Annotated in this window: 202 protein-coding genes, 1 tRNA gene and 4 pseudogenes (2 of these 207 cut by a window edge); 106 read left to right on the top strand and 101 right to left on the bottom strand. The window is 63.1% G+C overall.

The features are described from left to right. From U1E20_RS10845 to U1E20_RS10815, 7 genes are all read left to right on the top strand, one after another. Positions 1–780 carry the 3' portion of a hydroxymethylglutaryl-CoA lyase gene (locus tag U1E20_RS10845; RefSeq protein WP_409980815.1) on the top strand. The gene continues 138 nt to the left of window position 1, outside the view, so only the last 780 of its 918 coding nucleotides appear in the window; its start codon lies beyond the left edge, outside the window; it ends in the stop codon at positions 778–780. A gap of 70 nt (positions 781–850) precedes the next feature. Continuing rightward, positions 851–2,002 (top strand): acyl-CoA dehydrogenase family protein, encoded by a 1,152-nt coding sequence (locus U1E20_RS10840; protein ID WP_409980614.1) that lies wholly within the window; start codon positions 851–853, stop codon positions 2,000–2,002. Between the two features lie 2 nt (positions 2,003–2,004). Continuing rightward, complete coding sequence (locus U1E20_RS10835) at positions 2,005–3,078, top strand: 3-hydroxyisobutyryl-CoA hydrolase (RefSeq protein WP_409980613.1); 1,074 nt, start codon at positions 2,005–2,007, stop codon at positions 3,076–3,078. 18 nt (positions 3,079–3,096) lie between these two features. Next, positions 3,097–4,287, top strand: coding sequence for an acetyl-CoA C-acyltransferase (locus U1E20_RS10830; RefSeq protein ID WP_409980612.1), 1,191 nt, complete (start codon positions 3,097–3,099; stop codon positions 4,285–4,287). Positions 4,288–4,448: 161 nt separating this feature from the next. Next, positions 4,449–5,546, top strand: coding sequence for a pyruvate dehydrogenase (acetyl-transferring) E1 component subunit alpha (pdhA, locus tag U1E20_RS10825; RefSeq protein WP_409980611.1), 1,098 nt, complete (start codon positions 4,449–4,451; stop codon positions 5,544–5,546). Continuing rightward, entirely contained in the window at positions 5,539–6,519 is a 981-nt protein-coding gene (locus U1E20_RS10820) for an alpha-ketoacid dehydrogenase subunit beta (protein ID WP_409980610.1), read from the top strand. Before pdhA ends, U1E20_RS10820 begins: the two co-directional genes overlap by 8 nt. Next, positions 6,516–7,616, top strand: a complete 1,101-nt coding sequence (locus tag U1E20_RS10815; protein WP_409980609.1) for a dihydrolipoamide acetyltransferase family protein — start codon at positions 6,516–6,518, stop codon at positions 7,614–7,616. The genes U1E20_RS10820 and U1E20_RS10815 overlap by 4 nt, the downstream gene beginning before the upstream one ends. 3 nt (positions 7,617–7,619) lie before the next feature. On the opposite strand, the gene maiA is transcribed toward U1E20_RS10815, so the two are convergent. Further along, entirely contained in the window at positions 7,620–8,249 is a 630-nt protein-coding gene (maiA, locus tag U1E20_RS10810) for a maleylacetoacetate isomerase (RefSeq protein ID WP_409980608.1), read from the bottom strand. A gap of 68 nt (positions 8,250–8,317) precedes the next feature. Between maiA and hppD the strand changes: the two genes are divergently transcribed. The 3 genes from hppD to U1E20_RS10795 are packed head-to-tail and all read left to right on the top strand — an operon-like array spanning position 8,318 to position 11,728. Further along, on the top strand, positions 8,318–9,415 hold the full coding sequence (gene hppD, locus U1E20_RS10805) for a 4-hydroxyphenylpyruvate dioxygenase (protein ID WP_409980607.1): 1,098 nt from the start codon (positions 8,318–8,320) through the stop codon (positions 9,413–9,415). 1 nt (position 9,416) lies between these two features. Next, on the top strand, positions 9,417–10,718 hold the full coding sequence (gene hmgA / locus U1E20_RS10800; protein ID WP_409980606.1) for a homogentisate 1,2-dioxygenase: 1,302 nt from the start codon (positions 9,417–9,419) through the stop codon (positions 10,716–10,718). Continuing rightward, the gene (locus U1E20_RS10795; RefSeq protein WP_409980605.1) at positions 10,715–11,728 is read left to right on the top strand and encodes a fumarylacetoacetate hydrolase family protein; all 1,014 of its coding nucleotides are present in this window, start codon (positions 10,715–10,717) and stop codon (positions 11,726–11,728) included. The genes hmgA and U1E20_RS10795 overlap by 4 nt, the downstream gene beginning before the upstream one ends. A gap of 152 nt (positions 11,729–11,880) precedes the next feature. Here U1E20_RS10795 and phhA read toward each other — a convergent pair whose 3' ends face one another. Beyond that, positions 11,881–12,759 carry a phenylalanine 4-monooxygenase gene (gene phhA, locus U1E20_RS10790; protein WP_409980604.1) on the bottom strand — a complete coding sequence of 293 codons (879 nt, stop codon included), beginning with the start codon at positions 12,757–12,759 and terminating at the stop codon, positions 11,881–11,883. Positions 12,760–12,894: 135 nt separating this feature from the next. On the opposite strand from phhA, the gene U1E20_RS10785 reads away from it, so the two are divergent. From U1E20_RS10785 to U1E20_RS10775, 3 genes are all read left to right on the top strand, one after another. Beyond that, the gene (locus tag U1E20_RS10785) at positions 12,895–14,391 is read left to right on the top strand and encodes a CoA-acylating methylmalonate-semialdehyde dehydrogenase (protein WP_409980603.1); all 1,497 of its coding nucleotides are present in this window, start codon (positions 12,895–12,897) and stop codon (positions 14,389–14,391) included. Positions 14,392–14,394: 3 nt separating this feature from the next. Beyond that, complete coding sequence (gene mmsB / locus U1E20_RS10780) at positions 14,395–15,270, top strand: 3-hydroxyisobutyrate dehydrogenase (protein WP_409980602.1); 876 nt, start codon at positions 14,395–14,397, stop codon at positions 15,268–15,270. 101 nt (positions 15,271–15,371) lie between these two features. Then, positions 15,372–16,379 carry a DUF4331 family protein gene (locus U1E20_RS10775; protein WP_409980601.1) on the top strand — a complete coding sequence of 336 codons (1,008 nt, stop codon included), beginning with the start codon at positions 15,372–15,374 and terminating at the stop codon, positions 16,377–16,379. 73 nt (positions 16,380–16,452) lie between these two features. Here the strand turns inward: U1E20_RS10775 and U1E20_RS10770 are convergent, their stop codons facing one another. From U1E20_RS10770 to ppsA, 4 genes are all read right to left on the bottom strand, one after another. Then, complete coding sequence (locus U1E20_RS10770) at positions 16,453–16,956, bottom strand: DUF992 domain-containing protein (RefSeq protein WP_409980600.1); 504 nt, start codon at positions 16,954–16,956, stop codon at positions 16,453–16,455. A gap of 378 nt (positions 16,957–17,334) precedes the next feature. Beyond that, complete coding sequence (locus U1E20_RS10765) at positions 17,335–17,829, bottom strand: cupin domain-containing protein (RefSeq protein ID WP_409980599.1); 495 nt, start codon at positions 17,827–17,829, stop codon at positions 17,335–17,337. Positions 17,830–17,924: 95 nt separating this feature from the next. Next, positions 17,925–18,977 carry a sodium:proton exchanger gene (locus U1E20_RS10760; protein WP_409980598.1) on the bottom strand — a complete coding sequence of 351 codons (1,053 nt, stop codon included), beginning with the start codon at positions 18,975–18,977 and terminating at the stop codon, positions 17,925–17,927. Positions 18,978–19,078: 101 nt separating this feature from the next. Beyond that, entirely contained in the window at positions 19,079–21,511 is a 2,433-nt protein-coding gene (gene ppsA / locus U1E20_RS10755; protein WP_409980814.1) for a phosphoenolpyruvate synthase, read from the bottom strand. A gap of 352 nt (positions 21,512–21,863) precedes the next feature. Here ppsA and U1E20_RS10750 point away from each other — a divergent pair, with 352 nt between their 5' ends. Continuing rightward, positions 21,864–22,376 carry an ABC transporter permease gene (locus tag U1E20_RS10750; protein ID WP_409980597.1) on the top strand — a complete coding sequence of 171 codons (513 nt, stop codon included), beginning with the start codon at positions 21,864–21,866 and terminating at the stop codon, positions 22,374–22,376. A gap of 141 nt (positions 22,377–22,517) precedes the next feature. On the opposite strand, the gene U1E20_RS10745 is transcribed toward U1E20_RS10750, so the two are convergent. Further along, positions 22,518–24,533, bottom strand: coding sequence for a hypothetical protein (locus U1E20_RS10745; protein WP_409980596.1), 2,016 nt, complete (start codon positions 24,531–24,533; stop codon positions 22,518–22,520). 245 nt (positions 24,534–24,778) lie between these two features. Here U1E20_RS10745 and rfbB point away from each other — a divergent pair, with 245 nt between their 5' ends. The 4 genes from rfbB to rfbA are packed head-to-tail and all read left to right on the top strand — an operon-like array spanning position 24,779 to position 28,302. Then, complete coding sequence (rfbB, locus tag U1E20_RS10740; RefSeq protein ID WP_409980595.1) at positions 24,779–25,852, top strand: dTDP-glucose 4,6-dehydratase; 1,074 nt, start codon at positions 24,779–24,781, stop codon at positions 25,850–25,852. A gap of 21 nt (positions 25,853–25,873) precedes the next feature. Then, the gene (rfbC, locus tag U1E20_RS10735; protein WP_409980594.1) at positions 25,874–26,425 is read left to right on the top strand and encodes a dTDP-4-dehydrorhamnose 3,5-epimerase; all 552 of its coding nucleotides are present in this window, start codon (positions 25,874–25,876) and stop codon (positions 26,423–26,425) included. A 9-nt stretch (positions 26,426–26,434) separates the two neighbouring features. Continuing rightward, positions 26,435–27,316 carry a dTDP-4-dehydrorhamnose reductase gene (rfbD, locus tag U1E20_RS10730; RefSeq protein WP_409980813.1) on the top strand — a complete coding sequence of 294 codons (882 nt, stop codon included), beginning with the start codon at positions 26,435–26,437 and terminating at the stop codon, positions 27,314–27,316. An 11-nt stretch (positions 27,317–27,327) separates the two neighbouring features. Further along, on the top strand, positions 27,328–28,302 hold the full coding sequence (rfbA, locus tag U1E20_RS10725) for a glucose-1-phosphate thymidylyltransferase RfbA (RefSeq protein WP_409980593.1): 975 nt from the start codon (positions 27,328–27,330) through the stop codon (positions 28,300–28,302). A 68-nt stretch (positions 28,303–28,370) separates the two neighbouring features. On the opposite strand, the pseudogene U1E20_RS10720 reads toward rfbA, so the two are convergent. Continuing rightward, a pseudogene (locus U1E20_RS10720) lies at positions 28,371–30,281 on the bottom strand (rhamnan synthesis F family protein); the annotation flags it as partial. Between the two features lie 572 nt (positions 30,282–30,853). Between U1E20_RS10720 and U1E20_RS10715 the strand changes: the two are divergent. The 3 genes from U1E20_RS10715 to U1E20_RS10705 are packed head-to-tail and all read left to right on the top strand — an operon-like array spanning position 30,854 to position 33,941. Further along, complete coding sequence (locus tag U1E20_RS10715) at positions 30,854–31,507, top strand: ABC transporter ATP-binding protein (RefSeq protein WP_409980592.1); 654 nt, start codon at positions 30,854–30,856, stop codon at positions 31,505–31,507. Beyond that, positions 31,500–32,801: a hypothetical protein gene (locus U1E20_RS10710; protein WP_409980591.1), complete on the top strand. Its 1,302-nt coding sequence runs from the start codon at positions 31,500–31,502 to the stop codon at positions 32,799–32,801. The genes U1E20_RS10715 and U1E20_RS10710 overlap by 8 nt, the downstream gene beginning before the upstream one ends. A 60-nt stretch (positions 32,802–32,861) precedes the next feature. Then, the gene (locus U1E20_RS10705) at positions 32,862–33,941 is read left to right on the top strand and encodes a hypothetical protein (protein ID WP_409980590.1); all 1,080 of its coding nucleotides are present in this window, start codon (positions 32,862–32,864) and stop codon (positions 33,939–33,941) included. Here U1E20_RS10705 and U1E20_RS10700 read toward each other — a convergent pair. Both U1E20_RS10700 and U1E20_RS10695 read right to left on the bottom strand, forming a co-directional pair. Continuing rightward, positions 33,929–35,236, bottom strand: coding sequence for a hypothetical protein (locus U1E20_RS10700; protein ID WP_409980589.1), 1,308 nt, complete (start codon positions 35,234–35,236; stop codon positions 33,929–33,931). The two genes, U1E20_RS10705 and U1E20_RS10700, sit on opposite strands and share 13 nt — an antisense overlap. A 170-nt stretch (positions 35,237–35,406) precedes the next feature. Beyond that, complete coding sequence (locus U1E20_RS10695) at positions 35,407–37,308, bottom strand: glycosyltransferase family 2 protein (protein WP_409980588.1); 1,902 nt, start codon at positions 37,306–37,308, stop codon at positions 35,407–35,409. A gap of 458 nt (positions 37,309–37,766) precedes the next feature. Between U1E20_RS10695 and rimP the strand changes: the two genes are divergently transcribed. The 8 genes from rimP to truB all read left to right on the top strand — a co-directional run bounded on the left by rimP (position 37,767) and on the right by truB (position 45,688). After that, positions 37,767–38,522, top strand: a complete 756-nt coding sequence (gene rimP, locus U1E20_RS10690; protein WP_409980587.1) for a ribosome maturation factor RimP — start codon at positions 37,767–37,769, stop codon at positions 38,520–38,522. Between the two features lie 2 nt (positions 38,523–38,524). Further along, entirely contained in the window at positions 38,525–40,126 is a 1,602-nt protein-coding gene (gene nusA / locus U1E20_RS10685; protein ID WP_409980586.1) for a transcription termination factor NusA, read from the top strand. A gap of 5 nt (positions 40,127–40,131) precedes the next feature. Next, positions 40,132–40,803 (top strand): RNA-binding protein, encoded by a 672-nt coding sequence (locus tag U1E20_RS10680; protein ID WP_409980585.1) that lies wholly within the window; start codon positions 40,132–40,134, stop codon positions 40,801–40,803. Positions 40,804–40,833: 30 nt separating this feature from the next. Beyond that, positions 40,834–43,452: a translation initiation factor IF-2 gene (gene infB / locus U1E20_RS10675; RefSeq protein WP_409980584.1), complete on the top strand. Its 2,619-nt coding sequence runs from the start codon at positions 40,834–40,836 to the stop codon at positions 43,450–43,452. Positions 43,453–43,483: 31 nt separating this feature from the next. Next, the gene (locus tag U1E20_RS10670) at positions 43,484–44,008 is read left to right on the top strand and encodes a hypothetical protein (protein ID WP_409980583.1); all 525 of its coding nucleotides are present in this window, start codon (positions 43,484–43,486) and stop codon (positions 44,006–44,008) included. A 122-nt stretch (positions 44,009–44,130) separates the two neighbouring features. Beyond that, positions 44,131–44,346 (top strand): hypothetical protein, encoded by a 216-nt coding sequence (locus U1E20_RS10665; RefSeq protein ID WP_409980582.1) that lies wholly within the window; start codon positions 44,131–44,133, stop codon positions 44,344–44,346. A gap of 14 nt (positions 44,347–44,360) precedes the next feature. Next, on the top strand, positions 44,361–44,789 hold the full coding sequence (gene rbfA, locus U1E20_RS10660) for a 30S ribosome-binding factor RbfA (RefSeq protein WP_409980581.1): 429 nt from the start codon (positions 44,361–44,363) through the stop codon (positions 44,787–44,789). After that, positions 44,786–45,688, top strand: a complete 903-nt coding sequence (gene truB, locus U1E20_RS10655) for a tRNA pseudouridine(55) synthase TruB (RefSeq protein WP_409980580.1) — start codon at positions 44,786–44,788, stop codon at positions 45,686–45,688. The genes rbfA and truB overlap by 4 nt, the downstream gene beginning before the upstream one ends. Before the next feature lie 3 nt (positions 45,689–45,691). Here truB and U1E20_RS10650 read toward each other — a convergent pair whose 3' ends face one another. Together U1E20_RS10650 and U1E20_RS10645 are read right to left on the bottom strand one after the other, a co-directional pair. Further along, the gene (locus U1E20_RS10650; protein WP_409980579.1) at positions 45,692–46,096 is read right to left on the bottom strand and encodes a type II toxin-antitoxin system VapC family toxin; all 405 of its coding nucleotides are present in this window, start codon (positions 46,094–46,096) and stop codon (positions 45,692–45,694) included. Continuing rightward, positions 46,093–46,338 carry a type II toxin-antitoxin system Phd/YefM family antitoxin gene (locus U1E20_RS10645; protein WP_409980578.1) on the bottom strand — a complete coding sequence of 82 codons (246 nt, stop codon included), beginning with the start codon at positions 46,336–46,338 and terminating at the stop codon, positions 46,093–46,095. Before U1E20_RS10645 ends, U1E20_RS10650 begins: the two co-directional genes overlap by 4 nt. 94 nt (positions 46,339–46,432) lie before the next feature. On the opposite strand from U1E20_RS10645, the gene murI reads away from it, so the two are divergent. Further along, positions 46,433–47,272 carry a glutamate racemase gene (gene murI / locus U1E20_RS10640; RefSeq protein WP_409980577.1) on the top strand — a complete coding sequence of 280 codons (840 nt, stop codon included), beginning with the start codon at positions 46,433–46,435 and terminating at the stop codon, positions 47,270–47,272. 27 nt (positions 47,273–47,299) lie between these two features. Here the strand turns inward: murI and U1E20_RS10635 are convergent, their stop codons facing one another. Further along, positions 47,300–48,355, bottom strand: a complete 1,056-nt coding sequence (locus U1E20_RS10635) for a tetratricopeptide repeat protein (RefSeq protein ID WP_409980576.1) — start codon at positions 48,353–48,355, stop codon at positions 47,300–47,302. Between the two features lie 321 nt (positions 48,356–48,676). Here U1E20_RS10635 and U1E20_RS10630 point away from each other — a divergent pair, with 321 nt between their 5' ends. The 6 genes from U1E20_RS10630 to U1E20_RS10605 all read left to right on the top strand — a co-directional run bounded on the left by U1E20_RS10630 (position 48,677) and on the right by U1E20_RS10605 (position 58,688). After that, a complete protein-coding gene (locus tag U1E20_RS10630; protein ID WP_409980575.1) occupies positions 48,677–49,807 on the top strand; it encodes a hypothetical protein in 1,131 nt (376 codons plus the stop codon). A gap of 134 nt (positions 49,808–49,941) precedes the next feature. Then, positions 49,942–52,554, top strand: coding sequence for a hypothetical protein (locus tag U1E20_RS10625; RefSeq protein ID WP_409980574.1), 2,613 nt, complete (start codon positions 49,942–49,944; stop codon positions 52,552–52,554). 61 nt (positions 52,555–52,615) lie between these two features. Beyond that, complete coding sequence (locus U1E20_RS10620) at positions 52,616–54,511, top strand: GMC family oxidoreductase (RefSeq protein WP_409980573.1); 1,896 nt, start codon at positions 52,616–52,618, stop codon at positions 54,509–54,511. Positions 54,512–54,548: 37 nt separating this feature from the next. Beyond that, entirely contained in the window at positions 54,549–55,082 is a 534-nt protein-coding gene (locus U1E20_RS10615; protein WP_409980572.1) for a hypothetical protein, read from the top strand. A gap of 61 nt (positions 55,083–55,143) precedes the next feature. Then, positions 55,144–56,262: a HupE/UreJ family protein gene (locus U1E20_RS10610; protein WP_409980571.1), complete on the top strand. Its 1,119-nt coding sequence runs from the start codon at positions 55,144–55,146 to the stop codon at positions 56,260–56,262. Positions 56,263–56,543: 281 nt separating this feature from the next. After that, complete coding sequence (locus U1E20_RS10605) at positions 56,544–58,688, top strand: hypothetical protein (protein ID WP_409980570.1); 2,145 nt, start codon at positions 56,544–56,546, stop codon at positions 58,686–58,688. A 38-nt stretch (positions 58,689–58,726) separates the two neighbouring features. On the opposite strand, the gene U1E20_RS10600 is transcribed toward U1E20_RS10605, so the two are convergent. The 5 genes from U1E20_RS10600 to dnaG form a co-directional block, all read right to left on the bottom strand. Then, the gene (locus U1E20_RS10600; RefSeq protein WP_409980569.1) at positions 58,727–59,338 is read right to left on the bottom strand and encodes a Uma2 family endonuclease; all 612 of its coding nucleotides are present in this window, start codon (positions 59,336–59,338) and stop codon (positions 58,727–58,729) included. Positions 59,339–59,503: 165 nt separating this feature from the next. Then, positions 59,504–59,701, bottom strand: coding sequence for a type II toxin-antitoxin system HicA family toxin (locus tag U1E20_RS10595; RefSeq protein ID WP_409980568.1), 198 nt, complete (start codon positions 59,699–59,701; stop codon positions 59,504–59,506). Beyond that, positions 59,701–59,970, bottom strand: coding sequence for a DUF1902 domain-containing protein (locus U1E20_RS10590; RefSeq protein WP_409980567.1), 270 nt, complete (start codon positions 59,968–59,970; stop codon positions 59,701–59,703). The genes U1E20_RS10595 and U1E20_RS10590 overlap by 1 nt, the downstream gene beginning before the upstream one ends. Further along, positions 59,967–61,982: an RNA polymerase sigma factor RpoD gene (gene rpoD, locus U1E20_RS10585; protein ID WP_409980566.1), complete on the bottom strand. Its 2,016-nt coding sequence runs from the start codon at positions 61,980–61,982 to the stop codon at positions 59,967–59,969. Before rpoD ends, U1E20_RS10590 begins: the two co-directional genes overlap by 4 nt. A gap of 209 nt (positions 61,983–62,191) precedes the next feature. Then, positions 62,192–64,093 carry a DNA primase gene (gene dnaG / locus U1E20_RS10580; protein WP_409980565.1) on the bottom strand — a complete coding sequence of 634 codons (1,902 nt, stop codon included), beginning with the start codon at positions 64,091–64,093 and terminating at the stop codon, positions 62,192–62,194. Between the two features lie 121 nt (positions 64,094–64,214). Between dnaG and U1E20_RS10575 the strand changes: the two genes are divergently transcribed. Further along, on the top strand, positions 64,215–64,442 hold the full coding sequence (locus U1E20_RS10575; protein WP_409980564.1) for a BrnA antitoxin family protein: 228 nt from the start codon (positions 64,215–64,217) through the stop codon (positions 64,440–64,442). 6 nt (positions 64,443–64,448) lie between these two features. Here the strand turns inward: U1E20_RS10575 and U1E20_RS10570 are convergent, their stop codons facing one another. The 3 genes from U1E20_RS10570 to U1E20_RS10560 all read right to left on the bottom strand — a co-directional run bounded on the left by U1E20_RS10570 (position 64,449) and on the right by U1E20_RS10560 (position 68,233). Then, positions 64,449–66,869, bottom strand: a complete 2,421-nt coding sequence (locus tag U1E20_RS10570) for a TonB-dependent receptor (protein WP_409980563.1) — start codon at positions 66,867–66,869, stop codon at positions 64,449–64,451. Between the two features lie 118 nt (positions 66,870–66,987). Continuing rightward, the gene (gene nikR, locus U1E20_RS10565) at positions 66,988–67,455 is read right to left on the bottom strand and encodes a nickel-responsive transcriptional regulator NikR (protein WP_409980562.1); all 468 of its coding nucleotides are present in this window, start codon (positions 67,453–67,455) and stop codon (positions 66,988–66,990) included. Between the two features lie 505 nt (positions 67,456–67,960). Continuing rightward, complete coding sequence (locus tag U1E20_RS10560) at positions 67,961–68,233, bottom strand: hypothetical protein (protein WP_409980561.1); 273 nt, start codon at positions 68,231–68,233, stop codon at positions 67,961–67,963. Between the two features lie 407 nt (positions 68,234–68,640). Here U1E20_RS10560 and U1E20_RS10555 point away from each other — a divergent pair, with 407 nt between their 5' ends. The 3 genes and pseudogenes from U1E20_RS10555 to U1E20_RS10545 all read left to right on the top strand — a co-directional run bounded on the left by U1E20_RS10555 (position 68,641) and on the right by U1E20_RS10545 (position 70,730). Then, a complete protein-coding gene (locus U1E20_RS10555) occupies positions 68,641–69,618 on the top strand; it encodes a tyrosine-type recombinase/integrase (protein ID WP_409980560.1) in 978 nt (325 codons plus the stop codon). 27 nt (positions 69,619–69,645) lie between these two features. Then, positions 69,646–69,921 (top strand): annotated as a pseudogene (locus U1E20_RS10550) (tyrosine-type recombinase/integrase); the annotation flags it as partial. 95 nt (positions 69,922–70,016) lie between these two features. Further along, positions 70,017–70,730 carry a hypothetical protein gene (locus U1E20_RS10545; RefSeq protein WP_409980559.1) on the top strand — a complete coding sequence of 238 codons (714 nt, stop codon included), beginning with the start codon at positions 70,017–70,019 and terminating at the stop codon, positions 70,728–70,730. 59 nt (positions 70,731–70,789) lie between these two features. Here the strand turns inward: U1E20_RS10545 and U1E20_RS10540 are convergent, their stop codons facing one another. Continuing rightward, on the bottom strand, positions 70,790–71,773 hold the full coding sequence (locus tag U1E20_RS10540; RefSeq protein ID WP_409980558.1) for a radical SAM protein: 984 nt from the start codon (positions 71,771–71,773) through the stop codon (positions 70,790–70,792). 348 nt (positions 71,774–72,121) lie between these two features. Between U1E20_RS10540 and U1E20_RS10535 the strand changes: the two genes are divergently transcribed. Then, entirely contained in the window at positions 72,122–72,721 is a 600-nt protein-coding gene (locus U1E20_RS10535) for a peptidoglycan-binding domain-containing protein (protein ID WP_409980557.1), read from the top strand. Positions 72,722–72,936: 215 nt separating this feature from the next. Here U1E20_RS10535 and U1E20_RS10530 read toward each other — a convergent pair whose 3' ends face one another. Continuing rightward, a complete protein-coding gene (locus U1E20_RS10530) occupies positions 72,937–73,578 on the bottom strand; it encodes a hypothetical protein (RefSeq protein WP_409980556.1) in 642 nt (213 codons plus the stop codon). Between the two features lie 527 nt (positions 73,579–74,105). Next, positions 74,106–74,351 (bottom strand): helix-turn-helix domain-containing protein, encoded by a 246-nt coding sequence (locus U1E20_RS10525; protein WP_409980555.1) that lies wholly within the window; start codon positions 74,349–74,351, stop codon positions 74,106–74,108. Between the two features lie 126 nt (positions 74,352–74,477). On the opposite strand from U1E20_RS10525, the gene U1E20_RS10520 reads away from it, so the two are divergent. From U1E20_RS10520 to U1E20_RS10495, 6 genes are all read left to right on the top strand, one after another. Beyond that, on the top strand, positions 74,478–74,744 hold the full coding sequence (locus U1E20_RS10520) for a hypothetical protein (protein ID WP_409980554.1): 267 nt from the start codon (positions 74,478–74,480) through the stop codon (positions 74,742–74,744). Positions 74,745–74,867: 123 nt separating this feature from the next. Further along, complete coding sequence (locus U1E20_RS10515; protein ID WP_409980553.1) at positions 74,868–75,020, top strand: hypothetical protein; 153 nt, start codon at positions 74,868–74,870, stop codon at positions 75,018–75,020. 107 nt (positions 75,021–75,127) lie between these two features. Next, positions 75,128–75,292 carry a hypothetical protein gene (locus tag U1E20_RS10510; RefSeq protein WP_409980552.1) on the top strand — a complete coding sequence of 55 codons (165 nt, stop codon included), beginning with the start codon at positions 75,128–75,130 and terminating at the stop codon, positions 75,290–75,292. Between the two features lie 111 nt (positions 75,293–75,403). After that, positions 75,404–75,658 carry a hypothetical protein gene (locus U1E20_RS10505; protein WP_409980551.1) on the top strand — a complete coding sequence of 85 codons (255 nt, stop codon included), beginning with the start codon at positions 75,404–75,406 and terminating at the stop codon, positions 75,656–75,658. A gap of 171 nt (positions 75,659–75,829) precedes the next feature. Further along, the gene (locus U1E20_RS10500; RefSeq protein WP_409980550.1) at positions 75,830–76,207 is read left to right on the top strand and encodes a hypothetical protein; all 378 of its coding nucleotides are present in this window, start codon (positions 75,830–75,832) and stop codon (positions 76,205–76,207) included. A gap of 269 nt (positions 76,208–76,476) precedes the next feature. After that, complete coding sequence (locus tag U1E20_RS10495) at positions 76,477–77,130, top strand: sugar transferase (protein WP_409980549.1); 654 nt, start codon at positions 76,477–76,479, stop codon at positions 77,128–77,130. Positions 77,131–77,373: 243 nt separating this feature from the next. Here U1E20_RS10495 and U1E20_RS10490 read toward each other — a convergent pair. Further along, a pseudogene (locus U1E20_RS10490) lies at positions 77,374–77,520 on the bottom strand (IS5/IS1182 family transposase); the annotation flags it as partial. Between the two features lie 147 nt (positions 77,521–77,667). Between U1E20_RS10490 and U1E20_RS10485 the strand changes: the two are divergent. Next, positions 77,668–80,244, top strand: a complete 2,577-nt coding sequence (locus U1E20_RS10485) for a DUF4082 domain-containing protein (RefSeq protein WP_409980548.1) — start codon at positions 77,668–77,670, stop codon at positions 80,242–80,244. A 227-nt stretch (positions 80,245–80,471) separates the two neighbouring features. Here the strand turns inward: U1E20_RS10485 and U1E20_RS10480 are convergent. From U1E20_RS10480 to asd, 3 genes are all read right to left on the bottom strand, one after another. Beyond that, positions 80,472–80,548: transfer RNA gene (locus tag U1E20_RS10480), tRNA-Arg, on the bottom strand. A 300-nt stretch (positions 80,549–80,848) separates the two neighbouring features. After that, positions 80,849–81,493 (bottom strand): hypothetical protein, encoded by a 645-nt coding sequence (locus tag U1E20_RS10475; protein WP_409980547.1) that lies wholly within the window; start codon positions 81,491–81,493, stop codon positions 80,849–80,851. Between the two features lie 134 nt (positions 81,494–81,627). Then, on the bottom strand, positions 81,628–82,497 hold the full coding sequence (asd, locus tag U1E20_RS10470; RefSeq protein WP_409980546.1) for an archaetidylserine decarboxylase: 870 nt from the start codon (positions 82,495–82,497) through the stop codon (positions 81,628–81,630). A 41-nt stretch (positions 82,498–82,538) separates the two neighbouring features. On the opposite strand from asd, the gene U1E20_RS10465 reads away from it, so the two are divergent. Then, positions 82,539–84,194 carry an aminotransferase class III-fold pyridoxal phosphate-dependent enzyme gene (locus U1E20_RS10465; RefSeq protein WP_409980812.1) on the top strand — a complete coding sequence of 552 codons (1,656 nt, stop codon included), beginning with the start codon at positions 82,539–82,541 and terminating at the stop codon, positions 84,192–84,194. A gap of 11 nt (positions 84,195–84,205) precedes the next feature. Here U1E20_RS10465 and galE read toward each other — a convergent pair whose 3' ends face one another. After that, on the bottom strand, positions 84,206–85,198 hold the full coding sequence (galE, locus tag U1E20_RS10460) for a UDP-glucose 4-epimerase GalE (RefSeq protein WP_409980545.1): 993 nt from the start codon (positions 85,196–85,198) through the stop codon (positions 84,206–84,208). A 159-nt stretch (positions 85,199–85,357) separates the two neighbouring features. Here galE and galU point away from each other — a divergent pair, with 159 nt between their 5' ends. From galU to murA, 4 genes are all read left to right on the top strand, one after another. Then, positions 85,358–86,242, top strand: a complete 885-nt coding sequence (gene galU / locus U1E20_RS10455) for a UTP--glucose-1-phosphate uridylyltransferase GalU (protein ID WP_409980544.1) — start codon at positions 85,358–85,360, stop codon at positions 86,240–86,242. A 162-nt stretch (positions 86,243–86,404) separates the two neighbouring features. After that, positions 86,405–87,622 carry a beta-ketoacyl-[acyl-carrier-protein] synthase family protein gene (locus tag U1E20_RS10450; RefSeq protein ID WP_409980811.1) on the top strand — a complete coding sequence of 406 codons (1,218 nt, stop codon included), beginning with the start codon at positions 86,405–86,407 and terminating at the stop codon, positions 87,620–87,622. 50 nt (positions 87,623–87,672) lie between these two features. Continuing rightward, complete coding sequence (locus tag U1E20_RS10445; RefSeq protein ID WP_409980543.1) at positions 87,673–87,873, top strand: hypothetical protein; 201 nt, start codon at positions 87,673–87,675, stop codon at positions 87,871–87,873. Continuing rightward, positions 87,873–89,168 (top strand): UDP-N-acetylglucosamine 1-carboxyvinyltransferase, encoded by a 1,296-nt coding sequence (gene murA / locus U1E20_RS10440; protein ID WP_409980542.1) that lies wholly within the window; start codon positions 87,873–87,875, stop codon positions 89,166–89,168. Before U1E20_RS10445 ends, murA begins: the two co-directional genes overlap by 1 nt. Before the next feature lie 20 nt (positions 89,169–89,188). On the opposite strand, the gene U1E20_RS10435 is transcribed toward murA, so the two are convergent. The 4 genes from U1E20_RS10435 to U1E20_RS10420 form a co-directional block, all read right to left on the bottom strand. Continuing rightward, positions 89,189–90,226 (bottom strand): AI-2E family transporter, encoded by a 1,038-nt coding sequence (locus U1E20_RS10435; protein ID WP_409980541.1) that lies wholly within the window; start codon positions 90,224–90,226, stop codon positions 89,189–89,191. Between the two features lie 118 nt (positions 90,227–90,344). Next, the gene (locus U1E20_RS10430) at positions 90,345–92,648 is read right to left on the bottom strand and encodes a transglycosylase domain-containing protein (RefSeq protein ID WP_409980540.1); all 2,304 of its coding nucleotides are present in this window, start codon (positions 92,646–92,648) and stop codon (positions 90,345–90,347) included. A gap of 113 nt (positions 92,649–92,761) precedes the next feature. After that, entirely contained in the window at positions 92,762–98,611 is a 5,850-nt protein-coding gene (locus tag U1E20_RS10425; protein WP_409980539.1) for an alpha-2-macroglobulin family protein, read from the bottom strand. Continuing rightward, on the bottom strand, positions 98,608–103,719 hold the full coding sequence (locus tag U1E20_RS10420) for a hypothetical protein (protein WP_409980538.1): 5,112 nt from the start codon (positions 103,717–103,719) through the stop codon (positions 98,608–98,610). Before U1E20_RS10420 ends, U1E20_RS10425 begins: the two co-directional genes overlap by 4 nt. Positions 103,720–104,047: 328 nt before the next feature. Here U1E20_RS10420 and U1E20_RS10415 point away from each other — a divergent pair, with 328 nt between their 5' ends. Further along, the gene (locus U1E20_RS10415; RefSeq protein WP_409980537.1) at positions 104,048–104,368 is read left to right on the top strand and encodes an SH3 domain-containing protein; all 321 of its coding nucleotides are present in this window, start codon (positions 104,048–104,050) and stop codon (positions 104,366–104,368) included. A gap of 10 nt (positions 104,369–104,378) precedes the next feature. On the opposite strand, the gene U1E20_RS10410 is transcribed toward U1E20_RS10415, so the two are convergent. Then, positions 104,379–105,623 carry a cytochrome-c peroxidase gene (locus U1E20_RS10410; protein ID WP_409980536.1) on the bottom strand — a complete coding sequence of 415 codons (1,245 nt, stop codon included), beginning with the start codon at positions 105,621–105,623 and terminating at the stop codon, positions 104,379–104,381. A gap of 313 nt (positions 105,624–105,936) precedes the next feature. On the opposite strand from U1E20_RS10410, the gene U1E20_RS10405 reads away from it, so the two are divergent. Both U1E20_RS10405 and folE read left to right on the top strand, forming a co-directional pair. Continuing rightward, a complete protein-coding gene (locus U1E20_RS10405; RefSeq protein ID WP_409980535.1) occupies positions 105,937–107,058 on the top strand; it encodes a hypothetical protein in 1,122 nt (373 codons plus the stop codon). A gap of 142 nt (positions 107,059–107,200) precedes the next feature. Next, positions 107,201–107,773 (top strand): GTP cyclohydrolase I FolE, encoded by a 573-nt coding sequence (folE, locus tag U1E20_RS10400; protein WP_409980534.1) that lies wholly within the window; start codon positions 107,201–107,203, stop codon positions 107,771–107,773. Between the two features lie 132 nt (positions 107,774–107,905). On the opposite strand, the gene U1E20_RS10395 is transcribed toward folE, so the two are convergent. The 3 genes from U1E20_RS10395 to leuB all read right to left on the bottom strand — a co-directional run bounded on the left by U1E20_RS10395 (position 107,906) and on the right by leuB (position 112,384). Then, complete coding sequence (locus U1E20_RS10395; protein WP_409980533.1) at positions 107,906–109,618, bottom strand: alkaline phosphatase family protein; 1,713 nt, start codon at positions 109,616–109,618, stop codon at positions 107,906–107,908. A gap of 447 nt (positions 109,619–110,065) precedes the next feature. Next, complete coding sequence (locus U1E20_RS10390) at positions 110,066–110,725, bottom strand: hypothetical protein (RefSeq protein WP_409980532.1); 660 nt, start codon at positions 110,723–110,725, stop codon at positions 110,066–110,068. 549 nt (positions 110,726–111,274) lie between these two features. Further along, positions 111,275–112,384, bottom strand: a complete 1,110-nt coding sequence (leuB, locus tag U1E20_RS10385) for a 3-isopropylmalate dehydrogenase (protein ID WP_409980531.1) — start codon at positions 112,382–112,384, stop codon at positions 111,275–111,277. Positions 112,385–112,627: 243 nt separating this feature from the next. Between leuB and U1E20_RS10380 the strand changes: the two genes are divergently transcribed. The 3 genes from U1E20_RS10380 to U1E20_RS10370 all read left to right on the top strand — a co-directional run bounded on the left by U1E20_RS10380 (position 112,628) and on the right by U1E20_RS10370 (position 115,953). Beyond that, on the top strand, positions 112,628–113,107 hold the full coding sequence (locus tag U1E20_RS10380; RefSeq protein WP_409980530.1) for a hypothetical protein: 480 nt from the start codon (positions 112,628–112,630) through the stop codon (positions 113,105–113,107). A gap of 168 nt (positions 113,108–113,275) precedes the next feature. After that, entirely contained in the window at positions 113,276–114,220 is a 945-nt protein-coding gene (secG, locus tag U1E20_RS10375; protein WP_409980529.1) for a preprotein translocase subunit SecG, read from the top strand. A gap of 104 nt (positions 114,221–114,324) precedes the next feature. Then, positions 114,325–115,953: a CTP synthase gene (locus U1E20_RS10370; RefSeq protein WP_409980528.1), complete on the top strand. Its 1,629-nt coding sequence runs from the start codon at positions 114,325–114,327 to the stop codon at positions 115,951–115,953. A gap of 530 nt (positions 115,954–116,483) precedes the next feature. Here the strand turns inward: U1E20_RS10370 and U1E20_RS10365 are convergent. From U1E20_RS10365 to U1E20_RS10355, 3 genes are all read right to left on the bottom strand, one after another. After that, positions 116,484–116,711: a hypothetical protein gene (locus tag U1E20_RS10365; RefSeq protein ID WP_409980527.1), complete on the bottom strand. Its 228-nt coding sequence runs from the start codon at positions 116,709–116,711 to the stop codon at positions 116,484–116,486. 114 nt (positions 116,712–116,825) lie between these two features. Beyond that, a complete protein-coding gene (locus tag U1E20_RS10360; RefSeq protein WP_409980526.1) occupies positions 116,826–117,002 on the bottom strand; it encodes an AAA family ATPase in 177 nt (58 codons plus the stop codon). 388 nt (positions 117,003–117,390) lie between these two features. Further along, on the bottom strand, positions 117,391–117,756 hold the full coding sequence (locus tag U1E20_RS10355; protein ID WP_409980525.1) for an AAA family ATPase: 366 nt from the start codon (positions 117,754–117,756) through the stop codon (positions 117,391–117,393). Positions 117,757–117,981: 225 nt separating this feature from the next. Between U1E20_RS10355 and U1E20_RS10350 the strand changes: the two genes are divergently transcribed. Continuing rightward, a complete protein-coding gene (locus U1E20_RS10350; protein WP_409980810.1) occupies positions 117,982–118,239 on the top strand; it encodes an AbrB/MazE/SpoVT family DNA-binding domain-containing protein in 258 nt (85 codons plus the stop codon). 15 nt (positions 118,240–118,254) lie between these two features. Then, positions 118,255–118,572 carry a type II toxin-antitoxin system PemK/MazF family toxin gene (locus U1E20_RS10345; protein ID WP_409980809.1) on the top strand — a complete coding sequence of 106 codons (318 nt, stop codon included), beginning with the start codon at positions 118,255–118,257 and terminating at the stop codon, positions 118,570–118,572. 382 nt (positions 118,573–118,954) lie between these two features. On the opposite strand, the gene U1E20_RS10340 is transcribed toward U1E20_RS10345, so the two are convergent. After that, positions 118,955–119,245 (bottom strand): GIY-YIG nuclease family protein, encoded by a 291-nt coding sequence (locus tag U1E20_RS10340; RefSeq protein WP_409980808.1) that lies wholly within the window; start codon positions 119,243–119,245, stop codon positions 118,955–118,957. A 167-nt stretch (positions 119,246–119,412) separates the two neighbouring features. Next, a pseudogene (locus U1E20_RS10335) lies at positions 119,413–119,586 on the bottom strand (carboxymuconolactone decarboxylase family protein); the annotation flags it as partial. Between the two features lie 58 nt (positions 119,587–119,644). Here U1E20_RS10335 and U1E20_RS10330 point away from each other — a divergent pair. Together U1E20_RS10330 and U1E20_RS10325 are read left to right on the top strand one after the other, a co-directional pair. Next, complete coding sequence (locus U1E20_RS10330) at positions 119,645–119,875, top strand: DUF433 domain-containing protein (RefSeq protein WP_409980524.1); 231 nt, start codon at positions 119,645–119,647, stop codon at positions 119,873–119,875. Position 119,876: 1 nt separating this feature from the next. Next, positions 119,877–120,233, top strand: coding sequence for a DUF5615 family PIN-like protein (locus U1E20_RS10325; RefSeq protein ID WP_409980523.1), 357 nt, complete (start codon positions 119,877–119,879; stop codon positions 120,231–120,233). A 53-nt stretch (positions 120,234–120,286) separates the two neighbouring features. Here U1E20_RS10325 and U1E20_RS10320 read toward each other — a convergent pair whose 3' ends face one another. The 4 genes from U1E20_RS10320 to U1E20_RS10305 form a co-directional block, all read right to left on the bottom strand. After that, complete coding sequence (locus tag U1E20_RS10320; RefSeq protein ID WP_409980522.1) at positions 120,287–120,685, bottom strand: carboxymuconolactone decarboxylase family protein; 399 nt, start codon at positions 120,683–120,685, stop codon at positions 120,287–120,289. A 568-nt stretch (positions 120,686–121,253) separates the two neighbouring features. Continuing rightward, entirely contained in the window at positions 121,254–121,394 is a 141-nt protein-coding gene (locus tag U1E20_RS10315; RefSeq protein WP_409980521.1) for a hypothetical protein, read from the bottom strand. Between the two features lie 87 nt (positions 121,395–121,481). After that, positions 121,482–123,410 carry a cobaltochelatase subunit CobT gene (cobT, locus tag U1E20_RS10310; protein WP_409980520.1) on the bottom strand — a complete coding sequence of 643 codons (1,929 nt, stop codon included), beginning with the start codon at positions 123,408–123,410 and terminating at the stop codon, positions 121,482–121,484. Between the two features lie 93 nt (positions 123,411–123,503). Next, on the bottom strand, positions 123,504–123,731 hold the full coding sequence (locus U1E20_RS10305; protein WP_409980519.1) for an FmdB family zinc ribbon protein: 228 nt from the start codon (positions 123,729–123,731) through the stop codon (positions 123,504–123,506). 114 nt (positions 123,732–123,845) lie between these two features. Between U1E20_RS10305 and U1E20_RS10300 the strand changes: the two genes are divergently transcribed. Then, on the top strand, positions 123,846–126,035 hold the full coding sequence (locus U1E20_RS10300) for a tetratricopeptide repeat protein (protein ID WP_409980518.1): 2,190 nt from the start codon (positions 123,846–123,848) through the stop codon (positions 126,033–126,035). 387 nt (positions 126,036–126,422) lie between these two features. Here the strand turns inward: U1E20_RS10300 and U1E20_RS10295 are convergent, their stop codons facing one another. The 4 genes from U1E20_RS10295 to U1E20_RS10280 form a co-directional block, all read right to left on the bottom strand. Then, entirely contained in the window at positions 126,423–126,677 is a 255-nt protein-coding gene (locus U1E20_RS10295) for a BrnA antitoxin family protein (RefSeq protein WP_409980517.1), read from the bottom strand. After that, a complete protein-coding gene (locus U1E20_RS10290) occupies positions 126,661–126,927 on the bottom strand; it encodes a BrnT family toxin (RefSeq protein ID WP_409980516.1) in 267 nt (88 codons plus the stop codon). The genes U1E20_RS10295 and U1E20_RS10290 overlap by 17 nt, the downstream gene beginning before the upstream one ends. A gap of 17 nt (positions 126,928–126,944) precedes the next feature. Continuing rightward, positions 126,945–127,943: a cobaltochelatase subunit CobS gene (cobS, locus tag U1E20_RS10285; protein WP_409980515.1), complete on the bottom strand. Its 999-nt coding sequence runs from the start codon at positions 127,941–127,943 to the stop codon at positions 126,945–126,947. 66 nt (positions 127,944–128,009) lie between these two features. Continuing rightward, entirely contained in the window at positions 128,010–128,609 is a 600-nt protein-coding gene (locus U1E20_RS10280) for a J domain-containing protein (protein ID WP_409980514.1), read from the bottom strand. Between the two features lie 85 nt (positions 128,610–128,694). Between U1E20_RS10280 and U1E20_RS10275 the strand changes: the two genes are divergently transcribed. Beyond that, positions 128,695–128,991, top strand: a complete 297-nt coding sequence (locus U1E20_RS10275) for a BolA family protein (RefSeq protein WP_409980513.1) — start codon at positions 128,695–128,697, stop codon at positions 128,989–128,991. 30 nt (positions 128,992–129,021) lie between these two features. After that, complete coding sequence (locus U1E20_RS10270) at positions 129,022–130,188, top strand: phosphoserine transaminase (RefSeq protein WP_409980512.1); 1,167 nt, start codon at positions 129,022–129,024, stop codon at positions 130,186–130,188. 20 nt (positions 130,189–130,208) lie between these two features. Here U1E20_RS10270 and U1E20_RS10265 read toward each other — a convergent pair whose 3' ends face one another. Both U1E20_RS10265 and U1E20_RS10260 read right to left on the bottom strand, forming a co-directional pair. Further along, positions 130,209–130,619, bottom strand: coding sequence for a PIN domain-containing protein (locus U1E20_RS10265; protein ID WP_409980511.1), 411 nt, complete (start codon positions 130,617–130,619; stop codon positions 130,209–130,211). A gap of 8 nt (positions 130,620–130,627) precedes the next feature. Next, positions 130,628–130,879, bottom strand: a complete 252-nt coding sequence (locus U1E20_RS10260; RefSeq protein WP_409980510.1) for an antitoxin — start codon at positions 130,877–130,879, stop codon at positions 130,628–130,630. A gap of 175 nt (positions 130,880–131,054) precedes the next feature. Here U1E20_RS10260 and serA point away from each other — a divergent pair, with 175 nt between their 5' ends. Both serA and U1E20_RS10250 read left to right on the top strand, forming a co-directional pair. Further along, the gene (gene serA, locus U1E20_RS10255) at positions 131,055–132,641 is read left to right on the top strand and encodes a phosphoglycerate dehydrogenase (RefSeq protein WP_409980509.1); all 1,587 of its coding nucleotides are present in this window, start codon (positions 131,055–131,057) and stop codon (positions 132,639–132,641) included. 184 nt (positions 132,642–132,825) lie between these two features. After that, positions 132,826–133,461, top strand: coding sequence for a L,D-transpeptidase (locus tag U1E20_RS10250; protein ID WP_409980508.1), 636 nt, complete (start codon positions 132,826–132,828; stop codon positions 133,459–133,461). A gap of 54 nt (positions 133,462–133,515) precedes the next feature. Here U1E20_RS10250 and U1E20_RS10245 read toward each other — a convergent pair whose 3' ends face one another. From U1E20_RS10245 to U1E20_RS10225, 5 genes are all read right to left on the bottom strand, one after another. Next, positions 133,516–133,890, bottom strand: a complete 375-nt coding sequence (locus U1E20_RS10245; protein WP_409980507.1) for a gamma-butyrobetaine hydroxylase-like domain-containing protein — start codon at positions 133,888–133,890, stop codon at positions 133,516–133,518. 76 nt (positions 133,891–133,966) lie between these two features. Then, positions 133,967–135,832 carry an extracellular solute-binding protein gene (locus tag U1E20_RS10240; RefSeq protein ID WP_409980506.1) on the bottom strand — a complete coding sequence of 622 codons (1,866 nt, stop codon included), beginning with the start codon at positions 135,830–135,832 and terminating at the stop codon, positions 133,967–133,969. 205 nt (positions 135,833–136,037) lie between these two features. Then, positions 136,038–138,479: a TonB-dependent receptor family protein gene (locus tag U1E20_RS10235; protein WP_409980505.1), complete on the bottom strand. Its 2,442-nt coding sequence runs from the start codon at positions 138,477–138,479 to the stop codon at positions 136,038–136,040. Positions 138,480–138,509: 30 nt separating this feature from the next. Beyond that, positions 138,510–139,688, bottom strand: coding sequence for an MbnH family di-heme enzyme (locus U1E20_RS10230; RefSeq protein ID WP_409980504.1), 1,179 nt, complete (start codon positions 139,686–139,688; stop codon positions 138,510–138,512). Beyond that, entirely contained in the window at positions 139,685–140,761 is a 1,077-nt protein-coding gene (locus tag U1E20_RS10225; protein ID WP_409980503.1) for an MbnP family copper-binding protein, read from the bottom strand. Before U1E20_RS10225 ends, U1E20_RS10230 begins: the two co-directional genes overlap by 4 nt. Before the next feature lie 1,334 nt (positions 140,762–142,095). Here U1E20_RS10225 and U1E20_RS10220 point away from each other — a divergent pair. The 9 genes from U1E20_RS10220 (at position 142,096) to U1E20_RS10180 (ending at position 150,896) form a co-directional block, all read left to right on the top strand. Then, a complete protein-coding gene (locus tag U1E20_RS10220) occupies positions 142,096–142,923 on the top strand; it encodes a methanobactin precursor domain-containing sigma factor (protein ID WP_409980502.1) in 828 nt (275 codons plus the stop codon). A gap of 79 nt (positions 142,924–143,002) precedes the next feature. Next, positions 143,003–143,830, top strand: coding sequence for a methanobactin biosynthesis protein MbnB (gene mbnB / locus U1E20_RS10215; protein ID WP_409980501.1), 828 nt, complete (start codon positions 143,003–143,005; stop codon positions 143,828–143,830). Beyond that, entirely contained in the window at positions 143,814–144,389 is a 576-nt protein-coding gene (gene mbnC, locus U1E20_RS10210; protein WP_409980500.1) for a methanobactin biosynthesis protein MbnC, read from the top strand. Before mbnB ends, mbnC begins: the two co-directional genes overlap by 17 nt. Beyond that, positions 144,386–145,687 (top strand): methanobactin export MATE transporter MbnM, encoded by a 1,302-nt coding sequence (gene mbnM, locus U1E20_RS10205; RefSeq protein ID WP_409980499.1) that lies wholly within the window; start codon positions 144,386–144,388, stop codon positions 145,685–145,687. The genes mbnC and mbnM overlap by 4 nt, the downstream gene beginning before the upstream one ends. Further along, positions 145,684–147,333, top strand: a complete 1,650-nt coding sequence (mbnF, locus tag U1E20_RS10200) for a methanobactin biosynthesis FAD monooxygenase MbnF (RefSeq protein ID WP_409980498.1) — start codon at positions 145,684–145,686, stop codon at positions 147,331–147,333. Before mbnM ends, mbnF begins: the two co-directional genes overlap by 4 nt. Positions 147,334–147,377: 44 nt before the next feature. Beyond that, on the top strand, positions 147,378–148,379 hold the full coding sequence (locus tag U1E20_RS10195) for a sulfotransferase family protein (RefSeq protein ID WP_409980497.1): 1,002 nt from the start codon (positions 147,378–147,380) through the stop codon (positions 148,377–148,379). Between the two features lie 126 nt (positions 148,380–148,505). Further along, positions 148,506–149,543 (top strand): GTP 3',8-cyclase MoaA, encoded by a 1,038-nt coding sequence (gene moaA / locus U1E20_RS10190; protein ID WP_409980496.1) that lies wholly within the window; start codon positions 148,506–148,508, stop codon positions 149,541–149,543. After that, positions 149,543–150,418, top strand: a complete 876-nt coding sequence (locus U1E20_RS10185; protein ID WP_409980495.1) for an NAD(P)-dependent oxidoreductase — start codon at positions 149,543–149,545, stop codon at positions 150,416–150,418. The genes moaA and U1E20_RS10185 overlap by 1 nt, the downstream gene beginning before the upstream one ends. A 157-nt stretch (positions 150,419–150,575) precedes the next feature. After that, positions 150,576–150,896, top strand: a complete 321-nt coding sequence (locus U1E20_RS10180) for a hypothetical protein (protein ID WP_409980494.1) — start codon at positions 150,576–150,578, stop codon at positions 150,894–150,896. 99 nt (positions 150,897–150,995) lie between these two features. On the opposite strand, the gene U1E20_RS10175 is transcribed toward U1E20_RS10180, so the two are convergent. Both U1E20_RS10175 and U1E20_RS10170 read right to left on the bottom strand, forming a co-directional pair. Beyond that, the gene (locus tag U1E20_RS10175; protein ID WP_409980493.1) at positions 150,996–152,303 is read right to left on the bottom strand and encodes a carbohydrate porin; all 1,308 of its coding nucleotides are present in this window, start codon (positions 152,301–152,303) and stop codon (positions 150,996–150,998) included. A 371-nt stretch (positions 152,304–152,674) separates the two neighbouring features. Then, positions 152,675–152,896, bottom strand: coding sequence for a hypothetical protein (locus U1E20_RS10170; protein ID WP_409980492.1), 222 nt, complete (start codon positions 152,894–152,896; stop codon positions 152,675–152,677). Positions 152,897–153,209: 313 nt separating this feature from the next. Here U1E20_RS10170 and U1E20_RS10165 point away from each other — a divergent pair, with 313 nt between their 5' ends. From U1E20_RS10165 to U1E20_RS10155, 3 genes are all read left to right on the top strand, one after another. Further along, positions 153,210–154,898, top strand: a complete 1,689-nt coding sequence (locus tag U1E20_RS10165; RefSeq protein WP_409980491.1) for a lysine--tRNA ligase — start codon at positions 153,210–153,212, stop codon at positions 154,896–154,898. Beyond that, positions 154,898–155,446: an RBBP9/YdeN family alpha/beta hydrolase gene (locus U1E20_RS10160; RefSeq protein ID WP_409980490.1), complete on the top strand. Its 549-nt coding sequence runs from the start codon at positions 154,898–154,900 to the stop codon at positions 155,444–155,446. Before U1E20_RS10165 ends, U1E20_RS10160 begins: the two co-directional genes overlap by 1 nt. 249 nt (positions 155,447–155,695) lie before the next feature. Further along, positions 155,696–156,895: an alpha/beta hydrolase domain-containing protein gene (locus U1E20_RS10155; RefSeq protein WP_409980489.1), complete on the top strand. Its 1,200-nt coding sequence runs from the start codon at positions 155,696–155,698 to the stop codon at positions 156,893–156,895. Here the strand turns inward: U1E20_RS10155 and U1E20_RS10150 are convergent. The 7 genes from U1E20_RS10150 to U1E20_RS10120 all read right to left on the bottom strand — a co-directional run bounded on the left by U1E20_RS10150 (position 156,892) and on the right by U1E20_RS10120 (position 163,093). After that, positions 156,892–157,395 (bottom strand): TspO/MBR family protein, encoded by a 504-nt coding sequence (locus U1E20_RS10150; RefSeq protein ID WP_409980488.1) that lies wholly within the window; start codon positions 157,393–157,395, stop codon positions 156,892–156,894. The genes U1E20_RS10155 and U1E20_RS10150 overlap by 4 nt on opposite strands. Before the next feature lie 47 nt (positions 157,396–157,442). Continuing rightward, complete coding sequence (locus tag U1E20_RS10145) at positions 157,443–158,333, bottom strand: hypothetical protein (RefSeq protein WP_409980487.1); 891 nt, start codon at positions 158,331–158,333, stop codon at positions 157,443–157,445. Positions 158,334–158,469: 136 nt separating this feature from the next. Further along, positions 158,470–159,681, bottom strand: coding sequence for an alpha/beta hydrolase (locus tag U1E20_RS10140; protein WP_409980486.1), 1,212 nt, complete (start codon positions 159,679–159,681; stop codon positions 158,470–158,472). 252 nt (positions 159,682–159,933) lie between these two features. Next, positions 159,934–160,383: a host attachment protein gene (locus tag U1E20_RS10135; RefSeq protein WP_409980485.1), complete on the bottom strand. Its 450-nt coding sequence runs from the start codon at positions 160,381–160,383 to the stop codon at positions 159,934–159,936. A 259-nt stretch (positions 160,384–160,642) separates the two neighbouring features. Beyond that, entirely contained in the window at positions 160,643–160,936 is a 294-nt protein-coding gene (locus U1E20_RS10130; protein WP_409980484.1) for a hypothetical protein, read from the bottom strand. Between the two features lie 244 nt (positions 160,937–161,180). Continuing rightward, positions 161,181–161,975: a quinoprotein dehydrogenase-associated SoxYZ-like carrier gene (locus tag U1E20_RS10125; protein WP_409980483.1), complete on the bottom strand. Its 795-nt coding sequence runs from the start codon at positions 161,973–161,975 to the stop codon at positions 161,181–161,183. 194 nt (positions 161,976–162,169) lie between these two features. Continuing rightward, entirely contained in the window at positions 162,170–163,093 is a 924-nt protein-coding gene (locus tag U1E20_RS10120) for a quinoprotein relay system zinc metallohydrolase 2 (protein WP_409980482.1), read from the bottom strand. A 291-nt stretch (positions 163,094–163,384) separates the two neighbouring features. Between U1E20_RS10120 and U1E20_RS10115 the strand changes: the two genes are divergently transcribed. From U1E20_RS10115 to U1E20_RS10100, 4 genes are all read left to right on the top strand, one after another. After that, on the top strand, positions 163,385–165,244 hold the full coding sequence (locus U1E20_RS10115; protein ID WP_409980481.1) for a methanol/ethanol family PQQ-dependent dehydrogenase: 1,860 nt from the start codon (positions 163,385–163,387) through the stop codon (positions 165,242–165,244). 145 nt (positions 165,245–165,389) lie between these two features. Next, entirely contained in the window at positions 165,390–165,857 is a 468-nt protein-coding gene (locus U1E20_RS10110) for a c-type cytochrome, methanol metabolism-related (RefSeq protein ID WP_409980807.1), read from the top strand. Positions 165,858–165,977: 120 nt separating this feature from the next. Further along, entirely contained in the window at positions 165,978–166,781 is an 804-nt protein-coding gene (locus U1E20_RS10105; protein ID WP_409980806.1) for a substrate-binding domain-containing protein, read from the top strand. Next, positions 166,778–167,344, top strand: coding sequence for a PQQ-dependent catabolism-associated CXXCW motif protein (locus tag U1E20_RS10100; protein WP_409980480.1), 567 nt, complete (start codon positions 166,778–166,780; stop codon positions 167,342–167,344). Before U1E20_RS10105 ends, U1E20_RS10100 begins: the two co-directional genes overlap by 4 nt. Before the next feature lie 104 nt (positions 167,345–167,448). Here U1E20_RS10100 and U1E20_RS10095 read toward each other — a convergent pair whose 3' ends face one another. Beyond that, complete coding sequence (locus U1E20_RS10095) at positions 167,449–168,069, bottom strand: hypothetical protein (RefSeq protein ID WP_409980479.1); 621 nt, start codon at positions 168,067–168,069, stop codon at positions 167,449–167,451. Positions 168,070–168,114: 45 nt separating this feature from the next. Between U1E20_RS10095 and U1E20_RS10090 the strand changes: the two genes are divergently transcribed. Further along, positions 168,115–168,870: a HisA/HisF-related TIM barrel protein gene (locus U1E20_RS10090; RefSeq protein ID WP_409980478.1), complete on the top strand. Its 756-nt coding sequence runs from the start codon at positions 168,115–168,117 to the stop codon at positions 168,868–168,870. Between the two features lie 23 nt (positions 168,871–168,893). Here the strand turns inward: U1E20_RS10090 and fae (U1E20_RS10085) are convergent, their stop codons facing one another. The 5 genes from fae (U1E20_RS10085) to mch form a co-directional block, all read right to left on the bottom strand. Then, positions 168,894–169,463, bottom strand: a complete 570-nt coding sequence (gene fae, locus U1E20_RS10085) for a formaldehyde-activating enzyme (RefSeq protein WP_409980477.1) — start codon at positions 169,461–169,463, stop codon at positions 168,894–168,896. A 258-nt stretch (positions 169,464–169,721) separates the two neighbouring features. Then, the gene (gene fae, locus U1E20_RS10080; RefSeq protein ID WP_409980476.1) at positions 169,722–170,231 is read right to left on the bottom strand and encodes a formaldehyde-activating enzyme; all 510 of its coding nucleotides are present in this window, start codon (positions 170,229–170,231) and stop codon (positions 169,722–169,724) included. A gap of 137 nt (positions 170,232–170,368) precedes the next feature. After that, a complete protein-coding gene (locus U1E20_RS10075) occupies positions 170,369–171,244 on the bottom strand; it encodes a triphosphoribosyl-dephospho-CoA synthase (protein WP_409980475.1) in 876 nt (291 codons plus the stop codon). Position 171,245: 1 nt separating this feature from the next. Continuing rightward, the gene (locus U1E20_RS10070; protein ID WP_409980474.1) at positions 171,246–172,199 is read right to left on the bottom strand and encodes a RimK family alpha-L-glutamate ligase; all 954 of its coding nucleotides are present in this window, start codon (positions 172,197–172,199) and stop codon (positions 171,246–171,248) included. A 70-nt stretch (positions 172,200–172,269) separates the two neighbouring features. Continuing rightward, positions 172,270–173,247: a methenyltetrahydromethanopterin cyclohydrolase gene (mch, locus tag U1E20_RS10065; protein ID WP_409980473.1), complete on the bottom strand. Its 978-nt coding sequence runs from the start codon at positions 173,245–173,247 to the stop codon at positions 172,270–172,272. Positions 173,248–173,583: 336 nt separating this feature from the next. Between mch and U1E20_RS10060 the strand changes: the two genes are divergently transcribed. Next, positions 173,584–173,754, top strand: coding sequence for a hypothetical protein (locus tag U1E20_RS10060; RefSeq protein ID WP_409980472.1), 171 nt, complete (start codon positions 173,584–173,586; stop codon positions 173,752–173,754). Between the two features lie 213 nt (positions 173,755–173,967). Continuing rightward, complete coding sequence (locus U1E20_RS10055; protein WP_409980471.1) at positions 173,968–174,558, top strand: hypothetical protein; 591 nt, start codon at positions 173,968–173,970, stop codon at positions 174,556–174,558. A 24-nt stretch (positions 174,559–174,582) separates the two neighbouring features. Here U1E20_RS10055 and U1E20_RS10050 read toward each other — a convergent pair whose 3' ends face one another. After that, the gene (locus U1E20_RS10050; RefSeq protein ID WP_409980470.1) at positions 174,583–175,416 is read right to left on the bottom strand and encodes a YgfZ/GcvT domain-containing protein; all 834 of its coding nucleotides are present in this window, start codon (positions 175,414–175,416) and stop codon (positions 174,583–174,585) included. A 104-nt stretch (positions 175,417–175,520) separates the two neighbouring features. Between U1E20_RS10050 and U1E20_RS10045 the strand changes: the two genes are divergently transcribed. Next, on the top strand, positions 175,521–176,846 hold the full coding sequence (locus U1E20_RS10045) for a dihydroorotase (RefSeq protein ID WP_409980469.1): 1,326 nt from the start codon (positions 175,521–175,523) through the stop codon (positions 176,844–176,846). Between the two features lie 19 nt (positions 176,847–176,865). Here U1E20_RS10045 and U1E20_RS10040 read toward each other — a convergent pair whose 3' ends face one another. Together U1E20_RS10040 and U1E20_RS10035 are read right to left on the bottom strand one after the other, a co-directional pair. Further along, positions 176,866–177,510 carry a nucleoside deaminase gene (locus tag U1E20_RS10040; RefSeq protein WP_409980468.1) on the bottom strand — a complete coding sequence of 215 codons (645 nt, stop codon included), beginning with the start codon at positions 177,508–177,510 and terminating at the stop codon, positions 176,866–176,868. Positions 177,511–177,617: 107 nt separating this feature from the next. Further along, positions 177,618–178,130, bottom strand: a complete 513-nt coding sequence (locus U1E20_RS10035) for a hypothetical protein (protein WP_409980467.1) — start codon at positions 178,128–178,130, stop codon at positions 177,618–177,620. Between the two features lie 124 nt (positions 178,131–178,254). On the opposite strand from U1E20_RS10035, the gene U1E20_RS10030 reads away from it, so the two are divergent. Beyond that, on the top strand, positions 178,255–180,726 hold the full coding sequence (locus U1E20_RS10030) for a TIGR02302 family protein (protein ID WP_409980466.1): 2,472 nt from the start codon (positions 178,255–178,257) through the stop codon (positions 180,724–180,726). A gap of 61 nt (positions 180,727–180,787) precedes the next feature. Next, entirely contained in the window at positions 180,788–180,985 is a 198-nt protein-coding gene (locus U1E20_RS10025) for a twin transmembrane helix small protein (RefSeq protein WP_409980465.1), read from the top strand. A 12-nt stretch (positions 180,986–180,997) separates the two neighbouring features. On the opposite strand, the gene U1E20_RS10020 is transcribed toward U1E20_RS10025, so the two are convergent. The 8 genes from U1E20_RS10020 to U1E20_RS09985 all read right to left on the bottom strand — a co-directional run bounded on the left by U1E20_RS10020 (position 180,998) and on the right by U1E20_RS09985 (position 186,609). Next, positions 180,998–181,474 (bottom strand): TlpA family protein disulfide reductase, encoded by a 477-nt coding sequence (locus U1E20_RS10020; protein WP_409980464.1) that lies wholly within the window; start codon positions 181,472–181,474, stop codon positions 180,998–181,000. A gap of 180 nt (positions 181,475–181,654) precedes the next feature. Continuing rightward, entirely contained in the window at positions 181,655–182,977 is a 1,323-nt protein-coding gene (locus U1E20_RS10015; RefSeq protein WP_409980463.1) for a sialidase family protein, read from the bottom strand. A gap of 76 nt (positions 182,978–183,053) precedes the next feature. Continuing rightward, positions 183,054–183,578 carry a hypothetical protein gene (locus U1E20_RS10010; protein ID WP_409980462.1) on the bottom strand — a complete coding sequence of 175 codons (525 nt, stop codon included), beginning with the start codon at positions 183,576–183,578 and terminating at the stop codon, positions 183,054–183,056. Between the two features lie 64 nt (positions 183,579–183,642). Next, the gene (locus U1E20_RS10005; protein ID WP_409980461.1) at positions 183,643–183,975 is read right to left on the bottom strand and encodes an energy transducer TonB; all 333 of its coding nucleotides are present in this window, start codon (positions 183,973–183,975) and stop codon (positions 183,643–183,645) included. Between the two features lie 174 nt (positions 183,976–184,149). Beyond that, complete coding sequence (locus U1E20_RS10000; protein WP_409980460.1) at positions 184,150–184,866, bottom strand: energy transducer TonB; 717 nt, start codon at positions 184,864–184,866, stop codon at positions 184,150–184,152. Beyond that, complete coding sequence (locus U1E20_RS09995; RefSeq protein WP_409980459.1) at positions 184,863–185,390, bottom strand: ExbD/TolR family protein; 528 nt, start codon at positions 185,388–185,390, stop codon at positions 184,863–184,865. Before U1E20_RS09995 ends, U1E20_RS10000 begins: the two co-directional genes overlap by 4 nt. Further along, positions 185,390–186,034: a MotA/TolQ/ExbB proton channel family protein gene (locus U1E20_RS09990; protein WP_409980458.1), complete on the bottom strand. Its 645-nt coding sequence runs from the start codon at positions 186,032–186,034 to the stop codon at positions 185,390–185,392. The genes U1E20_RS09995 and U1E20_RS09990 overlap by 1 nt, the downstream gene beginning before the upstream one ends. A 158-nt stretch (positions 186,035–186,192) precedes the next feature. Further along, a complete protein-coding gene (locus tag U1E20_RS09985; protein ID WP_409980457.1) occupies positions 186,193–186,609 on the bottom strand; it encodes a hypothetical protein in 417 nt (138 codons plus the stop codon). A 125-nt stretch (positions 186,610–186,734) separates the two neighbouring features. Here U1E20_RS09985 and U1E20_RS09980 point away from each other — a divergent pair, with 125 nt between their 5' ends. Further along, entirely contained in the window at positions 186,735–187,106 is a 372-nt protein-coding gene (locus U1E20_RS09980; protein WP_409980456.1) for a DUF2946 family protein, read from the top strand. A gap of 77 nt (positions 187,107–187,183) precedes the next feature. Then, the gene (locus U1E20_RS09975) at positions 187,184–189,790 is read left to right on the top strand and encodes a TonB-dependent receptor (RefSeq protein WP_409980455.1); all 2,607 of its coding nucleotides are present in this window, start codon (positions 187,184–187,186) and stop codon (positions 189,788–189,790) included. Between the two features lie 246 nt (positions 189,791–190,036). Here the strand turns inward: U1E20_RS09975 and U1E20_RS09970 are convergent, their stop codons facing one another. The 7 genes from U1E20_RS09970 to groES all read right to left on the bottom strand — a co-directional run bounded on the left by U1E20_RS09970 (position 190,037) and on the right by groES (position 197,417). Beyond that, positions 190,037–191,485 (bottom strand): hypothetical protein, encoded by a 1,449-nt coding sequence (locus U1E20_RS09970; protein WP_409980454.1) that lies wholly within the window; start codon positions 191,483–191,485, stop codon positions 190,037–190,039. A 304-nt stretch (positions 191,486–191,789) separates the two neighbouring features. Next, positions 191,790–193,187: an NAD(P)(+) transhydrogenase (Re/Si-specific) subunit beta gene (locus U1E20_RS09965; RefSeq protein WP_409980453.1), complete on the bottom strand. Its 1,398-nt coding sequence runs from the start codon at positions 193,185–193,187 to the stop codon at positions 191,790–191,792. Between the two features lie 4 nt (positions 193,188–193,191). After that, entirely contained in the window at positions 193,192–193,644 is a 453-nt protein-coding gene (locus U1E20_RS09960) for an NAD(P) transhydrogenase subunit alpha (protein ID WP_409980452.1), read from the bottom strand. Positions 193,645–193,682: 38 nt separating this feature from the next. Beyond that, on the bottom strand, positions 193,683–194,810 hold the full coding sequence (locus tag U1E20_RS09955; protein WP_409980451.1) for a Re/Si-specific NAD(P)(+) transhydrogenase subunit alpha: 1,128 nt from the start codon (positions 194,808–194,810) through the stop codon (positions 193,683–193,685). Positions 194,811–194,882: 72 nt separating this feature from the next. Then, a complete protein-coding gene (locus U1E20_RS09950; protein ID WP_409980450.1) occupies positions 194,883–195,029 on the bottom strand; it encodes an aa3-type cytochrome c oxidase subunit IV in 147 nt (48 codons plus the stop codon). Positions 195,030–195,450: 421 nt separating this feature from the next. Continuing rightward, positions 195,451–197,085 carry a chaperonin GroEL gene (gene groL, locus U1E20_RS09945; protein WP_409980449.1) on the bottom strand — a complete coding sequence of 545 codons (1,635 nt, stop codon included), beginning with the start codon at positions 197,083–197,085 and terminating at the stop codon, positions 195,451–195,453. A gap of 44 nt (positions 197,086–197,129) precedes the next feature. Continuing rightward, positions 197,130–197,417: a co-chaperone GroES gene (groES, locus tag U1E20_RS09940; protein ID WP_409980448.1), complete on the bottom strand. Its 288-nt coding sequence runs from the start codon at positions 197,415–197,417 to the stop codon at positions 197,130–197,132. A 279-nt stretch (positions 197,418–197,696) separates the two neighbouring features. Here groES and U1E20_RS09935 point away from each other — a divergent pair, with 279 nt between their 5' ends. Further along, positions 197,697–199,523 (top strand): outer membrane protein, encoded by a 1,827-nt coding sequence (locus U1E20_RS09935; protein ID WP_409980447.1) that lies wholly within the window; start codon positions 197,697–197,699, stop codon positions 199,521–199,523. 42 nt (positions 199,524–199,565) lie between these two features. Here U1E20_RS09935 and U1E20_RS09930 read toward each other — a convergent pair whose 3' ends face one another. The 4 genes from U1E20_RS09930 to sucD all read right to left on the bottom strand — a co-directional run bounded on the left by U1E20_RS09930 (position 199,566) and on the right by sucD (position 205,128). Next, positions 199,566–199,835 carry a DUF1150 family protein gene (locus U1E20_RS09930; protein ID WP_409980446.1) on the bottom strand — a complete coding sequence of 90 codons (270 nt, stop codon included), beginning with the start codon at positions 199,833–199,835 and terminating at the stop codon, positions 199,566–199,568. Positions 199,836–199,940: 105 nt separating this feature from the next. Next, on the bottom strand, positions 199,941–201,158 hold the full coding sequence (gene odhB, locus U1E20_RS09925; protein WP_409980445.1) for a 2-oxoglutarate dehydrogenase complex dihydrolipoyllysine-residue succinyltransferase: 1,218 nt from the start codon (positions 201,156–201,158) through the stop codon (positions 199,941–199,943). 28 nt (positions 201,159–201,186) lie between these two features. After that, positions 201,187–204,171 (bottom strand): 2-oxoglutarate dehydrogenase E1 component, encoded by a 2,985-nt coding sequence (locus U1E20_RS09920; protein WP_409980444.1) that lies wholly within the window; start codon positions 204,169–204,171, stop codon positions 201,187–201,189. 72 nt (positions 204,172–204,243) lie between these two features. After that, positions 204,244–205,128, bottom strand: a complete 885-nt coding sequence (sucD, locus tag U1E20_RS09915) for a succinate--CoA ligase subunit alpha (protein WP_409980443.1) — start codon at positions 205,126–205,128, stop codon at positions 204,244–204,246. Positions 205,129–205,434: 306 nt separating this feature from the next. Here sucD and U1E20_RS09910 point away from each other — a divergent pair, with 306 nt between their 5' ends. Further along, a complete protein-coding gene (locus U1E20_RS09910; protein ID WP_409980442.1) occupies positions 205,435–207,381 on the top strand; it encodes a DUF4396 domain-containing protein in 1,947 nt (648 codons plus the stop codon). A gap of 18 nt (positions 207,382–207,399) precedes the next feature. Here the strand turns inward: U1E20_RS09910 and ccrA are convergent, their stop codons facing one another. Beyond that, positions 207,400–208,629: a crotonyl-CoA carboxylase/reductase gene (gene ccrA, locus U1E20_RS09905; protein ID WP_409980805.1), complete on the bottom strand. Its 1,230-nt coding sequence runs from the start codon at positions 208,627–208,629 to the stop codon at positions 207,400–207,402. Positions 208,630–208,911: 282 nt separating this feature from the next. On the opposite strand from ccrA, the gene U1E20_RS09900 reads away from it, so the two are divergent. The 3 genes from U1E20_RS09900 to U1E20_RS09890 all read left to right on the top strand — a co-directional run bounded on the left by U1E20_RS09900 (position 208,912) and on the right by U1E20_RS09890 (position 211,633). Beyond that, positions 208,912–209,154, top strand: coding sequence for a type II toxin-antitoxin system Phd/YefM family antitoxin (locus tag U1E20_RS09900; protein WP_409980441.1), 243 nt, complete (start codon positions 208,912–208,914; stop codon positions 209,152–209,154). Then, positions 209,151–209,573: a type II toxin-antitoxin system VapC family toxin gene (locus tag U1E20_RS09895; RefSeq protein WP_409980440.1), complete on the top strand. Its 423-nt coding sequence runs from the start codon at positions 209,151–209,153 to the stop codon at positions 209,571–209,573. The genes U1E20_RS09900 and U1E20_RS09895 overlap by 4 nt, the downstream gene beginning before the upstream one ends. A 77-nt stretch (positions 209,574–209,650) precedes the next feature. Beyond that, on the top strand, positions 209,651–211,633 hold the full coding sequence (locus tag U1E20_RS09890) for a protein meaA (protein ID WP_409980804.1): 1,983 nt from the start codon (positions 209,651–209,653) through the stop codon (positions 211,631–211,633). 659 nt (positions 211,634–212,292) lie between these two features. Here U1E20_RS09890 and U1E20_RS09885 read toward each other — a convergent pair. Continuing rightward, on the bottom strand, positions 212,293–213,273 hold the full coding sequence (locus U1E20_RS09885) for a CHAD domain-containing protein (RefSeq protein ID WP_409980439.1): 981 nt from the start codon (positions 213,271–213,273) through the stop codon (positions 212,293–212,295). A gap of 152 nt (positions 213,274–213,425) precedes the next feature. Here U1E20_RS09885 and U1E20_RS09880 point away from each other — a divergent pair, with 152 nt between their 5' ends. The 4 genes from U1E20_RS09880 to U1E20_RS09865 all read left to right on the top strand — a co-directional run bounded on the left by U1E20_RS09880 (position 213,426) and on the right by U1E20_RS09865 (position 218,687). Next, the gene (locus tag U1E20_RS09880) at positions 213,426–214,859 is read left to right on the top strand and encodes a homospermidine synthase (protein ID WP_409980438.1); all 1,434 of its coding nucleotides are present in this window, start codon (positions 213,426–213,428) and stop codon (positions 214,857–214,859) included. A gap of 628 nt (positions 214,860–215,487) precedes the next feature. Beyond that, the gene (locus tag U1E20_RS09875; RefSeq protein ID WP_409980437.1) at positions 215,488–216,630 is read left to right on the top strand and encodes a PA0069 family radical SAM protein; all 1,143 of its coding nucleotides are present in this window, start codon (positions 215,488–215,490) and stop codon (positions 216,628–216,630) included. An 87-nt stretch (positions 216,631–216,717) separates the two neighbouring features. Beyond that, the gene (locus U1E20_RS09870) at positions 216,718–217,368 is read left to right on the top strand and encodes a ribonuclease HII (protein ID WP_409980803.1); all 651 of its coding nucleotides are present in this window, start codon (positions 216,718–216,720) and stop codon (positions 217,366–217,368) included. Between the two features lie 146 nt (positions 217,369–217,514). Next, positions 217,515–218,687, top strand: a complete 1,173-nt coding sequence (locus U1E20_RS09865; RefSeq protein ID WP_409980436.1) for a site-specific DNA-methyltransferase — start codon at positions 217,515–217,517, stop codon at positions 218,685–218,687. A gap of 214 nt (positions 218,688–218,901) precedes the next feature. Here the strand turns inward: U1E20_RS09865 and uppP are convergent, their stop codons facing one another. The 3 genes from uppP to U1E20_RS09850 form a co-directional block, all read right to left on the bottom strand. Beyond that, complete coding sequence (uppP, locus tag U1E20_RS09860) at positions 218,902–219,774, bottom strand: undecaprenyl-diphosphatase UppP (protein WP_409980435.1); 873 nt, start codon at positions 219,772–219,774, stop codon at positions 218,902–218,904. A gap of 175 nt (positions 219,775–219,949) precedes the next feature. Next, positions 219,950–221,668, bottom strand: coding sequence for an OFA family MFS transporter (locus U1E20_RS09855; protein WP_409980434.1), 1,719 nt, complete (start codon positions 221,666–221,668; stop codon positions 219,950–219,952). Positions 221,669–221,870: 202 nt separating this feature from the next. Further along, entirely contained in the window at positions 221,871–222,614 is a 744-nt protein-coding gene (locus tag U1E20_RS09850; protein ID WP_409980433.1) for a class I SAM-dependent methyltransferase, read from the bottom strand. A 101-nt stretch (positions 222,615–222,715) separates the two neighbouring features. Between U1E20_RS09850 and U1E20_RS09845 the strand changes: the two genes are divergently transcribed. Next, positions 222,716–224,017 (top strand): glutamate-5-semialdehyde dehydrogenase, encoded by a 1,302-nt coding sequence (locus U1E20_RS09845; RefSeq protein ID WP_409980432.1) that lies wholly within the window; start codon positions 222,716–222,718, stop codon positions 224,015–224,017. A 166-nt stretch (positions 224,018–224,183) separates the two neighbouring features. Then, a complete protein-coding gene (locus tag U1E20_RS09840) occupies positions 224,184–224,819 on the top strand; it encodes a nicotinate-nucleotide adenylyltransferase (protein ID WP_409980431.1) in 636 nt (211 codons plus the stop codon). Here the strand turns inward: U1E20_RS09840 and U1E20_RS09835 are convergent. After that, positions 224,780–225,112, bottom strand: a complete 333-nt coding sequence (locus U1E20_RS09835) for a hypothetical protein (protein ID WP_409980430.1) — start codon at positions 225,110–225,112, stop codon at positions 224,780–224,782. The two genes, U1E20_RS09840 and U1E20_RS09835, sit on opposite strands and share 40 nt — an antisense overlap. A gap of 47 nt (positions 225,113–225,159) precedes the next feature. Continuing rightward, a complete protein-coding gene (gene rimO, locus U1E20_RS09830; RefSeq protein ID WP_409980802.1) occupies positions 225,160–226,506 on the bottom strand; it encodes a 30S ribosomal protein S12 methylthiotransferase RimO in 1,347 nt (448 codons plus the stop codon). Between the two features lie 348 nt (positions 226,507–226,854). Here rimO and U1E20_RS09825 point away from each other — a divergent pair, with 348 nt between their 5' ends. From U1E20_RS09825 to cysT, 3 genes are all read left to right on the top strand, one after another. Beyond that, positions 226,855–227,838 carry a beta-ketoacyl-ACP synthase III gene (locus U1E20_RS09825; protein ID WP_409980429.1) on the top strand — a complete coding sequence of 328 codons (984 nt, stop codon included), beginning with the start codon at positions 226,855–226,857 and terminating at the stop codon, positions 227,836–227,838. Between the two features lie 135 nt (positions 227,839–227,973). Beyond that, the gene (locus tag U1E20_RS09820; RefSeq protein WP_409980428.1) at positions 227,974–229,017 is read left to right on the top strand and encodes a sulfate ABC transporter substrate-binding protein; all 1,044 of its coding nucleotides are present in this window, start codon (positions 227,974–227,976) and stop codon (positions 229,015–229,017) included. After that, positions 229,014–229,182: the beginning of a sulfate ABC transporter permease subunit CysT gene (cysT, locus tag U1E20_RS09815; protein WP_409980427.1), read on the top strand. It continues 695 nt past the right edge of the window; the window shows 169 of its 864 coding nt (coding positions 1–169); its start codon is at positions 229,014–229,016; the stop codon falls past the right edge of the window. Before U1E20_RS09820 ends, cysT begins: the two co-directional genes overlap by 4 nt.

The following is a 229,182-nucleotide window of genomic DNA, read 5'->3' as shown; positions in this document are numbered from 1 at the left end:
GGCGGCAGCTTCGTCTCGCCGACCGCCGTGCCCCAAATGGCGCACACGGACGAAACTTTCGCGCTCGTCTCGAGGCAAAATCTGCGACTCTCTGCGCTCGTTCCAAATCTTCGCGGACTTGCGGACGCTCTCTCGGCAGGCGCCGACGAGATTGCCGTATTCGCCGCCGCCTCCGAGACATTTTCGAAGCGCAACATTAATTGTTCGATCGATGAAAGTCTTGAACGATACGCAAAAGTCGTCGCCGAGGCGCGGCGCTACGGCGTCATGACGCGCGGCTATGTTTCCTGCGCCCTGGGGTGCCCTTATGAAGGCGCCGTCGATTACGCCAGAGTCGTGTCGGTCGCGAGCGCGCTCCTGGACATGGGCTGCTTCGAAATCTCGCTCGGCGACACCATCGGCGTCGGTACGCCGCTGCAGGCTCGCCGACTGGTGGAGCGCGTGGCGAGGGTCGCGCCTCTGGATAAAATCGCGGTGCATTTTCACGACACCTACGGGCAGGCGCTCGCCAATATTTTCGCTTGCCTCGAAAGCGGCGTCTGCATTATCGACAGTTCGGTCGCCGGCATCGGCGGATGTCCCTTCGCGCCGGGCTCAGCGGGCAATGTCGCGACCGAAGATGTCGTCTACATGCTGCAGCAGATGAATGTTGAAACCAACATATCGCTCGAGCGACTCATCGCGGCAGGCGCATTCGCCTGCGCGCAGCTCAATCGCGCGCCGGCGAGCCGCGTCGCGTTGGCCTATGGCGCGAAAAGCGACCAGCCGGTCGGCGCATGATTAGAGTCGACGCCTTGTCAAAAAACTGCGCCGCGACAGATTAACGTCAGCCCTCGCGGTAGATCGCGCCATGACATCCTATTTCGAATTGAGCGCCGAACGGGAGGCCATCCGCGAGATGGCGCGCGACTTTGGACGCGATCGACTTGCGCCCTTTGCGCTCGATTGGGATCGCGAACATGTCTTCCCCATGGACACGCTGCGCGACGCTGCGGCGCTGGGCATGGCGGCGATCAATGTGCGTGAGGCGTCAGGCGGCGCCGGACTGACGCGTTTCGACGGTGTGCTGATCTTCGAAGCGCTCGCCATGGGCTGTCCGACGATCGCCGCCTATCTTTCGATTCACAACATGTGTGCGACTCTCGTCGACGCTTTCGGGAGCGAGCGGCAGATCGATAAATGGCTGCCGAAGCTCATCACGCTGGAGGTTCTATCGAGCTATTGCCTGACCGAGTCGGGCAGCGGTTCGGACGCGGCGGCGTTGCGCACGCAGGCGACGCAGAGCGGCGATGATTATGTCTTGAATGGCGCGAAGCAATTTATTTCGGGCGCCGGCGCGGGCGGCGACGATCATCTCTATGTGGTCATGGCGCGCACCGGCGAGCCCGGCCCGAAAGGCATATCGGCGTTCGTCGTGGAAGGCGGAACGCCGGGATTGAGCTTCGGCGCGCTCGAGAGAAAGATGGGATGGAACGCCCAGCCGACCCGCGCCGTCATTTTCGACGAATGCCGCGTGCCCGCGGGAAATCTCATCGGCCGCGAGGGCGATGGATTCAAGATCGCGATGGCGGCGCTCGACGGCGGGCGGTTGAACGTCGCCGCCTGTTCGCTCGGCGGCGCGCAGTCGGCCTTCGATCATGCTTTGCGCTATATGAGCGCGCGCAAGGCCTTCGGCCAGGCGCTCGACCAATTCCAGGCGTTGCAGTTCCGTCTCGCCGACATGGCCACACAGCTTGAAGTGTCGCGCACCTTTCTGTGGCGCGCGGCGACCGCGCTTGACGCCAAGGCTCCCGGCGCCACGACGCTCTGCGCGATGGCGAAGCGCGTCGTCACCGATGCCGGTTTTAACGTCGCCAATGAGGCGCTGCAGTTGCATGGCGGCTATGGCTACCTCAGCGAATATGGAGTCGAGAAAATCGTTCGCGACCTGCGCGTCCATCAGATTCTCGAAGGAACCAATGAAATCATGCGCGTCATCATCGCGCGTGCGCTACTAAAGTAGCCATGGAGCTTATCGCTTCGCGCGAGGGTCGGCTCGGGCGCATTCTGCTCAACCGGCCGCAGGCGCTCAATACGCTGACGCTGCCGATGGTGCGGGAATTTCGGCGGGCGCTTGACGAATTTGGCGACGACGATGGCGTTTGCGCCGTGCTTGTCGCCGGCGCCGGCGATCGCGGCCTCTGCGCCGGCGGCGACGTGAGGATTCTCTATGAGTTGGAGGCTGCGCAGAAGCGGCGGTTCGCCGACTTCTGGCGCGAGGAATATCAGCTCAACGCCCGCATCGCTTCCTTTCCCAAGCCCTATGTCGTGATCATGGATGGGATCGTCATGGGCGGCGGCGTCGGCATATCGTCGCATGGCAACCGGCGGGTCGTGACCGAGCGGAGCCGGATCGCCATGCCGGAGGTCGGCATCGGATTCTTTCCCGACGTGGGCGCGAGCTGGCTTCTCTCCCGCGCCGGCGCGATCGGTCTCTATATGGCGTTGTCGGCTGCGTCGGTGACGGCGGCTGACGCCATCGACGGCGGTCTCGCCGATCTCATGATCCAATCGGAAGATATCGAGCGGCTAATCAAGGAATTCTCGACGATTAAGCGCGCCGAGGATGTCGACGCCGCCTTGCGGCGTCTTGCGCGCCAAAGCGATCACGGTCCGCTCTCGCAACACAAGCGATTGCTCGCTGAGGCGGCCGCGTATGAGCAGGTCGCGGATGTGATCGCCGGTTTTACGCGCGAGGGATCGGAATTCTCGCTGGGCGCGGCTGAGGACATCCGTTCGAAGTCGCCGACGGCGCTGAAAGTCACGCGCGCATTGCTCCAGCGCGCCGCGCAGGCTCCCGATCTCGAAACCTGTCTGACCAATGAGTTCAAGGCGGCCTGCCGCATGCTCGCCACTCACGATCTCTATGAAGGAATTCGCGCCGCGATCATCGACAAGGATCGGCGTCCGAAATGGTCGCCCGACAGGCTCGACGCAGTGAGCGCCGAAGCGGTCGAAGATATTCTCGCCGGCGACGATACGCCGCCGCCGATGTTTAAATACTGGAATTCGTCGCCATATTCTCTCTGGGAGAGCTGAGGACCAGAGGACTTTGTCATGAGCGCTGCCGCACCCGTCGCCATTATCGGCGCCGCGCGCACGCCGATCGGCGCCTTTCTGGGAGAGCTGAAGGACATTCCTGCGCCGCAGCTCGGCGCCCGCGCCATCGAAGCCGCCGTGGCGCGCGCCGGACTCGCGCCAAACGACATAGACGAAGCAGCGATGGGCTGCGTGCTTTCCGCCGGCCTCGGCCAGGCGCCGGCGCGTCAGGCGGCGCTCGGCGCGGGACTCTCCGAAGCGACCGGCGCCATCACTATCAACAAGATGTGCGGCTCGGGCATGAAGGCGGTGATGCTCTTGAGTGACCAGCTCGCGGCGGGCGGCGCGCGCGTCGCGGTCGCGGGCGGCATGGAGAGCATGAGCAATGCGCCCTATCTGCTCGATCGCGTTCGCTCGGGTTACAGGATGGGCCATCGCAAGGTCCTCGATCATATGTTCTTGGATGGTCTCGAGGACGCCTATGAAAAAGGCCGGCTGATGGGTTCTTTCGCCGAGGATTGCGCGACGCAATATCAATTCACCCGCGAGATGCAGGATGATTATGCGGCGACCTCGCTCGCGCGCGCTCAACGCGCCACGGCAGACCAATCCTTCGCTCAAGAGATCGCGCCGATCACGCTGGGCAAAGGCGCCAATGCGCGAACCATCGCCAGCGACGAGCTCCCCGGCAAGGCGAAGGCGGAGGATATTCCGCGTCTCAAACCGGCGTTCAGGGAGGATGGAACGATCACCGCCGCCAACGCCAGCGCAATATCTGACGGGGCGGCGGCGCTGGCCCTGATGCGCGCCGACGGCGCCGAGCGCGCCGGCGCAACGCCGCTCGCGCTCATAAGGGGCTATGTCACCGTTGCTGGCGCGCCGAGTCGCTTCTCCGTCATGCCGATCGAAGCGATCCGCAAGCTGATGGGTCGGGTCGGTTGGACGACCGGCGACGTCGATCTCTTCGAGATCAATGAAGCTTTCGCCGTCGTCGCGATGGCGGCGATGCGCGAGTTGGACCTGCCGCATGACAAGGTCAATGTTCGCGGCGGCGCATGCGCGCTTGGCCACCCAATTGGCGCATCGGGCGCGCGGATCATCGTCACGCTGCTTTCCGCTCTGGAGTCGATGGGCCTGAAGAAGGGCGTCGCCGCGCTCTGCATCGGCGGCGGAGAGGCGACCGCCATCGCCATAGAGCGGCCAAGTTAGCGCCAGTTTCTCGGGTGCGGTTGCAGTGAAATCCTCACGAATGAATTGAGAAAGGATCAAGCAGCGACTCTCCCGCGCTGCGGCGCGAAAACACAAAAAAATTGTCGCGGCGACGTGACGCCTCGCATCGCCGCGCTACTTCGCTCATCAGGAGCGGGGCGATGGGAAACATTGAGATGGGCTTCGATCTCCCTTTGGATTTCGTCCAATTGCTGTCGCCGAGCGGCGAGATCAGCAAGGCGGCGAGCGCATCGGCGAAAGACATTGACCGGCTGGTCCAATTCTATTGCGCGATGACGCGAACCAGAATCTTCGACAATAAGGCGATCAGCCTTCAGCGCACCGGTCAGCTCGGAACATTCGCCTCCGCGCTCGGCCAGGAGGCGATCGGCGTCGGGGCGGCGGCCGCGATGGAAGAACGCGACGTGCTCGTGCCGTCCTATCGCGATCACGCGGCGCAATTCCATCGCGGCATGTCGATGTCGGAATGTCTGCTCTATTGGGGCGGCGACGAGCGCGGCAGCGATTTCAAACATGCGCGCGGCGACTTTCCAAATTGCGTGCCGGTCGCCACCCAGGCGCCGCATGCGGTCGGCGCTTCTTACGCGCTGATGATGCGCAAGGAGCCTCGCGTCGTCGTCACTTTTATCGGCGACGGCGGCACTTCGAATGGCGCCTTTTACGAAGCGCTGAATATGGCGGGAGTCTGGAAGACGCCGGTCGTGTTCATCATCAACAACAACGGCTGGGCGATATCGACGCCGCGCGAACTCGAAAGCGCGGCCGAAACCCTCGCGCAAAAGGCGGTCGCCGCCGGCGTTGAAGGACGGCAGGTCGACGGCAATGACGTGATCGCGGTCCATGAAGTCGTGCGTCGGGCGATCGACAAGGCGCGGTCGGGCGGCGGGCCGACGGTGATCGAGGCGCTCACCTATCGTCTCGGCGATCACACCACCGCCGACGACGCATCGCGCTATCGCGATCCCGAGATCGTCCGCGTGCAGTGGACGCGCGAACCGATCGCGCGGCTGCGCTCTTATCTCGTGAGCCAAGGCGCTTGGTCGAAGGAGCAGGAGGCGACGCTTCATCAGGCGTGCGCGGAAGAAGTAGACCGGGAGGTCGCCGCCTATCTGAGCGCTTCGCCGCTCGGCTCCGACGCGATGTTCGACCATCTTTACGCTAGGCTCCCCGACTCCATGCAGTGGCAACGCGAAGAGGCGCGCCGCTTCGCGCCAACGAACGGGAACGGCCATGGCTGAAATCACTTTGGTCGAAGCGGTCAATCTCGCGCTGGCGCGGGCGATGAGCGAAGACGATGATGTCCTGCTGCTCGGCGAGGACATCGGCGTCAATGGCGGCGTGTTTCGCGCCACCAACGGTCTGCAGTCGCGCTTCGGCCGCAATCGCGTCATCGACACGCCCTTGGCCGAAGGCGGCATCGCCGGGGTCGCGGTGGGCATGGCGGCGATGGGGCTGAAGCCCGTCGCCGAAATTCAGTTTTCAGGCTTCATCTATCCGGCGATCGATCAGATCATCAATCACGCCTCCCGGCTGCGCAATCGCACGCGCGGACGAATGACCTGCCCGATGGTGCTGCGCTCGCCTTGCGGCGCCGGCATTCACGCGCCCGAGCATCATTCGGAAAGTCCAGAAGCGATGTTCGCGCATATGCCAGGGCTGCGCGTTGTCGCGCCCTCTTCGCCGGCGCGCGCCTATGGTCTGCTTCTGGCGGCGGTGCGCGATCCCGATCCGGTGATCTTTCTCGAGCCGACGCGGCTCTATCGCCTCTTTCGCGAGGAGGTCGCGGACGATGGCGCCGAACTGCCGCTCGACGCCTGTTTCACATTGCGGGAAGGCGCCGACGCGACGGTCGTGACCTGGGGCGCGATGGTTCCGGAGACGCTGGCCGCGGCCGATAAGCTTGAAGAAGAGGGCGTGACGATCGACGTGATCGATGTCGCGACGCTAAAGCCGCTCGATATTGAGACGATTCTGCGGTCGGTCGAAAAGACCGGACGTTGCGTCATTGTCCATGAAGCGCCGCGCACAGCCGGATTTGGCGCCGAAATCGCCGCCGAAATCGCCGAGCGGGCGCTCTATTCGCTGCTGGCGCCGATCAAGCGGGTCACCGGTTATGACGTCGTCGTGCCGCTGGCGAAATTGGAGAAGCAATATATTCCGAGCGTCGATCGCATCATCGACGGCGTTCGCCAGGCGATGGAGGCGTCATGAATATTTTTCGTCTCCCTGATCTCGGAGAAGGGTTGCAGGAGGCCGAACTTGTCGAATGGCGCGTGGCCGCCGGCGAGAACGTCAAGGTCGATCAGCCGCTGGTCGCGGTCGAAACCGCCAAGGCCGTTGTCGAAATTCCGTCGCCTCAGGCCGGCCGCATCGAGCGGCTGTTTGGCTCTGCCGGAGACGTGATCCGCATCGGCGCGCCACTGGTGGGTTTCGAGGGCGCTGGGGAGGATAGTGGATCGGTCGTCGGCGCGGTTCAGCATGGCGCCGCAATTGTCCGCGATCAGCCAATTTCGGTTGGTCACGCCGGCGGGGCGCTGCGGGCGACGCCTGCGGTGCGGGCGCTGGCGCGCAAGCTCAATGTCGATCTCGCCATGGTGACGCCCTCAGGACCTGACGGGCTGATCACTGTCCAGGACATCGAACGGGTGGCGCGCATTCTCAGCGAGACGGTCGCCGCCGAGCCGCTGCGCGGCGCGCGTCGCGCCATGGCGCATAATATGGCGCAGGCGCAGGCCGAAGTCGCCGCCGCCACCATCGTCGACGACGCCGACATCAACGCCTGGGCCGCCGGGACCGACACGACCGTCCGGCTGATCCGCGCTCTTGCCAAAGCCTGCGAGGCGGAGCCTGCGCTCAACGCCTGGTTCGAGCCTCATGCCTTCGCGCGTCGCGTGATGAAGAAGATCGACCTTGGCGTCGCCGTCGATCTTTCCGAAGAGGGCCTCTTCGTGCCTGTCCTGCGCGATGTCGGCAATCGCGACGCAAAGGATTTGCGCAAGGCGCTGAACAGGATGCGCGAGGACGCCGCGGCGCGGCGCATCCCGCCCGAGGAGCTGCGCGGCGCGACCATTACGCTCTCGAATTTCGGCATGATCGCCGGGCGCTACGCCGCGCCGATCGTTCTGCCGCCGACGGTCGCGATTCTCGGCGCCGGCCGCATCCGCGACGAGGTCGTGGCGGTCGATGGCGCACCGGCGGTGCATCGGATACTGCCGCTCAGCCTGACTTTCGATCATCGCGTGGTGACCGGCGGCGAAGCCGGCCGGTTTCTCGGTGCGGCGATCGCCGATCTAACGCGCGCGGCCTGAGAATTATTCGGCGTTTGGTTGCGCTTCTGGCCGCGCCGCGACGAAGGCGGGGTGGACGCTGCAGGCGGCGTCTGCCACGAGGATGCGCGGGCAGTCGTTGAGCGGCACGTCGAAGCGCCGCGCATTATAGACCTGCGGAATGAGGCATATGTCAGCGAGAGAGGGCGTTGCGCCAAAGGCGAAAGGCGCGGGCGCGATCAGCGCTTCGACCGCGTGTAGGCCCTCGGCGATCCAGCGCCGGCGCCATTCGGCGATCTGCTCGTCCCTCGCGCCGAATGAACTTTGCAGCGCCTCGATGACTCGCAAATTGGCGAGCGGATGAATCTCGCAGGCGATCGTCAACGCCGCCGCCCGCGCCTGAGCTGCCAATACGGCGTCTTTCGGCAGGAGCGGCGGATCAGGCTGTAGCGCGTCAAGATAGTCGATGATCGCCAAGGATTGGGTGATCAGTCTGCCGTCGTCGAGCTCCAGCGTCGGTACGATCGCCAGCGGGTTTTTCGCCCGATAGCCGAGGTCACGCTGTTCGCCGCGCACTAAATGGACGTGCCGGCGTTCGACGGCGAGCCCCTTGAGCGCGATCGCGATGCGTACGCGATAGGCGGCCGACGAGCGGAAATAATCGTAAAGGATCATGGGTCTTTAACCGGGCCGGCGACGCAATATTTAAATAGCAGTTCAGCGCAAGCTGCAAAGGCCTCGTCATGGAGTCGATGCGTGGCGGCGCCGCGACGCCCGCCGAAAACCCGATGGGAACGGACGGATTCGAATTTGTCGAATTCGCCCATCCGGAGCCTGCGCAACTGGCGTCGCTATTTGAAAAGATGGGTTTCGCGGCGGTCGCGCGCCACCGTTCCAAGAATGTGACGCTGTATCGCCAGGGAGAGGTGAATTATGTGCTGAATGCGGAGCCGCGCAGCTTCGCCGCCGACTTCCAGAAGGCGCATGGGCCCTCGGTCTGCTGCATCGGTTTTCGCGTCGTCGACGCCGCCAAGGCGATGCGCCGCGCGGTTTCGCACGGCGCCAAGCCTATCGCTTTCGGCGTCGGCCCGATGGAGCTGAACATTCCGGCGATCGAAGGCGTCGGCGGCTCGCTCATCTATTTCGTCGATCGCTATGGCGACCAGGGTTCGATCTGGGATGTCGATTTCAGATGGACGGGCGAGCGCGATCCCAAGCCTTTCGGCGTGGGCCTGACGGAGATCGACCATCTTACCCATAATGTGCGCCGCGGCCGCATGGACGCGCTGGCGAAATGGTACGAGCGCATCTTCAATTTCAAGGAGATTCGCTATTTCGACATCGAGGGCAAGCTGACCGGCCTGCGCTCTCGCGCGATGACCAGTCCCTGCGGCAAGATTCGTATTCCGATCAATGAAAGCTCGGACGAGAAAAGCCAGATCGAGGAATTTCTCGACGCTTACAAGGGCGAAGGCATTCAGCATATCGCCTGCGCCTGTCGCGACATCTACGAAACTGTTGTCGCGATGCGCAAGAACGGGCTCGATTTCATGCCAGCGCCGCCGGACGCCTATTATGATGCGCTGGAGCAGAGGCTCCCGGGCCATGGCGAGCCGACGCAGCGGCTCAGGGAGCTCGGCATTCTGATCGACGGCGTCACGACCGGCGCGCGCCGTCTGCTGTTGCAGATTTTCTCCAAAACGGTCATCGGCCCAATCTTTTTCGAATTCATTCAGCGCAAGGGCGATGAAGGCTTCGGCGAAGGAAATTTCCGCGCTCTGTTCGAGTCGATCGAAGAGGACCAAATCCGCCGCGGCGTGTTGAACCGGGCCGCGAGCTGACATGACGCCAACGCGCTATTTGCACGGCTTTGGCAATGAGTTCGAGAGCGAAGCGCTCCCCGGCGCGCTGCCGATCGGTCAGAACTCGCCGCAACGATGCCCATACGGGCTTTACGCCGAGCAATTGTCCGGCTCGGCGTTCACGGCGCCGAGACATCTCAGCCGCCGCTCGTGGCTCTACCGGATCAGGCCTTCGGTCCTTCACATCCGTGAACCCAAGCCGATATCGCAGCCCCTGTGGAAGACCGCGCCCTGTCGCCATGTCTCGGCGCCGTTTGGGCAGCTGCGATGGAGCGCGAGCGCCGTCGCGGGCGACGCGGGCTCCCTTATCGAGGGCATGCGCACGATCGTGACGGCTGGCGATTGCGGGCTGAGGATTGGCATGGCGGCGCATCTCTATCTCGCCGCGCGGTCGATGGAGGACGATTATTTCTACGACGCTGACGGCGAACTCCTGATTGTTCCGCAGCTTGGCGAACTGCGTATCTTCACCGAATTCGGCCTGATCGACTGCGTGCCCGGCGAGATTTGCGTCATTCCGAGAGGCGTGAAATTTCGCGTCGAACTTTCCGCCGGCGCGTCGCGCGGCTACGTCTGCGAAAATTATGGCGCGCCTTTCACATTGCCCTATCGCGGCGTGATCGGCGCCAATGGGCTCGCCAATCCGCGCGATTTCTTTGCGCCGACCGCCGCCTTCGAAGACAAGGAAAAGCCCTGCCGGTTTACGATCAAATCAGGCGGCGCCTTCTATCGCTGCGAGATCGACCATTCGCCGCTCGACGTCGTCGCCTGGCACGGCAATTATGCGCCATATAAATATGATCTGCGCAAATTCTGTCCGATCGGCGCCTTGCGGTTCGATCACCCCGACCCATCAATATTTACGGTCCTGACCTCTCCGTCGGATGAAGCCGGCGTCGGCAATGTCGATGTCGCGATTTTTCCGCCGCGCTGGCAGGTCGCGGAACATAGTTTCCGGCCTCCGTGGTATCATTTGAACATCATGAGCGAATTCATGGGACTGATTTACGGGCGCTATGACGCCAAGCCCTCTGGCTTCGAGCCCGGCGGCATGTCGCTGCATAATGCGATGCTGCCGCATGGTCCTGACGCCGAAGCCTTCGCGCGCGCCTCACGGGAAGAGCTTGTTCCGGCGAAGATCGATGACGGGCTCGCCTTCATGTTCGAGTCGCGGCTGCCTTTTTATCCGACCGCTTTCGCGCTGTCGCTCGATACGCTGCAGAAGGATTATGCCGACTGCTGGTCGGGTTTGCGGCGTCAGTTCACCGGCGAGGGCCCGTGAAGCTCGCCTCGCTAAAAAGCCGGCGTGACGGCGCGCTCGTCCTCGTTTCGCGCGATCTGTCACGGGCTGTGGCGGCGGGGTTCGTCGCGCCGACGCTGCAGTCGGCGATCGACGACTGGGAGGCTGTCGCGCCGCAGTTGCAGGCGCTGGCGGCGCGGCTCGAATGCGGTCTTCGCGAAAGCTTTCCCTTTCGCGAAGAGGATTGCGCGTCGCCGCTGCCGCGCGCCTATCAATGGGCGGACGGCTCGGCCTATGTGAATCACGTCGCGCTGGTTCGCAAGGCGCGCGGCGCCGATATGCCGGAGAGCTTTTGGACCGACCCGCTGATGTATCAGGGCGGCTCCGACGCCTTCCTCGGGCCGCGCGACGACATTCCCTTGCTCGACGAGACGCATGGGCTCGATCTCGAGGCCGAGGTCGCCGTGGTCACCGACGACGTGCCGATGGGCGTTACGCCGGCGGCGGCGCGCAATCACATCAAGCTTATCCTGTTGGTCAATGACGTGACCCTGCGCGGACTGGTCGCTGCGGAGCTTGCGAAGGGCTTCGGCTTTTTCCAGTCAAAGCCGGCGTCCGCCTTTTCCCCCGTCGCCGTGACGCCTGACGAACTTGGCGACGCATGGGATGGCGGAAGGCTGTCGCTGCCGCTGCTCTCCTTCGTCAATGGCGCGCCATTCGGCCGGCCGGGCGCGGGCAAGGACATGACCTTCGACTTTCCGCATCTCATCGCTCATGCGGCGCGAACGCGGACGCTCTGCGCCGGCACGATCATCGGCTCCGGCACGGTGTCCAATCGCGACGCCGATGGCGGGCCCGGCAGGCCGATCGGGCAGGGCGGGGATGGATACTCCTGCATCGCCGAGCAGCGCGTCGTGGAGACCCTCATCGAGGGCGCGCCGCGAACGCCATTCTTGAAGGCCGGCGATGTGGCGCGCATCGAAATGCGCGACGCCGATGGCCGTTCGATCTTTGGCGCCATCGAGCAACGGGTGATGAACGCGACGCCATGAAATAATTCTATCGGCCGCAGGAGCTTTGGCGAGCCTGGAGGCTCGCGTTCCAAGGGCGGCGCATCAAGTGAGGCGCATGCTGGACTGCGAGCCTCCAGGCTCGCATGGCTGCGAACCAGCCGGCGTTGGCGCAATTAATTCGCGGCGCCGACTTAAGCGCTCCGCTTCGCGCGAAAATAGTGAAAATCGCCGCGCGAGATGATGCGATCTCCAGGCGCCAGCTCGTAAGGGGCGAAGTCGGAAGCGCCGCGCAGCCGATCATAGATCGGAGCGAAATCCTGGTAGCCGGCGGCGAGCAGCTTCTCGAAACTTTCGATGACGAAGTAGGTCTGCTGAAAATCGCTGATGACGTAATTGGTCCGCATGACGCGTTCGAGATCGAAGGCGACGCGGTTCGGCGAGGAATCTGCGAGCGAAAAGATCGTTTCCGAAGGCGAGGACAGGATTCCGGCCCCGAAGATGCGCAGCCCCGCCGGCGTCTCGATCAGGCCGAATTCGATCGTATACCAGTAAAGCCGCGCGAGATTGTGGAGCTGCCCGCGCGCCAGCGCCCGTTGGCCGCCTTTGCCATAGGCTTCTAGAAAGCGCGCATAGGTCGGATTGGCGAGGAGCGGCACATGGCCGAAGACATCGTGGAAGACATCCGGCTCCTGCAGATATCCAAGTTCCGACTCGGGGCGAATGAAGGCGCCCGCCGGAAAGCGCCGATTGGCGAGATGATTGAAGAAGGCGTCGTCGGGAATGAGCCCCGCGACCGGGACGACGCTCCAGCCGGTCATCGCGCTTAATCGCCGGCTCAAATCGGCGAAATCCGGAATGCCGGAGCGCGACAGTTCGAGCTTCTGCTTCGCCCCGAGGAATTCGTCGCACGCACGGCCTGGCAAAAGCTTCGCCTGCCGGGCGAAGAGCCGGTTCCAGCGGTCATGCTCCTCGTCGCTATAGGAGGCCCAGTTCTGATCGATCGTCCAGTCCGCCCGTCGCGGCGCCTGCGCGTATCGATTCTTGCCTTTGCTCGCGAGTTGCAGTCCCATCGTCGATGGCCGTCGTGGAAGCCGTCACCCTTTAATATATAGGCATATAGGCGCTTCGCGCCATCTTGCGAGATGACATTGCGTCGCCCTCTCCTGCGAGATGACATCGCGCGGACGCGCCTTAGATGAGCGAACATGGAAGAATTATCGCATTTTATCGGCGGGCGCCGGGTCAAGGGAACATCCGGGCGTTTTTGCGACGCCTATGAGCCGATGACCGGCGCCGCGATCTCCCGCGTGCCGTTCGCCAGCCGCGACGAAGTGTGCGCCGCGGTCGACAACGCCGCTGCGGCACAACGCGAATGGGCGGCGGTCAATCCGCAGCGCCGCGCCCGCGTGCTGATGAAATTCGTCGATTTCGTCGCGCGCGAGAAGGAGAGGCTAGCGTCAATTCTCGCCCGCGAGCACGGCAAGACCCTCGCCGATGCACAAGGCGAAATCCAGCGCGGCGTCGAGGTCGTCGAATTCTGCATCGGCGTCCCGCATCTGATGAAGGGCGAATTCACCGATTCGGCGACGGCGGGCTTTGACGTTTATTCGATGCGCCAGCCGCTCGGCGTCGTTGCCGGCATTACGCCCTTTAATTTCCCGGTGATGATTCCGATGTGGAAATTCGCGCCGGCGATCGCCTGCGGCAACGCCTTCATCTTGAAGCCCTCCGAGCGCAATCCCGGCGCGCCGCTGCTGCTCGCCGAACTGATGCTTGAAGCCGGCCTGCCGCCGGGCGTGCTCAATGTCGTCAATGGCGACAAGGAAGCGGTGGACGCGCTGCTCGAAGAGCCAAGAGTCAAGGCCATCGGCTTTGTCGGCTCGACGCCGATCGCCGAATATGTCTATGCGCATGGCGCCGCGCATGGGAAACGCATGCAATGTTTTGGCGGCGCGAAGAACCATATGGTGATCATGCCCGACGCCGACATGGATCAGGCGGTCGACGCGCTGGTCGGCGCGGCTTACGGCTCGGGCGGCGAGCGCTGCATGGCGATTTCGGTTGCGGTGCCGGTGGGCGAAGCGACCGCCGACGCGCTCGTCGCGAGGCTCGAACCACGGGTGGAGAATTTGCGCGTGGGGCCGTCGACCGATCCTTCCGCCGATTTCGGTCCGCTGATCACGCGGGCGCATCTGGAGCGGGTCAAGGACTATGTCGCGCTCGGTGTCGAGGAGGGCGCCAAGCTTCGAGTCGATGGCCGCGGCTTCAAGCTACAAGGCTATGAGAACGGCTTTTACATGGGCGGCTGCCTCTTCGACGAGGTGCGGCCCGACATGCGCATCTATAGGGAGGAAATCTTCGGCCCGGTGCTCAGCGTCGTGCGCGCGCGCGGTTTCGACGAAGCGCTGTCGCTCGCCAATGATCACGAATTTGGCAATGGCGTCGCGATTTTCACCCGCGACGGCGATGCGGCGCGCGAATTCGCCTCCCGCGTCGAGGTCGGCATGGTCGGCGTCAATGTGCCGATCCCGACGCCTCTCGCCTATTACACTTTCGGCGGCTGGAAGCGATCGATGTTCGGCGATCTCAATCAGCATGGGCCAGACGCCATTCGCTTTTATACCAAGACCAAGACGGTCGCATCGCGCTGGCCCGGCGGCATTCGGGAGGGCGCGAGTTTCGTCATGCCGACCTTGTCTTAAGCCATGGCGCGCGCGGCTTTCATCGGACTTGGAAATATGGGCCGCCCGATGGCGGCGGCGCTGGCGCGCGCCGGCGTCGAGACGTTGGGATTCGATCTTAACGCCTCGCTCGTTAAGGCCGCCGCTAGCGACGGCGTGATCGCCGCGACCTCCTTGCGTCAAGCGATCGAGGGCGCCGAAGTCGCGATCACCATGTTGCAGAGCGGCGATCAGACGCTCGCCGTCTGGAACGAAGTTGCGCCTCTAGCGCGCGGCGCACTGCTCATCGACTGTTCCACGATCGATATCGAAAGCGCGCGCGCCGCGCATCTTCTTGCGCAAGTGAACGGCGCGCGCTCGGTCGATGCGCCGGTGTCGGGCGGCGTCGCCGGCGCGACGGCGGCGACGCTGACCTTCATGTGCGGCGGCGAGGCGGCGGCCTTCGCGGCGGCGAAGCCGATCCTCGAACATATGGGCGCGCATGTGCTTCATTGCGGCGGCGCCGGCATGGGACAGGCAGCGAAAATCTGCAACAATCTCATGCTCGGCGTCACGATGATCGCGACCGCGGAGGCTTTCGTGCTCGCTGAAAGACTTGGGCTTTCGCATCGGGCGCTGTTCGACGCCGCGTCGATCTCCTCGGGCCAGTCCTGGTCGCTGACGAGCTACTGCCCGGTGCCTGATCTGGTCCCGACGTCGCCCGCGAACAACGACTACAGTCCGGGCTTCATGTCCGCTCTGATGCTGAAAGATTTAAGACTCGCCCAGGAGGCCGCCGCGCACGCCGGCGCGGCCTCGCCGCTCGGGGCCGTGGCGACGCAGCTCTATGCTTTGCATCAGGCGGCCGGCCAGGGCGGCGCGGATTTTTCGAGCATCATCAGGCTCATTCGCGGCGAATAAAAGAATTCGCGAACAATCTTGATGTTGAAACAAACGCGAATTAGCGTGCGCGCATAGGCGCGCCAACAACCCAGCTTGACGTTCATTAAAGGAGGCAACGTATGTCGAATCATTTCACCGGCCTCAGCCTCGGTCCGCCGCTGGGCGATCAGAGGTTGGACTTGTGTGATCTCTATGCGTTCCAATCGCCTGGCGATCCGTCCCGGACGGCGATCATCCTCAACGCCAATCCTTCTTACGATGAGTTTCATCCCGAGGCGATCTATCGACTCAACATCGACAATGACGGCGATTGCCTGACCGACATCGCGATCAGCTATGTGTTCTCGCCAAAGCAGAACGGCGGACAGACCTTCGACGTTTATCTGGCGCAAGGGCCTCAGTCCCGTTCTCCCGAACCGGTCGGCGAAAAGATCGTCTCGGGCGCGGAAGTGTCTTTCGGCCCCAAGCCGAATATCGTCCGATCAGGCGAGTTCACCTTCTTCGCCGGCGTGCGCAGCGACGCATTCTTCTTCGATTACGACGGCATTCTCGCGCTGTTCGACACGTCCGGCGGCAGAAATTTCACCGCGCCGCATCTTGGCGGCAAATCTCCCTGGACGGGCGTTGATTCGAACACCGAGGCCAATGTGCTGTCGACCGTCGTCGAAATGCCGACGAGCGCGCTTGGCGGCGATCCAGGCGTGAAAATCTGGGGCCGCTGCAGCGTCCGCCGCGACGGCGAACTCGTCCATGTCGATCGCGCCGGCCATCCGTCGGTCAGCAGTTTCTTCAACACCGACGAAACCAAGGAAGAATACAACGCCAGCGAACCGGTGAATGATCGCAAGCGCTGGCTCGAACAATTCATCCATCTGATGGGCCATACCGGCAATTATGCGAGGGACGAAGCGATCGCCGCGATCGAGGAACACGGCATCCTGCCCGACATGCTGAGCTTCGATCCCACAAGGCCAGCGGGCTATCCGAACGGCCGCACCTTCGCCGACGACGTCATCAATTTTCGTCTCTCCTTTCTTTCAAAGGGCGACATCCCCCCGGATGGGTTGAATCCGCATACCGACACTTTGAAAGAATTCCCTTACCTCGGGACGCCCCATTCGAAGTGACGCCGACAGCGTTAAAAAAACAACGGGCGCGCTGGCGGCGCGCCCGTTTTTTCGTCCATTGCACGGACCGAACTTACCGATGGTGGCGCGGCTTCTTGGGCGCGGGGCCGGGCGGCGGGGGCGGCGGCGTCACCGGCATATATTGCAGGCTGACATTGCCGATGCCCGCGGAGACATTCAATCCGGTGCCCAGCGAGACGGAAACCGGCTGCAAGGAGATCGTCTTGTTGGAGCCGCCGACAAGAACGGCGGCGCCGGCGCCGGCGCCGACCGCGGCTGATCCTTCAGCGCCGACATAGTCTCCCGACAGCGCGCCGGGCTCGATGCTGTTCGTGGCCGCGAGAACCGTCCAAATCATCTGACCCGGACCGCTGATGCCGATATTGGCGCCGACATTGGTCAGCCTGCCGATATAATGCTGGGGCGGGCTGCCTTTCGCGTCCCGGTAGACGCAGTCGAGCGCTTGATTCTCGATGATGATCATGCCGACTCCGCCGGAGAGATGGCAAAGGAGCGTGCCAACCTGCACGGACTGCGCCATGGCGGCGCCGGGCGCGAGCGCGATTGCGAAGGACATCGCGCATAACGCGCGTCCGAGCGAAAATCGAATCATCATTGATCTCCATTCAGGGTTGCGGAGTTATACCGCGCGGGCCGAACTCTAAAGGCGAAACGCGCAAAAAGTAACCCTGCGACGAAGTTCTTGTACGATCGCTGGAATATTTGCACACAGGCGAATCGACGCAAGCGCGATGCGCCGGGATGAGCGAGGGCGCGATTGAATCGTGAAGCCGATTGGCGCGTTGCGCGAGGAGCGGAACAATCCTGCTTGTCTTCGACGTCAGCGGTCCTAACTTGAAAAGGGAGGCGGCCGCCAGCGGGCGGAAGCCCAAAAAGGAACGGCTCGCGACCTTGGATGTAAAGGCGCGCGCCGTTTCATTTGTCGGCCGAATTTTTAATTTTGGGGCGTTCCGGCCGGGGCGATGTTGAGTCGCGGATCGTCTTTGGGATCGTAATAGTCGATCTTCCAAGGACCGGCGGCGTTGATCTGGAGCACCGAGTCTTCATCGACAAAGACGTAATGCAGGACGCCTCCGGGCATCGCGATAAAGCTGCCTGCTGGAAGCTTCTCGACGCTGGCGCGGTCCGCCGATGGGCCTCTGCCGAAGCTGAAGGCGCCGGAGATGATCGTCACGAGTTCCGCGCCGGGATGGGTGTGCGGCGGCACGCGATAGCCCTTCGGCGCCTTGATGCGAATGACGAAATCTCCTTGCTGCGATGGATCTCCGTAGAGCACCGCCATTTCGGCGCCGCCCGGCAGCGAACTTGGCGCCGGCGCCCATTTGACATCGCCGGGAAGAAAGGCGCGATGCGCGTCGACCGCGCCGCCACGCGCCGTTCCGCCGAAGGCCAGAAGGCCGGCGAATAGGATTGCTAAGCTTTTTTTCATCAGTCTCTCCCGTCGCGCTCTTGTCGCTCTCGAGCGGCGCCGGACTGATGTCGGCGCCGCCTGCTAAGCGACACATATAGGGCGCGAGTGCGGAACTAGCCCCACCAGAAGATCGCCGCGACGATGACATAGAGCCCGATGAGCGCGGCGCCGTCGACCATGTCGGCGCGGCCGTCGACGGTCACGACGGTGACTACCAAGACTGAAAGAAACAGCGCCGCCGCGAGAATCGGCGGAATGGCGAGCGTGAAGGGCGTCGCGCCGCCAATCGCGAAGCTAATGAGCACGAGCGCTGGGATCAGCGCCACCGCGACCTGCAGCGCCGAGTTGAGGATGACGCTCACCGCGAGATCCGCCTTGCCCTGCGCCGCGAGCCGAACGCCGACGACATTCTCGACGGCGTTGCCGGCGATGGCGACGACGACAAGACCGGAGAAGGCTTCGCTGACGCCAAGCGCTTCGATCGCGGGTCCGAGCGCGTCGACGAACCAATCGGACACGAAGCCGGCGGCGATTCCGCAAACGGCGAGAACGCCTACCGCCGCGCCGAGCGGCCAGGCATGAAGGCGCGCATGAGTCTCCGCCGGCAGCGCGCGCTGGCCCTGTCTCAATATGGCCTGAGTGAGAACGACGAAAACCAACAGCAGCACGACTGCGCAGACGATGGCAAGCTCCTGCTCATGCGCGCCGCTCGGAAGATGCAGCTCCTGAGCGAGCGTCGGCAGCACCAGCGCCGAAACCGCTAAAAGGAGCAGCGTCGCGATCATCCGCGGCGTTTGGCTCTCGAAGCAAAGAACGCCGTGTTTCCAGCCGCCGGCGACAAAGGCGAGACCGAGAACCAGGAGCGCGTTGGACAGAATCGAGCCGATCAGCGAAGCCTGCACGACAGTCAGCAGCCCGGCCCTCAGCGCAAAGATACAGACGAAGAGTTCGGGCAGATTGCCGACTGCCGACTGAATGATTCCCGTCGTCGCCGGCGAGAGACGGTTGCCAAGCTGGTCGGTGGCTTCGCCGATGACATGCGCGACGCTCGCGAGCGCCAGCGCCGAGGCGACAAAATTGATGATCGACCCAGCTTCCGCGAAATGCAGCGCCGCCGCGATTCCGATAAGTGCGGCGGCCGGCGCCATCGTGGCGAAAACTTTCATGTTGAATCCCTCGCTGGCGCCGCGTCGCCGAGGAGTGATGGACTCCGGCGGCGTTCGGCGCGTGGAGCAAATTGTGTTGGTCGAAAGACGGGCGCGATCAATCAATCAATCTTTCTCGGCGCTCTGCCGAGACGTTTCTCCAATTCGACGATGCGCTTCGTCGTCTGCAGGACCGTGTCGGGATTGAGGCTGATCGAGTCGATCCCGAGGCCGACTAGGAACTCGGCGATTTCAGGATAATCCGAGGGCGCCTGGCCGCAGATTCCGCAGTGACGGCCGTTGCGTCTCGCGCCCTCGACCGCCAAGCGAATGATCTCCTTGACGCCTGCGTCGCGCTCGTCGAAGTCGAAGGCGACGATTTCCGAGTCGCGGTCGACGCCAAGCGTCAATTGCGTCAGATCATTCGAGCCGATCGAAAATCCGTCGAAGCGCTTGGAGAATTGATCGATCAACAACACATTGTTCGGAATTTCGCACATCACGTAAATTTCGAGCCCGTTCTTGCCGCGTTCTAGACCCAGCTCGTGCATCAGGGAAAGGACTTTGTCAGCTTCATCGATGCGGCGGCAGAAGGGAATCATCAGCTTGACGTTGATGAGTCCCATCTCGTCGCGCACGCGTTTCATCGCGGCGCATTCGAGCGCGAAACCGTCCTTATAGGCGGGGTGGGCATAGCGTGAAGCGCCGCGAAAGCCGATCATCGGATTTGCTTCATAGGCTTCGAATACGCCGCCGCCGAGCAGTGACGCATATTCATTGCTTTTGAAGTCGGACATGCGCACGACGACAGGCTTCGGGTAAAACGCCGCCGCGATCGCGCCGACGCCTTCCGACAGACGCTTGACGAAGAATTCGCCGGGGCTCGCATAATTGGCGGTCAGTTTGGCAATTTCGGCGCGATCGCGCGGCTCGAGCCGCTCGGGGTGAACGAGCGCCATCGGATGCGCCTTGATCGAATCGGCGATGACGAACTCCATGCGCGCGAGACCCACGCCGTCGTTCGGCAGGGCGGCGAGCGTGAAAGCGCTGTCGGGATTGCCGACATTCATCATGATGTGCGTGGCGGGCTTCGCCAGAGTCGAAAGATTGACTCTTTCCACCTCAAACTCGATGTCGCCTTCATAAACCATGCCGACGTCGCCCTCGGCGCAGCTCACCGAAATCAGATCGCCGGTGTGGATGAGGCGCGTCGCCGCATCCGTGCCGACGATCGCGGGAATGCCGAGTTCGCGCGCGACGATCGCGGCGTGACAGGTGCGCCCGCCGCGATTGGTCACGATGGCGGCGGCCGATTTCATCACGGTGCCCCAATCGGGCGAGGTCGTGTCGGCGACGAGAATCTCGCCCGGGACGAATGTCGAAAGCGCGCTGACATGCTCGATCACCCGCGCTCTACCGCTGGCGATCTTGGCGCCGACCGCGCGTCCTTCGACCTTCACGGCGCCATGCTTCGTCACCGTGTAGATTTCGGCGATGTTGCGGTCACGGCGAGACGCGACCGTTTCGGGACGCGCCTGGACGATATAGAGCCGGCCGTCGACGCCGTCCTTCGCCCATTCAATGTCCATCGGACGGGGCGCGCCGGCCTTGGCGCTGTAATGCGCCTCGATCGTCATCGCCTGTCCGGCGAGCGTCAGCGCCTCTTCGTCGGAAATGCAGAATTTCTCTCGGTCCTTCACGTCGGTCGGAAGGTTGCGCGTCGTCGCCCTGCCGCGATCGGAAAACACCATCCTGATTTTTTTCGCGCCGAGCGTGCGCTTCAGGACCGCGCGCTTGCCCCGCTGATAGGTGGGTTTGAAGACGTAGAATTCATCCGGATCGACCGCGCCCTGGACCACATTTTCGCCCAGCCCGTAAGCGCCGGTGATGAAGACGACGTCCTCGAATCCGCTTTCGGTGTCGATCGTGAAGATGACGCCGGACGCGGCCAGATCCGACCGCGCCATTTTCATCACGCCGACCGAGTTGAACACTTTGAAATGATCGAAGCCATTGTCGATGCGATAGCGAATGGCGCGGTCGGTAAAGAGACTCGCGAAGCAATGCCGAATCGCGTCGAGAACGGCCGCGGCGCCGCGCACATTGAGATAGGTGTCATGCTGGCCGGCGAAACTCGCGTTCGGCAAATCTTCGGCGGTCGCCGAGGAGCGCACGGCGACCGTCAGATCGGCGCCATATTCCTGCGCGAGCCGGGCTAGCGCGGTGCGGATTTCCGCCTCGAGATCGGGCGGCGTCGGCGCGCCATAGACGATGTCGCGGGCGCGTGCGGCGCGCTTGGCCAAATCGTCGACGTCAGACGGATTTAGCCCATCGAGCGCGGCCTTGAGGGCGGTCCAGGCGCCGGCCTGGTCCAGCGCATGGCGATAGGCGTCGGCGGTGACGGCGAAGCCATTGGGGACCAGGATGCCTTTAGCCGTCAGCTCCCGGTACATTTCGCCGAGCGATGCGTTCTTGCCGCCGACAAGCGGCACGTCGGCGATGCCGACTTCGTCGAAAAAGCGAATGAAGCGCGCGGGCTTGGGAGGCGCTGACATTGTTTCTTGGGAAATGAGGGAATCGGCCGTTTCGTTCATGACGCGCTCTTTTTGGTTGGGTCCGGGCGACAAGACGTTGAGCCAATTGGGCCATAAATATTGCAGGCGCGCGGCGATAGTGAGCGTATGCACGGAATTTCTGTGATCGGGACGTGTTTTTAGTCGCAGTGGCGGTCGTATTGGCTTAAGCATCGGTTTGCGGAGGCCGATACTGTCCGATGGAGCACGCTTACCTCGCTCGCGGTGGCTAAAACTTGACTTAGCGGTCGAGATTTGGCCGGATTCTTGACCATAATGGGAATCTGAGCGAACGCGCTGGCCAATCCAGCTCGTATGATAGCGGGAGGCGCTAATGGATTCGCTGGATCTGGATCAAGTGATGGACGATATCATCCCGAGAGGGGAAAACAGGCCTCCGGCCCCCAATTATCCGGCCCGACAGCGGCCGCGCGCCCCGGACGACGCGGCGGCGGCGCTGGACCTCGTGTCTCAGGCGGCCGCAGCGATAAAGGAGCTCGAGAAGCAGTCCGCGCAAGCGGTGGCGCGAGCTCATACCGCCGCCAATGCGGTGCGGGAAAAGCTGGAGCGCGCCGAAGAGCGCGGCGACCGCGCCGAAGCGGCGTTGCGCAAATCTGAAGCGGAAGCCGCCGAACTCTCGACCGCTCTGGTTCAGTCGCGCAATGAGGTTGAGGCGCTCCAGTCGCTTCTCGCGGCGACGCAGACCGAGCTTGCGGCCATGGAGCAGCGGGCGATGGTCGCGGAAAAGCGCGGCGCTGAATCAGACGCCGCGATGCAACGGATCGTCGACGCGATTAGAACGCAGCTTCCGGTCAAGGTCGCCGAACAGACCAACCCCGCCGCCTGACGCGTAGCGCTGGCGTCGCGGCGAGCCCGCGCCGCCTTGGCGCCGAATCGATCGCATTCAGACCTATTTAGGCGGCATGACGTCGCCGTTTGCCTTTGCTCGCGCATCTGCGCGATTGCCCCTCCGCGGGTCGCTCGCTTTTCAACCGCCGAAGAATCCGCGCATCGCCGCGAACAGGCCTTTCCGGCTTGCCGTCGCTGGAGGCGCTAGCGCGGCGTTTTCTGCCTGGAGCCGTTCGGCGTCGAGTTCGACGCCGGCGCGCGCGACGAGCGCGGCGAGCGTCGGCGCTTCATGCGCGGGCGCCCAGCCGCCGGCGCGACGCAAGTCGAGATAGGCGCCCAGCATGTCGGCGGCGTCGGTCGCGCCCGCTTCCGCGAAATGCGCCTGCGCTCGTTCGACCGCGGCGGCGTCGGCGATCTGGCGCGCGGCGTTCGCCGCGTCGCGCCTTACGCCGTCGTCGATCGCCAAAGCGATCCGCGCCTCGCGCAGCGCGCCGATTTCCGGTTCTTTCAACAGCGCGCGCAGGAGCCGCGCTTCCTGCGTGGCGTCGAGCCCCGCAGGGGCCATGCCGCGCGCGCCGCAGGCGTCAAGATAGCGCGCAAGGAGCGAGGGCGCGCCGCGCGCGCCTGGCGCTTCGGCGCTCGGGCGCGCCGACTGGGCGAAATCGCCGCCATGCGCGACCGCCGCGGCAAGCGCCGGGTCGGCGCAAAAGGCGCCGTAGCCGCCAAATTGTTGCAGTCGGGCGCGGGCCGGCCCGGCGGCGTCGATGGCAAGCGCGGCGAAGCTCGTATGGGCCAGAGGCTCTAACGTATCCCATAGGCCGGGCGGTTCGAAACGGGCGGCGACTTCGGCGCGCGCCAGGGCGCCGTTCAGCGATGCGACGAGCTTGTCGCAGCGGCTCCTCAACCCCGCGGCGCGTTCGGTTACGGCGCGGGCGGCGGCGCCCGACGCGGCGCGCGCGGCGTCGGCGGCGCGGCGCATCAGCTCGTCGACGAGTCCCTCGTCCGCCGTCGGGCGACACGGCGTAAGTCCGTCGCCCTCGACGCGAAACATGCGCGCATAGGCGGGACCACCGGGATCGACCGGCGCGACGCCCAAATCCCCTGGCCCCGCGGCCGGGCAGACGAGTCCCACGTCATCGCCGAGCGCCGCGGCGTAGAATTCGATCTCGACCGTCTCGCCCATGCCGGGCGCGCTTTTCTCGCGGCCGCGGCGCAGGGCGACGCCATCCGCCTCGGCCGTCTCCGGATCGACGAGCAGCGACAGAAGATTGGCGACGACCACCGGTTCGGCCGTTTCCGCGGCGTCGGGAAATTCCTGATTCTCTCCCGTCGCCTGTCGCAAATCCTCGGCGGTGATCGGATCGACGGCGGGTTCTCCCGCCGCCCGCTGGTCGAGGGTCCAGCCTTTCAGCCGGCGGCGCTGGTTCATCGCCAGCGCCACGCTGCATCGGCCAAGCAATGTGGCGCTCTCTTCGATCGAATCGGGAATGCGCAAGCGAAGGATGACGCGCGGCGCGCCGGACTCGCGCAGCCAATGTTCCATGATGGCGAAAGGCGCCTCGCGCGCGTCGCCGGCCGCCGAACTCTCGAATGGCGCCGCCTCCAGGACGAGTCGGCTCTGATAGGCCGGGAAAATGCGGCGCGCCGGCGCGAGGCGAATGACGACGCCGGCGTCGGCGCGTTCGACCGCGCGGCGCTGGCCGATCGCCCAGACCAGTCTTGCGCCGGCCGCCGCGGTCTGCTCGCGCGACAGCCGCTCCACGTCGCCGCGCGCCGGAAACGCCGCCAGCCGAAAGGCGACCGGTTCGGCGCCGCCGGCGTCCGGCAGCAATGTCATCAGCAGACGCCAGTCCGCGGTTTGCGGCAGGTCGCGCTCGGCGGCGAGCGCCAAGGTGAGTTCGGCGCCGTCGCCGGCGGTCAGACGCACGAATCGGCAGTCGGCCGGCAGGTCAATGACGATGATGCGCGAGCGCCAGCGCGCGGCATCGATAATGTCGACGAGAACAGGCGCGCTGGCGAAGCGTTCGTCGCGCGCAGAGAAGACGGTGAGTTCCGGTCGAACCGACGAAGCGGTCGCGCGATCGGCGCCGTCGAACCAGCCGATCGCCAGTCTGCGCCGCCCATCCCAGAAATAATCGAACTGCTCCCTCCACATCGACGGCCGCGCCTAAGGGTTGGCATGGCGCCGGCGCCATGCGAAGCTGAAGTCAATGGCAGCATATCCGCCCGGACAGCGGTCGTGCAATTCGTCGGCGAATAGCGCGAAGCGCGCCAGATCCATGCGCAATGTCATGACGTTGTTCCGCCATATAGTGCGGGTAGGGGCGAGATGGGCGACCGGCGCCTTGCAATGAGGCTTGCAGGATTTCATGGCCTAGCAATGAGTAACGCGGGGCTTTGATGAAAATTTTGATCACCGGGGGCGCGGGGTTCATCGGCTCGGCGGTTACGCGCGCGAGCGTTCGCCAAGGGGTTGATCAGATACTCGTCCTCGACAAGCTCACCTATGCGGGAAATCTGGCTTCGCTGCGACCCGTCGCGGACAGTCCGAATTTTTCTTTCCTGCAGGCCGACATCTGCGACGCCGGCGCGGTCGCGGGCGCTTTCGCCGATTTCAAGCCCGACGTCGTCATGCATCTCGCCGCCGAGAGCCATGTCGATCGTTCAATCGACGGGCCGGCCGCCTTCATCGAAACCAATGTGGTCGGCACTTTTGTCATGCTGCGGACGGCGCTCGACTATTGGCGCGGGCTCGATCCCGACCGCGCCCGCGACTTCCGCTTCATGCATATCTCCACCGATGAAGTGTTCGGCGCGCTGGGCGCGGAAGGCCTCTTCCGGGAAGACACGCCCTATGCGCCCACCTCGCCCTATTCGGCGTCGAAGGCCGGCTCGGACCATCTCGTTCGCGCCTGGCGCCATACCTACGGCTTGCCGACCATCGTCACCAATTGCTCCAATAATTACGGTCCCTATCATTTTCCCGAAAAGCTCATTCCGCTCACCATCATCAATGCGATCGAGGAGAAGCCGCTGCCGGTCTATGGCCGCGGCGAGAATGTGCGCGACTGGCTCTATGTCGAGGATCACGCCTCGGCGCTGATGTGCGTGGCGCGCGACGGCCAGATCGGCGAATCCTACAACGTCGGCGGACGCAACGAATGGCGCAACATCGACGTGGTCGAAGCGATCTGCGATCTGATGGACGAATTCCGCCCACGGCCGGCCGGGCCGCACCGCGATCTGATTTCGTTCGTCACCGATCGGCCGGGACATGATTTGCGCTATGCGATCGATGCTTCGAAAATTGAACGCGAACTCGGATGGCGGCCCGCTGAACGGTTTGAAACCGGCCTTCGCAAGACCGTGCGCTGGTATCTGGATAATCCCGACTGGTGGCAGGCGATCCGATCGGGCACATATCGCGGCGAACGCCTCGGCGTGATCGCCGAAAAAGCTGAAGCCGTCGCCTAAAAGCGCGATTGGGGGGACGGTTTGTTCGAAGATCTGGAGCTTTCGGGACTGAAGCTGGTCACGCCCAAAAAATTTGGCGACGGACGCGGCTTTTTTTGCGAAACGCATAATGAAAGAACCTGGGCGAACGCCGGATTGAACTTCGACTTCGTCCAGGACAATCATTCGCTGTCGCGCGACGTCGGCACGGTGCGCGGCCTGCATTTCCAGACCGCTCCCTTCGCGCAGGACAAGCTCGTTCGCGTGGTCAGCGGCGCCATTCTCGACATCGCCGTCGATCTGCGCCGGTCGTCGCCGACATTCGGTCGACACGTCGTCGTCGAGCTTTCCAAAGAGAACTGGCGCCAGCTGTTCATTCCCATCGGATTCGCGCATGGCTTCGTCACGCTCGAGCCCGATACTGAAGTCATCTACAAGGTGACGAATTTTTATTCGCCGCAGCATGATTGCGGCGTCGCCTGGGACGATCCGGACATCGGCGTCGATTGGCCGGTCGTCGCCGAGAACGTCGTGTTGTCGGACAAGGATCGCAAATGGCCGCGCCTGCGCGACCTGCCGGAGGTTTTCGACTAAGTGGGCAAGCTGAAGCGCATCGCCGTCACCGGACTGAGCGGCCAGGTCGTCAGCTCGCTCATCGAACGGGCGCCGAACGGGGTCGAAATGCTCGCACTCGGCCGTCCCCGTTTCGATCTTTCCTCGCGCGACATGGTGCTCGCTTCGCTGCGCAGCGTGCGTTGCGACGCCATCGTCAACGCCGCCGCCTATACGCAGGTCGACAAAGCCGAAAGCGAGCCGGAGACGGCGATGAGCGTCAACGGCGCCGGCGCTGGCTTTGTCGCCGAAACCGCGTCCGAGCTGAATGTGCCGCTGCTGCATCTGTCGACTGACTATGTGTTCGATGGGGCGCTCGATCGACCCTACCGCGAGGATGACGCGCCATGTCCGACCGGGGCCTATGGACGGTCAAAGCTCGAGGGCGAAAGGCAGATCACGGCGCGCTGCGACAATTGCGTTATTTTGCGCACCGCATGGGTCTATAGCCCATTCGGGACGAATTTCGTCAAGACGATGCTGCGTCTCGGGGAAACGCGCGATGAAATCGGCGTCGTCGCCGATCAGATTGGCAATCCGACGAGCGCGCTCGACATTGCCGACGCGCTGCTGGCGATCGCCGAAAGACTTGTCGACGACTCGGATTCCCGTCTGCGCGGCGTTTTCCACATGACCGGCCAGGGCGAAGCGAGCTGGGCCGATATGGCGGAAGCGATCTTCTCAGCGGCCGAGGCCAAGGGCCGCAAGCCGGTCCGCGTCAAGCGCATCGCCACCGCCGACTATCCGACGCCGGCGCGCCGGCCGCCGAATTCCCGGCTCGACAACGCCAAGCTTGAAGCCAATTACGGGATCGCGCTGCCGAATTGGCGCGACTCTCTCAACGCCTGCGTCGCCAGATTAATCGAACACTGAACAGGACTCCCATGCGCGGCATCATTCTCGCCGGAGGCAGCGGCACAAGGCTGCATCCGATGACGCTCGTCACGTCGAAGCAATTGCTCCCCGTCTACGACAAGCCGATGATCTATTATCCGCTCAGCACGCTGATGCTGGCCGGCGTGCGCGAAATCCTGATCATCACCACGCCGGAGGATCTGCTGTCGTTCAAACGTCTGCTCGGCAGCGGCGCGCAATGGGGATTGTCTCTGTCTTACGCCGTGCAGCCTCGGCCAGAGGGGCTAGCGCAAGCTTATGTTATCGGCGCCGATTTCGTCGACGGCGCGCCTTCGGTGCTCATTCTCGGCGACAATATTTTTTATGGCCATGGCTTGCCCGACGCGCTGAGCGAATCGGCGCATAGCGCGGCCACGGTGTTCGCCTATCATGTGCGCGATCCGGAGCGATATGGCGTGGTCGAATTCGATTCAGACGGCAGCGCGATCTCGATCGAGGAAAAGCCGCCACAGCCCCGATCCAATTGGGCGGTGACAGGCCTCTATTTTTACGACGGGCGCGCCTCGCAATTCGCGGCGCAGTTGAAGCCGTCGCCGCGCGGCGAGCTGGAGATCACAGATCTCAACCGCGTCTATCTGGAGCTTGGCGAACTGCAGGTCGCTCGATTGGGCCGCGGATTCGCCTGGCTCGACACCGGCACCCCGGAAGCGCTGATCGAGGCGGGCGAATATGTGCGCGCGATCGAACAACGTCAGGGCCAGCGCGTGGCCTGTCTTGAAGAGATTGCTTTCCGGGCGGGGTGGATCGACTCCGCGCAGGCGCGCGCGACGGCGTCAAAACTCGCGAAGAGCGGTTACGGTCAATATGTTTCGCAGGTGCTCGCGGAAATCGAGCGGGACTTCTCGCCCGTCGACGGGCGCGGCGCCGCCACGGCGCGGCGCAGCTCCGAGGCGACAGCGGCGGGATCGAACAGTCGGGCTGCGTCGGCCGATGGCGCCGCGTGAGGCTGGCGCGCGACGATGGCGCCGATGAAAGGCTCCATGCGCGCGACGCTTTCTTCGATCGAATCGGCAAGCGATGCAGGATCAAGGCGGTCGGGCGCGACAATATTGTCGAACCTGCGGCGCAGATCCTTTCCGGCGAAAACGTTGGATATTGTCGCGAGTCCCGCTTCCGCCATTTCGAGCGGCGGATAGCTCGGGTGGGAAGAGACCATCAGCGAAACGCCGACCAGCGCGCGATTGAGATAGTCGGCGTAGTCTTCGAGACGGGCTTTTCCGCCGATGGTCGCATTCTGCACCGGATAGATCAGTGAATCCGGAAAGTCCTCGCCCAGGAAAACGACGCTCCAGCGGCTGGCGCGAATCGGATCACGCTGCTGCCAAATGACCAGCGCCGCGCAAATCAGCTCGAAAGCGTTGCGCGCCACGGCTGGCCGTCCGTAAACCAGCATGATCGGCTCGCGCGGAACGCTGGCGCGCCGCTCGCGGATGCGCTCGTTCAGCTCATAGGGAACGTAATAAGCCCTGGGGAAGCGATATTTCTCGGTCATGACCGAAAATAGCTCTTCGGAGTTGATGATCGCGATCGTCTGTTCGCCGTAATGATAGGTCGCTTCCGCGAGACCGGATTTCGCGCCGCGGCCGTAAAAATTCGGCTCGTCGTCCTGAATGAGGTACACGAACGGCCGCGCGCCGCCGAAATAACGGGCCCGGTCGCGCTCCAAGGCGAGGGCGAATTCCGCGGTCCACCAGGCGGTGGCGAAGAAAAATTCATTGGCGCGCAGGTTCAGCCTGCCGCCCTCCCGCTCATTGGCGTCGACCAGCGCCGCGTTCTCGGCGTCGAGGCTCGCCGCGTAGGGAACCGGCGTATAGTCGGAGAGCGCCGCATAGGCCTCGGGTTCGATATCCGCGTCGGTCACGACGATGCGCGCGTCGAAACCGTCGCCGAGTTCGGTCAACAGCTTTGAGAAGAGCTTCATCGCCGTGGCGATGCCGCCGAATGTCTGCTGCGGATTGACGGTCGGCGTGAGCAGCGTCAGGCGCGGTCGCTCGTTGCGCGAGGGATAGGAGAGGAGCGGCCGAGTCTCGGCGATCAGCGTCGAAAAGGGGTGGAAATTGGAATCGACGCAGGCGAGCGCGGGCTGGAAGACCTTGAGTCGATGTCTCTCTACGTCTTCGCGGCTGCGCACCGGCATCAACGTATGACCCATCGGATAAAGGTCGCGCTGCACAACCTTGAGCCATTCGTAGCCGCGCGACTCGGCGATCATCAGCAAGGAACGCTCAATGGCATGCGCCAGGGTGCCGTCGACCTGGCCGCTCTCTTGCGGAAAATCGTCAAAATCGATGTCGAGGTCGAGCAGCGAACGGAACGCGGCGGTTCTTCCCCAGAACATCGAACCCGAGGGAAATTCGAGTGTGAGGTTCTTGTCGATCTCGACGTTGATGCGCTTCAGAAGGTTTCGCGCCAGATCATAGTCGTAGCCCCAATTCAAAATGCCGCGCAGTTCGAAAAGATGCTGGGGGAAGACGACGCCCAGTCTTGGATCGTCGAAAAGCGACAAAATCGAGCCGGCGATGGCCTCGGAGCCGATGAGATTGTCGAGGAGATAGTCGCGCCAGCGCGCCAGCGCCTCGCCGCCATGCGGCGAGCGCTTCGTGTGGAGATGGATGAAGAGTTCGTAATTGGCGTAGACGTCGCGAAAACCGAAAAATTTGGCGGCGATGTCGCGTCCGCGATTCGGACAGACCCGCGTGACGACCTTGCCCTTGCGCCAGTCGCCGCAGACCTTGTCGACCGCCAGCTTCTTTTCCTCGGTGTCCGTCGAGACGCAAAGATCCAGCGCGCCGGGAACATTCTGCAGCTTTTCCAGAACAAGCGGCAGCACATCGGGATAGAAGGCGTGGACGATGGCGACGATCGAGCGTGGGCGCTCGGGGGCCGCGTCATAGGCGAAGGGCGTTTCGAGCGCGAAATCCATTTCATTGACCGGGCGGCGGGAGGGAATGACCCCGTCCGGCTTGGTCAGCTGATAGGTGTAATAATAGCTGATCGCCGCCTGTCGCAGCGGGTCGTTAATCGGATTGCGCCGCCGGCCCAACGGCGGATCATATTGCGCGGCGATCTGGCGCAACACCGCGCCGCAGGCGGCGCGCAAGCCTTGCTCGCGCAAGAAGCGGGGCCCGTCCCGCAGGAGATCGCGCGGCGCGAGGAACACGCCGACCGGCGAATCGATGAGTTTCGCCAATTCGCGCATCGCGGCGCCGTAAAGCGCCACGACGCCCCGCGTCGTCAGGATGATATAGCCATTGCGCAGATGGCGGCGCGCCCATTGGAGGCGGTTCTCCCGCTTCTTGTTCGTCATGGGCGCCTTCCCGTTAAGCTTTGGCGATCCAGCGGCCCTGAAAATTAACGAGTTTCATCCGCCGGGGCGTGAACAAGCCGATTTCTTCGCCATGACTTAGCCAGAAATCCGGCGTAACGAAACCCTGCGCGCGCTGGGGGCTGCGCCTGGGGAAGGCGCCGGAAACGACCGGCCGCCGCTCGGGACTCATGATCAAACTCGACAATGTTTTCAAATATTATCGCTCGAGCGGCCACAGAAAGGTCGTGCTCGATCACGTCAGCCTCGATTTTGCGGCTGGCCGCAGCTACGGCATTTTGGGGGTCAACGGCGCCGGCAAATCGACCCTGATGCGGCTCCTGGCGGGCACCGAACTGCCCAATGGCGGCCGGATCGCGCGTTCCTCGCGCGTTTCCTGGCCGCTCGGATTTTCGGGCGGCCTGCACCCGATGATGAGCGGGCGCGAAAACGTGAAATTCGTGGCGCGGGTTTACGGAGAGGACGCGCGCAGGGTCATCAACTTCGTCGAGGACTTCGCCGAGATCGGGGCGTATATCGACGCGCCAATCCGCACCTATTCGTCGGGCATGTTGGCGCGCCTCGCCTTTGGCCTTTCGCTGTCGATCGATTTCGAGTGCTATCTCATCGACGAGGTCACCGCGGTCGGCGACGCGCGCTTTGCGGCTCGCTGCAAGGACGAATTCGCCAAGCGCCGGCGTACGGCCGACGTGATCATGGTGTCGCACGCCATGACGACAATTCAGCAATATTGCGATCGCGGCATGGTGTTGGCGGGAGGGCAAATCCACGTTTTCTCCAAGCTCGACGAAGCGATCGAACTTTATAAAAAACTCAATGCCTGAAGCCATGTCCGCGCAGCAGTCGAAGCTCTCGGTCGCGCTCGCGGAGCCCGAGCGCGCGCCGCTGAGCCCGCAGGACGCGACCGCCAAGGCGAAGTCGATCGCCCATGCGCTGCGCAGGGCGGCGAACAAGTCGCGCGCGCCGACGAGAGTCATCACCGGGGGCGGCGGCTTTCAGGCGCGCCGCGGCGACCGCGCCTTCCGACTCGGCATCCTCGCCAGTTTCGCGGCCTTTGTCGTCGCCCCGTTTCTCGTCGCGTCGATCTATTGGGGACTGATCGCCAGCAAGCAATATGTGACGGAGACTAAATTCGCCTTGCGCGCCGGAGAAGCGTCGAGTCTCGACATGTTGAGCGGGGGCGGCGGCGGTTCGCAGGGTTCTCAGCACATGCAGGACGCGCAGGTCCTCGTCAATTTCATCCGCAGCCGCTCGATGGTTGAAGCGCTCGACCGGAAAATCGGATTGCGCGCGATGTTTACGCGGCCCGGCGTCGACTATTTCTCGAGCTTCGATCCGGAGGATCCCGTCGAGGAGTTCGAGAAATATTGGAAAAAGCGAATAGACGCCAGCGTCGACCTCATATCGGGCATCATCTCCGTTCATGTGCGGGCCTTCACGCCGAATGACTCGCTGACGATCTCGCAAAATGTCGCCGAGCTTTCGGAGCGGCTGGTTAATGAAATGTCAACGCGCTCGCGGCGGGACGCGCTGGCGCAGGCGCGCACCGAGCTGACGCGCGCGGAGCAACAGCTGAAGAATGCGACCGCCGCCATGCGCGACGCGCGCAACGCTGAGGGCGTGCTCGACGCGCCGGCCGCGGCGGACGCGATCAACAAGGTCATCACCTCGCTGCGGCTCGAACTCGCGCAGACGCAGGAAGACCTTGCTCTCCATAGCGACGCGGAGACGCTCGAATCGCCTCAGGCGCGGCTGCTCACCGCCCGCGTTCAGAGCCTCAAGAGCCAGATCGACGATTATTCGACGCAAATCGCCGGCGCCGGCGAAAAGGGAACGGACTCTCTCGCGCAGCACGCCGGCATCCTCTCGCGGCATCAGATCGAACTTTCGCTCGCTGAGCAAAGATATGGGGTCGCCGCGTCGGCGTTCGAAAACGCGCGCGTCGAACTGGAAACGCAGCGCGCCTATCTGATCTCCTTTCTTCGCCCGACGCTTGCGGAAAAGTCTCTCTATCCGCAGCGCTGGATCGAATGGGCGATCATCGTCGCCCCGGCGACGATCGCCTGGTTGGCGTTCCTCGCTGTGGCGTTCCTCGTTCGCGATCACATGGCGAAATAATCCGCGAAGTCCGGTCTAAAGCGCGCGTCGGCCGCGCTCAATTGTTCGATTGGAGCGTTCGTGTTCTTCCATATTGACTATGACAAGGGCGCCGCCATCAGCGGCTGGCTCGCGCCGGACAACCCATCCGCCGTTCCAAAAATCCTGGTGCGCAGGCCGGGAGAAGAGGACATTGAAATCCTCGCCACCGTCGACCGTCCGGACGTGCGCGACCTAGGGGTTCACGCCACCGGCCTCGTCGGGTTCAATATTGACGACGCGATCGTCAAGCGGCTCGCCGACGTCGAGGATATCGAACTTCTCGAAGCAGACACCGGCATTCTGATCTATCGGCGATTTAAGAAAGGCAAGCATATCGAGCGCAAATTTTTTCTGTTCGACAGTTCAATTCGCCCCATTGAGAAACTGGGCGGTCGATCGAAAAATCTGTTCACGCTCACCTATCCGTCGACGGAGCGCTACGGCTTCGAGACAATGCTTGTGCTCATCAACAATAATTTCAACAAGTCGATTTTCATGTCGGGGCGCTCGAGCTACCCGCGCTATTCGCACTTTCTTTCCAACGCGAAGTTCGCCACGGCGGCGCTGCTCAATGACCCGTTCGAAGAGCTGGCGCAGCGGCTGGTGATCCTCAACCTGATCCAGAAGTCGGATTCGACTCACATGTTGCCGCTGCTTTTCACCGGGTTGACGGCGCTATCCGAGTTCTCGCGCGACCTGCCGGTCGAAGATTCGAAAGCGTTACTCACGAAATTCCGCAATCTAACTGACGAGGAGCGCGAGGCGTTCACGAGCCCGATGACGCGCATGTTCGGCTGCATCCCGGGCGAGACGCCGGAGCGTCGCCATGTCACAGGCGCGCTCGAAAACCTCGCTTCGATGGATCTTGTCGGCGTGCGCAGCCGCTTTCGCGATTTCAGCGCGCTGCTCGCGGGCATTCTTGGCCATGATCTTGCCGGAGACTATGAGCCGGCGGTGCACCCTTCGATCAGCGCGCTCGCCGACCGATTGTCGCGCATCAGCCTTGTCGCCGACCTTCTCGAAGACGATTTGGCGCTATATTCATTCGCCGAGGAGTCGATCGTGTCGGCGCTGTCCGACGACGCCAATGTCGTTGCGCGCGACACTCAAACCATGTGATCCTCGATGCTCGCGTAAATCAGCGCGATCGTGGTCCAGATCACGAGCAATCCGCAAAACAGCAACACCGTATTGACGACAACCTTCGGATAGGTGGCCGATTCGGGCAGCGTCGGCTCGACCACGGTGATCAGATAGAGCTGTTGCTTTTCAAGCTCCTGCCGCGCCCGATGGTAGGAGGTCTGCGCGATCGAATAGAGCTTTTCAGCGAATTGCTCGTCGAGCTTCAAACGCTCGTAAGCCGCGATCTGCGAGGAGACGGTGTCCGAGGCCTGGTTGTCCGCAAGCTTCTTCTTTAGCTCCGCGAGCTGCTGGTCGATCGCGGCAAGACGCGTGCGTTGCAGGCGCTGGCTGGGCGCGTCGCCGTCGAGCGACGAGGAAAAGGTCGAAAGCGCGTTGACGAGATCGATGCGCTCGAGCGTGAGCTTCCCCATCTGTTCGCCGATGCTCGTGGCCCGCGACGCCGGATCGATGATGACGTTCTGGTTGCGAAACTGGAGCGTCTTCTCGCGCGCTTCGGCGAGCGCCTGACGCGAAAGCGTCACTTCGAGCTCGGCGCGGCTCAAGGCGTCCCCGCGATTGCGCAGCGTGATCTTATTGACCAACTGTTCGCTGAGCCTGACGATGTCGCGCGCCACGTCGAGCGCATCCTTGGGTAGGAAAGCGTCGGCGCGAACCGTTAAAATGCCGGACTGGGTGTCGACGCTGGCGCTAAGATGGCTCAGCCAATATTTCCAGAGGTCTTCCGCATTGGCGTTTCTGCCCAGCCGGGAGAAATAATCGATGCCAGAGCGTGCAAACTTCTTTTCCATGTAGTCGCGGCCGCCGAGATCGGCGACGATCGCGCGGCTTTTCACGTAATTGAGGACGATGAATGCGTCTTGCGATGCGGAGTCCGAGCCGCCGCCCCCTATAAATTTGCTGGCCATCGAGGCCGCATCGGCGCCGGATTTTTTTTCATGTTGGTCTCGAACAGTCAGCCGCGTCTCGGCGACGTAACGCTCAGACTGCCAGAAGCAGGCGTAAAGCCAGAACAGGACAGTCGGCAGCACGACGGCATAGAGAAAGCCGCGTCCCAGCATTCCGCCGCCGGCGCCCGTCCTGGCGGTCGAAATCGTTTCCGCCACGCCTTCGAGGCCTTGGCGAATCAGAGCCGGCAGCCGGCTCGCGGCGTCCTTCGTCGTCAGCGGCGCGAAAATCCTCACCGCCGTCGTCGAGGAGACACGCGCCACGTTCTGCGCGGTGGCGATGACTCCAGACAGTTTACGCGGTCTTCGAGCCCGATGCGTGCTCATCTACCCTCAAGTCGCTGACCTGGTTCATGCGTTCGGCATGTTAACTGAGGCTGATCGCTTAAGCGCGTCGACGGGTCGGCATTTCCTTCGGCCCCGCCATTCGGGCGAAGGAGGCGATTTTTCCGCGCCGCAAATTAAGCGGCTCGGGGGCCAGGCGCAAGCGTCCAAGGTCATGGTAAAGCTTCGCTCGGCGCGTAGAGAGACAGGCCGGGATGGAAATGCGGATCGTCGCGAACCACGGCGCGCCAGCGCGCGTAGAATGCGGCGCGCTCCTTTTGATAGACGCGCTGTAGACGGATCGAGCCGCCTTTGCGGCTCGCCGACTGACGATGGATCAATATGGTCTGCGTATGGCAGATCGAGCGCCAGCCTCGCGCGGCCAGGCGCAGGCAGAGGTCCACATCGTTCAGTTCGACGGGAAGTTCGATTTCGTCGAAGCCGCCGACATCATCGAATTTGCGTCGCTCGACCATCATGCAGGCGCCGGTCACCGCCGAAACCTCGTGCGGAGCGACATTGCGGTCCATCCAGCCGCGGTCGCTGGCGCTGACGCCGGCGCCAAAATGGCCGGCGACGCCGCCCATGCCCAGCAACACGCCGACGTGCTGCACATGGCCCTGCGGATAAAGGAGCTTGGCGCCGACGGCGCCGACGTCGGGCGCGATCGCAAAATAGAGCAGCCGCTCGATCCAGTCCGGCGTCACGATTTCCGTGTCGTTATTGAGGAAAACAAGAAATTCGCCACGGGCCGTCCGCGCGCCGCAGTTGCAAAGCGCGGAAAAATTGAACGGTCCCCGTGTGCGCAGGACCGTGAGCCTTGCGTCTTTCGCCTGCAACGCCAGCAGCAACGCCTGCGTGCGCGGCTCGACGCTGTCATTGTCGACGACGATGACCTCAAATTTAGGATAGAGGCTGCTGCGCAGCAGGCTGTCGAGACAGGGCGCGAGCAGATCGACGCGGTCGCGGGTGGGGATGACGACGCTCACCATCGGCGCCTCGCCGCGGAATATGGCGTCGATCGTCGTTCGCCGCGTCTTCGCCGCGCGCGCAAGGTGAAGCATTGGCCGGCGCAGCGCACCGACTTCGCCCTGTTTCGCGGCCGACAACAGTCCGTCGATCAGTTCGTCGGCGTCGGCGTCTCGCCAATCGGAGCGTTCCGCCAGAAGGCGCGCGCGAAAACAGGCGGCGCGGCCAACGTAATTTTCGAAGCGGTGGAGCGTCTCGCTCCAGCCGGGCTTATAGCGCGGGCGTAAGGCGCCGCCCTCGCCGACCGTCTCATCGGCATAGGCGATCATCTGTTGCGGATGGCGGGCGAAATGTTCGATGAGATAGCCGCAGGCATAGGGCTCCAGCCGATCTCCGGCGAGGAGCGGCAGAACAAAATCATGCGCGTCGATCCCAGCGTCGGCGGCCTTTGTGAAAAAGGCGCAATTTGGATAGGTCTGCGCTGCGAGGCTCGCGCGCGTCGTTTCAATGTCCTGCGGCGCCGCGCCGCGCGAGTCGACAAGCGCGACCACTCGCGGCCCGTTTTTCCAGTTGCTCCGGAGCCGATCGAAGCGAGGATCGTTCGCGCGCCTGCGCGCGGCGCGCCATGACGGATAGGCAGACATCGGCGCGGCGCCGAACGCCCAGCGCCAGTTGAGTTCGGCTTCCTCGCTCAATCCGACCATGCCGGCGGAAAGCGCAAAGAACAGACGCTTGGGCGCCGCCGCGGCCTTGCGCAGCGCCTCGAAGCGGCTCACCGGCCGCGCGCTCTCTAAGCGGAAGTTAAAGCGACCGGGGCGATTTGTCGGGCTGATCCAGATGTCGGTCGTTTCGCGCGGAACGCGTCCGATCCATACGCCCGCGCCTTCGCAGGGTCCGGGAAGAATCGTCTCCCTGAAGTCCTCGCCAAGCCAGAAACGCAGGATCGGCCGTGTCGGTTCGTCGTAAAAGCTGGCCGCGTAGCGAAGTTCGACAACGCCGCCGCGGGGCATGTCCTGCAGGCCGCTCAGGCGCAACCATGGCTCCCGCGACAGGGCGACAAATTCCTCCTCGTCGCGACCAACGTCGCGCGCGGCCTCCAAGGTCATGGAGTCGCTGGCGGCGTCCAAGGGCGGCAAATTCAGCGGCTCGGCCCGGCGCATGCGCGCGAGTGAATTAGAACTGGGTCGATGGCGGCGCGCCTCAGGGATAATCGCGTTTTGATAATGATCTCCAAAATGTCGCATTGCGAGTCGAACGACCGCGGTCGACGAGCTGCGCCAGACGCGCAGGAACCTATGGTCGCTTCGCGACGAGGTCAATGCGCGCTTGCGTTGAAATCTGGTGAAAGCTGATCACGACCGAGAAGGAGCGGGCCGTCGGCGGCATGGCCTGGGCGGCGCGGCGTCGCCCGAACGGTTTTTCTTGATTTTCCGCGCTTCTCCTGTCATATAGGTCCAACTTCATCTCATAGTGATCATTCTCGGGTGATCGAAATTTGAGAGTGGGGCCCCTCGGGGACCCGCTCTTTTTGTTTTGATCGGCCGAGGCGCTTTAAGGACCAAGCTTGACGCAAGACGCCGCCGCCATCGCGACCCTCGAAGAACCGCGTTTCGTCGCCGAGACCGGCGTCGCCGCGCGCGTCGCGCATCTCGCCGAGCCGGTGCTGGCGCAACTGGGCTACCGGATCGTTCGCGTGCGGCTCATGCAGCAGAACGGACAGACTTTGCAAATCATGGCGGAGCGTCCGGACGGCGCGATGACGATCGACGATTGCGAGGCGGCGAGCCAGGCGCTGTCGCCGGAACTCGACGTCGCCGATCTCATCGCCAATGAATATCGGCTGGAGATTTCTTCGCCCGGCGTTGACCGTCCGCTGGTGCGCCTGTCCGATTTTCTCCGCGCCATCAGCCATGAGGCGAAGATCGAATTGACCCATCCGCTCGCGAGCGGACGCAAGCGTTTTCGTGGGATCATTCGCGGCGTCGAAGGCGAAGGCCATGACGCGATGCTTATGCTCGAGCGCACCGACGCGGGGCCGGACGAGGAAAAAACCGTTTCGTTGCCGCTTGCCGATCTCGACGAAGGCCGGCTGGTTTTGACCGAGGCGCTGATCCGCGAGTCGCTTCGCGCCGGCAAGCATCAGCAGGCTGAAGAACAGCAGGATGAGGCGGACGCCGAGCAGCGCCCGCGCCGCGGACCGGGACGCTTTCGCGGGCCCGCGCAACAGAAGCAAAAGCCGCTGGTTCCGGCCGGCGTGCAAACCCAATTCAAGAAGGCCGGGGGCAAACAAAAGCCGACCGGCCGTTCGAGGGGAGAGTGACGATGGCCGTCAGCGCCAACCGACTTGAGATTTTGCAGATCGCCGACGCCGTCGCGCGCGAGAAATCGATCGACCGATCGATCGTCATCGCGTCGATGGAGGACGCGCTGCAAAAGGCGGCTCGCTCGCGCTACGGCCAGGAGACCGAAGTGCGCGCCGAGATCAACGCCAAGACCGGCGAGGTGCGATTCTCGCGGCTGCTGCTCGTGGTCGAGGAAGTCGACAATGATGCGACGCAGATTTCACTCGCTGACGCCCGCAAGCGCAATCCGGCGGCGCAAGCCGGCGACTGGATTTCCGAAACGCTGCCGCCCTTCGATTTCGGCCGTATCGCGGCGCAGTCGGCCAAGCAGATCATCGTCCAAAAGGTGCGCGAGGCCGAGCGCGACCGTCAATATGAGGAATACAAGGATCGCATCGGCGAAATCGTCAACGGCGTCGTGAAGCGCGTCGAATATGGCAATGTGATCATCGACCTTGGCCGCGGCGAAGCGATCATCCGCCGCGACGAAATGATCCCGCGCGAAATGTTCCGGCCCGGCGATCGGGTGCGCGCCTATGTCTATGACGTGCGGCGCGAGCAGCGCGGTCCGCAGATTTTCCTGTCGCGCACCCATCCGCAATTCATGGCGAAGCTCTTCAAGCAGGAAGTGCCGGAAATCTACGACGGCGTCATCGAGGTGAAGTCGGTGGCCCGCGATCCCGGCTCGCGCGCCAAGATCGCGGTGGTGTCGCGCGATTCCTCGATCGATCCGGTCGGCGCCTGCGTCGGCATGCGCGGCTCCCGCGTTCAGGCGGTCGTCGGCGAGCTGCAGGGCGAGCGCATCGACATCATTCCCTGGTCGGCGGACGCGGCGACTTTCATCGTCAATGCGCTGCAACCCGCGGAAGTGGTCAAGGTCGTCCTCGACGAGGACAGTTCGCGCATCGAAGTGGTGGTGCCGGACGATCAGCTGTCGCTCGCGATCGGCCGCCGCGGCCAGAATGTGCGTCTCGCCTCGCAACTCACCGGCTGGGACATCGACATTCTCACCGAGGCCGAAGAATCGGAGCGTCGGCAGAAGGAATTCATCGAGCGCACCAAAGTGTTCATGGGCGCGATCGACGTCGACGAGGTCGTCGGCCGTCTGCTGGCCTCGGAAGGCTTTCGCTCGGTCGAGGAGCTCGCTTATGTCGAGCTTTCCGAACTCGCGTCGATCGAAGGCTTCGACGAGGAAACGGCGGGAGAAATCCAAAACCGCGCGAAGAATTATCTTGAGCGCATCGAGGCCGAGAATGAAGCGCGCCGCAAGGAGCTCGGCGTCGCCGACGAATTGCGCGAGATCGAGGGCCTGACGACGGCGATGATGGTGCGGCTTGGCGAAAACGACGTGAAGACCATCGAGGATTTCGCCGGCTGCGTGCCAGACGATCTTGTCGGCTGGAGCGAGAAGAAGGACGGCGAAACGGTCAAGCATGAGGGCTTCTTCGAGGGCATCGACCTGTCGCGCGAAGAGGCCGAGGCGATGATCATGACGGCGCGGGTGCGCGCCGGCTGGATCGAAGAGCCTGTTGCGGCGGCCGAGGCGGAAACGGAAGCTGAAGCGCAGCCGGAAGGCGAATAACGGATTTGATCGAAACGATGACGCGCGAGCCGCATGTTTCGGAGCGGACCTGCATCGTGACGCGCCGGCGCGGCGCGCCCGAGGCGATGATCCGCTTCGTGCGCGGCCCTGACGGCGCGCTCGCGCCCGACATCGCGGCGCGCCTGCCGGGCCGCGGCGTCTGGGTGACGGGGCGCGCCGACCTCGTCGCGCAGGCGGCGCGCAAGCATTTATTCGCGCGCTCCTTGAAGACGAGCGTCGCCGCCGACCCTCAGCTTGCCGACGACGTCGACCGGCTGCTCGAAGCCGATTGTCTGCGGATGCTGTCGCTCGCCAACAAGGCTGGCGCCGTCATGGCGGGCTTCGGCAAGGTCGCCGACGCGCTCGCGCAAGGCGGCGTCGGCGCGCTGATCGAAGCCCGCGACGGCGGCGAAGACGGCAGGCGGAAGCTTGCCCAAGCGGCGCGGCGCGCCGAATCAACGGCCCCCGTCATCGGCTTATTTGCGTCGTTACAATTGGATTTGGCGTTGGGCCGCACAAATGTGATACATGCTGCCCTCGCCGAGGGCGGGGCGAGCACGGCTTTTATCGCGCGATGCCGTCGACTTGCGGCCTATCGGGGCGTATGCCTCGGCGGCGGGGCGGCGTCGGGCGAAGACATCGAAGCGTCGCCGAACGGCGGCGCGAGAGAAGGTTAACGGGTCGAGCGACCCAGGATTGGGATCTGGATGAGCGAAGGCGAGAACAGCGGCGACAAAACTTTGACCGTCGCGCCGTCGAAGACGTTGCATTTGAAGCAGCGACCGGTCGAGCACGGCATGGTCCGCCAGAGCTTCTCCCATGGCCGTTCGAAAGTGGTCGTGGTCGAGAAGGTGAAGCGCCGCGCCCCTGGACATGTCGAGCCGGCGAAGCCCGCAGGCGCGCCTGCGCCCGCCGCCGCGCCCACCCCTGCTCCGCCGCCGAAGGCTGCGCCGAAATCCGAGACTCAGCGCCCGGCGCCGGCGTCGCGTTCCAGCTCCGGCGTCGTGCTCCGCGCATTGACCGACGAGGAGCGCGAGGCGCGCGCCCGCGCGCTGGTCGACGCCAAATCGCGCGAAGAGGATGATCGCCGCCGCGCCGAAACCGAGGCGAAGGCCCGCGCAGAACGCGACGAGCGCGAGCGCGCCGAACGCGCGGCCGCCGACTCGCGCAAGCGCGAGGAGGAGGAGCGTCTCACGCGGGAGGCGGAATCAAAGCGCAAATCCGAGGAAGAGGCGCGTCGCCGACTGCCCCCGGAATCCGCTGGTCTGACGCCGCCGCCGCGGCCTGCGGCCGCCGCCCCTGCGCCGCCGCGTCCGGCCGCCGCCCGCCCTGCTGGAGAGTCCGAGCAGCCGCGCCGCCCGCCCGTGCGCCAGATCGGCGGCTTCACGCCGCCGACTCCGCCGCGGCCGGCTCCGTCGCGCGGCGGAGCCATGAAGGATCGCGGCCGCTTGACGGTCGCCACCGCCACCGCCGGCGCCGACGAAGAGCGCACGCGTTCGGTCGCCTCCTTCAAGCGCCGGCAGCAGCGCCTGTTCCGGGGCCAGGTGGAGCAAAAGGAAAAAATCTCCCGCGAAGTGACGTTGCCCGAGACGATCACGATTCAGGAACTGGCGAACCGCATGTCGGAACGCGGGGTCGACGTCATCCGCCTGCTGATGAAGCAGGGCGAGATGCGCAAGATCACCGACGTCATCGACGCCGACACCGCGCAGCTCGTCGCCGAGGAGATGGGCCATACCGTCAAGCGCGTCGCCGAATCCGACGTCGAGGAAGGCCTGTTCGACGCGCCTGACGTCGAGACAGAGCTCGAGACGCGGCCGCCGGTCGTCACCATCATGGGCCATGTCGACCACGGCAAGACGTCGCTGCTCGACGCCATCCGCCACGCCAATGTCGTCGCCGGCGAGGCGGGCGGCATCACCCAGCATATCGGCGCTTATCAGGTCACGTCGCCGGGCGGGCTGCCGATCACCTTCATCGATACGCCGGGCCATGCCGCCTTCACGGCGATGCGCGCGCGCGGCGCCAGGGTGACCGACATCGTCGTTCTGGTCGTCGCCGCCGACGACGGCGTCATGCCGCAGACGATCGAGGCGATCAATCATGCCCGCGCCGCGCATGTGCCGCTGATCGTCGCGATCAACAAGATCGACAAGCCGGATGCAAAACCCGAACGGGTGCGCACCGAATTGCTGCAGTATGAGGTGCAGGTCGAATCCATGGGCGGCGAGACGCTCGAAGTCGAGGTCTCGGCGAAGCAGAAGACTAATCTCGACCGGCTGCTCGAAGCGATCGCGCTGCAGGCCGAGGTGCTTGACCTGAAGGCCAACCCGGGCCGCGCCGCGGAAGGCACGGTCATCGAGGCGCGTCTCGACAAGGGACGCGGTCCGGTCGCGACCGTGCTGGTCCAGCGCGGGACGCTGCGCGTCGGCGATATCGCCGTCGCCGGCACCCAATGGGGGCGCGTGCGCGCGCTGCTCGACGACCAGGGCGTTTCGCGTCAGGAGGCGGGGCCGAGCTTCCCTGTCGAAATTCTCGGCTTCAACGGCACGCCGGAGGCGGGCGATCGCGTCGCGGTCGTCGACTCCGAGGCCCGCGCCAGAGAGATCACCGAATATCGCGAGCGGATGAAGCGCGACAAGATCGCCGCACGCGGCGGCTCGGCGCGCGGTTCGCTCTCCGACATGATGAGCCAGCTCAAGACGGCGGGCCGCAAGGAATTTCCGCTGGTCATCAAGGGCGACGTGCAGGGCTCGGTCGAAGCCATCGCCGCGGCGCTCGAAAAGCTCGGCACCGACGAGGTCGGTGCGCGCGTCGTGCATGCCGGCGTCGGCGGCATTTCGGAATCCGATATCTCGCTCGCCGAAGCCTCCAACGCCGCGGTCATCGGCTTCAACGTGCGCGCGCATAAAGAGGCGCGCGACGCAGCGGAACGCGCCGGCATCGAAATCCGCTATTACAACATCATCTACAATCTCGTGGATGACGTGAAGGCGGCGATGTCCGGCCTCTTGGCCCCGACGTTGCGCGAAACCATGCTCGGCAACGCGACGATTCTCGAAGTGTTCGACATTTCCAAGGTCGGCAAGGTCGCCGGCTGCCGCGTCACCGACGGCAATGTCGAGCGCGGCGCCAATGTCCGGCTCATCCGCGACAATGTCGTCGTCCATGAAGGCAAGCTCTCGACGCTCAAGCGCTTCAAGGACGAGGTCAAGGAGGTCGCCGCCGGACAGGAATGCGGCATGGCCTTCGAGAATTATCAGGACATGCGCGCCGGCGACGTGATCGAATGCTACCGCGTCGAGGAGATCAAGCGGACGCTGTGAGGAATGCCCGACGCGTTTTCGGGAGCGACCGATGAACAGACGTTTCGAGTTCAAAGCGGAAGGGGTGAGCGAGTTAATCGCCGCCTTGCCCCGAGCCGTTTCTGACCTGGAATGGCTCCTCGGCGAGCTTCAGCGGTTGCAGACAGCGGTCGACGAAGCTTCACAGGCGCATGATGACGCAAACGAGAGTTTGAAGGTGAACGCCAAAGCGGAAGAAGTCTTGGGAATGATCTTGTCGGCCGACGGCGGCGCCGAATTCCTGAGGGACATGGACAAGCGATCGCGCGCGCAGAATATTGATTGCGACGACGGGGCGAATTCGGCGAATGAAGAGTTCGAGGCGTTGATTGCGGAGTCTTCGGGGGACGCCGATGGCGCGAGCGTCGCGTTGGCGACGGCATTTGCGTCGTTGAGGCGAAGCGCCGAGACGATGCGGGAGATGGTCGACGACACGCGACGCGACCGTGTAGAATTCGAAATTCGCCGTCGGCAAATCGACCGCACGCTGGCTCGAATCGACGAGACGCTCGAAGCGGCGATTGGTTCGTCGCAGTGACCGGGGACGCTGATCCCAATCGTTCGCCGTCTCCGAGTTCCGATTCTGATGCGAGCGGTTGGAAATTGTCCTGGGGGCGTTTCCTCGAATTTGGCGAGAACATTCTCGATTTGGAGCGATCGGTGACGGCCCTCAAGGCTGAGAACAAGGAACTTCGCAAGGACTTGCATGAGCTTCAACGCCAAGTTGACCGGATAGCCGGGAAGTTGGAGGGCGTTTCGGAATTCATCGCCGGGTCGATCGACGACAAAATTGACGCCAGGGTAGATAAGGCCGAAGTCCGCGCCTTTGAGCGGCTCCTTTCGATGGTCCGCGGTTCACAGCGCGAAATCGAATAACCACGGCAAGAGCCATGTCCCGATCCCACCATTTCGCCGGCTCGGCGCCGTCGCAGCGCATGTTGCGCGTCGGCGAACTCGTTCGCCACGCTTTCGCGCAGATGCTGTCGCGCGGCGACATCAACGATCCCGTGCTCGAAAAGCATGTCGTCACGGTCTCGCGCGTGAAGATGAGCCCCGACCTCAAGCTCGCGACGATTTACGTCATGCCGCTCGGCGGCCAGGACGAACCGCAGGTGCTCGCGGCGCTCGATCGCCACAAGCGATTCCTGCGCGGCGAGATCGCGCATGAGGTGAATTTGAAATTCGCGCCAGAGATCCGGTTTCGCATCGACGACACATTCGACAATGTGTCGAAGATCGACGCGCTGCTCGACTCCGAACATGTGAAGCGCGATCTCGCCGGCGGCGACGACGGCGAGGAGGATGGCGTCAAGGAATGAGCAAGAAGAAATCCAATCGCGTCGTCGTCGACGGCTGGGTGGCGCTCGATAAGCCGGTCGGGCTGACCTCGACGCAGGCGGTGTCGCGCCTCAAGCGCATTTACAATGCGCAGAAAGCCGGCCATGCCGGCACGCTCGATCCGCTCGCCTCCGGCATTCTTCCGGTCGCCTTCGGCGAAGCGACCAAGACCGTGCCTTTCGTGCAGGACGGCGAGAAGGCCTATCGCTTCACCGTGCGTTGGGGCGTCGAGACCAACACTGACGATTCCGACGGGCGCATGACGCAAGAGAGCGCTGCGCGGCCGGCGCGGGCCGATATCGAAGGCTTGCTACCGCGGTTCACCGGCGAGATTTTGCAGACCCCGCCGCAATTCTCGGCGATCAAGATTGCCGGCGAGCGCGCCTATGATATCGCTCGCGAAGGCGAGCAGGTCGAGTTGAAGCCGCGCGCGGTCAGCATCCACGCGCTGACGTTGATCGAGTCGTCGGCCGACGAGGCGACCTTTGTCATGGAGTGCGGCAAGGGCGCCTATGTGCGCGCGCTCGCGCGCGACATGGGCCGCGTCTTGGGCTGCTTCGGCCATGTCACGGCGCTGCGGCGCACGCGCGTCGGCCCCTTCATCGAAGAAGACGCCTATACGCTCGACGAGATCGAAAATCAGAATATGGCCGGAGAGGCGCTGCTCTCGGTCGAGGCCGGATTGGCCGAATTGCCCTGCGTCGTAGTCGATCGCGACACGGCGGCCCGGCTGCGGCGCGGCGGCTCGGTGATTCTGCGCGGCCGCGACGCGCCGCATGAGGGCGTCGTCTACGCCGCCTGCGGCGGCGTGCCGGTCGCCTTTGGCGAAATCGTCCAGGGCGCGCTCGCGCCGGCGCGGGTTTTCAACCTGCCGTTTTGAATCCTATTCGATAAGCGCGACGCCTTCCGCTCGGGCGGCGCGCTCCAATTCCGCGTCAAGCGTCGCGAGCGCGATTCCTTCTCGCGTGGCGAGTTCGAGATAGGCGGCGTCATAGGCCGTCAGCCGGTGCCTGCGCGCCAGCGACATGAGGCGTCTCTCCTCGCAGCCGGCGTCGATCGTTATCGGCAGGCGCGCGATGATGCGAAGAAGCCCTTCAGTTTCCTTTGGCGTCAATCGGCGCCGCCGCTCGCTGACCAGGAGCACATTGCGAAATTCGAAGAACAGTACGGTCGGCCCGACCGCCGTCTCTCTGCGAAGGCGTTCAATAGATCTGATCGCACGCGGCGGGCGTTCGTCCGCAAGAGCGAAGCCGGCAAGGATCGAGGCGTCGATAACAAAGCCGGTCAATATTTGTGGCCGTGATGGCGCGCGCCGAGCAACTCCGGCAGCGGCGCTTTTTTCGAGCGTTCTCGAAAGCTCGCCAGATCGTCGATGGCGCGATCGATTTCGGCTTGATGGAGACCGGTTTCAGGCGCCATGCGCGCGATGCGGCGCCCATGTCGCGTGATGACGATCGTTTCGCCGCGCTCGACGGCGGTCAGTAGCTCCGCCAGACGGGCTTTCGCGTCAGAGGCCTGTACTTCTCGCATGAGTTTTATTAAACTGGTTAAAATGACTGGTCAATATCAGCCCGCCAATTTTGATTGGCGAGCTTGTGCTATTGGTTCGAAGGATTAGCGCCGCATGACCCGACAGCCGAAACTCCTCGTTTTCGACTCCGGTCTCGGAGGCCTCACGGTCTTTTCCGAGATCGTCAAGCTGCGCCCGCGCGCCGAATATCTCTATTGCGCCGATGATGCGGGCTTTCCCTACGGATCATGGAAAGAGCCGGCGCTGGTCGAGCGCGTCATGAAGCTGATGGAGGGGCTGATCGCCGATCACGCGCCGGACATGGCGGTCATCGCCTGCAACACCGCCTCGACGATCGTCCTGCCTTATCTGCGCGTGCATTGGCCGAACCTGCCCTTCGTCGGCACGGTGCCAGCGATCAAGCCGGCGGCCGAGCGCACGCGCTCAAGGATGATCTCGGTGCTCGGCACGCCGGGGACGGTGGCGCGCGACTATACGCAAAATCTCATCGCGCAATTCGCGGCGCATTGTTCGGTGACTCTCGTCGGCTCGAAGCGCCTGGCGAGCTTCGCCGAAAGCTACATGCATGGCGAGAGCGTGAGCGATTCGGACATCGTCGCCGAAATTGCGCCTTGCTTTAAGGAAGAAGGCGGCGGGCGCACCGACGCCGTCGCGCTCGCCTGCACCCATTACCCGCTGCTCGTCGAGGAGTTCAAACGACTCGCGCCCTGGCCGGCGGAATGGATCGATCCGGCGCCGGCGATCGCGCGCCGCGCTGATCAATTGCTCGGCGAACGGTTTGGTCCAGACGCCGCGACAGACGCGCCGGCCTCGCGCCGCGCACTCTTCACCAGCGGCGCCCGTCCTTCGGGATCGCTCGCCGCAACGCTGACGCGCTATGGCCTTGCATGGGATGTCGAGTCGACGCCGGCGTCGGAACGCGCATCATCATAGAGCGCGGCTCGGGTTTACGCGCGGCGCTTACCGATCGCTTTGCCACGTCGCGGCGCGCGACGCCTGAAGCGAGAGGCGGTTCAGTCGTTCTTCGCTCATTCCCGCGCCTGTCAAAAAGGCGCGCGCCTTGTCGGCGCCGTCGGCGTCGCCCGCCGCGATCGCGGCCTCAAACAAGATCCGAGCGTCCGCAGGCGCGCGCTGCACGCGCCAGTTCTGCTCGGCAAGACGCAGCGCGCCCGTCGGATCGCGCCGCAGATAAAGCGTGAAACGCGCTTCGTCGCCAAGATGGAAAGCTTCGCCGCGCCGATGGGAGGCCCCGAAGCGCTCCTCGATTTGCGACACATGCTCTGCGAGACCTTCAGCGCCAAGCCGCTGCTCGGCGAGCGCGAGGCGCAGCAGCGCGGCGTCGACGCGGGCCTGGCCGGCGAGCAGCGCCGCCGCGTCCGCGAAACGTTCTTCGTCAATGAGGAAGTCGGCATAGGCGGCGAGGAGATAAGGCGTCGGTTTCGCGGTCTCGAGCGCTGCCTTGAAGGCGCGTTCGGCGCGCTGCGCATCGCCCCGCCGCGCGGCGATCTCGGCAAGGATTGTCAACGCCCATCTGCGTCTCTCGGGCGCCGCCTGGGGCCGCGCGTCGAGCGTCTGCTCAAGCGCTTCCGCCGCTTCGCGCGATCCGCCCATGAGGCTCGCCGCGTCACACACGCAGGCGATCGCCAGCAGCGGCTCGCTGGATGCGGCAAGCGGCGCGCAACTCGCGCGCGCCTCATCCAAACGGCCGAGGATTTTACTGATCGACGCGCGCATAAGCCATGCTTGAAGATTGGTTGGATCGGATTTTATCACCGCGTCGACATCGGCGCGAGCGCCGTCGAAGTCATGCCGATTCTGCGCGATCATCGCGCGCAGCAGAAGCGCTTTCGCCGGAGGCTGCGCCATTCGCCACACAGGCGCGAGTATGCCGGCCGCGTAACCAAAATAACGTGGATCGGAGTCTTCGCTGCCGAGCGTGACAAATTTTTGTGCGAGTTCGATTGAAGCCGCGAGATCGCCCGATCGCGCGCGCAGATCGCGCAGTTCCGCGCCCATTGGCGCGGCGGCGCGAGGCAATCGTTCTAAAAATTGATTGTCGTCGCTTGGAACGAAAGGCGCGCTGAATGCGTTGCTGCAGGCGAGAACTGCAGCGCACATACATGACTTTGTAATAATGAATCGCATCAGCGCTCGCCCATTTCGCGTTCGCAATAGAACGTCTAAGTCAAGACGGGGAATATTTTTTTGAGCCTTGTAAAAAATATGATCCGATCGTATCGTACGCGCAACCGATAGTTACTGATCGAACTTCCCGCGGAGCATCATTTCATGTCAGGGAAGCGTAATTTGAGTGAGGTTTTGATGGCTCGCGCAAACATGTCCAAGCGCCTATTCGCTGCGCTCCTCCTGCTCTCTGCTTTGCTGATTCCCGGCGCGGCGCGCGCCTCGGACCACGCCGATCCCATGTGGCTCGTCGAGGACGAACAAGAAGCCAATATCACCGGGCTCTTCTTTTTCCCGGAAGGCGACCGCTGGGTCGCGATCCTCGATGTGCGCCGCTCGCTGATCGGGCCGCCGCCCTACAATCTCGAGCCGTTCGAATATAACATCCATCTGGATTTTCACACTAAGCTCGGCTTCGACAATGCCGAGGACGTGGCGCGCTATGGCGGCACCATCGTCGCGCCCGAGGGCATCGCGCCGGACGCCACCATCCGGATCCGTCTCAACAATGACACGACGGTCAAAGAGAAATCCTTCAAGGGACTCGGCGACTCGCAGGACATCCAGGTCTATTCCGGCATTCGCGACGATCCGTTCATCTTTCCCCGATTCTTTAAGGTGAATGTCATCACCATGGCGTTCAGCATTCCGAAATCGGCTTTCCCCGAACATGCGGAGAGTTGGCTGTTGTGGGCCACAAGCAATCGCGCGAGCAATGGTGAGCAGATCGACCATGTCGGGCGTTCGAACCGCACGCAGCTCGGTCGTTTCGAAATTTTAAACACGATTCCGCCGTCCCAGCATGTCGCGGAGATTCGCGAAAAGGGCGAGACGCGCGCGAAGGTTCAGGACTTTCTCAAGCAATGGCTGCCGCCGCTCGCCAATTTGAATCAGCTGAGCGGCTTGTTCATTCGCCACTATGATTCGGTTCCCGACGTGATGGTGTTCACCAAGACGCGCCCGGCGGGATTTCCCAATGGCCGTCGCCTCGAAGACGACGTGGCGCTGCTCACCTGCGCGCAGGGCGATTGTCCCTTGCAGGAAAACGCCTTCATCGACACGACTCAATGGCCGCGCTCGACGGTCAACGACAAGCCTTTGTCGAGCGCGTTTCCCTATCTGGCGGAGCCGTGGCCCTTCAAGCCCCAGCCCGCCGGCGCGCCCGGGCCGTACGTCTATCGCTTTTTCGCCCGGCCGGCCGTGCAGATCGGGATCGCCGCGCTCGTCTTTGTGCTCATCCTTCTCGCCGTCATTCGCTGGTTCAGACGACGGGCCGCCTTCTAGGCGAGATGCGGCTTTTGCGGCGCCACCGCTCGCGTGGCGTCGGTTTTCTTTGGACCGCGTCGTCTATCGCCGCGGAGATTTCGGCATAGCGGAGAGCCCGCGAATTTTAGGCATTCGACATTGGGGAGGGTACGATGCTCGATAGAATCCTGCGGAGCTTGGCGGTCGCGGCGGCGCTGGCCGGGGCCTATGGATCAATGGACGCGGCGCAGGCCGGCCAGAATTGCGGCTCGGGCGCCGGCAACATCAAGGACGAAGCCATGTGCGTCGGCCGCACGGCTGAGTCTCTGCCCGGCTCGGATATCGACTATTACGTCGACATGGACGGTGGCGCGACCAAACATCCCGAAGATCTGGCCAAGGCCTTGCAGCCATACCTTCCTGGCGTCACGCCCGAGGCGGCGCTAAAGGCGGCGGTGATCGGCCGTAACAATTGGGTGGTGTGGACCGCCGGCAATGACCGGCTGTGGGATGTCTTGAACACGAGCTCCTTTGGCGAACTCGACTTCCTTAAAACCCTGTCGAGCCATCCGAGCCTCACCAAGTTCAGCCGCGACAATCGTTGGAGCTATCTGGGCCTCGTCAATGAGCCCTGCTTTAAAAAGGCGACTGGCCCCGATCCGAAGCGCTTCGGCCTGTGGCTCGACACGCGCGATCCGAGTTGCCCGCCTGATCCTTTCGAGGACGAAGCGAAATATCCCGGCGTCAAGATCGGGGCGCGCGGGCGCAGCGACAAATTTCCGGTGGGCTCCTATTACGGCTATGCGACCGGCATTGTCGGCCTGAGATTATTCCCCAACCCGAATTTCGATGAAGCGGCCGAACGGAAATGGGATCCGGTGCGCTTTTACACCGATCCAGACTACTACAATGACAAGGATCTGGTGCGTCCCTATCGCGTCGGCATGTCCTGCGGCTTTTGCCATGTCGGGCCTAATCCGACCAATCCGCCGGCCGATCCGGAAAATCCGAAATGGGAGAATTTGAGCTCCAATCCGGGCGCGCAATATTTCTGGTGGGATCGCATCTTCACCTATTCGGCCGATCCGAAGGATTTTGCCTGGCAATATTTCCACGTCTCGCGGCCGGGCGCGCTCGACACCTCGCTGGTTTCGACCGACTACATCATCAATCCGCGAACGATGAACGCGATCTACCAGCTCGGCCCGCGCCTTCAGCTGGCTCTTAAATTCGGTCAGGAAAAACTCGTTGGCGGCGAGCTGCAGAATAAGCAATTCAACGAATATGTTCCGCCGGGCACGCCCTTGACCCAATTCTTCAAGGCGCCCGATACGGTGTTCACGCCGCGCGTTTTGAAGGACGGCTCGGATTCGGCTGGAGCGCTGGGCTCATTCAACCGGGTTTTTGTCAATATCGGCCTGTTCAGCGAGGAATGGCTCGAACATTTTAACGCCGTGGTCGGCGGCAAGCCGATCACCTCCATTCCGATCGCGACCGGGCGCGCCCATTCCTCCTATTGGCAGGCGAATGAAGCGCAGACTCCGAACACCGCGCTGTTCTTCGTGGCGACCTCCAAGCCCGACTTACTGAAGAACGCGCCGGGGGGCGACAAATTGGTCGCTTCGGATTCAGCTGCTCTCGAACGCGGCAAGGAAGTGTTCGGCGAACGCTGCCTGCGCTGCCATTCGAGCAAGCTGCCGGAAAAGACCTTCAGCTATTTCCCGAACAAGGGCTGCGCCGGCAAGGACTATCTGACCTGCTGGAATAATTATTGGTCGTACACCAAGACAGATGCGTTCAAGGAAGAGGCGAAGAAGATCGCCAAGACGAGCGACTTCCTTACCGATAACTTCCTGTCGACAGATCTTCGCGTTCCGGTGACGCTGCTCGAAACCAACGCCTGCAGTCCGCTCGCCACCAATGCGATCCGCGACAACATCTGGAACGATTTCTCTTCGACCTCGTACAAGGAGCTGCCTTCGGTCGGAAAGATCACCATTCATGATCCCTATACGGGCGCGCCGCGCTCCTATGACATGCCGGCGGGCGGACGCGGCTACACGCGGCCGGCGTCGCTGGTCAGCCTGTGGTCGACCGCGCCCTTCCTGCTCAACAACAGCGTCGGCAGATTCTACGAGAGCCCGTCAGTGGAAAGCCGTTTGAAGTCCTTCGACAATTCGATCGAGCAGATGCTGTGGCCGGAGAAACGGGCCGGCGGCGCCTATGGGCAATATGGCGAGCAATATGGCCAGAAGGACATCGAATATGTCACGGCGTCGGGCAAGAAGCTGCATGGCGTCGTCGATGTGACGACGGAGCGCAGCTATCTGCGCGTGCCGAAGGGCTATCTCCCCGGCCTGCTGCAACCGGGCTTCGACGCCGGCGAAGACGTGAAATGGCTGGTCGACGCTTTGCGGCTGAGCAATTTCGTCGACAAGGACGGCATCGCCATCGGCCCGATCCCGAAAGGCACGCCGGTGGCGCTGATCGGCAATATCGATCTCGATAAGCGGGAGGATCCGCTCGAAAATCTGTTGCACAAGGCGAAAGTGCTGAAGCTGCTCGCCAAGCTGAAGATCACGCTGAAGCTGCTGCCGCCGGATGCAACCGACGAGCAGGCGCGCGAGGCCTTCGCGCATTCTTACGGCGATCTGCTCGAACTCAATAAGTGCCCGGACTTCGTCGTCAATCGCGGACATTATTTCGGCACCGATTATTTCGCCGAGGAGCCGGGGCTGAGCGACGCCGACAAGAAGGCTCTGATCGCATTCTTGAAAACCATGTGAAGCGCCGGAGGCCCGGACCGCCAAGGCGGTCCGGGCCAACCGACGAAGAGGGGGAACGACCATGAGCCTCAGCGACAAGGCGAGCTTTGAATATGTGGTGGTCGGCTCTGGCGCCGGCGGCGGCACGGTGGCGGCGCGCCTCGCGGAAGCGGGCTGCAAGGTGCTGGTGCTGGAAGCCGGCGGCGATCCGCTGAAGCTTCAAGGCGGCGACGCGGCCTATCCCGAGGACGAGCGGCTACCGGACGATTATCGGGTTCCAGTGTTTCACGCCTGTTCGACCGAGAATCAGGCGATGCAATGGGATTTCTTCGTCCGACATTATGGAAACCAAGAACTCCAGAAAAAGGACGACAAATATCGCGAGTACGATCACAGCGGCAAGAAAGTCGACGGGGTGCTCTATCCGCGCGCCGGCTGTCTTGGCGGCTGTACGGCGCATAATGCGATGATCATGGTCTATCCGCATAATGCGGACTGGGACCATATCGCCGAGCTCACCGGCGATCCCTCCTGGCGCGCCGACAAAATGCGCGGCTATTTCGAAAAGCTCGAGAACTGCAATCATCGCTTCTTCTTCCGCCTGCTCGGCATGCTCGGGATCAATCCCACGCGCCATGGCTGGAAGGGTTGGCTGCATACGGAGAAGAATATCCCCGCCGCCGCGATCGGCGATTTCGACCTCGTCAAAGCCTTGAAGATATCGATCCTGGAGCAGATCGGCCGGTCGCCCTCGCTCCTGCAGCGGGCCTTGTGGTTTCTCCTCGGCAAGGGCGATCCCAATGATTGGCGGCTCGTCCGCGAAAACGCCTTTGGCCTGCATTATCCGCCGCTCAATACGCGCAAGCACGAGCGCATGGGCACGCGCGAGCGCCTGGTCGAGACGCAGCTTAAATATCCCGACAATCTGACCATCGAACTCGACGCGCTGGCGACGCGCGTGTTGTTTGACGACGACAATCGCGCGATCGGCGTCGAATATCGCAAGGGCGCGAAGCTCTATCAGGCGCATTACAAGCCAAGCGGCGAGCAGGGCGAGACGCGCACCGTCCTTGCGACGCGCGAGGTGATCCTCGCCGGCGGCGCCTTCAACACGCCGCAACTGTTGATGCTCTCCGGCGTCGGCGCCAAGGAGGAACTGGCGCCGCTCGGCATCAAGACGCGGATCGATCTGCCGGGCGTCGGCAAGAATCTGCAGGACCGCTATGAGGTCGGCGTCGTCAATCGCGCCAAGGATGATTGGGGCATATTGAAAGGCGCGCAATATAAGAACACCGACACTCAATACGCCGATTGGCTGCGCACCAAGAACGACTATGCCGGCTCCGTCTACGGCACCAATGGCGCCGTGCTCGCCGTTATCAAGCGCTCGACGAGCGAGCGGCCGCTGCCCGATCTCTTCTGTTTCGGCGTGCTCGCCGATTTCCGCGGCTATTATCCCGGCTATTCCGTCCCGATCGTCAAGAAGCTCAACTATCTCACTTGGGCGGTGCTCAAGGCGCACACCAACAACCGCGCCGGCTATGTGAAGCTTAAATCGATCAATCCGCTCGAACGGCCGGAAATCAATTTCCGCTATTTCGCCGAGGGCACGCCCGATCGCGACGAGGACCTCGATTCGGTGGTCGATGGCGTGAAATTCGTGCGCGCGCTCTCGCGTCCGCTCGTCGAACTTGGCGTCGTCGAAGAAGAGTCGCCCGGCGCCGACATGACGAGCGACGAGCAGCTTCGCGATTTCGTGCGCTACCAGTCCTGGGGCCATCACGCCTCTTGCACCTGCGCGATTGGACCGGACGGCGCCAGCGACGCGGTGCTCGATTCGAATTTCCGCGTGCGCGGCGCGAAGGGCCTGCGAGTCGTCGACGCCTCGGTGTTTCCGCGCATTCCCGGATTCTTCATCGTCAGCGCCGTATATATGATCGGCGAGAAGGCGGCGGATGCGATTCTCGCCGACCGTTAGGCGGACGCCGGTTTCGCAGAGGCGGCGGAATCGTTGCTTGCGCCGCCTTTCGGGAGGAGCGCTCGCGGCGTGCGCCTATGGCGTATGCGCATCGCCAGCCTATGCGCATACCGAGTTCGCGTCGCTCGGCGTCTTCTGGTCGGGCGCCTTGCATTTTCTGTTCAGCTTCGAGCGGCCGGCGCTCGTTGTCGCCTTCGCGATCTGGGCGGCGACCCAAAAGCAGCGCGTCGACGCCGTGGTGGTTTGCGCCATTGGTCTGGGGGCCTTCGTCGCGGCGCTGGCGACGCGTTCGGATGTTGCGGACAGCCATTCCGCATCGATGGTGGCGATCGTCGCTCTGCTCTTACTCGGTGGGGCGAGCATCAGACGGCTTCAATTTGGCGTGAGGCAGATAATGATCGCCGCCGTCAGCTGCGGATTGATCGCGGGCGCGATCGGCGCGGCCGGCGAAACGATCAAGGATCGCGCGATCAACGCGAGCGCCTTGTCGCTGGTCGCCGCCGCCGCCGCGGCCTATGCGCTCATGGCGTCGTCCTTTGTCGCGCGCTGGCGACGTCCCGCCTCTGTCTGAGGCTTTGCGGCGGCGCCGAAAGGATTCCGGCGCCTGTGCGCGCGTTAGGATATTCGCGGATTTGTGGCTCCGGCTGATCCTCTGCGCGCTCGTGGCGCAATTCGCTCTCGCTCTGCAGACCAGAGCCGCGCATGCGCATCTTTCATCCGACAGCTATCTGCATGTCGATATCGACAATGAAGGGCGGGCGAGCGGGCAGTGGGACATTTCCTTGCGCGATCTCGACGCAGCGATCGGAGTCGCGGGAGACGACGGCGTCATCAGCTGGGGCGGGTTGAAAGCGCGCCGCGCCGCGATCGAAGCCTATGCCTTTGATCGGCTGTCGATCGACGGCTGCGCGTTGCGCCCCGGCGACCTGCTCGTCGATCGTCATGCCGGCGCCGCCTATGCCGTGCTGCGCTTTACGGCTGACTGCCAGTCGACGCGCGCGCCGCGGCGCCTGCATTATCGGCTGCTCTTCGATTTGGATCCGACGCATCGCGGTCTTCTTACTCTTGTGACGCCTTCCGGCGAACAGTCGGAAGTGCTGTCGCCCGATCGCGCCGACATTGCTCTGGATCGCGTCGATGAATCGGCTTCCGGCTCCTTCCTTCACTTCGTCGGCTTTGGCGTCAGCCATATTCTTTTCGGCTATGATCATCTGCTGTTCGTCGCCGTGCTGATGATTTTCGCCGCGTTTCGGCGCGGCGATTCCGGCTGGGCCCCGCTCGACGGCTTCGGCGCCAGCGCGCTCCAGACCTTGACGATCCTGACCGCCTTCACCCTGGCGCATGGCGTCACGCTGACATTGTCGCTCTTTCATTTCATCGACGCGCCGTCGCGATACGTCGAGCCGGCGGTCGCCGCGACGATCATGGGCGCGGCGATCGACAATCTGCTGCCGATACTGTCCTATGCGCGCTGGACCATCGCCTTCGGTTTTGGCCTGGTGCATGGCCTCGCCTTCGCGACCACGCTCGGTCCGATGCGTCTGTCAACGTCTGGACTGCTCTATGCGCTCGCCGGCTTCAACGGCGGGGTCGAACTCGGTCAGATCGCCGTTGCTTCATTGCTTCTGCCGCTGGTGTTCACGGCGCGGCGCAAGTCTCTTTATGTCAGTTATGTTGCACCGGCGCTGACGGCGCTCGCATTTCTTCTCGCGCTGCTCTGGTTCGTTGACCGTATCGAAGCGCTGCGATAATCTTCACGTGATCCGCAAACATGCGCTGAGAAAAGCGCGACACTCAATTTTCAGCCTAATTGATCAGTCGCACGCCGTTCATGCATCGGCCGTTTTCCGCGATCTGGCCGCCAGCTCCCCCCGCGAACCAAACATCATGAGATCGATATGCAGGGCGAGGAGTTCGGCTGCTTATCATCGCATCTGAAACAGTCGAGCCGGCGCGCTTGACGGTTTTGATCGCGCGCGACTCCGGGAGCCGCGCGTTCCGATATCCGCGCAAGAGAGATGAGGTAACGAAGATGCATCAACTTTCAGGCAAGGAATTCCAGATCGGCCTCACAATGTCGGGCGCGATTTCCGCCGGCGCCTATACCGCCGGCGTCGTCGACTTTTTGGTCGAGGCGCTGGAATCATGGGAAAAGGCGCGCGCCGCGGACCGGAATGGTTCGGTTCCCAATCATCGCGTCGGCATAAAGGTGATTTCCGGCGCCTCGGCTGGCGCGATCACGGCGGCCATCGGCGCCATCGCGCTTGTGGACAAGACCGAGGCCAAGACCTTCGAGTTCGAGGGCTTCGTTTACCGCTACACGCTCCCCAAGCTCTATGAATCATGGGTCGTCCGTCCAACGCTCGATTCCGGCGACCCGAACATTCGGGATTTCCTCACGCTCGACGATCTCGACGCGCGTCCGCCGGCGCCGGCGGATTTTTCGCGGACCAGCGAGGTGCCGTTTCCGGGCGCGAACGATCCCATTTCAGTCGTCTCGCTGCTCAATTCGCGCCTGCTCGACGAAATCGCCGCGGATGCGATCGCCGTCGACGAGGTCGCGGGACCGCGGCCCTATGTTTCGGCGACGCTTCACATTTATCTCACGCTTTCCAATCTGCGCGGCGTGCCATGGACCTTGCCCTTCAGCGGCGGCGATTATTTCATGATCTCGCATGGCGACCGCGCCCATTATGTGCTGAGCGGCGTCGGCTCATGGGCGACGCACAGCGACTTCGCCGACAATGATCCGTCGCGCGCCAAACTCGACATCGCGATGATCGCCGGCGCGGCATCCAGAAACCAATGGAAGGATTATGCCGTTTGCGCTCTGGGCTCTTCCGCTTTTCCGGTGGGCCTGGCGCCGCGTCTTATCGGCGCAAGGCAAAGGGAAGATTATTTTGGACGCCGATATCCAAGCGCCGACATCGCGGGGATCGACAATCTCAAGCCGCAATGGCCGCCGGCCGTCGAAGCCGAAAATCCCTTCTGGTTCACCTGCGCCGACGGCGGCATCATCGACAATGATCCGTTCGAATACGCCCGCTTCACGCTGAAGGAAAAGGCGACCGACCCGCGCCTTCCCTGGGATCTCGATTCCGCCGATCGCGCGGTCGTCATGATCTCGCCCTTTCCGGAGCCGAAGCCGATCCGCAATGAAGGCGAGCCTGCGATCGATATCGTCAGCCTGTTCTCGTCGCTGATGCCCTCGCTGATCGATCAGGCGCGATTCAAGCCGAGCGAACTCATCCTTGCGATCGACCCCGATCACGGCAGCCGCTATCTGATCGGCCCGCGCCGCGTCATCGGAGGCAAGTTGCAGCGCTATGGCATCGCCAGCGGTTTGCTCGGCGGATTTGGCGGCTTTGTCGCCCGCGCCTTCCGCGATCACGACTATCAACTCGGACGGCGCAATTGTCAGAAGTTTCTGATGACTTCATTCGCCGTCCCAGCCGATCATCCGATCGTCGCCAATTGGCCGCCGCAAGTTGACAGGGCGCAGTTCAAAGCCATGCGCGAAGACTCCGACGCCGCCGACGCAATCTCCTATTGCCTCGTGCCGCTCTATGGCTCGGCGAAGGAGACGATCGACCTCCCGCCCTGGCCGCGGATTACGCAAGCGGACCTCGACCGGCTGATGACGCGCATCGGCTTACGCTTCGATCGCGTTGCGCCGATGGTGGTCGGTCAGAACGTCGGGGGCTTTCTCGGCTTCCTTCTTCAGCTGGTGCTGCTGCCCGGCATAAGAAGCGCGCCGGGTCTCATCCGCGACAAGGTGCTCAATTTCGCGAGGCTGACGATCCTCGGCGATCTGGTGCGCCGCAACCAGATCACCGGCTGGGATTTGCCCGATGGTCTTGGCGTCGAACCCGACGATGCGCGGCTGGTCGTCGCCGAACTGCTCGAGCCAAAATATGACGAGCGAAATGTCGAGGGCATTCGCAGAGCCGTGGCGCCGATGAGCGCCGCGCTGAACGCCGCGACCATCACCCAGCTTCTCGAACGGCTGAAACAGACGCGCGGGCCGTTTCAGGTCTGGGAGGCGCCATGGCGGGATAAGAACGGCGGCCGCCTGTTCACGCTGGAGAGCCGCAAGCCCAATGTCGTCGGCGGGAGATTGGGCGCCTATCTCGGCATCGGCTTCTTGAAGCCGTCCGCCGATCCGCCGGGGATTTAAGCCGGAATCCGGCCGAACCGGCGTCTCTGCTGCACGCCTTAATGATCAACCGGCCTTATGCCGAGGTCCGACAAGCGCAGGCAAAGCTCGGGCGCGAGCGTCGGCGTCGCAAGTTCGTCTGACGCGAGCTCGGCGATTTCGGCATAGCCATTGGCGCCCAACCTGCGATGTATCCAAATCGTCGCGCGAAGAGCGTCGACGACCCAGACTTCGTGAACGCCATAGGCGGCGTAAATGCCGATCTTGCGGCCCTTGTCGTAAGCGAGGCTCGAATCCGCGACCTCGACCGCCAGCAGGACGGCCGGGCCGTCGAGGGCCTTAAGATCGAGATCGCGGCGAAAGACGCAAAAGTCAGGCTCGACGAAAGTGCGCGGGTCAAGCCGCAGCGTCGTTTCCGGCGCAACGCTCAAATGGGTTGGCGCTACTCGTTGGAAAAAGCGATTGAGTTCGATTTTTATCCATTCATGCCGAGCCCCTTTGGGCGACATGGGCACGACCTCCCCGCCGATCAGTTCGAACCGCTCGTCTTCGTCGATAATGCCGACGCGGACCATCTCCTCGATTTCCGCCACGGTCCAGCAGCGCCGGGGCAAGCCTTCGGCGGCCTGGGTCGCGAGTGGGAGATCGCTTGGGCGCAGATGCGGGTTCATGGAGGCTACGATAGCATTCCCGCGGAATTCCGTGAAACCCGAATGGCCGTGGCAGGCAAGCCTTTCCGATGATAAAACCCTAAACGGCATCCTGAAGCTGGTAGGTTCGGCCTTGGTCTGCGCAATCGTTTCGGTATGAAATGAACACCGACTCAAGGCGATCGTTCAAAACGCCTTTTTCAGTCCCGCCTGGCGTAAAATGGCGTTGGCGGTGTGGCGGCTGGGAATTCCAATGGGAACGGCGAAATTGCGCCCGGTGACGGGACTGCGCCAAATTTCGTGACTTCCCTTTCCCTGGCGCACCATGATGCATCCTGCGGCGCGCAATAAATCGCGCAAGGGACGATCGAATTGCGGCGCCATCAAGCGACCGCCTGCTCAACCTCGCGCAGGGCAGAAATCTGCAAAAAAACCGATGCGGGATCGACGCCGGGATGATTGTCCGCCAGCAGGTCGAGCGTCATGGCCGACATCTTTACGAACAGTTCGTCCAGTGTCGGAGCGTCAGCCGCCGCTGGAATCTCGTCGCAATGGCCGCTCCAGACCGAAGCCGCGTCATCCCATGCGGCGGAAATCGTGAAAATGACCGGTCTGTTTGCCATCCCTCGTTTCTCCGCCGCGCCGCGCGTCAATTATCCAAGAAGCTCCTGAGCTTCCGGCTCCGTGACGGATGCTTCAGCTTCCGCAGCGCCTTCGCCTCGATCTGGCGGATGCGCTCGCGCGTCACCGAGAACTGCTGGCCGACTTCTTCGAGCGTATGGTCGGTGTTCATGCCGATGCCGAAGCGCATGCGCAGCACGCGTTCTTCGCGCGGCGTGAGCGAGGACAATACGCGCGTGGTCGTCTCGCGCAGATTCGACTGGATCGCCGCCTCGATCGGCAGCACCGCGTTCTTATCCTCGATGAAGTCGCCGAGATGCGAATCCTCCTCGTCGCCGATCGGCGTTTCGAGCGAGATCGGCTCCTTGGCGATCTTCAACACCTTGCGCACTTTTTCCAGCGGCATGGCGAGCTTTTCGGAAAGCTCTTCGGGCGTCGGCTCGCGGCCGATCTCATGCAGCATCTGGCGCGAGGTGCGCACGATCTTGTTGATCGTCTCGATCATATGCACCGGAATGCGGATCGTGCGCGCCTGATCGGCGATCGAGCGGGTGATCGCCTGTCTGATCCACCATGTCGCATAGGTCGAGAATTTATAGCCGCGGCGATATTCGAATTTGTCGACCGCCTTCATCAGGCCGATATTCCCTTCCTGGATAAGGTCGAGGAACTGCAGGCCGCGATTGGTGTATTTCTTGGCGATGGAAATCACGAGACGCAGATTCGCCTCCACCATCTCCTTCTTGGCCTGACGGGCTTCGCGTTCGCCCTTCTGCACCATATGCACGATCTTGCGGAACTCGGAAATTTCCAGTCCGGTCTCGGTCGCGAGCGCGTGAATGTCGGCGCGCAGATCCTTGATGCGATCCTTGTCGTGGGCGACGAATTCCCGCCAGCCCTTCGAGCCGAGCTTGGCGACGCGCATCACCCATTTGGGATCAAGCTCGGAGCCGTGGAACTTGTCGATAAAATCTTCGCGCATCACGCCGTGGCTGTCGGCGAGCCGCAGGAGCTTTGTCTCATAGCCGATGAGCCGCTTGTTGATGTCGTAAAGCTGCTCGACGAGCGCCTCGATGCGGTTCTGGTTCAGCGAGAGCGATTTGACGTCGGCGACGATCTCTTTCTTGAGAGTCTTGTATTTGCGCTCCTGCGCCGGAGTCAGCGTTTCATTCTTGAGCTTGTTTTCGACGTTCTGGTCCTGAAGCCGGCGCAGCTTCTTATAGGCGTCGGCGATGCGCGCGAAGGTTTCGAGAACTTTCGGCTTCAGCTCCAATTCCATCGCCGAAAGAGACACGGAATTTTCCATGTCGTCATCTTCCTCGAAGGTTTCTTCGGCGGGCGGGCCTTCCTCTTCCAGTCCGGCGGGCGGCGTGCGCGGCGCAGTCGAAGGCGCCATGTCAGCGGCGCCGGCGGCCGGCTCCGCGGCCTTCGCCGCCTTGCCTTCGGGTCCGGCGTAGGTCGCCTCGAGATCGATGATGTCGCGCAGCAGGACCTTGCCGGCTTCCAACTCCTCGCGCCAGATGATGATCGCCTGGAAGGTGAGCGGGCTCTCGCACAGTCCGGCGATCATCGCCTCGCGCCCGGCTTCGATCCTTTTGGCGATGGCGATTTCGCCTTCGCGCGACAGAAGTTCGACCGAGCCCATTTCGCGCAGATACATGCGCACGGGATCGTCGGTGCGATCGGCCGGCTCAGATGCGCGCGTCGCCACCGCGGTCGCGCGCGGGCTCTCGACGAGTTCGCCGCCTTCCGATTCCTCTTCTTCGGCCGACTGTTCCTCCTCGACGTCGTCCGGATCGTCGCCTTCCGAAACCGTAATGCCCATCTCGGAGAGCATCGCGTAAACGTCCTCGATTTGGTCCGACGACACTTCCTCGGACGGCAGCACGGCGTTCAGTTCGGCATAAGTGACAAAGCCGCGCTTCTTAGCGAGCTTGATCATCCGCTTGACGGCGGCGTCGTTGAGATCGAGAAGCGGCCCGTCGGACGTTTCCGTCGTCGTCGCGGTTTCGTTCTCGACCTTGTCTTCGTCTTTTTTCGCCATCCACAAGCTCCAAGCGCCTCGCCCCGGTTCGGCTCCCCGAACCAGGCAAGGTGCAAGTTTTCTTAAAAAAGCTTTGAGAGGCCGCCCCTCCCCAAGCTGTGGCGCGGCAGGCGGGCGAAAAAACCCGGCCGACCGCATGAACCCCGCGCGCCGCCTCCTAGCGGCGCGTTTTTCGTCCCCTCTTCGCCACGGCGTCAACCTCTGCGAATTCACAAATTACGCGACGGCCGGCCGGAAAGCGATCCATATCCTTCTACCGCCGCTTCTGCGCCATCTAGGGCCGACAACTGGGTCTGAATATCCTTCAGCCGGGCATAATCCCGCTCATTGGGGTTGTCGGCCAGCACAGCTTGCACCGCGCGCAACTCTCTATTTAACGCCAACGATCTTCGATGCAAGACGAAAGCCTGTCGCAGGCTTTCGCCGGCGTCGGCGGCCGCGGCCTCGGGGCGCACGCTCCAGAGCGTCGAATGGGCGGCCATCGCTTCGAGCCGGGCGACCGTGGGCTCAAGGCCAAGCGACGCCAGAAACGGGCGAAGTTCGAGCCTTTCCGCATCATTAGCCTCCGCGAACCGCAAAAGAGCGTCGCGCAGGGCGCGCGCGTCGGCGGAATTGAGATCGAGGGTCGCCAGTTCCTCGATCCGGGAGTCGATCAGATCTGGATGATTAATCAGAATCAATAGGATAAGCGCTTCGCGCGGCGCGATTCCCGATTTGACGCCGCGAAACAGCGGCGAATTGGCCAATGCAGGGCCAATGGTCAGGGGCCCCTCATCGGAAGGGCGAGCGGCCTTGCCGCGCCGCCGGGGCCAATCGCTTCGCCTAAATTTTGGGCGTTGGTCGCGGCCGAAGAGACGGTCCAGCCGCTGCGTCAATTCCTGCTGATAGTGGCGGCGTAGGTCGTCGTCTCTTATCTGACCCGCGATCTCATGAAGCCGTCGTTCGAGCGCGGCGCGGCGCTCCGGCGTGTCGAGCGTCGCGGCTTCCGTCTCGCGCATCCACAAAAGATCGACGAGCGGCAAAGGCCGGTTCAGAACGTCGGCGAGCGCCTCGGGGCCGCTCGCGCGCAGCAATTCGTCGGGGTCCTGGCCGCCCGGCAGCAGGACGAAGCGCAGCGATCGGCCGGGCCCGATCAGCGGCAATGCCGTGTCCACCGCCCGAAAGGCCGCCTTCAGTCCGGCCTTGTCGCCGTCGAAACACAGAATCGGTTCTTCGGCGAGGCGCCAGAGCAGGCCACATTGGTCATCCGTCAACGCCGTGCCGAGCGGCGCGACCGCATGGGGGAACCCGGCCGCCGTCAAAGCGATGACGTCGACATAGCCCTCGACGGCGATCACCGCGCCGCTCTCATGCGCGGCCTTGCGGGCGTTATGCAGATTGTAGAGCGTCGCGCCCTTGTGAAAGAGCGGCGTCTCGGGGGAATTGAGATATTTCGCCTGCGCGTCCGCCTCCAGCGCCCGTCCGCCGAAGGCGATGACCCTTCCGGCGCGGTCGCAGATCGGAAACATCACCCGATTGCGAAAGCGATCATAGGGGACCGCGATCTCCTCGCCATGGACGAGGAGGCCCGCTTCGATCATGGTTTCGACGCTTGCGCCCTTGGCGGCGAGATGATCGCGCAGCGCATGGCGTTCGTTCGGCGCAAAGCCCAGACGGAATTTTTCACACGCCGCTAACGAAATCTGGCGACGATCGAGATAGGCGCGCGCCTCGCGCCCCGCCGGGCCAGCGAGCTGTTTCTCGAAAAAGACCGCCGCCTCTTCCAGAACCTCGCCAAGCGTCGCGCGGCGGCGATCCTGCTCCTGCTGTTCCTTGGTCTCGACCGGCAGCGCCAGGCCGGCGAGCGCCGCTAGCCTCTCCACCGCCTCGGGGAAGGAGAGGCCCTCAGTCTCCATGAGAAAATCGAAAATATTGCCGTTCTTGCCCGCCGAGAAATCGAACCAGCGCATTTTCTGGTCGTTGACGTAAAAGGAGGGAGTCTTTTCGGCGTTAAAAGGCGAGAGGCCCCGCCACTCCCTGCCTTCTTTCCGCAGCTTCACCTTCTGGCGCACGACCTCGGAGACGGGCACGCGCGCCCGAATCTCTTCGAGGAAGGAGGAGGAGAAGCGCATTGACTGTCCCTAGCACCACTCCTTCCCGGCAGGGAGCGAATTCATCGCAATGCCCGTGATTCACAGCTGGCTTGCGGGCTGCATGTGTGGCCAAATGCACGGCGTGACGTTGCGACAGAAAATGAGCGATGCCGAAATCGACGCCGCGGTGGCGAGCGATCCCGATTGGGCGGAATTTGAGTCGATCGACTGGCGCAAGGCGGAAGTCGTCGTTCCACCTAAGAAACAGGCGATTTCGATCCGCCTCGATCAAGACCTGATCGACTATTTCAAAGCGCAGGGTCCCGGCTATCAGCGGCGCATCAACGCCGTCCTGCGCAGCTATGTGCAGCAACGCAAGACCGGCTGAACACGCTCAGTCCGACAGGACCCGCAGAGGCGCGCTGAAGTCCGGCAGCGTGTCAAAATTCAGCGGGCCGCTGAAGGTCAATCGCACGGCCGTCGGCTCCAGCGGCTTGAAATGACGGTCCATGACGCCGACGCTGCAGACCGCGTTGGGCGCGACGCCGCTGACGCAAGCCGAATAAAGCGGGTCGGTGGGCAGTAGCGAGCCGTAACCATAGGTGATTTGATCGGACCGAGCGTTGAAGACGTTGAACGCATCGAGCTGCAGGCGCCAGCCATCCGTCCAGCGATAGCCAAGCCTGGCGCTCAATGTGCCGGTCACCGGCGACTGGAGATAGCCGTCCTCGGTCAGCGGGCGAGAACCGATGTAGCGATATTTCAGCGCGCCGAACCAACCTGTGGCCTCGCCGATTTCGAGCCCGCCCAGCGCGGTAATCGCGACGGCGTTTTGCAGATAATTTCCCGGCGCGTTCCCAAGGAACGTTCCATAGGGCAGCGCGTCGGGCGACACGAGGTCGACGAAGGCAAGCGCCTGGAATTGATCCACGCCGCGATACCGCGCATGCACCACGGCCACGTCGCCGTCGAAGCTGATCCAAGACGTCGGTCGATAATGATTAGCGAATTCGATGCCGTAGCGGCGGCTCGGGCGGCCGAAAATCGTGGTGCCGCTGTCGCCCTGGAACTGATTCTCGGAATCGAGGTTGAGCCAGAAGAAGCTGACGCTCGAATCCAGTCCCTCGATAAATTTGGTGCGCCAACCAATCTCCGCGCCGCGTGACTTCACCAGAAGCGGAATAGGCGCCACTGGAAGGAAAGTATCGGAGTCCGAAAGGTCCGCAGCCGAGAAGCGCTGAACGGCGCCTCGCGCGTCGGTGGAATGGAAGCCTTCTCCATAGTTGAAATAGAATTCCGTCTTTTGGAAAGGTCCCACGATAATGGAGGCCTTGGGGCTGAAGAGCGAGGCGTCCTTGGAGGCGCTGTTGAAAGGTCCCGTCCAAAGGAAGGCGGGCAGTCCCGCGCTGGTCGCGACGACCGGCGCGCCAAGGAGGGTCTGCAGCGAATTGACGCTGGCGTTGTAATAGTCGAAACGGCCGCCCGTCACTGTGCGCAGCCAGGGCGTCCATTGCACGGATGTGTCGGTCCAAACGCTGACGCTGCCTTCGCCGGCCGCATCGTTGCGCACCGCGTCGTAGGGCGTGCGACGGAAACTGTCCTGGAGCCCGAGGCGAATATCGTCGTAACGACTCTGGAAGCCGATGCGGGTCTGAACCGGAAGCCCAAAACTATTCCATTTGATGGCGTGCTCGGCATTGACGCCGGTCATGGTGCGGCGATCGAACTGTCGGAACTGGTCGCCGAGAGTTTGATTGGCGAGGAAGTAGGTGAAGTTGTTGTAGAGATCGAGCGTCGAATGCATGACATATAGTTCGACGCGCGAAGAGTGACTGCCTTCCGTCTGGCTCCAACGTCCGGAGAGGGAGAAGCGGGTGGTGTCGCCGCCGTCGGTGGGGTCGAGCGTCCCCCAGAGCGACTTCAGTCCAGTATAAACCGCGCGCTCCGGAATCTGGTCGGTCGAATACCATTTGTTGGCGTAACCCATGAATGTCACGGCGGCGCCGTCGAGTTGCGTGCCGCGCGCCCATCGCAGCACACTGTTGATGCGGTGGAGATTGTCGCCGCGCTCCCATGGTCCGTTGTAATATTGCGCCTCGACGGCGCCGTAGGCCGAGCCGCCGCCGAAATCCTGGTAGGGCACGACGGCGAGCGCCCGCCCATAGGCGAAGCTTCCGCCGGTGAACTGGTAAAAGCCTTTATCGATCTTGTCCTTATATTGCATGTAGATCGAGCCGGCGGAGGAGAAGTCCCCGTCCTGCGCGTCATAGGGCCCTTTGCGAGCCAGAACGTAAGAGAGAAGTTCGGGGATGAGGAAATTCGCGTCCGCATAGCCCTGTCCATGGCCATGGGTGCGCATATTGAGCGGCATGCCGTCGAGATAGAGCGCGAGGTCGGTGCCGTGATCCAGGTTGAAGCCGCGCAGAAAATACTGGTTGGCCTTGCCGTCGCCGCTGTGCTGCGTGACCACGAGACCCGGCACGATTTCCAGCGCCTCGCCCGGCTGTTTGAACGGAAGCGCGTTGACCTCCTTGCCGGTGAAGAATTTCTCGCTCGACGCGGTGATTGGCGGCGGTTGCGGCCCCGACGGCTCAGCTGGGGGACGACTGACAGCGGCGACGATGGGCGACGGACGCCGCGCCGAACTGATGATGCGCGTCCCCGATGGCGTATGCACATGCGGAACGCTCACGGTGCGCCGCTGACCGCCAACGTCGATTTTTGGCAGGGAAATCGTGTGCGCGAAAGTTTCGGTCGCTACGAGAACCAGGCCGACGACGGAGGATACGGATGTCGCGAGGCGGCGGCGGTTCATTCGTGGGGTCCCCGTGCATGCGCGCTATTGTGATTTATTTGAAAAATTGTCTTACGCGACGCGCCGGGTCAATCGGCTCGAAACAATTTGGCGCAAGCGTTGCCGATTTGCCACACAGCTAGCTGGAATGATGCGCGTGACGACCAGTCGGATGGCGATCGACAGGCGGGCCTTCGCGCTGCTCGACCTCCGCCGGCACGACGACGAGCTGTCCGTAGCGCACGCCGCGCTCGCCGATGACATGGCCGGCGAAATGTTCGACGTCCGACTTCTGGCCCTTGAGCAGCGACACTTCGAGACAGGTGGCTTCGTCCATATGCACATGCAGCGTCGCGATCGACATGTCGGCGTGAGAATGATGATCGGTCATCAATCTCTTCGACAGCTGTCGCGTCTCATGGTCGTAAACATAGACGAGCGCCGCGACGCAGGAGCGGGCGCCGTCGTCGGATTCGGGGGTCTTGAGCAGACCGGCGCGAACGAGGTCGCGCACCGCTTCGGAACGGTTCCGATGGCCGCCCGCCTCCATATATTGATCGAGCGCGCTCATCAGTTCTTCGTCGATCGTGATCGTTACGCGCTGCATAAGTGGGTTCCGCCTCTTAGCGCCTGCGCCGGTCGTTAACCGGCTCCATGCCGCAACTGCGAGTGTATCGCCAAGCCGCGTGAGCCGCCATAGGGGCGCGACAGCAGACGCCCGCGACGCAGGCGGTCGAGCATGCGCTTGCAGCTTGGCGAATTAGTCTCGCCGCGCGCGCTGCGCCGACGACCCGCTGGTTGAAGAGATGCAGTTCTTCGAAGGGTATGTCGTGCGCCGGTTCTTCGAACCAGACGATCTCCTTCGTCGTCGCGTGCAGTGAATTGAAATATTGGTCCGCCCGCTTGGCGCCGATGCGGCTGGCGCAAGATGCGCGTCGCGCGCTCGCAGATCGAACAGACGAAGCGTCGCCGCTGCAAGAGCGCGAACCACTGCGCGCGGATGCGCAGAGATTGGCGTGGCGCATGTGCGTCATTCGCACGACGCCGCGCCTCATCGGCGCGGCGGATTTCCTGCATCGAACCGGCGGGGCTGAAAACCCCGCCGCCCAAATTCACGAATGATAGTGATGGTGGTGGTGATGATGATGATGGTGGTGATGGACCACTCTGGTCGCGGGAGCCGGCGCGGGGCTGACAGGCGCGGCGGGGGCATTCCCGGTCACCTTGTTCAACACGCCGGTTACCGCCGCGCCCGCCTCGGCCCCTGCGCGATTCACCCCGGCGCCAAGCGCGGTAATCGGGTCTTCGGCTTTGGCCGATTGAGAAATGACGGCGGAGCCCAGCATCAGGCCAAATACCAACCCAACCTTCTTTAGGCGCATCATGAGAACCTCCCTATTCCTCTCTCTTTGAAAGGGACCTCATCATTAATTCGCAGCGCCGCCCGAGCCAATGCCCTGCGTCCGCGACGACCGGGCTTTTTCGCGCCGTGGGCGGCCCAAAACGCCGTCGCCCGTCTGCATGCCCCGCATGATCGGCGCAAGCTCCAAGCGCGATATTCTGTCGCAATCTGTTGATTTATATGGCGGTCCAGAAGGGATTCGAACCCCTGACCTTCGGTTTAGGAATTTGGTGGTTATGATGTTCTGACGATTTCCACGAATTTCGTGTCGTCGCTAAGCAACTAATTTACTTGGCTCTAAACGTTGCTTTTGATTTCTGGTAAGCGATGGCGTTTTCTTTTTCCTGCTTACCGGCTGCTTACTGGAGCCGAAAATTAGCGGGGCGGGACTTGCCAAGCGGCCGGATCACTAAGCGAGCGGTTGACGCGCTGAAATGCCCAGGCGGGCGTGATCGCGATTTCCTGTGGGATGATGGGCTCGCCGGGTTCGGCGTCGCCGCTTTTCCCAGCGGGAAGAAGGTCTATGTCGCGCAATTCCGCAAGGACGGGCGCTCGCGTCGCATCACCATAGGCGAGCATGGTCGGGTGACGCCGGACGAGGCGCGTTCGCAGGCCAAGGTCATCCTCGGGGCTGTAGAAAAAGGCGCGGACCCGATCGCCGATCGCCGAGTTGCACGGGAGATTCGGACTTTTCGTGACGTGACCGAAGAGTTCATGCGCCTGCGCGTCGCCGCCAAGCGCAAGCCTCGAACCGGAGAGACCTATGACGGGTTGCTGCGCAATCACATATTGCCTGCGATTGGGCGTAAACGCGTCGTAGACGTGCGTCGCGGCGACGTGGCGAGGCTCCACGCCCGCCTGTCCGACGCTCCTGGAGCGGCCAATCGCGCCGTCGCCGTCATATCGGCCATCTGGAATTGGGCCGCTCGCCGGGACGAAGTGGCGCTCGCCGAGAATCCAGCCAATGGGATCGAGCGCTATCCCGAGCAAGCCAACGAGCGGTTTCTGACGAGCGCGGAGCTTTCCCGTCTTGGCGACGCCCTGCGAGACGGCGAGACGATTGGCCTACCTTGGGCTGTTGACGAAAATGGGCTGAGCGCCAAGCATTTGGCAAAGCCCGATAAGCGCCGCGTCAAACTCGATTCTTTCGCCGTCGCCGCGATCCGGCTCTTGATCCTCACCGGCGCCCGCCTGCGGGAAATTCTCGACGCGCAATGGTCGCAAGTCGATATGGAGCGCGGCGTGATTTTCCTCGCGGACAGCAGGAGGGGCAAGAAGCCAATCTACCTTTCCGCCGCCGCGCAAGCCGTTTTGGCGTCGCTTCCATGCATCGAAGGCAATCCGCACATCATCGCCGGCGCCAAGTAAGGCGCGCCGCGCGCGGACCTCAAGAAGCCTTGGGCGGCCGTGAAGCGCGCCGCCGGCCTTGACGGCGTCCGGCTGCATGATCTTCGCCACAGCTTCGCGTCATTCGGCGCGGGTGCGTCGCTTGGACTTCCAATCATCGGAAAGTTGCTCGGGCATTCGCAGGCCGCGACGACGCACCGCTACGCGCATCTCGATGCCGACCCGCTGCGCCGCGCCGTGGACACCATCGGCGCGACGATTAGCGCGGCGATGGATAGGGGAAACCAAAAAAACGTCACGCCACTCAAGAAGGTTGAGCAGTAATCTGAACGTGCGGGGATAGGGCGACGGCCCGACAAGTTGGCAATGCATCGCCCAATGTCCCCGCGCTCATTTCGATGCGCACGAGATGCAGGCGAATGAATAAGGACGATTTGCCGGAGGTTAGGATTCCCCTCTACCGCGTGGGTGAATGGATTGCGACAGAGGGTGGCTCACGCGATCTTGGCCCTGAGTTGATCACCTTCGAAAACAAAAATGTTCCCGATTACCGATTTTCTTCGAGATCATTCCCTGTTCACGCCCGCGCATGGGATAAAGCGCTTCCCCACCTCTTGAACGCCATACATACCCGCAGGCTGTGCGTCGAAGGCCAGTGCGATGGCGACGAGCGCGGTCGATTTGTGACGATCAAGCCGGGGGAATTTAGTGACAAGGCGTGCAATCCCTTTCGCTTTATAGAGACAGAACTGCAGGTGATGTTTGAAGAGCGCCGCCCGCCTCGCCAGTTATATTTATGCTCCGACGACAGGGCGACGATCAGTGCTGGTCAGCAAGATTATTGGGGGGACATTCGCGCTTGCTCGCGAGATGAGGCACTGAATTTATGGCCCGCGTCGAATGTGGCCGCGCCAACTGCATTTATTGCGCTTGCTGAGGCGTGGGAGAAATTTTGCGAAGTTGAGGCAACCAACATTGCCGACTCGGACAAGTTGGACCCTCATATTGAGAAATTTCGCGACGCCATCGCCGCGCCTTTGAGCAACGCAACCTGTCGCAACACGGATGGCAGATTAAAGTTTCGTCTATATCGAGGGCGAGATGCCTCGCGCACTGCAGGTCGGGAGCTGTGATCTACGAATGCCGGGCATCGCGGGCAGCGTGAGCCCGGAACGGACGCCGGACGGTTGGCCTAAACCTCCTGCAACGCAGGGGCCGCAGCCGTAGGCGGAACACTCGCTTCAGGCGGCGCAATGAGACCAAGCAATCGCAACCGGTGCAGCTCGATCCTCGACGGGTTCCGTGCCTTGGCGAGCTCCACCTGGATGTCTCTGATCAGCCCTGCCTTCAGTTCGGGATTCTGAGCGAGATAGGGCGGCACCTTGCGGTCGTAACCGAAATTGATCATCTCGAATCCGAATTCGTCCTTCTTCCCGATGAACGCGGGAATCTCATGGACGTTCTCCACGACGATGGTCATGTGTCCCATGATCACGATCTTCGCCTTCGTTTCGCGCTTCGCCTCGATCATGCGCTGGATGTTGCGTATGACCTTGTCGAACCGCGAGCCGACGTTGACGATCTCGTGAATCTTCTTGGTTGCCGCATTCAGTGAGAAGGAGATGATGCTGCAACTCAGCGCGACCTTCCGCGCCATCTCCTCGCTCAGCGCAGTCCCATTGGTGAGGATCGTCATCTTGGCGCCATGGCCCGCCCAGTGGTCGATGAACCGCTTCGCCGACTTGAGGACCAGGGGCTCTCCTCCAAGCAAGGTGACGATGGGCCTGGACTTCGGGATCTCGACGTTTTCCAGGATGATTTCTTCGGTGAGCTCGATTCGACTGTCGTGATTCTGGGAACACATGATGCAGCGGATGTTGCACTTCTCACCGAAGCTGAACATCACCCGCTTCAGGTCCTGGTCGTAGTCGTGCTCCAGCGCCGGCTCTACGGTGCTTACCTGCCAGAGGTTGCAGGTCTTCATGCATCCAAGCGTTCCATCGATCTCCTGCTGACGAAATTCCTTCAATTTGTCGCCGTTGTAGATGGCTTTCAGGCTCGTCCGATAGATATTGCCGACGACCCCCGGCTGCAGGTGGCAACAGGGAAACACGTCGCCATTGTCCTTGATGTACAAGCTGTCATGGACCCAGGCGCAACGCTTTCGTTCGGTCATGGGACACTCCGGGAAAAGGATCTAGGGGCCTTCCTGTCGGAAACTCGAACGGCTATCATACGTCGGCCTGGGCGAACGGCAATTCGTCACTGGTTGCGGCGCACGTAACCAATATATTTGCGGCTCGTTGTAACGGCTTTGAGCGCCTCGTCAGGTCCTAGCTGTTTGATCCCAGGATTTGGTGGCGCAATCTTTTCCAGCGATTGGAAGGATGCGCTATGGGCCAGATTCTGCTCGGGAGCGCCCGCACGACAGAGGCGGTGCGTCGAGCGATACAGCATAGGCTTCAGAGAGAAGCTCGGCGATGTGAACGTTTACCGGGAGACGGTCCGCTAGAGCATAAGCCGAATGGAAAAAGGGCGGCTACGTCGGCGCGGCAAGCTTGCCGGAACCCGTCAGGCGGGGCAGATTACCTCGAAGCATCGACCCATCTGGCGGCTGCCGGCTAAAGCAAGCAGACCGAAAAACGAGGGGAGCATCGACATGCGGGCGACCATCAAGTTAGGCGACACCGGGGATGACGTGAAACGAATTCAACGGGTCTTCGCCCGCGACAAGGTGTTGGGACCGGACGATGTCGACGGAGTCTTCGGACCGCGGACGGAACAGGCCGTGAAGGATTTCCAACAATCGAACGGGTTGACGGTGGACGGCATCGTCGGTCCGATCACTTGGAGCCACGTGCACCCATACCGCGAGGCATCGCCGACGCTCCAGGCCGGTTCTACCGGACCGGTGGTGGCCAAGCTACAAGGCGTGCTCAAGACTGGCTTTGGTTACTCCGGCGCGATCGATGGCATCTTCGGCCCGGTTACCGAGGCCGTCGTCCGTCAGTATCAAACCAACTCCGGGCTGCCAGTCACCGGGATCATGGACGAGCGGACCTGGCTGGCTCCCGCAGGCGCCGCGGGCGCAACGCTCGAGAGCCTCTCCGGCCTAATCCTTTAAACGCCGCTCAACGCCTGGCCAATCGCCAGCGCTCGCAAATAGTGAAAGCCAATGCATAATTCGCGACGCCAATTTGGCCCGCCGATGCGACCGCGCCCAAAACCGCTTACCGCCGACACAGGGTCGCTGCTATAGGAAGGCAAGGTCATGGCGTAGACGTTTTAGCTCGCATTTCTTGCTGCGAGCCGGAGGCTCGCGGTCCAAAGCGTCCGAAGTCAGATCGCCGCTTCGTTGAGCACCGGCGGCGCGCGGCCGAATGTCGCGGCGCGGAAGGTCATGAGCTGCACATTCGCGTCGGGGATCATCCAGACATCGAGCGCCTGCCCCTCTGTTATCGTCACTATGAGATCGACAAAATGCGCCCGGTCGACATCGCCTATCGGAATCTGCGCCTCCCGAAACGGCGTCTCGGTAAGAACGCGCAGACTTCCCTGCGAACCGCCATAGGCTTTTGCCGTAAGGGAAAGACTGACGAGGCATTGCGCGCCGGGCGACTGGCCGAAGTGAAAAGTCATGAAGCCGCGATCGGATGCAGGCGTGTCTCGCGCGATCGCCCAGATGATGTAGTCATAGGCGGCATAATATCCCGCGGCGGAGGAAGCATAGAGCCAGGCTTCAGGCGACGGCTGGTAGGGCTTGCGCGCGGTCAGCCGGTAAAGCGGCGCGCCGAAGATCGTTTCGTCGATCGTGACGACGCGCGACAGGCGCTCGATCCGCGAGAGTCGCGTGACCGGCCGGTCGAGTTCGAAGCTCAGCACTTTGCACGCGTCGAAATCCGCGACGTGATGACTCCATTGTCGGGTTTCGGCGAGCTTGTCCTGTTCGTCGGCCAATGAATTGGGGTTGGGAAGAGCCATCTTCGTCTCCTCTAGCGCTTTAACCGGCATTCGCCGGATAGGCGCTGGATCGGGTGCAACTTTCCCCGAATTTGACGCGTTCGACAAGACCGCTCGGTCGCGAAGACCGCCATCGATGCGGAGGATTGCAACTGCCGATCTCGGCCGGCCTTCCGACCAGAAAAATCGCAAAATTGGCTGTCATTCGGACGCGCCTCTCCCGTCGTTTGGCTCGAGCTCATCGAACGCGAACGCGCTATGCCGGTGACGCCAAGGGCGGCGGCCCCGCCCGGTCCGCCGCCGTTCTCTGCGATGAACTCGACGCACTGGCCATGATGGGTCCGACTAATCTTCAGGCACCTTGCTGGCGCAAACACGCTTCTGCACTTCCGGCAACCGGCCACACAGCGCGTCTAATCGCTCATTGTAGGCGCGCCTGGCAGCTCTAGATCGTTGCTCCGCGTCAGACGTTGATTGGCACGATGCAACCATGATGCTTAAGAGGCATAGCAGGGGCAATTTCGAAATCAGGCTTTTACGACATTCGATCATTCCGGCTTGACCTTTTTTAGCCTCACGCCCGGCCCCTCGCCGTTGCTCTCGACAAAAATCACGCCCGCCTTTTCGAGGGCTTTGCGGATGGCCGAGATTGACTCGCTTGAGATTGCAACGTCGCGCTCGCTCTCCGCTCTCTTGATCGTCGGCACGCTCAGCCCTGTCGCCTCGGCGATGTCGGCCTGTGAAACGCGAACTAATTGTCTGGCTGCACGAATTTGTGCTGCGGTTATCGTCAAGGCAATTGACACCTTAGTATCATTCAGTCATTGATACGTTCGTATCACAAGCCGCTCGCTAGAGCAAACCCCGCCGAAACCGCCGTTTCGGCGAACGCCCTCGGCTTGTCCAAAGGAGAAGCGCCGATGTCCGCTGCTTATGATCGCGCCGCCATCATGAGAGCCGCGCATTTCACCGCCCGCAGGCGTGTTCAGAGCGTCGGCGGCTCCTATCGGGAATGGTTCGCCAAGGCGCTCGCTTCGGAATGGAAGAACGCAAAGGCGGCGTGCTCGCGCGATGAAAGCAATATCGGGCTTCCGGTCCGTTCCTGCTTTGCCGACGTGCCGCGTTTCCCGCTGCGCCGCCTCTACACCACGCATTCCGGCCGCATCGCCGGATCGTTTGCGGCCTGATCTTCAAAAGGACCGCCGACAACGCAGCCGGGAGAGACATGCGACTGGCTCCCCCGAACCGACCACACGAAAATGAGGAATTCGCATCATGGCCGATCAACAACATACGCCATCGCGCGGGCTATGCTCGCTGGCCTTGCCGCCGCGCCTGTCGCGGGGTTTCCCGGTGTCGCGGAAGCGATCGTCTCGCCCGCCGACGAAGAAAAGCTCACGACCGCAGAGGACTTCGCTGCGGCTGAATTTGAACCGTGGCCGGCCGATCTTCTGGCGGAATGAGCGCCGCCCGATAATGAAAAATGGGAGGAGCTATCGCTTCAGACCGTCCCGACGATTCGATGCGCTTGGCTAATGCTGGGTAAGCCGAACGAAAAAAAATAATCGCAATGCTACGCGACATTCACGAGAAAAGCGGCTGCGAGATGCTCGACAACTTCCAGGCGGCGATCGATTTTCACAAGCAGGCGGCAAGAATTCTTGAAGCGGCTGAGCGCCGCGTTCTTGTCGCGGGATCGTTCCTTGAAGTGAACGAGTGGGAGGCGCAGTCGTGAGCAAGGGACCCGAGAGCGACACGAGTGCGCTCGCTCACAGTCATTATCGATGTTCTGTTCCATTCTGGTTTCAGAAACCGCTCCTAAAGCGAGCGGAGAAGGGAGATCGAAATGAGTGATGGCAAATATCGACGAGAGGTCGATTCTCGGACCTTCGAAACAATTCGAAAGTATGTACAAGTTGCGAGCGAGGAAGATATCGCCGAACTGCAGGGGAATTTGGCGCGCCAGGCCGAGCTGATGCGCCGCCACGGCGACGACGAAAGCGCTGCATTTTGGCAGGCCTTGGCTGATCGCATCGCCGATGCGGCTGGCGGATTGGATCAGCGGGCGAGCGGAACTCTTCCAAGTAAAGACGCTGCGTAAAACAATCGCAAGCGGCTGAGCACGGCAGGCTGACGCCCCGACGCCGGATGTAAGCGCGGGGCGTTTTGTCCTGGAGATGCGCCACCCCCCTGGCTCGCGCACAGATTTTGGATTATCAAGCGATTAAGAAAAGGCAAGCAACTGGATGTTGAGATTGTGCGGTAACCTTTGATGAAACTCATGGCGATGGATGCGCTTAGGTCGTTTTTGTGCGCTCTGGCTCTCACCGTGCTGGATGTTCCGGTCCATGCAGCGGGCGGACCGGCGAATCTTAACTTGACGTGCAGCGGCAATAGTTACAGTCACGATAATCCTTTTCCAACGCCGGAAACGGTTTCTTTGAGTGTTTCCGGCCCTAACGGCGTCTCCATCCTTCTTGGGGGGTCGGGTTCCGGCAAACCTGAAGCAGCGCGCGTCCTTTCGAATAATGAGATTCAGCTGAAATTCGCCGCCGGCCTATTCACCGGCGAGTATTTCCATCTCACACGCGATCTCTTCCTCATTCACAAAGACGGGCGTTTGACGAAGCTTACCTGCAGCCCGAACTGACTGGCGCAAGTCTGAACGAGATGCGCCTGCCCGCAGGCCTGTCGGCGTTAAGACAAGCATATGCTTGAGAACGCCCCGACCGTGGATGTAAGCGTGGGGCGTCTTTTGTGCTCAGCGAGAGGGGCCTTCGTTTCTTTTTCACTTGCAAGCGAGTGAACGATTAACGACGGCACAAGGATTGATCCAAACTATTTGGCTCGTCGCTCTTGCCCTAATTCGGAGCAAGTTTGCGTCAAACCAGCGCATCACGGAGTCCAGCAGAGATCATCATGAGCAATTCTGAAAAAAATAAATCGGAGTTCGATCCGGTAGTTGCGCGTAGAACGCTGCTACGCAATGTCCTCGCGATGGGCGCCGTCGCGGCGACCGCGGTTATAGCAAAGTTGACGCCTGCTACGGCGCAAGTGCGGCTACCGCCAGTGCGCGGCGACGGCGACGGTCAATCCTTCCTGAAAGGCGTCAACCCTCAAGCATTGGTTTGCGCATTATTCGTGCGGCCGTTGCATACGACGAAAAACTCGCCCAACTACAGAGTCGTCAAGCGGGTTTTGGATTTGGCGATTGCAACGCTCGGCGTTGTCGCTTGCGCTCCGCTGTTCATCCTTACCAGCCTGCTCATATTCGTCAGCATGGGGTCCCCGATCATTGTCTCAGAGCGGCGAGTCGGACGCGGGGGGCGCACGATAAACGTTTACAAATTCAAGACGAGGCGCAATCCGGTCGACAGTGAGGGCCGCCAGCTTTCGCTGCGCGAACGTAGCACTCACGTCGGACGCGCGCTCCGCGCCAGACGACTCGACGAACTTCCGCTGCTCTTTAGCGTCATTAAGGGCGACATGGCGATCGTCGGTCCAAGGCTCCTTCCGACCGTCGATCAGCCTGCGGAACCGTCGCTGCGGCTTGCGGCGCGGGCGTTCGGCTGAAAAAAGGCCCGCGGCTGTGAAGACGCGGGCGAGTCCTGCCTGTCAGTCGACAGGCGTTAGGCGAGAATATCCGACGGTCGCTTAATCGCAAGCCCAGCGCTCGCCGGGCCTCATGCAAAAAACCCGTCGACATTGAAGCCGACGGGGCGCCTGGTTGTCGATGCTAAAAACGATATCTTTATACCATGTTAGAATACAGATTGTCCATCCCTCTCCGCGCCGAGCGCCGTGCAGGCGAGCGACCCAGCGTCCACTAGATTTGAGCATTTGGACGATGCCGCTGATCACGCGGCGGTCATCGACCCGCGCCTTGCTCCGAGTATCGGTCGGAAGATGAGGCGCGATCTGCGAAAACTGCACATCCGTCGGCCAGAATTGATGGAGAATCATCGGCGCCTCCTTTCGGAACGCCGTGAATCACAACTGCATGCTCGCGCCAGTGGGTTTATTGGTCCAGACCCTAAGTCAACGTTGGTGCCTCTTCAGGCCCAAGTGTTTTGATCAAAAACCCATGGGGGGACAAGGAGTGAGATAGATATGCTCAAGCTTGCCACCGGCGTGGGCGCGGCTTTGATCGCGCTTGCGTCAACATCGATCGCAGACCCGTTACCGGCCAACCGACATGCCGCCTGGGCTAACGCCGGCATTCCCGGCGGCGTTCCAGCTCGATCGACAATTTGCGCGACCTTTTCGCCGGGCGCGACGGCCGCCCAGATCAATAGCGCCATTTCGTCCTGCAGCAATGGCGTCGTCTATCTGAACGCCGGCACATATAGCGCAGCCTCGCTCGGCGGAGCGATCCTGCTCAAGAAGAGCAACGTGACGCTGCGTGGCGCTGGCGCCAACAAGACGATCCTGACCGGCGGCAATATCGTCAATTTCGGCAACGGCAACGCTATCGCGCTCGGCACGCCAATCACCGGCGCGACAAAGGGCGCCACGAAGTTCACCGCGGCCAATACCGCACATCTCGCCGTCGGCACCATGATCGAGATCGATCGCGACGACGACCCCGCTCTGGTTGTCGTGCCGAGTCCAAGTATCACGAGGAACATTACGCAGGTCAACGTCATTACCGATGTCACCGGGTCGACAATCACGGTGCGCAATCCGATGAACTATGATTTTTCGGCAGGCAATCCGAAGATCAAATTCTACTACTCCGGCATTACTCAAAGGAGCGGTCTCGAAAATGTCAAACTCGATCACGCGGGCTTCAGCGGCGCGGGCGTCCAACTCTGGTATTGCGACAGCTGCTGGATCAAGGGCGTCGAATCGACGACATCCACCGGCTACCACATTGTAATGTTGGGCACGGTCAATTCCGAGCTGCGCGACTCCTTCATCCATGACGGCGGTTCGGGTCCCAATAACAGCGGTTTCAATTCTTACGGAAACTATCAATATGGCGCGAATAGCAGCGCCAAAATCGAGAACAACATCTTCAACAAGGACTTTCCCGCGATCGAACTGAACCAGAGTAGCAGCGGCTTTGTCATCAGCTATAATTATTCGTACGGAACGCCGGCGCAAAACGGGAGCGGTCTTGTCACCTGGACCTTCGACGACGGTCACGCGCCATTCAATATAATGAACCTTTACGAAGGCAATGTCGGCGAAATGTTCGGCGCCGACAATTACTACGGCGGCTCTGGCTACGGGACCGCGCTGCGCAATTATTTTACGGGCTTCAACCCAAACTACGGGGTAAGCAATGAAGCCGTCTGGCTTGATCGGCTGGCCTATAATTACAGCTTGATCGGCAATGTCGTCGGGTCCGCAAACCAGAAGCCGACCGCCTATCTTGGCTGCGGGGTCTCGGCGATCTATCGCCTCGGCTATCCGAATTTGGGCAATTGCCTGAAGACAGCATGGGACAACTACACGCCGACTGGCGGATATCCGGACGCCAAAGTTGCATCGACGCTGCTGCGCTGGGGCAATTACGACTATTTCACCAAATCGACGCGCTTCGTTACCACTGAAGTCCCCTCCGGCGTCGCCGTGCCGGCGGATCAAGTCGTTCCGGCCTCTTACGCCTACACGGCGAAACCGACCTGGTGGCCCGCCGCAACCGCCTGGCCGCCAATCGGTCCTGACGTGACAGGCGGCGCTGGCGACGCATCCGGCCACGTCAACAAGATTCCGGCCCAAACCTGCTGGGAGAACGCCAATCTGAAAGCTGGCGGCGCCTTCGACGCGGCGAACTGCTATGTAGTGGCCGCCACGCAGCCGTCGCAGCTCTTGCTGGCGCCATCAATTACTGGCGCGTTTAGCGCGTCGGGACTCGTCGGGACGGCTTTCAGCTACGCCATCGCCGCCACCAACAATCCGACTCGCTACGACGCGACCACCTTGCCTAACGGCCTTGCGCTAAATACGGGCACGGGGGCAATCACGGGCACGCCGACGACGGCAGGGACCTACGACGTCACGATTACCGCGACCAATGGCAGGGGTTCGGGGTCCGCGACGCTCGTCATCACCATCGGCGCGGCGGGCGCGGCGGTCGCGGGCGCAACGGACTCGCCGAAATCCCTATTCTCGACGAGCGACGCCCCCGCAACTGTAACGGTAAACGATCCATCGCCCGTAGAACTCGGCGTCCGCTTCACGAGCGCCTCGGAGGGCAGGATCGTTGGCATGCGATTCTACAAGGGGCCTCTAAACACCGGCGTGCACACGGCGAATCTTTGGGATGCGTCAGGAAGGTTGCTGGCGACCGCGACATTTCTCGGTGAGACCGCAAGCGGATGGCAGACGGTGAGCTTTGCGGCGCCGATCACGATTGCCGCGAACACGATCTACGTGGTTTCGTACCACAGCGATGGCTATTACTCGGCGAATGAAGGCTTCTTCGAGTCGGGCTACGCCAACGCGCCACTAACCGCGCCGGGTGGCGGCAACGGCGTCTACGCCTACGGCGCCGGCTCCAGTTTCCCGTCGAGCAGCTACAATTCCACAAACTACTGGGTCGACGTGCTGTACTCGCACCCTCCTTACGTCTCGCAAAATCGCCGAGCGCAGCATTCACGGCAGGTGATCAAATATCAGCCGCGGACTGTCGACCGCAAGGGGAATGCCACGCGCCGGGGCAGCACGGGCCGCCAGTGAATCTTTAGTGCTTCCGACTATCGAATGGCGCTCAAGGACGACTAGGCGCACTCACCGATGATACAGCGTGTAAGGTTTACCAAGAGAACGCCCGGCATCAAAAAATCGGCTCGCCTTGTTGCTTAATGTCGCCGGCCTGAAATTTCGTTTTCTGCTTACCGGGCGCTTACCGAAAGTCGTAGGTTCGCTACAGCTAATGGAATCATCATAAAAGTGCTTGATTTAATTGGCGGTCCCGAAGGGATTCGAACCCCTGACCTTCGGTTTAGGAAACCGCTGCTCTATCCTGCTGAGCTACGGGACCGTATGAGCCGGCTTTTATCATATGGCCGGCGTTTGAAAAATTCCCCGTGTCCTCGGCGGTCAAATCGGGCTTTCCGCCGCGCTCCACCGCCGCCGCGCGATGGGCCGCTCCTCCCGTTCGAGCGCTCGGCGAAAGATTTCGTCGGAGTTACGATACTGCGGCGTCCAGCCGATCGCCCTGCAGATTTAATCCTTCGCGGCGACGATTCGCCGCCGGATCGCCCTCTCGGCGCGGCGCGATGTCATCAAACCGAGGTTTGAAGCGCCCCACTTTCGCTTATCGCAGGACGGGCTTGCCGCCTCAGCGCGCAGGGGTTGGATCGTCCTCGAACTCTATCTCTTCGACGAGGTGAGCCTGAAGCTGCTCGTGATCCGGCTTCTGATCCCAACAGAATGGCGATTTATAGTAAAGCGCGATGTCGTGAAAAGGGTCGGTCACGATCTTGACGGCCCAAACGGCCGCGGTCGTCGAGTCTTGCTGGATGACAAGCTGGACGATGCGGAACAGGAACCCGCCGGCTCCGACGGCGAACCAGACATATCCGACATGGTGGATGATCCCGGCAGTGTCGGCAGCCGGCTTGACCCAGCCCAGCAAAGTGGGATCGATCCACAAAACCAGGGGCGAGAGGGCCCAAACGGCGAGCAGAACTCGCTTGCGATGCAGATTGTAGCCGACCTTGATGCTTTCCTTATATTCCTGCGACGCGTGATTGATTTCGTCATAGCCTCTCGGCTCGAAGAAGAAATGTCCCGACTGTCGCGAGACCATCGACACGAGCCATGCGACCAAGGCCGCCTGCGCCGGGTCTCTGAACAGGATCGCATAGCAGTAAAGAAAGCTGATCGCGCTGACGAAATGCAGCGATTGGTTGATCCGGCTGTGGTGGTAGTAACGATGGTCGTCCCATCGTTGCGCCCTGAGAGAGGAAAAAAAGCCACCCATGCGGAACCTATGGCGTTTGGCCGTCTATCGACATCCTTTCTCTTTTTGCGTGAAATGAACGTGACAGTTTTTCGTAACAATTTTGTATTTGTTGAGCGCCTGTCATCCGAGACCGAATTGGCGCCGGCCGCTCTTCAATCGGACAAACGCATCAGGGGTTCGCCGACGCGAATCCGAGCGCCGGTCTCGACCCCCGAGCACAAGGAAAACCCTTTGGGAGCAAAGGCGATGATGGTCGAACCATGCTCGAACCACCCCATCTGCTGGCCTTTGGCCAAGCTCGCGTCGCATTCAAAGACGTCTGGCCCGTCATGAGCGACGCCGAGCGTCATATCGAGAAAATCGAAACGCATGGAGGCGACGAGCACCGCCGCGACGGGCGCAAGCGTGATCGGATGGCCCGTCGCCGCGAGTTTGCCGCGAATCACCGCCCGCTCATTCTTGCAGAACAGCTTCTTCACGCGCCTCAAGGCGATCGGATTGACGTTCCATACATCGCCGGAGATGTAAGTGACGCGGTCGATGCGGCAGTCATGCGGAGCGTGGAAGCGATGATACATGCTCGACGTCAGCCGCAATGTGGCATAGCAGCCGTCGCGGTGGGCCTCGACAAGCTCCGGATCGTGCAGAAGTTCGCCGATGTCGTAAGGCGAGCCTTTGATCTGCAAGACTTCGCTGCCCTTGATGCGCCCGCAGGCGCCGACAATGGCGTCGCAGGGACTGGCCAATATCTCCGGCCTCATGTCGATCGGCCGCGCGCCGTCGCGTAATTCGCGCACAAAACAATCATGCAGACTGCGAAATTCCTGCTGCTTCGCGTCGCTCAAATCGAGATCGGCGAACAAGCGCCAAACGCCGATCGAAACGTCGCGCACCAACGGGCGTTCGATCTTGCTGAACCAGCCCATGAACCGCGTCAGCGCATAGCGTGGAATGCGGTTGGTGAGCAGGAAGTTGATGTCTTCCTGCTCCACGAAACGCGACAGCTGGCGCCCGATATTCACGGAGCGGTCAACTATGATCGTTAGGCATCCGATTTATGACAATTGAAATTCCGCTGGTTCTTTACGGGCTCGGGGTCGTGGCGCTGGTAGCCGCTATCGTTGCGCTCAAACGCCGGCTCGATCTTTCGCGCGCCAAACATCGCTCGCTCGCCGGCCATGCGCGCCTGGCGCGTCGCCTGGCGTCTTTCCTGCCGTTTTATGAGTATGACGAGGCCCGCTTTTTCTGCTGCGACGGCGCGCCTCCAGAAATCGCCGCGCGACGACGCGAAGGATTCATGCGTCTTGCCGGAATTTTTCGCGACCGCTTTCCGGCGACGAACCAGTTGAGCGCGCAAGCCGCCGAAAGCGTGTCGGATTTGCAATTCACCGAACGTTACCGCACGCCGTTCCAATTCAGCCGATATGTCGCGCGGCATTTGCCGTCCGGCGCCTTCATGCGCGCCTCGTCAGGCGTCGCGCTGACCGATCTCGATGGAAATGTGTTTTACGACCTTGCCGCTTCTTACGGCGTCAATGTATTCGGCAATGATTTTTACAAGGAGACGATCGCCGAAGGCGTCGAGGAGGCGCGGGAGCTCGGGCCGGCGCTTGGCCCCTATCATGCCGCAGTCGCCGACAATGCGCGGATGCTGAAAGAGATCTCAGGGCACGACGAAGTGTCGTTCCATATGTCCGGCACCGAAGCGGTGATGCAGGCGGTTCGGCTGGCGCGCTACCATAGGCGCCGCTCTAGTCTGGTTCGTTTCTGCGGCGCCTATCACGGTTGGTGGGGCGATGTGCAGCCCGGCATCGGCAATCCTTCGTCGGCGGATGAAACGCTCACCTTGAGCGAAATGTCGCCGGCGACGCTTCACGTGTTGCGGACCCGACGCGACATCGCCTGCGTTCTCGTCAATCCTTTGCAGGCTCTCGCGCCAAACGCGCCGGCGCCGTCGGATTCGTCGCTCATCGATAGCGCTCGCGCGGCGCATTTCGATAAAGCGGCCTATGCGCAATGGCTAAAGGAGTTGCGCGCCATTTGCTCGGATCGCGGCATTGCGCTCATCTTCGATGAAGTGCTCGTCGGCTTTCGCCTGGCGCGCGGCGGCGCGCAAGAATATTTCGGCGTTAAGGCCGATCTCGTCACTTACGGCAAGACGCTCGGCGGCGGCCTGCCGATCGGCGTCGTCTGCGGCCGAAAAGATTTGATGCGGCGCTATCGCGACGATCGCCCCGCCGACATCTGTTTCGCTCGCGGCACCTTCAATTCTCATCCTTATGTGATGTGCGCGATGCGACGCTTCTTGCAGCGACTTGATACGCCCGCTTGCCGCGACCTTTATCATGATCTCGACGCCGTCTGGGACGAGCGCGCGCGGCGCCTCAACGCGCGCTTCGAAATGGAAGCGCTGCCGCTACGGGTCGCCAATATGTCGACCATATGGATGATCTGTTATACGCAACCCTCGCGCTATAATTGGATGCTTCAATATTATCTGCGCGCTGAAGGCCTTGCCTTGCCTTGGACCGGAACGGGACGTCTGATCTTCAGCCTTAATTACGCCGAAAGCGATTTTGCGGCTGTGGCGGAACGCTTCGTGGCCGCGGCGAAAGCGATGCGCGACGACGGTTGGTGGCATATCGCGCCCGGCGTGACGAACAAGGCGATTCGCCGCGGCGTTTTCAAGGAAATGATTGCGCATCGGCTGTTCGGCTGACGCGCGAACGCTCAAACGCCGCCGCGCGCCATCAGGCGCTTTTCCCATTCGAGCGCCTGACGGACGATTTCGTCGAGATCATCATGTTGCGGCGTCCAGCCGAGCGTGCGGCGGATGCGTTCGTTCGCGGCGACGATCGCGGCTGGGTCGCCCGGCCGGCGCGGCGCGAGTTCGACCTCGAAATCGACGCCCGAAACCCGCTTCACCGATTCGATCACTTCGAGAACCGAATAGCCGCGCTCATAACCGCAATTCGCGGTGAGATTGGCGCCGCCGGCGCGCAGATAGCGCAAGGCGTCGAGATGCGCGCGCGAAAGATCGGAGACCTGAATATAATCGCGCACGCATGTGCCGTCCGGCGTCGGATAATCTTCGCCGAAGACCTGCAGCTTCTGGCGCAGGCCGAGCGCCGCCTGCACGGCGACCTTGATGAGATGGGTGGCGTTCGGCGTCGACTGTCCCGATCGTCCCTTGGGATCGGCGCCGGCGACGTTGAAATAGCGCAGCGCGACATAGGCGAGGCCATGGGCGCGGGCGGTATCCTCCAGCATCCATTCGACCATCAGCTTCGATCGCCCATAGGGCGACACCGGCTTTAGGGGCTCGTCCTCGGTCACCGGATTTTGCAACGGCTCGCCATAGACGGCGGCCGTCGACGAAAAGATGAAGCGCTTGACGCCGCAGGCGACCGAGGTGGCGAGCAGCGTGCGCGCCTTCGCGGTATTGTTGAGATAATAGAGAAGCGGATCGGCGACGGATTCCGGCACGACGATCTTCGCGGCGAAGTGAATGATCTCGTCGACGCCATGACGCTCGATCAATTGGGCGACGAGTGTTTCGTCGCCGAAATCGCCGACGACAAGCGGCGCCCCGTCGGGAACCGACCAGCGAAAGCCGGTCGAAAGATCATCGAGCACGATGGGCGCGGATTCGCCGGCGTCAAGCAGTTCGAGAACCGTGTGGCTGCCGATATAGCCTGCGCCGCCCGTCACCAAAACCGTCATGCCGGAAACCTTCCTTTGTTTTCTTGCGCCTAACCCAGTTCGCCGCGCCGCGGCAAGAGTTGGCCTGCGACATTGGCGGCAGATTCTATGAACGGGCGAAACCGTGCTACACGCCTCGGCGTCGTCGCTAACCCTCTCGCTATCCTAACGGGACACTTCATGAGCAAGCGCATTCGCAAGGCTGTTTTCCCCGTCGCCGGACTCGGCACGCGCTTTCTGCCCGCCACCAAGGCCGTGCCGAAGGAAATGCTGACCGTCGTTGATCGACCGGTCGTGCAGCATGTCGTCGACGAGGCGCGAGAGGCTGGAATCGAACATTTCGTTTTCGTCACCGGACGCGGCAAGGGAACGATCGAAGATCACTTCGACATGGCCTATGAGCTTGAGGATACGCTGCGTCGCCGCAACAAGTCGAAGGAATATGAAGCTCTGATGTCGGACCTGCCGGCCGCCGGCGCGACGAGCTTCACCCGCCAGCAGGCGCCGCTCGGCCTCGGCCACGCCATATGGTGCGCGCGCGAGATTATCGGCGACGAGCCTTTCGCGGTGCTGCTGCCCGACATGATCACGCTTCCGGCGAAGGGCAAAACCCAGCGCTGTCTCGCCGAGGTGGTCGCGGCCTATGAAAAGCATGGCGGCAATATCATCGCGGTCGAGGAGGTGAAGCCGGAGGAGACGCATCAATACGGCATTGTCGCCTGCGGCAAGGATTACGGCTCGACCTTCGAGATCACTGGCATGGTCGAGAAACCGCCGCAAGGCACGGCGCCCAGCAATTTCATCATCTCCGGCCGCTATGTCCTCGAGCCGGAAATTTTCGCACTGCTCGAAAGGCATGAGAAAGGCGCCGGCGGCGAAATCCAGCTTACCGACGCCATGATCCATCTGGCGAAAACGAGCCCCTTCCATGCCGTGCGCTTCGATGGACGCACCTATGACACGGGCTCCAAGCTCGGATTTCTCGCGGCCAATGTCGCTTTCGGGCTGGCGCGGCCGGACGTCGCCGACGGACTGCGCGCCGAATTGAAAAAATTGCTCGATTAACGTGCCATTTCAAACTTCCGCCCCGTCTTTTGCAGGCGCGAAGGTCCGGCGCCCGGAACTCTGGTTTGACGCAGGCGTGCGCGCCTTATTAAAGATTGATGACAGTTTTGAGATCGGCGCGCGGCCGCGCCTGATTGAAATCAAGCAAGGGATTGAATGCTGATGCCGCAACAAGGCGCCGCGCGCCGAATCGTGATTACCGGAATGGGCGCGGTGTCCGCCGCCGGCGTCGGCGCGGAGACGCTGTGGCGCGCGGCGCGCGACGGCGTATCCTGCGTGCGGCCGGTGAAATTGCCGCGCCCGTTCAACGGACGAATCAAAATCGCGGCGCAAGTCCCGGATTTCGATCCCGCGAATTATATCGCAGCTGAACTGCTGCCCTATTGCGATCCCTTCACGCAATATTCGATCGTCGCCGCCGACGAGGCGCTGGCGCAGGCCGGGTTCGAGGGCAAAGAGGTCGGCGGGCCGCGAACGGCGGTGATCATCGGCACCGGCATCGGCGGCGCCACCACCATCGATAACAACGCCTATCAGGAATATAAGATCGAGACCCGGCCGGATACGTTGACCGTGCCGCGTCTCATCCCGAGCGCCGCGCCGACGACTCTCGGCATGCGTTACGGCGCCAAGGGGCCGACCTTCGCGCTCGCCTCGGCCTGTTCCTCCGCCGCCCAGGCGATCGGCGAAGCCTTTGAAATGCTGCGCGCCCGCCGCGCCGACCGGGCGATCGCCGGCGGCGCCGAAGCCTGCGTGACCAGCGGTGCGATTCGCTCCTGGGAGGCGCTGCGCGTGCTCACGCCCGATCTTTGCCGCCCGTTCTCGCAAAAGCGCAACGGCATGACTCTCGGCGAGGGCGCCGCCGTCTTCATCCTGGAGACGCTGGAAGCGGCGCAGGCGCGCGGCGCGACGCCGCTCTGCGAACTTGCGGGCTATGGCACGACGAGCGACGCGTTCGATCCGCTGCGCGCCGATGTCGAAGGCCCGTCGCGCTGCATGCGGCTGGCGCTCGAAAGCGCTGGCCTTGAGCCCGGCGACGTCGATTATCTCAGCGCCCATGGCACGGCGACCTACGCCAATGACATCACCGAATCGCAGGCGATGCGCGCCGTCTTCGGCGACAGGCCGCCGCCGGTGTCGTCGACGAAGCCCGTGCATGGCCATGCGCTCGGCGCCAGCGGCGGGCTCGAACTGGCGATCACGATTTGCGCGCTGCGCGATCAGATCGCGCCGCCGACGATCAATTTTATCGAGCCGGACCCGAAATGCGAGGTCGACGCCATTCCCAATGTCGCGCGCGACATGCCGATTCGCGTCGCGCTCTCGAATTCCTTCGCTTTTGGCGGCATCAATGCGACGCTCGCCGTGCGGGCGATGTGACTTGAACGGCCAATGCCCTAGAATCGCGCTGGATTTTCGAGACGACAGCCATGGCCGGCGACGGCGAAAAGCGGAAGGGCGCCCAAAAAGGGGCGGATTCTGGCCCGAAACCTAAAGACGCGTCGAAGAAGCAGGCGGCGCTCGCCGCCGCCTTGCGCGCCAATCTCGCCCGCCGCAAGGCGCGCGAGCGCGCGCTGCAGGATGCGGCGCAAGCCGAGCGAAAGCGCTCGGAAACCGACAGCGAGGGGTGATGGACAAAATCAAGATCGTCGGCGGCGGCCGGCTCAATGGCGTCATCCCCATCTCCGGGGCGAAGAACGCCGCCTTGCCGTTGATGATCGCGTCGCTACTGACCCGCGAAACTTTGACGCTCGCCAATATGCCGCTGCTCGCCGATGTGACGCTCCTTGAGCGCATTCTCGGCAATCATGGCGTCGATTACGCCATCGCCGGCAAGCGCGCCGGCGATTCCGTCGACGCGAGCCGCATCGTGCATCTTACCGCCCGCGACATCGTCGACACCACCGCCCCCTATGAGCTGGTGTCGCGGATGCGCGCCAGCTTCTGGGTGCTCGCGCCGCTTCTCGCCCGATGCGGGGAGGCGCGGGTGTCGCTGCCCGGCGGCTGCGCCATCGGCACGCGGCCCGTCGATCTACTTCTCATGTCGCTGGAAAAGCTCGGTGCGAAAATCGACATCGAGAACGGCTATGTCGTCGCCACCGCGAAGAACGGCCTCATCGGCGCCGAGATCGACTTTCCCAAGGTCACCGTCGGCGGCACCCATACCGCGCTGATGGCGGCGTCTCTGGCGCGCGGGACCACCGTGCTGCACAACGCCGCACGGGAGCCTGAGGTCATCGATCTCGCCGATTGTCTCGTCAAAATGGGGGCGCGAATCAAGGGCGCCGGCCAATCGACGATCGAGATCGAGGGCGTTGGTTCGCTCTATGGCGCGAGACATGCGGTCATGCCCGACCGCATTGAAGCCGGCACTTACGCCATGGCGGTGGCGATGACCGGCGGCGACGTTCTTCTCGCCGGCGCGCGCGCCGATCTTTTGCAAGCCGCGCTCGACGCGCTTGAAGCGGCCGGCGCCAGCGTCAGCGAGACGAATGAAGGGCTGCGCGTGGCGCGCAACGGCGCCGGCATTTCGCCGGTCAGCGTCGAGACCGCGCCGTTCCCGGCCTTTCCAACCGATCTGCAGGCGCAGTTCATGGCGCTGATGACCCGCGCCAAGGGCGTCTCGCGCATCACCGAGACGATTTTCGAAAACCGCTTCATGCATGTGCAGGAGCTTGCGCGGCTTGGCGCGCATATCAAGCTTGAAGGCGATACGGCGATCGTGACCGGCGCCGATCATCTCGAAGGCGCGCAGGTGATGGCGACGGATCTGCGCGCGTCGGTCTCTCTCGTTATCGCGGCGCTCGCGGCGCACGGCGAGACGACGATCAACCGCGTCTATCATCTCGATCGTGGCTTCGAACGGCTGGAGAAGAAACTGCGCGGCTGCGGGGCCGATATCGAGCGAATCACCGCGGCGGGGTGAGCGAGCGGCGGCGCGGATGGTCAATCCGCCGGCGATTGGGCTCGAGACGATCCAGAAAACATCGTCGCGATCCACTCAGTTGAGGGAAATTGCGCGCAGAGCGTGAGAAAGGCGATCGCCAGCGGGACCCCGATGAAGGCGCCTGGAACGCCCCATAGGAAGGTCCAGAGCACGACGGCGAAAGTCACGACCGATGGCGAAATCGCCAGCGCCGAGCCGGAAATGAGCGGCTCGAGATAGCTGCCAATGACAAATTGAATCACAGCGAGAGCAACAAACACGACCATTGCGGTTTGCCATGAATCAAATTGAACAAGAGCGAACAGCGCCGGCAAAACGGTAACGACCAACGGTCCGATGTAGGGAAGATAGTTCAGCGCGAACGCCAGGATCGCCCAGGCGGCCGCAAGCTCCAGTCCCATGAGCAGCGCGAATCCGCCGACTACGACGCCTGTCGCAACGCTCGCAATAGTGCGCACGTACATATATTTGCGGAATTTTATCGCGATCGACTGGCTTGCCGTCAACAAGCGAACGCTTGTTTCCTGGTCTTTCAATTGCGCAATGTGATCTTGAAATTCTTCTGTTTCGGCAAGGCCCATGACCAAGAAGATGAAGACCAGAAGCGAAAAGCCGACAAGCACATTGACCCTCGACGCGATTGTTTTGAGAACGCCTACCACCCAGGCGGCGTTGAAATTTTCGGTGACATGCGACATCACGAATATGTCGTGACTCTCGAGCCACGTCGTGGAGTTGCGGAATGTCGCGCCGATCTTCAAAAGATTCCGGCGGGTCCAGTCGGCGATCTCGCCGCCGCCCCATACGACCATCGACGTGAGCGCCATAACGACGCCAAGCGTGGCGACGACAGTGATCAGCAGCGCCAAGGCCTTCGGCAGTCTTGACTGAAGCGCTGTTTGGAGCGGCCATATCAAGGCGATGATGAATATCGCAAAAATCACCGGCTCGATGACGACCTGGGCCATGGAAGACGCCGCGAGCACAACGAAAGTTATGACGAGCGCGGCCATAATGGTCACGACTTTGTTGTCCATGTCGCACCCGTTGACGCCAGACTTCTAGCTGCCTGTGATTCTAGCGCTGCGCCGAGGACCGTCTACCTCAAGTTCGCGCATCGCCGTTTTTTACCTGCATAGGCTGAAGAGCGCCAACTCACTCGATCACGATCCTCACCGCGCGCGACGCGACCGGCGCGAGCGCGAGGCGCGCCTGGATGCGATGTCTGCCGGGCGTCATCGGCCAGAATACGGTTTCGTCCGCCTGCGCCGTGGCGAAGGGCTCGCCGTCGATCGTCCAGACGATTTGCGCATCCTTGTCCGTCGGCGCGAGCTTCAACGCGAGCCGGTTGAGCCGATCCGGCTGCTCGGGGTTTCGCCAGATATGCGTGTTGTGTTCCGGCGTCGCGATGACGAGCGGCGCGGCGCCGTCCGTCTGCGAATAGGACGATTCATCCACGCTCGCCCGCTGCGCGGGACTCGCGTGCACGTCTTGAGCGTCCCGCATTTCCGCCGGCTTCACCCATTCGCGCAGCGTTTGCGCGCAGTCGCCCTCGGTCCCGGCGCGGCAGAGGTCGATGGCGATTCGTCCCGGCGGCGGCGTGAATGTCTCGGGCGTGATCTCTCCAGGCTTGGCGTCATGCAGCTTGGCGAGCACGGCATGGGCGAGCCGGGCCGCCGACGACACGCCGGTCATCGCCCGCATCGCGCCGGCGTCGCCGCGCCCGATCCACACGCCGACAATAAATTTATGCGAAAAGGCGATCGTCCAGGCGTCGCGATAGGCTTGCGACGTGCCGGTCTTCACGGCGACGGCGAAAGGATATTCGAGCGGTCCGTAACGCGGAAAAGAGGGCAGTCGCGCCTGCGGATCGGCGAGCATTGAAGTGACGAGCCGCGCGCTATCGACCGACAATACGCGCCGCGGCGGGCGTCGCGCTGCATCTCGCGTGAACGCAAGCTCGCGCATCATCCCATCGTCGGCGAGCGCCGCATAGCCGCGCATCACATCTTCGAGCCTGGTCGGCAGCGCGCCGATCGCCATCGAAATGCCGAAACTCTCCGCCGGCGTTTCGAGATCATGCAGGCCGAGATCGCGCAGGAAATTGAAATTCGCTTCAAGCCCGACGCGGCGCAGCAGATTGGTCGCCGGCACATTGCGGGAGTTGGCGAGCGCCTGACGCGGTGTCAGCGGCCCGAGATAGAGCCCGTCGGCGTTGGATACGCCAGACGCGCCTTCCGGAATGTCGTTGAGGAGATCCGTCGTCCCGAGAACGCCAAGCTCGAAGGCCAGCGCATAGATGAAGGGCTTCAAGGTCGAGCCGGGCGAACGCCGCACGCGGGTGAAATCGAAGGCGCCCGCCTGCGGATCGCTATAGTCCGTTGAGCCGACATCGGCGATGACGGCGTTGGTTCCGCGTTCGACGACCATCACAGCGACCTGCCGCGCGCCGCGGCTGCGGAAATTCGAAAGATAGCGCCGCGCAAGATGCAGGGCGTCGCGTTCGACGTCGAGATCGATCGTTGCGTTGATGCGCCGGTCGTCGTCCGCGACGGGCCGCGCCAGGCCTTCGCGCGCGAGCGCTTCGTAACGCAGCGCGAGATGCAACGCCTCCGGACGGCGTTTGGCGTCGAGCGACCGCATATGATCGAGTTCCGCGCGGGCCAGCGCCGCCTGCGTAGCGTCGAGCGCTCCTTCGTCTTCAAGCCGCGCGATGGCGCGTCGCGCCCGCGCCGCCGCCAATGCGAGGCCGCTCTCGCGCGTGATGTTCATCCGGCCCGGCGACTGCGGAATGGCGGCGAGCAAAGCGGCCTGCGCCCAGGAGAGATCGTCGACCGGCCTGTCGAAATAGAACCGCGCGGCATAGGCGACGCCATGACCGTTCAGCCCATATGGCGCGAGCCGCAAATAATGCGCGAGCGTCGCCTCATGGCCGCTGCGCGCGACGATGGCGAGCGCGGTCGCGGCCTGCATCAGCTTTTCGGTCAATGAGCGCGGCCGTTCGGTCTGCATGCGCGCGACCTGCATGGCGATCGTCGAGGCGCCTTCGCGTCTGCCGCGTGATGTGAAATTGCGCCATGCGGCGCGTGTGAGCGCGCGGAGATCGACGCCGGGATGGGCGTAGAAGCGGCGGTCTTCGAGCGCGAGCGTCGCTTGCGCGATTTTCTGCGGGATGGTTTTCAGCGGCCAATAGCCGTAATCGACGCGCAGCTTCCCCGTCGCGGGGTCGCTCGTCTTCTCGCCGATTTGGGTGAGGAAGGCGCCGTTGCGGTCGTAAACGATCGAGCTGGCGCGCGGAGCGACAAGTCCGGCGCGCGACAGCGCCTCATGCGAAAGCCATGCGGCGCAGGCGACGAATGCGGCAACGAGAACTAATACAATTCCGCGCGCCAACCCTCTCCCTTTGGGAGAGGGTGGCTGCGGAGCAGCCGGGAGAGGGGTTACGACGTTTGAAGACATGCTGTTACGTCAAACCTACAAAGATTGCTGCCCCTCGCCCCGGACCCGCGGTCCGACCCTCTCCCTTTGGGAGAAGGTTTCGCGCGCTTCCCTAGGCGGGAGGGGGCTGTCCGCTACTTCCCGATCTCCACTCTCGCGCCCGCGCTGGTTGCGCGAAGGCCCTTCTTATACATCGCCTCGACCAGCGCCGGCGGCTGCGTATAGGCGCCCGCCGTCTGCGCGCGCAGGCGAAAGGCGAAGCGGTAGGTTCCCTTCGGCAGCGAATCATAAGCGTAGAACAAGCGGTCGTCGCCAAACGAAACCCAACTCGGCTGCAGCGTCGGCGCGAACGAGGGCTGTGCTTCCGCAGGCGCCGTGGCGATATTGGGATTGAGCGGCTCGTAGCCGGCGGCGAGCGGGATCGAAATCGCGACATGGGTGCGATCCTCGGGATTGACCACTTCCGCCGTCTCCTCGATCACATCGCCTTGCGTCACGTGCAGGGCGCCGTCGCTCAAATCGATTTTCTCGGGCGCCTTGCCGCTGTCGATTCGCCAGGTCTGTCTCGTGATCGCAAAGCCATCGCTCGTCGGTTGCGCCTTGGCGCCAGGCTCGACCGGCATGTAACTGGTCTCGATCATCGCGACGAGCGGCGCGTTGGAGCCGTTGACGATTTTGAGCGGCGCGTCGCTCTTCGTCACATGCCGCGCCACTGGATTATCGGCGTCGAGCGTCAGCGCCTGATCCTTGCCGCCCTCGTTGAAACTCACGGCGATCGGCGTGACCGGCCGCCGCCAACCTTCGGCGAGCGCTTCGATTGCGGCGGCGTCGGCGTTGGTCGTTCCCCAGCCGTCGCCGTCGCCAAGTCGCAGCAGCGCGTCGCGCAGCGCATTGGCGCGCGGATCGCCCGAGGCGGAAAGCGCCGCGGCGCGGGTCATCTCGGCGATGCTGCGAGTCTCGGAAGGCAGAATGAACGGCGATGCGCTTTCCGCCGCCTGTCCCATATAGACCTGAACGCCATTGCGGCTGGCAAATTTCACCCTGCTCCACATCGTATCGATCAGCGAAGCAAGCGCGCGCTGATCGACATTGGGCAGACGCGCGGCGGCCGAGGCCATCTGCGCGACGCTGATATTGGGCAAAAAGTCGGCGCGCCGCGCAAATTCCGCGACATAGGACTCGTCGAGCTTGCCGCCCTCGGCGAGCGCCGAAAGCGCCTCGACGCGTTCGCGCAATTCATCGCCCGACATCAGCCGCGGATAGTCGGAGCGCAATGACAATTTCAGAATATTGGCGAGGCGATCGAGCAGCGTCTTGTCGATCGGCTCGCCGGCGCGTTCGGCCCGCGCCAGGAAATCATAGGCCCAGGCGGTGAGCGAAACCGTGCCGCGCGAACGCGGCCAGAAGGCGACGAGTCCATCGGCGTCGATCGACTGATCGACGATCTGCGCCGTCGATTTTACATTGGCGGAGACGCGATCTTCGAGCCCCGCGGCCGCAAGAATCGGCCCGAAGCTTTTCAGCGCCAGCCCGCCGCGCGCGAGCGACAGGCGTTGCTCGGTGCAGCCGTAAGGATATTCGACCAGAGCATTCAATCCGGCGATGAGTTTTATGAGCGAAGGATCGGCGGCGACGATCGTCTCGCGCGAGAAACTGCCCGGCCGCGAAGTTTCGCCGGAAGGCGCGATCATCCTGGTTTCGCCCGGCGCGATCTCGACCAGTTCGAAACGCCGCGTCGCCTCGCGGTCCTCTTTCACCGGCATTGTGATTTCGACCGCATCCTTCGCATGATCTGCGTCGCGCTCGATGCGAAAACCAAGCGTCGCCTGGCCGGCAAGCGCGGCCGGCGCTTGCGCGCGCAGATCGACGCGCACAGGCTTATTCTGCGTCCAGTCGATCTTGCGGCTCGTATCGCCTGAAAGCGTCAGCGCCGGCGCCGAAATCGACGCCTTGCCGGCGCCGCCGGGTCCTTCAACGATGCGCGCGACAAGGCCGATGTCGAAAGAATCGTCCGGCCGAATGAAGCGCGGCAGCGCCGGCTGCGCGACCAGCGCCTGACGGATCAGCATTTCGCCGCCCGCCGCGCCGAAGCGGTCGGGCCCGCTTACCGCCTTGGCGCGCAGCTTGAATATGGTCAGCGTGTCGGGAAGCAGCACCTTGATTTTGGCGACGCCGTCGGGCCCGATCTTCACGCTCGGCAGATAGATCGGCACCGGCGTAAAATTCTTGCGCACGGAGATGTTGTTCTCGGCGCCCCATTCCTGCAACTCGTCGCCGTCGCCGCCGGCGATCTCTTCGAGCGGAATGACGCCAAAGGCCATATTGCGCGTGTCGCGCGCCGCCATCTTGGTTTCGCGCTCGACGATGAAGTCGGGCAGGGGATCGAGCGGCCGTTCCTTGGCGAGCGACAGCACCGCCTGATCGACCATCCAGAATGTCGCTTCGCCGGAGAGCGGCTTGCCGGCGTCGTCGGAAAGCCGCAGCGCCACTTCGATCGTCTCGCCTGGGCGCGCCTTCGTCGGATGTTCGAGCTTCAAATTGACGATGTTCTTTATCGGCGTCACTTCGATCCATTTGGTCGCCGCGATGGTGACGGGCTTGCCCTGGTCGAATGTCGTCGTCGGCTGCGGCGGCGCATCCTTCAACCGTCCGCGCATGATGAGGAAATGCACGGCGAGCTTCGGCATCTGTTCTTTCTTCACCGCCAGCGCATAGCGGCCGTAGCCATTGGCGATGTCGACGAACTGATAGTCGTAGACGCCGCCGGGCTGTTCGACGATGGCGAGCGCGCGCGCATTCTGGAACGGCGACTGGATGATGAGCGTCGCGGTCTCGCCCGGCGCATATTTGTCCTTGTCGGTATTGATCGTCGCGGATTCGGCTGGCGGCCGCGCGAAAGTGACCGGCGTGTCGCCGCCGACGAAGAAGTCGACGCTCACCTGTTGCCGGCGCTTCAGCCGGTCATAGGCCTCGAGCTGCACGAGATAGACGCCGGCGTCGCGCGTCTGCAAGTCGATTTTCTGCGCCTCCTTGGCGCTCGTCAGTTTGCGCTCGATGAGCACTTCGTCCTGCGCCTGGGTGACGTATTTAGCGGCGCCTTGCGCAAAGTCCGACGCCTGCAGCGTCGAAATCCAGTTGCGCTTGATGAGCCGCAGCGTCATTTCGAGGCCGACGACCGAATCGCCCTTGCCGTCGATGGCGATGAGCTCCGGCGCAATGGCGCCGGGACGTTCGACATAGCGCGGCGTCTTCACGCCGAGCACGAAAGGCGGCAACGCGATGACGTTCTGCACATTGCGCACTTCTATGCCGTCGTCGCCCGTCACCGTCGCTTCGATCGAATAGCGGCGCGGCTGCGCGGTCGGCTCGATCGTCGTGTCGAAGGTCATGCGGGCGGCGCCGCCGGCGTCGGTGCGCTGATCGCGCTCCAGCACAGCGGTCGACTTGAATTTGCCGTCGCCCGAGAAACGCGCGTCGGTCGAAAACAGAAAGCCCTCGCGGCCCGGCGGCGTGAAGACATGCGGAAATTGCGCGGCGCGCCATTTGACCGGCCGATCCGCAGCAAGCCCGCCGGCGAAATAGCGGGCGAGAAGATCGACGTCGAAGGTTCCGTCGAGCGCCACGGTCTGCGGGGCGTTGAGCACGACTTCGAACGTCGGCAGACGATAGGCTTCTTTCTTGAACGAGAACTGGCCGCAGGAAATGTCCTGAGCGGGTTCGACCGCTTCGCTCTCTCCTTCGGCGGCTTCTTGCGTATCGTCCTTGGTCCCCGCCTGCTTGGCTTTTTTCGGCGCATCGGGTTCGAACCTTGCCGAATAATCGCCGGTCGCCTGAGTCTGCGCGTCGAATTTGTGATAGAAGCCGCCGGCGGCGTCGAGCTTCACCGGAATGCGCCATTCCTGATTGCCAGGGCCGGCGACGACAAGCGTTCCGCCGGTCTTGGTCAGACTCAGCGCGCCGCCGCGATAGCTGCGCACGAAGCCCTTGATATGCGCGCTTTCCTCCGGCCGGTAGATCGGCCGCTCGGAGAAGAGATGGCACAGCGTGCGCGGCTTTTCGGCGCGCGGCTGATTCGCTTCGCTGGTCCAGGCGAGCCATTCCGATTCCGGCTTCGACCAGATTTCATGCGAATATTCCGAAGGCGCGCTGTTAGGGTCGATGACCAGCGTGTCGAGACCTTTGGTCACAATGACGCGGCGCGCTTCGGAACCGCCGCGCTTATCCGGCGTCCAGGAATAGAAGCCCGAGGCGTCGGTTGCTCCGCTCGCGAGCGTGACGAATTTTTCGTCCTTGATCCCTTCAATGCGAATCTGCGCATTGCCGACCGGCTGCGTCGTCGCGAGCGAGGTGACGGCGAAACGCACCCGCGTCGGCTCTTCGATCGCCGACAGCGAGAGATCGGTGATCTGCACGCGCAGCCAGCGGCGCTTGTCGTCATCGACGGCGCGCAGGCCGATAAGATAGGTCCCCGGCTGATCGCGGCCCGAGATTTTGGCGAAATCCTCCTTAAGATCGACGCCGAATTTCGCGTCGGGTCCGTTGCGGCGGATTGGCAGATCGACAAGCCGCGACACCGCCGGCGAGCCGAGCCACTTGATCCGTTCCTTGATCGCGTCGGCCTCGATGTTCGCGCTCTCGCTCCACGCCTTCGGCTCATTGCCGGGTAGGGGCGGGGCGTCGGAGTCGCTGGTTTCGACGCCACGCGCCGGGAAGGGGAAGAAATCGCGCGACAGCGGATCGATGGCATGGATGCGGATGTCGGCGCGGTCATAGCCGCGGCTGCGCAGCGGCAGGAGCTGTGGACCGAGCCGTTCGGCGACTCCATAGCCGGCGTCCCACTGCAGCGCGGGGACGTCGCGCGTGAAGGCGAAGCGCTGCGTGAAACTGCTCGCGAGCGCGCGCCCTTGCGAGTCTTTCAGCGCGCCCTGCGCGATGGAGAGTTCGTAAACTTGATCCGACAGGAATTTGGCGACGATTCGCAGCCGCCTGCCGTCGGTCTCGACGGCAAGATCGTCGACCGGCGGCGTAATCCGCAGCGTTTCGCGCGCTCGCAAAATGTCGAGCGCTTCGGGTGTCGCATTGAAGGAGAGCGCGAGCTGCCGCTTGCTCGCCGGCGCATAGGGGATGGCGGCCGCGCTCGCTTCGTCTTCGTCGCTGCTCTCCGGCGACATGAGATAGGACGCGCAGCGCAGAACGTTTTCGCCGCGATCGTCGCTCCAGCCGCGCCCGCAGCTCGCTTCCGTCGCGGCGAAGGGCGGCGCGGTGCGCAGCCGCAATTCATAGGTCTGGTCGTCCAAGCCGGCTTCGTCGGAAAGACGCAGCCGCAGGATGGCGACGCGCCCGTCCGCGATCCGCTCGCGGAACCGAATGACGTAAGTCTGTTCCTCGGCGCGTTCGCCGCGCTCCAGCGCGCGGATGTCATAGGCCGAGGCGTCGAGCATTTGCCCGCCTTGCGGCGATACGCCGGGCGACGGACGAATTTCGATCGAGAGCAGCCGCGCGAGCGCCGCGACATCGACCGGCTCGGCGAAGGTGAGCGCGATTTGCGTGAGTTCGAGTTGCGGATCGGCGCCCTCGGCGGGATTGGTCGAGCGCGGCGTCGGCAGCAGCGCGACGAGTTTGGTCTCCGCCGAACCGAGCTTCACCTCGACGCGCGACAGCGGCTTCCAGGCGCCGGCGGGACGAAACTGCAGCGCGCGCGGACCAAGCCAGCGCCATTCGCCGGCGGGCTGCGGAATCATCGCCACATATTTTTGCGGCTCATCCTCCGCGCCGCCGTTCTTTGGTCCGATCTCGTTCGCAAAGAAGACCGTCACCGGATCATAGGCGCGCAGGAATCGATCCGGCGCGACGCGCGCGCCATCGGCGCGTTGCGCATGGTCGAAAATCGGCGGCGCTTCGGCGCGCAGCGGCGCCGTCGCCGCGAGAAGCGCGCAGAAAGAGAGAAGCAGAAGTCTTTTCATCGCAGCGCCTTTCGAACTCATTGCGTCTTGCTCTTCTTCATGCCGACCTTGTCGAGCAGCTCGGCGACAATGTCGGCCGGCGGGGCGTTGACGGGCGGCGACAGGCCGACGATCGCCGCGCGGATCGTCGTCGCCGGCGCGTCGGCCGGCGTTCGCGCCTCGAGGAAATAGCGGCCGGGCGAAAGCTTCATCGTCTGCGCGACGCCGTCGCCGAGCGTCTTGCCTTGCGCATCGAAGAGCCGCGCGCTCACACGGTCCGGCTCGGCGCGCACGCCGAGACCGACATCGCGCGCATCCTTGACCTCGAAACTGAAAATCGCGCTGGCGCCGGGCGAAACCGCCACCGAATCATTCACGCCCTCATGCGCCTCGATGACGGGCTGAGTCGAAATATCGAGCGTTCCGGAGAGCGTCCCTTCATAGGGCGCGTAAATGTCCATCGTCGCTTCGCCCGGCGTCATGTAGCGATAAAGGTCGACGCCATTGGCGAAGGTGAATGTCTCGCGCCTGCTGTTCTGCATGAAGCCGACGATCGCGGGCGCGCCGCCGCTCGCTTTCAACAGCGATGGCTTGTCGCTCTTGATCGAAAAGCGCATCGCAGCGCCTTCAAGCGCCACGCGCTGCGGCAGGTTGAGCATGCGCGCGGCAGGCGCGGGCCAGGGCGAAACGCCGGCGCGCTCGATCCAGAAGGCGACGAGGCCAGGACCGTGATCGATGATCGCTTCGCCGGCGCCGTCGAGCGCGATGCTGTCGCCGTGCGAAACCCTTCCGCTGTTCGATATCACCGTCGCCTGCGCGCCGCTGACGATCAGCCTGTCGTTCTTTTGCGCATTGAGCGGCAGCGAAATTTGCCCCGCAGCCGGGAAGAAACGGGTGAAGGCGCGGGTCGCGTCGAGCTGCCGGCTTTCGCCGGTCTCGCGCGCGATGCGCGCCGGCAACGGCGCTTGCGTCAGATTGACCAGAAGCGCGCGCGATTTGACGCCGTGCAGAATGCGCGACATCGCGGCGCCGTCGCCAAAGACGGCGCGCGGCTGCGCGAAGGCGGCGAGCCCGCCGGCAAGGTCGAGCTCAAGCGGACCGGCGGCTTCATCGATATCGACCGGCTGCGCGCTCATCGGCGGAATTAAGCCAGAGAACAGCGCGCCGCCTTTCACTACCGGCCGAGTCTCGACATCGATTGCATTCAGCGCGATGCGCATCGGCGCGCTCCCTTCAGCGTTCCAAAGTTCGAGCGGCGAGTCGCCGGCAAGCGTCAACGCCGCGCCCTTCGCCACGCCGATGCCTCGGCCGCCGTCGAGCGCCGGCTGCGCAAAGGCCGAGCGCGCGAGCCACAATCGCTGCTTGCCGGCGGACGGCGCGAAGGGAATGAGATGGGCGCGCTCGCCCTCGCCGATGTCGAGTGAAATTTCGGCGCCTTTCCAGTCGAAGGCGGCGACGCCGAAGCGCGAGGCGCAGTCGCCGCGGCTCATCAACCACAAATCCTGCGCTTGCGGGGCGAGTGTTCCTGCGCGCGTCGCGCGCAACAGGGCGCCAGGCGTCGAGCCGGCGGCGATGTTTTGCTGCGTTTCAAGCGTCACGAGCGAAGCGTCGGGCGTCGCGACTTTGCCGACGCAGATTCCAGCGAGTCCGTCGACCGGCGCCAAAGTCATTTCGCCGAATTTTCGCGCGCGGCGTTCGACGGTCCGGGCGGCAAGCGCAATTGGCGCATCGCCGCCGCCGAGCGCCCAGACGATTGCGCGCAATTGCCCGTCGCCGGCCGCAGGCCAGGCGGCGACCGGCGCAGGTCCGCGCTCGACGCCGGTCGCGCGCCAGTTGCCGTCGGCGTCGCGCTTTTCGATCGATATCGCGGTCTCGCCGTCCGAGCGCGCCGCGACCAGCGCAAGAGTTCCGGCGGGGGCAGGCGCGAGGGAGAGAACATGCGCGCCGGCGCCGCTCAGCGTCTTCTCGCCCGAAAACGTCAGCGCGCCGTCATCGTTTTCGTCGAGCAGTGACAGGCGCAGCTCGACGCCGCTGAGCGGCGCGTCCTCATTCGACGCCGCCGCTTCTTCGCCGGCGCCCTCTTCATCGCTGGAAGCTTCTTCGGTTTCCTCGCTTGCCGCTTCTTCGGCCTGCGCCGGCGCGCTCGGCTCGGCGCCAAGTCGTTCAAGCTCCAGGCGGTAGGCTCCGGCGGGCAGGCGCCGCGACAGTGCGACGTTCCAATCGTCTGTGCGCGGCTGCAGACGTTCGATCACATTGCCGTCGCCGTCTTTCAATGCGCCGATGGTTTCGATGTCGCCGAAACTCGACAGATCGACGATGCTGTCCTTCGCCAGCGAAAAGTCGAGTCGCGTCGGCGGTTCAATCACGCGCGGCGCGTCGGGCTGCAATTGCGGCGAGTCGAGCGCAATCTCATAGTCGAGACGGTCGTCATGGGCGAGGCTGCGCGCCTCGACCCGATAATCGCCCGCCGAGAGCTTCGACTTGAAAGGTCTGTCCGAAGCGAGTTTGCCGACGCTTTCGCTTTCGCCTTTGACAATCTCGCCGACCATGCCGTCGCCGATCGAAAGTTCGATGTCGGAATCGCCATGGAGCGTGAAGCGCCAAACGTCCGGCGCGCGCGTCGCGTCGCGGGCCTGCGGCTCGCGCCATTGCAGTCGCTGCGCCTTGCCGAAGGGCAGGGGATGCGGACCATGGCCGTCGAGCGGCTTCTCGGCGACGACAGGCGTCAATCGCGCCGTCATCCGCGCTTCGACATCCCTCGGCATGACGACCAGCCGATAGGCGCCCTTCTCGAATCGCCGCGTCAGCCGCTGCATCTCGCCGGGCGCCGCCAGCGGCCAGCCGTCGGCGTCCTCGAGTCGCGCGCGCCACTTTTGCTTGAGGCCGAGAAGCTCGATGCGATAGTCGCCGTCGCTGGCGATTTCGATCGGTACGATCGCGCCCTTGCCTGAATCGAGCGTGGCCCGCGCAACGCCGGCATCGACGAGTTTCGCCGTCGGCGCGAGGATTGCAGGCGTTACGGCGAGACCGAGATGTCCGGATGACTCCTTCGCCGTCACCGCCGCGCGATAGGCGCCGGCGCGCAGAAAGGCGGCGACCAGCGCATTGGCGCCGGGGCCGTTGGCTTCGCCTTCGCCGAGATGTGGCGAGACAGTCGCGCCGATTCGCAGCGCGGTCTTCATGCGCCCGAGCGTTTCGACCCGGTAGAGCCCGCCTTGCGCAACGTCGAAGCGCAGACGCTTCGTCTCGTCGCGCGCAAGATCGAAAAAAGCCGGCCGCGCGACTGTCGCCGAAAGCGTCATTGGCGCCGGCTTGCCCGGCTCTTCGAGTTTCGCTGGCGCCGCTTCCGGAACGAAGACGAGCCCGAGCGCGCGCGATTTTTCCGGCGCCGCGATCCTTATTGTCGCGAGACGCTGTTCGTTCTCTGCGCTTTGATCGGCGAGCGTCAGCGCGACATCGGCGCCATGGGCGTCGCGCGCCATGACCTTGCCGGATTTGGGAAGCCGCGCCGGCAGCGCAATGTCCTTGCCCGCCTCCTGCCAGATCGCCAAGGGCGCCTTGTCGAGTTCGACGGGAAGCGCGACGACGCGCGGCCCGGTCAGAAGTTGCGGCGCGACATTCGCGAGGATCAGATAGGAGCCATCTCGTTCGAGCGTCTGCGTCCCGAAGGAAATCGTTGGGCGCGACGCCGCCGGCGCGGGCGCAGACGCCGACAGTCCGGGTGGGCCGAGAGTCACGTCGATGACGCCGCCCGCTTCGCCTTTCGGCGTGAGATTGAGAAAATAATAGCCGGCTTGCAGGTCGTAACGCGTCGAATCTTTGCCGTCCGCGCGCGCCGCCAGCGCGCCAATCGCCGGTTCGATCGAGGCGTCGACTTTCACACCCTTCGCGTCGATCGCCACCGGCCCGTCGCGCGTGACTTCGAACAAGATCGACGTCGGCCCGAACAGATTGAATTTTCCGCGCCACGCTTTGCCGGCGCCAATGCGTGGCGCTTCTGATGAGATGACCCGCGTCTTGCCGTCTTTTTCGATCCGCGCGAAGAGCGCTGTCGCCGGGGCGTCGTCGCCGCCGTCTCCGGCGAGATCGACGCTGATGAGATGCGGTCCCGACGCTTCGAAAGTTTCGTGGTCCGACTGACGCAGGCCGCGCAGCGTGAACGCCTGGCCCTCATAGCCGGAGACTTCAAGGCGCGCATTAGTCTTGCCGTCTGCGGCAAGCCGGACATTCGCCGAGGACGCGCGGCTGTTCTTCGAGATCGTCGTGACTTCTTTCGATTCATTGCGCCGCGCTTCGAGCCGCGCCGGCGTCGTTTGCGCAAGGTCGAGACGGAATGCGTCATAGCTTGCCGGCGCGTCGAAACGCTCGGCGCCGAAGGGACCGATCACGCCCTCGGCGACGCCGGCGGCGAGCAGCGCCGGCGCTTCAAGCCGCAGCAGGAAGGGCTGCGCCGAATCGCCTTGCGCCCAGACGAGTTTCTCGCCGCCATAGGCGGTGACGACATAGCGGCCGGGCTCCAGCGCGCCTTCGAGACGCAGCCGGTTCATCGCGCGGCCCGGCTTGGTTTCGACCGTCTCTTGGGTAAAGTCGAGATCGACGAGTTCGCCGTCGCTGCGCCAGACCCGCAGATCATTGAGCGCGCGGCCGATCGCCTCGAGATTGACGCGAGCTTCCGGGCCAACCTCGAAGGCGTAGGAGCGCTGCTGCAGATCGCCAAGTTCGCCGCTTTGAATGCGTCCCGGCGCGAGCGTCGGCTTCGCGGCGTCGGCTTCGTTGAAAGGCAGAGCGGCAAGCGCGATCTTGCCGCTCGCGCCTTTGACGCCAAAGACCCGCAGCTTGTAGACGCCCTTGTCGAGCAGCGCGTCGATCCGACCGTCGCGCAGTCCCGGCGCGCCGCTCGAATCGAGCGGGCCGGCGATCATGTCGACAAGTTCGATGCGTGCGCCCGACGGGCTTTTTGACCGGATCGAATAGCGGCCGGGCGCGGGAATGGTCAGCAGGCTCGCGCCGTCGCGATCCGCCGGCAGTTCGTTTGGCGCAAAGCTGATCGCGCTTGGCTTCGCTTTCGTCTCGGCGACGGCGACGGCGCCTTGCGCGACGCGCCACAAGGGCGCCGCGAAATAGGCCGCGCCGGCGACGAGAAGAGACAAGGCGATCCGCCGGATGAGGGCGCCGCAGGCCAGTCGGGAACCCATTGAAAAGCTGGCGGCGCGACCAGTTTCGAGCAAAGGCCGCGCGTCCCGACCTGGGCGAAAGCCGAGCGCCTCCCGCCGCGCCGACGATTTTTTCATGCCGCTCTCTCACATGCTTATTTGGCCGACCCCATTTGGAGCCGGCGGGATTATCTTTTAGTCTAGCTTTCGCGCCCGGGGATTTGCGGAAGCGCACAGCAACCGGAATATCGGCATGCGTCGGTCACTCTTTGCCTTGGTGCTTTTTTCTGCGCTCATATCTGGTGAGCAGGCGGCGGCGATCAAGTTGACGCTAGCCTATCCGGCGGTGCTGCGCGCCGGTCCGGAGGAACATTATGCGGCGATTGGGACGGCGGCGGCGGGAACGGAAGTCAAAATCTTACGCGATGATCCAAGCTGGACGCGCATCGCCGTCGACAACAGGCGATATTTCGTCGCGACTCCCGAACTCGTGTTCATGTCGTCGCGGGTCACCGAGACGTCGGGCTGCGATTTTGGCTATCCCTATTCGGGCAGCACGCAATATTTCGCCTGGCCGCTGACGGAACTGCGTCACAGCGCGCCCTTTGGGTCGCTGTTTGGCTATCACAACCGGTTTCCCTGCTAAGTCCCACGCCTCAAGGCTTTGGGCGATCGGTCAATGTTTCGAGAAAGGCGACGATCGCGTCGATCTCCTTTTCGGAGAGCCGCGGCTTTTCCCCCAGCTTGCGGTCATAGGGGACTTCCTCGACATTGACATTGTCATGGGCGGAGGCGGGCAGATCGTCGAATTTTTGCGGCTTGCCGCGCTGGTCTTTTGGGTACCAGCGGCCCGGATCAGTATCTCGCGTCGCGTAAAAGGCGACGACGTCGCGCAGTTTGTCGAAGACGCCATTATGCAGATAGGGGCCGGTCACGGCGATGTTGCGCAGCGTCGGGACCTTGAAGGCGCCGCAGACGCTCTCGACCTTGAAGTCCGCCGGCGCCGCCTCGGCGAGTCCGGCGCGCGCGCAGAGGCCGAGGTCGGGATTCTTTGCGCTGGGAATCGCGCTGTTCTTGGGACCGCCGAGCGCGTCATAAGTGAAATCGGTGAACAGCCAATCCTCGGGATTTCGCGACTCTTCCTTGCCGGCGTGGCAGGCGAGACAATTGCCCTTCTTCTTGTCCTTGAACAGTTCGAAGCCCTTCTTCTCAAGCGCCGTCAGCTGCGCCTCGCCGCGCAGATAGTCGTCGAATTTCGAGGCGAAGGGATGAAAGCGCGCGGTTCCTTCGAAAGCGACGATGGCTTGCGCCAGCTTCTCGAAGGCGGCGTCCGGATCGGCGAAAACCTTCTCGCCGTAAACTTGGCGCGCAAGGTCGGCGTAAGCGCCGTCGCGCACCGCTTCGACGACGAAGCGTTTTGACGGCGCGTTCATCTCGAGCGGATCGAAGATCGGGCCTTCGATCTGGGCGAGGAGATCGCGCGCGCGGCCGTCGAAAAACTGTCCGCCCGCCGGAATTTTTTCGACCTTGCCGGTCTCCTCGTCCTTGTCGTCGATGAAGGCGAAGGGCGGCGCGTAGGACGCATACATGATCGAGGGCGTGTTGCGCTTGCCGAGCGACGTCGGCAGCGAGCCGCGCGCGAGCGCGGGCACGCTCGAACCATTATTGCCCTGGAAAGCTTTCGCGGCGTCATGGCAGGAGGCGCAGGAGACGCCCGCCGGACTGGAAAGATTCACATCTTCGAAAACGCGTTTGCCGAGAAGCTCCAGTGGCGTGAGGCCGCGCTCGTCCGGCGCGACCGCGCCCGATGGCGCGGTTTGCGCGCAGAGCGCCGAGCCGAGCAATGAGAAGGCGGCGCAAAGCGCCGCCCGGCGCGCTTTGCTTAAGCCGTATAGGGTCACTTGAAGCAGTCCGCCGGTAAAGGAAAACGCGTTCCCCGCGCCACGGGCATTTAGAAATCGCCGAGCGCCAAGGTCAATTTCAGTAATTTGGATTACTTCCAGCAAGGGCGCGGATTAGTGTCGCATCTTGCCCGGCGGCCGGCGAAAACAGCCATCCGAGTTCGTATAAGTTATTGATAATCAATATATTATGGCCAAGCGCAACCAATCGGCCCAGAACAGCCACATTTTTGCGTTTGTTTCCGCCCGGATGGTGTGACCGCGCGCGACTCGTCGAGGAGTTCCTGGCGCGCGGCAACGAAAGGGTTCTGGCATGATGGATATCGGCGACGACAAGGAGCTGATGGCTGAATTTGCCGAGTTTAAAGAGTTGCTGCGTCGTGACTTGGGCCAGGCGCCGCCGTTGGAGCCGGCGACCAGGATCGCGGATCAGACCGCTCATGAGCGCTCCGATGTGGCGATCAGACCGGGGCCGTCGCCTCAGGCGCCGCGCGCCGAGGAGTCCTGGAGCGCTAATTATGCGACGGAAGAGGAATTCGAGGACGAGCCCGAGGACGAACGCGAGGGCGGACGCCGCGCGCTGTTCTTCGCCGCGGCGGCGATCGTCATCATCGGACTCGCCGCCTTGACCTGGGTCCTCGGGCCGTGGGGCGGCGACCCGAGCGAGGACCCGGCGCTGGCCACGGCGCCGCCTCTGGCCGCGCCGGACGCCGCCACGCCGGCTGCCGAAAGCGCCGCGACGCAACCGCAGGACGCCGCGCCGATGGAGCCCACCACCGCGCCGCCGCTCAAGGAAAGCGCGAAAGCGCCAGCCGAGCCGGTCGAGGCCGCGCCGCCGGCCGCCACGGCGTCCGAGGAGCCTGCCGGACCCGCCGAAAGCCAGTCCGAGACTGCGGCCGACGCCGCTTCGCCGGCGGTAGGATCGATGGGCACATCCATTCCCGTGCCCGCCGCGGCCGGTGTTGCGCCGAAGCTCGCCCCGCTGCCGACGGCCGCGGCGCCGGCTGCCGCCCCCGCCGCCGAGCTGTCGCCGCCGACCGTCGCCGCAGCGCCGTCGGCCGCCGATCCCGCCGAGCCGGCTCCGCCGCCGGTAGCGGTCGCGCCGCCAAAGGCCGTTGCGCCGGCGAAAGCGGTCGCGCCGGAGCCGCCGCAAGCGGCGGCGCCCTCGGCGCCCGTTTCGGAGCCGCCGGCCGCCGCGGCTGAGACGACAAGGGCGCCGAAGCCGGCGCCGCGCGTGAAAACCGCAAAGCCGAAGAAGCCCGCGACGAGACCGGTCGCGAGCCGTCCGGCGCCCGCCACGGCCGAGCCGCTCGCCGTCGCCGCGCCGGAACCGCCGCCTCCGCCGCCGCCTGCGCCGGCGAGCGATGGCCCGCTGGGCTTCGTCAAACGTTCGGTCAATGCGGTCGGATCGGCGATCGGCGGCATCGTGCGCTGACCCAGGCATAGCCCAATCGGAAACGCCGGCGCCTCCCGCGCCGGCGTTTTCTTTTGGCGTGGTCTTTGCCAAACGCTCTAGCCTGTGACTTTATCGCAGAAATTGAGCGCGACGCGTTTCGACGGACCGGAGAGCGACTGGCATGGCCAAACCCACCCAAGCTGACGCAGAAGCGGCCGTGCGGGTTCTCATCGAATGGGCGGGGGACGACCCCAATCGCGAAGGGCTGATCGACACGCCGGAGCGGGTGGCGCGCTCCTATCGCGAGCTCTTCTCCGGCTATGACGTCGATCCGCGCGATTATCTCAAGCGCACCTTCGACGAGGTCGGCGGCTATGACGAACTCGTGGTCCTAAAGGACATTCGCGTCGTCAGCTTCTGCGAGCACCATCTGCTGCCGGTGACCGGCCGCGCCCATGTCGGCTATCTGCCCAACAAGCGCGTCGTCGGCATATCGAAGCTTGCGCGCGTCGTGCACGGCTTCGCCCGCCGGCTGCAGATTCAGGAAAAGCTCACCGCCGAAATCGCCGAGGCGATCCAGGACATTCTGGAGCCGCAGGGCGTCGGCGTCGTCATCGAGGCGGAGCACAGCTGCATGACGCTGCGCGGGGTCAACACCACCGGCTCGCTCCTGACGACGAGCCGGCTGCTCGGCGTCATCCGCGACGACCCGCGCACCCGCGAGGAATTCCTCGGCATGGTGCATGGGAAGTGAGCTCGTCGTGAGCAGCGGCTTGACGCGCGGTCAAAGCAACGCCCCGCCGTTGGCATAACGGCGGGGCGCTTTTTTTCATGTGACGCATGTCAGGGCGGGCAAAGAGCGAGTGACCTCGCCCTTTCGCGATGATCAGTGATGAGTGCTGTCCCGATCGTCTCCGAGCGCGCTGTCCAGGCTCTGGACGCGAGCGTCGCGCGTCGAGAGCGGCGCGAGATGGAAACGCAGCTCGATCAGTTTGAGAATAGAAGTCGTGTCATGCGCGACGTGATCGATTCTCGACCGCTGCATTTTTTTCGAGATCAGGATCGTCGGAATGCGCGTGCCCGGCCCCCAAACGTCGTAAGGTCCGATCTGGTTGGCGGCCGACGGCGGCGGGACGTGGTCCCAAGCGCCGCCGAACTCGTCGTAAGTGATGATGATCAGCGTATCATGACCATTCGGCCCCTCGACGATCGCCTTCACCAGATCGACGAGATGGTTGCTGCCTCCGGTCTCGCTCGTATAGCCGGGGTGCTCATTCTCGGCGCCGAGGGGCTTGACGAAGCTAACTTCCGGGAGGCGTCCGCGCTTCGCCGCGTCGAAAAATTCCGCCTCGTCGCGCAAATGATCGGCGCGCGCGGTCGTTCCCGGCGCATAGGCCGCGAAATAATTGAACGGGTGGTGATGGAACTGGAACAGCCTGTCGGGGCAGTTCGGAAACGTCGCCGCCGTATTGGCTTTGGGGTCTGCGCAGGACGGACCTGCGCCGTTCGTCCAGCCCAATGCGTTCTTGTCGCCATTGGCGTTTGACCATCCGCCCGCAAACCACGCCCAATTGACTTGACGCGCCGACAGACGATCGCCGATCGTCGCGTTGGTGAGCGGGGGCAGACGCTTGGCGTCGGCGGTTCCCGGCGAATAGGGCTGGTAGAAAGGCTGGATCGTGTTGATTGCGTAGTCGCCGCAAACCACGCCCGCCGGCGTCGCCGGACGGCCGTTCGGCGGATTGCAGGAGGCGGTGAGCTGCGCATCCTTCGCCGTCGCCCCGAGGGGGCTCGTATAAAGCGGCGTGCTTGTCGGCATGCCGTTCACGTCGACCACGGAGTGGAAATCGGTCGAACCCGCGTCATTCGCCGCGCCGGCGAAGACCGGGGTCGTCGCCGCGATCAGCCATTGATGATTGAGGAAGGAGCCGCCGAAAGCCGCCTGAAAGAAATTATCGGCGATGACATAATTCGGCGCGCGCGGGCCACGCAGATATTTGTACAGCGGCAGCTGGGTGGTGTCGTAGTAGCCCATCGCGAGCCCCACGGCGTCGCTGCCCGTCACATAGCGGTTTTGTTTGCCGCCGTTGATCTGGAACTGCTCATTGTAAAATCGATGCACCAGATCGCGGGTGCAGCCGCCGGGCAGTCCCGCGCCTTTCAGGAAGCCATTCGCAGAGAAGGCTCCGTACGGGTTCGGACAGGTTGTATCGGTTGATGCGATGTAAGAGTCGATTTTGAACGGGGCGTTGCCGAAAGCGCTAACGAAAGGCGTCGCGCCGGTCGAATCCGTGCATTTCGTCGCCAAGGGCGTGGGCGAGGTCAGGTTGACGTCGTTCTGCAGCAGACAGTGATACAAGGTCGCATTATTGTCGAAACGCGCCTGCTTCGTATGCCAGAAATCCGCGAAGGGAAGGCCGTTAACCTGCTTCCCATTCACCGCGCCCCAGAGGCCGTAGAGATTATCGAAACTGTGATTTTCCTGGTATATGACAACAATATGGTCGTAATCATAAAGCGAGTCGGCGCGAGCGCCGCTCGAAGCCACACAGAACGCCGCAAACGCCACAAGGCTTCCCAAGCTTTTCTTGAGCAGCATCTCCCGCCCCCATTTGGTTGATGGCAGGCTTGTGCTTAGCTTGGCTAAATTTCGTATTGATGACCTGTCGATGACGGATTGAACAAAGCTCTCGCGACTTCTGGATGAGGGCGTTTGAGAGAGTCTGGGCGGATGGCTGAACCCGAGTTTTCCGGTTCATCGCAACCGTCAAGGAGCGAAAAGCGGGAAATCCGATGCTCAGAAATCGTCGTCTGAATGGCTTGTGAGAGAGAGGCGCGGCGCGGCGCGCCGAGCGCTGGCGTCGGTTCGGACGCGGCTCAAATCCTGCGCGAACAAAAAAAAAATTCAAACGCGTCACGATTCAAGATCGACATTCGCAACGTGAACTGACCGTCACATAATCGCAATCGTCAACGCCGCGTCCTTCGGCAAATCATGACGCTGCCCGTCTCAAATTCGACGTCGCATTGCGTGCTTCGACTTCCACTATCTTGAGTTGGGAGGCGAGAGGACGATCTTTGAGGCTTTCAGCGCCTCGACGGTTTGGTTCAAAAACACATATTCACGGCCGGTGAAATGCTGAAGCAAGGCGCCCCCCGGGGCCGGGAATGATGGGTTGAACCCCAGCCCAAGTCCGCTGTTGCATGGATTGACGTCCTGGCAATAGACGAGCATCGCGCGCGCTTCCGCCGGCGTCGCGGGCCTATCGCCGACATATCTCTTGAAGGCGTCGGCGCAATTTCTGGTGGTCGCGTTGGGGGAAGGATTGTATGGCAGAAAAGCTTTGATCGCATCCGCCGCCCTGCGGTAGTCGGGCTGGCACAGCGTTAGCGGCGCGTCCGAGCACAACGCGGCGGACACGGCGGAACATCCGGTGATTCTGGAGAAATTGCTTGTCGGACTGACCGGGTTGGCGGGGTCGGTCTGATTGAGCTGACTTCCGGTCAAACTAAGTGTGAGCCGCTTTTGCGTCTCGAGCGGCAAGTTCAGGCTAAATGCGCTTTGAAAGGCCCTCGCCCAGCCCTCGATCGTGGGAACGAAGAGGCTTGCGTCCTGGCTGAGATCCATGACCAAAAGCGTATAGGTCTGTCCGGCGACGATGGATTGAGGGCTGAAGCCGACGTAAAGCAGAATTTCTCGAGTCAACGTCCCGCCCAAGGCCGGGTTGCGACATTGTTTCTGGCGCCATAGCGCGTATTTTTCCAAATTTTCGAACCCATTGCTCCACGCCCACTGGAAGCCTTTGGGATAAGGGTTTGTGACGTCGCCTGGGGAGCCAACCGCGATTGTGCTGTAGAGCTTTGGACTGACGCAAGCGATGGGCGTGCAGCTTTCCCAAAACCTGCGGTATGCTTCGGGCGTCTCCACGCAAACCTGCGCAAGCGCCGCGGAACCGCACAATTTGGCGGCGACGGCGAGAATCAGAATGCAAAAGGCTCGGCTGATCGTCTTCCCTATGACAATCTCATTCATGCAAGAACCAGCCTCGATGTGTTTTGGCCGCATTGAACTGGTTCAGTCTGATTTATGTCCATCGACATTACAAGGACGATTGTTAAGCTTCGGCCGATCGAACTCGATCGGCAGATTGGCCGCGCGCCGCTTTGGATCGAGCAATCAAGCGCGATGACGGCCCGCGCGATCGCCACGCGGCCCGGCATCCTTCGAATGTAAAACGATCGCCAAAAAATACCGCTATGACAGCGTCTTCTTCAATTCGGCGACGATCGCGTCGCCCATCTCGCTGGTTGAGACGGTCGACGGCGCGTCGCCCTTGATGTCGGCCGTGCGCAATCCCTTCGCTAGAACATTGGCGATCGCCGAATCGATCGCGTCGGCGGCTTTGGGCCGATCGAAGCTGTAACGCAGGGCCATGCCGAGCGAGCCGATCATGGCGATCGGATTGGCGATTCCCTTGCCGGCGATGTCGGGCGCCGAGCCATGGCAGGGCTCATACATCGCATGGCGTTTGCCGGCTTCGTTCGCCGCGCCGAGAGACGCCGACGGCAGCATGCCGAGCGAGCCAGTAAGCATCGCCGCTTCGTCCGACAGCATGTCGCCGAAGAGATTGTCGGTGACGACGACATCGAACTGCTTGGGCCAGCGCACGAGCTGCATCGCGAGCGCGTCGGCGAGCATATGTTCGAGCGTCACATCGGAATATTCGCGCTTATGCAGCGCGGCGATCACCTCGCGCCACAGATAGCCCGACTTCATCACATTGGATTTTTCCGAAGAGGTCACCTTGTTATTGCGCTTGCGCGCCAGCTCGAAGGCGACCCGGCCGATGCGCTCGATCTCGTAGGTCTCATAGACCTGGGTGTCGACGGCGCGCTTTTGGCCGTTGCCGAGATCGGTGATTTCCTTCGGCTCGCCGAAATAGACGCCTCCGGTCAGTTCGCGCACGATCATAATGTCGAGCCCGTCGACGATGTCGCGCTTTAAAGAAGAGGCGTCGGCGAGCGCCGGATAGCAGATCGCCGGGCGCAGATTGGCGAAAAGGCCCAAATCCTTGCGCAGGCGCAAAAGCCCAGCTTCGGGCCGCACGTCATAAGGGACGCCGTCCCATTTCGGCCCGCCGACCGCGGCGAGCAGCACCGCGTCGGCCTGATGCGCAAGGCGCATGTCGGCATCGCTGATCGCCTGCTTATGCGCGTCATAGGCCGCGCCGCCGACGAGCCCCCGCTCGATCTCGAAGCTGGCGACGCCCGCCGCATTCAAGAGGGCGAGAACCTTTTCCGCTTCGGCGGAAATCTCCGGACCGATGCCGTCGCCCGGCAGGAGCAGGAGCTTGTATATGGCCATGAATTCCTCTTCATCGACTTTGACGCTCGGGCCGTCAATAGAGCGCGTCACAAGGCGACGCAACTGCGCTAGACTTCTTCCGGTCGTGCGACAATTCGCGCGACGCGACGGCCTTGCGACCTCTCGTGAAGCCGTGCAGCTTGAAAAATGTCAAACGCAAAGGGGCTTCGCGCGAGACGCGTCAAACAACGAGCGACGTCGGCGGGAAGCGATGCGCAGTTCCGCGCAGTTGGGAGACGCAAGATGAAGAGCTACAAAACCATTATCCGCATCATGGCGCTTGGCATCATTGGCGCCTTCGCCGCCGCGACGCCCGCCAAGGCCTTCTGCCTCGTCAATTGCGAGCCCAAGCCGGCGGACGCGAAGAAGGTCTTCGAAAATCTCGTCAAGAAGAAATTCGACAAGGACGCGGTGATCGAGAAATTCGAGATCACCCGCTTCTGGCCGCTTGACGTGGAAGGCGCCGGCCATGCCGGATATGAGTTCTATTACACCGCGAATGTCCGCTTCCCGAACGGCGCCAATCTCGAGTGCAAGCCCGAGGGCGACGCGGCGAAGCCCGGCTGCTCGAACAATACGAGCTATTATTCGACGACGATCCAGAATCAGATGATCAAGGACAAGCAATATATCGAGCCGGGCAAGGTCATCGAGTTCAAGGACGAAACCCGCTTCGACGAGGAAGGCTCGAAGTGGAAGGGCCAGGACGGCAATTTCTATTGATCGGCGTCTCGGACGACCCGGAGATCGCGAGCCGTTAAGGCTCGCGATGTTTCGCTTGCGCGGCGGCGCGCGCCGCCTGTCGCCCCTTCCTTGCGCGCGGCGCTTGGTGTAGAAGGCCGCCCAACGGATGGGCGCCGGCTTCGGCTCAGGCGCGCGGGAAGGGTTCACATGCAGCAGGTCATTATCGCGATCCACCTGATGGTGGTGACGGCGCTCGTCATTCTCGTCCTTTATCAAAAGTCCGAGGGCGGGGCGCTCGGCATGGGCGGCAGCGGCGTCTTCACCGGCCGCGGCCAGGCCAATGCCCTCACCCGCGCCACCGGCATTCTCGCGACGATCTTCTTTCTCACCAGCATCGCGCTGACCGTCTTGCCGGCCTGGGAGCGCCGCAGGGAAGGCGGCGACGACTGGACCAAATCGCTCGAACAGGGAACGATCCAGCTCAAGGAGCTTCCCAAGACCGAGGGCAAGAGCGACGGCAAGGCGGAAGGCAAGGGCGACCAGGGCGCGCCCGAACAGTCGCCCGAGCCCGGCAAGGAGAGCATTTTCGACCAGCTTCAGCGCGCTCAGCAGCAGCGTCAGCAGCGCAGCGCGCCGACGGCGACCCCGCCGGCCGTATCCGCTCCGCCGAGCGTGACGCCGCCCGCCGCCACGCCGCCCGCCTCAGAGGCGCCGGCGCTGCGCCCGGCCCAGGAGCCCGCCGCAGCGGCTCCGGCCGCGGAGACGCCGAAGCCCGCCGAGGCGCCAAAGGCCGAGGCGCCCAAGCCCGAAATGACCGTCCCCGCGCCGAAGAGCGAAGCGCCCGCCGCTCCCGCCGCGACCGCGCCCCCGGCCGCCGAAGCGCCCAAAGTGGAAGCGCCCAAGCCAGAAGCGCCGAAGCCCGACGCCTCGAAGACCGAAGGCCTGAAGTGGGAAGCGCCGAAGACCGAAGCGCCAAAAGCGCCGGAGTCGAAGCCCGCGGAGTCGAAGCCCGCCGAATCGGAAGCCAAACCGGCGGCCCCGGAAGCCAAGCCGGCGGCCCCGGAAGCCAAGCCAGCGGCGCCGGAGGCGAAGCCGGCCGAGCCGGAAAACAAGCCCGCGCCGTCGACGATCTGGAAAGCGCCGACTCAGTAAGGCGCGTCAAAAATCCGCACCGTACAATTTCGGCTGGGGGTTAAGGCCCCCGGCCCAATAATTCGCTACCAGAATCGCTTGAAAGGCGTTAGGCGTTAAAGCCCATGGCGCGGTATATCTTCATCACCGGCGGCGTGGTCTCCTCACTTGGCAAGGGTCTGGCGTCGGCGGTGCTCGGCGCGCTGTTGCAGGCGCGCGGCTATACGGTTCGGCTCCGCAAGCTCGACCCCTATCTCAATATCGATCCGGGCACGATGTCGCCCTATCAGCACGGCGAGGTCTTCGTCACCGACGACGGCGCCGAGACGGATTTGGACCTTGGACATTATGAGCGCTTCACCGGCCGCCCGGCCACGAAGCAGGACAATGTCACCACCGGGCGCATCTATCAGGACATCATCAATAAGGAGCGGCGCGGCGACTATCTTGGCGCGACGATCCAGGTCATTCCGCATGTGACGAACGCCATCAAGGAATTCGTGCTGGAAGGCAATGAGAATGTCGATTTCGCGCTGATCGAGATCGGCGGCACGGTCGGCGACATCGAGGGCCTGCCCTTCTTCGAGGCGATCCGCCAGCTCAAGAACGATCTGCCGCCGCATCACTGCATCTACATCCATCTGACGCTGCTGCCTTACATCCCAAGCGCCGGCGAGTTGAAGACGAAGCCCACCCAGCATTCGGTGAAGGAACTGCGCTCGATCGGCATTCAGCCCGATATTCTGCTCTGCCGCACCGACCGCGAGATTCCGCGCGAGGAGCGCCGCAAGCTCGGCCTCTTCTGCAATGTGCGTGAACAGGCGGTGATCGAGGCCCGCGACGCGTCGAACATCTACGACGTGCCGCGCGCCTATCACGCCGCCGGGCTCGACGCCCAGGTGCTCGCCGCCTTCGGCATCGAGCCGGCGCCAAAGCCCGACATGAGCCGCTGGAATGCGGTGACGCAGCGCATCAATAATCCCGAGGGCGAAGTCACCATCGCGGTGGTCGGCAAATATACCGAGATGAAGGACGCCTATAAGAGCCTGATCGAGGCGCTGGCGCATGGCGGTCTGGCGAACCGCGTGAAGGTCAATCTCGACTGGATCGAATCGGAGATTTTCGAGAGCGCCGATCCGGCCGCGCATCTTGAACATGTGCACGGCATTCTGGTGCCGGGGGGCTTTGGCCAACGCGGCGCCGAGGGCAAGATTCTCGCGGCGCGTTTCGCCCGCGAGCGCGGCGTGCCTTATTTTGGCATCTGTTTCGGGATGCAGATGGCGGTGATCGAAGCCGCCCGCGCTCTGGCCGGAATCGAAAAGGCGAATTCGACCGAATTCGGCCCCTGCGAGGAGCCGGTCGTCGGGCTGATGACCGAATGGCTGAAGGGCAATGAATTGGAGCAACGCGCGGCGGGCGGCGACATGGGCGGCACCATGCGCCTTGGCGCCTATCCCGCGCTGTTGAAACCGGGTTCGCGCATCGCGCAGATTTACGGCGCAAGTGAAATCTCCGAGCGCCACCGCCACCGCTATGAGGTGAATTTCGCCTATCGCGACCGGCTGGAGAATTGCGGGCTTTTGTTCGCGGGGTCGTCGCCGGACGGGCTATTGCCCGAGACGGTGGAAATCCCCGACCACCCCTGGTTCATCGGCGTGCAATATCACCCGGAACTGAAATCGCGCCCGTTCGAACCGCACCCGCTGTTCGCGAGCTTTATCGCCGCGGCGAAGGCGCAGAGTAGGTTGGTGTGACTCTCGCCTCTATCTTAGGTTCATCTGAGAGAATTCACATAGAAGCTTGACTAACTCACGCAAGCCTGGAGGAATTTCATCGACTTTCATTGCGTCCACAATAGCTGTGGTCGTCAAGCTCACGCCGTGCCGCTCTTGCGCAACTTTATTTAGGTAGCTCAGTGCTTCCTTACCTGGCACCATAGCTAAGCGCCGATCTATCTTTGCCCACTCGCACAATCCTCAAGTGCAGCCTGACTTATTTGAGCGTCATGTGCGCCTGAAAGCGTGGCACGTTCGAAGCGGCGTCGCTCCGTGATGAGCTGCGACGTTACGTATGTTTCTTCTCATCCGCGAAGCAAAGGCAATTCCGAGCCATAGGCGTATATTCGCCAACCTCGCCTGTGCGGCGTCGACGCTCAGAAAGCTTTTGCGCGAGAGCGCGGTCTATCGCGTCCGGCCAGCAAAAAACTCTATTTCCTTGCAGTCGTGAATGGAGCTGAAGTTACAAAAATGCGCACACTTCCTTTTTGATGCTATCGCATTCGAATTTACAGCGGTAATCTCGGTCGAGAATTGCAGCCGCGATAATCTGGATGCCGAGTGGTTTCCATTCCTGCTTTTAAATTTTTGATTCGTTCGGGATTGAATCCCTCCACAGGCACGACAGCAAAATTACGGCGATTGCCGACATCATGGTCTCCAATTTTTCGTGCGAGCTTACCAAGAATCTGGAAATCTTTTCCTTCCACAAACAAGGCTCGTTTCGTTTTAGCCAATTGGTACGAATCCGCTAATTTACATTCGATCCGAGAATACTGAAAACATCTTCAAGTTCTGATGGATTCTTGATCCTGCGACCATGTTTTTTGGCTTTATTTATTAAGACTATGTCATCCGTTTCGGGTTTCAGTAATAAGTTCTGTTGAGTGAGTTGCGATCAGTATATCAGGCCCAAGGTTTCGTAACAGTCCCAACAATTGCTGCTGCAAATCTGAGTGCAAATAGATATCTGGCTCGTCGATCAGAAAAATAGAAACTTTGGTCGCTTGGATAATATGAGTTAGCATTTGACACCAGACTTGGAACCCCACTCATGCCCAGTAAAGCTCCCTAGGTTTCGACTCTGCTCAGGGCAATACATAAAAAGACGAGGTTTTCCATAGGATATATCTAACTCCGGGTTTAAGTATATCCATGCCCGGCCAAGTTTGCTGAAGAACTGAACGAAACTCCTCAAAACGCTCGGGGTAATGATACCAAATGTTTCTAAAGTTACGAGATGCTCTGTAATTATAAAGCGCCAACCTCGCGGCTTCCTTTTCGTAAAGGTTCATGATGTTCAACAGGTCCGAGAACTGGGACAAATCCTATTTGACATTTGAAGTGCTTTTCGAACGTGGAGGGAGTTGATACAGCCTTTCCCTCGTCAGGTATCAAATAAAACTCATCGGAAAATCAAACTCCGGCTTCCGGAAAATACAGCGCGCGCGTCAGAATATTCCCATTAGACAGCTTAAATTTGATGAGTGCAGGTTCGCTACCATCGTAGTCGAAGAAAATGTTTTCCTCTGCAATTGATATCGTTTTTAGGTCAACATCGTGTCCCTGGGTGAGCCCTTGAGGTCCATGGATTAAGCTCGCCTTCCTAGCGCCAGCGCGACGCATGCCGGCTGCCAATATACGAAATGCTGCGAGGATCGTAGACTTGCCTGCGTTATTTGGGCCAACTAGCACATTGAAATGTCGGAGCTCAAGAACGAAAGATTTGAATGCCTTAAAGCGTGTGAACTCGACACGCGTGAACTGGTGCAACTCGTCCATAGCGAATCATGTCAGCCCGTTGAATATTAATAATTATAACCCTTATGTGGACGAAGATGCATCCTGAACTTTATTTTGTTCCCCATGCTTCACACCAATCACAGGTATGCGCGCGACAAGAGCGCTTGTGGGTCGCACCTCCGCCGAAAGACTGTTCCATGCTCCGAAAATTGCCGTCGGCAAGTCATGAGTTAAATCCTCATATAACATCAGGTGAGACCCATGATGCACACCACCGTTCTGCGCAAAGTCGGCGGTTCGGTCATGTTGGCGGTGCCGCCGGCGATCCTTGACCTTCTGAAACTGCGCGCCGGGGCGACGGTCGGCCTTTCCGTCGACAATGGCCGGCTCATCATCGAGCCGGCGGCGAAGCCCCGCTACAAGCTCGACGAGCTTCTGGCGCAATGCGACGCCACGGCGGCGCCGTCCGAGGAAGAGCGCGTTTGGCTCGACGACGGGGCGCAAGGGTCAGAGCTGATTTAGGAGGAGCGCGGCGACATTTATCTCGTTTCGCTCGATCCGACGTCTGGCCATGAGCAGCGGGGGGCGCTGCCGGTGCTCATCGTCTCGCCCACCGCCTTCAACCTTCTGACGAAAACGCCGATCGTCCTGCCGATCACGAGCGGCGGCAATTTCGCCCGCACCGCCGGCTTCGCGGTTTCGCTGACCGGCGCCGGCACGCAAACGAGTGGCGTCATCCGCTGCGACCAGCCCCGCGCGCTCGATCTCGGCGCGCGCCGCGCCCGCCGGCTCGAAGCCGCGCCGCCGGAAATCGTCGAAGAGGCCTTGGCGAAACTCGCCGCGATATTGGAGTAGGCGGCGCCATGACAAGCGCGGGTATGGCGCGGAGCGGATGCGCCTATAAACGTGGAGGGTCGCTTGTTTTGGCGCGTCATGGCCGGGCTTGTCCCGGCCATCCACGCCGAGAGGCTGCCCGAATGCTGCAAGACTTGCGCAGCGGCGCCGCGTGGATGCCCGCGACAAGCGCGGGCATGACGCGGAAAGAACGCGCCTATCGATTGTAGCTGCAGTGCGTAGAGAGTTTTGCGCAATCGTTCAGCCGTCATGGCCGGGCTTGTCCCGGCCATCCACGCCGAGAGGCTGCGCGAATGCTGCAAGACTTGCGTAGCGGCGCCGCGTGGATGCCCGCGACAAGCGCGGGCATGACGTGGAGAGAGTGCGCCTGAACGTTGTCCGATCAGTTCGCCAAGTCATCGTATAAGTCGCGCCAATCCGGATTTATTGCGAGAATGAGACGGACCTTCCAGGCGCGGGGCCAGTGTTTCATTGTTTTCTCGCGCTGTATCGCGGTGCGGATATCGTCGTGCGGTTCGTACCAGACGAGGCGCTCGAGGCCATAGAGTTGCGTGAAACCGCGACTGCGGCCTTCACGATGCTCGTAAGCGCGACGCGCGAGGTCGTTGCTGACGCCGAGATAGAGCGTGCCGTTTGGCCGATTGGTCATCATGTAAACCCAGCCGCCGCGCATGAGCGCATGGTGCCGGCGTCTCGGCAAGGAGACAACCCACGTCATGGCCAGGCTTGTCCCGGCCATCCACGCCGAGAGGCTGCGCAAAGGCTGAGAGGTTCGCGTTGCCGCGCCGCGTGGATGCCCGCGACAAGCGCGGGCATGACGCGGAGAGGATGCGCCCAGGCTTAAAAGCCGCGCTCACCCACCTGATATTCCTTGTGGATCGGCACGCCGAGCGCCGTCACGAGGCGGTTCGTCTCGGACGCCATGCCGACGATCGCCAGCAGGCCGCGATATTCCGCTTCGCTCATGCCCTTGGAACGGGCGTTCGCCGTGTGCGAATGGATGCAAAGCGAGCAGAGCGCATGATGTGGTTTGCGGCTAGGCGGTGTATATTGGCGCAAGGAGATTGCCTCAATGACGGACCATCCTGGCATCGTGCTCGACCCGCAGGTTCTTGCTGGCAAGCCGGTGGTGCGCGGGACGCGGCTTTCAGTCGAGTTTGTCATCGGGCTCATGGCCGACGGCTGGTCCGAGGCGGATATTCTGCGCAATTACCCGACTCTTTCGCGCGAAGACATTTCGGCCTGCCTCGCTTATGCGCGAGACGCCTTGAAGTCGGAGAAAATCTACCCAAGCGCCGCCTGAGATGCGCTTTCTCGCCGATGAGAATTTTCCCGCCGAGGGCGTGTTCGCCTTGCGTCGCGCCGGTCGTGATGTGGTCTGGATTTGCGAAACGGCGTCTGGCGCAAGCGACGAAGCCGTTCTTGCGCTGGCCACAGGGGAGCGGCGAATTCTGCTCACCTTCGACAAGGACTTCGGTGAGTTGGCTCGGCGGGCGGATTTCGCGCGATCATGTGGCATCATCCTGTTTCGCCTGGCGACGCCGCCGGCTGCGTCGGTAGGCGACGCGCTCGCGGCGCGGATCGCGGAGCGAGATGACTGGATCGGGCATTTCTCCGTCTTCGAGCCGGGGCGAGTACGGATGCGAGAACTGAAAATGTGACAGCTGAGAATTGTGCGGTCTTAGGCTGGGTTTCCGCACGTCAGAGCGCCCGCTCACCCCACCTGATATTCCTCGTCGATCGGCACGCCGAGTGCGGTGACGAGGCGGTTCGTCTCGGACGCCATTCCGACGATCGCCAGCAGTTCGCGATATTCCTCTTCGCTCATGCCCTTGGAACGAGCGCTGGCGGTGTGCGAATGGATGCAATAGGGGCAGGAATGGGCGATGGAGACGGCGATATAGATCATCTCCTTGACCTTCGAGTCCAGCACGCCCGGACCCATCACCTGCTTGACGCTCTCCCAGGTGCGTTTCAGCGTCGCCGGATCATTCGCCAGCGCGCGCCAGAAATTGTTCACGAACTCGCTTTTGCGGGTTGCGCGAATGTCGGCGAAGACTTCCTGCGCCTGCGGCGAGAGTTCTTCGTCGGCGAGCAGTCGAACCGTGGCCATGATCTCTCCCGTGTGATGCGCTTTCCGGCTGATCGGTTCGCGTCATTGCGAGCGTCAGCGACGCAATTCAACGCGCCGCTCCGCGGCTCTGGATCGCTTCGCTTGCGCTCGCGATGACGGCGGAAAGCCGGCCTATTCAATCGCAAACATTATGCTGCGGCTCACTTGTCGGGCGCGCTCGGGGCGGCGGGCCATGTGCGCGGGCCCGGATTGACATGATAATTCACGCCGCAGCCAGACAGCGCCAGCGCAAGGAAGAAGAGCATCAATCTTGGCAGCGAAGCGAGGCGCAAGAGCAGTCCATGGGGAAGAATTGCGGCAGGCGCTAAAGTCTCCAGGACTTATAAGCGCAAAGGGACGCAGACGGAACCGGCCGAATGTGCGTTCGCGAATAACCTCAAATCACAAATGTATTGCGCGCGCCGACGAAAACGCCGGTCGCGCGCTCAATATGTCATCCGCCTTGCGCCGCCGCGCTCGCCTCTTGCGCGCTCGCCACTTGGGGCGACGCGCGGCCCTCCCTGCGAAAGCGGATGTCGATGATCGTTGCGGCGACCGACAGGCGGGCTTACGAGCCCCAGATCGTCAGCGCGGCGCAGAGCGCGAAGGGCAGCCAGGCGAGCGCGACCACGGCCGACACGCACATGAACCGCTCGGTTTCGCTTGCCTCTCTCCGAGGCGCATTGTCCTGCCACTGAATGAACGCCATCACGATCCCCTAAAGTTCAACCGACGCTCAGGGGAAACGCGCGACGAGCGGAATCGTTGCAAAAAAGTTAAAATGAAACGCCGAAGGTTAACGGCGGGCGGCGGCGAGCGGCGCGCGCGACGGGCGCTGGCTTGGCGGCGGCGCCAGGGCGGCGCTTTCGCTGAAGAGTTCGGCGAGCTTTTCGGTCATCGCGCCGCCAAGCTCCTCGGCGTCGACGATCGTCACTGCGCGGCGATAGTAGCGGGTCACGTCATGGCCGATGCCGATGGCGATCAGCTCGACCGGCGACTTGGTCTCGATCTCGTGAATAATCTGGCGCAGGTGGCGCTCTAGATAATTCCCCGGATTGACCGAGAGCGTCGAATCATCGACCGGCGCGCCATCGGAAATCATCATCAGAATGCGCCGCTGCTCGGTGCGCGCCAAAAGCCGGCGATGCGCCCAGTCCAGCGCCTCGCCGTCGATATTCTCCTTAAGCAGCCCCTCGCGCATCATCAGGCCGAGATTGCGCCTGGCGCGCCGCCAGGGCGCGTCGGCGGCCTTGTAGATGATGTGGCGGATGTCGTTGAGACGGCCGGGATTGGGCTTCTTGCCCTCGGCGATCCAGGCCTCGCGGGACTGGCCGCCCTTCCAGGCGCGGGTGGTGAAGCCGAGTATCTCGACCTTGACGCCGCAGCGCTCCAGCGTGCGCGCCAGAATATCGGCGCAGGTCGCGGCGACGGTGATCGGGCGCCCGCGCATCGAGCCGGAATTATCGAGCAGCAGCGTCACCACCGTATCGCGAAAATCCATGTCCTTTTCGCGCTTGAAGGAGAGCGGCTGCTGGGGATCGATGATGATCCGCGGCAGGCGCGCCGGGTCGAGCATGCCCTCTTCGAGGTCGAACTCCCAGGAGCGGCTCTGCTGCGCCATCAGTCGGCGCTGCAGCCGGTTGGCGAGACGGCCCACCACCGAAGAAAGATGCAGGAGCTGCTTGTCGAGATAGGCGCGCAGCCGGTCCAGCTCCTCGGCGTCGCAGAGTTCCTCGGCGCGAATGGTCTCGTCGAAGCGGGTGGTATAGGCGTGATAATCGGCGCCGGCGCGCTCGGCGGCGTTGGTAGCGGGACGGCGCGCCTCGGCGGCTTCCTCTGCGTCGCCGGCGTCGGCCTCGCGCTCGGTCTCGCCATAGGGCGCTTCGGCCGAGTCGCTTTCGCCTTCCTGCTCGGCGTCCTCGGCGGCGAGCGCAGTGTCCAATTCGGTCGCGCTTTTCGATTCTTGATCGTCCTGATCGTCGCTCTCGTTCTGATCGGGCTTTTGCGGCGCCTCTTCGCTCTCCTCGTCGGACTTGGTCTCGTCCGGCGCCTCGCCGCTCGCCATGTCGAGATGGGAGAGCAGGTCGCGCACGATCTGGGCGAAGAGTTTTTGGTCCTCCACCGCGCCCGATAGCCGGTCGAGATCGGCGCCGGCGCGCTCTTCGATCGTGTCGCGCCACAGATCGACGATTTTCTCGCTGTGCGGCGGCGGCGCCAGCCCGGTCAGGCGCTGGCGGGCGAGCAGCGCCAGCGCGTCTTCGAGCGGCGCGTCGTCGCGGCTTGAAATCTCGCCGGCGTGGCTGCGCTGATAGCGGTCGTCGAGCATCGCGCCGATATTGGCGGCGACGCCGGTCATCCGCATCGCGCCGATCGACTCGCAGCGCGCCTGCTCCATCGCGTCGAAGGCGGCGCGGGCGTCCGGGGGTTCCGGCGCATAGCGGCGATGCAGTCCGTCGTCATGGCAGGCGAGGCGCAGCGCTAGCGAATCCGCCTGGCCGCGCAGAATCGCGGCGTCCTTGAGGGTCAGCTTCCTTGGCGGCTCGGTCAGCCGCGCCTTGGCGCCGTCATTGCCGGCGATGAGCGAGGGACGCTCGGGCGCGAAGGTGACGTCGAGCGCCGGCGCGCGGGCCATGGCGCGCATCGCGCCGGCGACGGCGCGTTTGAACGGCTCCTGCGGCGCCTCCTTGGGCGAGGCGGGACGACGGTTTGTCGGCGCTGGCGGCATGTCGCGACTATATGCGCGCGGGCAGGGGAGGCCGCAAGTCGAAACGCCGCACGTCGAAAGGCGGGAAGCCGAAACGCCGGATTGGCGGAAAGCTTACAATTTGCGGTCGGCCTTGCTGAAATTGGAGAGATCGCCTTCCGCCGCGGCGCGCTTCCGCCAGGATTTGGCGATGGCCGGATATTTGATCTCTTTCGAAATGCGGGAAATCTGCTGCTGCAGCTTCTCGCTCCCGCATTGCGGACAGGCCGGCGTGTCCGAACCCCGCACCAGCAGCTCGAATTCCGCCGCGCAGGCGTCGCAGACATAGGCGTAAAGCGGCATGAGGCCCTCGCGTCAGTTATTTTGCCTATGACGCGAGCAATTTTCGTTCCGCCCGCTTGCGCGCCGAACCGGGCGCGGCTAGCGTTTGGAGACTGATTTTTACTGGAATTGTCCGTGGCCAGTTTTGAACTTCTGGCGCCCGCGCGGGGCGAGCACAAAGCGAGCGCCGTCTTTATCCACGGACTTGGCGGCGACGTGCGCAAGACTTGGACAAGTCGCGGCGCGCCACCTGCGGTCTGGCCGGCGTGGCTCGCGAAGGAAATTGACGGGCTTGCCGTCTGGCTCGTCGGCTATAATGCCCCGGCTTCACGATGGCGGCGACGCGGCGGCATGCATCCCGCCGATCACGCCAAGGCGATCCTCACGCTGCTCTATGACGAGCCGCGCCTTGCAAGCGGGGAACTCTTCCTCATTGGACACAGCCTCGGCGGCCTCATCATCAAAATGATGCTGCGCGACGCCGATATTGCTGAGAAGTCCAGCGCCAACGCCAAAAGCTTCTTGCGGCGCGTGCGCAAGGTCGCCTTTCTGGCGACGCCGCATACGGGCGCGGATCTTGGACGCGTCGCGAACTGGCTTCGCGTGATCGCGCGTCCAACCGAAGAGACCGGCGCGCTTTCGGATAATGATCCGAACCTGCGGACGCTCACCCAGGATTACCGGAAGATCGCGGCCAATCAGAACATCGACCATCTGATTCTCACCGAGCGCGAGCCGCTGATTATCCGCAAGAGTTTAGGGGTTTTTCCGCTGCCGCCGGTCAATCTCGGCGCCATCGTTAAGCCCGACAGCGGCGATCCTGGCGTTTATGGATTCGACCCGATCGGCATCGAGGGCGCGGACCACATAGAGATCGCCAAGCCGAAAAACGAAAGGGACGAAATTTACACGCGAATGCGCGCTTTTCTCGCGCGCGCCGGCGCGCCACCGCCACCCGATCCGGCCGAGGAAGTTCAGAAGGCGGCGATACGGAACGAGGAACTTCACGAGCGCTCCTTCGACGAAGTTAGAGAGCTTCGAAAAGAAATCGCCCGTGAGAAGGGCGTGCCGCCGGAGGTGCTGAAGCCGCTGTTCGAAAGACTTGGCGAGATGAGCCTCTCGCTCGACGAGATGCGCGAAAAGGCCGAATGGGCCGTGGCGCAAATTCTCGCCCAGTCCGTCGAAGCGCAGCCGAAGACCAATCTCGGCGGCGATCTCGACGCGGTCATCGCCAAAGCGCGCGAGCTGTTGCGCGAGTTGCGCACGGCGGAGGCGTTGACGCTCCTTTACGAGAATGACGAGGCGGACAAAGAGGAGGCGCTGCGGCTCGCCGCGCGCCGGCTCGTGCGCCTGAGCGAGATCGCCCGCATTCAGAAAGCGACATTCGATTACGCCGCCGCCAAGGAAACATTCCGCGAAATCGCGAAGCTCGATCCGACAAATGCCTGGCCGCTGCTCGAACTGGGCGATCTGGAAGGAATATCAGGCACAACCGGAGACGCACTGGCGGCCTTTAGCGCCGGCCTCGCCGCGACGCGCGCCGCAAGAGACGAGCCGAATGCCGGCCTGTTTCTCGATCGGATCGGCGACGTTCTCCGTTCCAGAAACGATCTCGACGGCGCCCTGAAAAATTATCAGGAAGGCCTCGACATCCACCGCCGCCTGATGGCGGCGGACCCCTCGCACGCCGAGCGCGCCCGCGAAGTGTCGGTGAGCGTCAATAAAATCGGCGACGTTCTCCTTTCCAGAAACGATCTCGACGGCGCCCTGAAAAATTATCAGGAAGGCCTCGCCATCCGCCGCCGCCTGATGGCGGCGGACCCCTCGCACGCCGAGCGCGCCCGCGACGTGTCGGTCAGCCTCGAACGGATCGGCGACGTTCTCCGTTCCAGAAACGATCTCGACGGCGCCCTGAAAAATTATCAGGAAGGCCTCGACATCCGCCGCCGCCTGGTGGCGGCGGACCCCTCGCACGCCGAGCGCGCCCGCGACGTGTCGGTCAGCGTCAATAAAATCGGCGACGTTCTCCGTTCCCGAAACGATCTCGACGGCGCCCTGAAAAATTATCAGGAAGGCCTCGACATCAGCCGCCGCCTGATGGCGGCGGACCCCTCGCACGCCGAGCGGGCGCGGGATGTCGCCGTCAGCCTGTCAAAGCTCGGGCAGGTCGAAGCGGCGCGGGAGTCGGACGCCGCCGCTCGCGGATATTTCAGGCAAGCGCGCGACATTATCGCGGCGCTCGCCCGCCAGGCGCCGGACGTGCATGTCTACAACAATGATCTCGCCTACCTCGACGCGCAGATCGCGGCGCATTGCGGCAAGTGATACGAATTCCGGCTGATCCATTCGCTGGGCGCTTGTCATTCCCGGCAGGCCGAAGGCCTGACCGGGAATCCAGGGCCGATCCAAGAATGCTGGTTTTGCTCTGGATTCCCGATCGCGCTTCGCGCGTCGGGAATGACAGCCGAGTGGTTCTTGGTATGGCGCCCCCACCCCGGCCCTCCCCCGCTTCGCGGGAGAGGGAGAAGATTGCGCGTTTCACAAGAGATTGCGCGTAACGCCCGCCGCCCCCTCTCCCATCCGAAGTCGGCTGTTGCCGACTTCGGCGTCGATGCGCAAACCGGGAGCACCCGGTTTGCGAAGCGGGGGAGGGTGAGGGAGGGGGCCAAGCCCGCCTCTCTACGTCATCCATATTGGCGGCCGCTAGCCCGGTTAGCGGCCGCCGCTCGCCTTCTTCAAGGCTTCGTTCATGCGCTCTCGCCAGTTCGGACCAGCCGACTGAAAGCGCTCTAGCACGGAGCGGTCGATATCGAGCGTAACCGAGACGGTTTCGTCTTTGCGCCGCGTCAGCGCGTCATAGAGCCCGCTCGGCAGAACGTCCTTTGCCGGGCGGCCGCGCGCAATCGCCTCCGCGTCCAGTTCGGGATTATCGTCATCGACGAGATAAGGATCAGTTTTTCTCGCCATAGGCCATGCGTTCCTTCCTGCTCGCTTTACGCAAGGAGATAACGCGGATCGCCATTCCGCGTGGCGTGAAGACCACACTATATAAGTCTTCTCCAATAAATCCGAGCGCCCAGAAGCGGTCCTCGCCATAGTCGCGCCGGTCGTCTCGGCCGACGATCGCCCTCTCCCACCGAAAATCATTGACGAGTTCGAAGGAGAGACCACGAATCTCTCGGTTGAGAGCGTCCTTTTGCGGGTCATATTCGATCACCACGGACGCCGCAGCGGCTACGTCATCACCACATTCACCGCGCTCTCCGGCAGCTCCTTGCCGAAGCAGCGCTGGTAGAATTCGGCGACCAGCGGGCGCTCCAGTTCGTCGCATTTATTCAAGAACGTCATCCGGAAGGCGAAGCCGATGTCGCCGAAAATCTCGGCGTTCTCGGCCCAGGTGATCACCGTGCGCGGGCTCATCACCGTCGAGAGGTCGCCGGCCATGAAGGCGTTGCGGGTCAGATCGGCGACCCGCACCATCTTATTGGCGACATCCCGCCCTTCCTTCGAGGCGCCATAGGATTTGACCTTGGCGAGCACGATATTGGTCTCGGCGTCATGGGGCAGATAATTCAGCGTCGCGACGATCGACCAGCGGTCCATCTGCGCCTGATTGATCTGCTGGGTGCCGTGATAAAGCCCGGACGTGTCGCCGAGCCCGACCGTGTTGGCGGTGGCGAACAGGCGGAACGCGGGATGCGGCCGGATCACCCGGTTCTGATCGAGCAGGGTGAGGCGGCCGGAGACTTCGAGCACCCGCTGGATCACGAACATCACGTCGGGGCGGCCGGCGTCATATTCGTCGAAGCAGAGCGCGACATTGTGCTGCACCGCCCAGGGCAGGATGCCGTCGCGAAATTCGGTGACCTGCTTGCCGTCCTTGAGGACGATGGCGTCCTTGCCGACAAGGTCGATGCGCGAAATATGGCTGTCGAGATTGACCCGCACGAAAGGCCAGTTGAGCCGCGCCGCCACCTGCTCGATATGGGTCGATTTGCCGGTGCCGTGATAGCCGGTGACCATCACGCGCCGATTTTTGGCGAAGCCGGCGAGAATGGCGAGCGTCGTCTGGCGGTCGAAGAGATAGTCGGGATCAAGGTCCGGCACATGTTCATTGCGCTCGGAAAAGGCCGGAACCTCCATGTCGGAGTCGATTCCGAACACTTGGCGCACGGAAATCTTCATGTCCGGCGCGCTGTCGAGCCCGGTCGCGGCTTGTTCTAGAGCAACCAAAATGCGTCCTTTCGTTACGCCGAAACTAAGCCAGCAGGGGCCAAAAGCCTTGCGCCTCGCACGCGCTCAGACCAGCCGCGCGGCCCTCAGCGTCTTATAGGCATGGATGATTTCCCGCAATTTTTCCTCGCGGGAGCGGTCGCCGCCATTGGCGTCGGGATGATGGCGCTTGACCAGCTCCTTGTAGCGGGCGCGGATCGTCTCCTTGTCGGCCGTCTCCTCGAGACCCATGGCGACAAAGGCTCTGACCGTCACCGGCGAATGGGTTCGACCGCGGCGTTCGGGGGCGGGCTGGGGACGGCGGAAGCGCTGGCGATAGACGCCGAGCGGATCGGCCGCCGCCATCTGGTCCTCGCGAAAGCCCGCCTGTCCGCGGCGCGTCCCCATCGACCAGGTCGGGCGATGGCCGACGGTCGCGTCCTTCATGTAGCGGGCGACCGTAGCGTCATCCATGCCGTTGAAATAATTGTAGGTCGCGTTGTATTCCCGAACATGCTCAAGGCAGAAGCAGAAATACTGCCCCTCGCGCAGCCGGCCCATCGGGGCGCGATAGGCGCCCTCCGCCTCGCAGCCCGGCGAATCGCAGCGTATGGTGGTCTCGCGCGGGGTTTCGCGCGGCTCGCGCTGCGTCCGAATGCGATCGAAGAGGGGCGAATTGAGGTTCATGTCGTTCCATTATGATGGCGCCGCAGCACGCCGCAAGCGCAACCGGCGCCAGATATGCTAATTCGGCGCCGACCGGAGAGGAACAATGGCGGATCAGGGTAAAGGCGCCGTCAAGGCGCGCATTGCGCAGAAACTTACCGATGGCCTGGCGCCGGCGGCGCTCAACGTCATCGACGATTCTCATCATCACGCCGGGCATGGGCATCACCATCCCGACGGCGAAACCCACTTCACCGTCGAGGTGGTGAGCGCGGCTTTCGAGGGTAAGAGCTTGATCGAGCGGCATCGTCTGGTCAATGCGCTGCTCGCCCAGGAGCTTGCCGAGCGGGTTCACGCCCTGGCGATCAAGGCCAAGACGCCGCAGGAAGCTGCGCGCGCATAGCGCGATCGCACAATCCGCGGAGGACTCGCGATGGCCGCCGACCAAGTGGCGAAACCAATCGCCAAGCCGGGGAACCCGTGCTTTTCTTCCGGCCCCTGCGCCAAGCGGCCCGGCTGGGCGCTCGGCAATCTCGCCGGGGCGGCGCTTGGCCGCTCGCATCGCTCGAAAGAAGGCAAGGCGAAGCTGGCGCAGGCGATCGCGCTGACGCGGGAGATTTTGCAAGTTCCCGCCGATTACCGCATCGGCATCGTGCCGGCCTCCGACACCGGCGCCGTCGAGATCGCGCTCTGGTCGCTGCTCGGCCCGCGCGGGGTCGATGTCGTCGCCTGGGAGAGCTTCTCGAAAGACTGGGTCAATGACGTTCTCAACCAGCTGAAGATCGGGAACGCGCGAAGCCTTGTCGCGCCGTACGGCGAACTGCCCGATCTCGCGCAAATCGATTTCGACAATGACGTGGTCTTTGCCTGGAACGGCACGACCTCCGGCGTGCGCGTTCCGAACGCCGATTTCATTCCGTCGGACCGCAAAGGGCTGACGATCTGCGACGCCACTTCCGCCGCCTTCGCGCAGCCCTTGGATTTCGCCAAGCTCGATGTGACGACCTACAGCTGGCAGAAGGTGCTCGGCGGCGAGGCCGCGCATGGCGTGCTCATCCTCTCGCCGCGCGCCGTCGAGCGGCTGGAGAGCTATGCGCCGCCCTGGCCGATGCCGAAGATTTTTAGACTGACCAAAAAGGGCAAGCTGAACGAGGGAATTTTTGAAGGCGAGACGATCAACACGCCCTCGCTGCTCGCGGTCGAGGACTATCTCGACGCGCTGTCCTGGGCGAAGTCGATCGGCGGTCTCGATGCGCTGTTCGCGCGCTGTGACGCCAATGCGGGCGCGGTCGCTGATTGGGTCGAAAGAACCCCTTGGATCGACTTCCTCGCCAAGGAGCCTGCGATCCGATCCAACACCAGCGTCTGCCTCGTTTTTTCGGGAGACGGCGCGGCGGCGGGCCCCGACGCCCAGGCGGCGCTGGCCAAAAAGATAGTCGCGATGATCGAAGCGGAGGGCGCGGGCTATGATTTCGGCGCCTATCGCGATGCGCCGCCAGGCTTTCGCATCTGGTGCGGCGCGACGGTGGAAACGCCCGACGTGGCGCTGCTGACGCAATGGCTCGACTGGGCTTATGCCGAGGCCGCGCAGGCGGCGTGACGAGCAGTCGCGAAGCCGCCTTATTGATCGTTCCAGTCCGTCACCATCAGGCCCGGCACGCGGTCGAAGTCGCGGCGGTTGGCGGTGACGAGAACGGCGCCGCGCCGGCGCGCTTGAGCGGCGATCAAAACGTCGTAGGCGCCGATCGGTTTTCCATGAGCTTCAAGATAAGCGCGAATGTCGCCTGCGGCGCGCGCGTCATCGGCGTCAAAAGTCGCGATTTCGGGAACGGCCAAGAGGAAGTCGTCGAGTCGAGCATGATTCCTCTCGGGCGCCACGCTTTGAGCCGCGCCATAGCGAAGCTCGGCAAGGACCGGCGAGGGGACGAGCAAGCGCGATCCACAAAGCAGCTCGGCTCTCAGCCGCTCGTCGAAGCGAGGCGCGCGCCGGGTCATGACGCCTATGATCACATTCGTATCGAGACAAAACATGCGCCGCCTCAATCGAAACCGACTTCGTCGTCGGGTTCGAGCGGAGGTTCGTCCGGGAGCTCCGGAAAGTCCACATCGAGATAGGCGTCGAGCTTTGCACGCCATGCCTGGACGTCGAAGGGCGGCTTTGCCAACGGCTCCAAAATGATCTTGTCGCCGACTCTGCTGACACGCACCTCGGTGCCCGGCATCCGAAATTCCTTGGGAAGCCGAACGGCCTGACTGCGGCCATGCTTGAATAATTTCGCGGTGGCGGTCACGTCGCCTCCTTTGATATCTACTAACGATAGATATCAGACTTCGGGCCATTTTCCACCGGTAACATTTCGAGAGGGTCTCGCGTCATACCGCGCCGGCCGAATCTCGATTAAGCTGATCGCTCGGCGGCCTTCCAACAAAGCTAGCCTGCGGCGCCTTTCTTCACAGGATGAACACATGCCGCCCCGCGTTCTCATCTCGGATTCGCTTTCGGCCGCCGCCGCGCAGATTTTTCGGCTGCGCGGGCTCGACGTCGATTTCGAGCCGACGTTGGGCAAAGATAAAGACAAGCTCGCCGCCGCGATCGGCGACTATGACGGATTGGCCATCCGCTCGGCGACGAAGGTGACCGCCGAGATTTTCGAGCGGGCGAAGCGGCTCAAGGTCGTCGGCCGCGCCGGCATCGGCGTCGACAATGTCGATGTGCCCGCCGCCACCGCGCGCGGCGTCATCGTCATGAACACGCCCTTCGGCAATTCCATCACCACCGCCGAACATGCGATCGCGCTGATGTTCGCCTTGGCGCGCGAAATCCCCGCCGCCGACGCCTCGACCCAGGCCGGCAAATGGGAGAAGAACCGCTTCATGGGCGTCGAGATCACCGGCAAGACGCTTGGCGTCATCGGCTGCGGCAATGTCGGCGCCAATGTCGCCGAACGCGCGCTCGGCCTCAAGATGCGCGTCATCGCCTTCGACCCCTATCTCACCCAAGAACGCGCCGAGGAGCTTGGCGTCGAGAAGATCCAACTCGACGAGCTTCTGGCGCGCGCCGATTTCATCACGCTGCATACGCCGCTGACCACCCAGACGAAGAATATTCTCTCGGCGGAAAACATCGCCAAGACCTGCAAAGGCGTGCGGATTATCAATTGCGCGCGCGGCGGCCTCGTCGATGAGGAAGCGCTGCGCAAGGCGCTCGACGAAGGCCATGTCGCCGGCGCCGCCTTCGATGTCTTCGCGCAGGAGCCGGCGACCGACAATCCGCTGTTCGGCCATCCGCATGTCGTTTGCACGCCGCATCTCGGCGCGTCGACGAGCGAGGCGCAGGAAAAGGTGGCGCTGCAGATCGCCGAGCAGATGGCGGATTATCTGATGCGCGGCGCGATCGCCAACGCCGTGAACTTTCCCTCGATCAGCCCCGAAGAGGCGCCGAAGCTCAAACCCTTCGTCGAGCTTGCCGAAAAGCTCGGACTCTTTATCGGGCAGGTCGCGCGCGTCGGCGTCGACAGATTGTCGATCGTCTATGAAGGCGTCGTCGCTTTCCAGAAGACGCGCGCCATTACTTCCGCGGCTCTATCGGGATTGCTTCGGCCGATTCTCGAAGACGTCAATCCGGTGTCGGCGCCGATCCTCGCCAAGGAGCGCGGCTTGGCGATCGAGGAAATCACCCGCGAGGCGCAGGGCGATTATGAATCGCTCGTCACGCTCTGCGCGCATACGGCGCAGGGCGAAATCCGCGTTTCGGGCACTGTCTTCCATGACGGCAAGCCGCGCATCATCCGCATCGGCGAGATTGGCGTCGACGCCGAATTCGCGCCGTCGATGATCTATGTGACGAATGAGGATCGGCCGGGTTTTATCGGCAGATTTGCCGGCGCGCTGGGCGACGCCGAGGTCAACATCGCCACCTTTGCGCTGGGCCGTGACAGCCCCGGAGGCGAGGCCGTCGCGCTTGTCGCGATTGACGGCGGATTGCCTGCGACGGCGCTGGTCGGCCTGAAGAGCCTGCCCGGCGTCAAACAGGCGACCACTTTGAAATTCTGAGCATATTACTTCGGTTGCGCTCACGCTTACTGTTGTAACTCTGCCACAATCGCTGGAGAAACGGAGCCTCGCCGGACTTGTTCGCTTGCTTGCGCGAACATGCTGCGAGACTAATCATCGCCAGCGATCGCGCTGATTTTCTGAGTCGGCGCGGCGCGCGCCCACTCTCGAAAAAGGGATCATCATGCAGCGTCTTGCACTTGCATTGATTTGCGCGGTCGGCGCGATTTGCGGCGCTTCTTCTCAGGGATTTGCGCGCAGCCGAGCGCCGCATCAGCCTGCGCAGGCGCAGGCGCCGGCGCCGGCCTACGATCCCTTTTCAGCGCTTTTCGGCGGCGGCTTCGCGTCCCAGTCGAGCGACGGCCGGCCCCAGGCGGTCGCGGTTCCGCGCGAGGTCGTGGCTTTCAACGCCAGTTATGCGCCCGGCACGATCATCATCGCCACCAATGAGCGGCGCCTCTACTACACGCTCGGCAATGGCCAGGCGATCCGCTACGGCGTCGGCGTCGGCCGCCCCGGATTCGAATGGGCTGGCACGCGCTACATCGCCCATAAGCGCGAATGGCCGGACTGGACGCCGCCGGCGCAGATGCTGCGTCGCCGCCCCGATCTGCCAAGGCATATGGTTGGCGGATTGAGCAACCCGCTCGGCGCGCGCGCCATGTATCTTTCCGGCACGCTCTACCGCATTCATGGCTCGAATGAGCCCTGGACGATCGGTCAGGCCGTGTCGTCAGGCTGCATCCGCATGACCAATGACGACGTGGTCGACCTTTACAATCGGGTCAGGGTCGGCACCCGCGTGGTCGTGACGCGGTAAGTCTCCACAGCGTATTTTAAGCGGCCGGCGTGCGCGCCGGCCGTTTTATTTCGATTATCTTTCTCCGGGCCGATTGCGATCGAGCCCCTTCGCCGCGAGTTCTTCGAGATAGGCGGCGAATCGCTGCGGCGCCGTCTCTCCGAGCTCCCGCAGATAGCGCCATGTATAGATGCCGGTGCGATGCATGTCGTCGAAATCGAGCCGCACCGCGTAATTGCCGACCGGCGCGACCGCGATGATCGCGACATGGCGCTTGCCGCCGATGGTCTTGCGCTCTCGTTCGGAATGTCCCTGAACCTCGGCGCTCGGGCTTTGCGTGCGCAGCAATTCGGCGCTGAGCGCGAATTGCGCGCCATCGTCGAAGGCGACGTTCAGCATGCGCCCGCCTTCCAGGAGGCGGAGTTCAGTCGGCCAGGGCTCTTGCCACATGATGTGTCTCCGGCGCTTGCGCCAGCGGTTGGCGAATATTCCTAGCGCTTTCCGACGCGGGCCGCCAACGCCATCCTCAATGAGACTGAGCGCTCTGCATCCACCAAGTCTCCAAAGTGAAGCCGAAGGGATACATCGGAACGAGCGGCGTGCGCTCGGGATGGCGGATGGCGGCGCTATGCGCGCACCAGATGGCGTTTGTATGCTGGAGCGGCACGAAATAGAATCCCGAAAGCAAGATGCGATCGAGCGCGCGCGCCGCCCAAATGCTGTCCTCGCCGGTGCGCGACGCGATGAGAGTCGCGATCGCGGCGTCGATCGCCGGCGAAGCGGCGCCGGCGAGATTGACCGAATTTTCCTGCTTGAGACTTTCCGTGCCCCACCGATTCAACTGCTCCCGACCGGGAACCGCGGCGGGCAGCCATTGCCCGGTCATCATGTCATATTCGAAACGCAATCGCCGCCGCTCGTACTGGACTTCGTCATATAAGCGCGGATTGGCTTCGATTCCGATGCGCTTCAACGATGCGGCGAAGTTAAGCGCGAGCCGCTCTTCGTCGCGATTGCGAATCATGATCTCGAATGTCAGGGGAACGCCGTCCTTCTGAAGGCGTCCGCCGATGAGGACATAGCCGGCTTCGGCGAGAAGCTCTTGCGCGCGCTTCGCGACCGCGCGATCGCGCCCCGAACCGTCGTGCTGAACCGGTCTCCATACGCCTTCGAGAATGTCGTCGCGCACGACGCCCGGAAACTTCGCAAGAAAGGCGCGCTCGGCTTCGCTTGCCGGGCGCCCTGTCGACGCATAGTCAGACTCGCCGAAATAGCTTTCCGTTCGAACATAGAGTCCGCCGTAGAAATTGGCGTTGATCCATTCGAAGTCATACATCATGGCGATTGCTTCGCGCAGGTGCGCGTCGCGAAACATCGGCTTGCGCAGATTGAAGACGAAGCCTTCCATCCCCGCCGGCCGGCCGGGCCGCAGCGCTTCCTTCACGACGGCGCCGTCGCGAACGGCGGGGAAATCATAGCCGGTCGACCAACGCGCGGCGCTCGTCTCCTCGCGATAGTCGATCAGTCCCGCCTTCAGCGCCTCAAACAGCGCGCCGCCGTCGCGATAATAGTCCATGTCGACTTCATCGAAATTATAGAGCCCGCGTTGGCTGGGGATGTCGCGGCCCCAATAGTCGGGATCGCGGCGCAGCACGAGTCGCTCGCCGACTTTCGCTTCGGTAATCACATAAGGGCCTGAGCCAAGCGGGATCGTCACATCGACATCGTCGAAGCGCGCCACATCGACGGCATTCTTCGACAGAACCGGCATGGCGGCGAGAATGAGCGGCGTCTCGCGATCCTTCGCGCCGGTCAGGTCGAAGCGCACGGTGCGATCGTCGAGCGCAACGGCGGACTTGACCAAGGCAAAAGCCGCGCGCTGTCCTGGCCGGCCTTTCGACTTCAGCAGTTCGAAGGAAAACAGAACGTCCGAGACGAGGATCGGCGTCCTGTCGGCAAAGCGCGCGCGAGGGTCGATGTGAAATGTGACGTGTTCGCGCGCGTCGTCGATGTCGACGGACTGTGCGATCAGCGGATAAAGCGCATAGGGTTCGTCCTGCGATCGCGTCATCAGACTTTGCAGCACATTGCCGATGATGAGCTGCGGCGCGTCCCCGAATTTGGAATTGAACGGATTGAGACTTGTAAATCCTCCGGCTCGGCCGAGGCGCAGCGCGCCGCCTTTCGGCGCGTGGGGATAGGCGTAGGGAAAATGAGCGAAGTCCTTCGGCAGCGCGGGGTCGCCATAGAGAGCAAGACCATGCGTGGCGGGAGCGTTTGCAAGATTTTCCGCAAACGCCGAAACTGACGGCAAGTCCGTAACGGCAGGGAGGAACGCCGCCAAGGCAGCGGCGGCGATCATGCATCCGATTGCGTGGCCAGTGCGAAGCATTGCATCGCCTCCTTCGCAAATTTCGCGGACTGAAGCTGTCCGGCTTGGGCAATCTCCAATTCTAAGTACTGCTATTCATCGTCCCGCTTCGCGCGGCGCATGATTGGTTTGGAGCGGATGTCGCGGTTGCGAGCGTTTTCGAAGCTTGGCTGAACCACGTCGTCTGGCGGGCGCCGCTCCACAAACGGGGCGGCGCCCGCTCGCATCAGAACTTGAGTTTGACGCCTCCGCTGAAGCCGATCGGCTGGCCGGCGAGGATGCCCCAGCCTTGTTGCGTCACTAGGCCTCCGGTCGGCCAGACGATCGGCGTTTGAAACGGGGTGCGCGTGATGAGCGTATTGGCCAGCGAGGTAGCGCCGGACACATAAGTCCGATTGAAGACGTTCTGGACGTCGAAATAGAGCTCGATGTTCTTGATATAGAAGTTTGTCAGGTCGTGATTATAGTGCGCGTTGAGGTTGACCAGGCCGTAGCTCGGGATCGTGGTGTAATTGGCGTTGTCGATCGTATAGTCGCTCTTATAAATATATTCGACATAGGCGCCGAGACCGGCGAGATCGCCGTGCGGGTGATCATATCCATAGCGCAGCGTCAGCGTATGCGGCGGCACATTGGGAATTCTGTTGCCCGAGCGGTTATAGAGAGCAGAAGCGCCGCCGGCCAACGGAGTAAAAAACGGGGGACCGGTGTTAGGCGCCCCGAGATCGTCCCAATAATTGGTGAAGATCTGATTGTTGAACGTATAGGCCATGATCAATCGCCATCCCTCAAAGGGCCGCCAGTCGGCGTTGAGCTCGACGCCGCGGTGGAGAGAGGAAGGAATATTTTGCGAATAGCTGACGAGGATATTGCTCAACGTCAAAATTTCATTTCGATGCCATTCGTTGAACCCGGTTGCGCTGACAGTGAGATCGGGGCTCGGCGTCCAGTCGATTCCGAGATCGACGCCCATGTTGGTCTGGGCCTTCAGCGGATTTTGTCCGACGCCGTTTCGCGTATTGGTAAGAAACACGAATGTCGGCGTGCTGTAGGCGGTCGCATAGCGCGCTCTCACCTGCCACTCGGGACTATAGCGATAGGTAAGCGACGCTTCCGGCGCGGTGTTCCAATAATCATTGTCGACGGCGATCTGAGTTGGAAATCTGGGCGCCAGATTGGCGGTATAGTTGTAGGCGGTGTTGACGCCCCAGACCCGGTTCCAGTTGGCGCTAAAGCCGATAACTCCAGTCAGGCCCGGCGCGAGCGCAATTTCTTCGCGCGCACGCAAGCCAATGTTCGACACGTAGGAATCCATCTTGCCGATCTGTGCGCCGATCGCGCCGCTGTACCAAGTGTTCGCAATCTGATTAAAGGTCGGATTGGTGGTCTTGGCGTTGTTATAGAAGAACTGCAGGAAATGCGTCGCGGGAAATCCAAAAAGCGCCGCATGACTGGTAATGTCGGTCTGTGCGGTGATGCCTACCGTCGGACCCCTCAGAGCGACCGGGCCGCCCTGTCCGGCCGGGCCCAATATCGGCGGCGGCCAAGTGCCGTTGATGTAATCGAGATAGTCGTATGTGAATTGCGTCCGCCATGTGGCGCTGTTGTCAAAATCATGCTCGAACTGAACGCCGGCGATCTGTCTGAGAGAATTCGTGTGAGTGCCGAGCTGCCAGACGCTTTGGCGAATGAGCGGGGTAGATATGCCATTCGCCGGCACGTTCAGATTGTTGCACAATTGGGCGTTCCAAACGGTCGGGATGGCGCAGCCTTGTTGAAACGGATTGAGATTGAACACCGCTAAATTTTCTCGGTTGATGTACTCCGCTCTTAAATTGTTGGCGATATATTTCACGACGACCCGATCGTTAGGGGTCACATCCCATCTGCCGAGAAACTTGGCTTGTTTGCCTGAGAAAGAATTGCGGGCCCACCCGCTGCTATTGGCGTCGGAAGCAAAAAACGCCAGATCGAAGCCGCCGAGGACGCTGTCCTTTACCGCCTTGCCGACCCGAACGTAATTATTGACATAGCCGAAGCTGCCAAATTCCGAGCCTGTGTGGACGCCATCGATTTCGGCGCCGGTGAAGGAACGGAAATTGATCGCGCCGCCATAAGCGTAATTGCCGAAGAGCGCCGACGAAGGTCCGCGATAGACATCCAGGGCGGCGTAAGCGTGCGGATCGAGCAGGTCGGTGCGGGCATTGCCGTCGGCCGTCATGATCGGAAAGCCGTCTTCCCACAGCATGATGTTGCGGACGCCGAATGGGAACGCGGCGCCGAGCCGGTTGCCGGATCCGCGGATCGAGAGGAAGAGATCGCGCGCATTATTGCCCTGCTGTACGGAAACGCCGGGGCTGTATTCCAACACCTTCCGGACATCCGCCAGGGGCGTCGGCCTCAAGAATTTGGTGTTGACGATTGTCACCGTCTCGCCCGGCGGATCCCGATAGATCGGCAGCTTCGCGCGGGCGGCGGTAAAGCCTGGCGCATATCCCGCTTCGCCCGCCGTCGACTCTCTGACGGGTGGCGGCGCGACCGGCGCGCGCTGCGCCGCGCCGATGGTGATTTGTGGAAGCGCCTGTTGCGCATGCGCAACCGGCGCGGAGGACAAAGCGGCGAGCGCGCCGAACGCTGCGCCATGCATCAATTTTGATCGAGACCGCATCTTCTTATCTTTCCTATGGAGGGTTGAAACTCATTGAGCAGGCGCACGCGTTGATCCGCTTGCGGTCGACGCCTTTTTCCAGGGGTCGGCGAAGCGGGGAGAGGTCAGCAGGGAGTCGTCGGTGAGCGTTTTCAGGAAGGCGATCAGATCGCTCTTTTCCTGGGGCGTCAGTTCGATCGGGACGATCAGCGCGCTCTTGTTGGGATTGTAGCGGCCGTCGCCCTTCAATGGACCGCTGGCGACATTGCGGCCGCCGGCGGCGTAAATGTCGATCACCTCTTCGAGCGTCGCGACGCTGCCGTCATGCATATAGGGCGCGGTGACGGCGATGTTGCGCAGGCTCGGGGCGCGAAAGGCGCCCATCTCGGCGGGGTTGTGGGTATTTTCGAACACCCCGCGATTGGGCTCGGGATAGGCGCCCTTGCCGTCGAGATCGTAGAGGCCGGTGTTGTGAAACGGCGTTTCGATCTCGCGGGTTTTCGCGTGGTAGAACTGATCGTCGAAATTCACGCTGCCATGGCAGTGATGGCACTCAGCCTTCTCGCCAAAGAACAAATCCTTGCCGCGCGTCTCTTCGGGCGTGAGCGTCGACTGGCCGAGAAGATAGCGATCATATTTCGAGGACGTCGACACGATTCCGCGCTCGAACACGGAGATCGCCTTGATGATATTGCCGAAGTTGATCGGATCGGCGTCGCCCGGAAACGCCGCCGCGAAGTCGCGGCGGTAGTCCGCGTCGCCGGAAAAGCGCGCGAGTATCTCTTTTCGGTTGTTGTCGTTGACGCCCATTTCGATCGGCTCTTCGCCAAACAGCGGCCCTTCCATCTGCTTTTCCAGCGTGACCATCGCCGGATTCGCCCAGGTCAGCGTCGCGCGCCACGCGGCGTTGGCGACGCTTGGAGAATTACGCGGCGTATGCGCGCCGGTGGCGCCGACGCCGACCGGCCTTCCGTCGGTGAAGGCCAAGCGCTGCTCGTGGCAGGAGGCGCAGCTCTCCTTGCCGTTGCCCGAGAGGCGCGCGTCGTAGAAGAGCTTGCGCCCGAGTTGAAACCGCGCCTCCGACATCGCATTGTCGGCCGGAACGCGCGGCGGCGGCATGAACTCCGGTAAGGTCCAGGTCCAAGAGTCCGCGCTCTGGTTGGTTTCGCCTTGCGCGCCGCTTGCGATCAGACTCGCGGCGAATAGGAGAAGGAGAGTGTCACGTTTCATTTGCCGGCCTCCGAGCGGAAGATTTTCGTCGGCGCGCCGTCGGACTGGCCGGCGTCATTGGCGTCGGGCGCGGTTTCCTTGAGCCGCAAACCGAGATTCTCGAACATCGGCGTGCATTCGGGATCGGCCGGACCGCTCATGCAGCCGGTCGAGAATCCCTTGTCCTTGCCAAGGTCGATGCCGGCGAAGAGCGGCTTCAGATCGAGCACGACGCGCTGGCGCGCGGCGTCGAAGGACGCAAGTTTCACGGGAATGCGATTGGGATTGGCGCAGGAGGTGATTTCGCCTTTGACGGCGTCGCCGCGACAGCCGGTCGAACCCAGATGCAACATCCAGGTCGAGACGGTGATGGTGCCGTCCTCATTGACGCGCAGGGGCGCTGCCTTGGACGCGTCGGCCATCGCCGGCGCGCCGCCATCGGGCGCGGCGCCGGGGCCGCCTTGCGCGCCGGCCCCATTCGCTGCATCCGCCGGGCTTTTCGGCTTGAGCGGCGGGCGGGTCACGCCGCCCTCGGGATCGACTTCGATCTTGATGAATTTACGTCCTGCCTGCCAGTTCCAGCTCATCGACTGCAGATCGAGCGGCGCGGGCGCGGTGGCGAAATTCGAGTGATTGAGGACGACGTCCTTTCCGTCCTTATCCCGAACGAGACTCGGAACGCCGACGACGAAGCTCATTCCCTTATAACGGCCGCGCGGCGCCGAGCCTTTGATCGTGTCGTTGACGTCGGCGGTGCCGACGCATTTGCCGGTCTTGTTTTCGAAATCGAGCAAAGCGACGTTGGCGTATTGCCAATCATTCTGTTCGAGTTCGATCGGCACTTCGCGCCCGGCGGCGTCGATCAGCGCCGGCGCCGAAATATAGAATCGCGCGTCGCGGAGCTGGGCCGGCTGGCCGCCGGTTCCCAGTCCGGCGATGTCACGGCCGCATTCGACCGGCTGATCGCCCGCCGCCAATGCAAAGCGTATCGCGACCTTCTGTCTGTCGCTCGCGTCCGATTTATTGGCGGCATGCGCGACGCCGATCGCCGCTAGACCGCCGATGGCGATGGCAAATCGGATGAATGCGCTCATGATTCCTCTCCTGTTGGCGATGAGTATGCAAACGTGTCTTGGCGCGCGCGCGCAGGCGGCGACGCTCGGCGGCGCGTCAGAACGCGCGCGCGAAGATCAGACTCGATGGAGAAGGGGCGAGCGGGGTCAAGGACCCGGTAGCCGACGCTTAATGCGCTTCCTTAGGAAAGAAGCGACGGCGGCGCGCGCGAGAGCCTATTGCTTGGCCACTGCGTGGTTGGCGGCGGGAGTTCGCTCGGCTCAACCCAGAATGAAGGTTCGTCCGACTGCGGCGACAGCACGAGAACCACGGCGGTCAATAAAACTTTTGAACCGGCGTCGCCGCTTTGCTCATTCAGAAAACAGGCGAGGCAGTGCATGTGCTGGACATGCGAAGATTTGCCGCCGCCGCCCTTTTCCGTGCAGAGCTCGGTCGATAACGCCACCGGAGAGCTGATGAACGCGCCGACATCGGCGCTGTGACGCGCCTGAGAATAAACAAGCGCCAAAGCTTGTTGGAACAGCAGACAAACAACGACGCCCGCCACAAAGGGACGTACAAAGCGTCGTATGATTTGCCTATATTGCCGCATGGCGAATTCTGATTATAGAGCCATCAGTTTGTCAATCGAGATTGGCTTCGGACGCATTCAATAATTGGACTTGTTGCGCTTGCGCCACACTTCGACTTGACCGATCGCGCGACGTCGACGCTTGGTCTGAGCGGTCGGCTCGCGATCGACGATGCGGCGCCAAGCGGCGCACTTTCCGGAGAATGCGGCGCGCGCTTGTCAATCATCAAGCCATGTGCGCAGCGCATAAGGCGTTTGCGTATTGCCGCCCGCACGTTTCACGCCTATGATCTGCAAACCGTAAGCAATGGTTGGCGGCATCCATGCTCTTTCGGCTGATTCTTTTATGGGCGATAGCACTGCAAGCGGCGGTCGTTTCGACCGGCGCCTCGCACGCCTATTTTCAACATGCGACCTTTACCGCTCCGGTCTGCAAGGGCGACGCAATTCCGGCGACGCCTTATTCGCCGATCGAGCACAATGGCTCATGCGCCAACTGCATCGCGTGCTGCGACTCTCACGCGCCCGCCTTATCCGTCATTGAGCCGGATGCGCGGCTCATCCGTTCGACAAGCCAAACCGTCATTTTTTCTCCGGTAACGATTCTCGCGCCCCCGAAACATTCGGAAACGCCGCCAGCGCGCGCGCCTCCTGCCTAAGTCGAAGCGACGCGCTTCGGCGGCGATCCGCCGCAGACCAACAAAACCACGTATCGCCGAGGTCCTCGAGGCCGTTTCGGAACGATGCGTGTTCATTCGCGGCGCGCTGGCAGGGGATGCGCTGATGCATAAATCTCATGAGACGATCGACCGACTGTATCGAAGCCATCACCGCGATCTGATCACGCGGGCGCGCCGCGTGATCGGTGCGGACGACGCTGAAGACATGGTCCAGGAAGCCTATCTCAAAATGCTCGAAGGCGACCGTGCCGAACGCGTCGCCAATGCGCGCGGCTATGTGTCGAAAATCACATGCGCGCTCGCCATCGACGCGCTTCGACGGCAAAAGACGCATGCCCGGGCCGTCGCCGGAGACGGCGCATGGTTTCAGTCCGTCGCCGAAGATACTCGGGCGGCCTCGGCGCTCGACGCGTTGGGACTGGCGACGGACGTTCAGGCGGCCCTCGCGCGGCTGCCGCGTTGCTGCCGACGGATTTTCCTCATGAACCGAGTGCTGGGCTTGAGCCATTCGGAGATCGCGCAGGAAATCGGCGTTTCCTTGAGAACGGTCAATCGAAAGCTCGGACAGGCGCTCGAACATTTCGATCGCGCTTTCGATATTTCGCGCTCCAACGGTTCCGCCGGCGCGCAGCTCGTCAAGACAACGGTCGCGCCACGCGCGCGCTCGGCCGCGCGCTCCGCCGCAAGGGATATGACAGAGATCAAATTCCCGACGGCTCGAAAAAATTCTCGTCCGAGGCTGTCCGATTTTTGCGAGGCCGCTCGTCATACCATTCGGGTCCCGCGTTCCGCGGAGCCCGTCTGGACTTTTCAGACGACATCAAACCAGGAGGCCGCTATGACCATCCGTATCGCCAAGCGCATTACTCTTAACGTTATTGGCCGCGCCAGCGCCCGCTGCGCGTCGACCTGCTCCGCTGTCAACGGCTAAGGACCGATCGGCTTGCGCCGCGGGTCCCCGGCCGGCGGCGCAAGCGACCTTCGGCGCGTTAAGACGAAAGCGAAAATAAATGCGGCTTGGCTTCAATTTCACGCTCGGCGATACCTATGACATGGTGCAAAGGCTTATCGCCGAAGGCCACATCGATTACTGCGAGTTTCTCATCGACAATTTTTTCTGCGTCGATCCCGACGAATTGGCGAAAGCGTTCGATTGCCCGATCGGCTTGCACATTATGTATTCGAAATTTCTCGAGGCCGATCGGCCGACGCTGGTCGACTTCGCCGCCCGGCTTCGAGATTACATTGAGGCGCTGAATCCGATTTACGTCTCCGACCACATTCTGCATTTTTCACATGAAGGACGCGCCTTCTTCCATTTGGGCGAAATCGATTATTTCGCGGAATATGAATTTGTGCGCGACCGAGTCGTCGAATGGCAGGAGATCGTCGGTCAACGCATTCATTTCGAGAATTATCCTTCCATCATGGACGGCGGGGCGGAGGCGCCCGCCTTCTTCGAGCGTCTCATGAAGGATACAGGCGCGGGCGTGTTGTTCGACGCGTCCAATGCGGTCTGCTCCAATCGCAATTGCGGAACGCCGTTCGAGGCCTGGCGCAACGTCATCGCCGCAGCCGATCATTTCCACGTCGCCGGCTACAGGCAGTCCTTGATCGAGCCCTTCATCTCGCTCGACACCCACGCCGAGGCGCTGGCGCCGGACACGCTCGCCTTCCTTCGCAATTTCCGCTCGGTCTTCGATAAGCCCGGCGCGACCATGACCTATGAGCGCGACGACCAGATCGACTATGACGACATCGTCGTTGATCTGACAGTGTTACGAAACCTGTTCGGCCAACCGCAAGAAAGGCGTCACGACCTTGCTGTCTCTGCCTAGTCGAACCGATCGCGATCTCTACCCCGCGTTGATGTCGCCGGAGCTGAACGCAAAATATCCGATGGACCACAAGGCCTTCGTGCGGATCGACGTGAGCCTGCGCATCTATTGGCACACGCTGTTCGACATTTGCCCGGAGCTGCTGGAGCTTTCCGGTCCCGACGGCATGTCGATCTTTCGCCCCTTCATGGCCTGGGCGGAAGAGAAGAAGCTCGCCTTCGACTGGTCCTATTATCTGTGGGTCTATGTTTGGCTGCGGCAATCGCCGTTTAAGGAGCGTCTGCTCGCGGACGGCAAATATCTGCGTTCGATCATGGCGGCGTCCGCCGCGCGTTGGGCGATTCTCGATCGCGGCAGAGATCGTGGAATCGTCATCGGTTGCGCGGATACGACCGATCTCGTCATCGGCTGGAAATGCCGCAGCGTGCGCCTTGGTCGAGAGATCGAGCTGATTGAACCCGAGCAGCCGTTGCCGGCGCCTTCGGAAATATTCGGTTACTTCGCCCTGCCGACCTTTGATCTCGATATATTTCCGGGGTGGCAAGGTCTCGCGCGATGACTGGCGCGCCGCTGTGGCGCGGATACGGCTTCCTGTTCGCCAGCACGTCCGCCGCCGCCTTCATCATGCAGATCGATCTCGCGATGGTTGCGAGACTGGGCGGTCGCGCATCGGGCGCTTATGCGATTTTGATGCGCATTACGCTGCTCGACGTCGCAGTCACCATCGCTTGCGCCGCCGTCTCCGCCATCGCGCTGGGCCATGCGCAAAAGAATGGCGAGGCGGCCGACGCGATCGAAAAGACCAGCGCGCTCGCCCTCGCGCTGGGCGCCGCGACGGCAGTTTTTGGCTTTTTCGCCTATCCGTTCCTGCTCGGCGCGCTGATGGGCGACGCCGCGGCCGCTCCCTTTACAGGCGCGCCGATCCTTTGGCTCGTCGCCGGCGCGCCTTTTCGCGTCGTGTCGAATACGCAAGGATTCTTGTTGCACGCGCTCGGACGCGGCGGCTCGGTGCTCGCCTGGAAGCTCGCGGAAATTCCGACGAAGGCGGCGGCCAATGTTTTGTTCATGGAGTCGCTTGGATTGGGTTTCGCCGGCTGCTTTCTCGCTGGCTGCGTCATTGCGGCGGCCTCGTCGCTGTGGCTGTGGAGCCGGCTGCAAACACATGGCGCGCGCAAAATTCGCATCCCGGAAATCGCCTTCATACGCTCATTTCTGAGCGGAACCTTCTGGGAAGCCCTGCGGGTGCTCTCGCCGCAAGCGGCGATGCTCTTCACATTGACGCTGTTTTCGCTCCCCTGGCCAAACGGCGCCAATGGTCAGCGCCTCGATTCATTTGCCGCCGCCCAAACCTTCATGCTGTTCATCCTTGGTCCGCTGATCACGCTTACGCGTTTTCTCGCCATCCACCTTCCGACGAAAGCTCACGGCGACTGGACAAGAGCGCTCGCGCCGGTGGTTCGCGTCGGCGCGCCAACCGTGCTGACGGCGGCGATCATGCTGCTGCTCGGTCGCGACTGGATCGGCGCTACTCTCTACCGCCAGCATGGAGTCTGGTGGTCGGTCTTCGTCGCCTGCCTGGCGCTGTCGCTGCCCATCCGATTCGTCGGCAGCGTCGTCAGAGGCTTGACGCTGGCGCGCAGCTCCTTCGCCGAACTGACCTCGGTCGACGTGCTGTCGCAATGGCTCATTGCGCCGCTGTTCATTCTTTCTGGACTATCCGTCAACCGTCCGGAGATCGCCTATCAATCTCTGATCTGGCCGGAAGTCTTCGCCATTTTCCTGATCTGGCCGGGCCTTCGATTGGCGCCCAAGGAGCCCGCTAGTCTCCCCTTGTCCTCGAAAGGACACGTCCAATGAGCCTGGAGCGAGTCCCTGTTCTCATTGTCGGCGCCGGCTATGCCGGCCTGTCGGCGGCGACGCTGCTCGCTTGGCGCGGCGTTCCCTGTCTTCTCGTCGAGAAACGCGCGTCGCCGTCGCGGCTGCCGAAAGCGCATGGGCTGAACCGGCGCAGCATGGAGGTTCTGCGGGTGGTCGAGGGCTTGGAGGATGCGTTGTTCGCGGCAAGCCGCACCGGCGCCAATGACTCAACGCTTATCATCGCGGAAACCGTGGTCAGTCCGCCTATCGAGACGCTCGTCACCAAGAATTCGCTCGATGCGACGCGCGTGTCGCCGAGCAAGTTATGCACCGCTGGCCAGGACCGGGTCGAGCCGGCGCTGCTGCGCTTCGCGCGCGAGCACGGCGCCGACATCAGGTTTTCGACAGCGTTGGCGCGCTTTGCGCAGCTGGACGAGAGCGTCGAAGCGATCATCCGCGACGAAGCCTCTGGAGAGGAGATCACGGTTCTCGCGGACTATATGATCGCCGCCGACGGCGCCGGCGGAACGATCCGCGACGCCGGCGGCGTGAAGATGGAAGGCCCAGGCTTCCTTGCGGATACGATCTCGGTGCTGTTCGAGGCCGATCTCGGCGCGATCCTGCCAAGCGAGGGATTCGCGCTTTATTATTTGCGCAACGCGGCGTTCAGCGGCGCCTTCGTCACCTGCGACGAACCCAACCACGGCCAGATCAACATCGAATATGATTCTTCCCGCGATCAGGCGTCGGATTTCGACGAAATACGATGCCGGGAACTGGTTCGACAATCGCTTGGCGTCTGCGACCTTGCGGTGAAGATTCTCGATATTCGTCCCTGGCGGATGGCCGCTCTTCTTGCTGATCGCATGGCCTTCGGCCGGGTGTTTCTTGCGGGCGATTGCGCGCATATCACGCCGCCGGTGGGCGGGCTCGGCGGACAGACGGCGATCCAGGACGCGGCCGACCTGGCGTGGAAGCTCGCGCTTGTCGTCAAGGGCCAGGCCGCGGCTGCGCTGCTCGATTCCTATGAGATCGAACGCAGGCCTGTGGCGCGGATCGCGATCGCGCGAGCCATCGCCAATTACGTCGAGCGACTTCTGCCCGACCGCCAGGACTTGCGCATTCGGGACGACGAATACGGACTTCTCGAAACCGCGATGGGCTACCGATATCGCTCCAATGCGATCGTCGCCGACGACGCCGACGATTGCGCGATGGTCGAGGATCCTCTTCGTCCGACCGGCGCGCCTGGAACGCGTCTCGCGCATGTCTGGCTGCGCCGCGGCGAGGCGACGATCTCCTCTCATGATCTGATCGGACGCGACTTCATGCTGTTCGTCGGCCCGGACGGCGGCGACTGGATCGATGCGGCGGCGCGCGTCGGCCTTCGTTCGGGCGTCCCGCTTGGCGTCTGCCGCCTGGGCTTCGACGTCGACGATCCGGAAGGGCTTTTTCTGCCGCGTCTCGGCGTTTCGCCGGAAGGCGCGCTGCTCGTGCGCCCCGACGGATTCATTTGCTGGCGTTCGCGAGGCGCAAGCCCCGATGCGCTCGCGACGCTGCAAGCGAGTTTCGCGCGCGCCAGAGGCGAAAAGATCGCCGAGGACTCGGCGTGTCGCGCGGCGGCTTTCGCGGGAGCGTCGGCATGAAGCCGGTGGCTGCTGGGGGCGTCCGCCCGATTGGAGCTTGACGCATGAACGTTCTCGCGCCCGACATGCCGGTGAACGGCGCATCCAACCATCTCGCCGTCGATCCGAAGCGACTCGAGACGCTTCACCGTCCCTATCAGGACTTTCGGCGGCGAACCAACGCCGCCGGAGCATGGCGAAATCTGCCCTTGGAGGTCGCGCACCAATTCAGACGCTATTACTTTTTCAATCCGCCGAAATGGCGGGTGAGGGCGCGGATGCTGAACTCGGCTCAACGCATGGAGCCGTCTTTTGCGTCGATCGGCGCGGTGCGCTCAGGCACGTCGTTCCTTTCCTCTTATATTCTTCAGCATCCGCACGTCGTCTTGCCCTTGTCGAAGGAAATCTCTTTTACGGACACGATGCGCGAACTGATGGCGCATTTTCCCACGCTCGCCGCGCAACGGGCGGCGGAGCAGCGATTCGGCGGCGCCGTCACCGGCTATTGCACGCCGGTGATGCCTAATCCGCTTTGGATATTCCTGGCGAAGTCGATGTTTCCCAATATCCGCATCGTCTGCGTTCTGCGCGATCCGATCGAGCGCGCCTTTTCACACTGGCGGTGGGATTGGACGCGCTTCATGAGCCGCAGGGGGAAAGATCCGCATTGGAAGGGCTTTCCTGATTTCGAAACCTTCCTTGCGGCCGAAAAAGCGACGATACGCGGCGGCGGGATGGAGCCGCACGCCTTCTCCGGCGCGCGCGCCGGCTATTTGCGTCACAGCATCTACACCCCCTTCATGCGTCTGCTCTTCGAGCAATTCGGCAGGGACCGCGTTTTCATCGTCGATGCGGCGGAATTTTTCTCAGACCCGCAGTCGACAGCGAAGCGGATTTACGCCTTCCTCGGCCTGCCTCAGGTCGAGCCGCTGCTTATCGAAGAGCGCAATCGCGGCCCTTCCGGCGCGCTCGACGACGGCGCCCGGGAGGAATTGGCCGCGTTTTTCCGGCCCTATAATGAAGAACTCTACGCCCTCCTCGACAAGGATTTCGGCTGGGGCGCCTGATCGAGAGGCGCCCGGCGGACCCCGATCATGATCCGGGGCCGGCGGCGGGGCGGCGCGCGGGCTTCACGCGCCGGCGTTCCGGCAATATATGGAAGAGCCCGAAACTTCCGCCGGTTCGAGGAGAGGATGAACGCCCACGCCAGGATGCCCGCGGTCGCCGCGCCGGCGCCGCTTGTCGACCCCTTCGGGCGGACGATCTCCTATCTGCGCGTCTCCGTCACCGACCGATGCGATTTCCGCTGCGTCTATTGCATGTCGGAACATATGCAGTTCCTGCCGCGGCGCGACCTGCTCACGCTCGAGGAACTCGATCGGCTCTGCTCCGCCTTTGTCGCGCGCGGGACGAAAAGGCTGCGCATCACCGGCGGCGAGCCGCTGGTGCGCCATGATGTGATGAAGCTGTTTCGCGCCCTGTCGCGCCATCTCGGGTCCGGCGCGCTGGAGGAGCTGACGCTCACCACCAATGGCTCGCAGCTGTCGCGCTTCGCCGGCGAACTCGCCGACTGCGGCGTCAAGCGGGTCAATGTCTCGCTCGACACGCTCGATCCCGACCGATTCAGGGCGCTGACGCGCACCGGCGCCCATGAGCAGGTGCTGGCGGGGATCGCCGCCGCCCGCGCCGCCGGGTTGAAGGTGAAGCTCAACGCCGTGGCGCTGAAGGGCGTTAACGAGGACGAATTCGTCCCGCTCGTGCGTTTCGCGCATGAGAGCGGGATGGACATGACTTTCATCGAAGTGATGCCGCTCGGCGAACTCGACGGGCCGCAGCGCGCCGATCAATATTTGCCGATGCACGACGTGCGAGAGCGGCTGAGCCAAGCCTTCACGCTCGACGAGATCGACTTCCGCACCGGCGGCCCGGCGCGCTATATGCGCGCGAGAGAGACCGGCGGGCGGATCGGCTTCATCACGCCGCTCACTCATAATTTCTGCGAGAGCTGCAACCGCGTCCGCGTCACCTGCACCGGGACGCTTTATATGTGCCTCGGCCAGGAGGACGCCGCCGATTTGCGCGCGCCGCTGCGCGAAAGCCTCGACGATGCGCTGTTGCATGAGGCGATCGAGACCGCGATCCTGCGCAAGCCCAAGGGCCACGACTTTGTCATCGACCGCGCGGCGCCGGCCGCCGCCGTCCCCCGCCATATGAGCACGACGGGCGGCTGATGGAATCTGCGTCGGTCGCTTTCCTCGGCCTTGGGGTCATGGGCTATCCCATGGCCGGCCATCTTCGTCGCGCCGGCCATAGGGTGCGGGTCTATAATCGCAGCGACGCCAAGGCCGAAAAATTCGTCGCCGACTACGCCAGCGCTGAGCGGTTTTCGACTCCGGGCGAGGCGGCGGCGGGCGCTGATTTCGTCTTTTGTTGCGTCGGCAATGACGACGATCTGCGCGCGGTGACGATCGGCGCCGAGGGCGCTTTCGCCGGCATGTCGGCAGGCGCGATCTTTATCGACCATACGACGGCGTCAGCTGAAGTCGCGCGCGAACTCCACGCGGCGGCGGCCGGGCGCGGGTTCGGCTTCATCGACGCGCCGATTTCCGGCGGCCAGGCCGGCGCAGAAAAAGGCGCGCTGACCGTCATGTGCGGCGGCGACCCCGCCGTCTTCGCCATGGCCGAGCCGGTGATCGCCTGCTACGCGCGGGCGTGCCGGCTGATGGGGCCGCCCGGCGCCGGCCAGCTCACCAAAATGGTCAATCAGATCGCCATCGCCGGTCTCGTTCAGAGTCTCGCCGAGGCGCTGCATTTCGCCGGCGCCGCCGGCCTCGACGCCGAAAACGTCATCGATCTCTTGAAGAATGGCGCGGCGCAGTCGTGGCAGATGGAAAACAGAACCAAAACAATGATTGCTGGCGAATTCGACTTCGGCTTCGCGGTCGAATGGATGCGCAAGGATTTGGCGATCTGCCTCGCTGAGGCGCGGCGCAATGGCGCGCGCCTGCCCGTCGCGGCGCTCGTCGACCAGTTTTACGCCGAGGTCGAAAAGATGGGCGGACGGCGCTGGGACACGTCGAGCCTCATCGCGCGGCTTGAACGATGAGGCGGATTTAAGGCGAATTCTTAAAATTTCGTGACTACGGCGGAACCATTCTCAGGGTGCGGCGTTTTTCCCCGGCAAAAAGAGGAAACGTCCGGGGTCGCATTGTTCGCGTAGCGATCCGCGGTTGAATTCCCGGTCACCCTGTGGGGAGCCCTAAATGGCCGTTTCGCGCGAAAGCCCTTTCGCAAGCCGTACGTCAAGGATCGTTCTCGGATTCACCGTCGCCATTTGCGCGGTCGCTGCTGTCGCGGCTGCGCCCTCGGCGACGTCCGAACCGAAGAGCCGACCCGTCGCCACTGGCGTCCAAGCCGCCGTGAGCCTTAACGACGTTGGCCTGCGTCCGCTGGCGCGCGGAGCGGCGATCCGAGTGGGGCGCGCCTATGGCGCGGAGGATGAAGATTGCACGCTCGTCATCACGCCGAAGGCTGACGAGAGTGGTCGCGTCCGTTACATGCGTAGCGTCTCCTGCGCGAATTGACGCTGCAGGTCGCGCTCCCGGATTAGGCCAGAGGGCAATCCTTGGGCGAGGTCGTTCGGAAACGGACGCTTCGCCTTTTTGTTTGGCCGCGTCCTTTTCCTAAAATTTCGTCTGCAGGCGCAGGCCGAGATAGCTGGCGCGCGTTCTCACCGGATTCCACGGATCGATGATCTGGACGTCGCCTGAAAGACGAAACCATCGGGTCACCGCGAAATTATAGAAGGCCTCGACGCCGCTCTCGCTGCGGCGGTTAATTCGCCGCGCCTCCAGTCCGGAGAGCAGCAGCGAACTCAGTCGATAATGATAGTAGCCGACGCCCCAGCGATCATCTTCGCGTCCCGTCATCAGATTATTGCCCGCAAGACCCGCGACGACGCTCCACCTGACCGGATTGGGATTGCCGTCAGAGAGGGTCGCGAGCGAAAACACGCCCCAGCCGACTTTGGGGTCGTCGGCGCTCTGCATCAGATATTGCTGGATGGCGTAGGAAACGAAGCGGTAGCCCTTCTTGGTGATTCCCCTCAGCTGAGCGATCCTCGTGGTCTCGCCGACATCTTCTAGGTCGAAGCCCCTGGCGTTGCTGTAGGCGACGCGAAAATTATGGAAGCCGTTCAGTCCGCCGATCTCGACCGGCACGGTCAGCATCAGGCCGGCGCCGATTCCGCGCTCGAACGGCCGTTGGATGACGCGGGGCTGCAGAGCATTGCGCGGGTCGGCGACCATCAGTTTGAGATCGAATAATTTGGTCTTGAGCGCGGCGACGCCGCCCAGAAGATAGGGCGGGGCGACGATCAGCCGGTCGGCGACGCTCTCGGGCGAACTGACGCCAATGCCGGTCGAGGGCAGGGCGAAGGAGCGGTTCATGAAGGTCTCGATGCCGCCGCCGCCGACCAGCGGCGTCTGCGCCGCGAGCGTCAGCATGTTGAATTTGCCGATCGTGACCGAGAACTGTTCGCTGAATTCCTGCGTGAGCGTCATCGACAGGGCCGAGTGATAGCCGTCGCGCTCGATAAACGCCTGAGCGACATTGACCGGCAGCAGCGCAAGGTCTTGCCGGTTTATGTTGCGGCCGAAGTAATGCTCATATTGGGCGTTGAATTTGAGGCCCTTCCAGAAGCCGAGCTTCTCGCCGTCGACGCGCAGAAACGTGTCCATGACGCCGCCGTAGCGCGCGGTCCGATCGATCGCGCCGGCGGTGATGCCCTGCTCGAACTGGGTGATCCAGACGTCGACGTCGATCCCGAACTTGCGCAGCTGCTCCTTGGGGCCGTCCGGCGTGTCGGTCAGCGACTTCTGCTTGGCGAGGGAGACGAGGGCGTCTTCGGCCAGGGCTGGCGCGCCCATCGTCACGACAAGGATGAAGGCGGCGCAGGCGCCCGCCGCGGCGATCAAGTTGCGCCAGCTCACTCGCCCTTTTGGCGCGGCCGGCCCGCTCGATCCTCTCCATCGCCACATCTCGCTTCGGCCCCGCGAGTATGAATCGTGAATCAAATGCGCATGTGAGCTTATCGGCGTCGCCGCCCTTGTCTATTGACGGCGCGCAACAGTCGCGAGCTTTTCTCGTTCGAAATGGCCCAGGCGGTCGCGCATCCGGGCCGGCCGGCGGACCTCGGCCGGCGGCGGCTGGCCAATTTGAATTTTAGGTTGCGACCCGGCTTGGTCCATTTCTCAAGGGCACAATCTTTGATGGACTCGCCTTACGCCTCACGCGCGCCTCTCAAAAACGACCCTTTTCGATAGGCAGCTTCGGGGGTGCGTCTTCAGCTACGCTTCGACACTTATTTCTCGATAGACTGTGATTTTTCGGGCGGCGTTGGGGGCAATCTTTTTTTTGCGCCACGCATTACTTGCCGACAGTCGGGCAGGCTGGTGCAATCCAGTTTGGCGCCTGCCTTTTGGCGGCTAACGGTCGTAGCCTTGGCGGCGGCGGGGGCCGCTCCTGAGAGAACCAGCGCGATCGCGGCGACAGCCGTCGAGGCGGCGGCGATCGAGAATTTCATTCTGCCTCTCCCTGTCTACAAATCCACGATGCGGGCGTTGACCGATGTGTCGCCTGCTCCAGGGTGAGACTGAGTTCAATGAACCCCTGAAGGCCATAAAGTTCAGCTAAGGCCTTTTTCACATCCGTCTGAGTGATGTAACACGGATGGCGTTCCGTCGCATAACGCCCATCGTGGAACCTGAACATAGCTCCGATCATGGGGCTTTGCGGAATTCAGATCGACCCGCTCCCCAGCCGGCTTCCTCGTTGACGCGCTAAGCCCCTCTCCCTACTGTGCCGCGCTCCTCTTTCCAGATCGGCCAGCTTACCCCATGTCCGCACAGCTTTTCCTGTCGCCCGAACTCGTCGACGCCGCGCGGGTTTCACCCGCCTGGCCGTTCGAGGAGGCGCGAAAGCTGGTTAAGCGGGTCGAGGCGAGCGGTCAGAAGAGCGTTCTGTTCGAGACCGGCTACGGTCCCTCCGGCCTGCCGCATATCGGCACTTTCGGCGAAGTCGCCCGCACCAGCATGGTGCGCCGCGCCTTCGAGGTCATCACCGAAGGCAAGATCGCGACGCGGCTTCTCGCTTTTTCTGACGACATGGACGGGCTGCGCAAGGTCCCCGACAATATTCCGAACAAGGAGCTGGTCGCCGCCAATCTCGGCAAGCCCTTAACCCAGGTGCCGGACCCTTTCGGCACGCATGATAGTTTCGGCGCCCATAATAACGCTCGGCTGCGCGCCTTTCTCGACGCCTTCGGCTTCGACTATGAGTTCGCCTCGTCGACGGAATATTACAAAAGCGGGCGCTTCGACGCGGCGTTGAAGCACATGCTCGCGCGCTACGATTCGGTGATGAAAATCATGCTGCCGAGCTTTCGCGAGGAGCGGGCCGCGACCTATTCGCCGTTTCTACCGGTACATCCCAAGACCGGCATCGTCATGCAGGTCCCGCTCGATTCTTACGACGCGGAAGCCGGAACGATCTCCTGGACCGATCCGGAGACTGGCGAAAAATTCATCACGCCCGTCACCGGCGGCCATTGCAAGCTGCAATGGAAGCCCGACTGGGCGATGCGCTGGTATGCGCTCAATGTCGATTACGAGATGGCCGGGAAGGACCTGATCGACTCGGTGAAGCTCTCCGGCGCGATCGTGCGCGCGCTCGGCGGACGGGCGCCGGAAGGGTTCAACTACGAACTCTTCCTCGACGATAAGGGCCAGAAGATTTCGAAGTCGAAGGGCAATGGCCTGACGATCGAGGAATGGCTGACCTACGCCAGCCCCGAGAGTCTGGCGCAATTCATGTTTCAAAAGCCGACGGCGGCGAAGCGGCTCTATTTCGACGTGATCCCGCGCGCCGTCGACGACTATCTGAATTTTCTCGAGGCCTATCCGCGCCAGGACTGGAAAAACCGTCTCGGCAATCCGGTCTGGCATATCCACGCCGGCGATCCGCCGGCAGCGGAAATACTCGTACACACGGGCGAGGCGAAGGGAACTAGCGTCTCCTTCTCGATGCTGCTCAATCTCGCCGCCGTCGCCAACGCCGAAGACCCTGCGGTGCTTTGGGGCTTCCTGCGCCGCTATGCGCCCTCGGTGACGCCGGACAATCGTCCGCGTCTCGACAGGCTCGTCGGCTATGCCGTGGCCTATTTCCGCGATTTCGTGAAGCCGGCGAAGAGCTACCGCGCCGCCGACGATGTCGAGCGCGAGGTGCTGCAAAAGATCGACGCGACTCTGGGCGCGCTCGCCGCCGGCGCCAGCGCGGAAGAGATTCAGACGGCGCTTTACGACGTCGCCCGCGCCGTGCCGCGCTATCAGGACTTCGCCGCCAAGGGCGCGACGCCGGAGCGTCCCGGCGTCTCCAATGATTTCTTCAACATGCTCTATGAAGTGCTGCTCGGCGAGAAGAAGGGGCCGCGCTTTGGCTCCTTCATTGCGCTTTACGGCGTCGCCGAGACGCGCAGACTGATCGAGGATGCGCTCGCGGGCGCCTTTGTCGCGCGCGAAACCGCCTGATGCGCGCAGCCGACGCCGACATCCTGATCGTTCCGGGCTGGAGCGATTCAGGCCCCGATCATTGGCAGACGCGTTGGCAGGCGAAGCTCTCGACGGCGCGGCGCGTGACGCAACGCGATTTCGAGAAGCCGATGCGCGCCGAATGGGAAGAGACGATTGCGCGAGAGGTTCTCGCAAGCGCCCGGCCCGTGGTGATCATCGCGCATTCGCTCGGCGTCGTCGCGACGCTACATGCGGCGCAACGAATCGGCGAGAGGATCGCCGGCGCCTTTCTCGTCGCGCCGCCTTCCGAGGCGACGATCCGCGAATTGCCGGCGGTCGATTCCGCCTTTCTGCCGGTTCCCCGCGCGCTTCTTCCCTTTCCGACGGCGATGGTCGGCAGCAGCGACGATCCTTATGCCGATCTGCTCTTCGCCCGTCATCTCGCGCGCGATATCGGCGCCGAGTTCATCGACGCCGGCGCGAGCGGCCACATCAATGTCGACAGCGGCCATGGGCCATGGCCGGAAGGCTCGCTCGCCTTCGCGAATTTCATGGCGAGGCTGTAATACGAATTCCGCCTGATCGGTTCGCTGGGGCTGTGTCATTCCCGACAGGCCGAAGGCCTGATCGGGAATCCAGAGCCAATTCAAGAACGCTGGTTTTGCTCTGGATTCCAGACGCGCGCGTTGCGCGCGTCTGGAATGACAGCCGAGCAGATCAACCGGATTTCGTTTAAGTCGTCATTCACGATGCGAGCGGGGGCGGCGCATGTTTCCTTGCCAACCTTCATCCCTCTTCTCTGCTACGCTCGAAGAATGAATCGGATAAGGAAAGGCGAAGATTCCCCGCCGATCTTCGCCAGATCGCTCGCCGCATCGAAAAGAACCATAGCGCGCATCGGACGCGCCGCGCTCCTCGCGCCGCTGGCCTTCGCCGGCGCGGCGCAGGCCGAGCTCTTAAAATTCGAGATCCGTCCGAACGGCGCCGACGAAACGGTTGCCGCGATCGTGAAGCTCGACGGCGAGTCATTTGAGATCGCGGGAACGCTGTCGAAGCCGGCGCCGCCGCCAAACGGGGGCGTCAGATCGATTCTGATCGAGACTCAGCCAGGCGACAATGTGAAGCCGCTGGCGCTCGAGCGCGGACTCGCCGCGCTGACGCTTGATCTCGCCAAGCTCCCTGACAAAGCCAAAGAGCTGGCCTTGCGCGATGTCCTCAGCCATCTTCGCGGCGCGCTCAAGATGAAGCGCATCCTCGGCCGCGCGCAGGGGGCAGACGCCGAAGCGATGTCGGGCGCGGCTTCGGCGTTCGACGGTCTGTTGTTTGAGGACGCCGCGCGCGAGCCGGCGGCGCCGACGCGCTTCATCGCGAGCTGGGTCGCCGACGCCTATTGGGGCGAGAAGCCCCGCGTCGAATTTGCGAAAAGCGCGCCGCCGAACGGCCGGCGCTTCTATCTCGCCGGAATCGCCTCGTCGACCACCGCGACGAATTGCGCCGCGCCGATTAACGTTCGCGCGCCCGCGCCGGCGCAGCGGGCGCTTTTCGTCGCGCTCGACGAATGGACCGCGAACGGCGTCGCGCCGCCTGCTTCGCGCGCGCCGCTCGACGCGGAGCTTGCGCCGGCGCAGGCGTTGAAATGGCCGAAAGTCCCAGCCTTGCCGCCGGCGCCGCAAGGCGAGCGGCGCGTTCCGAAAATCGACGCCGACGGCAATGAGATCGCCGGCCTGCGGCTCCCCGATCTCGCGCTCCCCATCGCCACTTTCAGCGGCTTCAATGCGCAAAGGAACAGTAAAGGACGCCGCTGCGTCGCCGGCGCGGCGATTCCCTTCGCCGCGACGAAGGCGGATCGCGAGAAGGCCGGCGATCCGCGACCGTCGCTCGTCGAGCGCTACGGGTCGCGCGCCTATTTCGTCGCGACGATGCGCATTGTCGCCGATAAGCTCGTCAAGGAGCGGCTGCTGCTGCAAAAGGACGCCGACGCCTATGTGGCGGCGGCGCGATCGGCGCCGTTCTAAGAATTGAGGACAAAAATTCCGGCGTTGAGATAGGTCGCGAAAGCGACCCAGAAGGCGGTGGGCGCGAGCGAATATCCGGCGATGCGGTCGAGCCGACGGAACCGGACGGTCGCCGCGACGAGAATCGCCTCCATTGGCAGAATGACGGCGAGTCCGAGCAGCGGGCTTCGCGCCGAAAAGAAAGCGAAGGACCAGGCCGCATTTAATGCGAGCTGCGCGAAAAAGAGAAAAAGCGCCGCGCGCCGCCCTGGGGTCGTCGGCGCAAGCCGCAGAATGCGGTAAAGCGCATAGGCCATCAGGGCGTAAAGCGCGGTCCACGCCGGGCCGAACAGCCAGTTCGGCGGGGTCAGCGCCGGCTTGACGAGCGCGTCGTACCAGGGCGCGATATTCGGCGTCGTGGCGAAATTGCCGCGCAGCGCCGCGGCGAGCACAGGCGCCGCGGCGGCGAGCGCCGCGATGCGCGGCGACATGCGATCGGGTTCAGACGTCGAATCGCTCATGGGCTTCCTCACGCCCTTGTCGCGGCGCGGAGAATCAGAAGCCGGTTCTACGGCGTCGGGAAAAACACCGGCGTCGCGCCGGTGCGGACGCTGTTCTGCGAGGCGAACATGTCGTCCTTCAGCCAGTTCGGCGGGTCGTCTTCGCGATGCCGGGCGATGAGAGTCTTGTCGCTCTGGCCGAGATAGATGCGAATGCCGCCCCAGACGGCCTTGTAGTCATCCTCGCCGACGCGGCTTTCGACGAAGCCGGTGATTGCAGAGTTGCCGAGATTCCAGACCAGCGCCTCGCCGCTGAGCGCCGCCGCGTGACGCCCGCCGACGTAGCGATGGCCGACCGAGATTTTAACATTGTAGGTCGGATAGACGCTGATATCGACCATGTCGAAGAAGCGCCCGCGCCGCGGCTGCCATTGATAGGCGAGAAACCCCGGCCCATAGCCGAGCGGCGTGAAGAAATGTCCCGAACTCTCCTCATAGCCGGCGACGCTGCCGATAGAAAAGGGTCCGTAATAATAGGCGCTTTCCGCGCCCAGTCGGAAACGCGTGTCGTCGAGACGCTTGTCGTTGGCGATCGAGCCATAGGTCCCGAGGAGGCCGACGCCCGGATCGCGCCAGAAGGCGTGGCCGGCGCCAGCGGCGACGAAGAACCCACGATGCGCCGCCGCCAGCGTGTCGATCTGAAAGCCGAAACGGTCGCCTACAGGAGCGGCGATCGATGCCGCCCCGCCGGCCGAGGCGTTGTTTAAGCGCGCGAAGCCGAGCCAATCCGAGCCGCCGCCGAATCCTTCGAGCTTGCCGTTGACGCCGTCGACCGCGCGCTTCGAGGCGGGCCGTTCCGAAATCGGCGGTTTCCACCATGACGGAGCATTTTCGGCTCGCGCCGAAGACGCGCAGAAGGCGACCGCCAGAACGGCGAGAAGCTGACGCTTAAACGACATGTGAATGATGTCCCGTGCGATTGATCGTCGCGAGCGATTGACCCTAGCGACGATCAGCCTCGTTGGCTGTCACATAGTCGCAACAGAGCGTTAAAATAGAGGCGTTTTAGAAGCCGAAATCACTGCGCGGTTAATATTACGGTTCAAGGCTTTGGCCGGCGGCGTTGAGATGTTCGCCCAGGTTCTCGCGAGTCGCCGGGTCGACGATGGCGAAGGGCGCGGCGACCGCCGCGCCGGCGACGCCGCCGACCGCCGAAACCGCGCCAGAGGTCATCAGCCCGAGCCGATCGCCGACGCCCACCTGGCCTTCCCTGAGCGGCTGCCCCTGCGCGAGTCTCATTCCGATCGAACGCACGACCTCGGGGGAGGAGGCGAAGGTGCTGTGCCCTAAACGATCGCTGGACGCGACATTGGTCAGATCGATGGCTTTCACCCGATCGCGGTCGAGCACCTCCTGATAGGGCGGGACGTTCGGATCGACGGCCCCCAGTCGCGTATTGCCCCAGAACCGGCGCGACACGGCGAGCGCGTCATCGTCTCGCGACGCGAACAGGGTGAAGACGGAGGGTCTGATCCCGATCTCAGCGATCTGACGGCGGAAGACGTCGAAATCGACGTCGGGCGCAGCAAGCATGACATTCTGGATTTTCGAGCCGATGCCGCCATTGCGGATCGCCATCTGGCGCAGCGCTTCGAGCGTCACCCAATTGCCCATTGAATGCGCCAGAATCGAAATTTCGCCGACGTCCCGGTCGCGTTGCAGCGCCTGCAGCACGTTCTCCAACGCGTCCCGCGAATAGCTGGCGCTCTCGTGATCATAGCCATATTGCAGCAGCCGGCCGCGCGACGGCCAGGTGAACAGCACCGGCGTCACGTCGGCGCCAGAGTCATGGACGATCTGCGCGAAACGATAGACGGCTTCCTCGAATCGCGTGTTGTAGCCGTGAACGAAGAGCAGCACCTGCCGCTTGGGCGTCTTGCGGATACGCGCGTTGAACGCCGCGATCGCCGCCTCCTTGCTGAGAACGTCGGCGTGAACGGCGGTGAATTGGGTGGCGGGGTCGGGAACGGGCGCTTGCGGCCATTGCACTTCGCCGATCATGCGGACGGAGTCGGGCGGAATCGATACGGCGATGTCGGCGAATTGGACGCCCCGTCCGCGTTCGCCGGAGAAAATGACGCCGGGCTCCGAAGGATCGAGCGCCCTGGTCGTGACGACGAGCAGGTCGACGATGCTCGCGCCCGGCGCGACCTGATTGGTCGCGACGAGCGTTCCGTGCGGGCGGCTCGCGCAAGCGCTGACGGCGAGCGCGAAAAACGCCGCCAAGATGATCCGTCCTCGCCCCATAAGTCCGCCGTGTTCGAAAATACTCGCGCCGCCGCCGAGCAGAAGCTAACTACGCTCCACTCCGTCATTTTTACGGCGCAAATGGGGCGGCGCGCCCGGCGTCACATTCGAATTGTGCGCAAGCGCACTGATTTCTTGGGAGGAATACGGCATTATTGCCAAGCTCGATCGAGAGTCGAGCGTCGAAGGCGGGGCTGGGACGAATCGCCTTCGACTGCGCAGGGGAGAGCTTCAAGGGCTCTCCCCTGCCTTTTAGCCGCGGGTCAGCGCCTTTTCGATGTCCTTGAGCGGGTGGCGGGTCAGGTCCTTGGCGAGTTCGCCGACCACCTTGCCTTGCGCCTTGGTCGACAATTCCTTGCGGATTTCGCCCAGGGCGCGCGGCGGCGCGATGATCGCTATGGCGTTCAATTCGCCGGATTCAGCCGCCTGATTGATGCGGCCCGCCATGGCGCGGGCGAAACGCTCTTCCTCCAGCTCATGCCAGTCGGCGTCTTCCACCGCGCTGCGCACGCCGCCTTTCGAGGCGAAGCTGCGGCCGGGCTTGTCCGTTCCTTGTTCGCGGGTCGCGGGATTTTCGTCGATGCAGGTTTCGATGACCCGAAGGTCGAGGAGTTCGGCGTCGCCGTGGTTTTGGAAAAACAGCGCCCGCCGGCCGTCTCCGACCAGGACCCAGGCGCCGTTGCCGACAGAAAATTCGCTCATGGCGCTCCCTTGCCTTCTTGCTAGCGGTTCGTTCTTGGCGCTTTTTTTGGCGCAAATACGGACGGCTCTCGCCGCCGTCGCAGCTTCGCGCCGGACGGCTCTCATTCAAGAATAGGGCGCCGTTGCGCGCGTTCAAATCGTCCATTGCGACAAGGTCATGTCGCATTGGACGCAATCGGCCAATTGTAATGACGCGATCGGTTAGGGAGCGGCGCGCGCTTCGTGAAACGCCGACATCCGCGTTTTGGGTGGCCTCGCTCTAAGCGGCGAGCTTCTCTTCCTTGCAGGTTGGGTCGTTCGCATCCAGCGGCGCGTCGTCGTGCGCGCCGGCGCTTGCGGCTCCCTGCGTCAAGAGCTGGCGCAGGGCGCCGCTCCGCCTAATCGAGCGTTCATTGAATGCCCAGAGAAGCCAGCAAGCGCCCAGAACGCTCAACAGCGCCGTATAGGGCTCGCCGAGTGTGAAGGATGAAAGGAAGGAGAAGTCTGGGGCGCATTCCTTGGCGTATTCGCAAGCGTCCGACCAATCCTGAAACCACTGCCTGACCGATTCCATCAAGACCTCCTTGCCGCCCTGCATGCGATTCGCGGCGCACGCCCCTCCGTCGAATCGTGTAGCGCAGGTACATTGCAAGGAATGTGCGAAGCAGCATGTCGCGCGTCAATCGCGGCAGGCTCGGTCAAATTGGCGCACTGCCTTGAAATTAAGCAGAAATCTCGCGCGTCAAAGCGTGCGCGCACGCGGATCGCCGCCGCTGCGGCGATCGTCAATTATCTCGATAAGACTTGTAGAACGCCGTTCAGGAAGCGTCGCCGATCGGCCATTCGCCCTTATAGACGCCGCCCTTGTTGTCATGGGCCTCGACGCGAATCGTCTTGGCGCCGTTCGGCGCATAGGTGAAGCGGAAGGTCGGGTCTTCGGAGAGCGAAATGCCGCCTTCCATCGCAAATATCGGCGCGTCGCCCTGAAAGACTTCGACCTTGTCGATGAAATGAGCCGGCAGATACGCGCGGGAGACCGGGTCCATCTGCATGCCCGAGGCGTTCGGATGGCGGATCATGATCTGCGCTTCGCGCTTGGCCGGATCAGCGCTCTTGAATTCGCGATATTTCATCTTGCCGAGATTGGCGACCGCCTCGTCCTGATCCTTCACCGCCGGTGCCGAACAGCCGCCCGAGGCTTTGACGAATTTCGCGTCGGCGCGCAGTTTTCCGTCGCTCGTCTCCGCCACCGCATGGACATTGGAGTAGGAATTCACTCGGACGCGGGTTTCTATGAAGTCGACGCCGGATTTGTCGCCGAGCGTGAAGGCCGCCGCCATTGGCATCGGGTTCTGGTCGATGACCAGCGTCGCGACTTTGATTTGCGTTGGATCGGAAAAGCGCATGGTCATCGGCACGATCGCCGCGTCCTCGGCGCGAACCGGCGCTTCGAGCGCGATGACGCCGTCGGCCGCCGCGACTGGGCGGCTCTGGAAAATGTCGGCGACGAGGCCCGGCCAGGGGTCAGGGCCGCTTTCCGCGAGGGCGCCGGTCGCGACAACCGCGAACAGGGCGCCGGCGGCGCAAAGGGCTCTTTTGTTCATATCCGGCATCCTCCAAACATCTTCGTCATTGCGAGCGACGCGAAGCAATCCAAAAGTCGCAAGGCTCAGCTGGATTGCTTCGTCGCATATCGCGAAGTCGGGTATACCCGACTTCGAATAAGCCTCCTCGCAATGACGGCAGGAGCGTTGATCTCCGGGCGAGAATAAGCGTCAGCCTTCGCCGCGTCACGTGACAAAGTCATTCACGGCCCCTCCCACTCCAATTCCGCGAAACCCGCCGTGGCGTTGCGGGCGTTGTAATCCTCGAAGAGCCGCCATTTCTCCCGTTCTTCGGCGCCGGCGGTCTTGGCGGCGGCGGCGACGCCCTCGCCCTTTTTGATCGCGGCGCGAAGATCGGCGGTGAGCCGCATCAGATAGGCGCGTTCATCCTCCAACGCCTTGGGCCAGGGGGCGGGCAGGGGCCCATGGCCGGCGACGACCTGCGTCGCCCTGATCGCCGCGAGCCTGTCGGCGACATCGAGAAAGCCGAGGAGGCTCCCGTCGATGACCGGCACATGCTGCAAAAAAAGCAGATCGCCGGCGAATAGCACGCCGCTCGTTGGATCGAGAATGGTGAGGTCGCATTCGCTGTGCGCCGTGCGCCACGCCTGCAGGACGATCGCGCGACGGCCGAGATCGAGCGTCGTCATGTCGGCGACCGTCAACGTCGGCGCCACGATCGTAACGCCGTCGAGCGCGTCGCCCATCTGATCGCGAAAAGCCGAGAGATAATGCGGCCCGCGCGCCACGAGCGCCCGCGGCAGGTTCTTATGCCCGACAAACGTCGCGCCGGTCTCGACGAAGGCGCCATTGCCAAACGTGTGATCGGGATGGGCGTGGGTGTTGACGACATAGCGGATCGGCTTCTGGGTCCTCTCGCGCAGCGCGGCGAGAAAGGCGCGGCCCTCGATCAGGCTGCCGCCCGTGTCGATCACCGCGACGGAATCGTCGCCGACGATCGCGCCGAGATTGGCGATGTCGCCGAGATTTTCCCGCGTCATCAGGGACGTTTTCCCCTGATGCGCGTACACCCCCGGCGCGATTTCAGTTAAGGAGAAGGCCGGCGCCGCGCATGCGGCAAAAAGCGGCGCGACCGCCGCGGCGAGCCCCAGCATAAAACGCAACATGTTGTTCGCCTTGGCGGTTTGACGGATCGCCGGATGCGAGGCATCGCGCGGCTCCGCCATTGTTTTTTGCGATTGCGATTCAATCCTTAGCGACATATTATCCGGCCGTTTCCGAGCTAAAAGATGTCTCCCGGACGGGAACCGGGAGCTTCTCGCCGCTGGCGGACGTTTTGTCCCGCCGGCATGAGACAGAAACGGAAATCGCCTTCCCAATGTCGAGGCGCCTAGGAGGCGCGACGTCAGCGGCGGCGCAAGATAATGCGCGCCGGGCGTCGTCAGGAGGAAAAGCTCATGCACAAACTGTTGTTGTCGGCTTCGGTCGCTGTACTCGCGCTCGCCGGCGCCGCGAATGCGCAAAACTGGGCCGCGCCCAGCGGCGCGTCGGCGACTGCGGCTGGTGGCTCTGACGAATTGCTGACCTTGCAGAAAGACCCCAAGCAGTGGGTGATGCCGACCGGCGATTACGCCAACCAGCGCCATTCCGCTCTCAAGCAGATCACGGTCGAGAATGTCGGCAAGCTCGCCCCGGCCTGGCAGTTTTCGACCGGCGTTCTGCGCGGCCATGAAGGCGCGCCGCTCGTCGTCGGCGACGTGATGTATCTGCACACGCCTTTCCCCAACATCGTCTATGCGCTCGACCTGAAGGATCCTGACCACAAGATCATCTGGAAATACGAGCCCAAGCAAGACCCGTCGGTCGTGCCGGTGATGTGCTGCGATACAGTCAACCGCGGCCTCGCCTATGGCGACGGCAAGATTTTCCTGGCGCAGGCCGACACCACGCTCGTCGCTCTCGACGCCAAGACCGGCAAGCTCGTCTGGTCGGTCAAGAATGGCGATCCCGCGAAGGGCCAGACCTCGACTGCGGCGCCCCATGTTTTCAAGGACAAGGTGTTCGTGGGCATCGCCGGCGGCGAATTCGGCGTGCGCGGCCACATCACCGCTTATGACGTGAAGACCGGCCAGCAGGTGTGGCGCGGCTATTCGATGGGCCCGGACGCCGACACGCTCATTGAGCCGGGCAAGACCACCCATCTCGGCAAGCCGGTGGAGAAGGATTCGGGCATCACGACCTGGGAAGGCGATCAGTGGCAGATCGGCGGCGGCACCACCTGGGGCTGGTACAGCTACGATCCCGAACTCAATCTCGTCTACTACGGCTCGGGCAACCCCTCGACCTGGAACCCGAAGCAGCGGCCGGGCGACAATCGCTGGTCGATGACCATCTGGGCGCGCGACCTCGACACCGGCAAGGTGAAGTGGCTCTACCAGATGACGCCCCATGACGAGTGGGACTATGACGGCATCAACGAGATGATCCTCGCCGACCAGCCGATCGGCGGCAAGACGGTCAAGACTCTGGTGCATTTCGACCGCAACGGCTTCGCCTATACGCTCGACCGCACCAATGGCGATCTGCTCGTCGCCGAGAAATATGATCCGGCGGTGAACTGGGCGACCAAGGTCGACATGGACAAAGCGTCCAAGACCTATGGCCGTCCGCTGGTCGTCGACAAATATTCGACCGAGCACAATGGCGAAGACGTCAACACGCAATATGTTTGCCCGGCGGCGCTCGGCTCCAAGGACGAGCAGCCGGCGAGCTATGACACGGCGACGGGCCTGTTCCTGGTCCCGACCAACCACGTCTGCATGGACTATGAGCCGTTCCGCGTGAGCTATACGGCGGGCCAGCCCTATGTCGGCGCGACGCTGGAAATGTTCCCGGCGGGCAAGGACAAGGGCGAGACCCACACCGGCAACTTCATCGCCTGGGACGCCAAGACGGGTAAGATCGTCTGGTCGAACAAGGAGCAGTTCTCGGCCTGGGGCGGCGCGACGTCGACTGACGGCGGCGTTACCTTCTACGGCACGCTCGAGGGCTATCTGAAGGCGGTCGACACCAAGACCGGCAAGGAGCTCTATAAGTATAAGACTCCGTCGGGAATCATCGGCAACGTCACCGTCTATGAGTCGGGCGGCAAGGAATATGTCGCGGTGCTCTCGGGCGTCGGCGGCTGGGCCGGCATCGGCCTCGCGGCTGGCCTCTCGAAGAGCAACGAGGGCCTCGGCGCCGTCGGCAATTATGCGTCGCTCGCCAATTATACGGCGCTCGGCGGAGTCTTGACGGTCTTCGCTCTGCCGAACTAAGCAAGACGCGAAGTTAACGAAGGTCGACGCTCGGCGCGCGCCGTTAAGGCGCCCGCCGAGCGTCGGCGTTTAAAGTGTGTGAAAAGAGACCAAGGAGAGTGGTATGAGATCGTCGCTGGCCGGAGCGTTGGCTCTGGGCGTCATTATGTGTGCCGGGGGCTCCGCGTTGGCTGAACCGCCGGGAGATCCCAAGGCCGTCAAATCGGTCGACGGCAAATATTTCGACGCCAAAGGCGACCCCACCTACAATGTCGGCCCCGATGGCAAGGTGGACTGGTACACCTTCTCCGGCTATCGCCGCTATCATGCCGAATGCCACGTCTGCCACGGCCCGAACGGCGGCGGCTCGACCTATGCGCCGGCGCTGAAGGATTCGGTGAAGCGCTTCAATTACGCGGAATTCGCCGGCATCGTCATCGGCGGCCGCCAGAACGGCAACAGCGTCATGCCGGCCTTCGCCGACAATAAGAACGCCGCCTGCTACATCGACGACCTCTATGTGTATCTCCGCGCGCTCTCGACCGGCGCGATCGAGCCCGGTCGTCCGGCCAAGAAGGAAGATCGTCCCGAGGCCTTCGCGAAGGCCGAGGCCGAATGCATGGGTCAGAAGTAAGGACGTCATCGCGATCGCATGATCGACTTGATAAATCGCTGGCGCGGCATGGCCGCGCCGCGCTTCCGGGCTCTCGCCGCCGCAATCCTCTTTGCGGCGGCGCCCGCCTTTGCCCAGCATATGGGGCCGGACTTCGGCGCCAAGGGCGACGACAATCAGGGGTCGATCGAACTCGTCGATCCCAAGACTTTGCGCGTTTGCGCCGATCCGAACAATCTTCCCTTTTCAAACGACAAGGGCGAAGGCTTCGAGAATCGGATCGCCGAATTCCTGGCCAAAAAGCTCGGCAAGGAACTCGCCTATTCCTATTATCCGGGCGCCACGGGCTTCGTGCGCAACACGCTCAACGCCCATCTTTGCGACGTGATCCTCGGCATGCCGCAGGGCAATGATCTGGTCCAGCCGACCAATCCCTATTACCGCACGACCTACGCCATCGTCACGCGCGCCGGCTCCGAACTCGACGGCGTCACTGCGCTCGACGATCCGCGCTTAAAGGAAAAGCCGCATCGCATCGGCCTTGTCGCCAATACGCCGCCCGGCAATGTGCTGGCGATGAACGGCTTGATGGCGTCGGTGAAGCCCTATGCGCTGATGGTCGACACACGCGTCGAATCCTCTGGCGCCGCGATGATCCATGATCTCGAAAGGAAGGAGATCGACGCCGCGCTGCTGTGGGGGCCGATCGCCGGCTACTATGCCAAACGTTCGAGCGAGAAGCTGAATGTCGCTCTACTGCCGGAGACCGCCGGCGCCCGCATGGCGTTTCGCATCGGCTTCGGGGTTCGCCATTCCGATCAGCACTGGAAGCGCGAACTCAATACGCTGATCGCTCAGAATAAGTCCGAGATCGAACGCATTCTTCTCGATTACGGCGTCCCGCTTCTCGATGAGCAGGGACATCAGATCACGGTGGCGCAATGAATCGGACGAAAAATTCGCTACGCGTCTGGCTCGCTCTTTGCGCGACTCTTGCGCTATGCGGCGCGCCGGCCTTCGCGCAGGCGCCGCCGGAGCCGGAGACCTATCGTCTTGGCGATTATCACGCGCCGACTCCCGCGACGCTCAAGGGCGCGACGGTGCTCGACACGCCGCAGGCGTTTGAGCTGTGGAGCGGAAAGAAGGCGGTCTTCATCGACGCTCTGTCGCGTCCGCCCAAGCCCGAAGGGCTGCCGAAGAACGCGGTGTGGCGCGATCCCAAACGCTTCGACATTCCCGGCAGCGTCTGGCTTCCCGACACCGGCTTCGGCGAATTGTCCGAGCCGATGGCGCGCTATTTCGAACAAGGATTGGCGCGCGCCAGCGGCGGCGACAAAGCGAAGCCGCTCGTCTTCTATTGCCGCACCAATTGCTGGGCGTCGTGGAACGCGGGGAAACGCGCGCTCGCCCTCGGCTATACGCATGTGCTGTGGTATCCGCCCGGCGCCGATGGCTGGGAACAGGCCGGCCATCCGCTCGAAGAGCGCCAGCCCGAGCCGCGCGAATAGGGCGACGCGCCGCCGCCGTCATTGCGAGCGAAGCGAAGCAATCCAGTCGGGCGCTGTCTTCTGGATTGCTTGGTCGCTTCCCTCCTTGCAATGACGAAAAACTCTCACTCCATCGCCTGCTGGATCGATCGCGCCAGCGCGCCGAAGCGCTGCTCGATCAGCGCAGGGCTTTCGCAGACATAGCCGACCATGCGCCGCTGCTCCTCGAAGAGCCGCAGACGCCATTGCAGGGCTTCGCTGGCCTTCCTGATCGCTTCGGGGTCAGGGGGCTTTTGGTCCTGCAGGTCGCGCAATGTCTGCGTCTCCTCGCGGGCTTTTTCCGCCATGCCCTTCAGACGCCGTCCGAACCGATCGAGGCCGTTGACCACGTCGCGCCGCTCGTCGTTCATCCGCTCATAGACGCCGGCGAACAGCATCGTCAGGCGCCCCTTGCGCCGCTCGCCGGAAGATTTGGCGAATTGCCCGATGAGCGCTTCGGCCTCGTCGATCGGGGTGCGCCGTTGCGACAGGCGCAGGACGAGATCGGCGATCGCTTGGTCCTCGCGCCAATGTTTGGTGGCGTCGTCGAGCGGCGGGCCAGCCCAGACGCTGGCGATCGAAAGTTCCGGCACGCGCACCTGCCGGCAGGGCCAATCGGGCTGGCTCTGAAGCTGCGGCGTTTGCGCCGTCGCGAACGGGGAGAAGACGAGCGAAATCAGAGCGAGGAGCAGGCTACGAAAAGTCATGAGGTCCGCCGGGCGTCGCGGGAGCGCGACGCGCTATAATGCCCCATGCGGATCATTCCCGTCATCGATATTCGCAACGGCGCGGTGGTGCGCGCCCGCGCCGGCGACCGAACGAGCTACCGGCCGATCGCGACGCCGCTGGCGACGACGAGCGCGCCTGCCGATGTCGTCGCCGGCTTTTTGACGCTGCATCCTTTCGAGAAAATTTACGTCGCCGATCTCGATGCGATCGAGGGAAGCGGCGACAATCGCCGCGCGATCGGTGCGTTGACGCAACGCTATCCGTCGCTGCGCTTCATGGTCGACGCCGGCGCGAAGTCCGACGACTGGCGCGGCGTATCGGGGATCGAACGCGTCATCGGCAGCGAAACTTTGTCTGACGGCGAATCCTTCAGCGTTGCGAAGGATGATCCAAACGTCATTCTCTCTCTCGATTTTCGCGGCGATGAATTTCTCGGCCCCAGGCCGCTGATCGATCGCGCCGAACTATGGCCGCGCCGGATCATCGTGATGACGCTCGCGCGCGTCGGCGTCGGCGCCGGGCCGGATGTCGAGCGGCTCGCAACGATCATCGAGCGGGCAGGCGAGCGGCGCGTCTATGCCGCGGGCGGGGTTCGCGACGCGCGCGATCTTGCGCGGCTCGAAGCGATCGGCGCCGCCGGCGCTCTCGTCGCGACGGCGCTGCACGACGGCGCGCTGAACCGCGCCGATCTCGAGCGCGCCAACGTGATGCGCCAAAACACGATACGCCAAGACACGATGCGCCAAGAAAAAAGGGAGCCTCGCAAGGCTCCCTTCTGAAACTCATCGCGATCAGCGGACGCTCAATTGGCGGCGAAAGGATGCACCGCATTGACCCGGGCCGAGAGCACGCTGCGCGCGCTCGGATCGCCCTTCATCGCGCGGGCGATGGCTTCCTTGGTGGCGCCGTAGTTGAAGTCCTGAATCTTCTGGTCGTCATTGGCGTCCCAATGGATGAAGACGCCGACGCAGATGAAGAGGTCATCGGCCTGACTCAACGGAATGACGCCTTCAGCGACGCTGTCGGCGACCGCCTTGGCGACGCCATATTGCGCCGGCCCGAACATCTGAACCGCCTGCTTGGCGTTCTTGATGGTCACCTTGTTGAACATCATCGTATAGGGCTTCACCAGCAGGTTCGGCGCGACGACGGCGAGCAGCGTCGTGAAGCCGTCCTTGTTGTTGACGAGGCCGTTGGCGAAGGCCTTCTCGGCCGCCGAGCCGCGCGGACCCATGATCAGGTCGATATGCGCGACCTCATTGCCGTCGCCGACGAGCGATTCGCCGACGCTGGTCTTGGCGCTGCTCGAGGTGAAGCCGGACGACGGCTTCGGAAACAGCGCGCCCAGAATTTTCTCAAAGAACGAAGCCATGATCCCATCCCTCCCGGTGCGTTCGCGTCGCTGCGGCGTCTTTAAGACTTTTCGCGCGCGGAATGCCCGCTTTCCTCGTTGCGCCTTCCTTGCGGGAAGACGGAATTGCCGCTGGCGACGCCCCAGCGCTCCAAGCTTGAATCGCCGCCAACCTCATCAGCTCGCGCGGTCGCGTCGCCGCATCGGCGGCGCGCGTCGGTCGGCGACGCGCGAGCGGGAAGCTTTCAGCTCCCCGCTGCGCATGATCCTTGCGCGGTCTCAGTTCGGCGCGAAGGGGTGCTTGGCTTCGTTGCGCTTGGCGACGACTTCCGTGGCCTTCGGCTCGCCCTTGACGGCGCGCGCGATCGCTTCCTTCGTCGCGGTGTAGTTGAAGTCCTGGATCTTCTTGTCGTCCGAAGCGTCCCAGTGAATGAACACGCCGACCGAAATGAAAATGTCGTCGGCTTCGTCAACCGGGATCACGCCCTCGGCCACCGAATCCGCAACCGCCTTGGCGACGCCATGCTGCGCCGGGCCAAACATCTGCACCGCCTGCTTGGCGCCCTTGATCGTCACCTTGTTGAACAGGATCGTGTTGGGCTTGCACAGAAGGTTCGGCGCGACGACCGCGAGCAGCGTCGTGAAGCCGTCCTTGTTGTTGACCAGCGCATTGGCGAAAGCGAGCTCGGCCGCCGAACCGCGCGGACCCATGATCAGGTCGATATGCGCCACTTCGTTGCCGTCGCCGACCAGCGACTCGCCGACCAGCATCTTGTTGATTACTGCCATGTATTCCTCCCAGAATTCCTCTTGACGGCGCGCGCCGTTTGGCTGCGAGCGCCTCTATCCCCTCTTCGGCCACGGGCCAAAAAAACCCGATCAGTCCGCCGGCCGGATAGCCGCGAGACCATCCCGCGCGCGCGGACTCAACCATTTTTGCGCGGCCTTGCCAAGATGGCGGCCAGATAATCGGCGAAAAGAACCGCGACCGTCAGATCGGCGCTCGTGCCTGGATTCAGTCCGCGCCGCTTAAGGGCGCAATCGAATTCCAGCGCCAGGTCAAACGCGGCTTCCCGGCTTTGGGCGCTTTTCAGGCTCGTTTCAAAACCGGCCGCCTCGCCTCGGACGGTTTCGGCGGTCGCGGAACCGTGCTTGCGGGCGATATGGCTGTCGGGAAAGGCGGCGAGCAGCGCCGCATAGACGCAAAGCGTCGCGAGCGGCGCGTCTGCGCCCCGCTGTCGCGCGCCAGCCAGCGTCTCAAGGCCGAGGTCGAAAATATCGGCGAAGCCGTTGGCGTATTGCCAGGCGATGCGGTCGCGGCCGGCGGCGGCGCGCATCGCCTCGATGAGAGAGGTTTGGGCCGGCGAATGGACGTCGTGCTGCGGCGCCTCTCCAAGCCCTGCCGGCCGCGCCAGGGCGATGGCGCGAAAGGCTGCGGCGGCGTCGTCCACGTCAAGCGCCTGCAGCACGCGCAGGGTCTTGCAGCGAAGATCGCCGCTTCGCGCGCTCGCGGCGGCCTGCGCCAGCGGCGCGCAAAGCAAGATGATGCCGAGATTGGTGTTTTGCCCGACGCGCGCCCATGTCGCCGCGACGGCGCCTTCGATACGCGCGCCGACGCTAGAATTCGGGGCGGCGATGAAAGGGGCGGCAGCTTCGGCGCTGGCGAGGAAATCGACCGTGGTCATGCCATGGCCATCGGCGAAGACATGGACATTGCCGGGCTTTGGCGCCTGCAGCTCAGCTTCGCAGGCGGCGAAGAATCCGACAGCGATTTCCTGCGGCGCGACCGCGAAAGCTGTCACGTCAGACGCGCTGGCGCGCCGGCGCGATCAGCGCCAGCGCGTCGGCGGCGATCCGGTCGGCGATCGAGAAGGGCGTCACCCGCTGCAGCCCGCTCCAGCCGGGCATGCTGTTGACTTCGAGAATGAGCGGCTCGCCCTCGCGGCCATTGATGAGGTCGACGCCGGCGAAATCGACGCAGAGCGCGCGTGCGGCGGCGAGCGCGATTTCGGCTTCGCGGGCGGAGGGTTCGACGGCGACGGGCTTTGCGCCCTGCCGCACATTGGTGATCCAGTGGCTCGAACGCCGGCGCATGGCGGCGACGATCTCGCCGCGCGAGACGAGGATGCGCATGTCTTCGAACGGCGGCCGCGGCGGTCCGACGAAGCGCTGGAGATAAAACACGCCGCGCGCATCTTGAAGCGACGGCAGATCGCTTTCGCGCTCGATCAGTCGCAACCCCCAGCCCTGCGCGCCGAAGAGCGGCTTCATCACCAGCGGGCCTTTGCCGCATTCGCGCCGGGCGATGGCGCGCGCCTGCGCGCGCCTCTGCGCGGCGAAGGTTTCAGGCGTCGGCAATCCGGCCTGCGCCAGAAGAAAGCTCGCCATGGATTTATCGGTGCAGCGCTCGATCGCCCGCGCGCTGTTGACGACCGGCACGCCGAGCGCCTCCAGCGCATGCAGCGCGCCAAGCCGCATGGTGATCGCCTCGAGCGAGCCGTCGCCGATGGCGCGAACGATGGCGAGATCGGGGAGATCGCGAAATCCGGGGATGACGAGGCTGCTCGCACGGCCCGTCTCGATTTTGCAGGCGGAAAGCCTGACGGCGACAGGAGTCGCGCCCTGCGCCTGCAAGGCGCGGAGCGTGCGTTCGACATGCCAGTCGAGTTTGTCGGTGAAGACCGCGACGCGGAGCCTCTCCCTCTCCCCGCTCGCGGGGAGAGGGCTGGGGTGAGGGGCTTGGGGTTTATCAAGCACGTCAAACGCAGCCACTAAATGCCCAGGCCCCTCACCCTAACCCTCTCCCCGTTACGCGGGGAAAGGGGATTCACCCGAACGATTTGTCGAGCAGCGCCAGATTGATCTCGCCGGCGCGGAAGGTCTCGCCGGTTTCGACCGCGGTCACCAGCGCTTCCGCCGGCGAAAACAGGCTGCCGTCGATCTTGTAGAAGTCGCCCTTATAGGCCTTGAAAATCTCAGCGAAAGGCTGGCCGTAATCGCGCGAATTGGCGCTCGGCAGCTTTTCGGCGAGTTCCTTGGCGGCGGCGGCTGGACCTTTCACGAAGAGATGCGCGCGGCCGGCGTAGATGATCGCGTCATTGGTGCGGCCCATCGCCTGCACGAAGTCGGGATGGGGCGGCGAGAGCGGCGCCGTCGCGATTCCGTCGATGATGTCGTCGAGCGGAAAATGCAGCTCATGCGCCTTGTGCAGCGCGACTTCAAGCACCCTTCCGACCACCTGGACGCTGCCGGCCAGCGACTGCGTCGGCGCGTAGATGAAGGCGACCTTGTCGGGCGACACGCCGGAGCGCGAGGCGACTTTCTCGACGACCTCCTTGGGCGGCGGCGAGCCGCTTTCGAGGACGATGGTCACGCGGTCGGCGAGATCGCGGTAGGACAATTCCTCGAACAGCTTTTCGGCGCGCGCCTGGGCGCGGCCAGGTCCCGAGCCGAGGGCGAAGAATTTTTCGTGGGCGAGGCTCCAGCCGGCATATTGGCTGGCGAGACAGGCGACGACCGGATCGGCGCTGGTCACGGTCAGCCAGAACGGCCATTTCGGCGCGGCCGGGGCGTGGGAAAGGCTAACGCTCCCCAGCCCGCCCATGCAGATTTCAGTCAGCAGCAGGCCGGCCTCGACGCCCCCCGGGACCTTGGCGCCGGCGTCGATCAGCAATTCGCCGAGGCCGCCCCGCTCGACCGCGACCCGATATTTCGCCGCGCCCGCGACGAGACGGTCGACCAGCGCGCCCGCAAGCGCATTGACGCTTTCGGTCGTGCGGCCGGTGACATTGAGGCTTCCGCTCACTTGTGGTCCTTCCCCTCTTTCACTGCGTGGCGCTATGCGCCCTCGCCCGGCCGTTCTATACAGCGCGCTCGCAGCCGGTTCGCGCCGCGGAACTTATCGAGCTTTAGTCCGAAGCGAAAGATCGACGGCGTCGCAGCCTCCGCCGACAAGTCGCCGCCGGCGGCCGGAGGCGAACCACATTCGAAGGACGGAGATGCGAAATTTTCAATCTTTTTGCCTTTAGTGGGGAAACCAATCGGCGGCTGAGGCGTTGAGCAGAGCCTGTGTGTTTGCGCACATCCGCGGGCCTGTTTTTGAGCGATGAACTACGGTTATTATTTCGCTAGGGGACGAACGATGGATTTGCCGCCGACTGAACCAAACGCCGCGGAGCGCACGGCCGGAACCCTGGCGTTGAACGACGTGCTATACGTCGCGCTCGCCATTGCGATCATTCTCTTCGGCAATGTCGCCTTGGTCCGCGCCATGGATGTCGCGCTCGACGCTTGGGCGCGTTCGCCGTTCTAAACAGAAATCTGAAATCCTGAGCTTCCCCCACCCCCAAGGCTGCTTGGCCTGGGCGGCGGCTGTGGCGCCGATCGGACCAGCTCCCGGCGCCAAGTCTATTTTCAAGCCTGTTTCCTTGCCTATTTCATCGCCCTCGGCGCGGGAGGAGATGGACGCCGGGCCCAAAATCGCGGCATGATACATGTCAAACGCCCGTTCGGCGGAGACATGTCGATGAAGAGGCTCCTCCTAATTCTCGTCGCGGCGATCGGCCTGATCTCGCGCGCGGACGCGCAGGCGGTGCGCAGGGATTCCGCCAAGGCTTTCCAGAAGGTTCGGGAATGCTCGGCCCAGATGGGGCCGGACGTCATTACCTTCAGCTTCTACCAGCCGACGCAGTCGAGAAGCCAGTTCTGCGAGGACATTCCCGAAACGGGACCGACGACGATCGTGATCGACACGCTGCAGGACGAATTGCGGGACATGATGGTGGAAATCCGCATCGTCGAGGCGAACCCGAAAGGGGACGACGAAGCGGCGCCGAACGAGGCCTATCTCCCGCCCGCCCAGTTCCGGACCGGCGTCATCCAGCTCGAACACGATTTCACGAGAAAGGGAGACTACGTCGCCCTGGTGCGGGCGCGGAGCCCGGATGGCCGCAAGGAATATAACGCGCGTTTCGCCTTCTCGGTCGGCGAAGAATTTCTGCGCGATTGGACCGCGGTCGCCATCGCCACCGGCGTCGCGCTCGCTCTTGGCGCGGGCTGGTATGCGCACAGCTTCCGCGGGAGAGCGTCCGGGAAGACCAAGCTCCGGAAAGCGTGATCGGGACCGGACTCGGTCGTATCTCTAGGGCGACGGTTTGTCGGGCGTCTCAAATGACAAATCCGCGCCCGCCGCTTCAGGCGTCGCGCCGGTCGCCAGGGCGTCGTCGAGCCGGTCGAGGCGGATCATGGCGAGACCCTCTCCCTCAAGGCGCGAGCCGGTGACGCCGATTTCGACCCCGCCGGCGCGGATCGCTTCGCCGGGCGCTGGCGCGCCGCCCTGCGCGCGATATTTGGCGACCCGCTTGCGCACCAGGCCGCGATGTTTCATCCGCGACACCACTTCCTGGCCGACGTAACAGCCCTTCTTGAAGTCGATCCCCGAAAGCAGATCCATATTGGCTTCGTGAGGAAAGGTTCCGCCATAGGCGAAATCGACGCCGCCGAGCGGCACGCCGGCGTGGATGCGCAGCGCCTCATAGTCGCGCCGCTCGTTACTTGTCGGAATCCTGCCCTTCTCCGCGATGGCGCGAAAGCCAAGCGGCCCGCGCGGGTCGGCGGCGATGGCGACGGCGTCGACCGTCGGAACTTCGCTCATGTCGGGGAAGGCGATCGCCTCGAATTCGCCGCTGCGGTTCGTCACGGTCAGTTTCGAACGCAGTTTGTAAATGTTCAGACGTTTCTGAAGATCGGCGGCAAGGTCGAGCGGACAATCGATGAGATAGCGGTCGCCGCCCGCCGCGAAGACAAGAAAATCGAACAAAATCTTGCCCTGCGGCGTCAGCAGCGCGGCAAAGCGCGCCTCGCCTGGTTTGAGCGAGGCGACGTCATTGGTCACGAGATTATGCAGGAACTTGCCTGCGTCCTCGCCCGAAATCTCGATGATTCCCCGATCGTCGAGGAGGATCGCCTTGGTCATCCGTCTCTCTTGCCTCCGCCGCGCGCTGCTTGAGTCTCGCGCCCCTTTGGCGCATTAGCAACTAAAGCCCACCCCGCGACCGCGTCGCAAGCAAGGCGCCATTCATGCCGAAGGTCTTCGACGTCATTCTGTCCGGCGGCGCGCTGGTCAATCAGGACGGCGTGGGCGTCCGCGACGTCGGCCTTCGCGGCGGCAGGATCGCCGAAATCGGCGACCTGTCCCGCGCCTCTGCGGGCGAGACCATCGACTGCCGAGGCCTGCATATTCTTCCAGGCGTCATCGACACTCAGGTGCATTTCCGCGAACCCGGCGCGCCGCACAAGGAAGACCTTGAATCGGGATCGCGCGGCGCGGTTCTCGGCGGAGTCGTCGGGGTCTTCGACATGCCCAACACCAATCCGCTCACGACGGGCGAAGCGGAGCTGGCCGACAAAGTCGCGCGCGCGAGCGGACGCATGCATTGCGATTTCGCCTTCTGGGTCGGCGGCACGCATGAGAACGCCCGTCATCTTGGCGAGCTGGAGCGCTTGCCCGGCGCGGCCGGAATCAAGGTGTTCATGGGCTCTTCGACCGGCTCGCTGCTGATCGCCGACGACGCCGGAATCGCCGACGTGCTGTCGCATACGCGCCGGCGCGCAGCCTTTCACAGCGAAGACGAAGACCGCCTGAACGAACGCAAGCCACTGCGTGTTGCCGGCGATCCCGCCTCGCATCCGGTCTGGCGCGACGTCGAGACGGCGCTGCGATCGACCCGTCGCCTCCTGGCCATCGCCCGCGACAAGCGCGCGCTCGTGCATGTGCTGCATGTGACGACCGAAGAAGAGATTGCGCTGCTCGCCGAGAACAAGGATATCGCCAGCGTCGAGGTGACGCCCCATCACCTTACGATGGACGCGGGCGACTATGCGCGAATCGGCACGCTGGCCCAGATGAATCCGCCGGTGCGCGAGGCGCGCCATCGCGAAGGCCTGTGGCGCGGCGTCGCGCAGGGCGTCGTCGACGTGCTCGGCTCCGACCATGCGCCGCACACGCTTGAAGAAAAGGCCACGCCTTATCCAGAAAGTCCTTCAGGGATGACCGGCGTGCAGACCCTCGTTCCGCTGCTGCTCGATCATGTCAACGCCGGCCGACTGACTCTGCAGCGCTTCGTCGACTTGACCAGCGCCGGTCCGGCGCGGCTTTTCGGCATCGCCGGCAAGGGGCGCGCGGCGGTCGGCTATGACGCCGATCTCACCATCGTCGACATGAAGCGCCGCGAGACGATTCGCAATTCATGGATCGCCTCGCGCGTCGGCTGGACGCCTTATGACGGCAAGGAGGTCGTCGGCTGGCCGGTCGGAACCTTCGTGCGCGGCGCCAGGGTCATGTGGGAAGGCGACCTCACGACGCCGTCGCAAGGCGCGCCGATGCGCTTCTGGGGGACGCGATAAAAGCGCGCATCGCTCGCTTTCAATAGCGCTGCTTGTCGGGTAGCGCGCGATATTCCTGCCAGACCGCATCGGCTTCGGGCCGCATCAGCTCGACGACGGGGATCGCGCGCTGCGCCATCGGCTTCTTCATGTCCTGATCGATCGCCTGATCGTCAAAGAGATCCTGGTAATCCTTCCACTCCGCCCCGTAAAAAATCTTTCCGACGCGCGCCCAATAGGCGGTCGAGTAGCACATCGGACAGGGTTCGCAGCTGCTGTAGAGAATCGCCCCCGCGACATGCGGCGAGCCGATCTTCTTGCAGGCCGCTCTGATCGCGTTCATTTCGGCGTGCCCGGTCGGATCATTGTCGCGCAGCACGCTGTTGCCCGCGGCGCCGATGATCTCGCCGTCTTTCATGACAATGGCGCCGAACGGCCCGCCGGTTCTGTCGACGACGCCGGCTCGACGCATCAGCTTGATCGCCTGCGCCATATATTCGCGATCCTTGTCGGTTGCGGCCGGCTGGGCGGCGTTCTTGCGCTCTTTCGCGAACAGCGCATTCGTTCCGCCGGCGGCGGCGGCCATAAGCGTCGCCCCTCTGGCCAGAAACTCCCGGCGCGGCGTCACGACGATCGAGGAAAATAATTTGTCGAGCGAAGAAAGAATATTTTTGGTCTCACTCATCGGATCGCCTCCCGTCGTTGCTCCGATTGAATTGGAATAGCGCAGGAATGTCTAGCGGCCCTGTTGCGTTCGGCGCGCCGCTAGTCGAGACGCGCCACCGGCAAATCTCAATCTTCGCTCCAGAAATAGTGCCAGACGCCGTCGGACGCGATTCCGATCCGCGTCGCGCGCGGCTTGCCTTCGGCATTGGCGCGGGAAAGATCGCCGAAGCGCACGCAGCGCCATCGCGCCACCGCGTCGCGGTCATTAGCGGGCGGCCCCGGCTGGCGCGTGAAGGCCGGCCATTCATAGAGCGTCGTCGGTCCGCGCATGATTTTGACGTAAGGCTGAGCGAAAATCGCGCGAATGAGCGAAATCGTCTCGCGACCCTTGCGATCGAAGGAAAGCGCCTTCAAAATCTCGATCGGATCGGTTCCGGCCTTGAACGCGCCGCTCCTGGCGAAGAGCGGCCGAGTCTCGTTCCAGTCGATCGGAATGCGTAGCGCTTCGACATCGCCCGTCTCGCAAGCGGCCAGAATTTTATCGCGGATCTTGGCGACCGGCGCGGGCAATAGAGCAAGATCGCCGATCGGGGGCGACACGACGTCGGCCAGGGCGTCGGCGTTGGATTTGCGGCTCATGCGGGATGTTACCGCACGCCGCCTTCGATTTGCCAATGCCCTGAATTATGGCGTTCTTCTACAGCCAAGATTGTCTCGATGCGATGAAGCCGCCATTTTAGCCGTCGCGTCTCTCGGAGAATAAATGGAAGAGCTTCAACAGCAGGACGGACATTCGGAAAAAAAGGCGTCGCCTCGGCTTGAGGCGATGCTGCGTCGCTCGGCGCTGGCGATCGTCGCCGAGCGCCTCTGGCGGACCGGCCTGGCGCTCGCCACCATTCTCTTGTTCTTCCTGGCGCTCTCCTGGCTGGGGTTCTGGGGCGCGGCGCCGGCGGAAGCGCGCATCGTCGGCGTGGCGCTGTTCGGCTTCGCGGCGCTCTATGTCGTCGTGCGGGAATCGGTGCGCGGCTGGCCGCATCGCGCCGCGGCGCTGGAACGGCTGGACCGGAGCGCCGATTCGGCGTTGCGTCCGGCTTCGTCGCTCGAAGACCGGCTCGCCACGCAGAACGCTGATGCAGGCGTCGAGGCGCTCTGGGCGCTGCACCGCCGGCGCCTGGAGGAAGCTTTGGCGAAGGCGCCGATCGAGGCGCCGCAGCCGCGCGTGCCGCAGCGCGACCCTTACGCCTTGCGCGCGTTCGCGCTCGTCGCCGCCGTCGCGGCGGGTTTCGCGGCCGGCGACGAAAAGCGCGCGCGCCTTGCCGCCGCCTTCGATTGGCGCGCCGCCTCAAGCTTCGGGACCAGCGCGCGCGTCGACGCCTGGCTGGAGCCGCCGGCCTACACCGGCCGTCCGCCGATCGTGCTCGCCAAGGAAAGCGATGCGTCGATCGATGCGCCGGTCAATTCGACCTTGCGCATCCGCCCGCCGGACGCCGGCGCGTCGGTCTCCGGCGGTCTCGTGGCGCAGCAAGCCAGCGACGACTCCGGGAAGGAGGCGCCGCCGAAGGAGCAGGCGTTCAAGCTCTCGGGGGCGGGGCAAGTGTCGCTGTCCGACGATCGGCGCTTCGATCTCGCGGCGATCCCCGACAGGCCTCCGGCCATCGCGCTCACCGACCGGCCGCGCAACAATGCGCGCGGATCGATGACGCTCGCTTTTCGCGCCGACGATGATTACGGCGTCGTCGGCGCCGAAGCCGTTTTCAGCAAGCCGCCCGGAGGGCCGCGCGCGCTTTACGAGCCGCCTCGACTGGCGCTGGCGCTGCCGCCCGGCGCTGGCGGCCAGGGCGAAGGCAAGGCGACGATCGATCTTGCCGACAGTCCCTTCGGCGGCGCGAAGCTCGCGATGCGGCTCGTCGCCAGGGACGCCGCGGACAATGAGGGCGTTTCGGAAGCGATCGAAATGATTTTGCCGCAGCGCCGCTTCGTCAAGCCGCTGGCGCGCGCGCTCGCGGAACAGCGACGCATCCTGGCGCTCGATCCGGACCGGCGCGACAGCGTCCGCACGGCGCTCGAGGCCCTGTCGGTCGCGCCGGAAGCCTTCGAGACGCCGTCGGCCATCCATCTCGGATTGGGCGAGGCGCGCCGCGCGCTCGACGCCGCGCGCAACGACGATGATTTGCGCGGCGTCTGCGAAATGCTCTGGGCGATGGCGCTCGACCTCGAAGAAGGCGACATTTCCCAGGCAGAGCGCGATCTGCGCGCCGCCGAGCGCGAATTGAGGGATGCGATCGCGCGCGGCGACAGCGAGGCGGACATCGCTCAGCGCGCCGAGGAGCTTCGCGACGCGCTCGACAAATTCCTCCAGCAGCTTGGCGCAAGATTGCCGCCGCCAGGCGCACCGCTGCGAGAGGCGGAAGGGAGCGCCGACTCGGTCACGCCAGACGAATTGCAGTCGATGCTCGATGAAATGAACCGAGCGATGAAGGCCGGCGACATGCCGCAGGCGCAGCGCCTCCTCGACGAACTCCAGGACATTCTCGAAAATGTGCAATCGGGGCAGGGCGCGGGCCAGCGCCGCGCGCACGGGCGAGAAATGAACCGCGCGCTCAGCGAACTCGATCGGCTGTCGCGCGAGGAGCAGCAATTGCGCGACGAAACCTTTCAGGGAATGAACCCCGACGAAGACGACGCGGAGCCGCGCGCCTCGCGCGGGGGCCGTCAAAACGGCCAGCGCCGGAGCGACGAGCCCGGCGCCGAACGCAACCGCCAGCAGGCGCTTCGCGAGCGGCTGGAGCGTCAGCAGGATGCGCTGCGCGAGGGCGGCATCGAGGCCGGCGAAGAACTCGACGAGGCGCGCCGCGCGATGAAGGAGGCGGAAGAGGCGCTCGGCAAGGCTGGAGAAGGACGCGGCAGGGCGATCGACGCCCAAGGGCGCGCCGTTCAGGCGCTGCGCAAGGGCGCCGACAGGCTGGCGCAGCAGATGCGCGGGGAGGGCGACGAAAGCGCCGACGAAGAGGGCGGAAGCCCCGGCAGGCGCGGGCGCCGCGGCAAGGGCCGCGATCCGCTCGGTCGCGCCGCCGGCGACGGCAACCGACCGGATGTCTCCGGCAAATATGATCCGCTCGGGCTGGCGCCGGCGCAGCGCGCCCATCGCGTGCAGGAAGAGTTGCGCCGCCGGCTCGGCCAGCCCGAGCGCCCGCCGGAAGAACTCGATTATTTGCAGCGCCTGCTGCGGCGATAAACGCCTTGCGGCGCGGCGCATGCTTCTCTACAGCGCGGGTGCGTAAGGAGAAGCGCCGCTCATGCCAAGTTATTCAAATCTGTTGGTGATTGTCGCCGTCGCGGCGGTCGCGCTCGTCGTCGCCGCCGGCTTCGTCAACATGTTTCGCGGCGGCCAGGGCGCGCCGGCCCGCGCCCAGAAGCTCATGCGCTGGCGCGTCGGCCTGCAATTGCTGGCGCTTCTGATCGTGCTCGGCGTGCTTTACGCGCGAGGCCGCTGATCGGCGCCGCGTTCACTTGCCGGCGCGTTTCTCCAGCCATGCGACGATCAGCGGATCGTCAATCGCGCCGGTCACCGTCACCACGGCGCCGTCGGGGGCGACGAGCGCGGTGAAAGGCAGTTCTCCGCGCCAGCTATTGTCTGCCTCGAAATAAAGCTTTTCGACGAAGTCATCGGCGAAGCCGTAATGGTCGGCGTTCGAGAGTCCGGCCTTTTCGATGCGCGCCTGCGCGCGCGCGCGGTCCTCGTCGCTATCCGTATTTACGAAGACGAGGTCGATTCCTTTTTTCTCGGCGGCGAATTTCGCCCATTCCGGCAATTCGACGAGGCAGGGCGGACAGGTCACCGACCAGAAATGCACGACGAGCGGCCTGCCGGCGTGCGCCTTGCTCAATTTGGCGAAGTCGCCGCGCCCATAGGGCTTGAAGTCAAAGGCGTTCGCGGCGCTCACGGCGAGAGCAAAGGCGAAGGCGAGAACGAAGAGGCGCATCAGGCGAAATCCAACTGACGGTTACGAAGACTCGGGGGTCTTGTCATGCCCGGCGCCGCATGGCGGCGACCGGGCATCCAGAGCCGCACGGCGAATCTTCAGAGTTTGCCCCGGATTCCCGATGCTTCGCTGCAAGCGAAGCGTCGGGAATGACAAAGCGGCGCGATTGCGAAAGCGGCGTCACCGCGCCGCCGCCGCGCTTTTTTCGTCGCGCGGCAGAGGCAGAAGGCGATAGCCTTCCTTATGGGTGAGCCATGACAGATAGGCCGCGCCCTTATGGGCGATGAGCTCCGGATGGTCGGAGGCGTCTGCGGTCTGCGCGACCATGCGCGGCGCGCTCCAGCTCTTGCCGTTGTCGCGCGACAGTTGCATCGCGATCGTCGTCGTCGTCCCGTCGAACTCTTTCCAGACGCGATAGAGGCGGTCCTTCGCCGCGATCAGCGTCGGATGTCCCGGCGCGCGCGCGTCCTCCCCGAATTTTTCCGGCTGGGAAAAGCTTTTGCCGTCGTCGACGCTGCGCGCGTAGAATAGGCCTTGCCGGTTCTTGCCCTTGGTGAACCAGACCACATGCCAGGCGCCCGAGGCGTCGATGGCGATCGATGGTCCGTGATGCGGACAGCTGTTGATCGACCAGTCGTCGTCGGCGACGCGCGTCGCCGTCGCCTGCGTCGCGTCCGCCGAGAGTTTGGCGACCACATGGTCGCGAATATTGCCGTCCAAAACCTGCCGCCAGGCGAAGACCGGCGTTCCATCCTTGTCGAGCGCGCCCGACATGCGGCAGCATTCGCAGGCGTGATCGATGAGGATCGACTTGCCGTTGAAGGTCTTGCCGCCGTCGTCGGAATAGGCGAAGGCGACGCCGCTCCCGGCGAATTCCTTGCCTTCGGCCTTGGCTTTGAGCGCATGGGTCTTGTCGAGCCAGCCGGCGTAGATGCGGCCCTTGCGATTGACGACGATGCTGTCGAAGCGCTGGCCGCCTTCGGTCAGGAGCGGCTGCGGCGTCGAGAATGTCTTGCCGCCGTCGGTCGAGCGGGCGGTGAAAATCGTGCCGATCATTTGCTTGTCGGGCCGCGTCGTATAGGTCGCGAGCAGGGCCCCATCGTTAAGCGCCGTGATTTTGGGTCGCGCGTCGCCATGCGCGTCGATGACGCCGTCGCCGACCGTGGCGATCGCCGTCGGCGGCGAAAAACTCTTGCCATTATCTGACGACGCCGCGGCGTAGACGGTCTTGCCGACCGAGAAGGCGACCCATAGGCGGCCGTCCCTGGCGAAGGCCGGAACGGCGGTCATCGCGCAGTCGACTTTCGCCTCGGCGCAAGCCGGCGCGGGGTGATGGCCCATCGCGGCATGCGCCGATTGGGCCGCCGGCGCCGGCGCGCCCTTGTCCGCATTGGCGGTCGGCGAATCTGTTTTTTCTGCGCTGATCGGCGCCGGCGCGTCTGGCGCGGCAAGCGCGGCGACGGGGACGCAAACGGCGAGCAGGGCAAAGGCGATGCGCTTCATTTCTCTCTCCTGCTTCTCTCCTGTTTGCGGCGTCCGGCGCCGACGCTTTCATGCGCCAAGCAATGATGCGTGGCCGCTAATGGAATCGAAAACTTTGCACGCCGTCATAGAAGCCGCCGGGCGGCGGCGGCGCCTTCAGGCCCGAGACGATGGAGCGCGCCAATTCGCCGTGTTTGGGCGTGGACGCCGAAACGATGGCGATGCTGCTCGGCGCGCCGGAGGCGCCGAGACGAAAGCGGACGACTGCTGTTCCCGAGCCGAGATTGGTCACGCCCGGCGAGCGCGCGCGAATGAGCTGAGCGAGCTTGCGCAAATAGGCGGCGCTGTCAGCCTTGCTCTTTTTGTCGACGGATTTCTCGGCCGACTTTTCGTCCCGCGCCGGCTTCGCCTTCTGTTCGCTCTGCGCCTTGGCCTTATCGTCGCGCTTTTCGGCCTTCTCTTCCGGCTTCGCGTCCTTGTGCTCTTCCGGCTTCGGTTCGGTCTTGTCTTCGGCCTGCGGTTTGGGCGCTTCGCCCTGCGCCCGGACCGGCCCGCCGGCTCCCAGCGCGACGGCGAAAGCCAGCGCTGAAAGTCCTATCGTCAGTCGAGAAATTTGCCGCATCTCTCCCTCCTTCAAAAAATGCGCGTCGCCACGCGCTCTCCTCCGGCGTTCATCGCCGCCGGAATTACTTTGGCGTTCCGCGGAACATGAATGTTTGCCCCACTTCCATGGAGCCGCCGGGCGGCGGCGGCGCTTCGACGGTCAACAGGATTTTTTTCACCGCCTCCGCCAAAGCGGGACTGGTCGTCTTGTCGATCGTCACCTTGTCGATCTTGCCTTGTGCGTTGACATGAAAGCTGGCCGTGACTTGCCCTTCGCCGGCGGGGCTCTCCGCCGGCGTTTGCTTGGCGATCGCGGCATAGAGCGCGCCGAGGAATTTGCTTTCCGACATCGCCGGCGCGGCGGTGGGCGCGGTCGCTCCCTGCGTGGGCGCCGGCGCAGCGGGCTTGGCTGCCATCGCAGGCGCCGGCGTCGCGCTTCGCTTTGGCGCTGTCGTCGACTTAGCGTTCTCGGCATGCGCCGTCGAAGCGGCTAGCGCCGCAATCAAGCTAAGCGAGCGCGCGAGCTTCATCTTGCCCCCAATGTTTCAGAACAATTGATAACGGCGGGCGCGCGCGTCCGCCGCTTCTCGTCAGTGGAAAGCGAAGGCCTGGCTGACGAAGGCCGCGCCGCACATGCTGGGCCCGCGCGACGACGCCACGATCCGTCGCGCCAGCGCCGCATGGGCCGGACTCGACCCCGACGCCGAGACGCCCGACAGGCCGCCGCCGGGATTGACGTGGAACGTCACGCTGGCGTGGCCGGGACCAAGGCTCGTCGAGCCGGGCGTATGCCGGCGAAGCGCCGCTGCGATATGCGCGAGGCATGTCGCCTGGGACGCGCCCGAACTCGCGGCCTGTCCCTCCGGCGCGCCATAGCGTCGACGCGCCTGCGCTTCCTGGCGCTGCTGGGCGCGCTGGACCTGCTGCTGTTCGACCTTCTTCTTGATCTCGTCGACGTCGTCCCGCTTGGCCGGCAAGGGCACGGCGTCCGGCGCCATCACCAGCGGCGGCGGCAGCGCGATTTCGGGCTCCTCGACTGCTTCGGGCGGCGGCGTGTCGTCGGCTTCCGCGACTTCCTCCTGCTCGAAGAAGTCGCCTTCCGAGACGAGGTCCATGCTGACCGAATCGAGGGAGATCGCATTCGGCTTCGCCGTATAGGCGAGTATGGCGAAGACCACGACATGCAGGGCGACGACCGCGGCGGTCGTCACCGAGCGAAGCCACGGCGGCTTGATCGGATCGGGACCCGAGGGCGGTCGGTCGCCCTCGCGCACAATCTGTTGGGGACTGAGCGCGAGATCGGTCATTTCGCCGCCCCCGCGGGCGTGGCCGGAACATGCGCCGGCGGCGCGCCGGCAGCTGGCGCGGCGTGGCCATGCGCGCCCTTCGTCGCCGGGCCGGTCTTGCTGCGCGAGTTGGTCATGATGGCGATATGGGTGATCCCATTGGTCGCGAGCTTGTCCATCACCGCGACGACCTCGCCATAGACGGCCTCGGTGTCGCCGCGGATATGGACGACGCGCGACTGGTCGTCGCCCATCATCACCTTGATGCCGTCGATGAGCGCTTCCGGCGTGGTTTCGTCAGCGCCGAGCGCGATCTTGCCTTCCTTGCCGACCGTAACCACGATCGGCTCTTTCTGGTTGATCGGCGCCGCGGCGCTCGCCTGCGGCAGATTCACCTTGACGCCCTTGGCGAGCAATGGCGCCGTCACCATGAAGATGATGAGCAGCACCAGCATGACGTCGACGAGCGGCGTCACATTGATGTCGGCGAGCGGCTGATAGAGGCCGTCGGTTGCGCTCTGGCGCTGGCGTGAGGGCATGCCCATTACGCGGCCTCCCGATCACGACGCGGACGCGCCTGATGGCCGCTGCACATGAGCAGCGATTCGTCTTCGATGTAATGGGCGACCTGCTGGCCGACGCGCGCGAAGGCGGCGCCGATGCGGTTGTAGCCCACCGAGGCGGGGATCGCGGCGGCAAGCCCATAGGCCGTCGCCGCGAGCGCTTCGGCGATGCCCGGCGCGACGACAGCGAGGCTCGTGTCCTGCGACTGCGCGATGCCGGCGAAACTCGTCATGATGCCCCACACCGTGCCGAACAGGCCGACGAAGGGCGCGACCGACGAGATGACGGCGAGATTGGGCAGGCCGCCTTCCGCCTTGGTGAGGAATTCGCGCGCGGTGCGGCTCATATGGTCGGCGATGCGGGCGCGCTTGTCGCCAATCGTTTCGTCGGGCAGGTCGAGCGAGAAAGCTTCATGTCCGGCTTCCGCGACCGGCGCGAGAACGCCGACGTCGCCGCCGGCGCGGGCCGAGCGCGCCGATTTGGCGATGCGGTTGACGGCCACAACGCCTTCGACGATGAGCACCCACGTCCAGATCGAGGCGAGCAGCAGCAGCGCCATGACGACCTTTCCGACGGGACCGGCGTTTAGGAACATGGCGAGAGGGGAAAGCGTATTGTAATCCATTGTCACTCACTCGTTTTTAGGACGCGCTTGCGGCGACCGCGCAGGCGGAGCGTCAGTTTTCGTTTTATTGTGTCGTCGCGAGATGAGCGCCGTCCAAGCGGCGAAACCGCGGCCGGACTCCGGCGCTTCGCGCCTGAAGTCCGACCCAATCAGAAAATCTAAATGGCGGGAGGGGCGCGCGCGCCATTCGCGCCGCTCGGCGTCAGACTTTCCGGCGGTCGCGCGCCGATGGCGCTGTGATCGATCGTCGCCGGTCGCGCGGCGGATCGCGCGATTGAAGCCATGCGCTCGGGCAGAACCGCGGAATTCGCATGCGCGGCGAGACAGCATTCCGGACATTTATGTCCGGATCGAAATGGCGCGCCATGGCGCATCGCCGCGGTCGCATCCTGCGACGCGGCGATAAGCGGTCCTGCTAGAGAGGCGAAATGCTCGCACGCGACGCCTTCCGAACCGGCGAATGCGTGCGCGGGCCGAGCGGCGCCCGACAAAAGAAGAGACAACATCAGCGCGCAAGCGGCGACGACGGCGAATGCCGCACGGAACTCCCGACGCATGGCGCGCAACTGTGACATAATTGTCTCTTAATTGATTTTTTAATCTTTGACAACGCAAGGAGGCTTGGAAATGCGCGGTTTACCGGTCCATGTTCGCGCCCTGCGCCGCCACAGTTGACGGCGGCGAATTCGCTGAGACGGGCATGGGCAGTCGGCGGCTAGCCACACTATTCATTCTGTTTGCGCTCGTCGCGAAGCTCGTCTCGCCATGCGAGGCGTCAGCGGCGGTGGCCCTCGGCGCGCCCGACGCAGCGATCGCCAAGTGCCATTTCCTCGCGCAGAAGTCATCGGCGCAGGGCGAGTCGAAACCAGCGCCCTCAGGCGATCTCGATCACGAGGCCTGCGCTTGCGCGCTCTGCCATATCGGCTGGAGCACGCTGCCGCCTACCGACAATCTCTTTGTAATCCAAGGCTTGGCGCATCATGTCGCGCCGCGGGCGCCGCCGGCGCAAAGCTTTGTTCCCTCCCAGCAAAACCGCAGCGCCTCCCCGCGCGGCCCGCCTTCCTTCGCCTGATCCGCCAAAAGTTACGACGGCTTTAGGCCGTTCGGGTCAGTCGCGCCGCCTTGGTCGGCGCCAGAGGGAATCAACTCATGTTTCGCTACTCGCTCCTGCGCGGCGTCTCCGCCGGCGCTCTCTCGATTTTTGCGCTTTCCGAACTTTGCGCGACGCCCGTCGCCGCGCAGCAATCGCTGCCGACCATCGATGTCGGCGGCCAGCGTCGCGGCGTCGTTCGCCGGGGAGCCGAGCATGTCGCGGGCCCTGGCGCGACCACGAATGTCGCGCCGGCTCCAAGCTCAGCCCCTTCGACGCCGTCGATTTGGGCGGCGACGCTTCCCGACGGCAAGCCCGCCTTCGTTCAAAAGTGGCAACTACCGAATACGGTCGCGAGTATAACGCGTAGCCAAATCGAGCGTCGGATCAACATCGTCGACACGGAAGATGCGGTCAAATACATGCCGAGCCTTTTCGTGCGCAAACGAAACAATGGCGACACGCAGGCGGTCCTGCAGACCCGAACCTGGGGCATCAACTCCTCGGCGCGAAGTCTCGTTTATGCCGACGATCTGCTTCTCACCGCGCTCATCGGCAACGACAATACGATCGGCGCCCCGCGCTGGGGCCTCGTCGCGCCGGAGGAAATCGACCGCGTTGACTTCCTTTATGGTCCCTATGCGGCGCAATATCCGGGCAACTCCATGGGCGGCGTGCTGAAGATCACGACGCGCATGCCGGAGCAATTGGAAGTGTCCGCAAAGGATACGCTCGCCGTTCAGGACTTCTCGCTCTATGGAACGTCGAAAGGACTGGTGAACAATGTCACCAGCGTGTTTGTCGGCGACAAGATCGGCGACTTTCTCTACACGATTTCCGGCAACTGGCAGCGCGGCTCGCAGCAGCCATTGACCTATGTCACGGCGCAAACGTTGTACGGCTATCCAGGGGGCTATTTCGCGACGACCAAATTCGGAGTGCCGGCGACGGTGCTTGGGTCCGCCGGCAATCTCTCGAATGATCAGGTCAACGGCAAATTAAAGCTCGCCTATGATTTCGCGCCGACCGTCCGCGCGACGTACACGCTCGGCTTTTGGTCGAATGACGGCACGTCATATCCCGAGAATTACCTCTATTCGGGCTACGGTCCGGTGTACGGCCCGGTCTTCAGCAGCACCAGCAATCGTTGGGGCCTGCAGACATCGACCCTCCAGAGCTTCGGCGCAGCCTACTACCGCGTTCAGGAGAAGATGTTGGTGAATGCGGGGGCGGTGAAAAGCAACACCGGCGGTCTGTTCGATTGGGAAATTTCGGCCTCGAACTTCACCTATTTGCAGTCGGACCAGGTCGCCCCTTATAGCGCGGCGCCGGTCGGTTACACGGCGACCGGCAAGAACGCGGTCTATACGGGAACCTATTGGAGCCTCTTCGACATGAAGGGCATCCTCCGTCCCGATGGCATTCTGACGGGCCATGACATCAGCTTCGGTCTGCATGGCGACCAGTTCCACCTCAACAATCCGACCTGGCTCACGACCAATTGGCCTTCCGGAACCGCAGCCGCCTATGGAGCCATCGCCTCGATCGGCGACGGCACGACCCGCACGCAGGCGCTCTGGCTGCAAGACGCCTGGAGGATCAACGACCTCTATAAGTTCACGGTCGGGGTGCGCGGCGAGCATTGGCAGGCTTCGGACGGTTACAACCAGCAACTCGGCAGCATCAACGCGACCGGCACCGGCTCAACCGCTTCGCTGGTGAATATGCTGCCGATCTACCAGCCGAACCTTTACTCGACTCGGGTCTCGCCCAAGGGCTCGTTCCAATGGACTCCCGACGACAAATGGACCGTCACGGCGTCAGTCGGCATGGCCAACCGTTTCCCGACCGCGCGAGAGCTCTACAACCTGACCTCGGTCACGGGCTCCGCCCCCGCCGCCAATCCGAACCCAAATTTGCGTCCGGAAGTCGCTCTCACCAAGGAGCTGACATTCGAACGCAAGATCGGCGGCAATGGAACGGCGCGCGTGTCGCTCTTTGACGAAGAGGTGCGCGACGCAATTATTGCTCAGAATCTTTACGTGACGTCGCTCAGCACGCTGACCACAGGCAACGTCAACATCTCGCGCATTCGCAACTCGGGCGTCGAATTCGCCGCGAGCAGGGACGACGTCTTGGTCAAGGGACTCGAACTTTTGGCGAGCGCGACCTACGTCAACTCTCGTATCATCTCCGATCCGACCTGGGCCCCTACGGGCGGCAACAATCTCGACAATGGAATCTGGTCCGTCACCGGCAAGAACGTCCCTTACGTGCCAAAGTGGCGTTGGACGGGCGTGGCGACGTACCGACCAGACGATAATTGGTCGTTCACGCTCGCAGCGCGTTGGCAGGACCGCATGTGGTCGACGCTCTCCAACAATGATCGAGCGCATGGCGTGTATGGGGCCTTCGATCGCTTTTTCGTCGTGGACACCAAGATCCACTACAAATGGAACGAGCGTTGGGCCTTCGACTTTGGCATCGACAATATCGGCAACTACAAATATTTCCTGTTCCATCCCTTCCCGCAGCGCACCTTCTTTTTCGCGGCCAAATATGATTACGGCGCGAATAAACATCCCGAACGCGGAATTTTCTATTTCGACAATGAGAGCGGGCTCCCGCAGAATTTGCTTCAGCCGGTCGCGTTCAATTGGGAGTGAGGCGCCTCGGCGCACCGAAAGGAGAGAGCCTGGAAGCATTGCGCTTCCAGGCCCTTTCATTTTTTGGCCGTCGCGTTAACGCGCCAGCGGCTTGACGATCGATGCATCCGTTTTCTTGGCGTCGCCGAACAGCATCTTCGTATCGGGCCGAATGAACGCGCTCCGCACGCCGACACGAACGGTCCCGTCCTCCGCTTCAAGAACCGTGTCGTCTTCGCCTTTCGTCGCGCGACGACCTCGCGCGGTTTAGTTCTGCGATACTCTCGTTCTGCGGCCCGTCTTTTGAAGTTCGGCTTTTCGTTCATCGTCGTGGTTTTTCGAACCGGCAACTTTCTTGCCGTCGGGCGCCTTCTTCAGATCGACGAATTTCAACTCCTCGCCGGACTTCTCCAGACGCCAGACATGGAATTTCTTTCCCATCACTTGGCCGTTCTTTTGGAATTTTAAGTCGTATTTTTCCGAAGCGCCGGGGTCGATCGAAAACGTCGTCTTCTCGATCGATCGTTCCATCTCGGACGCCAGCGCGAGACGCACGTCAGGCGCTCTGTGCCACTTGAAAATGAATCTGACCGCGCTCAGAAATCCCTTGTCGAACACTTCGCCAAATGACGATCTCGACTGACGAACGCGGTCAAAAATGTCCTTCAAGATCAAGCCCGCCTCTTTACCGGGTCGACCCGCATATCCCCGATCATAGAAATCAGACGCGGACACGTGATTTATCGTATAGGTTCGCTCGATTTTGGCATTGGAAAGCTTGTCTAGACGCTTTTCGCAGCCTTTGGCGGCAAGAAGAGTCGGCTTTTTGTCGGTATCGTTGAAAAAATCGCCAAGCTCATTGGCAATTAGTAGGCAATTTTCTTCTTGTCCGACAAAAAATACGAAATCTATGTTGAGCGATTTGACAACCTCCCTCGACGGAGGGGCTAACAGTGTTGTTCTTAGCACCACTCGAGCGTGGTAATGATCTGAAGTCCATTTTTTTACAGTATCGCAATTATTAGCTAAATTTCCTCGATCTTCACAATAATCTACAAGATAGCTTTTTTCGTTGTATTTATCTTGTATAAATCTAATAAAATTGGCGGCGACATATTGAGTGTATACGGGATTTGTCTCGGTATCTTCGATGACCCAAATTCGTTTCGCGCCGGTTTCCTCGGCAAAGTTGGCGGCTTCCTCGGCTTGCAGGTCATCCGTGGGAACTAGGCGGAAAAGCGGCGCATAGGCTCGCGAACTGTCACGAACATCGAGCGCCGGATTGCTTTCGATCGGTAAAATGACTGGAATGGGAGGGTCAGCAAGCATATAATGGTTGAGCGCATGAGAAGATGCAGTGCTGCTGAAATGTCCAATCACCATTAATGTATCATCTTTATTAACAATTGTTTTTGAGACTTCTTCGGCGTCATCAGGAGTAGCGTCGACTTGTATCATCTCGACCCTGATGTCGTCGATTTGTTCATCGCTCAGTGAAGACTTTATTCCCTGCCATGAATCAAGCACGCCAGCTTGTTTGTTGTCTCCCACAAAATAAATTTTGTAGGAGCTCGGACCAGTGAACCACCCCCCGATCCATGCCGCGAATGGCGCAATGACGACTAGCGCAGTAAGGGTGCTGACGAATTGACTACTGAAAACATGCAATACCTTATTTAAGGCGCCGGTCGCCACGGAAAGAATATTCTTAAACATGATCGTCACTCCCAAAAAATTGGAGATTGCTCAATATGTAAATACGAACGCCGCTGTGGGAGCTTTGGTTCCCCTTTGCCGCCGCAGCAGAGCTCGGAGCCTAAGGAGGGGCGCATCGCTGGACTGTGCGCCACCGCACGCGCCTGTCGCGCGGCGTCGATGGCGAGCGACGAGTGTCGCGGCCGGGCCCATGATGCGCGCGGGGAATTCGCCCTGAGCGCAACGATGCCGGGTCTTGCGCCAATCGCGCAAAAAAGCCCGGGAGAAAACTCCCGGGCTCAATCGATTTTTGCTCTGTTGAAGCTTAATGCGCCAGCGATTTGACGATCGATTCGACGGTCTTCTTAGCGTCGCCGAACAGCATCATCGTGTTGGGCCTAAAGAACAGCTCGTTCTCGACGCCGGCGTAGCCTGAGCCCATGCCGCGCTTCAAGAACAGCACCGTCTTCGCTTTTTCGACGTCGAGGATCGGCATGCCGTAGATCGCCGAGGTCTTGTCGGTCTTGGCGGCGGGATTGGTCACGTCATTGGCGCCGATGACGAAGGCGACATCCGCCTGTCCGAATTCGGAGTTGATGTCCTCGAGTTCGAACACTTCGTCGTAAGGCACATTGGCCTCTGCGAGCAGCACATTCATATGGCCCGGCATGCGGCCGGCGACCGGATGGATGGCGTATTTGATATCGACGCCTTCCGCCTTGAGGATGTCGGCCATTTCGCGCAGCGCGTGCTGCGCCTGCGCCACCGCCATGCCATAGCCCGGCACGACGATCACCTTGCCGGCGTTCTGCATGATATAGGCGGCGTCCTCGGCCGAGCCCTGCTTGACGTTGCGCGTCTCCTTGCCGCCCGCCGGCCCCGCCACCTCGCCGCCGAAGCCGCCGAGAATGACCGAGATGAAGCTGCGGTTCATCCCCTTGCACATGATGTAGGAAAGGATCGCGCCCGATGAGCCGACCAGCGCGCCGGTGATGATCAGCGCCAGATTGCCGAGCGTGAAGCCGATGCCCGCCGCCGCCCAGCCCGAATAGGAGTTGAGCATCGAGACGACGACCGGCATGTCGGCGCCGCCGATCGGAATGATCAGCGTCACGCCCACCACCAGCGAGGCGACGATCAGCAGGAACAGCCAGAAGCCGCTCTGCGTGCCGACGAACAGCGCGGTCAGCGCCAGCATCGCGACGCCGAGCATGATGTTGATGGTGTGGCGCTCCGGCAGCAGGATCGGCTTGCCGGTCATGCGCTCGGAGAGCTTCAGAAAGGCGATGATCGATCCGGTGAAGGTGATCGCGCCGATCGCCGCGCCGAGCGACATTTCGACGAGGCTGCCGGCGTGAATCTCGCTCGAATCGCCGATGCCGAAGGCGCGCGGCGCGAAGAATGCGCCGCCCGCCACCAGCACGGCGGCGAGGCCGACGAGCGAGTGGAACATGGCGACGAGTTCCGGCATCTTCGTCATCGGCACGCGCTGGGCGATGAAGGCGCCCGCGCCGCCGCCGATGGCGACGCCGATCACGATCATCAGCAGGCCGCCGAAGGACGGAAAATGCGTCAGCAGCGTCGTCGCGACGGCGATCGCCATGCCGATCATGCCGTAGCGATTGCCCTCCCGCGACGTCGCCGGCGACGAGAGGCCGCGCAGCGCGAGGATGAACAGGACGCCGGAGACGAGATAGAGGAGGGCTGCGATATTGGCGCTCATGGCGTCAGCCCTTCTTCTTGTACATGGCGAGCATGCGTTCGGTGACCAGGAAGCCGCCGAAAATGTTCACGCTGGCGAGAATGACGGCGATGAAGCCGAAGGCGTTCGCCCACCATGAGCCCGAGGCCTCGGCGGCGGTCATGCCTTCGACGCCGGCGGCGAGCAGCGCGCCGACGATGATCACCGAGGAAATCGCGTTGGTCACCGACATCAGCGGCGTATGCAGGGCCGGCGTCACCGACCAGACGACGTAATAGCCGACGAACACCGCCATGGCGAAAATCGCCACGCGGAAGACGAATGGATCGATGGCGCCGCCGGCAAGCCCGTGCGCCGCGGCGGCGGCCGCCGTATGCGCAAGTTCGTCGGAATATTGCTGCGCCTGTTCGGCGAGATGGCGGGCGGCCTCTGCCGCCGCCTGCGCCTTCTCAAGCAATTGTTGCGTAGAGTCGGTCATCGCTTAACGCCCCTTTGGTTTGTTGTGCGCGCAGGCGGCTATTTGAAACGTTCGTCCAGGATGGCGCCGTCGCGGGTCAGCGCGGTCGCCTTCACCAATTCGTCGTCCCAGTTGATGGCGAGCTGCTTCGTGTCCTTCGAGACGAGCGTCTCGACGAAGGCCAGCAAATTCTTGGCGTAGAGGCTTGACGCCGTCGACGCCATGCGGCCGGCGAGGTTGAGCGCGCCAAGAATTTTCACGCCGTCGACCACCACGGTTTCGCCGGGCTTGGTCAACTCGCAATTGCCGCCGCGCTCGGCCGCGAGATCGACGATGACCGAGCCGGGACGCATCGAGCTCACCATCTCAGCCAAGATGAGCTTGGGCGCCGGTCGGCCGGGGATCAGCGCCGTGGTGATGACGACATCCTGCTTGGCGATGTGCGAGGCGACGAGCTCGGCCTGCGCCTGCTGATATTCGGGCGACATTTCCTTGGCGTAGCCGCCGGAGGTCTCGGCCTGTTTGAACTCTTCGTTTTCGACTGCGATGAATTTCGCGCCGAGCGACTCGACCTGCTCCTTCGTCGCGGGACGAACGTCGGTGGCGGTGACGATCGCGCCCATGCGCCGCGCGGTGGCGATCGCCTGCAGGCCGGCGACGCCGACGCCCATGATAAAGACTTTCGCCGCCGGAACGGTGCCGGCGGCGGTCATCATCATCGGGAATGAGCGGCCATATTCGGCCATCGCGTCAATGACCGCGCGGTAGCCCGCGAGATTGGCCTGCGACGACAGCACGTCCATGGTTTGCGCGCGGGTGATGCGCGGCATGAACTCCATGGCGAAGGCGATCGCGCCGGCCTTGGCCAGTTCGGCGAGCTGAGCGCCGGCGCCAAAGGGGTCCATGATCGCGATCACCGCGAGATTGGGTTTCGCGCCCGCGAGCTCCGCCGCCGAGGGACGCCGCACGCGCAGCGCCACGTCGGCGCCGGTCAGCGCCGCCGCCGCGTCATTGGCGACCGTCGCGCCGGCCGCGGCGTAATCGCCGTCGGAAATGCCGGCTGCGGCGCCGGCGCCGGACTCGACCGCCACGTCGGCGCCGAGCCCGATGAATTTCTTGACGGTCTCAGGCGTGGCCGCGACCCGCGGCTCGGACTGATCCGTTTCAGCCAATACGGCGATGCGCATGACGAACTCCGGTTGCGGAAAAACCGTCGCCGCCAGCGTCGCCGCCAGCGGTGGCAGGCGAAGAGCGCGGGCCTAGCGCGCGACGAAGAAATACAGCGCGAGCAGCACCACTGCCGTGCCCGCCGCCGCGATCTTCAGCAGCAGCAGAAATGTCTCATAGGTCCTTACATGCTCGGCCCAGTCGCCGTTCGACTCCACCGGCGTGCGCAAGCTCGCCATCTTGCTCCTCCCAATTCTTGCTTAACGCGCGCGTGAACCCGCGCGCGAAGCTCATGCTAAACGAGCGCAAGCCATAGGGCAACGCCCCAAGACGTCCCAAGACGCGCAAGTGCCTGCGTCGCGCCGCCGCGCGCGGCGCAGCGAAGCACAGACAGAGTTTGGGGTTTATGGCGCTGGGGCGGGCCGAGGCGTTTGGCCGCGAGGATTGCGCGCAACTTTTCTTGAGAAACGCTCGCCAAAGAAAAGAACGCTACGCGGAAACTCTCTTGGCTTGCTGAAGGGCGCGTCAACCGCAAAACCGCCTAAGTCGGCGTGTTCGCAGCCAAGCGAGCTTCGAGGCTCGCTATTTCATGGCGTCGCGTAAGAAAAAAGCCCCGGACGTTTGGTCGTCCGGGGCTCTGTCTTGTTGGATGGACGCGGCTTAGAAGTCCATGCCGCCCATGCCGCCGCCCGGCATCGGCGGCGGAGCTTCCTTCTTCGGCGCTTCGGTGATCGTCGCCTCGGTGGTGATGATCAGGCCGGCGATCGAGGCGGCGTCCTGCAGCGCGGTGCGCACGACCTTGGTCGGGTCGATGATGCCGAGCTTCATCAGGTCGCCATACTCGCCCTTCTGCGCGTCGAAGCCATAGCCGTATTCGCCGGATTCGAGCAGCTTGCCGACCACCACGGCGCCGTCGCCGCCGGCATTGTCGACGATCTGGCGGGCCGGCGCCTGGATCGCCTTACGGACGATGTCGACGCCCGTCTGCTGATCCGGATTGCCGACCTTGACGCCGCCGAGCGCCTTGATGGCGCGCAGCAGCGCGACGCCGCCGCCCGGCGACACGCCTTCTTCGACCGCCGCGCGGGTGGCGTTGAGCGCGTCGTCGACGCGGTCCTTCTTCTCCTTGACTTCGACCTCGGTCGCGCCGCCGACGCGGATCACCGCGACGCCGCCTGCGAGCTTGGCGAGACGCTCCTGCAGCTTCTCGCGGTCATAGTCGGAGGTTGTCTCCTCGATCTGGCCCTTGATCTGGGAGATGCGCGCCTCGATGTCCTTCTTCTCGCCGGCGCCGTCGATGATCGTCGTGTTCTCCTTTTCGATGCGCACGCGCTTGGCGCGGCCGAGCATGGCGAGCGTGACGTTCTCGAGCTTGATGCCGAGGTCCTCGGCGATCATCTGGCCGCCGGTCAGGATCGCGATGTCTTCGAGCATCGCCTTGCGACGGTCGCCAAAGCCCGGCGCCTTGACGGCGGCGATCTTCAAGCCGCCGCGCAGCTTGTTGACGACGAGCGTGGCGAGCGCCTCGCCTTCGACGTCCTCGGCGACGATGAGCAGAGGCTTGCCGGTCTGCACCACCGCTTCGAGAATCGGCAGCAGCGGCTGCAGCGTCGACAGCTTCTTCTCATGGATGAGAATGTAGGGATCGTCGAGCTCGGCGATCATCTTCTCGGCGTTGGTGATGAAATAGGGCGAGAGATAGCCGCGATCGAACTGCATGCCCTCGACGATGTCGGTCTCGGTCTCGAGGCTCTTCGCCTCCTCGACCGTGATCACGCCCTCATTGCCGACCTTCTGCATCGCCTTGGCGATTTCCTCGCCAATGAACTTGTCGCCGTTCGCGGAGATGGTGCCGACCTGGGCGATCTCGTCGTTCGAGGTGACCTTCTTGGAATGCTGCTTGAGATCGGCGACGATGGCCTCGACGGCGAGATCGACGCCGCGCTTCAGATCCATCGGGTTGAGGCCGGCGGCGACCGCCTTGGAGCCTTCGCGGGCGATCGAGGCGGCGAGAACCGTCGCCGTCGTGGTGCCGTCGCCGGCGATGTCATTTTGCTTCGAGGCGACTTCGCGGACGAGCTGGGCGCCGAGATTCTCGAACTTGTCGGCAAGCTCGATTTCCTTCGCCACCGTGACGCCGTCCTTGCTGATGCGCGGCGCGCCGAAGGACTTCTCGATGACGACATTGCGGCCCTTGGGGCCGAGCGTCACTTTGACGGCGTTGTTGAGGATTTCGACGCCGCGCAGGATGCGGTCGCGGGCGTCAGTTGAGAAACGGACGTCTTTTGCAGCCATTTAAAATTCTCCTAAAGGGTTCAAAAGCGATCGGCGGCGTCGAGTCAGTCGACGATGCCGAGAATGTCGCTTTCCTTCATGATCAGCAGGTCATCGCCGTCGATCTTGACCTCGGTGCCCGACCATTTGCCGAACAGCACGCGGTCGCCGGCCTTGACGTCGAGCGGGTTGAGTTTGCCGTTTTCGTCGCGGGCGCCGGGTCCGACGGAGACCACCTTGCCCTCTTGCGGCTTCTCCTTCGCGGAGTCCGGAATGATGATGCCGCCTTTGGTCTTTTCCTCGCCTTCGAGTCGCTTGACCACGACGCGGTCGTGGAGGGGACGGAACGCCATTGTGAATCTTTCCTTTTCTGGCCTGACGGGGTTCTGCCCCGCCAAAAAGGGATATGCGAACGCCTGCTGGCACTCATCTTTGCTGAGTGCCAGCAGGCGACATGCAGATAGGAGCGGGCGGCGCGGCTGTCAAGTTGGGGATGCGCCCAAAATTTCCGGCGCTGTTGCGCCGCGGCTACAGCGTCCGACAATAATTCATCTTACCCATAAGTCAGTATTGAGTCGGTCGTTTTTGGCCCGAAACGTCCGCGCATTCCAAGCAATTTTTCCGAGAATTCGATGCGTAAGCACCTCCTCGCCCTGTGCGCCGCAGCGGCGGCGCTGGGCCCTCTCGCCGTCAGCGCCGCCGATCTTCCGGTCGACAAGGCTCCGCCCCCGCTTTTTTTGGCGCCGTCGCCATGGCGCGTAGAAGTCGGCGCCCGCTACTGGTTCAGTTCGGGCAACCATAAATATGATTACTATCACGCCTATTTCCCGGGAACGTTGGTTTCGCGCCTCACCTTCGGCGATGTGACCGGCCATTCGGCCGAGACCTTTTTTCGCGTCGACCATGAGAGCGGCGCCTTCCTGAAAGGCTTTTTCGGCGGCGGGACGCTGGCGAGCGGCAAGCTCAATGACGAGGACACCGTGGCCGCGAAGTATGGCGGTTATAGCAATACGGTCCATGTACAGAGCGGCGGCTCGCTCAAATATGTCACCGTCGATCTGGGCTATAATGTCGTGGAGACCAGATTGCCGACTGGCCAGCCGGTCAGGATCGGTCCCTTCGTCGGCTATAATAATTTCCATGAGCGGATGAATTCATTCGGCTGCGCGCAGGTTCTGATGAACACAGAGCTTTGCGCAGCGGCTCCGGAGAATCGGACGCCTTACCCGACAAGTCTGGACGGCCTCGATTTCGACGTTTCGTGGAACTCGCTGCGCGTCGGCGTCGGCGGCGAGATCGAACTGACCCCGGGCCTGCGCGCCTCGCTAGAAGCGGCCTGGATTCACAGCTGGCTGTGGAACACCGACTATCATAATTTTCGTCCCAACATACGCGGCGTGCAGCAGTCGGGCGAAGGGGACGGCGTTCAGCTCGAAGGCCTCATCGCCTATGATCTGACGCCGCGGTTCAGCGTCGGGATCGGCGGGCGTTATTGGCGATTCAGCGCGCCGGGCATAGACCATGGCGAGCGCCAGTTCGACAATGTGGCGCACCCGATCTACTCGCTGTCGGAACGCTACGGATTTTTCTTGCAGGCGGGCTACCGCTTCGGCGGCCCCGACGATCGGACCGGCGCTGGCGAATTCGGTCCGTTCTTCGGCAAGGCGGCGGCGGAGCCGCATGAATGGGGCGGCGTCTATATTGGCGGCCATGTCGGCTATGGTTTCGCCGCCGCGAAAGATACGACTCTGGCCGCGCGCTCGCCGGAAGCGGCGATCCTCCAGTCGGACGCCAGGGCGCCCTTCTCACAGCGCTCGGACATCGCCGGCTTCGTCGGCGGCGGGCAAATCGGCTATAATTGGCGCCTTCATCCGCTTCTCGTCGCGGGTCTTGAGACCGATTTCGCCTACGCCAATATCGGCGGCTCATACGGCGCTTCCGCCAACTTCCTCAATGAAGAGAGCAAGAAAGGCGACTGCTTTGATGAAGACAATGAGTGTCGGAATTTCGCCGCCAGCGCCAAGCGGCTGCTCGAGTCGCTCGGAACCGTGCGCGGGCGGTTTGGCGTTCTGCCGCGCGACGACATCATGCTCTACCTCACCGGCGGCTTCGCCTATGGCCAGGTCTCGGCGCGCGGGGCGCTTGGCGAGGGCAACAGGTTCTGCGCGCTCGACTTCTATTGCTCCGCCGGCGCCTTTTCCGGCTTCGCCACGGGCTGGACCGCGGGCGCGGGACTCGAATACGCCGTCGCCCGCAACTGGAGTCTCAAGGCTGAGTGGCTTTATGTGGACCTTGGTCGGCAGGGTTACGCGATCAACGCCTATGGCGGCTTGGTGGCGGACGGAATTCCCGCGAATTTCGCCGCCTCGAGCGCCAGCGCGACCCATCTGATCCGCACAGGATTCAACTATCGGATCGATTGGCCCGGGCCGGAGGGGCCGATGGTCGCCGCCTATTGAATATCTGTCTGACGCCTGGGCGGGCCGGGCTATTTTCGTTGCTTAATGCAGGCTGACCATTTGCAGATGGTTTTCAAGCGCGTTGCCGATGCAGCCTTCTTCGGAATCCGCGAGGACGATGGGCGCGCCATCGGCGCCGAACAGCGCGAAAATCATCAACCCCGGCGCAATATGAGGCGCCTGCGGGTAAAGCCGATTGACGTCCTCCGAGCGCATCGGCCGCACATAAGCGATGAGGCCATCGCCAAGCTGGGCGAACTGCTCGGCCGTCAGCGGGGATTCCGTGCGTTCGGTCGCGGTTTTCATGTCCATCCTTACCTCCATGGCGGTCCTTTCGCCACCGCCGACGACGCCCAATGAGCGGCGCGCCGTCTGAATTTAGATGTGTAGCGTTTGGAGATTTTGAAGGGGTCGCGGTCAGAGTCCGAGCGCGAGTCTCGCCGGGTCTTCCAGCAACTCCTTGACCCGCACCAGAAAAGTCACGGCTTCCTTTCCGTCGACGAGGCGGTGGTCATAGGACAGCGCGAGATACATCATCGGCCGCGCCTCGATCTTGCCGTCGATCACCACGGGGCGCTCCTGAATCTTGTGCATGCCGAGAATGCCCGATTGCGGCGCGTTCAAAATGGGCGTCGACATCAGCGAGCCATAGACGCCGCCATTTGAAATCGTGAACGTGCCGCCCTGCAGATCATTGATGTCGAGCGCGCCGTCGCGCGCCTTGCGGCCGAGCGCGGCGATGGTCTGTTCGATCTCGGCGAGCGAGAGACGGTCGGCGTCGCGCACCACCGGCACGACGAGGCCCTTCTCCGTGCCGACGGCGACGCCGATATGGCAGAAGCGCTTGTAGATAATGTCGGTTCCGTCGATCTCCGCATTGACGGCCGGAATTTCTTCCAGCGCCTGACAGCAGGCCTTCACGAAAAAGCCCATGAAGCCGAGCTTCACGCCATGCCGCTTTTCGAAGGCCTCCTTGTAGCGTTTGCGCAGGTCGATGAGCGTCGACATGTCGACTTCGTTGAACGTCGTCAGCATCGCGGCGGCGTTCTGCGCTTCCTTGAGCCGGCGCGCGATCGTCTGGCGCAGCCGCGTCATCTTCACCCGCTCTTCGCGGCGGGCGTCCTCCGGCGGCAGCGGCGGGCGCGGGGCCGGCGGCGCTTCGACCCGAACTTCCGGTGCGGGGGCCAGCGCGCGGGCCTCCTGAGCGGGCTGCGGCGCCGCCGCCTGACGGGCGGCGAACTGAACGACGTCCGATTTCAACGCCTGACCGCGCTTGCCGCTGCCGGGGACCTGGGCAATGTCGATCCCCTGTTCGACGGCGATTTTGGCGGCGGAAGGCGACGGCGGCATCGCGTTCGCAGCGGGACTCGGCGCCGGCGGGTTCGGCTGGGGAGACGCCGCGCCCTCGACGATCTGGCCAAGCAGCGCGCCCGGCTCCACGGTCTCGCCTTCCTTGGCGACGATTTCGGCGAGCACGCCGGCTGCGGGCGCGTTGACTTCGAGCGTGACCTTGTCAGTTTCAAGTTCGGCGAGCGCCTCGTCAGCGCGCACCACGTCGCCGGCTTTCTTGAACCAGCGGCCGATGGTCGCTTCTGTCACCGATTCGCCCAAGGTCGGGACGCGAATTTCAGCCATCGGCTCTCTCTTTAAGTGGCGCCGCGTCCTAAGCCGCGAACGCTTCGTCCAGGAATGATTTCAGCTGCGCGAGATGGCGGGACATGGTGCCCGCCGCGGTCGAGGCGGAGGCGGGTCGCCCCACATAGCGCGCGCGCTTCGACTTGCCGCCGATCTGCGTCAGCACCCATTCAAGATAGGACTCGACGAAGGACCAGGCGCCCATATTCTTGGGCTCCTCCTGGCACCAGACGACGTCGGCGTCCTTGAAACGCCCGAGCGCCGTGACGAGGCTCTTCAGCGGGAAGGGATAGAGCTGCTCGACGCGCAGCAGATAGACGTCGTCGACGCCGCGTTTCTCGCGCTCCTCGAAAAGATCGTAATAGACCTTGCCCGAACACAGGATCACCCGGCGAATCTTTTCGTCCGGCTGGAGAACGAAGGTCTCGTTCGGCGCCGTTTCTGCGTCGTCGAGCAGCAGCCGCTGAAAGCTCGACGCCATGCCCATCTCGCCGAGACGCGACACCGCCCGCTTGTGACGCAACAGCGATTTCGGCGTCATCAGCACCAGCGGCTTGCGGAAGCTTCTGTGCAACTGCCGGCGCAGGATGTGGAAGTAATTCGCCGGCGTCGTGCAATTGGCGACCTGCATATTGTCTTCGGCGCAAAGCTGCAGATAGCGCTCGAGCCGCGCCGAGGAATGTTCGGGTCCCTGGCCTTCATAGCCGTGCGGCAGCAGGCAGACGAGGCCGGACATGCGCAGCCATTTGCGCTCGGCCGAGGAAATGAACTGGTCGAACACCACCTGCGCGCCATTGGCGAAATCGCCGAACTGGGCTTCCCACAACACCAGCGCGTCGGGCTCGGCGAGCGAATAGCCATATTCGAAGCCGAGCACCGCCTCTTCCGACAACATCGAATTGACGACTTCGTAACGCCCCTGGCCGTCGGCGATGTGATTGAACGGCAGGTAGCGCGCCTCGCTCTCCTGGTCGATCAGCACGCTGTGACGCTGCGAAAAGGTGCCGCGTTCGCTGTCCTGTCCGGAGAGCCGGACATTGTAGCCCTCATAGAGCAGCGAACTCATCGCCAGCGCTTCCGCCGTCGCCCAGTCAATCGGTCCGCCATGCTCGATCGCCGCCTTGCGATTGTCGAGAAAGCGCTGGATCGTGCGATGCAGGTGAAAATCTGGCGGCGTCGAGGTGATCTTCTCGCCGATCTGCTGAAGCGTCTCCAGGGCGACGCCGGTCTGACCGCGACGCTCATTGTCGGAGAGCTGCGAGCCTGATTTTTTGCCGGCCCAGCGGCCGTCGAGCCAATCCGCCTTGTTGGGCCGATAGCTCTGGCCGGATTCGAATTCCTGATTGAGCCGCGCGCGCCATTCTTCCTTCATCCGGTCGACGTCGTCGCGCGACAGGACGCCTTCGGCGATCAGACGATCCGCGTAAATGTCGAGAGTCGTGCGGTGCGCTCTGATCTTCTTATACATCAGCGGCTGGGTGAAGCCCGGCTCGTCGCCCTCATTATGGCCGAAGCGGCGATAGCACCACATGTCGATGACGACGGGCTTTTGAAACTGCTGACGGAATTCGGCGGCGACGCGCGCCGCGAAGACGACCGCCTCGGGATCGTCGCCATTGACGTGGAGGATCGGGGCCTCGACCATCTTGGCGACGTCGGAAGGGTAGGGCGACGAGCGCGAATAACGCGGATAGGTGGTGAAGCCGATCTGATTGTTGATGATGAAGTGGATCGAGCCGCCGGTGCGATGTCCCTTCAATCCGGAAAGGCCAAAACATTCCGCGACCACGCCCTGGCCGGCGAAGGCCGCGTCGCCGTGAATGAGCAGCGGCATCACTGAGCGTCGATCGCCCTCGCCGCAATGATGCTGATCCTGCTTCGCGCGCACCTTGCCGAGCACCACCGGATCGACGATTTCGAGATGCGACGGATTGGCGGTCAGCGAGAGATGCACTTTGTTGTCGTCGAAGATTCGGTCCGACGAGGCGCCCAGATGATATTTGACGTCGCCTGAACCTTCGACTTCGTCGGGCAGGAAGGAGCCGCCCTTGAATTCATGAAACAGAGCGCGGTGCGGCTTCGCCATCACTTGCGAGAGGATATTGAGACGGCCGCGGTGCGCCATGCCGAGGACGATTTCCTGAACGCCGAGCGCGCCGCCGCGCTTGATGATCTGCTCCATCGCCGGAACGATGGCTTCGGCGCCGTCGAGGCCGAAGCGCTTGGTGCCGGTATATTTGACGTCGAGGAATTTCTCGAAGCCTTCAGCCTCGACGAGCTTATTGAGAATCGCCCGCTTGCCTTCCTGAGTGAAGACGATCTCCTTCTTCGGGCCTTCGATGCGCGCCTGCAGCCAGGCCTTCTCCTCCGGATTGGAGATGTGCATGAATTCGAAGCCGATCGTGCCGCAATAGGTGCGGCGCAGGATCGTCACCATCTCGAAGAGCGTGGCGAAGCGCATGCCCAGCACGCCATCGAGGAAGATTTTGCGCTCGTAATCCTCGTCGGTGAAACCGTAGGTCTGGGGATTGAGTTCGCCGTGATCGTGGCGCTGCTCCAGCCCGAGCGGATCGAGATTGGCGTGCAGATGGCCGCGCATGCGATAGGCGCGGATCATCATCAGCGCGCGAACCGAGTCGCGCGTCGCGCGCAATACGTCCTCGCCGGTCAGCGAGGGCGCGGCGGGAGCGGCTGGCGCTTTATCAGGCGCCGGCGCCTCGCCGACGAGCGCGCCGACCCATTCGCCGCTTTGCGGCTGCGGCCAGTCGCGGCGCGCCCAGCTCGGCCCGTCTAGCGCCGGCTTGTCCTGCGGCTTGAGGCCCATCTCGGCGAAGAAATTGCGCCAGTCGGGGCTGACCGAAGAGGGGTCGGCCTCATAGGCCGCCAGCAGGCCTTCGAGATAGCCGGCGTTGGCGCCCTGCAGAAAGGATGTCGAAGCGAGAAAATCATTTTGCGGCGAGCGTGCGCCGGCCGGCGCTGGCCCGGCGCCGCCATTGGTTTCGAAACGCGCCATCTCAATCTTTCCCAAAAGCGCCGGCGCTCAAGGGCGCCGACGACTTTCGAAGCGTCGAGCCGGCTAAGGCGGCTAGCCCTTCAACGCTTCGACCAATGTCTTTCCGAGCCTCGCAGGCGACGGCGACACTTTAATGCCCGCCGACTCCATGGCTGCGATTTTACTTTCGGCGTCGCCTTTTCCGCCCGAGACGATCGCGCCGGCATGGCCCATTCGGCGGCCGGGCGGCGCGGTGCGGCCGGCGATGAATCCCACCATCGGCTTTTTGCGGCCGCGCTTGGCCTCGTCTATCAAGAATTGGGCCGCGTCCTCCTCCGCCGACCCGCCGATTTCGCCAATCATGATGATGGACTTAGTCGCGTCGTCGGCGAGAAACAACTCCAGCACCTCAATAAAATCCGTGCCTTTGACTGGGTCTCCGCCGATGCCGACGGCGGTCGTCTGGCCCAGGCCTTCGCGGGTCGTCTGGAACACCGCCTCATAGGTGAGCGTGCCCGAGCGCGACACGACGCCGACCGACCCGCGCGAGAAAATATTGCCGGGCATGATGCCGATCTTGCTCTCGCCGGCGGTGACGACGCCGGGGCAGTTCGGACCGATGAGGCGGGACTTGGAGCCGCAGAGCGCGCGCTTGACCCGGATCATGTCCTGAACCGGAACGCCCTCGGTGATGCAGACGATCAGCGGGATTTCCGCCTCGATCGCCTCGCAGATGGCGTCGGCCGCGCCCGGCGGCGGCACATAGACGACCGAAGCGTCGGCGCCGGTCTTGTCGCGCGCCTCGGCGACCGTGTCGAAAACCGGCAAATCGAGATGGACCGAGCCGCCTTTGCCGGGAGAGACGCCGCCGACCATTTTGGTCCCGTAGTCGAGCGCCTGCACGGAATGGAAAGTGGCGGTCTTGCCGGTGAAGCCTTGGGTGATGACTTTGGTGTTTTTGTCGATCAGCACGGACATGAAGCGGAAATCCCGAAGCAAGCGAAACGGCGCGCGCGCCTTTGGATGAAGCGAGAACTTAAGAGCCGCCTCCCCGTTGTCGCCGGCGCGGAACCTATTGACAAAAGCTCAACCGCACAAGGCGGCAAAGCCCCCTGCGACAGGGGGCCGCGACCGCCCTCAGGATTTCGTCTACTGTGGTGCCGCCAATCTTTACGTTCAATGAACCAGGGCGGTCGTCTACGGGTTTTCCTGTCGGAGAAAGGTCCGCTCGGCGAGACGGGCGTCCGATCGCCGCGCATTCCATCAGCCCTGGGGAAGGCCGACATGCATTCGCTCTTCGTTCTGCCGGTCGACTATTATCTCGCGGCCTGGTTCGCGCTGACCGCTATTTGCACGCTTTATGTCGCGATCGACGGCGCCAGAAATCCAGAACCCGCCGTAATGAAATGGGGGTTCGTCCTCGTCACGCTCTATACGGGACCGTTCGGCCTTCTGCTTTACGTCCTGACCGACAAGGAGCCGCGGCCCGGCGCGCATGAGCGATTCGTGCGACCGCTGTGGAAGCAGGGGGTCGGCTCCACCATTCATTGCGTCGCCGGCGACGCGACGGGCATCATCCTCGCCGCCGTCATCGTCGCCTCGCTCGGCCTGCCGATGTGGCTCGACCTCATCATCGAATATGTCGCGGGCTTCGCCTTCGGCCTGTTCATTTTCCAGTCGCTGTTCATGAAGGAGATGATGGGCGGCTCCTATTTCGAGAATGTGCGGCGCAGCTTCTTTCCCGAATTCATCAGCATGAATTTCATGATGGCCGGCATGGCCCCAGTCATGAGCTTCCTGATGATGGGCCATGACATGCGCGCCATGGTTCCGACCGAACTCATCTTCTGGGGGGTGATGTCGATCGGCGTGATGGCCGGCTTCGCCACCGCCTATCCTTCAAATGTCTGGATGGTCGCGCAGGGCATCAAGCACGGGCTGATGACCGAGCGCGCGCGTGATGTTGGCCATGAGGGTGCAGCGCCCGAAAATGTCGCAGCGGAATCGGCGGCGCACCAGCATCACCATCACGGCGCGCATTCCGGCATGAGCGAGAGCGCCGACGCGCTTCCCGAGCACGGCCAGCAGCCGGCGCCTGGCGCGGCGCCGATGCAGATGCATATGAGGCCCGAGGCGACCTCGGCTCAGATCGCCGCCTTCAGCCTCGCGTCGCTCGTCCTTCTCGCCACCGGCATGATCGCGCCCGCCAATTGGCTGAACATGCGGCTGTCGGCGCATGATGTTGGCGGGCTGATCATGCCGCCAGGAATGACCATGTATCGCGACACGAGCGCCGCGGCGATGCGCGAAATGAGTTTCGCGGATTCGCGGCGCGTCGGCGCGCAATTTCCGATTCAAACCCGCGGCGATCGCGAATTGCCCTTCAAAATCGACGCGGGCGTCAAGGTCTTCGAACTCAAAGCGTCAGTGATCCGCTGGCGCATCCTGCCCGGCGTCGCCGTCGACGCTTACGCATACAACAATCAGATACCCGGCCCGCGCATCCATATTCGCGAAGGCGACCGGGTGCGCATTCGGGTGCGCAATGATCTGCCCGAAGCGACGACCGTTCACTGGCACGGGCTCATTCTGCCGAACGCCATGGACGGGCCGAGCGAGATCACCCAGGCGCCGATTCCGCCTGGCGGATTCTTCGACTATGAATTCACGGTCAAGCAGCACGGAACCTATTTCTACCATCCCCACGCCGAGCCGGACCGAAGTCAGGCGCTCGGCCTCTATGGCGCGCTGATTATCGATCCCGCCGACGACGCGGTGGAAATCCGCGCCGATCACGACTATGTCATCCAGCTCCAGGAATGGCTGTGGCGCGACGGCCTGACGTTTCCGGCGATGCCGATGGATGGCATGCAGCCGAATTATTTCACGATCAACGGCAAGTCCTATCCGTCAACCGAGACGGTGCGCATGAAGCTCGGCGAAACGCTGAAAGTGCGCTTCATCGGCACCAACAACGGCTTCATCCATCCGATGCATATTCACGGCGGGCCGTTCGAGGTCGTCGCGCGCGACGGCGAAACGCTCAGCAAGGGCGCGCGCTTTCTTGCCGACACGGTCAATGTCGGTCCGGGCCAGCGTTATGACGTAATCTGGAAAGCGCGGGAGAGGGGAAAGTGGCTGATCCACTGCCACATTCCCCATCACACCAGCAATGACAATACCGAGACCAAGGGCGGCGGCGGGCTAATGGCGGTCATCGAGGTGGAGTAGGCCCGCCCGCGCGCCGCTCTACTTCTGCGCCGCATAGGCCTCTTTGACGTCCTCGACCGTGCGCAGGCCGCGTTTGGGCGACATCACGAGCACCGCCATATTGCCGGGCGCGTGCTCGTTCTTCCACATCTTGGTGTGGGCGACCGGAATCTTCTCCCAGGCGAACACTTCCGACATGCAGGGGTCGACGCGCCGGTCGAGAACGAAGCGGTTGGCGGCGGACGCCTGCTTCAAATGCGCGAAATGCGAACCCTGGATGCGCTTCTGGCGCATCCACACATAGCGGGCGTCGAAGGTGAGGTTGAAGCCGGTGGTGCCGGCGCAGAACACCACCATGCCGCCGCGCTTCACCACGAGACAGGAGACCGGGAAAGTCGCTTCGCCGGGATGTTCGAAGACGATGTCGACATCCTTCTTGCCGGTAATGTCCCAGATCGCCTTGCCGAAGGCGCGGGCGTTCTTGGTCCATTCGACATATTCGGGCGTATTGACTTTCGGCAACTGCCCCCAGCACTTGAAATCCTTGCGGTTGATCACGCCCTTGGCGCCAAGCGAAAGCACGTAATCGCGCTTGCTCTCGTCCGAGATCACGCCGATGGCGTTGGCGCCAGAGGCGGCGCAGAGTTGCACCGCGAAAACCCCGAGACCGCCCGAGGCGCCCCACACCAGCACGTTGTCGCCGGGCTTCAACTGATGCGGCGAATGGCCGAACAGCATGCGGAAGGCGGTAGCCAGCGTTAAGGTATAGCAGGCCGCCTCTTCCCAGGTCAGGTGCTTGGGGCGCTCCATCAGCTGGCGGTCCTGGACGCGGCAGAACTGGGCGAAGGAGCCGTCCGGCGTCTCATAGCCCCAGATGCGCTGCGAGGGCGAGAACATCGGGTCCCCGCCATTGCATTCCTCGTCGTCCCCGTCGTCCTGGTTGCAGTGGACGACGACTTCGTCGCCGACCTTCCAGCGCTTCACCTTGGAGCCGACCGCCCAGACGACGCCGGACGCGTCGGAACCGGCGATGTGATAGGGGTTTTTGTGAACGTCGAGGGTCGACACCGGCTCGCCGAGCGAAGCCCAGACGCCATTGTAATTGACCCCGGCCGCCATCACCAGAACCAGCACGTCATGGCTGTCGAGTTCCCAGGTCGGCAAGACCTCGAGCTGCATGGCGGTTTCCGGCGGCCCATGCCGCTCCTTGCGGATCGCCCAGGCGTACATGTTCTTCGGCACATGCCCGAGCGGCGGAATTTCGCCCATCTCGTAGAGGTCTTTCTTATCGGTCAACTTTGGGATCCTCGCCTTGTCGCCCTGAGACGGGCGCACATGGCGGGAGCTTATAGACGGGGCAGGGTGAGGCGAAAAGTCCCTAACTCGACGGCGGCAATGAGCCTTCGCGTCGTCGCGCATGGAGAGCGGAAAAGTCTCGGAGGATGATTTGTTCGAGCTTTGAGCAGGAATATAGATAGCCGAATATGCCGACGCCACTGGCGTCGCCTGGCATTTTGCGCTAATGGTCATCCAGTTGGTCATGAGGGAAAAATGAGCGCCGTCACCGTTGCTGAAGCCAAGGCGCATTTGAGCGAACTCGTCGAGCGCGCGGCGAAGGGCGAAACGGTCTGCGTCACGCGTCGGGGCAGGCCGGTCGCCAAGATTGCGCCGCTGGCGGAGCCCAAGAAGCCCGTTGACGTCGCCATGTTGCGTGCGATCACTAAGGACATGCCGGGCCAGGGGGAGACCGCCGGCGAATTCATGCGCCGCTTGCGCAACGCGGAGCGTTATTGACGCTCTATCTGGACACATCGATCCTCGTTGCGGCGCTGACGAGGGAGGCGGAGACCGATCGCGTGCAGGCCTGGCTTGGCGATCGGCAAGAAGAACTGGCGATCAGCGATTGGGTGGTCACGGAATTCTCTTCCGCCCTGTCGATTAAGTTGCGCAGCCGTCAGATCGACCTTGCGCAGCGGGCGGCGGCGCTCTCCGGCTTCACCCAACTCGCCGCCGATTGCTTCGTCACGTTGCCGATCGACGCCAATCATTTTCGCGCGGCGGCGCGCTTCGCGGGCCAGCATGCGCTGGGGCTTCGGGCAGGCGACGCGCTGCATCTTGCGGTCTGCGCAGAATATGGCGCGTCACTCTGCACGCTGGACCGGCGACTTGCCGAGGCTGCGCCTTCGGTCGGGGTCGCGATGAAGCCGATCTAAGCCGCCCCCCGCCTCATCTTGTCAAAACAGGGTCATGTGCTATCGCAACGGGCGGAGGAGCCATTAAAGTGAACGACATGTCCGCCGAGAAGAGCCGCAATGCTGGCCGCGACAAGCCCTGGATGTTTCGCACCTACGCCGGCCATTCGACGGCGAGCGAATCCAATAAGCTTTACCGCTCCAATCTCGCCAAGGGACAGACCGGCCTCTCCGTCGCCTTCGATCTGCCGACCCAGACCGGCTATGACAGCGACCATATCCTGTCGCGCGGCGAAGTCGGCAAGGTCGGCGTGCCGATCTCGCATCTTGGCGACATGCGCGCGCTTTTCGAGGGCATTCCGCTCGGCGAGATGAACACCTCGATGACCATCAACGCTACCGCGGTGTGGCTGATGGCGCTCTATATCGCCGCCGCCGAGGCGCAGGGCGCGCCGCGCGCCAAGCTCCAGGGCACGACGCAAAACGACATCATCAAGGAATATCTGTCGCGCGGCTCCTATGTGTTTCCGCCGGCGCAGTCGCTACGGCTGACGCAGGACCTCATTCTCTTCACCACCAAGGAATGCCCCAAGTTCAATCCGATCAACGTCTGCTCCTACCATCTGCAGGAGGCGGGCGCGACGCCCTCGCAGGAGCTGGCTTACGCGCTCGCCACCGCTGTCGCCATTCTCGACAACGTCAAGAAGTCCGGCGAAATCTCGGATGAGGATTTCGCCCAGGTGGTCGGGCGCATCTCCTTCTTCGTCAACGCCGGCATGCGCTTCGTCACCGAACTCTGTAAAATGCGCGCCTTCGTCGAGTTGTGGGAAGAGATCACGCGCGAGCGCTACGGCGTGAAGGACGAGAAGCTCCGCCGCTTCCGTTACGGCGTGCAAGTCAATTCGCTGGGGCTGACCGAGCAGCAGCCGGAGAACAACGTCTACCGCATCTTGATCGAGATGCTCGCCGTGGTGCTCTCCAAGAACGCCCGCGCCCGCGCCGTGCAGCTTCCCGCCTGGAACGAGGCGCTCGGCCTGCCGCGGCCCTTCGACCAGCAATGGTCGCTGCGCATGCAGCAGATCATGGCCTATGAGACCGACCTTTTGGAATATGGCGACATTTTCGACGGCAATCCCGAAATCGCCCGCAAGGTCGGCGAGTTGAAGGAAGAGGCGAAAGCCGAACTCAAAAAGATCGAGGAACTCGGCGGCGCCGCCGCGGCGGTCGAGATCGGCTATATGAAATCGAAGCTCGTGGAGGCCAACACCGCGCGTCTCGAGTCGATCGAAGCCGGCGAGCAGATCGTCGTCGGCGTGAACAAATTCACCGGCGGCGAGCCGTCGCCGCTCGCCTCGGGCGACGATCAGATCATGGTCGTGCCCGAACATGTCGAGGCCGAGCAGATTTCGCGGCTGAAAGCGTGGCGCGAAAGCCGTGACCAGAAGGCGGCGAAGGCCGCGATCGAAGAACTGGCCCGCGCCGCGAAGGAAGGGCGCAATATGGTCGAGCCGTCGATCGCCGCCGCCAAGGCGGGCGTCACCACCGGGGAATGGGGCAATGTGTTGCGTGGCGTGTTCGGCGAATATCGCGCGCCGACCGGAGTGTCCTCAACCGCGCGCCAAGTCGGCGGCCAGCTCGACGCGGTGCGCGAGGAAGTCGCGCGCGTCTCGCAGAAGCTCGGCAAGCGCGCGAAATTCCTGGTCGGCAAACCGGGCCTCGACGGGCATTCGAACGGCGCCGAGCAGATCGCGGTGCGCGCCCGCGACGCCGGCTTCGACGTGATCTACGCCGGCATCCGCTCGACGCCGGCCGAACTGGTCGAGACCGCCAAGAAGGAAGGCGCGCATTGCATCGGCCTCTCCATCCTCTCAGGCTCGCATGTGACGCTCGCCCATGAAGTGATCAGATTGATGAAGCAGGAGGGCGTCGACGCGCCGCTCGTCGTCGGCGGCATTATTCCGCCCGCCGACGAAAAGCTCCTGCGCGACGCCGGCGTCGCGGCGGTCTATACGCCGAAGAATTACGACCTCAACGCGATCATGACCGACCTCGCGCATATCATCGAGAAGGCGGCGGTTTAGGGCGCGCCCACTCCCCAACTCTCCCTCGCGCTTCACGCGGGAGGGACAGGGTGGGGGTCGAGAGGCCTGCGCATCTTGGCGGCTTCGCTCCGGCGGCCTAGGCGCGTCTGCCGCATGCGCGCGCATCTCTGCCGCGCCTTGTGCAAAGCCTGATCAACCAAACGGCAAATTCGCCCGGCGCTTTCCGACGGTCGCCGCAAATTCGGCCGGTCGCTCCTGGCTTGTAAATTGCTTCTAATTCAGCGCTTCAGATCACTGGCGCTTCGATCCTACGACGGATCAAAAAGCAGCAAAGCCGCTGTGTCCGACTCTCCACATGGCTTGTGTGGAAATGTCGGTCGGCGGCTTTTGGCTTTGGGGCTCACGCTGAGTCTTTCGGATCGTCGATTGAGGCGCATTATGTCTATGCTGAACCGCAGGATTGCTCCCTTGGCGCTCTGGGTCTGTTTTTTGGCGCTCAGTTTCTGCACGACAATCAATGGCCAGAGCCAGTCGGCGCGCATGTCGTCGCACGACCGCCGGGAACAGGCGAAACCCCTTCGCCAGGAAGCCCCGCGCGGCCCGAGGGTGGTTCGCGAAAGAATCAGCATCGCCGCCGCCGGCCTCATGCGCGGTCAAGAGGTCGAAGGGCAGTTTCGTTGATCGCCGATGTTCGTCGCTTACGTCCAGAACGGCGCGAGCTTCTTTAGTCGCTTCTCGCTCGTTTCGGCATGGGCGACGCCCTGGCGCGCGGCGTGGGCGAACCAGCCGCGAATGAAGCTTGAGGCGCGCGCGGCTTCCGGCGTCAGAGAGTCGATCTGATCGAGCAGGCCGTTGGCGACCTCCATATCGTTGAAGAGGCCCAATTGATCCTGCATCTCGCCAAGCGCGTGCAAATAGGCGCGCGCGTCCTTGCGACCGTCAAACAGACTTTCGAAAAATTCCGCGCCATAGCGCGCCTTTTTGAGCGCGATGCGGACTCGATGCCGCTCATCGGCGGAAAGCGTCGCGAGGCCCTTGCTCTTTTTTAAGAGCCGTTTGCGCAGGCCGGTCAGCGCATCGGCGGCGAAGGCACGCGCCGAGCCCGGCGCGTGCGACTCAGGCGCCGCCTCCCAATCGCGGCGCGCGATCGCCAGGCGCAAATCATCGACGAAGCGCGCCGTTTCGTCGGAGGACACGGCCTCATGCGCGGCGCGATAGGCTTTCTCGCGAAGCGCTTCGAGCGCGTCGGTCAGCGCATGAAAGCTCGGATCGTCGCCGATCGCCTCGCGCGGGCCGCCGCTCAATGCGAGGCCGAAGACATCCCAATCGCGCGCCGCGCCGAGAGTGGCGGCAAGCGCCTTGGCGCGGTTGGCTGCAGTTTCGAGCGCAGGCCCGGCGACCGCCGGTCGCAGCAGGCCGATCGCCGCGCGCAGGCGGCGCAGGGCGACCCGCATCTGATGCACGCTTTCCGGCGCGCTCAATGATTGAAGAAGCGGAACATTGGCCAGAAAATGCTCAAGAGCGCCGGAGAAAATGGCAGCTGCGGCGCCTTCGAGCGCATCGTCGTGAGAAAGCTCGATCGGCTTCGCCTTGATCGACGTCGGCGCCGGAGCGTCCTGCGATTCCTCGCGCGCCTCGTCGCGCGCTGGCGAAACCTCCGGCTCTGACAAAGGCTGCATCCTGACGCTCTACTGCAAATTTACCTCAATTACATAGGAGCGGCGCGCCCCGCGTCACATTACGCGCGCCGCCGCCTCTCGCTCAAGCTCTTGATTAATACGCCCGCGCTTGCTTTATCGCGGCGCAATATTCTTCTTTGGAGCTACGCCTCATGTCGACTTGGCCAAACTACGGCAAAATCGCCGGTCCGATCGTGCTGATCGGCTTCGGCTCCATTGGCCGAGGCATTTTGCCGCTGATCGAGCGCCATTTCGAATTCGACAAGTCGCGTTTCACCGTCATCGATCCTGTCGATACGCATCGCCGCCTGCTCGATGAGCGCGGCATCGCCTTTTTGAAAGCGCGCCTCACGCCCGAGAACTACCGCGAGATTTTGACGCCGCTGCTGACCAAGGGCGGGGGCCAGGGCTTTATCGTCAATCTGTCGGTCGATGTGTCGTCGCTTGCGATCATCAAGCTCGCGCGCGAATTGAACGCGCTATGCGTCGACACGGTGGTGGAGCCGTGGCCGGGCTTCTACTTTGACAAAAACATGAGCAATGAGGCGCGCACCAATTACGCTTTGCGCGAGACGGTGCTGGAGGAACGTCGCAAAAATCCCGGCGGATCGACCGCGGTTTCCTGCGTCGGCGCCAATCCCGGCATGGTGTCCTGGTTCGTCAAACAGGCGCTGGTCAATATCGCGCGCGAGACAGGCGCGCTCGACAAGGAGCCGGAAACCCGCGCCGAATGGGGCGCTCTCGCGCAAAAGCTTGGCGTCAAAGGCATTCACATCGCCGAACGCGACACCCAGCGCGCGCGCCAGCCGAAGCCGCGCAACGTCTTCGTCAACACCTGGTCGGTCGAAGGCTTCGTCTCCGAGGGCATGCAGCCCGCCGAACTCGGCTGGGGCACGCATGAAATGGCGCTGCCCGACATCGGCCGCACGCATCCCGCCGGTTGCGGCGCGGCGATCTATCTGCTGTCGCCCGGCGCCAATACCCGCGTGCGCTCCTGGTGTCCGACGCCCGGCGCGCAGTACGGCTTTCTCGTCACCCATAATGAGTCGATTTCGATCGCCGATTATTTAACGCTGCGCGATGGTTCGGGGCAGGCGGTCTATCGGCCGACCTGTCACTATGCCTATCATCCGGCGGACGACGCCGTGCTGTCGCTGCACGAAATGTTCGGCGCCGCCGGCAAGATGCAGGCGAGCTGGCAGATTCTCGACGAGCATGAAATCGTCGATGGAATCGACGAACTCGGCGTGCTGGTCTACGGCCATTCGAAAAACGCCTATTGGTACGGCTCGCAGCTTTCGATCGAGGAGACTCGCGACCTCGCGCCTTATCAGAACGCCACCGGCCTGCAGGTGAGTTCGGCGGCGCTCGCCGGCATGGTCTGGGCGCTGGAGAATCCGCAAGCCGGCATCGTCGAGGCCGACGAAGTCGACTATAAGCGCTGCCTCGAGGTGCAGCTTCCCTATCTCGGCCCGGTGAAGGGCTATTACACCGATTGGACGCCGCTCGACGGGCGTCCGGGCCTGTTCCCGGAAGACATCGACGAGAGCGATCCCTGGCAGTTCAAGAATATTCTGGTGCGGTGAGCGCGCCAGAATCGCCAATAAAATGCGCCGCTCGCGGGAGCGGCGCATTTTATCGGCGGCGCCACAATTTTGATCTATGAATTCATTGCCGCATTTAGCATCTGGTTTGCGACGGATCGGACTTACAAATGCGCCTCACCGTAAGAAGAGCGTCATGCGCTTGCGGGCGCGTTCAATGCGAAGCCATTGGCGAACCGATCCTGGGCGCCGTTTGCTATTGCAAGGATTGCCAGGAAGGCGGTCGCCGGGTCGAAGCGGCGCCGAACGCCGCGCCGAGCTACCAATGATATCCCGCTAAACTTTTCTGGCGGCTGATGGCGGCGCGCGCCGCGATGCTCTTTGGCCGATGACCCGTTCTCGGGGAAAGGCCGACAGCCGCGCCGATCCCATGAATTGATATCGACGTCGCTTTGTCGCGCTCTTGCGCGCGCCAAAAATGTTCTATATATGTTCTTTATTCGCCTTCTGTTCACCCTCGGCTGCTCGAGCCGAAAGGAAGCGGCGAGTCCCCGATGCGTCCGGCGTCGCGCCGGATGAGTGGCGTTGCGTTGTAGTCGGGAGGCCGCGTCGAAATTTCGCATCTCGGCGCGGCCCTCTCTTGTTCCTGCTCAAAAAGTCGGAGTCTGCAATGGGTCGCGTAGCTGATGTTTCATCGGCGGCGCTCGGGCGTCAGATCGGCCAATTCGGCCAGGCGAGCGTCGGCGCGTTCGTCGACGCCGAGCGTCGGCGCGGGCGCGGGGCGCTGTCGAAGCGCAGCGGGCGTTTCGAGAAGGAGACGCGCGAGGAGGCCGACGACGGTTGGGGGTCGTTGGAGCGCCTCGAAGCGCTCGGGACCAATTTCCACGTCGAGAGGCCGCGCACGATCATCACCAGGAATGAGTCGCCCGACATTTCCTTCGACCGGTCGATCAATCCCTATCGCGGCTGCGAGCATGGCTGCGTCTATTGTTACGCGCGGCCGACGCACGCCTATATGGGCTATTCGCCAGGACTCGATTTCGAGACCGAGATTTTCGTCAAGGAAGGCGCGGCGCAGCTGCTCGAACGCGAATTGTCGGCGCCGGGCTATGCGCCGAAGATGATCGCGATCGGCACCAACACTGACCCGTATCAGCCGGCCGAGAAGAGCCATCGAATCATGCGCTCGATTCTCGAAGTGCTGGCGCGCGCCAATCATCCGGTGGGGATCGTTACGAAGTCGGCGCTAGTGCTGCGCGATCTCGATCTCCTCGCGCCGATGGCGGAAAAGGGTCTGGCGAAGGTGGCGATTTCGGTGACGACGCTCGACCGCAGGCTGGCGCGTCGCATGGAGCCGCGCGCTGCGACGCCGGAACTGCGGATCGAGACCATCGAAAAGCTCAGCGCCGCCGGCGTGCCGACGGCGGTGATGACGGCGCCGCTCATCCCTTCGATCAATGACGATGAGATCGAGAAGATTTTGACGCGGGCCCATGCCGCCGGCGCGCGCGAGGCCGGCTATGTGCTGCTGCGCCTGCCGCTCGAATTGCGCGATCTTTTCACCGAATGGCTGGTCGCGAATTTCCCCGATCGGGCGCGGCGCGCGCTGATGCTGATGCGTTCGGCGCGCGACGGCAAACTTTATGAGTCCGCCTTCGGAACCCGCATGAAAGGCGAGGGGCCCTATGCCTGGATGATCGGCCGGCGCTTTGAAGTGGCGGCCGCGCGGATCGGCTTCGGGCAGAAAACGAAGTTGCGGACCGATCTCTTCGAGCCGCCGCGCCGCGCCCCGCGACAACTCAGCCTGTTCTAAGCGGATTTTTCTCGCGCGCGGCGCGGCGCGCGCGGCTTGTCGCAGCTCGCCGTCTGGGCTTTATTCGCCGCGCGGCTGCCGCGCTTGATCGCGCAGGACCGCCAGCCATTCGCTCGGGGAGCCTTCGTGACGGTCAGCGGGGTCAGTTTTCGGCTCGAGGGCCAGCTGCGGCGCAAGGGCGTCTGGCCGATCGCCGGTGTCGACGAGGTCGGGCGCGGGCCGCTCGCGGGGCCGGTCGCGGCGGCGGCGGTGATTCTCGATCCCGACCGGCGGCCGCGCGGCCTCGATGATTCCAAGGCGCTGAACCCGGCGCAGCGGGAAGAAGCCTTCGAGCGGATCATGGCCAGCGCGCTCGCGGTCAGCGTCGCCTTCGTCACCGCCGCCGAAATCGATCGCATCAATATTCGCCGAGCCTCTCTCGCCGCCATGGCCCGCGCCGTCGCCGGCCTTGCTCATCGGCCGGCCTATCTCCTCGTCGACGGCAATGACCGGCCGCCGGTCGACTGCCCCTGCCAGATGATCGTCAAGGGCGACGCCACGGCGATCTCCATCGCCGCCGCCTCGATCGTCGCCAAGGTGGCGCGTGACGCCATGATGCGCCGTCTTGCGACGCATTATCCGCAATATGGTTTCGAGACCAACGCCGGCTACGCCGTGCGGCATCACCTCGACGCGCTGGCGCGCTACGGCGTAAGCCCGGCGCATCGGGTGAGTTTCGCGCCGGTGCGCGAGGCGTGAGCGTCCTGGAAAGGTTTTGCTAAGATTTTTACTTCCTTAAGACTTCCGTTCGAAAAAGAGACGTAGGTGGTTCCCGGCTCTAAACGTGGCTTTTACCTCCCTCATCCACTATCGCGCCTGTCAGTTGCGTAGATGGTGTGGAGTTCATGCGTAGCGCGCGCGTCGGAGCGGCTCGTCTCAAAGCCCGAATTCAGGTCACGCGTATCGGGCGAACCAGCGAAAGGCCGCTCCGCGCGACGGCGCGTAATGAAATCCTCGCCGGCGACTGCGTGCCGTTGATGGAGCGCATGGCGGACGAGAGCGTCGATCTTATCTTCGCCGATCCGCCCTATAATCTTCAGCTCGCCAATCCTCTGCATCGGCCCGACCAAAGTCTGGTCGACGCGGTTGACAACGACTGGGACAAATTCGCCAGCTTCGCCGCCTATGACGCCTTCACGCGCGACTGGCTCAAGGAAGCGCGCCGGCTGATGAAGCCCACGGCGACGATTTTCGTCATCGGCTCCTATCACAACATTTTCCGCGTCGGCGCGATCATGCAGGATCTCGGGTTCTGGATCCTCAACGACATCGTCTGGCGCAAGAACAATCCGATGCCGAATTTTCGTGGCCGGCGCTTCACCAATGCCCATGAGACGATGATCTGGGCCGCGCGAGATCAACGCGCCAAGAATTACACCTTCAATTATGAGGCGCTGAAGGCGGCGAATGAAGATTGCCAGATGCGCTCCGACTGGCTGCTGCCGATCTGCAGCGGGTCCGAGCGCCTCAAGGACGGCACCGGCCGCAAGACCCATCCGACGCAAAAGCCCGAGGCGCTGCTCGCGCGCGTCATTCTTGCAGCTTCGAAGCCCGGCGATCTGGTGCTCGATCCGTTCTTTGGAACGGGCACCACCGGCGCGGTCGCTAAGCGCCTGGGCCGCGACTGGCTCGGCATCGAGCGCGACGACGATTATCACGCCGCGGCGCATGCGCGGATCGCCGCGGTCGAACCCTTGCCGCATGACGCGATCGCGACCGCGCCGTCAAAACGCGCCGAGCCGCGCATCGCCTTCGCGAGCCTCGTCGAAGCCGGGCTCGTCGCGCCGGGCGCAACCCTCGTCGACGCCAAGCGGCGCCATCGCGCGGTGGTGCGCGCCGACGGCGCGCTGTCGCTTTCCGGCTTCGTCGGATCAATCCACAAGACCGGCGCGCTGGCGCAGGGCCTGCCGGCCTGCAATGGCTGGACCTTCTGGCATTATGAAGAAAGAGGCGCGCTCGCGCCGATCGACGATTTGCGGGCGACGGCGCGGGCGCGACTCAAAGTCGCGGCGGAGTAATAACCCTCTCCCACGCAAGTCGAGCTTGCTCGACTTGCGATTAACAATACTGAAGTCGGCAACAGCCGACTTCAGACCGGAGAGGGTCGGACCGAACGTCCGGGGTGAGGGGCAAGATTCTAGGGCTTTATCCTCGCACCGACGATCGGCGCCGCAACCCCTCGCCCGGCTCGCTTCGCTCGCTACCCTCTCCCTATGGGGAGAGGGTTACGCGCTATGCCAAAAAGCCCGCGTAAAACCCGACCAGCAGCACGATGCCGATGAAGGCGCGATAAACGACGAAGGGCCAGGCGGAGAAGCGCTCAAGAATCCGCAGCAGGCCCCAGATCGCGACGAAGGCGGAGAGCGAGGCGACGAAAAGTCCGAGCGTCAGCACCGCCCAGCCATGGAAATCAAGCTGCGCCTTATGCAGCTCCCACAATTCCTTCAAGCCCGCGAGGGCGATCGTCGGGATGCCGAGCAGAAAGGAGAAGCGCGCCGCCTCCTCGCGTTTGAGATCGAGGAAAAGCGCCGCGGTCAGCGTCGAGCCGGAGCGCGAGACGCCTGGAATCAGCGCGCCGACCTGCGCGAAACCGACGATCATCGCGTCCTTCAGCGTGACATGTTCGAGCGTGCGCTTGTGATTGCAATAGAGTTCGGCGATGGCGAGCAGCGCCGCCATCACGATGCAGGCAATGCCGATCACCGGCAGCGTCCGCAATGGCGAACCGCAAGTGTTCAGCGTATGCGACAGAGCGACCCCGGCGACGCCGATCGGGACGGTCGCGAGCGCGATCCAGACGACGAAGCGGAAGGTCCAGTCGCTGAAATCGCGCCGCACGAGCGCGCGCAGCGAGCCCTCGGCGAGCGCCCGGATGTCGCTCCAGAAATAGCTAACGACGGCGGCGAGCGCCGCGAGCTGCATCGCGGCCGAGAACGCCGAGCCGGGGTCCTTCCAGCCCAAGAGCGCCGGCACGATGCGCATATGCGCGGTCGAGGAGATCGGCAGAAGTTCAGTGATGCCCTGCACCACGCCGAGAACGGCGACTTTCATATAGCCGAGATCGACGAAACCCGTATCGAGCCCATTGGTGCAAGCGGTCGCCATGGAGGCCTCGTTTTATTAGCTGCCCCGCGACGAATCACGAAGGCGCCGATCGTCCCGACTTCTGTCAAACAAGGCGGTCGCGATCAAGGCGAGCGGCTGGCAAGGAGATGAAGGCGCGGGGCGTCTCAGGCTCCGCCCGCCAAGGTCTCGCTAAGATCGTTTGAATCGCGCGCGATCAGCGAAACAGGGCGGCGGTCTTGAGCAGCGTCATCCATACGCCCCAGGCGAGAGGGCCGCCGACGGCGGCCCAGGCAAGAAAAAGCTGCAGCGATCGGCCATTCGAACCGGGCTCCGGGCGTGCGACGGTCGGCGGATCGGCCGGCGCGACGGGCTCCAGCCCCTCTTCGACGAAATCCTCGAAATCTGCGTGAACATCGTCGTCTTCCTTGACGACTTCGGCGACGGTGATGTGCTTTTGCGCCGCGACTTCTTCATCGCTCATGAAATATTTCTCGGCGCATGGCCGCACCAGAAGATTGCAAACGAGGCCGCAGAGCAGCAGGCCCGCAAGCACATACATGGTCTGATTATAGGCGGCCTCGCGCGCGACGCCGTGCGCAAGCTGATATTCGCGGATGTAATTGACCAGCACCGGCCCGAGCACGCCCGCCGTCGACCATGCGGTCAGGAGCCGGCCATGGATGGCGCCGACGTGATGCGTGCCGAAAATATCGGCGAGATAGGCGGGAATTGTCGCGAAGCCGCCGCCATACATGGTGATGATGACCGCGAAGAGCAGAACGAAGACGCCGACCATGCCGCCCTTCGCCGCGAAGGGTATCGCCGAATAGAGAGCGAGCCCCAGGACGAAGAAGATCGCATAGGTCGCTTTTCGGCCGAAGGCGTCGGAGGCCGAGGCCCAGCCGATGCGCCCGCCGATGTTGCAGAGGCTCAACAGGCCGGTGAAGCCGGCCGCGATCGCCGCGATTTGCTTTTTCTGATCGGCGCCGAGCTGATCGAAACTGATGTCGAGGCCGATCAGCCGGCCGCCGAACACTTCCTGCAGCATCGGCGAGGCCATGCCCAGCACCCCGATGCCGGCCGAAACATTGAGGCACAGGACGCCCCAGAGCAGCCAGAACTGCGGCGTCCTCCATGCGACGTCGAGATGGACGTGGCGGTGCGTCACCAGCGCGTTCCTGGCCGCCGTCGGCGGCGTGAAGGCTTCGGGCTTCCAACCCTCGGCCGGCACCCGGTAGCCGAGCGCGCCGGCGACCATGAAGGCGAAATAGATCGCCGCCAGCGTGACGAAGGTCTGCCAGACGCCGGGCGAAGTGGGCGTGGCATAGAAGCCCATCAGCCGGTCGGCGAGCGGCGCGCCGATCATCGCGCCGCCGCCAAAACCCATGATGGCGAGACCGGTCGCCAGGCCGCGCCGGTCGGGGAACCATTTGATCAGCGTCGAGACCGGCGAGATGTATCCGAGCCCGAGACCAATGCCGCCGATCACGCCGGACCCGATCCACAGCAATGAGATTTGATGGACGTAAACGCCGAACGCTGAAATGAGCAGGCCGCCGCACCAGCAGCAGGCCGCCGCGAGCCCCGCTTTGCGGGGGCCGGCCGTCTCCAGCCAATGGCCGAAGACCGCCGCCGACGAGCCCAGGAAGACGAAGAACAGCGTGAACGTCCAGCCGAGCCAGCTGATCTTCCAGTCGCAGTCGGTGGCGACAAGCGTTGCGAAAAACCCGAGCGATTCGGCGCATTCCTTGGGCTGCGCGCCGCCGACCACACGCGACAGCGGCAGCCAGAAGACTGAGAAGCCATAGGCCATGCCGATGCAGAGATGAATGGCGAGCGCGGCGGGCGGAACCAGCCAGCGATTGAAGACGGGCGAGGCGACGGTGCGCGCGCGAGACAGGAAATCGGCGCTGCCGGCGGATGCGATCGACATCAAATTTCCAGTGCTAGTTGATTTCTAGAATGCCGCGCGCGTCGGGCGCTGGACGCGCCCGCACTGTCGGTCGGCGGTTTGTCGCAAGTCCAATGCCATTACCCAATAAAGGTGGAACTCTTGCGACATGAAAACTTCCCGGGGGCGTTCGGCTGCGAAGATGGCGGCGGATATGAAACTTTTGGGCGCGTTCGGGGACCAATTACTGCGCATCCTTGGCGCCCGGCTTCAATGCGGTCACCAAAGTGTCCACGCCATCGCGGAATTCGACCGTGACCGGGGTGAAACCCGCCGCGCGCAGCTGTTCGAGCGCCGGCTCGAAATACATGATGCGCCGTGGCGATTCGTCGCTCAGCAAATGCACGACCCAGTCTTCGAGCAGATCGAGCCGGTTCATCTCGGTAAAGATTTTGAACCATCCGCGCACAATCGCTTGCGTATCGGCGAGATGCGCCGCCGGGTCGTCCATGGCGAAGCGGTCGCCGTTGACGAACAGGCCCCCGGGCTTCAGCGCGCGGAAAATCTGCGATACGACAGCGTCACGGTAATCGTCAGCGAAGTTATGGATCGCGTAATTCGAAATGACGACGTCGATGCTGGCGTCGGGCAAGGCGCGCAATGACGCGAGCGCATCGGCTTCGATGAATTTGACCCGGCCCGCAGCAGCGTAATCGGCGAGGTTGACGCGCGCCTGAGCGAGCATTTCGCCAGCGCTGTCGACCGCGGTGAGCTCGAGGACATCGCATGCGGAAAGCGCCGCCAGCGTGCTGATGCCGGTGCCGCAGCCGATCTCGAATCCCTCGATCGGACCTGCGCCGCGACGCCATTGCGCGACCTCTTCTCCGACCATCTTGGCGAGCACGGCAGCGTTTGGACACAGGCGCCGCAGCACGTCATATTCGGCGCCGATCGGCCCGGTGAAAGGATTATCTTGCAAGGCGGACATGACGGCCGTTCTTCCATATCGCGCAAGGGCCTGCAAGGCCGCTTCTTTCCTTGCCGGCGACGCCATGATAGCGAGACGCGAGCACTTGCCGAGAGACGGCCATGACGCAGGCATTACGCAACGAGACGCGAGCGGGCGCGGACGCGGCGTTGAGCGACTGGCTCAGCGCGCTAGGACGCGCCGTGCGCTCGGCGGCGCGCGCCGTCGCGCTTGCGTCGAGCGACGCCAAGAATAAGGCGCTGCGTGAAGCCGCCGGTGAAATAAGGCGCCAAAGCGGCGCGCTGCTCGCCGCCAATGCGCTTGACGTCGCCGACGCCAAGGCGCGCGGGACGGCGGCGTCCTTTCTTGATCGGCTGACGCTCGATCCGGCGCGGGTCGAGGCGATTGCCCGGGGATTGGAGGAGATCGCCGATCTGCCCGACCCGGTCGGGCGCGTTCTGGCCAGCTTCGAACGGCCGAACGGCTTGAAGATTGAGCGCGTATCGACGCCGCTCGGGGTCATTGGGGTGATTTACGAAAGCCGGCCCAATGTCACCGCCGACGCCGGCGGCCTGTGTCTCAAGGCCGGCAACGCCGCGATCCTGCGCGGCGGCTCGGAAAGCCTGCGCTCGTCGGCCGCGATTCACGCCTGCCTTGCCGTGGGGTTGAAGGCGGCGGGCCTGCCCGAAGCGGCGATCTCGCTCGTCGCGACGCCGGATCGCGCCGCGGTCGGCGCGATGCTCGCCGGGCTTGACGGCAATATTGACGTGATTGTGCCGCGCGGCGGCAAGAGTCTCGTCGCCCGCGTGCAGCATGAGGCGCGCGTGCCGGTCTTCGCGCATCTCGAAGGCATCGTGCATGTCTTCGTGCACAAGGACGCCGATCTCGACATGGCGAAGCGCGTGCTGCTCAACGCCAAGATGCGGCGCACCGGCATTTGCGGCGCGGCGGAGACGCTTCTCGTCGACAAGGCCTGCGCCGCGACGCATCTTGCGCCGCTCGTCTCGATGCTGATCGATTCAGGCTGCGAAGTGCGCGGCGACGAAGCGACGCAAGCCGCCGATGCGCGGGCGAAGCCGGCGAGCGAAGACGACTGGCGCGCCGAATATCTCGACGCGATCATCGCCGCGCGGGTCGTCGACGGGCTGGAGGGCGCGATCGATCATATCGAGACCTATGGCTCGCATCACACCGACTGCATCATCACGCGTGACGCGGACGCGGCGCGGCGATTCATGGATGAAGTCGATTCGGCGATCGTGCTGCATAACGCCTCGACGCAATTCGCCGACGGCGGCGAATTCGGCTTCGGCGCCGAGATCGGCATCGCCACGGGCCGCATGCATGCGCGCGGCCCGGTGGGGGTGGAGCAACTCACGTCATTCAAATATCGCGTCCATGGCGACGGCCAGGTGCGGGGGTGAATGGTATTTCGATGCGTGGGGTCGGCCACGGATGTCATTCCCGGCAGGCCGGAGGCCTGACCGGGAATCCAGAGACAATTCAAGAATGCTGTTTTGGTTCTGGATTCCCGATCGCGCGTGTGGCGCGCGTCGGGAATGACTTCCTTGCTGTGCAACTGGTTGCGGCATGACGCAGCCTTTCCCGCGCCTCCCGCCCCATGCGCCGGGCATGCGCATCGGCCTTTTCGGCGGCTCTTTCGATCCGCCGCATGACGGCCATGCGCTCGTTTCGCGCATTGCGCTGACGCGGCTGAAGCTCGATCGCCTATGGTGGGTCGTCTCGCCGGGCAATCCGCTCAAGGATGCCAGCGAGCTGCCGTCGATCGACGCGCGGATCGCGGCGGCGAAAAAACTCCTGCGCGATCCGCGGGTCGCCTTCACCGGATTCGAAGCCGCGATAGGCGCGCGATTCACCTGCGACACGATCGACTATCTTCACGCGCATTGTCCCGGCGTGCGCTTCGTCTGGATCATGGGCGCCGACAATCTCCTGCAGTTCCATCGCTGGCTGCGATGGCAGGACATTGCGCGCACGACGCCGATCGCCGTGATCGACCGCCCGGGCGCGACGCTCAAAGCGGCGAACGCCAAGGCCGCGGTCTTCTTTAAGGATGCGCGGCTGCCCGAGAGCAAAGCCGCCATGTTCGCCGTTACGCCGCCGCCAGCGATCATTTATCTGCACGGACCAAGACTCGAGCGCTCTTCGACCGAGTTGCGTCAGAGCTACTTGCGTTCGAACAGCGGCAGTATCCAGCGCTTATAAGCCCAGAAGCTCGCCGGTATGCCGATGAAGATCGCGACCCAGAGCAGCAGCGAACTGTCCGAGCCGCGTTCGTAAAAGCCCGTGCCTTCCGAGACCGACTGCGTATAGGGATTGCGCACGAAGAGCGTGATCGCGAATGAGCCGATGACGATCAGCGCCGTGGCGATATAGAGGCTGCGCGGAATGACGAACTGCGGCGCCTGCGGCTGCGCCGGCGCATCTTCAGTTTTGGGCGAGGGGTTTTCCTGCGGCTCGTCCTGAGGCTTGCCCTCGTCCTGCGGTTCTTCGGTCATGGGCTTCTCTCCAGATATTTTGTGCTTGGCTCCAATATAGGGCTGCTTTAGGTCGCGGCGCCATAGACGTCGTAAGCTTCCGCGCGCTCGATTTTCGCTGTGACAATGTCGCCGGCGCGCAGCGGGCGCCGCGATGCGATAAAGGCCGCGCCGTCAATCTGCGGCGCATCGGCCTTGGTGCGGCCCTTGGCGGGCGCGCCAGAAGCGCCGCCGCCCGGCTCGTCGATGATGACCGATAGGCGCTTGCCGATCTTGCGCTTCATCAGCCGCGCGCTGATCTTTTGCTGCGTCTCCATGAAGCGGCGCCAGCGTGTCTCCTTTGCCTCGTCCGGCACGGCGGGAAGGCCGAGCGCCTCGGCGGGCGCGCCGGCGACGGGCTCATATTTGAAGGCGCCGGCGCGGTCGATCTCGGCTTCCTCCAGCCAACCCAGCAGATAATCGAAATCTTCTTCGGTCTCGCCGGGAAAGCCGACGATGAAGGTCGAACGCAAGGCAAGATCGGGACAGGCGTCGCGCCAGGCGCGAATGCGCGTGAGGGTCTTCTCCTCATTCGCGGGACGCTTCATCGCCTTCAGCACGTTCGGCGCGGCGTGCTGAAAGGGAATATCGAGATAGGGAAGGATTTTCCCCTCCGCCATCAACGGCACGACGTCGTCGACATGGGGATAGGGATAAACGTAATGCAGGCGCACCCAGAGCCCTAACTCGCCAAGCTCGCGCGCGAGATCGATGAATTTCGCGCGCACGCTGCGCTCGCCGAACATGCTTTCGGCGTAGCGAATGTCGCGGCCATAGGCGCTCGTGTCCTGCGAGATGACGAGCAGTTCCTTCACCCCGGCGCGCGCGAGCTTTTCCGCTTCGCGCAGCACGTCGGCCGCCGGCCGCGAGACGAGCGGCCCGCGCAGATGCGGAATGATGCAGAAGGCGCAGCTGTTGTCGCAACCTTCGGAGATTTTCAGATAGGCGTAATGGCGCGGCGTGAGCTTCACGCCCTGTTCGGGGAGAAGGTCCAAAAACGGGTCATGCGCCGGCGCGGCGGCGCGATGCACCGCCTCGACAACGCTCTCATATTGCTGCGGGCCGGTGATCGCCAGCACTTGCGGAAAGCGCTTCGAGATCGCCTCCGGCTCCGCGCCCATGCAGCCGGTGACGATGACCTTGCCATTCTCGCTGAGCGCCGCGCCGATCGCTTCGAGCGACTCGGCCTTGGCGCTATCGAGAAAGCCGCAGGTGTTGACGACGACCACATCGGCGCCGGCGTGGCTGCGCGAAAGCTCATAGCCTTCGGCGCGCAGCCGCGTGACGATGCGTTCGCTGTCGACCAGCGCCTTGGGGCAGCCGAGCGAAACGAAGGAGACGCGCGGTGCGGCGTTCGGCCTGTCTTGTTCCTGCATGGCGCCCATTGCCATGCGGCCGCCGTCTTTGCAATCGCGGGCGCGACCTCAGGCCGTCAGCGCGCCAAGCAGAGCCAAAAGCGTAACAGCGACAAAGACGATGGCGTCGAACATGAACGCAACTCCGAGGAGCCCTCGACAGGGTCTAGCGGCGCGCGCTTTAAGAAAGGGTTGACGGCGGATCGTAGCGGTCCTCGCGACCTGGCTTGAAAAAGCCAACAAGTCCGTGACGATGCAGGCGGTTTCGACGGGACCAAAAGAAAATTTGCGCTTGGCCCAGGCGGCACTTAGGAATAAGCGCTTCGCTGGCGAGCTTTAGCGACGCCGCTTAGAAGGAACCGCCACGTCTTGACGAATTCGATAGTTCTCGGAACAGGGTCCTATGCGCCGCAGCGTGTCATCTCCAACGCCGACCTTGAGAAAATCGTCAGGACGAACGACGAATGGATCGTCAGCCGCACCGGGATCAAGGAGCGCCGGGTGGCGGCGGATGACGAGGCGACATCCGATCTTGCCGCCGCCGCCGCTGACGAGGCGCTGAAATTCGCGGGCGTCAAGCCTGACGATGTCGACATGCTGATCGTCTGTACGGTGACCGGCGATACGCCGACGCCGTCCTGCGCATCTTTCGTCCAGGCTCGGCTTGGCGCGCGGAACGCTTTCGCCTTTGACGTCGGCGCGGCCTGCGCCGGTTCGCTTTACGGTCTCTCCATCGCCGATCAATTTATAAAAAGCGGCAAGGCGAAGCGCGCGCTGGTGATCGGCGCCGAGACCTTGAGCCGTTTCGTCGACTGGACCAACCGCGAAACCTGCGTGCTGTTTGGCGACGCCGCCGGCGCGATTCTGCTCGGCGCCAGCGAAGAGCAGGGACGCGGCGTGCTCGCCGCAAGCCTGCGCACCGATGGCTCCATGACCGGAATTTTGGGCATCTACGGGGGCGGCAGCCGACGACCGCCGTCGCCCGAAATGCTGGAAGACAAGGCCGGGAAAATCAAAATGCGGGGCCGCGAGGTCTATAAGGTCGCGACGCGATTGTTGCCCGAAGTGGTCGGCGACACGCTCAAAGCCGCCGGTCTGACGGCGCAAGACATCAATCACGTCATCGCCCATCAGGCCAATAAGCGGATTATCGAATCGGCGATGCAGCATCTCGGCGTGCCGCTGGAGAAATGCTGGATCAACATCGATCGTTACGGCAACACGTCGAGCGCCTCGATGCCGATCACGCTCGACGAGGCGAACCGTGCCGGGCGGCTGAAAAAGGGCGACGTGATCGCCATGATGGCGATCGGCGCAGGTATGACCTGGGGCGGCGCCGTCCTGCGGTGGTAGCGCTTGAGCGCGCTATAATCATTTGAAATTCATCGAATTATCGGCGCCTTGGCGATTCCGCCCGAGGGCGGGCTCTTGCGGCTTGCCGAAATGATATAGTCATGCTATCGATTTTATAGACTATAGGAGAGCAAGATGCACATTGAGCGTCGTTTCGAAAAGCGCGTGGGCGTGGGAATTGTTGTGGGGTTGCTCTCGCTCGCCCTGTTGGCGGGCGCGCACTCGCAGGCGGGCCAGACATTCTTGAATGTCTCCTACGATCCCACGCGCGAACTCTATAAGTCGATCAATCCGGCCTTTGCCGCCGATTGGAATGCCAAGACCGGCGAATCCATCGAAATCCTCGCTTCGCATGGCGGGTCCGGCGCACAGGCGCGCGCTGTGATCGAGGGGCTCGACGCCGATGTCGTGACGCTGGCGCTCGCCGCCGACATTGACGCCATCGCCAATAAGAGCGGCAAGATACCCGTCGATTGGCAAAAGCGCCGACCCAATAATTCCTCGCCCTATACGTCGACGATCGTTTTCCTCGTCCGCAAGGGCAATCCGAAATCCATCAAGGACTGGGATGATCTCGCGAAGCCCGGCGTCGGTGTCATCACGCCCAATCCCAAGACCTCGGGCGGCGCGCGCTGGAACTATCTCGCGGCCTGGGGCTATGGGCTGAAAAAATTCGGCGGCGACGAAGTAAGGACCAAGGATTTCGTGAGAGCCATTTACAGGAACGCGCCGGTGCTGGACACGGGCGCGCGAGGCTCGACGATCACCTTCGCCCGGCGCGGCATCGGCGACGTGCTGCTGGCGTGGGAGAATGAAGCTTTCCTCGCGCTCAAGGAATTTGGCGCCGACAAATTCGAGATCGTTACGCCGCCACAATCAATATTAGCCGAGCCGCCGGTCGCGGTCGTCGACGCCAACGCCGACGCCAAGGGCAACAGGCAGCTTGCCGAAGCCTATCTCGACTTTCTCTATTCGCCGCCGGCGCAGGCGATCATTGCCCGCAATTTCTATCGTCCCGTCCATCCCGAATATGCGGCGAAGGAAGATGTGAAAAAATTCGCCAAGATCGATTTCATCACCGTGGACAAAACCTTCGGCGGCTGGACAGCCGCGCAAAGGAAGCATTTCGCCGACGGCGGCGTTTTCGACGACATCCAGAAACAAGAGCTGACAAGGTGACCTCCCCGATTCCTGTCGGCAAAAGCGCTCGGCGCTTCACGGCGCCGGGCGTTATTCCCGGCTTTCGCCTAACCTTCGGCTACACGCTGATCTATCTCGGTCTGATCGTCGTCTTTCCGCTCGCCACGCTCCTTTGGCAGTCGTCGGAATTAGGACTGTCCGGGC

The organism is Methylocystis sp., assembly GCF_046349115.1.
GTDB lineage: Bacteria > Pseudomonadota > Alphaproteobacteria > Rhizobiales > Beijerinckiaceae > Methylocystis.
Note: the sequence above shows the minus strand (reverse complement) of the source record. Positions and strands in the feature narration are given on the sequence as shown.

What these genes read in the sequence shown, in the direction of transcription:
- U1E20_RS10150 (WP_409980488.1), bottom strand. Translation starts at nt 157,395, where the DNA reads ATGAGCGATTCGACGTCTGAACCCGATCGCATGTCGCCGCGCATCGCG.
- U1E20_RS10475 (WP_409980547.1), bottom strand. Translation starts at nt 81,493, where the DNA reads ATGGGTGGCTTTTTTTCCTCTCTCAGGGCGCAACGATGGGACGACCAT.
- maiA (WP_409980608.1), bottom strand. Translation starts at nt 8,249, where the DNA reads ATGATCCTTTACGATTATTTCCGCTCGTCGGCCGCCTATCGCGTACGC.
- U1E20_RS10325 (WP_409980523.1), top strand. Translation starts at nt 119,877, where the DNA reads ATGCGCTTTCTCGCCGATGAGAATTTTCCCGCCGAGGGCGTGTTCGCC.
- U1E20_RS10750 (WP_409980597.1), top strand. Translation starts at nt 21,864, where the DNA reads ATGGATTCGCTGGATCTGGATCAAGTGATGGACGATATCATCCCGAGA.
- mmsB (WP_409980602.1), top strand. Translation starts at nt 14,395, where the DNA reads ATGGCGCGCGCGGCTTTCATCGGACTTGGAAATATGGGCCGCCCGATG.
- U1E20_RS10130 (WP_409980484.1), bottom strand. Translation starts at nt 160,936, where the DNA reads ATGGAATCGGTCAGGCAGTGGTTTCAGGATTGGTCGGACGCTTGCGAA.
- U1E20_RS10240 (WP_409980506.1), bottom strand. Translation starts at nt 135,832, where the DNA reads ATGCTTCGCACTGGCCACGCAATCGGATGCATGATCGCCGCCGCTGCC.
- U1E20_RS10770 (WP_409980600.1), bottom strand. Translation starts at nt 16,956, where the DNA reads ATGTCCTTCGCAATCGCGCTCGCGCCCGGCGCCGCCATGGCGCAGTCC.
- U1E20_RS10050 (WP_409980470.1), bottom strand. Translation starts at nt 175,416, where the DNA reads ATGACCAAGGCGATCCTCCTCGACGATCGGGGAATCATCGAGATTTCG.
- U1E20_RS10320 (WP_409980522.1), bottom strand. Translation starts at nt 120,685, where the DNA reads ATGGCCACGGTTCGACTGCTCGCCGACGAAGAACTCTCGCCGCAGGCG.
- uppP (WP_409980435.1), bottom strand. Translation starts at nt 219,774, where the DNA reads ATGGCGACCGCTTGCACCAATGGGCTCGATACGGGTTTCGTCGATCTC.
- U1E20_RS10125 (WP_409980483.1), bottom strand. Translation starts at nt 161,975, where the DNA reads ATGCCGGATATGAACAAAAGAGCCCTTTGCGCCGCCGGCGCCCTGTTC.
- folE (WP_409980534.1), top strand. Translation starts at nt 107,201, where the DNA reads ATGGCCAAACCCACCCAAGCTGACGCAGAAGCGGCCGTGCGGGTTCTC.
- hppD (WP_409980607.1), top strand. Translation starts at nt 8,318, where the DNA reads ATGGAGTCGATGCGTGGCGGCGCCGCGACGCCCGCCGAAAACCCGATG.
- U1E20_RS10520 (WP_409980554.1), top strand. Translation starts at nt 74,478, where the DNA reads ATGTCCGCTGCTTATGATCGCGCCGCCATCATGAGAGCCGCGCATTTC.
- U1E20_RS10165 (WP_409980491.1), top strand. Translation starts at nt 153,210, where the DNA reads ATGTCCGCACAGCTTTTCCTGTCGCCCGAACTCGTCGACGCCGCGCGG.
- U1E20_RS10620 (WP_409980573.1), top strand. Translation starts at nt 52,616, where the DNA reads ATGAGCCTCAGCGACAAGGCGAGCTTTGAATATGTGGTGGTCGGCTCT.
- U1E20_RS10230 (WP_409980504.1), bottom strand. Translation starts at nt 139,688, where the DNA reads ATGAAACGTGACACTCTCCTTCTCCTATTCGCCGCGAGTCTGATCGCA.
- U1E20_RS10395 (WP_409980533.1), bottom strand. Translation starts at nt 109,618, where the DNA reads ATGCTGCTCAAGAAAAGCTTGGGAAGCCTTGTGGCGTTTGCGGCGTTC.
- U1E20_RS09820 (WP_409980428.1), top strand. Translation starts at nt 227,974, where the DNA reads ATGCACATTGAGCGTCGTTTCGAAAAGCGCGTGGGCGTGGGAATTGTT.
- U1E20_RS10435 (WP_409980541.1), bottom strand. Translation starts at nt 90,226, where the DNA reads ATGGACAACAAAGTCGTGACCATTATGGCCGCGCTCGTCATAACTTTC.
- U1E20_RS09985 (WP_409980457.1), bottom strand. Translation starts at nt 186,609, where the DNA reads ATGTCACAGTTGCGCGCCATGCGTCGGGAGTTCCGTGCGGCATTCGCC.
- U1E20_RS10025 (WP_409980465.1), top strand. Translation starts at nt 180,788, where the DNA reads ATGCCAAGTTATTCAAATCTGTTGGTGATTGTCGCCGTCGCGGCGGTC.
- U1E20_RS10295 (WP_409980517.1), bottom strand. Translation starts at nt 126,677, where the DNA reads ATGGCGAGAAAAACTGATCCTTATCTCGTCGATGACGATAATCCCGAA.
- U1E20_RS10010 (WP_409980462.1), bottom strand. Translation starts at nt 183,578, where the DNA reads ATGCGGCAAATTTCTCGACTGACGATAGGACTTTCAGCGCTGGCTTTC.
- U1E20_RS10560 (WP_409980561.1), bottom strand. Translation starts at nt 68,233, where the DNA reads ATGATGCGCCTAAAGAAGGTTGGGTTGGTATTTGGCCTGATGCTGGGC.
- U1E20_RS10235 (WP_409980505.1), bottom strand. Translation starts at nt 138,479, where the DNA reads ATGCGGTCTCGATCAAAATTGATGCATGGCGCAGCGTTCGGCGCGCTC.
- U1E20_RS09910 (WP_409980442.1), top strand. Translation starts at nt 205,435, where the DNA reads ATGCATTCGCTCTTCGTTCTGCCGGTCGACTATTATCTCGCGGCCTGG.
- U1E20_RS10515 (WP_409980553.1), top strand. Translation starts at nt 74,868, where the DNA reads ATGCTCGCTGGCCTTGCCGCCGCGCCTGTCGCGGGGTTTCCCGGTGTC.
- U1E20_RS10645 (WP_409980578.1), bottom strand. Translation starts at nt 46,338, where the DNA reads ATGCGAGAAGTACAGGCCTCTGACGCGAAAGCCCGTCTGGCGGAGCTA.
- U1E20_RS10710 (WP_409980591.1), top strand. Translation starts at nt 31,500, where the DNA reads ATGCCTGAAGCCATGTCCGCGCAGCAGTCGAAGCTCTCGGTCGCGCTC.
- U1E20_RS10000 (WP_409980460.1), bottom strand. Translation starts at nt 184,866, where the DNA reads ATGACCGATCTCGCGCTCAGTCCCCAACAGATTGTGCGCGAGGGCGAC.
- U1E20_RS10765 (WP_409980599.1), bottom strand. Translation starts at nt 17,829, where the DNA reads ATGAAAAAAAGCTTAGCAATCCTATTCGCCGGCCTTCTGGCCTTCGGC.
- U1E20_RS10305 (WP_409980519.1), bottom strand. Translation starts at nt 123,731, where the DNA reads ATGCCGCTTTACGCCTATGTCTGCGACGCCTGCGCGGCGGAATTCGAG.
- U1E20_RS10595 (WP_409980568.1), bottom strand. Translation starts at nt 59,701, where the DNA reads ATGGCGCCGCAATTCGATCGTCCCTTGCGCGATTTATTGCGCGCCGCA.
- U1E20_RS09920 (WP_409980444.1), bottom strand. Translation starts at nt 204,171, where the DNA reads ATGGCGCGTTTCGAAACCAATGGCGGCGCCGGGCCAGCGCCGGCCGGC.
- U1E20_RS09935 (WP_409980447.1), top strand. Translation starts at nt 197,697, where the DNA reads ATGCGTAAGCACCTCCTCGCCCTGTGCGCCGCAGCGGCGGCGCTGGGC.
- mbnF (WP_409980498.1), top strand. Translation starts at nt 145,684, where the DNA reads ATGAGCCTGGAGCGAGTCCCTGTTCTCATTGTCGGCGCCGGCTATGCC.
- U1E20_RS10170 (WP_409980492.1), bottom strand. Translation starts at nt 152,896, where the DNA reads ATGAAATTCTCGATCGCCGCCGCCTCGACGGCTGTCGCCGCGATCGCG.
- U1E20_RS10495 (WP_409980549.1), top strand. Translation starts at nt 76,477, where the DNA reads ATGAGCAATTCTGAAAAAAATAAATCGGAGTTCGATCCGGTAGTTGCG.
- U1E20_RS09875 (WP_409980437.1), top strand. Translation starts at nt 215,488, where the DNA reads ATGGGTCGCGTAGCTGATGTTTCATCGGCGGCGCTCGGGCGTCAGATC.
- U1E20_RS10485 (WP_409980548.1), top strand. Translation starts at nt 77,668, where the DNA reads ATGCTCAAGCTTGCCACCGGCGTGGGCGCGGCTTTGATCGCGCTTGCG.
- U1E20_RS10510 (WP_409980552.1), top strand. Translation starts at nt 75,128, where the DNA reads ATGCTACGCGACATTCACGAGAAAAGCGGCTGCGAGATGCTCGACAAC.
- U1E20_RS10120 (WP_409980482.1), bottom strand. Translation starts at nt 163,093, where the DNA reads ATGTTGCGTTTTATGCTGGGGCTCGCCGCGGCGGTCGCGCCGCTTTTT.
- U1E20_RS10815 (WP_409980609.1), top strand. Translation starts at nt 6,516, where the DNA reads ATGAATATTTTTCGTCTCCCTGATCTCGGAGAAGGGTTGCAGGAGGCC.
- U1E20_RS10575 (WP_409980564.1), top strand. Translation starts at nt 64,215, where the DNA reads ATGAGCGATGCCGAAATCGACGCCGCGGTGGCGAGCGATCCCGATTGG.
- U1E20_RS10500 (WP_409980550.1), top strand. Translation starts at nt 75,830, where the DNA reads ATGAAACTCATGGCGATGGATGCGCTTAGGTCGTTTTTGTGCGCTCTG.
- U1E20_RS09890 (WP_409980804.1), top strand. Translation starts at nt 209,651, where the DNA reads ATGTCCGCCGAGAAGAGCCGCAATGCTGGCCGCGACAAGCCCTGGATG.
- U1E20_RS09835 (WP_409980430.1), bottom strand. Translation starts at nt 225,112, where the DNA reads ATGACCGAAGAACCGCAGGACGAGGGCAAGCCTCAGGACGAGCCGCAG.
- U1E20_RS10340 (WP_409980808.1), bottom strand. Translation starts at nt 119,245, where the DNA reads ATGCGCGGCGGCTGGGTTTACATGATGACCAATCGGCCAAACGGCACG.
- groES (WP_409980448.1), bottom strand. Translation starts at nt 197,417, where the DNA reads ATGGCGTTCCGTCCCCTCCACGACCGCGTCGTGGTCAAGCGACTCGAA.
- U1E20_RS10020 (WP_409980464.1), bottom strand. Translation starts at nt 181,474, where the DNA reads ATGCGCCTCTTCGTTCTCGCCTTCGCCTTTGCTCTCGCCGTGAGCGCC.
- U1E20_RS09930 (WP_409980446.1), bottom strand. Translation starts at nt 199,835, where the DNA reads ATGGACATGAAAACCGCGACCGAACGCACGGAATCCCCGCTGACGGCC.
- U1E20_RS10145 (WP_409980487.1), bottom strand. Translation starts at nt 158,333, where the DNA reads ATGTCGTTTAAGCGTCAGCTTCTCGCCGTTCTGGCGGTCGCCTTCTGC.
- U1E20_RS10530 (WP_409980556.1), bottom strand. Translation starts at nt 73,578, where the DNA reads ATGGCTCTTCCCAACCCCAATTCATTGGCCGACGAACAGGACAAGCTC.
- U1E20_RS10140 (WP_409980486.1), bottom strand. Translation starts at nt 159,681, where the DNA reads ATGGGGCGAGGACGGATCATCTTGGCGGCGTTTTTCGCGCTCGCCGTC.
- groL (WP_409980449.1), bottom strand. Translation starts at nt 197,085, where the DNA reads ATGGCTGCAAAAGACGTCCGTTTCTCAACTGACGCCCGCGACCGCATC.
- U1E20_RS10535 (WP_409980557.1), top strand. Translation starts at nt 72,122, where the DNA reads ATGGAAAAAGGGCGGCTACGTCGGCGCGGCAAGCTTGCCGGAACCCGT.
- U1E20_RS10350 (WP_409980810.1), top strand. Translation starts at nt 117,982, where the DNA reads ATGCACACCACCGTTCTGCGCAAAGTCGGCGGTTCGGTCATGTTGGCG.
- galU (WP_409980544.1), top strand. Translation starts at nt 85,358, where the DNA reads ATGAGCAAGCGCATTCGCAAGGCTGTTTTCCCCGTCGCCGGACTCGGC.
- U1E20_RS10840 (WP_409980614.1), top strand. Translation starts at nt 851, where the DNA reads ATGACATCCTATTTCGAATTGAGCGCCGAACGGGAGGCCATCCGCGAG.
- rbfA (WP_409980581.1), top strand. Translation starts at nt 44,361, where the DNA reads ATGTCCCGATCCCACCATTTCGCCGGCTCGGCGCCGTCGCAGCGCATG.
- serA (WP_409980509.1), top strand. Translation starts at nt 131,055, where the DNA reads ATGCCGCCCCGCGTTCTCATCTCGGATTCGCTTTCGGCCGCCGCCGCG.
- moaA (WP_409980496.1), top strand. Translation starts at nt 148,506, where the DNA reads ATGAACGCCCACGCCAGGATGCCCGCGGTCGCCGCGCCGGCGCCGCTT.
- U1E20_RS10115 (WP_409980481.1), top strand. Translation starts at nt 163,385, where the DNA reads ATGCACAAACTGTTGTTGTCGGCTTCGGTCGCTGTACTCGCGCTCGCC.
- U1E20_RS09995 (WP_409980459.1), bottom strand. Translation starts at nt 185,390, where the DNA reads ATGGGCATGCCCTCACGCCAGCGCCAGAGCGCAACCGACGGCCTCTAT.
- U1E20_RS10035 (WP_409980467.1), bottom strand. Translation starts at nt 178,130, where the DNA reads ATGAGCCGCAAATCCAACGCCGACGCCCTGGCCGACGTCGTGTCGCCC.
- U1E20_RS10430 (WP_409980540.1), bottom strand. Translation starts at nt 92,648, where the DNA reads ATGTCTTCAAACGTCGTAACCCCTCTCCCGGCTGCTCCGCAGCCACCC.
- U1E20_RS10630 (WP_409980575.1), top strand. Translation starts at nt 48,677, where the DNA reads ATGTCCAAGCGCCTATTCGCTGCGCTCCTCCTGCTCTCTGCTTTGCTG.
- U1E20_RS09885 (WP_409980439.1), bottom strand. Translation starts at nt 213,273, where the DNA reads ATGCAGCCTTTGTCAGAGCCGGAGGTTTCGCCAGCGCGCGACGAGGCG.
- U1E20_RS10715 (WP_409980592.1), top strand. Translation starts at nt 30,854, where the DNA reads ATGATCAAACTCGACAATGTTTTCAAATATTATCGCTCGAGCGGCCAC.
- fae (WP_409980476.1), bottom strand. Translation starts at nt 170,231, where the DNA reads ATGGCAGTAATCAACAAGATGCTGGTCGGCGAGTCGCTGGTCGGCGAC.
- U1E20_RS10185 (WP_409980495.1), top strand. Translation starts at nt 149,543, where the DNA reads ATGGAATCTGCGTCGGTCGCTTTCCTCGGCCTTGGGGTCATGGGCTAT.
- U1E20_RS10505 (WP_409980551.1), top strand. Translation starts at nt 75,404, where the DNA reads ATGAGTGATGGCAAATATCGACGAGAGGTCGATTCTCGGACCTTCGAA.
- rimO (WP_409980802.1), bottom strand. Translation starts at nt 226,506, where the DNA reads ATGCAGGAACAAGACAGGCCGAACGCCGCACCGCGCGTCTCCTTCGTT.
- U1E20_RS09955 (WP_409980451.1), bottom strand. Translation starts at nt 194,810, where the DNA reads ATGCGCATCGCCGTATTGGCTGAAACGGATCAGTCCGAGCCGCGGGTC.
- U1E20_RS10570 (WP_409980563.1), bottom strand. Translation starts at nt 66,869, where the DNA reads ATGAACCGCCGCCGCCTCGCGACATCCGTATCCTCCGTCGTCGGCCTG.
- U1E20_RS10220 (WP_409980502.1), top strand. Translation starts at nt 142,096, where the DNA reads ATGCATAAATCTCATGAGACGATCGACCGACTGTATCGAAGCCATCAC.
- U1E20_RS09855 (WP_409980434.1), bottom strand. Translation starts at nt 221,668, where the DNA reads ATGTCGATCGCATCCGCCGGCAGCGCCGATTTCCTGTCTCGCGCGCGC.
- U1E20_RS10225 (WP_409980503.1), bottom strand. Translation starts at nt 140,761, where the DNA reads ATGAGCGCATTCATCCGATTTGCCATCGCCATCGGCGGTCTAGCGGCG.
- U1E20_RS09900 (WP_409980441.1), top strand. Translation starts at nt 208,912, where the DNA reads ATGAGCGCCGTCACCGTTGCTGAAGCCAAGGCGCATTTGAGCGAACTC.
- U1E20_RS10060 (WP_409980472.1), top strand. Translation starts at nt 173,584, where the DNA reads ATGGATTTGCCGCCGACTGAACCAAACGCCGCGGAGCGCACGGCCGGA.
- U1E20_RS10005 (WP_409980461.1), bottom strand. Translation starts at nt 183,975, where the DNA reads ATGGCAGCCAAGCCCGCTGCGCCGGCGCCCACGCAGGGAGCGACCGCG.
- rfbA (WP_409980593.1), top strand. Translation starts at nt 27,328, where the DNA reads ATGCGCGGCATCATTCTCGCCGGAGGCAGCGGCACAAGGCTGCATCCG.
- murA (WP_409980542.1), top strand. Translation starts at nt 87,873, where the DNA reads ATGGACAAAATCAAGATCGTCGGCGGCGGCCGGCTCAATGGCGTCATC.
- U1E20_RS10635 (WP_409980576.1), bottom strand. Translation starts at nt 48,355, where the DNA reads ATGGGCGCGGAACTGCGCGATCTGCGCGCGCGATCGGGCGATCTCGCG.
- U1E20_RS09965 (WP_409980453.1), bottom strand. Translation starts at nt 193,187, where the DNA reads ATGAGCGCCAATATCGCAGCCCTCCTCTATCTCGTCTCCGGCGTCCTG.
- U1E20_RS10380 (WP_409980530.1), top strand. Translation starts at nt 112,628, where the DNA reads ATGAAGAGCTACAAAACCATTATCCGCATCATGGCGCTTGGCATCATT.
- rfbB (WP_409980595.1), top strand. Translation starts at nt 24,779, where the DNA reads ATGAAAATTTTGATCACCGGGGGCGCGGGGTTCATCGGCTCGGCGGTT.
- U1E20_RS10625 (WP_409980574.1), top strand. Translation starts at nt 49,942, where the DNA reads ATGCTCGATAGAATCCTGCGGAGCTTGGCGGTCGCGGCGGCGCTGGCC.
- secG (WP_409980529.1), top strand. Translation starts at nt 113,276, where the DNA reads ATGCAGCAGGTCATTATCGCGATCCACCTGATGGTGGTGACGGCGCTC.
- U1E20_RS09960 (WP_409980452.1), bottom strand. Translation starts at nt 193,644, where the DNA reads ATGACCGACTCTACGCAACAATTGCTTGAGAAGGCGCAGGCGGCGGCA.
- U1E20_RS10450 (WP_409980811.1), top strand. Translation starts at nt 86,405, where the DNA reads ATGCCGCAACAAGGCGCCGCGCGCCGAATCGTGATTACCGGAATGGGC.
- U1E20_RS10055 (WP_409980471.1), top strand. Translation starts at nt 173,968, where the DNA reads ATGAAGAGGCTCCTCCTAATTCTCGTCGCGGCGATCGGCCTGATCTCG.
- U1E20_RS10015 (WP_409980463.1), bottom strand. Translation starts at nt 182,977, where the DNA reads ATGAAGCGCATCGCCTTTGCCCTGCTCGCCGTTTGCGTCCCCGTCGCC.
- U1E20_RS10760 (WP_409980598.1), bottom strand. Translation starts at nt 18,977, where the DNA reads ATGAAAGTTTTCGCCACGATGGCGCCGGCCGCCGCACTTATCGGAATC.
- U1E20_RS09865 (WP_409980436.1), top strand. Translation starts at nt 217,515, where the DNA reads ATGCGTAGCGCGCGCGTCGGAGCGGCTCGTCTCAAAGCCCGAATTCAG.
- U1E20_RS10100 (WP_409980480.1), top strand. Translation starts at nt 166,778, where the DNA reads ATGAATCGGACGAAAAATTCGCTACGCGTCTGGCTCGCTCTTTGCGCG.
- cobT (WP_409980520.1), bottom strand. Translation starts at nt 123,410, where the DNA reads ATGCCGCCAGCGCCGACAAACCGTCGTCCCGCCTCGCCCAAGGAGGCG.
- U1E20_RS10330 (WP_409980524.1), top strand. Translation starts at nt 119,645, where the DNA reads ATGACGGACCATCCTGGCATCGTGCTCGACCCGCAGGTTCTTGCTGGC.
- U1E20_RS10155 (WP_409980489.1), top strand. Translation starts at nt 155,696, where the DNA reads ATGAATCGGATAAGGAAAGGCGAAGATTCCCCGCCGATCTTCGCCAGA.
- U1E20_RS10030 (WP_409980466.1), top strand. Translation starts at nt 178,255, where the DNA reads ATGGAAGAGCTTCAACAGCAGGACGGACATTCGGAAAAAAAGGCGTCG.
- U1E20_RS10250 (WP_409980508.1), top strand. Translation starts at nt 132,826, where the DNA reads ATGCAGCGTCTTGCACTTGCATTGATTTGCGCGGTCGGCGCGATTTGC.
- U1E20_RS10540 (WP_409980558.1), bottom strand. Translation starts at nt 71,773, where the DNA reads ATGACCGAACGAAAGCGTTGCGCCTGGGTCCATGACAGCTTGTACATC.
- U1E20_RS10745 (WP_409980596.1), bottom strand. Translation starts at nt 24,533, where the DNA reads ATGTGGAGGGAGCAGTTCGATTATTTCTGGGATGGGCGGCGCAGACTG.
- ccrA (WP_409980805.1), bottom strand. Translation starts at nt 208,629, where the DNA reads ATGGGCGAAATTCCGCCGCTCGGGCATGTGCCGAAGAACATGTACGCC.
- U1E20_RS10280 (WP_409980514.1), bottom strand. Translation starts at nt 128,609, where the DNA reads ATGAACCTCAATTCGCCCCTCTTCGATCGCATTCGGACGCAGCGCGAG.
- U1E20_RS10775 (WP_409980601.1), top strand. Translation starts at nt 15,372, where the DNA reads ATGTCGAATCATTTCACCGGCCTCAGCCTCGGTCCGCCGCTGGGCGAT.
- U1E20_RS10355 (WP_409980525.1), bottom strand. Translation starts at nt 117,756, where the DNA reads ATGGACGAGTTGCACCAGTTCACGCGTGTCGAGTTCACACGCTTTAAG.
- U1E20_RS09845 (WP_409980432.1), top strand. Translation starts at nt 222,716, where the DNA reads ATGACGCAGGCATTACGCAACGAGACGCGAGCGGGCGCGGACGCGGCG.
- murI (WP_409980577.1), top strand. Translation starts at nt 46,433, where the DNA reads ATGACCCGACAGCCGAAACTCCTCGTTTTCGACTCCGGTCTCGGAGGC.
- U1E20_RS09880 (WP_409980438.1), top strand. Translation starts at nt 213,426, where the DNA reads ATGTCGACTTGGCCAAACTACGGCAAAATCGCCGGTCCGATCGTGCTG.
- ppsA (WP_409980814.1), bottom strand. Translation starts at nt 21,511, where the DNA reads ATGTCAGCGCCTCCCAAGCCCGCGCGCTTCATTCGCTTTTTCGACGAA.
- leuB (WP_409980531.1), bottom strand. Translation starts at nt 112,384, where the DNA reads ATGGCCATATACAAGCTCCTGCTCCTGCCGGGCGACGGCATCGGTCCG.
- sucD (WP_409980443.1), bottom strand. Translation starts at nt 205,128, where the DNA reads ATGTCCGTGCTGATCGACAAAAACACCAAAGTCATCACCCAAGGCTTC.
- U1E20_RS10370 (WP_409980528.1), top strand. Translation starts at nt 114,325, where the DNA reads ATGGCGCGGTATATCTTCATCACCGGCGGCGTGGTCTCCTCACTTGGC.
- galE (WP_409980545.1), bottom strand. Translation starts at nt 85,198, where the DNA reads ATGACGGTTTTGGTGACGGGCGGCGCAGGCTATATCGGCAGCCACACG.
- U1E20_RS10180 (WP_409980494.1), top strand. Translation starts at nt 150,576, where the DNA reads ATGGCCGTTTCGCGCGAAAGCCCTTTCGCAAGCCGTACGTCAAGGATC.
- dnaG (WP_409980565.1), bottom strand. Translation starts at nt 64,093, where the DNA reads ATGCGCTTCTCCTCCTCCTTCCTCGAAGAGATTCGGGCGCGCGTGCCC.
- U1E20_RS09850 (WP_409980433.1), bottom strand. Translation starts at nt 222,614, where the DNA reads ATGTCCGCCTTGCAAGATAATCCTTTCACCGGGCCGATCGGCGCCGAA.
- U1E20_RS10545 (WP_409980559.1), top strand. Translation starts at nt 70,017, where the DNA reads ATGAATAAGGACGATTTGCCGGAGGTTAGGATTCCCCTCTACCGCGTG.
- U1E20_RS10135 (WP_409980485.1), bottom strand. Translation starts at nt 160,383, where the DNA reads ATGAGCGAATTTTCTGTCGGCAACGGCGCCTGGGTCCTGGTCGGAGAC.
- U1E20_RS10605 (WP_409980570.1), top strand. Translation starts at nt 56,544, where the DNA reads ATGCATCAACTTTCAGGCAAGGAATTCCAGATCGGCCTCACAATGTCG.
- U1E20_RS10315 (WP_409980521.1), bottom strand. Translation starts at nt 121,394, where the DNA reads ATGGCGTTCATTCAGTGGCAGGACAATGCGCCTCGGAGAGAGGCAAGC.
- U1E20_RS09975 (WP_409980455.1), top strand. Translation starts at nt 187,184, where the DNA reads ATGTTTCGCTACTCGCTCCTGCGCGGCGTCTCCGCCGGCGCTCTCTCG.
- U1E20_RS09840 (WP_409980431.1), top strand. Translation starts at nt 224,184, where the DNA reads ATGACGCAGCCTTTCCCGCGCCTCCCGCCCCATGCGCCGGGCATGCGC.
- U1E20_RS10265 (WP_409980511.1), bottom strand. Translation starts at nt 130,619, where the DNA reads ATGTTTTGTCTCGATACGAATGTGATCATAGGCGTCATGACCCGGCGC.
- U1E20_RS10275 (WP_409980513.1), top strand. Translation starts at nt 128,695, where the DNA reads ATGGCGGATCAGGGTAAAGGCGCCGTCAAGGCGCGCATTGCGCAGAAA.
- U1E20_RS10695 (WP_409980588.1), bottom strand. Translation starts at nt 37,308, where the DNA reads ATGACCTTGGAGGCCGCGCGCGACGTTGGTCGCGACGAGGAGGAATTT.
- U1E20_RS10835 (WP_409980613.1), top strand. Translation starts at nt 2,005, where the DNA reads ATGGAGCTTATCGCTTCGCGCGAGGGTCGGCTCGGGCGCATTCTGCTC.
- U1E20_RS10195 (WP_409980497.1), top strand. Translation starts at nt 147,378, where the DNA reads ATGAACGTTCTCGCGCCCGACATGCCGGTGAACGGCGCATCCAACCAT.
- truB (WP_409980580.1), top strand. Translation starts at nt 44,786, where the DNA reads ATGAGCAAGAAGAAATCCAATCGCGTCGTCGTCGACGGCTGGGTGGCG.
- U1E20_RS10445 (WP_409980543.1), top strand. Translation starts at nt 87,673, where the DNA reads ATGGCCGGCGACGGCGAAAAGCGGAAGGGCGCCCAAAAAGGGGCGGAT.
- U1E20_RS09990 (WP_409980458.1), bottom strand. Translation starts at nt 186,034, where the DNA reads ATGGATTACAATACGCTTTCCCCTCTCGCCATGTTCCTAAACGCCGGT.
- U1E20_RS09980 (WP_409980456.1), top strand. Translation starts at nt 186,735, where the DNA reads ATGGGCAGTCGGCGGCTAGCCACACTATTCATTCTGTTTGCGCTCGTC.
- infB (WP_409980584.1), top strand. Translation starts at nt 40,834, where the DNA reads ATGAGCGAAGGCGAGAACAGCGGCGACAAAACTTTGACCGTCGCGCCG.
- U1E20_RS10405 (WP_409980535.1), top strand. Translation starts at nt 105,937, where the DNA reads ATGATGGATATCGGCGACGACAAGGAGCTGATGGCTGAATTTGCCGAG.
- fae (WP_409980477.1), bottom strand. Translation starts at nt 169,463, where the DNA reads ATGGCTTCGTTCTTTGAGAAAATTCTGGGCGCGCTGTTTCCGAAGCCG.
- U1E20_RS10040 (WP_409980468.1), bottom strand. Translation starts at nt 177,510, where the DNA reads ATGAGTGAGACCAAAAATATTCTTTCTTCGCTCGACAAATTATTTTCC.
- odhB (WP_409980445.1), bottom strand. Translation starts at nt 201,158, where the DNA reads ATGGCTGAAATTCGCGTCCCGACCTTGGGCGAATCGGTGACAGAAGCG.
- U1E20_RS10105 (WP_409980806.1), top strand. Translation starts at nt 165,978, where the DNA reads ATGGGGCCGGACTTCGGCGCCAAGGGCGACGACAATCAGGGGTCGATC.
- U1E20_RS10245 (WP_409980507.1), bottom strand. Translation starts at nt 133,890, where the DNA reads ATGTGGCAAGAGCCCTGGCCGACTGAACTCCGCCTCCTGGAAGGCGGG.
- U1E20_RS10700 (WP_409980589.1), bottom strand. Translation starts at nt 35,236, where the DNA reads ATGAGCACGCATCGGGCTCGAAGACCGCGTAAACTGTCTGGAGTCATC.
- U1E20_RS10045 (WP_409980469.1), top strand. Translation starts at nt 175,521, where the DNA reads ATGCCGAAGGTCTTCGACGTCATTCTGTCCGGCGGCGCGCTGGTCAAT.
- U1E20_RS10160 (WP_409980490.1), top strand. Translation starts at nt 154,898, where the DNA reads ATGCGCGCAGCCGACGCCGACATCCTGATCGTTCCGGGCTGGAGCGAT.
- pdhA (WP_409980611.1), top strand. Translation starts at nt 4,449, where the DNA reads ATGGGAAACATTGAGATGGGCTTCGATCTCCCTTTGGATTTCGTCCAA.
- U1E20_RS10830 (WP_409980612.1), top strand. Translation starts at nt 3,097, where the DNA reads ATGAGCGCTGCCGCACCCGTCGCCATTATCGGCGCCGCGCGCACGCCG.
- U1E20_RS10095 (WP_409980479.1), bottom strand. Translation starts at nt 168,069, where the DNA reads ATGACTTTTCGTAGCCTGCTCCTCGCTCTGATTTCGCTCGTCTTCTCC.
- nusA (WP_409980586.1), top strand. Translation starts at nt 38,525, where the DNA reads ATGGCCGTCAGCGCCAACCGACTTGAGATTTTGCAGATCGCCGACGCC.
- U1E20_RS10090 (WP_409980478.1), top strand. Translation starts at nt 168,115, where the DNA reads ATGCGGATCATTCCCGTCATCGATATTCGCAACGGCGCGGTGGTGCGC.
- mbnM (WP_409980499.1), top strand. Translation starts at nt 144,386, where the DNA reads ATGACTGGCGCGCCGCTGTGGCGCGGATACGGCTTCCTGTTCGCCAGC.
- rpoD (WP_409980566.1), bottom strand. Translation starts at nt 61,982, where the DNA reads ATGGCGAAAAAAGACGAAGACAAGGTCGAGAACGAAACCGCGACGACG.
- U1E20_RS10600 (WP_409980569.1), bottom strand. Translation starts at nt 59,338, where the DNA reads ATGAACCCGCATCTGCGCCCAAGCGATCTCCCACTCGCGACCCAGGCC.
- U1E20_RS10785 (WP_409980603.1), top strand. Translation starts at nt 12,895, where the DNA reads ATGGAAGAATTATCGCATTTTATCGGCGGGCGCCGGGTCAAGGGAACA.
- U1E20_RS10270 (WP_409980512.1), top strand. Translation starts at nt 129,022, where the DNA reads ATGGCCGCCGACCAAGTGGCGAAACCAATCGCCAAGCCGGGGAACCCG.
- U1E20_RS10110 (WP_409980807.1), top strand. Translation starts at nt 165,390, where the DNA reads ATGTGTGCCGGGGGCTCCGCGTTGGCTGAACCGCCGGGAGATCCCAAG.
- hmgA (WP_409980606.1), top strand. Translation starts at nt 9,417, where the DNA reads ATGACGCCAACGCGCTATTTGCACGGCTTTGGCAATGAGTTCGAGAGC.
- U1E20_RS10360 (WP_409980526.1), bottom strand. Translation starts at nt 117,002, where the DNA reads ATGCTAACTCATATTATCCAAGCGACCAAAGTTTCTATTTTTCTGATC.
- U1E20_RS10425 (WP_409980539.1), bottom strand. Translation starts at nt 98,611, where the DNA reads ATGAGTTCGAAAGGCGCTGCGATGAAAAGACTTCTGCTTCTCTCTTTC.
- U1E20_RS09950 (WP_409980450.1), bottom strand. Translation starts at nt 195,029, where the DNA reads ATGGCGAGCTTGCGCACGCCGGTGGAGTCGAACGGCGACTGGGCCGAG.
- nikR (WP_409980562.1), bottom strand. Translation starts at nt 67,455, where the DNA reads ATGCAGCGCGTAACGATCACGATCGACGAAGAACTGATGAGCGCGCTC.
- U1E20_RS09970 (WP_409980454.1), bottom strand. Translation starts at nt 191,485, where the DNA reads ATGTTTAAGAATATTCTTTCCGTGGCGACCGGCGCCTTAAATAAGGTA.
- phhA (WP_409980604.1), bottom strand. Translation starts at nt 12,759, where the DNA reads ATGGGACTGCAACTCGCGAGCAAAGGCAAGAATCGATACGCGCAGGCG.
- U1E20_RS10820 (WP_409980610.1), top strand. Translation starts at nt 5,539, where the DNA reads ATGGCTGAAATCACTTTGGTCGAAGCGGTCAATCTCGCGCTGGCGCGG.
- mbnB (WP_409980501.1), top strand. Translation starts at nt 143,003, where the DNA reads ATGCGGCTTGGCTTCAATTTCACGCTCGGCGATACCTATGACATGGTG.
- U1E20_RS10670 (WP_409980583.1), top strand. Translation starts at nt 43,484, where the DNA reads ATGAACAGACGTTTCGAGTTCAAAGCGGAAGGGGTGAGCGAGTTAATC.